Source organism: Nocardia sp. NPDC056611 (assembly GCF_042792755.1).
In the GTDB taxonomy this organism is placed as follows: Bacteria; Actinomycetota; Actinomycetes; order Mycobacteriales; family Mycobacteriaceae; genus Nocardia.
In genome coordinates this window covers 1-227,346 of sequence record NZ_JBHTVV010000007.1, presented here as the reverse complement: position 1 = coordinate 227,346, position 227,346 = coordinate 1, and the positions used below count along the sequence as shown (strand labels likewise).

The window sequence follows — 227,346 nt, the reverse complement described above, 5'->3', positions numbered from 1 at the left end:
GAACAGCAGATCTTCTACAACGAGGCGGTCCGGGCCGATGTGCCCGTGCCCCTGGTGACCCTGCTGACCGTGGGCCCGGCGCTGCAGTCGTTCGGCACCGAGGAGCAGAAGCAGAAGTTCCTGCCCGGAATCCTCACCGGTGACGTGCATTTCGCCATCGGCTACTCCGAGCCGGACGCCGGCACCGACCTGGCGGCCTTGCGCACCTCCGCGGTGCGTGACGCCAACGGCGACTGGATCGTCAACGGCCAGAAGATCTTCACCACCGGCGCGCACGAGGCCGACTACGTCTGGCTGGCCGTCCGCACCGGCACCGTGGAGTCCCGGCACAAGGGCATCACGATCCTGATCGTGGACACCAAGGACCCGGGCTACTCCTGGACGCCGATCATCACCGCCGACGGCGCGCACCACACCAACGCCACCTACTTCGACAATGTCCGCGTCCCCGCGAACATGATCGTCGGCGAGGTCGACGGCGGCTGGAAGCTGATCACCACCCAGCTCAACCACGAGCGGGTCAGCCTGGGCCCGTCCGGCAAGATCGAGCAGCTCTACGAGCGGGTGCGCGAGTGGGCGCAGAAGCAGGGCGTGCTCGGTCAGGCCGAGGTGCGCCGCTCGCTGGGCCGCCTGCACGCCATGACCCGGCTCAACGAACTGCTGAACTGGCAGGTGGCGTCCAATATGGAACGCCCCGACGCCGATCCGCGCGACGTGATCGCCGACGCCTCGGCGACCAAGGTGTTCTCCACCGAGGCGCTGCAGGAAGCCGGCCGCCTGGCCGAGGAGATCGTGGGCCGCTTCGGTGATCCCGCCGACCCGGCCACCGCGGAACTGCTGGTCTGGCTGGACCGCCGCACCAAGCAGAACCTGGTGGTGACCTTCGGTGGCGGTGTCAACGAGGTCATGCGCGAGCTGATCGCTCAGATGGGCCTGCGGCTGCCGCGGGTGCCGCGCTAGATCGCAGAGGAGCAGAGCGTGACGAAGAGTTTCACGGCCGACGAGATCCGCGACGGCCTGGAGAAGATCAAGGCCGACGGCGAGTCCGCGCCCCGCGCGGGCCGCGACCCGATCAACCAGCCGATGATCAACAACTGGGTCGAGGCCCTCGGCGACGCCAACCCGATCTACGTGGACGAGGCCGCCGCGCGGGCGGCCGGGCACCCCGGCATCGTGGCCCCGCCGGCCATGGCGCAGGTGTGGACCATGCTGGGCCTGGGCGGCGTCCGCGCCGACGACGACCCGATGACCCGCACCAACGAGCTGTTCGACGCGGCCGGTTTCACCTCGGTGGTCGCCACCAACTGCGAGCAGGTCTACCATCGCTACCTGCAGCTCGGCGAGCAGGTGACGGTGCGGTCCAGCATCGGTGACATCGTGGGCCCCAAGAAGACCGGGCTCGGCGACGGCTGGTTCACCACCTACCTCACCAACTGGTACGTGGGCGACGAACTGGTCACCGAGATGAAGTTCCGGATGCTGAAGTTCGCGCCCGGGACCGGAAAGACCGAGGCCCCCAAGGAGTCCGAAGGCGTCTCGGCCGAGGATCTCGCCAAGCGCGTGCGGCCGACCGTCTCCAAGGACACCGAGTTCTATTGGGAGGGCGTCAAAGCCGGGGAGCTGCGCATCCAGCAGCGGCCCGACGGCTCGCTGCAGCATCCGCCGGTTCCGGCGCTGTGGAAGCACCACTCCGAGCAGACCGACTACGTGGTGGCCTCGGGTCGCGGCACCGTCTTCAGCTTCGTGGTGCACCACGCCCCGCGCGTGCCGGGACGGCAGCTGCCGTACGTGATCGCCCTGGTCGAGCTGGAAGAGGGCGTGCGCATGCTCGGCGAGCTGACCGGGGTCGACCCGGCCGACGTCGCGGTCGGCATGCCGGTCGAGGCCGCGTTCCTGAAGCTCGACGACGACAACACCGTGCCCTACTGGAAGGCCGTCAAATGACAACAGTCGAACTGTCGGCCGTCCAGGTCGGAACCACGTTGCCGGAGTTGGTGATCCACGCCGACACCACGTTCATCGTGTCGACGGCGCTGGCCACCCGCGACTTCCAGGACGTGCACCACGACCGCGACAAGGCGCTGGCGCGCGGCTCCAAGGACATCTTCGTCAATATCCTCACCGACACCGGTCTGGTGCAGCGGTTCGTGACCGACTGGGCGGGGCCCACGGCCATCGTCAAGTCGCTGTCGCTGCGCCTGGGCGTGCCGCTGTACGCGGGTGACACCCTCACCCTGTCCGGCACCGTCTCGGCCGTCGAGGGCTCGACCGTCACCATCGACGTGGTCGGCAAGGATTCGCTCGGCGACCACATCACGGCGAAAGCCGTTATCTCCCTGCAGGAGGCACAGTGACCGGGCTGAGCCGCGAAGCCGCGATCGTCGGCATCGGCGCGACCGACTTCTCCAAGGACTCCGGCCGCAGTGAACTGCGTCTGGCCGCCGAGGCGGTCACCGCCGCCCTCGCCGACGCGGGCCTGACCCCCGCCGACGTGGACGGCCTGACGACCTTCACCATGGACACCAATACCCAGGCCGCCGTCGCGCGCGCCACCGGTATCCCGTCCCTGAAGTTCTTCTCCAACATCCCGTTCGGCGGTGGCGCGGCCGCCGCGACCGTGCAGCACGCCGCCATGGCGGTGGCGACCGGGATCGCGGATGTCGTCGTGGCCTACCGCGCGTTCAACGAGCGCTCCGGAAACCGCTTCGGCCAGTTCGCCACTCACCTGGCGACCGGCAACCCGAGCTCCTCGGGCGTCGACAACGGCTTCTCCTACACCCACGGCCTGGGCACCCCGGCCGCGCAGGTGGCCATGGTGGCCCGCCGCTACATGCACGTGTACGGCGCGCGCAGTGAGGATTTCGGCCGCATCGCGGTGGCCGACCGCAAGCACGCGGCGGTGAACCCGGCGGCCCACTTCTACGGCAAGCCGATCACCCTCGAGGAGCACCAGGCCTCGCGCTACATCGCGGAGCCGCTGCACCTGCTGGACTGCTGCCAGGAGACCGACGGCGGCGTGGCCATCGTCATCACCTCCGCGGAGCGGGCCAAGGATCTGCCCAACAAGCCCGCGCTGATCGCGGGCGCCGCCCAGGGCTCGGGTGCGGACCAGTACGTCATGACCAGCTACTACCGCGACGGTATGACGGGTCTGCCGGAGATGGGCCTGGTCGGCGACCAGCTGTGGGCGCAGAGCGGTCTGCGTCCGGAGGACATGCAGGCGGGCATCCTGTACGACCACTTCACCCCCTTCGTGCTGATGCAGCTCGAGGAGCTGGGCTTCTGCGGTCGCGGTGAGGCCAAGGACTTCATCGCCGACGGCGCCATCGAGATCGGCGGCCGGTTGCCGCTGAACACCCACGGCGGCCAGCTCGGTGAGGCGTACATCCACGGCATGAACGGCATCGCCGAGGGCGTCCGCCAGATCCGCGGCACCTCGGTCAACCAGGTCCAGGGCCTGGAGAACATCGTGGTGACCGCCGGCACCGGCGTCCCGACCTCGGGCCTGGTGCTCACCGCCAACTGACCTCGATCGAACCCGACCTCGATTCGAGGGGTGACCTCGCGAAGAGGGGACCGGAAGTCCACCGGCGCTGACGCGCCGGTGGACTTCTGCATTTCCGTGGGCGGCGTACATTGGGACGGGATTCGCCTGTGGGGAAGGGTTTGTCATGACCTTGCGAGACCGTCTGAACGAGCTGTCGCCGCTGGGTGGCACGCCGGTATTCGGGGAGCCGCACGAGACGCCGGACGGGACCACGGTCATCACCGTGACCGAGCCCGGCCTTTTCGGGCCGCGAGCGCGCGGCGTGTTCGTGGTCAGCGGCGGGAACGTCGAGTGGGTGTGCACCACCAACGGTGAGAGGGTCGCGCTGCTCGGCGTGCTCACCGGGCTGATCGCGGCGGCGTTCGCGACCGCGGCCGTGATCAAGCGGCCGCCGTGGCCGGACACCCGGATCACGATTACGAAGAACCTCTGAGCTGAACGGCGAGTACGCCTTTCAGTTGCGCGACGCTCGCCGCGGTGCCCGGTGTGATCTCGGTGCGGGCGCCGGCGAAGCGGTCGAAGACCAAGCCCTCGATGACCGCGATGAAATCGGCTGCGGCGGTGGCGGGTTCGGCCGCGCCCAAGCTTTCGAACAGGCCGGTGGCGTGCTGGTGGGAGAAGAGGCTGCGCACCAGTCGTGGCCGCAGTTCGGTGTCGCCGAGCAGTTCGAGAATGAGCGCCTGCCGCGCGATCAGATGGTTGCGGCGATGTGCCAGTAGGTGGTCCAGCCAGCCCGCGATGCCGGTCGCGAGCGCGTCCAGGTCGATGTCCTCGCGGGTGCCCGGCAGTGCCGCGGGGGTGATCAGACCGCTTTGTCCGGCCGTGAAATCGGTGCGGGAGCGAGTGGTGATGCGGTCCACGACAGCCTCGATGAGCGCGCGTTTGGTGCGGAAGTAATACGACGTCGAGCCCGCGGGGAGTTCCAGCGCGGTGTCCAGGGCCCGGTGGGTGAGGGCCCGGAGTCCTTGGGCGGCAATGAGATCTATGGCGCTGTCCACGATGAGACTGCGCCGATCGGTTGTGGGAGTGGTCACTTTCGCTCCTCTGCGGCTTCGCGATCCTCTACAACTATAGAGGACGCTCTACGGCAGTAGAGGATGCAGGGAGGTCGTCATGGAAACCCCGGAGATCGTGCTCGATGCCGACCAGCGGCACGCCGCCGAACGGCTGGACGCCATCGCCGCCCGGGTGGGCAAGCGGTGGCGGTTCCCTGTCGGGCAGCACGGGCCGCGCGGGCTCTATCTGTACGGCGGGCCGGGCCGCGGCAAGACCATGCTGATGAACCGCTTCTTCGAGTCCGTGCGAACGACGCGCAAGCGGCGCTACCACTTCCACGCCTTCTTCGCGCGGCTGAACGCGGGCATCCACGAATACGGCAGTATCGACGCCTCGGCCGCCGCGCTGCTGGGCGACGCCGAGCTGATCTGCTTCGACGAATTCCACGTCCACGACTCGGGCGACGCCCGCCTGGTGGCCCGGCTGCTGGACACCCTGTTCGCCCGGCACATCACGCTGGTGGTGACTTCGAACTACCCGCCGCACGACCTGCTGCCCAATCCCTACCTGCACCCCCTGTTCGCGCCGACCATCGACCGCATCCTCGAGCACCTCGACGTGGTGTCGGTGAACGGGCCGACCGACTACCGCACGCTCGGCGGGCGGCACACCGGATTCGCGGCCGGGCACTACGTGGTCGGCGCGTGCCCCGAGACCGGGGCCGTGGACCTTCCGGTCGCCCACCGGCAGCTGCACGCCCGCACGATCGAAAACGGCGTGATCACCGTCGATTTCGCGGAACTGTGCGGCATCCCGGTGTCGGCCGCCGATTTCCTCGAACTCACCGCCGACCTCCACACCTGGGTGGTGTGCGACGTCCCGCCGCTGGGCACGGTCCCGCCGGACTGGGTGATGCGCTTCGTGAACCTGGTCGACGTGCTCTACGACGCCGACCTCGAACTGTCGGTGTTCGCGGAGGTCCCGCTGGCCGAACTCGGCGGTGAGGTGCGGCGGGTTCCCGATCTCTACCGCACCCTCAGCCGCCTCGGCGAGCTGCGGGAACCGGCCAATCTCGAGGCTCGATAGCCGTTCGGCGAAGCCCCGGTGAACTGGCCGGGGAGATCGACGCGCACGGTTCACGTCCCGGCCATGCGGAGGGGGGCTCGGGTTTCGGGCCGCTTCCTACCGTGGCGTCAGGAGCTGCACCGAACCGGAGGGGACCGATGCGAATCCGCGAGCAGGCAAGGGATTCCGCGCCGCGGAACCCGAGCAGACCGAGTAGCCCCCATATCCGGAACAGCGCCCGCTTGCGGGTGTTGGTTGTCGCCGAGTCCTTTCTTCCCCAGGTCAACGGCGTGACCAACTCCGTGCGGCGGGTGCTGGATCATCTGGCCGCCAAGGGTCACGAAGCCACACTGGTGGCCCCGACCGGACCGGCGAAATACGCCGGGTTCCGCGTGCACGTGGTGCGCGGAGCCCGGCTGCCGTTCTATCGGGACTTCCGGATCGGGCTCGAGACCCGCCGGCGGCTGCGCAAGATCATGCGCGAATTCCGGCCCGACGTCGTGCACATCGCCTCCCCGGCCACACTGGGCTATCAGGCGGCCAAGGTCGCGGGCGAACTCGGGATTCCGACGGTCGCCATCTATCAGACCGATCTGGTGGGTTTCGCGCTGCGCTACGACCTACCCGGCGGCGTGCGCGCGATGACCGCGCTGACCCGCCGCATCCACCTGCGGGTGGACCGCACCCTCGCGCCCTCCACCGCCAGCCTGCGCCAGCTGGAGCTGATGGGCATCCCAGGCCTGGGTCGCTGGCCGCGCGGCGTGGACCTGCAGCAGTTCGGGCCCTTCCGCCGCTCGGAGAAGCTGCGAAAGCGCCTGGCCCCCAACGGTGAAGCGCTGGTCGGCTACATCGGACGGCTCGCGCCGGAGAAAGAGCTCGAGCTGCTCGCCGCGCTGCGCCCGCTGGCCGGTGTGCGGCTGGTCATCGTGGGCGGCGGCCCGGAGGAGAAGCGGCTGCGCAAGCTGCTGCCGGACGCGGAATTCCTCGGCCTCCTGCACGGTGAGGAACTCGCCGCCGCGTACGCCTCGCTGGACGTCTTCGTGCACACCGGCCGCCACGAAACCTATTGCCAGGCAGCGCAGGAGGCGCTGGCCTCCGGGGTACCGGTGGTCGCGCCCAAGTCCGGCGGCCCGATCGACGTGATCACGCCCGGCGCCGGATTCCTCTACCCGCCCGGCGACGCCGATGCCATGACCGCCCTGGTGCGCCGCCTGGTCGAGGACGACCGGCTGCGCGAGCAGACCGCGGCCACCGCGGTGCGCAGCGTGCGCGACCGCTCCTGGGCCGCGGTCAACGACCTGCTCATCCGCCACTACCGCGAGGTGATCGCGGAACGCGCGCAGCCCGATTCGGCGCTGCGGTCCGACCCGGTGCCGGGCGAGGTCCCGGCTGCCAAGGAGGCATCCTGATGCTGCGCATCTCCGTCATCGGCACCGGCTACCTGGGCGCCACCCACGCCGCGGGCATGGCCGAACTCGGATTCGACGTGCTCGGGGTGGACAACGACCCGGCCAAGGCCGCGGCGCTGTCGGCCGGGCGGGTGCCCTTCCACGAACCCGGCCTGCCGGACCTGCTGGCCGGGCACGTGGCCAACGGCCGCCTGCGCTTCGGCACCTCGCTGGTCGCGGCCGCCGAGTTCGCCGACGTCCACTTCCTCTGTGTGGGAACGCCGCCCGGCGTGAACGGGGCCGCGGACCTGTCGCAGCTCTACAGCGCGCTGGACGGCTTGGTGCCGCACCTGACCCGCAACTGCCTGATCGTCGGCAAGTCCACGGTGCCGGTGGGCACCGCCGAGGCGCTCACCGCGCGCATCGCCGAGCTGGCTCCCGAGGGCATCTCGGTGGATCTGGCCTGGAACCCGGAGTTCCTGCGCGAGGGGCACGCCGTCCACGACACCCTGCACCCGAACCGGCTGGTGTTCGGCGTGACCACCCCGGACGCCGAATGGGCGCTGCGGCAGGTCTACGCCACCCCCATCGCCGGGGGATCGCCGGTGGTGATCACCAACCTGCCGACCGCGGAACTGATCAAGGTGTCCGCGAACGCCTTTCTGGCGACCAAGATCTCGTTCATCAACGCCATGGCCGAGCTGTGCGATCTGACCGGCGCGGACGTGACCCTGCTGGCCGACGCGCTGGGCCACGACGACCGGATCGGCCGCAAGTTCCTGGGCGCCGGTCTCGGCTACGGCGGCGGCTGCCTGCCGAAGGACGTGCGCGCCCTGATCGCCCGCGCCACCGAGCTCGGCGCCGGGGAGTCGGTGGCGTTCCTGCGCGACGTCGACGCGGTGAACCTGCGCCGCCGCGAGCGTGTGGTGCGCGAGACCCTCGAACTGCTGGGCGGCGAGCACCGGCCGACCGGCCGGGTGGGCATCCTGGGCGCGGCCTTCAAGCCGCTCTCCGACGACGTGCGCGACTCCCCGGCCCTGGACGTGGCGCGGCGGCTGCACGCGGCGGGCGTCGAGGTGACCGTCTTCGACCCGGCCGCGACGGCTCCGGCGCGCGCGGTGGCGCCGCAGCTGGTGTTCGCGGCCACCCCGGCCGCCGCCCTGCACGAGGCGGACGTGGTGCTGCACCTGACCGAGTGGCGGGAATTCCGGGAGCTGGACCCCGGTTTCCTGCGCGCGGTCGCGCGCGGGCGCGTGATCATCGACGCCCGCAACACCCTGGACCCCGAGCCGTGGCTGGCCGCGGGCTGGGACTTCCGCGCCCTGGGCCGCCTGGTGGAGCCGCGGACGGCCGCCGGCGCGGTCGGCGCTCCGGCCGGGAGCTCCTACCCGGGTCCGACGGCGGTGCGGGACGTGGCCGAACCGGCCCGCGCCCTGCCGCAGCCGTCGCCGCTGACACGCCTGCGCGCCCGGGTGCGCCGCACGGCCTGACCGCTGTCGATTCCGGCCCTCCCGGTCCCGCTCCGGCACCGCCCGTTCGATCTCGCGGGCGGGCCGCGGCGCCCGCGATCCACCACCGATGGTGATAAGTGGGGTTGCGCGTCGGCTGCCCGGCGCGCCCGGGATGACCTGGGTTTTCGGGGCTGGTGATGTTCGCCGCGCAGGTGGGGGATTTATGCGCGGCGGGTATGTGATTCCAGCTTCCCGATTTTGGTCCTGACGAACCGCTTGGCATGTAACTATGTGCCTGTTTCTGCTGGACTCTGGTTAGGAGTGGTCGTGACTGGGGTGGGGACGGTGGCAACGCGGACGATCGCACTGATCGGTCTCGTCGTGCTGGCTGTCGTCGCACTGCGCGGGTACCTTCCGGGAACCGGAGGACCCGCGGCGCCGCATCCGTCGTCGGCGGTGTCGCTGGCATTGATGCCGGTGCTGCTGCTGGTCTCGATGGTGATCCTGGTGGCGGGTGTGATCAACAGTCGGCACCGGCTGCCGCTCGCCATGCCCGAACCCGATCGCGAGAACCTGGTGCGCGTCCCGGGACTGCGACGGCTCGGGCTGCTGGTGGTGGTCGGCGTCGCGGCGCTGGCGCTGATCGTGACCGCGGTGCTGTCGATCTACCTGGTGACCCCCGGACGGCACGACGAGAGCGGAACCCAGCCCACCGCGACGCCCGGCACCACGGAACCGCTGGAAACCACCGCGCCCTCGGCGGACTCGGTGCCGGAGCCGTCGCTGAGCGGCACCGCGCTGCTGCTGGTCGGCATCACCGCCACCGTGCTGGTGCTGATCGCCATGACCGGCTTGGTCGTGGTGGCGGTCAACTCGAACCGCCGTCCCGCCCTGACCCGCACTCCGCTGCCGCAGCCCAGCCCCACCGAGGCGGTCTCGCTGGCCAAGGTGGCCGAGATGGGCCTGGCCGCCATGATCGCGCCCGGACAGGATCCGCGCACGGCCATCATCGCCTGTTACGTGGCCATGGAAAGCGGTCTGGCGCAGGCGCGGGAGGTCGCGCCGTTGGCCTCCGACACCCCGTCCGAGGTGCTGGCGCGAGCCTTCGACCGCGGCTTCCTGCACGACGCCTCGGCGCGGGAACTGGTGTCGCTGTTCGAGGAGGCGCGGTTCAGTCCGCACTCCATGCTGGAATGGCAGCGGATGCGGGCCGAGCAGCTGCTGCGTATCGTATTGGCAGATCTTCAGGGGCTGGCCGCATGAAAGCTGTTGTGGCGTGGGAGATCTGGTGGGACCGAACGGGGGATCGGCCATGAATCGGGGCGCGATCGTGACCGGCGCGGTGGTGCTGGTGGTGGTGTTCGAATTCGTCGCGCTCGGCAATCAGCGCGATCTGCTGCCGTTGCTCACCGGCATTCCGGTGGCGGGCGCACTCGGACTGCTGGTGTGGACGCTGGTCGAGCGGTCGCGGCGGCTCGCCCCCGTCGAGGAGGACAACGACATCGACAACGGCCCCGTCGAGATGCTGCGCCGCTGGCAGGCGCGCGCCACGATGCTGGCCGACCGGTCCGACGGCACCCGCGCCGACTGGGACCGGCACCTGCGGCCGTTGCTGGCCAAGGAATTCGAGCTGACCAGCGGGCATCGGATGAACAAGAACCGCCGGGCCCTCGAGGTGGCGGGACAGCTGCAGTTCGGCCCCGAACTGTGGCGGTGGGTGGACCCGGCCAACTCGGCGCTGCGCGACGAGGTCAATCGCGCACCCGGCCGTGAAGCCCTCGACGAGATCCTGCGTCGGCTACAAGACATGTGAGATGAGATGCGAGAGTTGCCATGACATCACCGATGGACGTGACCATCAAGCGCACCGACGCCGTACTGCGCGAAGTATCCCGGGTCGTGGTCGGCAAGCGGGACGAGCTGCAGCTGATCATGATCGCGGTGCTGTCCGGCGGCCACATCCTGATCGAGGATCTGCCCGGCCTGGGCAAGACCCTGATCGCGCGGTCCTTCGCGACCGCGCTCGGGCTGAACTTCACCCGAGTGCAGTTCACCCCGGACCTGCTGCCCGCCGACCTGATCGGCTCCACCATCTACGACATGCATTCGGGCCGTTTCAGTTTCCGGCGCGGCCCGGTGTTCACCAATATGCTGCTGGCCGACGAGGTCAACCGCACCCCGCCCAAGACCCAGGCCGCGCTGCTGGAGGCCATGGCCGAGGGCCAGGTCTCGATCGACGGTGAGACCTTCCCGCTGCCGAACCCCTTCATCGTCTTCGCCACCGACAACCCGATCGAGTACGAGGGCACCTACCCGCTGCCCGAGGCCCAGCTCGACCGTTTCGCCATGCAGCTGCGGCTCGGGTACCTGTCGGAGAACGACGAGATGAACATGATCCGCCGCCGCCTCGAACGCGGCACGCAACCCGCCCAGATCGGGCAGGTGGTGGACGCCGAGGGCCTGCTGGAGATGCGGCAGTCCGTCGAATTCGTGACCGTGCACCCCGATGTGGTCGGCTACGTGGTCTCGCTCGCCTCCGCCACCCGCGGCCACCCGCAGGTGGAGGTCGGCGCCAGCCCGCGCGCCGAACTCGACCTGGTGCAGATGGCCCGCGCCCGCGCCCTGCTGCAAGGCCGCGACTACGTGGTCCCCGAGGACGTGAAGGCGCTGGCCATTCCCGCCATGGCGCACCGCATCACGCTGCGCCCCGAGATGTGGGTGCGTCGCATCCGCGGCGAGGACGTCATCTCCGAACTGCTGCGCCGCCTGCCCGTCCCGCGCGCCACCACCGCTTGAGGCACGCATGAAGCATCGCGACACCACCGCCTCCGTCGAGGCCGAACTGCGCTGGCGGCCCGCGCCGTTGGTGTTCATGCTCGCCGCGGTGTCGGCGCTCGCCCTGGTGTTGGCGGTGACCCTGGGCAAATGGCAGCTGGTGGTGTTCGCCGCGCCCATGCTCGGAGTACTGGCCTCGGCGCCCTTGCAGCAGTCGCGCACCCGGATCCAGATCGACGGGTCCGGGGTGTTGCGCTGTTTCGAGACCGAGGAGGTGGTGCTGACCGCCGCCGCCTTCGTGGAGAGTGGTCACGCGCTGCTGCGGCTGCACCCGGAACCCCTGCCGGACATGGAGATCCACGTCGAGGAGACGGTCGACTCCGGCGTCTCCCCGGCCGGGCTGCGGCTGGCGCTGTCGGCGGCGCGCTGGGGCCGGTACCCGGTGCCGATGCGGATCACCGCGCTCAGCCCCGCCGGACTGGCGGTGGCCTCGGTGCGGCTGCCCGCGGGGGAGCTGTACATCTACCCGATCACCGACCCGCAGCGGATGCGGTTGCCGCGCACCGAACTTCCCGAACGCATGGGTTCGCACCTGACCCGGCGGCACGGGCCCGGCGTGGAGTATGCCGATATCCGGGCCTACACCCCGGGCGACCAGCTGCGTACCGTCAACTGGCCGGTGAGCGCGCGGCGCGGGCAGCTGTTCGTGACCGAACGCTTCACCAACCGGGCCGCGGACGTGGTGGTGCTGGTGGACACCTCGATGCAGGCCCCCGGCCCGGCCTCGGAGTCGCTGGAGCTGTCGGTGCGCGGCGCCGCCCAGGTGGCGCAGTCCGCGCTGCAGGCCGGTGACCGCACCGCGGTGGTGTGCCTGGGCCGCAACCCGCGCTGGCTGCGACCCGATATCGGCCGCCGCCAGTTCTATCGCATCGTGGACGCGGTCCTCGACGTCGGCGACGAGCATCTCGGCATGCAGGGCTCGCTGGCCCCGCACTCGGCGGTCCCGATCGGCGCGGTCATCGTCGCCTTCTCGACGCTGCTCGACACCCAATTCGCCCTGGCCCTCATCGATCTGCGCAAACGCGGCCACGTCGTGGTGGTGATCGACGTGCTGCGCGGGCCGCCGTTCGGCGAGGGCCTGGACAATACGCTCGCCCGCATGTGGCAGCTGGAACGCACCTCCATGTACCGCGACATGGGCACCGTCGGCGTCGACATCGTGCCCTGGCCCGAGGACACCCGGCTCGACCAGGTGATGCGGCTGCTGCCCGAACACCGCCGCACCGTGAGGGTCCGCCGATGACGAAGTTCCTGGCCGTACTGTCCGGCGTCCTGCTCGCGGGCGCGGTGGCCGTCGTCCTGCCCTGGGCCGCACTGCCGGTGGCGGTGCTGGCCGCGGCGGGCTGGCGCTGGCGGGTCTGCGCGGTGCTGGCCGTGCTGGCCGCCATGGCGGCGCTGGCCTGGGTCGGCACCGGGGCGCTGGTCGCGGGCGGCATCGGGCTGGTGGCCACCACCTACCTGCTGAACATCGCCACCGTGTCGGCCCCGGCGGGCGTGGTGCCCACCACGATTCCGTCGGTCGCGGGCGCGCTCCTGTTCACCGTGGCGGCCGGGGCGGCGACCGTGCTGCCCGCCGGACTGACCTGGGTGCCGATCCTCGCGCCGTTCGCCGTGATCGCGTTGTACGCCATGCTGGTGCGCGGGCTGTCGAGCGACCCGGCCGCCTAGCGTCGCGGCGAAAATCGCTTCGAATTCGCGTGCGGGACTGCTTCACTCGCGACCATGAACGACTATCGCATGAACGAGCAACAACTCGTCCGGACCTCCAAGCGGCTGTCCCGGCATCTGCGGCACGCACCCGAGGCGATCGGGCTCACCCTGGACTCGGCCGGTTGGGTGGACGTCACCGCGCTGCTGGCGGGACTGGCCCGGCACGGCCGCACCGTCACGCGGCCCGAACTGGACGAGGTGGTGGCACGGAACAACAAGCGCCGCTTCGAATTCGACGCGACGGGGACCCGGATTCGCGCGAGTCAGGGGCACAGTGTCGACGTTGACCTGGAGTACCGGGCGACCACGCCGCCCGCACTGCTCTACCACGGCACCGTTGCCGCGGCCCTGCCCGGAATTCGCGCCGAGGGCCTTCGACCCATGCGCCGCCACGACGTCCATCTGTCGGCGGATACCGAGACCGCCGTCAAGGTCGGTTCACGTCGAGGCCGACCCCTCGTGCTGACCGTGGACGCCGCCGCGATGCACCGCGACGGACACGAGTTCCGGGTCAGCGCCAATGGGGTCTGGCTGGTGGCCGCCGTCCCGCCCGGTTACCTCACCGGTCTCTGAGCTCCCGGCAGGATGCGAGCAGGACGGAATCCACTGTGGGCGGGAACTATTGGAGCGCGGGCGGCATCCGGGTCGGCTTGATCCGGCCGGCGTCGATGAGCGCCCGGAATGCCGCGGCTTTGCGCTGACATTCGGCGACCGGGCAGCGGCGGTGCTGCTGCATGGTGCGGTGGGCTTCCTGGACGCCCAGGGGGTGATCGGGGGCGAGGTGCGACCAGGAGGATGGTGCGGTGGCAGCCAACGCCAAAGCGTTGTGCTCCTTGGTGATTCGATCGCGGATCCGATCCACTGAGAGCCGATCCGGATCCTCGTGGGGGTGGTGCAAGCTCATGATGGCGATTGCCGTGACCACGAGCGTTGCGAGGGTGGCCGTGAACACTTGCCAGGCGGCCATTCGTTCACCTTCTCCATGTCTATCGGATGTAGTCAGCGAGATATTCAGTTGGTTAGCTAGATATTCACCGTATGCCCTGAAACGTTACGCCTCCAGCGTGTCCTGGGTCAGGAACAATCGAATTTCGGCCGCTTTCAGCAACTTCCCCGGTCGTTCCGCCGCGCGGCACGCTGAATGTTTGCGACTATTTCGAGGTGGCGGACGGTCATGCCCAATCGCGCTCCATCACCAGCGCGGCGCTCCTTGTCGAATTCGCGGTCGGTCGGGGCCTGGCCGCCGCTGATCTGCTGCGCCACACCGGAATTCGCGAGCGTGACTGATCGATGCGGCCGCCGAGATCAGCCTCGCTCAGGAGCTGGCCCTGATGCGCAATGTTGTGGCCGGTGTCGGGGATGAGCCCGGTATGGGGCTTATGGCCGGATTGCTCTGTCATCCACCGAGTCTCGGCGTCCTCGGTTTCGCCATGATGAGCTGCCCGACCGTGCGCGAGGCCGTCGATCTGGCCCTGCGCTACGCGGACCTGTCGTTCACCGTGGCGCGGCACCACCTGGTCGTCACCGGCGACGACGTCTCGATCATCCGCGACGACAGCGGCGTGCCCGCCGACCTGCGGCGTTTCGCGGTGGAGCGGGATGTGGCCGCCATCTGGACGATTCAGCGGGACGTGATGCCGCTGCGCCCGCCCATCACCCGGGTGGCGGTGGCCTTCCCGCCGCATCCGGTCTACGAGATGTTCGGGGCCGTGCTCGGCGTCGAGGAAGTGGTCTTCGACGCGCAGCGTTCAGTGCTCACCGGACCGTCCAGTATTCAGAAACTCCCACTGCCGCAGGCGAATGTCGCGACCGCCCGCTTCTATGAACGCCAGTGCGCAGAACTCCTGCAACGCCGAAAACACCGCCAGGGCGTCAGTGTTCGCGTCCGGCACCTGCTCATCGCATGCGGAGGAATAGCCGACCAATCGCACATAGCCGCCGAATTGGACATCAGCGTCCGAACATTGCGCCGCCGTCTCGCCGATGAGGGCACCACATTCCGCGAACTTTCAACCGAAACGGTCGGTTTGCTGGCCGAGGAATTCCTCGTCACCGGCATGACCGTCGAACAGGCCGCACAGCGCCTCGGCTACGCCAGCGTCTCCGCCTTCACCTCCGCCTTCCGCGCCTGGAAAGGCCAGCCCCCCGGACAATTCGCCCGCGAGAACCGCGGCCGCATCGCCGCCCGCTCCGCCACGCGCCCTGGAAACGACCGACCTTGAAACGGCACTGGGCCGCAACCGAGTTCGGTTGCGGCCCAGGGGAGAGCGTAGGTCAGGCGTTGGCGGCCGACTTCTCCTTTTCGCGCTGGAGCTCCAGGGCGATATCGATGAGCTGGTCTTCCTGGCCACCCACCAGCTTGCGCTGGCCGGCGCGGACGAGCATCTCGGCCGCGGAGACGCCGTAGCGCTCGGCCTGACGCTCGGCGTGGCGGAGGAAGGAGGAGTAGACGCCCGCGTAGCCCATCATGAGGGCCTGGCGGTCGAGGAGGCACTCGCTCGGCATGGCCGGGCGGACGACGTCCTCGGCGGCGTCGGTGATGGCGAAGAAGTCGACGCCGGTCTTGATGCCGAGCTTGTCGCAGACGCCGATGAAGGCCTCGACGGGCAGGTTGCCCGCGCCCGCGCCGAAACGACGCGCGCTGCCGTCGATCTGGGTGGCGCCCGCGCGCACGGCGTACACCGAGTTCGCGACCGCGAGGCCCAGGTTCTCGTGGCCGTGGAAGCCGACCTGCGCGTCATTGCCGAGCTCGGCGACCAGGGCGGAGACACGGTCGGAGACCTGCTCCAGCACCAGCGCGCCGGCGGAGTCGACGACGTAGATGCACTGGCAGCCGGCGTCGGCCATGATGCGGGCCTGCTTGGCGAGGTTCTCCGGGGTGGTGGAGTGCGCCATCATCAGGAAGCCGACGGTCTCGAGGCCGAGGTCGCGCGCCATGTTGAAGTGCTGGATCGAGACGTCGGCCTCGGTGCAGTGGGTGGCGATGCGGCAGATGCTCGCGCCATTGTCCTGCGAGATCTTGATGTCTTCCTTGACGCCGACGCCCGGCAGCATGAGGAAGGCGATCTTGGCCTGCTTGGCGGTCTCGGCCGCGACCTTGATCAGTTCCTGCTCAGGGGTTTTCGAGAACCCGTAGTTGAACGAGGAACCGCCGAGGCCGTCACCGTGGGTGACCTCGATGACCGGCACGCCGGAGTTGTCGAGGGCGGCGACGATGTCACGGACCTCTTCCACCACGAACTGGTGGCGCTTGTGGTGCGAGCCGTCGCGCAGCGACGTGTCGGTCACCCGGACGTCGAGGTCCGCGGAGAACGGCTTGAGAATGTTCGAATTGCTCACTGTCGGTACTCCTTACACCCGAGCCGAGATGATCTGGTCGGCCAGCACATTGCCCACCTGGGTGGCGGCCGCGGTCATGATGTCGAGGTTGCCCGAGTACGGCGGCAGGAAGTCGCCCGCGCCCTCGACCTCGACGAAGATCGACACCTTCGCCATGCCGCCGGAAACCAGCGACGGCTCGTCGAACTGCGGCTCGTTGAGCAGGCGGTAACCGGGCACGTACTCCTGGATGGCCTTCTCCATGCGGTGCACCGACTCGGTGATCGCGTCGCGGTCGGCATCCTCGGGGATGGAGCAGAAGATGGTGTCGCGCATGATCATCGGCGGCTCGGCCGGGTTCAGGATGATGATCGCCTTGCCGCGCTTGGCGCCACCGATGTTCATGACACCGGCCGAGGTGGTCTTGGTGAACTCGTCGATGTTGGCGCGGGTACCGGGACCGGCGGACACCGAGGACACCGACGCCACGATCTCGGCGTAGTCGACCGGCACGACGCGGGACACCGCGTGCACCATCGGAATCGTGGCCTGGCCACCGCAGGTGATCATGTTGACGTTCATCTCGTCACGCAGGGTGTCGAGGTTGACCGGCGGGATCACAGCGGGGCCGACGGCGGCCGGGGTGAGGTCGATGGCACGGATGCCGGCCTCGGCGTACTTCGGCGCGTAGGCGCGGTGCACGTACGCGGAGGTCGCCTCGAACAGCAGGTCCGGCTTCTCCGGCAGCGCCAGCAGCCAGTCCGCGCCCTCGGCGGAGGTCTCCAGGCCCAGGCCGCGGGCGCGCTTGAGGCCCTCGGAATCGGGGTCGATGCCGATCATCCAGCGCGGCTCGATCTTGTCCGAACGCAGCAGCTTGTACAGCAGGTCGGTGCTGATGTTGCCGGACCCGACGATCGCGGCGGTGACTTTGCTTGCAGTCACGGCTTTCTCCTACTCGGTGAGGTCTGTGTCAGTCGGGGCGGCGCTTACGCGAAACCCAGGTGGACGGAACCGAGTCCGGCGAACTCGGCGATGAACTCGTCGCCCGGGCGGGCGTCGATGGCACGGGTGCAGGAGCCGGGCAGCACGATGTCGCCCGCCTTCAACCGCACGCCGAACGAGGCGACCTTGCGGGCCAGCCACGCCACGGCGATGGTGGGGTCGCCGAGCACGGCGTCCGAGCGACCCTCGGCGATGACCTCGCCATTGCGGGTCAGCACGGCGTCGATGGCCTTGATGTCCAGCAGTTCCGGCGCGACGCGGGCCTGGCCGAGCACGTAGCCGGCCGAGGAGGCATTGTCGGCGATGGTGTCGCAGAGGCCGATCTTCCACTCCTTGATGCGGGTGTCGATCAGCTCGATGGAGGGCGCATAGGCGACGGTGGCCTTGCGGACGTCCTCCTCGGTGCAGTCCTCGCCGGGCAGGTCGGCGCCCAGGATGAACCCGACCTCGACCTCCACGCGGGGGTACAGGTACTTGGAGGTGTCGACCGGAACGTCTTCGTAGACTTCCATTTCCGCGAGCAGGTGCCCGTAGTCGGGCTCGTCGACGCCCATCATCTGCTGCATGGCCAGCGAGGACAGGCCGACCTTGTGGCCCACCACCTTCGCGCCACCGGCGAACCGCTGCCGCATGTTGATCAGCTGGATCTCGTACGCGTCGACCACGTCGATCTCGGGGTGCCGCGCGACCAGCGGGTCGATCGGGGTGCGATCCCGTTCGGCCGCCGCGAGCTCGTCAGCCAGTTCCTTGCGAAGCGCGTCGGTCAGCACGCTGTGTTCCTTCCATCGGGGGTACCGGCCGGTGGCCCTACGGTAACGAGACTAGAAATTGAAACGAGTTTTTGTGAAGAACATCGCTTCAGCAGTCCCATCTGCCAGACCAACATAGACCAAACCAGGATTGATTCTATAACGTGTTCTACATGACTGATCGGGATTACGACGTGGTGGTGGTCGGCAGCGGTGCCGCCGGTATGTCCGCCGCCCTCACCGCTGCGCACCACGGTCTGCGCACGGTGCTCATCGAAAAAGCCGCTCATTACGGCGGTTCTACCGCGCGTTCGGGCGGTGGCGTCTGGATTCCCGGAAACAAGGTGCTCAAGGCCGCCGGCAAGGGCGACGACCTGGACGAGGCGCGGACCTACCTCTACAGCATCATCGGCGACGTGGTGCCCAAGGAGAAGATCGACACCTACATCGATCGCGGCGCCGAGGCCTTCGACTACGTCCTGGACCACTCCGCGCTCAAGATGACCTGGGTGCCGGGCTACTCCGACTACTACCCGGAGGCACCGGGCGGCAAGGCGGACGGCCGCTCCTGCGAGCCCAAGCCCTTCAACCTGAAGGTACTGGGCGCAGAGCGCTTCAATCTGGAGCCGCCCTACAGCAAGGCGCCGCTGAACGTGGTCGTCATGCAGGCCGACTACAAGAAGCTCAACCTGATCCGCCGCCACCCGAGCGGCATCCTGCGCGTGCTGCGCGTCGGCACCCGCTGGGCGTGGGGCAAGGCCACCGGCAAGGCGCTGGTCGGCATGGGCCAGGCGATCATCGCGGGTCTGCGCAAGGGCCTGCTGGACGCGAACGTGCCGGTCCTGCTGAACACCCCGCTGACCGGTCTGGTCATCGAGAACGGCGTGGTCACCGGCGTCGAGGCCACCCAGAACGGCGAGACCGTGCGGTTCAACGCCAAGTACGGCGTGATCCTGGGCAGCGGCGGCTTCGAGCGCAACGCCGACATGCGGCACAAGTACCAGCGTGAGCCCATCACCACCGAGTGGACCACCGGCGCCGAGGCCAATACCGGCGACGGCATCCGCGCGGGCATCGAAGCGGGCGGCGCGATCGACTTCATGGACGACTCGTGGTGGGGTCCGACCACCTTCCGCGGCGAGGGCAAGCCCTGGTTCTGCCTCGCCGAGCGGAACCTGCCCGGATCCATCATGATCAACACGCAAGGTCAGCGATTCGGTAATGAGTCCGCTCCTTACGTCGAGGCTGTGCACACCATGTACGGCGGCGAATACGGGCAGGGTGAGGGACCGGGCGAGAACGTGCCGTGCTGGCTCGTGTTCGATCAGCGCTACCGGTCTCGCTACATCTTCGCCGGATTGCAGCCTGGCCAGCCGATTCCGTCCCGCTGGATGGAAAACGACCTCATTGTCAAGGCCTCTTCGGTAGAAGCTCTCGCGGAGAAGATCGGCGTCCCCGCCGACAACCTGGCCGCCACCATCGAGCGCTTCAACGGCTTCGCCGAGACCGGCAAGGATCTCGACTACAAGCGCGGCGACTCCGCCTACGACCGCTACTACGGCGACGAGACCATCAAGCCGAACCCGTGCCTCAACAAGCTCGAGGTCGGCCCGTTCTACGCGGTCAAGATGGTTCCCGGCGACCTGGGCACCAAGGGTGGTCTGGTCACCGACAACGACGCCCGTGTACTGCGCGAGGACGGCACCGTGATCGACGGCCTCTACGCCGCCGGCAACACCTCGTCGCCGGTCATGGGCCACACCTACGCCGGTCCCGGCGCGACCATCGGACCCGCGATCACCTTCGGCTACCTGGCCGCCCTCGATGTCGCCGCCAAGGCGAAGAACGGCGCGCCGGTGACGGCCGACAAGGCGTCCTGAACCGTCCCAACCCGGTTCAGGATCGGGTTGGGCGCGAGTCGGGTCACGTCGAGTCCGCGCCCAACCCACCCACACATCCCGTCGTACCGCTCTATCCCGGCGGGGTGTGTGACGACAACTGAAGAACCCGGATCCGCCATCGCGAACGCTCTTTCCGATGGCGGGTCCGGCGTATAACCACACGTAGAAGTGGAGCCGAGCGCGGTGAACGCGCTACCCGGTCAGCGGGCGCAGGCTTGCGGACTCGGCCGCCGCGTTGAACCATCGGACCCGATTGGGGTCGCGATCACGAGGAGAACTTTTTCATGCCCATCGACTTGAGTGTGGCGCTCGGCGCGCAGATCCCGGCGCGCGAATTCAGCTGGTCGGCCAGCGACGTGCAGACATACAACCTGGCGCTGGGCGCCGGCAACCGCTGGACCGACGCCGCCGAGCTGGCCTACCTCGACGACCGTGAGCCGGCCGTGCTGCCGTCCTTCGCGACCGTCGCGCCCTCATTCCACGAGACCGAGCCGCCGAAGGTGAAGTTCGACGGCATCGACATCGACCTGGCCAAGGTTGTGCACGGCAGCCAGGAGACCATCGTGCACCGCCCGATCCCCGCCTCGGGCAAGGGCTCCATCTCCGGCCGCATCACCGAGATCTGGGACAAGGGCTCCAACGCCGTCATCTGGCGTGAGGACACCGCCGTCGGCTCCGACGGCGAGCCGCTGTGGACCTCGCGGTCGTCCATCTTCGCCAAGGGCGAGGGCGGCTTCGGCGGCGAACGCGGCCCGAGCGCCAAGACCGAACTGCCCGACCGGGCGCCGGAGTTCGAGGTCCTCACCCCGACCCTGCCGCAGCAGGCGCTGCTCTACCGCATGTGCGGCGACCGTAACCCGCTGCACTCGGACCCGGAGTTCGCCCGCAACGCCGGCTTCCCGAACCCGATTCTGCACGGCCTGTGCACCTACGGCCTGGTCCTCAAGACCGCCACCGACACCGTGCTCGCCTCGGATGTCTCGCGCGTCAAGGGTTTCCGCGCCCGCTTCGCCGGCGTCATGTACCCGGGCGAGACCCTGCGCTCGCGCATCTGGCAGCAGGACGGCGAGCTGGTCATCGCGGTGACCGTCGTCGAACGTGATGACGCCCCCGTCCTCGCGGACGTGGTCCTCACCCACTCCTGACGCTGGTCTCCACCGGGCCGCAACCGACTTCGGTTGCGGCCCGGTTCTGTATCCAGGCATCCACCTTCTATGCATCCTGCCTGATATCCTTGATACAAGTCCGTATATCAGGAGGTGGCTCATGGCTCGAACGGTGATCGACCTTGACGACCAGCTGGTTGCCGATGCGTCCAAAGCGCTCGGGACTACGACGAAGAAGGACACCGTGAACGCGGCCCTTCGCGAGATCCTCGAGATCCGCCGCCGCGCTGTCGCGCTGACCCGGCTACAAGAAGCGGTCGCCGATGGGGCGATCGATGTCGAGATATTCGAGGACAAGCGGAACTACCGCCGGTGAACGGCGCTCAGTTCCTCATCGACACCAGCGCTTTGGTCCCCCTGTTGCGCCAGGAGCCGGATGGGGTGGTGTGGCAGCGAGTCGCTGCTGCCGGGCTGATCGCGATCTGCCCGATCACCGAGCTCGAGTTCTTCTACAGCGCCCGCTCGGCTGCCGATCGTGAACTCCTGATCGAGCAGATCCGAATTCTGTTCGGATGGGAACCGGTCGACGACCGTGCCTACCAGCGAGCGTGGGAGGTGCAGGGTGAGTTGACCAGTCGAGGACAGCATCGAAGCGCCGGCCCGGTCGACCTCGTCGTCGCGGCAACCGCCGAACTTCGCGGGCTGACGCTGCTGCACCGCGATCGAGACTTCGAGTGCATCGCAGCGATTACAGGCCAACCGCATCGTCGGCTCGGTACTCCCTGAATCTGGATGCGCCCTCACGGTGCTCTGCGAGTTGTCCCCAGCCCTCCCCAATGTGAAAGGCCCCTGTGGATGAAATCCACAAGGGCCTTTCCGATCGTCTGGGTAGTTGGTGTTTCAGGGGCGAAGCCCCTGAGAGCTACCGAGAGTTGGTCATCCTCACAGCCAGGTGTCGAGCGTGGTGGTGGTGAGGAAGTGTTCGAGGTCGGCGCGCCAGGGGGCCGGGGTGGTTTTCTCCGGTTCGATGGCCGTGTACTGGCCGCGGTAGAAGAGCAGCGGCCTGCCGGAGTCGGTGGACTCCGACAGGGCCTGTACCCGGCCGATCACGATGTAGTGATCGCCGCCGTCGAGCACGTTGTCCACAGTGCACTGGATCGTGGCCAACGCGCCGTCCAAAACCGGGAGGTCCAGTTCCGAGGTTTGCCAGTCGATTCCGGCGAACTTGTCGGGTTCGCGGGAACCGAAGCGGGCGCACACCGGCTGTTGCTCCTCGGCCAGCATGTTCACGGCGAAGCTGCCGTTGCGTTCGATCGCCTTCCAGGAGCGGGACTCCTTGGTGGGGCAGAACAGCACCAGCGGCGGATCGAGGGACAGCGCGGCGAACGACTGGCACGCGAAGCCGATCGGCGCCCGCTCGCCGCCCTCGTCGTCGAAGGTGGTGATGACGGTGATGCCGGTGCAGAACTGCCCCAGCACATTCCGGAACTGACGCCCATCGATGACGGGGCGCCCGTCGGTCGTCGCTTCCTTGGTCAATTCGGCCTCGGTCATGTTCTGCCGCCCCTTGTAGTCCGTGCTCGCTACTTGAATCCGACGGTGAAGTCGTGGCCCCACAGGCTGACCGCGGTGGATTCCCGCGCGATCCACGAGTGGTCGTCGACTTCGAGTCCCTCACAGCCGAATTCGATGTCGAATCCGCCCGGCGTCTTCATGTAGAAGGAGAGCATCTTGTCATTGATGTGGCGACCCAAGGTGGCCGACATCTTGACCTTCTTACGGTTCGCGCGATCCAGGCAGAGGCCGACGTCGTCGGAGTTCTCCACCTCGACCATGAGGTGCACGATCCCGGTCGGGTTGGGCAGCGGCAGGAACGCCAGCGCGTGGTGGCGCGGGTTGCAGCCGTAGAAGCGCAGCCAGGCCGGGTCGCCGTCGGCGGGACGGCCCACCATCTGCGGGGGCAGACGCATGGAGTCACGCAGGCGGAAACCCAGTACGTCCTGGTAGAACGCCTGCGCGGCCGCATCGTCGGTGCAGGTGAGGACCACGTGGCCCAGACCCTGCTCCGCGGTCACGAACTTGTGGCCGTACGGGCTCACGAAACGGCGGCCCAGATACTGCGCACCGTAGAACGCCTCCAGGGTGTTCCCGGCCGGATCCTGGAACCGGATCATGCCCTCGACGCGACGCTCACCGAGTTCTTCCTTGGTGCCCTCGGTGTAGGCGACCCCGGCCTTGGCCAGGCTCTCGCGCAGCTCCTGCAGGCCCTTGGCGTCGGTGACCTCCCAGCCGGAGACCAGCAGGCGGTCCTGCTCGCCCGGCACGATGATCAGACGCGCGGCGAAGTCGTCCATGCGCAGGTAGAGCGCATCGGGGTTCAGCCCGCTGCCCTCCATCATGCCGAGCACCTTGAGGCCGTACTCGCGCCAGGCCGCCATGTCGGTGGCCTCGATGCGCATGTACCCGAGTGCCTTGATACTCATGGTCACTTCTCCTTGACGCCGAGCAGGAAGTCGGTTGCCAGGCGGTTGAACTCGTCGAACTTCTCGAGCTGCGCCCAGTGGCCGCAACCACCGAACACGTGCAGCTGCACGCGCGGCACCATCTTCAGGGCCACGAGCGCGCCGTCGATCGGGTTCACGCGGTCCTCGCGGCCCCAGATCATCAGCACCGGCTGACGCAGCTTGAACGCGTCACGCCAGATCATGCCCTTGGCGAAGTCGGCGCCGGCGAAGGACTTGCCCATGGCGCGGGTGGCGGCCAGGGATTCCGGCTGCGAGGCCGAGGCGAAACGCTCCTCGACGAGTTCCGGCGTGATCAGCGACTGGTCGAAGACCATGATCCGCAGGAACGCCTCCAGGTTCTCCTTCGTGGGTTCGAAGTTGAACTTGGACAGCAGCTTCACGCCCTCGGTCGGGTCCGGCGCGAACAGGTTGGTGGACAGGCCGCCCGGGCCCATCAGCACCAGCTTGCCGGCGCGGTCCGGGTAGTCCAGCGCGAAGCGGGTGGCCGCGCCGCCGCCGAGCGAATTGCCCAGCAGGTGAACGCGATCGGTGATGCCGAGGGTGTCGAGCAGGTCCTTCAGCGCCGAGGACGAGTGCACGAAGTACTGCGGGTGCTCGGTCGGCTTGTCGGACTGCCCGAAGCCGGGCTGGTCGACGGCGAGGACGTGGAAGTCCTTGGCCAGCACCGGAATGTTCTTGGCGAAGTTCGACCAGGAGCTCGCGCCCGGACCGCCGCCGTGCAGCAGCACGATGGTGGGGCCGTTGCCGACGCCCGCCTCGTGGTAGTGCAGCTTCAGGTCCGGTCGCACCTGCGCGAAGCGCGAGGTGGACTCGTAGGTGATTTCCTCTACGGCCGTCACGGATTACACCATTCCGTCGGTGACCGGCAGGCCGAACGCGTGGGTGCCGTACATGACGTAGGCGCGCTCGGGATCCTGCGAGGCGTGCACGCGGCCGGCGTGGGCGTCACGCCAGAAGCGCTGCAGCGGAGTGCCTTCCACCAGCGCGGTGGCGCCGGCGGCCTCGAAGAGGCGGTCGACGGAGGCGATCACGCGGCCGGTGGCGCGCACCTGGTCGCGGCGGGCGGCGGCACGCATCTCGAACGGGACGTCCTTGCCCGCCACGATGCACGCGTACTCGTCGGCGATATTGCCCGACAGCTGACGCCAGGCGGCGTCGATGTCACTGGCGGCCTCGGCGATCCGGACCTTGGCGAACGGGTCGTCCTTGGCGTTCTCGCCGGCGAAGGCGGCGCGCACGCGCTTGCCCTGGTGCTCGACGTGGGCCTCGTAGGCGCCGTAGCCCATGCCGATGATCGGCGCGGTGATGGTCGCGGGATGGATGCTGCCCCACGGCATCTTGTACAGCGGATCGGTATTCTGCTCCAGGCCAGGCGATTTCAGTTCGCCCATGGTCCGCATGCTGAGGAAACGGTGCTTGGGAACGAAAACGTCCTTGACCACGACGGTGTTGGAGCCGGTGCCGCGCAGGCCCACGACGTGCCACACATCGTTGACGACGTACTCGCTGCGGGGGATCAGGAACGAGCCGAAGTCGACCGGCTTGCCGTTCTTGATGACCGGGCCGCCGACGAAGACCCAGTCGGCGTGATCGGAACCCGAGGACCAGGCCCACGAACCGTTGACGGTGTAGCCCGAGCCGTCCTCGGTCACCACGCCCGCGCCCATCGGGGCGTACGAGGAGGAGATCCGGACCTCGGTGTCGTTGCCCCAGACCTCTTCCTGGGCCTTCTGGTCGAACAGCGCCAGGTGCCAGTTGTGGATGCCGAGGATGCCGGCACACCAGCCGGTGGAACCGCAGGCGCTGGCCAGCTTGCGGACCTGGTCATAGAAGATCACCGGGTCGCAGGCGTAGCCGCCCCACTGCTTGGGCTGCACGAGCTTGAAGAAGCCGGTCGCCTGCAGATCCTTGACGGTCTGGTCCGGAAGGCGGCGCAGATCCTCGGTCTCCTGGGCGCGCTCACGCAGGGTGGGCAGCAGCGCCTCGACCCGCTCAACTACTTCTTGCGTCATCTCGCCAGTTGCTCCTGCCTGGTGCTGGTACCGGAAGCGGTCTTCGTTTGCCCCTGAGAGTAGAACACGTTCTTATTCCTGTCGAGAACGCGGTTCACGCCCAGCTCAGAGAGCCCCCATCCAGGTAGTTGGTCCTATCGCTGGCAAACGGCCAGCCGATTTTGTAACGTGTTCTAGTACATCCATAGGAGGATCAGGAAATGGCGACAACCCCCCAAGGGCCCCGCGGGAAGGTCCGCGAGATCGACGTGGGCTCCGCGCCCACCCGTTTCGCCCGGGGCTGGCACTGTGTAGGCCTGGCCAAGGACTTCCGGGACGGCAAGCCGCACTCGGTCAACATTTTCGGCACCAAGCTGGTTGTTTTCATGAACAGCCAGGGCGAACTGAAGGTCCTGGACTCCTACTGCCGTCATCTCGGCGGCGACCTCTCCATGGGTGAGGTCAAGGGCGACTCCATCGCGTGCCCGTTCCACGACTGGCGCTGGGGCGGCAACGGCAAGTGCACCGGCATCCCGTATGCCCGGCGCGTGCCCCCGCTGGCCCGCACCCGCGCGTGGACCACGCTCGAGCGCAACGGTCAGCTGTACGTGTGGCACGACCACGAGGGCAACCCGCCCACCGACGAGGTGACCATCCCCTACGTCGAGGGTCCGTACACCAACGCCGACGGCACCCCGTCGGAAACCCTCAACGACGGCTGGACCGACTGGACCTGGCACTCGCTGCTGATCGAGGGCTCCAACTGCCGCGAGATCATCGACAACGTCGTGGATATGGCGCACTTCTTCTATATCCACTACGCCTTCCCGACGTACTTCAAGAACGTCCTCGAAGGCCACGTCGCCACCCAGTATCTCGAGACCAAGGGCCGTCCGGATGTCGGCAAGGCCGCGGAGAACGGCATCGACGTGCTGCTCAAGTCCGAGGCGTCGTACTTCGGCCCGTCCTACATGATCAACCCGCTGCTCAACATCTACAGCGGCTTCGAGGTCAAGACGGTCCTCATCAACTGCCACTACCCGGTCTCGCAGGACTCGTTCGTGCTGCAGTGGGGTGTGTCGCTGGAGAAGCCGAAGGGGCTGCCCGAGGAGCAGGCGGAGAAGTTCGCCGCCAAGATGACCGAGGGCGTGTCCGAGGGCTTCCTGCAGGACGTCGAGATCTGGAAGCACAAGTCCAAGATCGACAACCCGCTGCTGACCGAGGAAGACGGCCCGGTGTACCAGCTGCGCCGCTGGTACGAGCAGTTCTACGTCGACGTCGCCGACATCGACCCGAAGATGACGCAGCGCTTCGAATTCGAGATCGACACCTCCAAGGCCAATGAGCAGTGGGGTCTCGAGGTCGAGGAGAACCTGCGCAAGAAGGCGGAGGCCGAGGCGGCCGCCGCACAGGAGGCGAACGCCTGATGACCACCTGGGCGAAGGCACCCGATTTCGCGGACCGGCCGGAACAGCGAGCGCAGGTGCGCGCCCAGACGGTCGTCGACAAAGAGCACTACATGGAGTCCGGGCTGACGCCGATCGCGTGTCAGACCTGCGGCACCCAGGTGCAGGTGCGCAAGCACAGCCACAACCAGAAGACGGTGCAGTGGACGACCGACCCGGCCGCCACCTGCCCCGTCTTCCGCAAGCTGGCCGAGTCCGGTCCCACCACCGGGAAGCCGGACTCGTGCCCGAACCTCGAGAAGACCATCGACCACGCGGTCGCGGAAGGGATTCTCGGGGTCGACGACTGACGGCTGTCGACCGCCGGGTTCCACCCCCACGGTGGTGCCCGCCGCGCGCACGCATGGCGGGCACGAGAACCGAAGAGTGGAAACGCCCTCAGTCGAGTCGGAAGTCTTCGAAGTCGAATCCGGGGGAGACGACGCAACTCACCAGCGCGTAGTCGTCTCCCGCCGGCCGGGCGGCCTGGCTGATCCCGCCGGGAACCACCGCCTGGGGGCGCTGCCCCTGCTCGACATCGGGTCCGAGGACGATCTCCTCACCCCCGATGTTCAGCAGCAGGGGACCACCCCGATGCCAGAACCAGATCTCGTCCGAGGCCACCGTGTGCGGTGCGGACTTCTCACCCGGCAGCAGCAGGAAGTAGATCGCGGTGCCACTCGCCCGCGGCCCCGGATAGTCCTCCGGCGTGAATTCCATCGGGCTGCGCCAGGTTTCGCGATACCAGCCACCCTCGGGATGCGGCTGAAGATCCAATTCCACGGCCAGTTTCGGACGGTCGTCGCTCATCGGTTCACTGTATTTCCCGATGCTCCGGGATGCCGGGCGGCGCGAGCGGCCGCCGACTGCGATGAGCGGACGCATGGTTCGATCGTTGTCATCGATGCCCGAAACGCTCATTCCTGAGCTGTATGGTCGAAACGTGGACCTGCTCAGCGAAGCAATCTCCGCCATTCGGACCGGCCACCCCACCTCCGGCATGTTCGTGCGCCACGCGCCGTGGGGGCGCGCGTATCCGGTGGTGCCCGGCTCGGGATTCCATGTGGTGCTGCAGGGTTCGTGCTGGCTGGTGCCGCCCGGCGGGGAACCGATGGCCCTCGGCGTCGGCGATGTGATCTTCATGCCCCGCGGGGCCGACCACCTGCTGGTGGACAGTCTCGACAGCGCCGTCACCGAGCAGGCGCGGCCAGGGGAACCGCGGGAGATCACCGGTCCGGGCGCGCGCTGCGTACTGGTCTGCGGGGCCTACGGGCTCGGGCGGCAGCGCAGCCACCCGCTGCTCGACGAGCTGCCCGAATTCATCCATCTCCCCGCCCGGCCCGGCCGCCACCCCGCCCTGCGCGGAGCGGTGGACCTGCTCGCCGCCGAGATCTCCGAACCGCGGGCGGGCACCGACGCCGCCATCCCGGCCCTGCTGGAAACCCTGCTGCTGTTCGCCCTGCGCGCCTGGTTCGACGATCGGGCCGACGCGCCGACCGGCTGGGCCGCGGCCTTCGCCGATCCGGCCGTCGCGACCGCGCTGCGCGCCATGCACGAAGCGCCCGAGCGGGGCTGGGCGGTACCCGAACTCGCCGCCGTGGCGGGTGTTTCGCGGGCCACCCTGGCCCGGCGGTTCACGGCAACGGTCGGTGAGCCGCCGCTGTCCTACCTCACCCGATGGCGCATGCTCACCGCGGCGCGACTGCTCCGGGAGTCCGACACCCCGTTGTCGACCGTCGCCCGAAAGGTCGGTTACCAGAGCGAATTCGCGTTCGCCAAGGCGTTCAAACGCGAATACGGGCTGGCGCCCGGGCAGTACCGGCGCGCGGACGACCAGCTGTCGGTCATCGCGGTGTGAGGCGGTCGCGCTGCTGAACGGCCGGTGAATCCGGAGGCGGAAGGGCGGCGCGGCGGCCTAGGCTGGCAGGCGTGACGGACTGGCGTGCACGCAAGGGACCGATCGGGGTACTGACGGGCGCGGGCATCTCCACCGATTCCGGGATTCCGGATTTCCGTGGGCCGCGCGGGGTCTGGACCAAGGATCCGATCGCGGAACTGCTCTCCACCTATCAGAACTATGTGGCCGATCCGGAATTGCGGGTACGGGCCTGGCTGGCTCGCCGCGACAATCCGGCCTGGACGGCCACCCCGAACGACGCCCATCGCGCGCTGGCCAGGCTGGCGACGGAGCGGCAGGTCGGGATCATCACCCAGAACATCGACCGGCTGCATCAGCGGGCCGGCTCGGACACGGTCGTGGAGATCCACGGCAATATGTTCGAAGTCGTCTGCATCGACTGCGAATTCACCGATTCCATGGCGGCCACGCTGGAGCGGGTCGCGGCCGGGGAACCGGATCCCGCCTGCCCGCGGTGCGGTGGAATCCTCAAGGCGGCCACCATCATGTTCGGGCAGCACCTGGATTCGGATGCGATCCGCGCGGCCGTGCAGATCGCGGAGACCGCGGAAATCTTTCTGGCCGTGGGCAGTACGCTCCAGGTCGAGCCCGCGGCCTCGATGTGCGCGGTGGCCGTGGACGCGGGCGCCGACCTGGTCGTGGTGAACGCGGAACCGACTCCGTACGACGAGTACGCCGCCGAGATCGTGCGCGACCCGATCGGTGTCGCGCTACCCCGGTTGGTGTCGGAGATCCTGGGGGACTGAGGGTTTCAGCTGAACGGGGTCTTCGGGCGGGCCTGGAGTTCGCCGTCGATCCACAGGTCGATCTTCTCGTTGTAGAAGCAGGCGAGCCCGGCGATCTTCTGGCTCTCCGGCAGCGGGGTGCGGTAGATCCAGACCAGGTCGGGGAACTCCTCCTCGCCGAGCCGGACCGACCAGTATTCGGCGGTGCCCTTGTACGGGCAGTGCGTCTCGGTATCGGACGGTGTCAGCAGGTCCATCCGGACATCGGTGAGCGGCACGTAGTAGCGCGCCGGCAGACCGGTCTCGAACAGGATGCGCGGGCCGTGCGAATCGGCCAGCACCTGGCCGTTCAGCTCCACCCGCACGTGCCGGGAACTGCCGAGGATGTCCACCCGGGTGTAGGGGTCACGCGGGTGCACGTAGATCGGTTCGTCCTCCTCGAACCATTCGGTCATCGCATGGAAATCCAGTTTCACCAGGTCACGCAATTCCGGGAGCGGGGAATCGAGGTGCCGGACGGCCGCGCCGGCCGCCACGACGCCGTCGGCCACCACATCGAACTCGGTGCCGGTGCCGCGGCTGGGGGACGGGCGGGTCTTGCCATTGGGTTCCAGCTTGGCCCGCAGGTCGGCGACCGGCAGGTAGTAGGTGGGGTAGTGCGGGGACTCCCACACCAGCGTCGGAGTGACGGTGTCCGCGGCCAGGTGGCCGCCGAGGTAGGCGCGTACTCGCTTGGCGCTCGGTTCGACGCGTACTCGGCCGCGCTGAGTCTCGGTCATACCTTCCGACGGTACGCCCGCCATGGAAGCGGCTGGCGGCGAAGCGGATTCGGGAAGTGGGCCGGTGCCTGTCCGGGCCGGTGCCGGAGGCGATTTTCCCCGGCTGACCAGGCTCGATAGGGTGGTCTGGCAATTTATGGGCAACACAAGAAGGTGGCGGTCAGATGTCGGAACCGGTCGAGACGCGTGTGACGGGGCCGGACGGCACGCTGACAGTGGGCTCCGACGCCGCGCCACCCGAGCCGCAGGGCCTGCGCACCGGGCTCCGACGCCGCCACATGACCATGATCGGCATCGGCGGGGCGATCGGCGCGGGCCTGTTCGTGGGCAGCGGATCGGTCATCCAGACCGCCGGGCCCGCCGCCGTGCTGTCCTACGCGGCCGCCGGGCTGGTGGTGCTGGCCGTGTTGCGCGCCCTCGGTGAAATGGTGGTCGCCCGCCCGGTCGCCGGTTCGATGGGGGAGTACGCGCGCCTGGCCATGGGCCCGTTCGCCGGATTCACCGTCGGCTGGCTGTACTGGTACCTCTACGTCATCCTGGTCGGCGCCGAGGCGGTGGCCGGGGCGGCCATCCTCGGCACCTGGGTCGACCTGGACCAGTGGGTGCTCTCGGCCGGACTGCTGATCATCATGACCGCCGTCAATCTGCTGTCGGTGAAGTCGTTCGGTGAGTTCGAGTTCTGGTTCGCCTCCATCAAGGTGGTGGCCATCGTCGGGTTCCTGGCGGTCGGGCTGGCCTGGATCTTCGGGCTCTGGCCCGGGTCGCAGCCCGGATTCGGGAATCTCACCGGTCATGGCGGTTTCGCGCCCAACGGGGTCACCGGCATCTTCTCGGCAATCGTGGTGGTGATGTTCGCCTTCGGCGGCACCGAGATCGTCACCGTCGCGGCCGCCGAGACCAAGGAACCGGCCAAGGCGGTCACCCGGGCCACCAACAGCGTGCTGTGGCGGGTGGGCCTGTTCTACGTGGCCTCGATCTTCCTGGTGGTCACGATCCTGCCGTGGAACGACGCCAAGGTGCTGAAGAGCCCGTTCGTCAGCGCCCTCGAGCACATCGGCATCCCCGCGGCGGGCACCATCATGCAGGTCGTCATCCTGACCGCGGTGCTGTCGGTGCTGAACTCGGCCATCTACGTCTCCTCCCGCATGCTCTACGTCCTCACCCGCGACGGCGACGCCCCCGCCGCCCTGGTGAAACTGAACAAGCGCGGCGTCCCCGCCCGAGCCGTCCTGCTCGGCACCATCGCCGCCTGGGGCGCGGTCATCGCCTCCTACGTCTCCCCGGACAAGGTCTTCACCTTCCTGGTGAACTCCATCGGCGTGGTGCTGGCCTTCGTCTACGTGGCGATCATGTGCTCCCAGCTCCGCCTACGCGCCCGCCTCCGCCGCGAGGACCCCGCCGCCCTCACCTACCGCATGTGGGGCTACCCCTACATCAGCTGGGCCGTGATCATCGCCCTGTTCGCCGTCTTCGTCGCCATGGCCCGCAACCCCGACCAACGCAACCAGCTCATCGCCTCCACCGTCAGCCTCCTGGCGGTCATGGCGATCTACCCCCTGCGCGCCAAATTCGGCCGCAAGCAGCCGGTCCGAGAGGTCGAGGTGCTCCACCACTGACCGGCCGGGCTACTTCTCGACGGGCTTGATCACGACGGCGGTGCCGTAGGCGGCGACCTCGCTCATGGTGTTGGCAATCTCGTTGCAGTCGAAGCGCATTGCGATCACTGCGTTCGCGCCGTACGCCATCGCATGCTGGCACATGCGCATGATCGCCTCGTGCCGCGACTGGTACAGCAGCTGCGTGTATTCGTGAATCTCGCCGCCGCCCAACGCCCGGAACCCGGCAGCGAAGTTCGCACCCAAGCCGCGGCTGCGGACGGTCAGGCCCGCGACCTCACCGATCACCTGGACGATCTCCTGGCCGGGAACGTCGTTCATGGTGGAGACCAGGATCGGGAACTGCGGAGCCGGAGGCTGCTGCGGCTGGCCCTGCTGCGGGTAAGGTGCCTGGCCCTGCGGGGGATACTGCTGGCCGGGCCCCTGCTGCGGGTACTGCTGCTGGTAGGGCTGCTGCGGCGGCATCGGTTGGTTCATGAGCCGGATGGTACGGGGTGCGATCGAACACGGACCGCACCTTGTGGGTGCGGTCCGCGAACGGCGGGCGATCAGTCGTCGCCGAGCGTGATCGCCTGGGCCTCGGCCGGGGTGTGCGCGGCCGGGACGTGATCATCGATGTGGGACAAGAGCTTTCGTCCGGAGACGAGTACCGCGACCGCGGCGGCGGTGCAGGCCGCGCCGACCCAGAAGGGGAGCGATGCCTGGTGCTCGCCGAGCTTGCCCGCCAGGTACGGGGCGGCCGCGCCGCCGGCGAAGCGGACGAAGCTGTAGGCGGCGGAGGCGGTGGGGCGCTCGACCGGCGCGGCCTCCATGACGGCCTCGGTGATCAGGGTGTTGTTGACGCCCAGGAACAGACCCGCCAGGACGGTTCCGACGATGAGGACCGGCTTGTACTCGGTGAAGATCGCCATGACCGCGAGATCGGCGGCGAACAGGGCCAGCGCGAGGGCGATCATCGGCACGGTTCCGAAGGCGCGCTGCAACTTCGGGGCGACGAACACCGAGGACAGGGCGAGCAGCAGGCCCCAGCCGAAGAAGATGAAGCCGATCGCGTACGTGCCCATGTCCAATGGGAACGGGGTGTAGGCGAGCAGCGTGAAGAAGCCGTAGTTGTACAGCAGCGCGGTGATGCTCACCAGCAGCAGACCCGGGTAGGCGAGGGCCTTGAACGGTGCGGCCAGGGAGGTCGGTTTCGCGGGCTTCGGTGATTCGGGCAGTAGCACCATCAGGGCGATGAAGGCGACGGCCATCAGGGCTGAGACGCCGAAGAACGGTGCGCGCCATGTGAAGTGCCCGAGGAAACCGCCCAGCAGCGGGCCGGAGGCGATGCCGATGCCCAGGGCCGCCTCGTAGAGGATGATGGCGCGGGCGACGCCGCCGGTGGCCGCGCCCACGATGGTGGCCAGGGCGGTGGCGATGAACAGCGCATTGCCCAGACCCCACCCGGCGCGGAAGCCGACGATCTGCCCGACGGTGCTCGAGCTGCCCGCGAGAGCGGCGAAGACAATGATGATGGCCAGGCCCGCGAGCAGGGTCTTCTTGGCCCCGAAGCGGCTGGAGACCACGCTGGTGATCAGCATGGCCACGCCTGTGACCAGCATGTAGCTGGTGAACAGCAGCGTCACCTGCGAGGGCGAGGCATGCAGTTGCTCGCCGATCGGCTTCAGGATCGGGTCCACCAGGCCGATGCCCATGAAGGCGATGACTGAGGCGAAGGCGACCGCCCACACGGATTTGGGCTGCTTGGGCTTCGCTACGGCGGCATTGTCGGCGGCGACGGCCGCGGGAAAGGCCGGTCGGGTGATCGGGGCGCTGGTTGTCACTGGGAAGTCCTCATCTGTGAATGATGGTGAGTCGCAGCTACTTTCGTTCGAGTTGCGAGAGGGCGGCCGTCCGATCGGCGCCGTTGTCGAGAACGGCCGCGCCTCAATTGTTGCATAAGCTAACTATCTAGTTACATAGGCTAACGATATGTGGATGGGTGAGTTAGGGCACAACACGAAACGGCCCGTACGCAGCGACTGCGTACGGGCCGTTTCCGCGAAGGTGTCGCGCTAGGCCGGGCGGGCCAGGGGGCGGGCCGGGGTGCCGAAGAGCTGGGCGTCGGCGTGGGCGCGCTTGAAGAACAGGTGCGCGTCGTGTTCCCAGGTGATGGCGATGCCGCCGTGCATCTGGACGGTCTCCGAGACCACCGAGTTGAAGGTGTCAATGGCGTGCAGCCGAGCGGCCTGGATGTCGATCGGGTCGATCGCGCCCTCGGCGAGACCGGCGATCGCCAGGTAGCCCAGCGAGCGGGCCGACTCCACCAGCACGTACATGTCGGCCATGCGGTGCTTGAGGGCCTGGAAGCTGCCGATCGGGCGACCGAACTGCACGCGCGACTTCGAGTACTCGACGGTCATGTCGAGGCACTGCTCGGCCGCGCCGATCTGCTCGGCCACCATTGCGGCCCAGGCGATCTCGCGCAGGCGGGTGACATCGAGCTGCCCCAGCGGGGTCGCCGCCACGGAGTCGAAGTCGATGCGCGCCAGCTTGCGGGTCGGGTCCTGGGTGACCACGGCGGTGCGGGTGACGCCCGCCGCGTCGCCCGCGACCTCGAACAGGCCGTCGGCGGTGAGCACCAGCAGGGTGTCGGCGAACGCGCCGTCCAGCACGTAATGCGCGGAGCCCGAGAGGGTTCCACCGGTCGACCGCACCCCGAAGGCGTCCCAGCCGCTCGCCGCGGCCCAGCACAGGGCCAGCGTCCGCGCGCCCTCGGCGACTTCCGGCAGCAGCCGCTCGCCGGCCTCGGCGTTCCCGGCCAGCAGCAGCGCCTGCACACCCAGCACGGCCGAACCGAGCATCGGGGGCGCGGACAACGTGCGGCCGAGTTCCTCGACCACCAGCAGGGATTCGACCAGGCCGACCCCGATGCCGCCGAACTCCTCCGGAATGGCCAGGGCCGCGACGCCGACCTGCTCGCACAGCAGCTTCCACAGCTGTTCGTCGTAGCCGCGGTCGGTCTCCAACCCGCGCCGCATGGCCGCGCTGTCACCGTGCTTGGTCAGCACCGCGCGCACGGTGGTGACGAGTTCCTGCTGTTCGGCAGTGAGGCTCATGCCTGCGCTCCCAAGGGGTAGAAGTGATTCGAGTCAGAGGTCCGGTGGCCGGGCCGGTCCGCACCGGCCATGAGCGAGCGGACGCACCGGGCGACGAGCGGGGTGTGTGCCCCACCCGCGCACGGGGTGTCGAGCGTGGCGCCGGCCACCGGGGTGCTCATGCGACGTTCCCGGCCCGGAGCGCCGCGGCGATGCGGGCGCGGTGCTGCGCGGGGGTGCCCCAGGCCGAACGCAGGGCGGTGACCTTGGTCAGCCACAGCGACAGATCGCATTCGGCGGTGTAGCCGATCGCGCCGTGCACCTGCAGTGCGATGCGCGCGGTCTGGTACGCGGCCTCGCCGCAGGCCAGCTTGGCCGCGGAGATGTCGCGGCCCCGGGTCTCGGCGTCCGCGCCCGACTCCAGGGTCAGCGCGGCGCGGTAGAGCAGCGGCAGTGCCATCTCCAGGCCGATGTGGGCATTGGCCAGGTGGTGCTTGATGGCCTGGTTGCGGCCGATCGGGGTGCCGAACTGCTGGCGCTGCTTCACGTACTCGACGCTGGTGTCCAGCATCGCCCGGCCCGCGCCGAGCAGCTGCGCGGCGGCGGCCAGGGCGGCGGTGTCGAAGGCGAGATTGATTGCGGCGGAAACGCCTTCGCCCTCGGCGAGGGTCTCGCCCGCGGTCACGGTGAAGAGGCGGCGCGCGGCGTCCACCGAGGTCACCAGGTCACCGGCGGTGCCGAGCGCGATGCGGTCGCCCTCGGCGATCAGCACCAGGTCGGCGATGTCGGCGTCCAGCGCGGTGGCGGCACCGGCGGAGCGGCCCGCGTTGGCACCCGCGGAGGCGGTCACCGCGAGGGTGCCGAGCTTCGCGCCCTCGGCCAGCTCCGGCAGGTTCTCGGCGGCGAGCGCCGAGTCCGGAAGCGCCTGCAGCAGTGCGGGAATCGCGGCGGCGGTCTCCACCAGCGGACCCGGCACGGCGGCCCGGCCGATCTCGGTGAAGGCCACGATCATCTCGACCGGGCCGGCGCCGAAGCCGCCGTTGTCCTCGGAGATGGTCAACCCCAGCGCGCCCGCCTCGGCCAGCTGGCCGATCAGCGCGCGCCCGGCGGCGGCCTCGCCCTCGCCCCACGCCCGGACCACGCCCGGCGTCTTGGCGGCCTCGCCCATCTTGCGCAGGCTGGCGGCGAAATCGTTCTGTTCTGCGGTCAATGCGAATCGCATGTCGTCGTCCTCCCTGTGGCTATCGCGGCAGGCCGAGCAGGCGTTCGGCGATGATGTTGCGCTGGATCTCGTTGGTGCCGGCGTAGATCGGGCCCGCCAGCGAGAACAGGTAACCGTCGGTCCAGGCCGACTCCTGCTCCGCGGCCGCGCCGTGCAGATCGAGCGCGGTTTCGTGCATGGCGATGTCCAGATCCGACCAGAACACCTTGTTCACCGAGGACTCCGCGCCCAGCTGGCCGCCATCGGCCAGGCGGGTCACGGTGGCCCAGGTGTTGAGGCGGTACGCCTCCGCGCCCACCCACGCGTCGACCACGCGGTCGGCGGCGGCGGTGTCGGACTCGGCGGCCGAGTCCTGCCACAGCTCGATCAGCTTGCGGGCGGTGGCGTTGAACCGGCCCGGCGCGCGCAGCGACAAGCCACGCTCGTTGCTCGAGGTCGCCATGGCGACCTTCCAGCCGTTGTTCGCCTCACCGATCACGTCCTGATCCGGCACGAACACGTTGTCCAGGAAGATCTCCGCGAAGCCCGGCTCGCCGTCCAGCTGCGGAATCGGCCGCACCGTGATGCCCTCCGCGGTGAGCGGGAACATCAGGTAGGTGAGGCCCTTGTGGCGCTGCGCCTCCGGGTCGCTGCGGAACAGGCCGAAACCCCAGTCCGCGAACGAGGCCCGCGAGCTCCAGGTCTTCTGGCCGTTGAGCAGCCAGCCGCCCTCGGTGCGCTTGGCGGTGGAGCGGATACCGGCCAGGTCGGAACCGGCCTCCGGCTCGGACCAGGCCTGCGCCCAGATGTCGTCGGCGCGCGCCATTCTCGGCAGGATGCGGGCCAGCTGCTCGGGCGAACCGTGCTCGAACAGGGTGGGCGCCAGCAGGAAGATGCCGTTCTGCGAGACGCGACCCGGCGCGCCCGCGGCGTAGTACTCCTCCTCGAAGATGACCCATTCGGTCAGCGAGGCGTCCCGGCCGCCGTACTCGGCGGGCCAGGCCACACACGACAGGCGGGCGTCGGCCAGCTTGGCCTCCCACGCGCGGTGCAGTTCGAAACCGGCCTTGGTGTCCATGGACGGCAGGGGAGCGGCGGGCTTGTTGGCCGCCAGGAAGTCGCGCACCTCGGCGCGGAATTCCTCGGTCTTGCTGTCGAATTCGAGATCCACTTACTTTGCCCCGTCGTTGATGGTGCTGGATTCACGGCTCGCCGTGGTGCTGGATTCACGGCTCGCCGTGGTTGCGGCAGCCTTCATGGACTTGGCGTCCATACCGCCCAGAGAGCCCGTGCCGACCTCGGCGTTGTGCGCGTGCGCGAAGTGATGCAGCCCGAACACGGAATCCATGCCCGCGCGCATCCCCATCAGGTCCTCGCACTGGTTGACGGCCTTCTTGGTGAGCGCCAGCCCGAACTGCGGCATCTCCGCGATCTTCTCGGCGAGCGCGAAGGTCTGCGCCTCCAGCTCCTCGCGCGGGACAACGCGATTCAGCATGCCCCACTCGTAAGCCTGTGCCGCGGTGAAGCGCTCACCGGTGAACAGCACCTCCTTGGCGCGGCGCGGACCCAGCACCCACGGGTGCGCGAAGTATTCGACGCCCGGAATGCCCATGCGCACCACCGGATCGGAGAAGAACGCGTCCTCGGAGGCCACGATCATGTCGCAGGCCCACGCCAGCATGAGCGCGCCCGCTATGCACGCGCCCTGCACCATGGCGATGGTCGGCTTGGGGATCTCCCGCCAGCGCCGGCACATGCCCAGGTACACCTCGGACTCGCGCGCGAAGCGCTGATCGCCGCCCGGCCGGTCCACGTGGTCCCACCACATGACGGCCTGGTTCTCGTAGGAGATGTGGTGGTCGCGGCCCTGCGTGCCGATGTCGTGCCCGGCGCTGAAATGCTTTCCGGCCCCGGCCAGGACGATCACCTTGACCTCGGCGTCCTCGACGGCCTTGGTGAAGGCGGCGTCGAGCGCGTAGGTCATGACCGAGTTCTGCGCGTTGCGGAAGTCCGGCCGGTTCAGCGTGACGACCGCGATCGGGCCGCGCTTCTCGTAGAGGACGACTTCGCCCTCATCGGGGATGGGCCCCAATTCCTGGCTCACACTGCCTCCTTCTGCGTGCTCGAGCGCCCTGCGTGGTTACGCTGCGCTACCGCCTCCGGGCTGGACTCGATCACGCGGTCTCCTCATCACGTAGGTTGCGCTTCAGCACCTTGCCTGCGGCGTTGTACGGCAGCGCGTCGCGGAATTCCACGAACCGCGGCACCTTGAAGTTGGCCAGCATGGTCTTGGCCTTCGCGATCACGTCCTCGGCGGTGAGCTCCGAGCCCGCCCGGCGCACCACGTACACCTTGCCGACCTCGCCCATGCGCTCGTCGGGCACGCCGATGACCGCGGTCTCGGCGACGCCCTCGATGCGGGCCATGGCCTGTTCCACCTCGGCGGGATACACATTGAAGCCGCCGGAGATGTACATGTCCTTGAGCCGGTCGGTGACCTTCATGTACCCGCGCTCGTCGATCACCGCGACATCGCCGGTGTGCAGCCAGCCGTCCGGGTCGATGGTGGCGGCGGTGGCCTGCGGGTCGTCGAGGTAGCCGCGCATCACCTGGTCGCTGCGCAGCAGCAGTTCGCCGTTGTCGGCCAGCTTCATCTCGAAGCCGTCGATGGGTCGGCCGCAGGTGTTGGCGATGGTCTCGCTGGAGTCCTCGGGCCGGCACATGGTGCCGAAGCCGCCGGACTCGGTCTGGCCGTAGGCGGTCAGCACCACGTCGAAAGTCAGCTCCGAGCGCAGTCTTTCGATGAGCACGACCGGCACGGTCGCCGCACCGGTGACCGCGACGCGCAGGCTGGACAGATCCGCCGCATCCCGCTGGGGGTGATCGAGGATGGTCTGGTGAATGGTCGGCGGGCCGGTGAGCACGGTGATGCGCTCGGCGGCGATCAAGCGCATGGTCTCGGGCACGTCGAACACGGCCTGCGGCACGATGGTCGCGCCGGTGGCCAGGCAGGCGATGATGCCCGCCTTGTAGCCGAAGCTGTGGAAGAACGGCGGCACCACCAGGTAGCGGTCGTCGCTGTTCAGGGTGGCGCAGTCGGCCCAGGCCCGGGCGCTGGACAGCAGCTGGTGGTGCGCGATGAGCACGCCCTTGCTGCGGCCGGTGGTGCCCGAGGTGAACAGGATGTCGGAAAGATCGTCCGGCGATACCGATTCCGCGCGCGCGACGACCTCGTCGAGGCTCACGGTCTCGGCCACCTTGCCCAGATCGGACCAGGCGATGGCGTTCTCCACCGGCGCCTCGCCCTCGACCGGAATCACGACGATGGTCTCGATGCCCAGTTCCGGTGCGTGCGCCCGCAATTCGGCCAGCCGGTCGCGGCCGAGGAAATCGCCGGCGATGAACAGCGCCTTGGCGTGCACCCGCGACAGCGTGTCCGCCGCCTCGTCGGCCACGTACCGCGTGTTCAGCGGCACGATGGTCGCGCCCACGTAGTGGGTGGCCAGCACCGCGGTCACCCAGTGGTGGGTGTTGGGCGCCCAGATGCCGATGCGATCGCCGCGTTCGATGCCGCGGGCCATGAGCGCACGGGCGGTCTCACGGACCGAGTCCAGCAGTTGCGACCAGCTCAGTCGCACGGCACCGTCGGCCACGGCGGGCGCGTCACCGTAGGCGTGCGCCGCCGCGTGCAGAGCGAGCGGTGTGGTCTGCGGAGGAGATGTCACTGAGCTTCCTCGCTGTCCGGGAATGGGTCTAACAAAGCAAGTGCTTGGTAGGTTACTCTACCGACGTGAGCATGATCCAGACCCCCGAACCGGCCAGCGGGACTGAGCCCCGCGAGGATGCCGAATTCCGTACCGAGGTGCGGGAATGGCTGGCCGAGAACCTGAACGGCCAGTTCCGCGAGCTGCGCGGTCTGGGTGGTCCCGGGCGCGAGCACGAGGCTTTCGAGGAGCGGCTCGAATGGGACCGCGCCCTCGCCGCCGCCGGACTGACCTGCCTGGGCTGGCCCAAGGAATGGGGCGGCCGCGACGCCACCCTGCGCCAGCAGGTCATCTTCCACGAGGAATACGCCAAGGCCGACGCCCCGGCCCGGGTCTCGCATCTGGGTGAGGAACTGCTCGGCCCGACCGTTCTGGCCTTCGGCACCGAGGAGCAGAAGCAGCGCTTCCTGCCCGGCATCCGCAATGTCACCGAACTGTGGTGCCAGGGCTACTCGGAGCCGGGCGCCGGCTCGGACCTGGCCGCCGTCACCACCTCCGCCCAGCTCGAGGGCGACGAGTGGGTCATCAACGGTCAGAAGGTCTGGACCTCGCTGGCGCATCTGTCGGACTGGTGCTTCGTGGTCGCCCGCACCGAGAAGGGCTCGACCCGCCATCACGGCCTGTCCTATCTGCTCGTGCCCATGAAGCAGCCGGGCGTCGAGGTGCGGCCGATCATCCAGCTCACCGGGACCGCGGAATTCAACGAGGTCTTCTTCGAGAACGCCCGCACCGCCGCCGATCTGGTGGTGGGGCAGCCCGGCGACGGCTGGAAGGTCGCCATGGGCACGCTCACCTTCGAGCGCGGCATCTCCACGGTAGGCCAGCAGATCCGCTACGCGCGGGAGCTTGCCGATCTGGAGGCCGTGGCCAAGGAGAACGGGGCCATCGACAACCCGGTCATCGCCGATCGCCTGGACAAGGCGTGGGTCGGTCTGCGGGTGCTGCGCGCCCACGTGCTGCGCACCCTCGAGTCCGGCCACGACGGCGCGTCGGTGGACGCGCGCACCGCGGCCGGTCAGGCGTCGGTCACCAAGCTGCTGTGGGCCAACTGGCACCGCGACCTCGGCGAGCTGGCCATGGACGTGCTCGGCGCGCCCGGCCTGATCGCCGACGGCGAGGGCGATGACCTGAACGCCTGGCAGCGCATGTTCCTCTTCACTCGCGCGGACACCATCTACGGCGGTTCGAACGAAGTGCAGCGCAATATCATCTCCGAGCGCGTGCTCGGACTTCCCCGAGAGGCTCGACCGTGACCGATCTGTCCACCGCTCCCGAAATCACCCCCGGCCACAACCTGCTCGCGGGCAAGATCGCGGTCGTGACCGCCGCCGCGGGCACCGGCATCGGCTCGGCCACCGCGCGCCGCCTGCTCTCCGAGGGCGCGGACGTGGTCGTCTCCGACTGGCACGAGCGTCGCCTGAAGGAGACCGAGGAGGCCCTGCAGGCCGAGTTCCCGGATCGCCGAGTCGCTTCGGTGCCGTGCGACGTCAGCTCCACCGAGCAGGTCGACGCCCTGATCACCGGCGCCGTGGCCGCGTTCGGCCGCATCGACGTCATGGTCAACAACGCCGGTCTGGGCGGCGAGGTCCCGGTCGTCGACATGACCGACGAGCAGTGGGACAAGGTCCTCGACATCACCCTCAACGGCACCTTCCGCGCCACCCGCGCGGTGCTGAAGTACTTCCGCGAGGCGGGCCACGGCGGCGTCGTCGTGAACAACGCCTCGGTGCTGGGCTGGCGCGCCCAGCACGGCCAGGCCCACTACGCCGCCGCCAAGGCGGGCGTGATGGCGCTGACCCGCTGCTCGGCCGTCGAGGCCGCCGAGTACGGCGTGCGCATCAACGCGGTGGCCCCGTCCATCGCGCGCCACGCCTTCCTGGACAAGGTCACCTCGGGCGACCTGCTCGACCGCCTGGCCGCCGGTGAGGCCTTCGGCCGCGCCGCCGAGCCGTGGGAGGTGGCCGCCACCATCGCCATGCTCGCCAGCGACTACACCACCTACCTGACCGGTGAGGTCGTCTCCATTTCGAGCCAGCGCGCCTGATTTCGAACGCAATTCCGCAAAGTCCGGCCCCGCCCAAGAATGGGCGGGGCCGGACTTTTCTGCATATAAGGAGAAGAACCGTGGTGGTTCGCGGCGTCCCGATTCTGGACTGACGGAGCGGGGGAGCGAAGCGGAGGAGCGGAGGAGGGAAGAATCGGGACCAGGGTCGCGAACCCGCCCGGAGCGCAGCGGAGGGCAAAAGAAAATCGCTGGCGCGCCGACCCTGTGGTTGTGCAATCCTGGTTTAGGCCGGTACCGCTAGTCGAAGGGCACGACCTATGGGTCCGGATCGCCGACAACAAGCACCTCCAGAACGAGCCCACGAGGAAATGGAACTCGAGCTGGTGCGCGAGGTCGTCTTGGCGCGCCGCAGGCTCGACAATGTCGTTCTGGCCGCACTGACTTTGGGTGCGGAATTACTCGACCACGACTCGGAGTGCGCCACCGCCATGCGAGCGGCGCAGATCCTCGAACAACACGCCGTGGACGAATCCGACGTGACGCGCGATCCGCGTGCCGCGTTGCGGCAGGACATGATTCGCGATCGCGATCGCGCCCGCCGCCTCGGTCTGTCCCGCGCCGCCGGGCATCTGGACACCGAAGCCGAACAACGCCGCCGAAAACGAACAGCCCTGCTGTGCGAGGTGCGGGCCGACCTGCTCGAGGTGGTCCGGACCTGCCGCCGTCTGCGCTACGACCATGTGGCCTTCGCCGACGGGATCGCGCAGGGATTGTGTGCCGCCACCGACAAATTGGTGGTCGGCGCGGATATGGAGACCTACCGCGCGTGGCAGCGCGGCATGGTGCTGAAGCTGATCGAGGAACCCGCGCGGGGAGGCGCCCCGCCGCGCGTCATGGCCACCGTGGACGCCGGCCCGGGCCGCGATCCGCTGACCGTCGAATGGGACAGCCCCGAGCGCCGATTGGCCCTGGTGGCGCGCATGGCCCGGGCGGGGATCTCGCCCATTGTCATCTGCGACCGTCTGCTGGCCGACCTGTCGGTGTCCTCACCCCTGCGCTTCTCGATGCGCTGAGGAGCGGTTACCGGGAGCACACCTGGACCAAGCAAATGCTTGGTTGTATATTGACGGGGTGACCCAACCAGACCCCTCCAAATCGGCACGTCGCACCGAGCTGCTCGGCCTCGCCGCGAACCTATTCGCGGAGCGTGGCCTGCGTGCCACCACGGTGCGCGACATTGCCGACGCGGCGGGGATTCTATCCGGGAGTCTGTACCACCACTTCGATTCCAAAGAAGCCATGGTGGACGAAATCCTGCGCGGGTTCCTCGACGACCTCTTCGGACGCTACCGCGAGATCGTGTCGGCCGGCGTGCCCGCGCGCGACACCCTCGAGGCCCTGGTCACCGCGTCCTACGAATCCTTCGACCGGTTCCACGCCGCCGTCGCCATCTACCAGGCCGAAGCCAAACGCCTCAGTGGCACTCCGCGATTCGACTACATCGCCGAATACAACAAGGAGTTCCGCGAGCTCTGGCACCAGGTGCTGACCGAGGGCGTCGCCGACGGCAGCTTCCGTCCGGAGATGGACATCGAGCTGGCCTACCGGTTCCTGCGCGACACCGTCTGGGTGTCGGTGCGCTGGTACCAGCCCGGCGGCCGGATCACCGTGGACAACCTCGCCAAGCAGTACCTGACCATCGTTCTCGACGGGCTCACCAGCCCCGACCAGCGCGCCTAGAGCAGTAGGAGTTTTCATGTCAGCACCGTCCCGCCGCCAGTACTCGCCGATGCGTGAGGCGTACGTGATCGACGCCGTGCGCACCCCGGTCGGCAAGCGGGGCGGCTCGCTGTCCGCCGTGCACCCGGCCGACCTGGGCGCCGCCGCCATCAAGGGCCTGCTCGAGCGCCACAACCTGGACCCGGCCGCCGTGGACGACGTGGTGTTCGGCTGCTGCGACACCATCGGCCCGCAGGCCGGCAATATCGCCCGCTCCTCGTGGCTGGCCGCCGGTTACCCCGAGTCGGTGCCGGGTGTGACCGTGGACCGCCAGTGCGGTTCCTCGCAGCAGGCCATCACCTTCGGCGCGCAGGCCATCATGTCCGGCACCGCCGAGGTGATCGTGGCGGGCGGCGTGCAGAACATGAGCGCCATCCCGATCTCCGCGGCCATGCTGGCCGGCCAGCAGTACGGCTTCGACTCGCCGTTCGTCGGCGCGCAGGGCTGGGACCACCGCTACGGCACCGGTGAAGTGTCGCAGTTCAATTCGGCCACCATGATCGCCGAGAAGTGGGACATCTCCCGCCAGGAGATGGAGGAGTGGGCGCTGCGCAGCCACGACCGCGCCCGCAAGGCCATCGTGGACGGCAAGTTCGACCGCGAGATCATCCCGGTCGGCGAGTTCTCGATCGACGAGTGCCCGCGCGAGACCACCCTGGAGAAGATGGCCGGCCTGCAGCCGCTCGCCGAAGGCAGCCGCATCACCGCCGCGCTGGCCAGCCAGATCTCCGACGGCTCCAGCGCCACCCTGCTCGCCTCGGAGTGGGCGGTGCAGGAGTACGGCCTGACCCCGCGCGCCCGCATCCACCACGTGAGCGCCCGCGGCGCGGACCCGATCTTCATGCTCACCGCGCCGATCCCGGCCACCCAGTGGGCCCTGGAGAAGACCGGCCTCACCATCCACGACATGGACGTCATCGAGATCAACGAGGCCTTCGCCTCGGTCGTCCTGGCCTGGATCAAGGAGACCGGCGCCGACCCGGACAAGGTGAACGTCAACGGTGGCGCCATCGCGCTGGGCCACCCGCTGGGCGCGACCGGCGCCAAGCTGTTCTCCACCCTGCTCAACGAGCTGGAGCGGGTGAACGGCCGCTACGGTCTGCTCACCATCTGTGAGGGTGGCGGCACCGCCAACGTCACCATCATCGAGCGCCTGGGCTAGTCCCGCTCGACCGTTTCGAAAGCCGCACACCGGATTACGGTGTGCGGCTTTCGGCATTGCGTGCCCGGCCCCTCGGTTATCGTCGAAGGCGGACCCGTCGACAGTCGGGCATTGTCCAGGGGCTGAGCTGGATGAACGAGAACCTGCCGCGACGGGGGTTCCTCTTGGGGGCCTTCGGAATCGCGGGCATGGGCTACCTGGCCTCGGCCGCGGCCGAACCGTCGCCCCTGCCGCCACCGCCGGTGCCGCTGCCGGCTCTTCCGGCGCCCCCGGTGACGCCGTTCAACTATCACTCGCCGCCGTTGCGGCCTTTCGTCGACGGGCTGCCCATCCCTGAAACACGCGCGGCGGCAGGAGAATTGGACGCGATATCGGGGACCCACCGCTACCACCGCGACCTCCCCGAAACCCGCAGCTGGGGCTTCGGGCGGCCGGTGCTCGGCCCGAACCTGGAGGCCGTACGGGATCGCTTGGCGTGCATCAGGTTTCGCAATCGGCTGGGCGAGCACGTGCTGGCTGCGCACGTGGACACCACCATGCACGGCGTGACCGAGGCGGATCGCACCGATCCGCGCTTCACCGTGCATCTGCACGGTGGCGCGAATTCTCCGGGCGCCGACGGGCATCCGCTGATCGGCTGGCGCAATGGCGACGGGCCGACCTTCACCTACGGCAATCGGCAGGAGGCGGCCACCCTCTGGTATCACGACCACGCCATGGGTATCACCAGATTGAACATCCAGGCCGGACTGGCCGGAATGTATTACCTGCGCGACGAATTCGACACCGGCCGCGACGACAATCCGCTCGGCCTGCCCAGCGGTGAATTCGAGATCCCGCTCATCGTGCAGGACCGCACCTTCAATGCCGACGGCAGCCTGCAACCCATGGTGGCCACCTATATTCCGCAGGGCTACAACCAATCCGGGCAGCTCGGCGACGTGTGCTGCGTGAACGGCTCGGCGTGGCCGCGGCTGGAGGTCCGCCGCACCGTCTACCGGTTTCGGCTGCTCAACGGATCCAATTCACGGCCCTACATCTTCGAGTTCTCCAATGCCCAGCCGTTCTTCGTCATCGGCGGTGACCTGGGGCTGCTCGACGCGCCGGTGACCGCGCCGGGGGTGCGGGTGAGCCCGGGGGAGCGGGTGGACCTGCTCGTCGACTTCCGGGGGATTCGGGACGGGGAGCACGTCGACCTGATCAACACCGCCCTCAACGATTTCGGCAATACCGTGTTCATGGCCCCCGAGTTGCGGTCGATCATGCGCTTCACGGGCGCGGGCGACGGGCCGGCCGCCGACATCCCGCCGATGTTGCGCGGCGGTCCGGGTCTCCCCGATCCGCTGGAACCGATCCACCGGCCGGACGCGGTGCGCACGGTGACCCTGATGGGCCTCAACGACGATTCCCGGCCGGTGTCCTTCTCGACCATGATGGCGCTGAACAACCTGGCCTTCCTGAGCTCGGACATCGATCTGGCGCGGGCCGGGACCACCGAGCGGTGGGACATCGTCAACACCACGCCCTTCGACCACCCCATCCACCTGCACCTGGCCCGGCTGCGGGTGATCGGCCGCCAGCCCATCCTGACCTCCGCCTACATCGCCGCCAACTACCCGCCCAGGTTCGGCACCCGCTGGGCGCCATCGGCCGACGCCTTCGCCCTGGGGCCCGAACAAGGCCCGCCGCCTTGGGAAGTCGGCTGGAAGGACACCGTCGAGTGTCCGACCGACACCATCACCCGGGTGCTGGTGCGGTGGCCGTCGGTGGCGGAACTCGGGTTCGATCCGGATGCCGTCATCCCGGGGCCGCCGGGCGCGGAGGTGGTGGCGCCGCACGCGGACGCGGACATGACCATGCCCGCCGGGATGGCGGAGGCCGCGGAGGTGCGCGGCTATGTCTGGCACTGCCACAACCTCGATCACGCCGATCACGACATGATGCAGCGGATTCGCGTGCTGCCCTGACGGCCGAGTGCGCGAAGTTCTCGATGCCGCACGGCATCTCATCGATCCCTCCTAGGCTTTCCCCATGCCGAATTCGGTGGATGCTCGGTTCGAGGAGGTGGCGCGCCTGGCCCGGCGCGTCCAGGACGCCGTCGAGCGGGTCCGCGCCCGCGCCGCGGTGGGCGGCGTGCGCGTCGAGGTGGCGTTCGACGGCCGGATCACCACCCTGGTGTTACCGGATTCCGGTATGGCACAGTCGGTTACGCGGGCACACGAGCGCGCGTACGCGCGAGCGCGGGAGCGGGTCGCCGCACTGCGCCGCGAGTTCACCGCCGATCCGGCCGTGGCCGCGGCCCTGCGCCGATGGCTACCCGCCGCCGTGGAGCCGTCGAATATCTGTGTCTCACAGAATATTTCCGGATCCGGCTCGGCGGAGGCTCCGAATCCGTACGCGCTGCCCGTCGACATCGGGCGGCGCTACGGCGTGGACCCGCGACGGTGAAGGTTGCGGGGCATTGTCTCCGGAGCGGGTCCAGGCCGTGAATCCGGGCATTGGTGATCTTGAAGCCCACGTGCCCGGCATCGGCCCCGGCCGCGTGGGGTTGTGAACTGGAAGTTTGCTCGGATTATGATGGCCGCGGACGCATTTCGGACCTTCGGGAGAAAGCGGGCAGTTCATGGATTTGGGTGTCCGCTGGACGGTGCACGGCGACGGTCGCACGCCCGCACCGGGAGCCGTAGTACGGCCCGATGAGCGGCTGTCCTGGCCGCGCACCTTCGGCCTCGGCGCGCAGCACGTGGTGGCCATGTTCGGCGCGAGCTTCGTCGCGCCGGTCCTGATGGGCCTGGATCCCAACCTCGCCATCATGATGTCGGGCGTCGCGACCGCCCTGTTCCTGCTGGCCACTCGCGGCCGGGTGCCCAGCTATCTGGGCTGCTCACTGTCGTTCGTCGGCGTGGCCGCGGTGATCCGGGCGCAGGGCGGCAGTAGCGCCACGGTTACCGGGGCCTGCCTGGTGGTGGGGGCCGCGCTGTTCCTGATCGGCCTGGCCGTGCAGCGCTTCGGCGCGCGCGTCATCCACGCCGCCATGCCGCCGGTGGTGACCGGCGCGGTGGTCATGCTGATCGGCTTCAACCTGGCCCCGGTGACCGCCGCGACCTACTGGCCGCAGGACCAGTGGACCGCGCTGCTGGTCATGCTGTTCACCGGGCTGGCGGTGGTGGCGCTGCGCGGCTTCTTCGCGCGCATCGCCATCTTCCTCGGCCTGGTGTTCGGGTACGGGCTGTCCTGGCTGCTGGACCGGGTGTTCGGGCGGATCCACTCCGCCGACGGCAGCGGCAAGGTCACCGACCACTGGCGGCTCGATCTTTCCGGTGTGGCCCAGGCGGATTGGATCGGACTGCCCAGCTTTCATGCCCCGGCCTTCCAGTGGTCGGCGGTCCTGGTGGCACTGCCCGTGGTGATCGCGCTGGTCGCCGAGAACGCCGGCCACGTGAAGGCGGTCGGCGAGATGACCGGCCGCGACCTCGACGACAAACTCGGCACCGCCATCGCCGCGGACGGCGCGGCCTCCATGCTGTCCACCGCGGTCGGCGGCCCGCCCAACACCACCTACTCCGAGAACATCGGGGTCATGGCTGCCACCCGGGTGTACTCCACGGCCGCGTACTGGGCCGCCGCGTTCTTCGCCCTGCTGTTCGGCCTGTGCCCCAAGTTCGGGGCCATCGTCGCGGCCATCCCCGGCGGTGTGCTGGGCGGGATCACCGTCATCCTCTACGGCATGATCGGCCTGCTCGGCGCGCAGATCTGGACCAATGCCCGGGTCGATCTGCGCAATCCGCTGAACCTGGTCCCGGCCGCGGCGGGCCTGATCATCGGCATCGGCAATGTGAGCATGAAGTTCACCGACACCTTCACCCTGAGCGGGATCGCACTGGGCACGCTGGTCGTCATCACCGGCTATCACGTCCTGCGCGTGCTCGCGCCCGCGCATTTCAAGGGGGAGGAGCCGCTGCTGGACGAGGGCACCTCCTCCTACGACGAATCAGGCGGGTAGCGAACGGGGTTCGGCCGTGTCCGCCCCGGCATAGGGGAGTTGCAGGACATACCAGGTGTGGTCGGTCGAATACTCCAGGTACTGCGAGGCGTCCGGATCGCAGGCCAGGCCCTCCACCCGGGTCCAGTCGCCGTCACCGGCGGCGATGGTGTCGGTGTAGCGGACGTGCAGGTGGCCGTGGAAGAGCAGGTCCGGCCGCAGGGTGCGCACCACGGTCTGGATGCGGTCCTGGTTCGGATAGCACTCGGGCTTGTCCTTGCGGTTCCACTTCGGTCGCGAGGCACGGGGTTTGTCGTGGGTGAGCAGCACGTCCACCGGCGAGCTGTCGGCCGCGAGCAGCTCGGACAGCTCGTCGTCGGTCATCTCCTCCTCCGGAAACCACAGCGTGCCCGCAGTATCCGGGCGTTTCGAGGAACCGTAGCGGCGGCGCTTGTCGAGCTGGGCGGCCTTGCGCTCCTCCCAGGCCAGGCGGCGGCCCTTGTCGGTGGAGCGGGCCCCGCCGAACGCGGCGAAGGTGGTGCCCTCCCAGGTCCAGCGGTGTCCGCGGGGCGCGTACCTCAGGTGCTTGCGGCAGATCAGGAAGCCCTCGTCGTCGCGCTGCTCGTCGTAGAGCTCGTGCAGCAGCGAGGTCTTGTCGTGGTTGCCGTCGAGGAAGTACACGGTGATCCCGGCTTTCTTGGCCGCCTTGTTCACCACGTCGAAGTACCGCCGCCCGGCGGGCGTGTGTTCCCAGGCGCCGAAGTCGCCGACCGCGAACAGCTTCGCGCAGTCACGGTGTGCCGCGACCCGCACCAGCTTCAGCGCGTGCTCGGTGTTCCCGTGCAGGTCTCCGACAATCAGGACGTTCCCCATCGCCACATGGTGGCACGACGGAATTAGGCTGACCACATGAATTCTGTGTTGGTCACCGGAGCGGCCCGCGGTATCGGAAAAGCCATCTGCCTGCGGATGGCGCAGCGCGGCTGGCAGGTCTACGCGGGCGTCCGCAAGCTCTCCGACGGCGAGGCCCTGACCGCCGCGAATCCCGCCATCACCCCGATCGTCCTGGATGTCACCGACCCCGACCAGATCGCGGCCCTCGACGCGGTGCTGCCCGCCGACCTCACCGCCGTGGTCAACAATGCGGGCGTCGTCGTCGACGGCCCGGTGGAGCTGCTCACCCAGGAGGAGCTCCGAAACCAGTTCGAGGTCAATGTCTTCGGCGCGGTCGCCGTCACCCAGGCCGTCCTCCCGCGCCTGCGCGCCACCCGGGGCCGGGTGGTCTTCATCTCCTCGCTGTCCGGCCGCATCTCCACCCCCGGCACCGGTGCCTACAACGCGTCCAAATTCGCGCTCGAGGGCCTGGTCGACGCCCTGCGAATGGAACTGCGCCCCTGGGGAATCCGCACCTCGCTGATCGAGCCCGGCCCGATCGCCACCGACCTCTGGTTCGGCGCGACGGATATGGTCGACTCCACCACCGCCCACCTCACCGATGACCAGCGCACCCTCTACGCCGCCCACCTGGCGGGCCTGCGCCGGATGTCCCAGCAGGTCCCCAAGATCGCCGCCCCCGTCGAGTCGGTGGTCAAGGAGGTCGAAAAGGCGCTCACCGCGAAGCGACCGAGCGCCCGCTACATCCCCGGCCTCGCCGGAAAGGTCCAGGTGGTCGCCACCACCCTGACCCCCACCCCGGTGCTGGACGCCCTCTTCGCCCTGGTCGCGGGCATCAGCAAGAAGGAGAAGTAGTCCGAAACGCGAACCGCCGGTACCCATCGAGACGGGTACCGGCGGTCGAAGCGCTTCGGGCGGTGCGTATTACGCGCCGTAGACCGGCTCCGGGGCGACGGCCTTGGCGAGCAGGTCGTTCACGACCGGGCCCAGGTCGGCCGGGTTCCAGCGGGCACCGCGATCGACGGAGACGCCGTGACGGTGGCCGTCCATGACGGTGACCTTGCCGGCCTCTACCTCGAACATACGTCCGGTGACGGCGGCGGACTCGGCGCTACCCAGCCAAACCACCAGGGGGGAGACGTTTTCCGGGGCCATGGCGTCGAAGCCGCCGTCCTCGGGGGCCGCCATGGTCTCGGCGAACACGGTCTCGGTCATGCGGGTGCGCGCTGCCGGGGCGATGGCGTTCACGGTAATGCCGTAGCGACCCATTTCGGCAGCGGCGGTAATGGTCAGGCCCGCGATACCGGCCTTGGCGGCGGAGTAGTTGCCCTGACCGACCGAACCGAGCAGCCCCGCGCCCGAGCTGGTGTTGATGACGCGCGCCTGGGGCTGACGGCCCGCCTTGGACTCGTTGCGCCAGTATTCGGCGGCGTGACGCATCGGGGCGAAGTGGCCCTTGAGATGCACCTTGATGACCGCGTCCCACTCGTCCTCGCCGAGGTTGACCAGCATCCGGTCGCGGACGATACCGGCGTTGTTCACCAGAACGTCCAGACCGCCGAAGGTCTCGATGGCGGTGGCGACCAGACGACGCGCACCCTCCCAATCGGAGACATCGTCACCGTTCACCACGGCTTCGCCGCCCGCGGCACGAATCTCCTCGACCACCTTCGCGGCACCGGAGTCCGGCTTGGGTGTGCCGTCGAGCTCGGCACCCAGGTCGTTCACCACGACCTTGGCGCCGGCGGCGGCGAAAGCCAGCGCGTGCGCGCGGCCGATGCCCTGACCCGCACCGGTCACGATGACGACGCGGCCGTCGCAGATCTTCTTGTCCGTCATATCGATTACCTCTTCGTGTGTTCGGTCGGTCTAGTGGCCCGAGACGGCGGGGACGTCCGCGGTGGAGGCTTCCAGGAAGGCGGGCTTCTCGCCGCCGCCGTGCACCAGCAGCGCGCTGCCGGTGACATAGGCCGCGAGCGGGGAGGCCAGGAAGGCGGCGGTGCGGCCGATGTCCTCGGGGGTGGCCATGCGGCCCATGGGCACCGTGGCGCTGACCGAGGCGATGCCGTCCTCGTCGCCGTAGTGCAGGTGCGAGGACTCGGTGTTGACCAGGCCGCAGATGACGGAGTTCATCCGGACCTTGGGCGCCCACTCCACCGCGAGCGACGAAACCAGGCTGTCCACACCGGCTTTGGCGGCGCCGTAGGCTGCGGTGCCCGGCGAGGGCCGGTGCCCGGAGACGCTGGAGATCATCACGATCGAGCCGCCGGTGTCCTGCTTCTGCATGACCTCGTTGGCGATCTGCGAAACCAGCAGCGGCGCGAGCAGATTCAGCTGCACGATCTTCGAGTGGAAGTTGGCGCTGGCGTCCGCGGCCAGGGCGAACGGCGCGCCGCCGGCATTGTTCACGACGGTGTCCAGACGCCCGTACTTCTCGACGATCGTCTCGACGAGCCCGCGCACCGAATCCACATCGCGCACGTCGCACGGCAGGAAGTCGATGGTGCGGCCATTGCTCTCGACGGGGGTGTCGCCGGGCCGTCGCGCGCAGGCCACCACGGTCGCGCCCGCGTCCAGGAACACCCGGCTGATGCCGGCGCCGACGCCGCGCACGCCGCCGGTGACCAAGACGACCGAGCCGGACAGGTTTACTTCGATTCCCACCGTGCTAACCTACCAAGCACTTGCTTGTTTTGCCAACGATGGGACTCGCGATGGGGATCAACCGTCACACCGAAACCGAGGGCGTCGAAGTCGTCACTGTCGACTACGCCCCGGTCAACGCTCTGCCTTCCGACGGCTGGTTCGCCCTGGCCGACGCCGTCACCCAGGCCGGTAAGAACCCGGAGACCCGGGTCGTGGTGCTGCGCGCCGAGGGCCGCGGCTTCAACGCCGGCGTGGACATCAAGGAGATGAACGCCGACACCGGCCACACCGCCCTGATCCGCGCGAACCACGGCTGCTTCGCCGCGTTCGCCGCGATCTACGACTGTGAGGTCCCGGTCGTCACCGCCGTGAACGGCTTCTGCCTGGGCGGCGGCATCGGCCTGGTCGGAAACTCCGACGTCATCGTCGCCTCCGACGACGCGACCTTCGGCCTCCCCGAGGTCGACCGCGGCGCGCTCGGTGCGGCCACCCACCTGGCCCGACTGGTCCCCCAGCACCTGATGCGGACCATGTTCTACACCGCGGGCACCCTGACCGCGCAGCAGCTGCACCACTACGGCTCGGTCTTCAAGGTGGTGCCGCGCGCCGAACTGGACGCCGCCGCCATGGAGGTCGCCAAGAACATCGCCAACAAGGACGGCCGCGTGATCCGCGCCGCCAAGAAGGCGCTCAACGGCATCGACGTGCAGGACGTGCACCGCTCCTACCGCTTCGAGCAGGGCTTCACCATGGAGCTGAACCTCGCCGGTGTGGCCGACGAGATCCGGGCGCGCTTCGACGACGACCTGGCCGCTCAGAAAAAAGCAAAGTAGAAGGGGCGAATGACTATGCGCGACAAGCGAATGAGCCTCGACGAGGTCGTCGGTGAGCTCCGCAGCGGCATGACCATCGGCATCGGCGGCTGGGGTTCCCGGCGCAAGCCGATGGCGTTCGTGCGCGCCATCCTGCGTTCGGACATCAAGGATCTGACCGTCGTCACCTACGGCGGCCCGGACCTGGGCCTGCTGTGCTCGGCGGGCAAGGTGAAGAAGGCGTACTACGGCTTCGTGTCCCTGGACTCCGCGCCGTTCTACGACCCGTGGTTCGCCAAGGCCCGCACCGAGGGTGCGATCACCGTGCGCGAGATGGACGAGGGCATGGTCAAGTGCGGTCTCCAGGCCGCCGGTGCCCGCCTGCCGTTCCTGCCGATCCGCGCCGGATTGGGTTCGGCCGTGGTCGATTTCTGGGAGGGCGAGCTGAAGACTGTTCAGTCGCCTTACGAGACCGACGGCAAGACCGAGACCCTCATCGCCATGCCCGCGCTGAACCTCGACGCCGCGTTCATGCACCTGGACCTGGGTGACAAGCACGGCAATGCCGCCTACACCGGCATCGACCCGTACATGGACGACCTGTACGCCCTCGCCGCCGAGAAGCGCTACCTCTCGGTCGATCGTCTGGTCGAGACCGACGAACTGGTGAAAGCCGTTCCGCTCCAGTCGCTCATCCTCAACCGCCTGATGGTCGACGGTGTGGTCGAGGCCCCCGGCGGCGCGCACTTCACTTTCTCCGGCAGCTACGGCCGCGACGAGAAGTTCCAGCGCCACTATGTCGAGGCAGCCAAGACCCCCGAGTCGTGGGCCGAGTTCAAGGCCCGCTACCTGGACGTGTCCGAGGCCGAATACCAGGATGCCGTCAAGGCTTTCGCCGAGGAGCAGAAGTAATGAGCGACACCACCACCATCACGCGGGCCGAGGTCTGTGTCGTCGCGTCCGCCGAGATCTTCCGGGGCGCGGGCGAGATCGTGGCCTCCCCGATGTCCACCGTCACCACCATCGGCGCGCGGCTGGCGCGGCTCACCTTCGAGCCCGACCTGGTGCTCTCCGACGGTGAGGCGCGGCTGTTCGCCGAGGTCCCGCCGATCGGCGGCCAGGCTCCGCTCGAGGGCTGGTTCCCGTTCTCCAAGGTGTTCGACGTGGTGCAGTCCGGTCGCCGCCATGTGGTTATGGGCGCGAACCAGATCGACCGCTTCGGCAACCAGAACCTCTCGGCCTTCGGCCCGTTGCAGCAGCCGACCCGCCAGATGTTCGGTGTGCGCGGCGCGCCGGGCAACACCATCAACCACGCCACCAGCTACTTCGTGCCCAAGCACAACAAGCGGGTGTTCGTGGACCAGGTCGACATCGTCTCCGGCATCGGCTACGACAAGATCGATCCCGAGAACCCGGCCTACCGGTTCCACCACCTGCACCGGGTGGTCTCGAACCTGGGCGTGTTCGACTTCGGCGGCCCGGACCACACCCTGCGCGCGCTGTCGCTGCACCCCGGTGTGACCGCGGACGAGGTCGCGGAGAACACTTCCTTCGAGGTCGCGGGTCTGGCCGAGGCGGGCGAGACCCGGCTGCCGACCGAGGAAGAGCTCACCATCATCCGGACCGTGCTGGACCCGAAGGGTTTCCGCGAGAAGGAAGTGACGGCATGACCGCCCAGCGTTTGAAGACGCCGCTGACCGAACTGGTCGGCATCGAGCACCCGGTCGTGCAGACCGGTATGGGCTGGGTCGCCGGACCCGGTCTGGTCGCGGCCACCGCCAACGCGGGCGGCCTCGGCATCCTGGCCTCGGCCACCATGGACCTCGACGAGCTCGAGGTGGCCATCGCCAAGACCAAGGCCAAGACCGACAAGCCCTTCGGCGTGAACATCCGCGCCGACCTGTCGGACGCCCCGGACCGCATCGACATGATGATCCGCGACGGCGTGAAGGTGGCCTCGTTCGCGCTGGCTCCCAAGAAGGAGCTGATCGCGAAGCTGAAGGACAACGGCGTCGTCGTGATGCCGTCCATCGGCGCGGCGAAGCACGCGGTGAAGGTCGCCTCCTGGGGTGCGGACGCGGTGATCGTGCAGGGCGGCGAGGGCGGTGGCCACACCGGTTCCGTCGCGACCACCCTGCTGCTGCCGTCCGTCCTGGACGCCGTCGACATCCCGGTGGTCGCCGGTGGCGGCTTCTTCGACGGCCGCGGCCTGGCCGCCGCGCTGTCCTACGGCGCGGCCGGTGTCGCCATGGGCACCCGTTTCCTGCTGACCCAGGACTCCAGCGTGCCGGATTCGGTGAAGCAGGAGTACCTCAAGCGCGGTCTGCAGGACACCGTGGTCTCGCTCAAGGTCGACGGCATGCCGCACCGCGTGCTCAAGACCGAGCTGGTCGAGAAGCTCGAGCACTCGGGCAACATCCGTGGCCTGTACGCCGCGCTGGTCAACGCCGCCAAGTTCAAGTCGATGACCGGCATGAAGTGGACGACGCTGGCCAAGGAGGGCCTCAACACCCGCAAGCACAAGGATCTCACCTGGTCGCAGGTCATCATGGGCGCGAACACCGCCATGTACCTGAAGGCCGGTCTGGTGGAGGGCAACACCGAAGCCGGTGTGCTCGCCTCGGGTCAGGTCGCGGGCATCATCGAGGATCTGCCGAGCGTGGCGGACCTGATGGACAGCATCATCACCGAGGCCGTCGAGCGCATCGACAGCCTCAACAAGTACCGCGTCACGACTTCGGCCTGACGCCCCCGACGTGCGCGGCCACCACAGCCCGGCCGCGCACTCCGGATCCGCACACCATCGGATCCATTGCGCGCCGCATGTCCGGCGCACCGAGCCGCTCCCGGAACCTCTCGCCCGGGGGCGGCTTCGCGCGTTAGGGGGTCCGGCGATCGGCGTTTCGATGGTTGCTGCGATCTGTCTGAATTGTCGGCAATCTGAACGGCGGTGAAACCTCTCGGTCGCCAGGATTCGGCGGTGAGGTGTGGGGGTGGGGCACCGGTTCGGGTCAATTGGCCTGGGGCGCTTGGTGATATTGGCTACGCGGGGGTATGCGCAGGCGTACGGTTTGTGAGCACCCCTAATGCGATCGGGACTTGTGCGGAATCAGGTAGCGACCGGTACGATGGCCGCGTTCCGCAACAGTCCGGCAATCGGGGCGACAGTGTGAGCTCGAAACCTGTCCCGAACCGACTGTCGCGGATCGGGATTCCGCACCCCTGGTGCGGAGAGAAGCCAAGTGCGCGGTATCGATGAGGGGATGGCTGTCGCATGATCGTGGATCGTGCAATGCGACTGGTGGCAGTGATAGCGGCTGTCACCGGTTCGGCACTGCTCGGGCCCGCTGCCGCTGACGCGCAGCCGGGCATCCCACTCGACCCCGCACCCGCCGGGCAGGATCCGGCGCAGCCCCGGTCCGCCGCCCCGCAGTCGCTGCCCGGGGCTCCGCAGTCGCAAGCCGTGGCCGTGCCCGCCGCCCCGGTGGCCGGGCCCCAGGATCTGCTCTCCATTCTGCTCGGCCTCGGTACCGGCTCGGCCGGACTGGGCGTCGGCTCGGCCGCGGTCGGCTCCGCGGGCCTGGGCGCCGTGCTGGGCGGCACCGGTTCGGCGGCGCTCGGTAGCGGTTCGGCCGTAACCGGTTCCGCCGGAGCGGGATTGGGTTCCACCGTGGCGGGCACCGGTTCCGCGGGCGCCGCCACCGGCTCGGCTGTGCTGGGCACCGGATCCGCCGCCGTCGGTTCGGCCGGACTGGGCACCGGATTGGCGCTGGGCCTCGGCTCGGCGGGCGTCGGCTCGGCGGGCGTCGGCACCGGCTCCGCGCTGCTGGCGCTACTGCTCGGCACCGGCTCGGCCGCAACGGGTTCCGCCGCGGTCGGTTCCGCGGTCGTCGGCTCGGCCGGATTGGCCGCCCTGTGCACCGGTTCCGCGGCCGTCGGTTCCGCCGGAATCGGTTCTGCCGGAGTGGGTTCCGCGCTCGCCGGTTCGGCCGGGCTGGGCGCCGGCCTCGGCGCGGGTGCGGGTTCGGCCGGCATGGGTTCGGCGGCCGGTTCGGCCGGCGCGGGCTCCGGGGTGGGTTCGGCGGCCGGCGGTTCGTCCGGTGCCGGTTCCGCTGCCCTCGGTTCTGCCAGTGTCGGAGGCCTCGGAGCGGGTTCGGCCGAGCTCGGTTCGGCGGCCATCGGTTCCGCGGCCCTGGGTTCGGCGGGCTTCGGTTCCGCCGCCATCTGCGCCTCACCGCTGCTGCTGTTGCTGATTCCGCCGCCCGCCGCGCCCGCGGCGCCGCCGGTGCCGCTGGAGATTCCGCAGCCGCCGGCGGTCCCGGCGCTGCCCGCGGTGGTGGCCCCGGTGGCCGCGCTGCCCGAGCCCGAAGCCGCGCCGGCCGCACCCGCGCCGCCCGCGCCGAAGCCCGCTCCCGTTCTGGCGCAACCGGATCCGGATGTGAAGCCGACCTCGCACAATTCGCCGCTGCCGCCGTGGAAGCCGCTGTCGGTGATCGGCGGCGTGATCGCCATGGCGCTGGCTGGCGCCGGGTCGGGTGCGGTCAGTTTCCAGAGCGCGTCCGCGGCGCAGGGCCGGGTCGACGCCGCGCGTGCGGCATTCTTCGGACCGAGGGCATGAGGGGACCGCGATGACCGAGAGCAAGGCTCATAGCATCGGGTCCTACCGCCGGGTGGCCGCCGCGGTGGACGCGGTGTGCGCGGTGGCGGCCGACTTCGACGCCACCGACCTGGACGAGGTGGTGCTCGCCATCTCCGCCGAGCGGCGGCGGCCGATCGAGATCGCCAGCGCCACACTGGGTCCGGGCGTGTGCGGCCAGCGCCGCAGCTATCCGGACCGGGACGTGATCGTGCTGGCGCAGGCGCTGCCCAGCCGCGAGCACACCCTCGCGCACGAGCTCGGCCACATCGTCTTCGACCATCCGGGCGAGGCGGCGACCGAAGTGGTGCTGGAGGCCAGCGACGATCTGATCGCCTACATGCTCAGCCAGCGCGCGCATCAGAAGGCCATCGATCTGGGCGACGACGAGCAGTGCGAATGGGAGGCGGAGACTTTCGCGAGCATGCTGATGACCCGCCTGCGGGTGTTCAACAGCCGGGGCGCTGGCGTCTCGGTCCTTCGATTCGATGAGGCGCTCGGATGACCGAGTCAGGGCCCGGAGGAGGCAGCTTGCGTAACCACGTAGGGCCCCTCGGGCATCCGAAGGAGGATGCGGCATGACCTTCTGGTTGGTGGCCATGCTGGTGTGGATGGCCTCGGGCGCGCGCGTCGGGCGCGTGCTGGTGAAACCGGCGACCACGGCTCGGGTCGCGATCGTGATCGCGGTGGCCGCGGTGGCCTTGGCCGCGACGGTCGGGGTGCCGGAAATCGGTCTGGCCGTGGACCATCTGATACCGAACGGAGTCCATGGTCTGTGGCTGGGCGATCGGGTGGTGACGGCGGCGTGGATCATGTTCGCCACCGCCACCTCGGTGGTGGCGTCGGCCGCGTGGCCGGTGGTGTCGCGTCGCAATCTGCGCCAGATCGCCATGATGATCTACGGCGGCGGCGCGCTCGCCATGCTGCTGACCCTGCTCTGGTCGGTGACCTTCGGTTGGGCGATCGTGCTGGTGGAGTGCGTGTTCATCGTGATCACCGGTGTGCGCAACCTGGATTGGACCACCCTCGGCCGCGGCATCGCGCTGTACACGACCGGCACCGGGGTGGTCGGCTTGCTGGCGGCCCTGTCGATTCGCCGCGAGGTGAACGACGAGCCCGTGCCGAATCCGGGTGACGCGGGCTGGTTCTGGCCGATCTGGCAGATCGCGGCGCTGCTCATCGCCATCGGCGCGGTGTGGATCGTGATCGAGCTGTGGTGGCGGGCGCGGGTGCTGCTCAAGCAGATTCGCACCCTGCACCGGGTGCTGATCGCACGGTTCCCGGAGGTGGTGGCGCACGAACAGACCGGTTCGGGCACCCAGCTCAAGGCCTCGGACCAGGTCGCGCAGATCATGGACGCGCTCTACCTGCAGTCCGGCGGCGGTGTGGAGCTGGCCGCGGCCGGTCAGCCGCCGGCCTCGGTGGCCGAGCGGGCGCGGCGGGTGGCCGAGTGGGCGCGGAATCCGTTCGGCGAGGCGGTGATCGACGGCCGCTGGATCTCGCCGCCCGCGGGTGTCAGCCCGCGCGGCTGGGTGCAGGCCATCGCCCGCGCCTATGACGCGGCACCGGCGCGGGCCGCGGTTCCGGGGTCCGCCAAACGGTAGACATTTACTCTTCCATTACCTTTCGAGGCGGGCGGGCATTACCGTCCGGAAGGGCCTCGAAGTTGATCACGCGGAGATCACCGACCGATTTGTGATCTTGTCGCAAATGCGCAAGTCCCGTACCTCGCGTGATTGCCATGGGCGCGGCATTCCGTCGGGCCTTCTCGGTGAGACTTCGTATCCGAGGTTTCGTCTCATCGAACCCGCCGTGCGTGGTACGGGACTTTGCTTGTCACTTGAAGTTGTCACTCTTGCTTGTCGCGGTTGGTGCAATGGGGCGAAACACTCACAGTGCACAAAACGACATAGTGCACAAAACAACTGATTCGGCCATCCGGGTGCACCTGGACGGCGTTATGCCAGTTTTGTGCATACTGCACCAGCGCAGGGGTCTGCGCCACATGGCCTCAGCACGCTGAGACCGGTGCAACATCCTTCACGCGAACCGCATGGTCCGGCGGAGACGCCGGTACTGCCCTGCAAGCAGTACCGGCGACCGCCTTATGTCCGGTCTGGAGCGAGCCCTGTAACAAACCAACACAGTGCGGCCTCCGAGCTAGCCGCACTGTGTTGCTCTGTGGCAGTGCTTATTCCGTGCCATCCGGAGGAATTTCGGGCAAACCTTCGCTTGCCCGCAACTTCTCCGCCATAGACGTGAGGAGATTCTGAGATTCTTCGGACAGGTCGAACGCCCTGCTCGACAGACGACGGAGTCCATAGCCCTGCAGCTGGGACAGCAGCTCGAGATCGTGATCGATCTTCGCCGCGTAGATGTCGTTGAAGAAGTAGTCCGGTTTGACCTTGAAGAACTTTGCCAGAGCAGCCACCGTCTCATCCGACGGGTTCGTGCGCTGTCCCGACCGCAACTGCGACAGATACGGTTTCGAGATCGGGTGGCCGGATGCCGTCAAAGCGGCTGCCACCTCTGCGTTCGTGTGCGGCTTACGCCCCGGGGGATGCACGGTTTCGAACAGCTTGTTCAGCCGCGCCGCGAAATCAGCCATTGTGAGCCGCCCAATTCCCTTCGCTGTACTAACAGTCGTTATCTCGGATACGTATCATTGATATTAGCGGCTCAGTAACTGAAAACCTACGCCTGATTCGCGATTTCCTTGAAGCTTCTAGGCGGTGATCCGGTTCACCCACTGTGGCTTGGGCGTTTGCGGGCCAACCCCACGGTTCTTGCCAAGGGCTTAAGAGCCCCGGTTCTGGCCCGTCGCGGGGGTCTTCCCGGACGGGCCACGGGTAGCCATAAGATAGCTGACGGATCATCTTCTTGTCTGTACCGGATTTTGTGTGGCGTACGCCACGTCTCGCGGCAGGACGGATGAACGTTCAACCTGGCCGAAAATCATTGAGGGACTAGATCCGTTCGATGATCGTGCCCGTCGCGAGGGCCCCGCCGCAGCACATCAGGATCATGGCGGTGCTCTTGTCGGTGCGCTCCAGCTCGTGCAAAGCCGTTGTGATCAAGCGGGATCCGGTGCTGCCGACCGGGTGGCCCAGCGCGATCGCACCGCCATTGACATTCACGCGATCGAAATCCGGCTTGTGCACCGAGGCCCACGACAGCACCACGGAAGCGAAAGCCTCATTGATCTCGAACAAGTCGATATCGGAGATGCTCATGCCGGAACGCTCGAGCAGCCGCTCGCACGCCTGCACGGGTCCGTCGAGGTGGAATTCCGGCTCGCCACCGACCAGGCACTGCGAGACGATGCGGGCGCGCGGACGCAAACCCTCACGCTGCGCGGCCTTTTCGTCCATCAGCAGCACGGCGGCGGCCCCGTCGGAGATCTGCGAGGACGTACCGGCGGTGTGAATTCCGCCCTCCAGCACCGGCTTCAGCTTCGCCAGGCCCTCGCGGTCGGTCGCGCGCAGGCCCTGGTCCTTGCTGATGTCGGCGAACTCGCCGGTGAGGTTGCCCTCCTTGTCGACCTGCGGGGCGTTCTTGATGGTCAGCACCTCGCGGTCGAAGCGGCCCTCGGCCCACGCCTGCGCGGCCAGCCGCTGCGAACGCACGCCCAGCTCCTCGACGTCGTCACGAGTGATGCCGCGCCGCTTGGCGATTCGCTCGGCGGCCTCGAACTGGTTGGGCATGTCGATGTCCCACGACGCGGGGCGGCGCGGCCCGGCGTGCGTTCCGACGTTGGCGCCCAACGGAACATGGCTCATGGACTCGATGCCGCAGGCCATGCCGACCTCGATGGCGCCGGTGGCGATCAGGCCGGCCACCATGCCCGCGGCCTGCTGCGCGGAACCGCACTGGTTGTCGATGGTGACGGCGCCGGTCTGCCACGGCAGTCCGGCGTGCAGCCAGGCGGTGCGGGTGACGTTGTTGCCCTGCTCGCCCACCTGCATGACGCAGCCGCCGACGACCTGCTCGACCAGAGCCGGGTTCAGCTCCGCGCGCTCGAGCACGCCCTGCTGTGCGGCGCCGAGCAGCTCGGCGGCGTGCAGGCCGGCGAGCCAGCCGTTGCGCTTGCCGATCGGGGTGCGCGCGGCCTCGACGATGACGGGAGTACCCATTGTCTTTCCTTCCGGATCAGAACTGCAACGAGTTCACGACCAGTAACGTAAGTCTGTTCCGGACTATTACCTAGTCCCTTCTCTTGTTCTACCCCCTGTGCTTCAATAGCGGTAGAACGTGTTTCAGTTGGTCAAAGGAGACTGCTGGTGGTTGACACTGCAGCCCGGCCCGGAGTGCCGGATGGATTCGACGTCACCGACCCCGAAATTTGGGCGAAGCGAGTGCCGGCCGAAGAGCTTGCCGAACTGCGCAAAACCGCGCCTATCTGGTGGAACCCGAAGTCGCCGGACGTCGGTGGGTTCACCGACGACGGCTTCTGGGTGCTGTCCAAGCATGCCGATGTGAAGACCGTCTCGCGCCGCGACGACGTGTTCTCCACCTATGAGAACACCGCCATCCCGCGGTTCCAGGATGACATCACCCGTGAGCAGATCGATCTGCAGCGTTTCGTTCTGCTGAACAAGGACGCCCCGGAGCACACCAAGCTCCGCAAGATCATCTCCAAGGGCTTCACGCCGCGCGTCATCAACGGCCTGCGCGCCGAGCTGACCGCCCGCGCGCAGTCCATCGTGAAGGCCGCCGTCGAGTCCGGCAACGGCGACTTCGTGGAGCAGGTGGCCGCCGAGCTGCCGCTGCAGGCCATCGCCGAGCTGATCGGTGTGCCGCAGGAAGACCGCATGAAGCTCTTCCAGTGGTCCAACGACATGACCAGCTACGACGATCCGGAATCGAACGCCGACCCGGTGGTCGCCTCCACCGAGATCCTCGGCTACTCGTACCAGATGGCCGAAGCCCGCCGCGCCTGCCCGGCCGACGACATCGTCACCCAGCTGATCAACGCCGACATGGACGGCGAGGCGCTGCTGCCCGAGGAATTCGGCTTCTTCGTCATGATGCTGGCCGTCGCGGGCAACGAGACCACCCGCAACGCCACCACCCACGGCATGATCGCCTTCATGGAGAACCCCGACCAGTGGGAGCTCTTCAAGAAGGAGCGGCCCAAGACCGCCGCCGACGAGATCATCCGCTGGGCCACCCCCGTCAGCTCCTTCCAGCGCACCGCGCTCGAGGACGTCGAGGTCGGCGGCGTGGAGATCAAGAAGGGCCAGCGGGTCATCCTGTCCTACCGCTCGGCCAACTTCGACGAAGAGGTGTTCGAGGACCCGTACACCTTCAACATCCTGCGTGACCCGAACCCGCACCTGTCCTTCGGCGGTACCGGCGCGCACTTCTGCATCGGCGCGAACCTGGCTCGACTCGAGATCGAGATCATCTTCAACGCCATCGCCGACCACATGCCCGACATCTCCAAGCTGGGCGACCCCAAGCGCCTGCGCTCGGGCTGGCTGAACGGCATCAAGGAGTTCCAGGTGGATTACAAGGGCGGCTGCCCTGTAAAGCACTGAGGCACTGATGGTTTGATCCGCCCTGCACCCCTCTCACTCCTCAGGGCGGAGACAAAGAGAAGCGGGCGACTGGATGAATCCAGTCGCCCGCTTCGGTTTTCGAGGCGCTAGGCCTTCTTCGTCGTCGCCATGGCCCGGTCGGTTTCCCAGAACGCGCGCAGGGCAAGGATCTTGCCGTCCTCGTCCACCTTGTAGGTGAAGACGCCTTCGGCATCGATGATGTGCCCGCCCATGGTGGTGCGGATGCGGCCGGTATAGGCCACCTCACGCCCGCACGCGAACGAGTCGTCGAAGAGGAACTCGATCGACTCGGTCTGGGCGATCGCCTTGTCCCAGAACGCCGCGATCGCTTCCGCGCCACGGTGTCCCACGCCCTCGGGATCGAAGAAGGACGGGCCGACGGGATCCTCCACGATGCCGTCGGCGGCGAACAGCGCCACCCAGGCGTCCTTGTCCTTGGCGCGCACCGCGGCCTGCGAGGCCGCGCCCGCCACCCGCGCGGGGTGTTCGGTGGTGGTGGTCATCGCTGCTCGCTCCCGACGACCCACATCGAGAAGTACTGCGAGCCACCGCCGTACGCGTGGCCGAAGGCCTTGCGCGCGTTCTCCACCTGGTAGTCGCCCGCGCGGCCCATGACCTGCTTGGCGGCCTCGGCGAAACGGATCATGCCCGACGCGCCGATCGGGTTGGAGGACAGCACGCCGCCCGACGGGTTGACCGGCAGCTTCCCGCCGATGGCGGTCTCGCCGGCGTCGGTGAGCTTCCAGCCCTCGCCCTCGGGCATGAAGCCCAGGTTCTCCAGCCACATGGGCTCGAACCACGAGAACGGGACGTAGATCTCGGCCGCGTCGATCTCCTCGAGCGGGTTGGTGATCCCGGCCTGCTTCCACAGCGCCGCCGCGGCGGCCTGACCGGCCTTCGGGTTCACCTGGTCGCGGCCCGCGTAGGCGAGCGGCTCGGTGCGCATGGCGGTGCCGTGCACCCACGCGACCTTCTTGCCCTGCGCCTCCACGGCCTTGGCCGATTCCTCGTCACCGATCACGATGGCGCAGGCGCCGTCCGAGGACGGGCAGGTCTCGTCGAAACGGATGGGGTCCCACAGCATCTGGGACGCCATCACCGATTCCACGCTGATGTCGGGCTGGTGCAGGTGCGCGAACGGGTTCCGTGCGCCGTTGCGGCGGTCCTTCACCGCGACCATGGCGCCCACGTGCAGCGGGGCGTTGGAGCGGCGGATGTAGGCGCGCACGTGCGGGGCGAAGTAGCCGCCCGCGCCCGCGCCGACCGGCATGGTGAACGGCACCGGGTTCGACAGCGCCCACATGGCGTTGGACTCGGACTGCTTCTCCCACGCCACGGCCAGCACCCGGCGGTGCACGCCGGCCTGGACCTGGTTGGCCGCGACCACCGCGGTGGAACCGCCGACGGAACCGGCGGTGTGCACCCGGAGCAGCGGCTTTCCGGTGGCGCCCAGCGCGTCCGAGAGGAACAGCTCCGGCATCATGGAGCCCTCGAAGAAGTCGGGGGCCTTGCCGATGACCACGGCGTCGATATCGGCCATGGTCAGGCCGGAGTCCGTGAGAGCCCGGTCGATGGCCTCGCGGATCATTCCGGCCATCGATACATCGGACCGTTTGGTCACGTGATGGGTCTGTCCGGTGCCGAGGACGGCAGCTGCGTAGCTCATGAACGTGCCTCCAGGGTGGCCACCAGGTTCTGCTGCAACGCGGGGCCGCTGGCGGCATGCGCCAGTGCGCGATTCGCGGTGCCATTGATGATTTCGCGGGCGGCGAAGCCGATGCGCTCCAGTCCGGCCGCGAACATGGGGTTGCCCGACAGCGCGCCGCCGGACGGGTTGATCCGGGTGTCCCCGTTCAGGCCGATGGCCTGCTTCAGGATCAGCTCCTCGTGACTGAACTGCGCGTGCAGCTCGGCCACATCGAAACCGCTTGCGTCGCCGCCGGTTACGGCGTTCGCAGCCTTGGCCGCGGACTCCGAGACGGTGAGGTCGCGGGCGCCCAGCACGGGGGAGTCGATGTAGTGCGCCATGCCGGTCAGCCAGGCCGGACGCTCGCACAGTTCGCGGGCCCGGTCGCCGACGGCCAGCACGATGGCGGCCGCGCCATCGGTGATGGGGGCGATGTCATGGGCGCGCAGCGGATCGTTGATCTTCGGCGCGGCCAGCAGCTTGTCGATGTCACCGCCGGTGGTGCGGGCGGCCACCGCGGCCATGTCGGCCTCGGTCCAGCGGCCCGCGTCCAGGCCCGCGCGGGCCTGCAGGCCGGCCATCGACAGCGAGTCCACGCCCAGCGGCGCGACCAGGTACGGGTCGGTCTGCAGACCCAGGATCTGGCGCAGGGTACCGGCCGAAGACTTGCCGAAGCCGTAGACCAGCGCGGTCTGCGCCTGTCCGGAGCGGAGTTTCACCCACGCCTCGTACAGCGCCCAGGCCGCGTCCATCTCCACGTGCGACTCGTTGATCGGCGGCACCGCGCCGATGGAGTCGATCGCCGAGATGAACGAGAAGGCCCGTCCGGCAAGGTAATCCGAGGAGCCGGAGCACCAGAAGTCGATATCGGACACGCCGACGCCGAGCTTCTGCTTGAGCTCGTCGAAGCAGGGCGCGAGCATTTCCACGCCATTGGTGGTGCCGAAGGTCTCCGGCACGTGCGGCGCGTGGGCGAAGCCCACCACCGCGATGTCGGTTGCTGTGTTACTCAAGGTATTTCAGCGCCTCTCTACAGGTGGTGCGCGAAGCTGTCGTAGTCGGCGTCGGGTTCGCCGGTCGGCCGGAAGTGGTCGATATTGGCCATGGACAGGCCCCACTCCTCGCGCGGCTTCCACACCGCCTCGATTCGCATGCCCATCCGGACCTCGCTCGCTTCGACGCCGAGCACCAGGTGCAGGAAGGGAATGTCCGCGCCGTCGAGCAGCACGTAGGCGGCCACGTACGGCGGCTTCAGGCGCTGGCCCATGAACGGCACGTTCACGATGCAGAAGGTGGTCACGATGCCCTTGTCGGACACCTCGACGAAGTCGTCGGTCGGCGAGCCGTCGCGCGGGTCGGCGCCGCGCGGCGGGAAGTACACCTTGCCGTCCAGCTTCGCGCGGGCGCCCAGCAGCTTGCCCTCCATCAGGCCCTTCAGGAAGACGGCTTCCTGCGGCGCGGCGGTGTGCTTGACCGAGAAGTCGATCGGGGTCACGATGCCGGTGACCGGCTCCGCGTCGGCGGTGGACGCCGTTGCCGGAGCGGAGGTCTCGCCCGGTTCGAAGGCCACGATGTCGTGGATGTCGCCGGTGCGCTCGGCCGCCCAGCGGGCCCGCACGCGCATGCCGGTGCTGATGTCAGCGGGGCTCGCCACATCCACCGCGTGCAGGATGGCGGTGTCCGCGCCGTCCAGCTTGATCAGCGCGTAGGCGAAGGGCCGGTCGAACGGCTGGCTCGGGAGCGGCTCGGCCACCCAGGACCAGGTCTGCACGGTGCCGACGTCGGAGACGTCGACGAATTCCGTCAGCGGTTCGGCGGTCTTCGGATCGTATTCCGCGGGCGGCACGATCACGCGCCCATCGGAACCCCGCACCCCGACGACCTTGCCGGCACGCAATTCCGTGAGGAAGCGCCCGATGGTCGGACCGGTGGAGCGGGTGTAGTCGAATTGCATCCGCAGCGGTGCGGACAGTACTTCGGTGTTCCCCAGAGTCACGAGATCGAGTAGAACAGGTTCTAGTGACGGTGGCAAGAGTACGGGCTGCGGCCCTGACGAACGGTCCCGGATGTTCTAGGAAGGAACGAACCTCCGCGCCTGAGCGGTCAGGCGCGGAGGAGGCAGCGGAGCGTAACCATGGAGCGCTCCGCTCTGGTGCGAAAGGAAATCCAGTAATGCGCTTTGGCTTGCAACTCGGATATTGGGGCGCGCAGCCGCCCGCCAATACGCGGGAGCTGATCGCGGCTGCTGAGGAGACCGGCTTCGACGCCGTCTTCACCGCCGAATCGTGGGGCTCGGACGCATTCACCCCGCTGGCCTGGTACGGCTCCGACACCAGCCGGGTCCGGCTGGGCACCTCGGTCGTGCAGATGTCGGCGCGCACCCCCACCGCGACCGCCATGGCCGCGCTGACCATCGACCACCTCAGCGGCGGCCGGCACATCCTCGGCCTCGGCGTCTCCGGCCCGCAGGTGGTCGAGGGCTGGTACGGCCAGCCCTTCGCCAAGCCGCTGGCCCGCACCCGCGAGTACGTCTCGATCGTGCGGCAGGTGCTGGCCCGCGAGGGCAAGGTGACCAGTGCGGGCCCGCACTACCCGCTGCCCTACGGCGGTCCCGGCGCCACCGGATTCGGCAAGCCGCTCAAGTCGATCACCCACCCGCTGCGCTCGGACGTGCCGATCTGGCTCGGCGCCGAGGGGCCCAAGAACGTGGCCCTGACCGCGGAGATCGCCGACGGCTGGCTGGCCATCTACTACACGCCGCGGCTGGCCGACATGTACAACGAATGGCTCGACGAGGGCTTCTCCCGGCCGGGCGCGCGGCGCTCGCGCGAGGACTTCGAGATCGCGGCCACCGCGCAGGTCATCCTCACCGACGACCCCAAGGCCGAACTGGATCGGCTGCGGCCGTTCATGGCGCTCTACATCGGCGGCATGGGCGCGGAGGAACTCAACTTCCACGCCGAGGTGTACCGGCGCATGGGCTACGGCGAGCAGGTCGACGAGATCACCCGGCTCTTCCGCACCGGCCGCAAGGAGGAGGCCGCGGCGGTCGTCCCCGACGAGCTGATCCTCGACACCACGATCATCGGCAACGAGGCGCAGGTGCGTGAGCAGCTGAAGGTGTGGGAGCAGGCGGGCGTCACCATGATGCTGGTCGGCGTCCGCGACGTGGCGCAGTTCGAGAAGCTGAAGCCGCTCATCGAGTCGTAAGGACCGGTGCGGTCCGGAAGGGCGCGCCCTGCTGAGCGGGGTGCGCTCTTCCTGTTTGTCCCCATCCGGGGGTACGTCACCGTACTGTCGTGACAGGGGGCACTTCCGCTCAGTGGGACGGGTGCGAAAACAGTGGCTTGTCACACACAAGAACACGTTCTATTTTGGTCCCTGTGAGCTACAACATTGCGGACCTTGTCGAGCACACCATCGACCTCATGCCGGAACGTGTCGCGCTGGTTGACGACACCCGCTCGGTCACCTACGCCGAGCTGGAGGACCGTGTCAACCGGCTGGCGCACTACCTGCAGGAACAGGGAGTGCAGCCGGGTGACAAGGTCGGCGTCTACTCGCGCAACACCATCGAGGCCGTCGAGGCCATGGTGGCCATCTTCAAGGCGCGGGCAGTCATGATCAACGTGAACTACCGCTACGTTGAGAACGAGTTGCAGTACATCTTCGAGAACTCGGACATGGTCGCGCTGCTGCACGAGCGTCGCTACAGCGACAAGGTGGCCAACGTGGTCCCCAACGTGCCCGCGATCAAGACCGTGATCACCGTCGAGGACGGCACCGACCTGCCGCTGCCCCCGACCGCGATCGAATACGAGGCGGCCCTGGCCTCCTCGCACGGTGAGCGCGACTTCGAGGAGCGCACCTCCGACGACATCATGATGATCTACACCGGTGGCACCACCGGCATGCCCAAGGGCGTCATGTGGCGGCAGGAGGACTGGTGGCGCGTGCTCGGCGGCGGCATCAACTTCTACACCGGTGAATTCGTCGAGGACGAATGGCAGCAGTCCAAGGGCGGCGCCAGCGGCAGCGCCCCGATGGTGCGCTACCCGATCCCGCCGCTAATCCACGGCGGCGCGTTCACCGCGACCCTGCACAGCCTCTTCGACGGCGGCAAGGCCGTGATGCTGCCCGAGTTCAGCGGCCACGGCGTCTGCCGCGCGGTGCAGAACCACGGGGTCAACATGATCTTCATTACCGGTGACGCCATGGCCCGTCCGATCCTGGACGCGCTGGGCGAGGGCAACCCGGAAACCGGTGCGCCCTACGACCATTCGGCCCTGTGGGTGCTGGCCAGCAGCGCGGCGCTGTTCTCGCCCGTGCTCAAGGACGAGTTCATCGAGCGCTTCCCGAACGCGCTCATCACCGACTCCATCGGCGCGTCCGAGACCGGCTTCGGCGGTCTGGCCGTGGCCACCAAGGGCGCCACCCACACCGGCGGCCCGCGTGTGAAGATCGACGGCTCCACCAAGGTCATCGACGAGGAGGGCAACGAGGTCGCCCCCGGCTCCGGCCAGGTCGGCATGCTCGCCCGCACCGGCAACATCCCGATCGGCTACTACAACGACCCGGTCAAGACCGCCGAGACGTTCAAGGAGTTCAACGGCAAGCGCTACTCCATCCCCGGCGACTTCGCCCGGGTGGAGGACGACGGCACCGTCACCATGCTCGGCCGCGGCTCGGTGTCGATCAACTCCGGTGGCGAGAAGATCTTCCCCGAAGAGGTCGAGGGCGCGCTGAAGGCGCATCCCGACGTGTTCGACGCCCTGGTCGTCGGCGTGCCGGACGAGCGCTGGGGCAACCGCGTCGTCGCGGTCGTGGCCTGCCGCGGCGAGGCCCGTCCGACCCTGGAGGAGCTGCGCCCGACCCTGGTCAAGGAGATCTCCTCCTACAAGATGCCGCGCAGCCTGTGGTACGTGGACGAGATCAAGCGCTCGCCCGCCGGCAAGCCGGACTACAAGTGGGCCAAGGCTCAGACCGAGGCCCGCGAGGCCGACAACCACGCCCAGGCGTCGTCGAAGTAGCTCGACCCAGCTCTCCGAACTCCGAGATTTGTTGTGGGTGAATAGTGCCCGTCCGCTTTCTGCGGGCGGGCATTCGCTCGTTTCGACGGGTGTTTCTTGTCGGTGGGCTGTGCGAGGCTGTCAGGCATGAGCGAGAAGGTGGGCGGCACCGTATCGGATGATGTACTGCGTTCTTTCGAGGGCCATCGGCGCGAACTGTGCGCCTACGCGTATCGAATGCTCGGATCCTCGTTCGAGGCCGAGGACGCGGTGCAGGAGACCTTCACGCGGGCCTGGAAGTCCTACGACTCGTTCGAGGGCCGGGCCAGCATCCGCTCCTGGCTGTACAAGATCGCCACCAATGTCTGTCTGGACATGCTGGACGGCCCGCAGCGCCGGGCCCGGCCCATGGACCTCAACGGACCCTCCACACCCGATTCGCAGTTGCCCGCGCCGGAGCCGGATTACGTGTGGGTGGAACCGATTCCGAACGCGCTCGCCTTCGGCGCCGACCCCGCCGAGGCCGCCAGCACCAAGGACACCCTGCGCCTGGCCTTCGTCGCCGCCGTGCAGCATCTGCCCGCCAGCCAGCGCGCGATCCTCATCATGCGTGAGGTGCTGCGCTTCTCCGCCGGCGAGACCGCCGACATGCTGAATGTCTCGCCCGCCTCGGTGAACAGCGCTCTGCAACGGGCCCGCGCCACCATGTCGAAGGTGCAGGAGACCGCCACCGTCTCCGATCCCTTCGACGAGCGCAACGAGCAGCAGCGCAAGCTGGTCGACGACTTCGTGAAGGCCTTCGAGGCCTATGACATGAGCGCCCTGACCGAGCTGCTGAAAGCCGATGTGGCCCTGTCCATGCCGCCGTTCTCGCTGTGGGTGTCCGGCCCCGAGAACGTGGCCGCCTTCATGCTCGGCACCGGCCAGGCCTGCCGCGATTCCCGCATGGTGCCCCTGGAGGGCGCGAACGGCCTGCCCGCCTTCGGCCACTACAAGCCCGGCGACGAGCCCGGCGTCTGGATCCCGTGGTCCATCACCACGCTGGAACTCTCCGGCGACCGTATCTCCGGCCTCACCTTCTTCCTCGACACCGAGAAGCTGTTCCCCCTCTTCGGTCTCCCCATGGAGCTACGCCCGAACTAGGCTCTCCGCCACGGGAGTCCGGGGAGGGGCGCATGACGGTCGAGTTGCACGCGGACGAGCGGTGGGCGCAGAATCTGCGCCGCATGCTGGTGGGAGTCCGGCACGAGGCGGTCATGGCCATCGCCCGCCCGGTCCGGCCGGAGACCGAATACCGCGCGGAGGACACGGTTTTCCGGCAGTTGCACGAGGCCGGAAAGCAGGTGCGGGTGCTGCTGTCGGCCGCGTATGTGAGCAGCCGGGGCCGACAGTCGGTGCTGCGGCAGTTCACCCTCGGCTCGCGGATCCGGGTCACCGACGCCGATTTCTGTAATGCGCTGATCGTCGATCGTGAGCGGGCGGCGCTGTGGTCGGCCGCGCCGGGGGAGGAGCCGCGCGGATACCTGGTGGCCGAACCCGCGCTGCTCGGCGTGGTGCACCAGTTCGCCACCCGCACCTGGCATTCCGCGCGCGACCTGCGCGAGCACCTGGAGGTGCGGGACGGCCTGGACGCGGTGGCGCTCGCGGTGGTCGAGCAGCTGTCCACCGGGGCCAAGGACGAGACCGCGGCCCGGGCGCTGGGGGTGTCGCTGCGCACCTACCGGCGCTACGTCGCCCAGCTCATGACGCGGTTCGAGGTGAGCACCCGCTTCCAGCTCGGGATGCGGGTGCGGGAGCTCGGGCTGCTGGGCTGATCAGGCGGCGGCTGGTCAGCGGGGCGCGCGCAGGTCCTCGGGGTGCGCGGCCGCGAACCGTTTGGCGGCGGGATAGTTCGCCTTGCCGCTCGGCTGCCGCATGACCGTGCCGACCAGCCAATAGCCGCGTGGCGCTTTGTATCCCGCGACCTTGGTCCGCACGTGGGCGTCGAGTTCGGCGAGATCGATCGCGGTCGAGGTCCGCGGCTGCACCACCGCGGCGACGGCCTGCCCGAACCGTTCGTGCGGGATGCCGATCACCAGCGCGTCGAAGACGTCCGGATGGGACTTGAGCGCCGTCTCGACCTCCTCGGGGAACACCTTCTCGCCACCGGTATTGATGCACTCCGACCCGCGGCCGAGCAGGGTGACGGTGCCGTCGGCCTCGTAGCGGGCGTAATCACCCGGCGCGACATACCGTTTGCCGTCGACCTCGACGAAGATGGTCTTCGTCTTCTCCGGGTCCTTGTAGTACCCGATCGGCACATGCCCGGTCCGCGCCATCCGGCCGACGGCTCCGGGGACGGGCGCCACGAGGCGGCCGTCGTCGTCCAGCAGCGCGGACTGCGCTCCGAACTTCACCCGCGGGCCCCGCGTGTGGTCGGAATCCCGGGTGACCGTGGACAGTCCGGTGCTGCCGCTCTCCGACGACCCGATCACGTCGGTGACGAACAGGTTGGGGAAGGTCGCGAGGTACTCCTGTTTGAGCGAGTGCGAGAACAGCGCGGCGTGACTGCTGAACGCCCACAGGGACGGCACCTCGTACCGCCCCGCGTGATACGCCTCGAGCAGCGGCTTGGCCATGGCGTCGCCGACCACGGTCAGCACATTGACCCGGTGCTTCGCCACCACCCGCCAGACCTCGTCGGCGTCGAACCGCGGCACGAGAACCACTGTGCCGCCCGAGTGCAGGGCGAGGAAGGCCGCCCACTGGGCGGCGCCGTGGATGAGCGGCGAGAGCGGGGCCATGACGATCCCCTCGGGTGCGGACGCGGCGTTCTTCGCCAATTCCCATTCGTCCGAGACATATTCGCCGGTGACATGGTTGATGCCGCCGCCGAGCGCCCGCCAGACGTCCTCGTGCCGCCACATGACGCCCTTGGGCAGGCCGGTGGTGCCGCCCGTATAGAGGATGTACAGATCGTCGCCGCTGCGCGGACCGAAATCACGTTCCGGGGACTGCGCGGCGAGGGCGGCGTCGTAATGGGTTCCTATCGCGAGTGTTTCGGTCAGGTCCGGCGCGGACCCGCGGACGGCTTCGACGATTTCGGTGAATTCCGCTTCGTGGATAATTGCTTTCAAATCCGCGTTGCCGACGATATAGCGCACCTCGTCGGCGACATACCGATAATTCACGCTCACCGAGACGGCTCGCAGTTTGTAGGCCGCGAGCATCGTTTCCAAGGCTTCGATGGAATTGCGTGAATAGATGCCGACGTGGTCGCCGGGGCCGATGCCGCGGGCGGCGAGGTGGTGGGCGAGCCGGTTGGCGCGGTCGTCGAGTTCGCGGTAGGTGAGGCGCCGGTCCTCGCAGATGAGGGCGGTCCGCTCCGGGACCGCGTCGACCGCGTGCTCGAACAGATCTGCAACAGTGAAAGCCATGGGCTCACCCTCGCTTTCGCGGGGGTGGAGCGCGGGTTCATCGGTTGGCAGGAAGCTGACACGGCCCGGGCGCGCGGGGGGAATGTTCCGCGGGCCGATCCCCTCCTGTCCAGATGTAGACATGAACCCGGCCCGCGGTCCCTCTACCCTCGCCGCCGGGCTGACCAAGATCAAGATCAGCAGGTCACCCGTATTGGGTGGCAGCCGGATTTGCGGATTACCAGAGGACGATGTTCGAGGTGTCGGGATCGGCCGTGGCGGGGTCCGGGTAGCGGGGCGTGAGGCTGAAGAGCTCCACGTCGCGGTTCGGGAACGCCCACCGCAGGCAGTCCATTTGGTATTCCGTGACCACTCCGGTGGCGGGGTCGCGGAGCAGGAGGGAATCGTCGGCGAGGATCTCGCGTGGGCACGGGGTGTTCCAGATGCGGTCGAACTCGGGGCTCGACCGGCAGGCTTCGCGGATCTCGCGGACGCGTTCGACCGGGGTGTTCGCCAGGGAGTACTCCGTGAGGGCCCAGACCAGGCGGTGAACGAAATCGGCCCAGTTGACCAGGTATTCGGATGCCCGAGGTTCGTTCATCGTGGCCACGATGACGTTGAGGGGGCGGTCGGGAGCGCCGAGCCGCGGGTCCAGCCACGGGAACAGACGGCAGGCCACCGCATTGGCCGCCAGAATATTGTTCTCGGGAACCTGGTGCAGGGAGGCGGGGCCGCGCAGGTTGCGCATGAAGGCCAGCATGCCGTCGGTCACCGAGCCCTCGGCCGCGGCCGACACCGACAGGTCGTCGCCGGTGGCGATCGACCACAGCACCCGCCGCCGGTTCACCGGTATCTCGAAGAGCACGGCCAGTGCGTTGAGCATGCCGGGATGCGGGAGGCGCTGGCCGTTCTCGATCTTCTCGTAGCCGCTGCGGGACATGTGCAGCGCCTCGGCGACGGCGCGCTGGGTCATGCCGTGGCGGAGTCGTTCCCGTTTGAGGTACGCGCCCAGTGATATCCCGTGGGGGCCTTCGGACTCAGGACTATCGGCGCGCATCGATCACACAGGATAAGCCATGTAGAACGGCTCCCACTGGTGGCCGTCGAGGTCGAGGAAGGTGCGGCCGTACATGCCGACCTCGGCTTCCTGGGCCCGGCGGTCCGCACTGACCTCCTCCTGGCCGCCCGCGGCCAGCGCGGCCTCCAGCAGCGCGTCGACCTCCTGGGCACTGCCCAGGGCGAGCGCGTAGACACTGCCGACGGTGCCGCGGGTGTCGCCCAGCGGGCGGCGGCCGAAGGTGGTGAAGAACTCGTGCGTCAGCAGCATGACGCAGATGTTGTCGTCGACCACGATGCAAGCGGCGTTGCCGTCGGTGAAGTCCTGATTCACCTTCCAGCCGATGGACTCGTAGAAGCGCTTGGACCGGTCCAGGTCGGCGACGGGCAGATTGATGAAGATCATCTTGCTCGGCATGGTGGCGCGTCCCCTCTCATTCGATGTACTGATGAGGACGAAGCGGGTGCGGGAAACTCATCGGTCGTGCGAGAGTTGCCGGTGGAGGTGCCCGATGAGCCACAGCTATCTGATCGCCCTCACCGGCAGCGGGGGAACGGTTCCGCCGGAGCTGGGGGTGGTGCGGCGGCTGGTGCGCCGGGGCCATCGGGTGACGGTGCTGGCGGAGGAATCGCTGGCCGAGGCGGTGGCCGCGACGGGCGCGCGGCTGCGCCCCCGGGCCGGGGCCGGATTCGCGCGCGACACCGCCGACGAGATCGACGCGAATCGGCCCGATCTGGTGCTGGCCTCCTTCTTCGCCTTCGGCGCCATGGTCGCCGCGCAGGCCTGCGAGACGCCGTTCTCGGTGCTGATCCCCGGTGTCTATCCGCTGCCGGTGGAGGGCGGTCCACCGCCGGGCACCGGCTTCGCGCCCGCGCACGGACCGGTCGGGCGGCTACGTGACCGTTTGGTTGGTTCGCTGGTGCAGCGGCGCTGGGACGAGGAGCTGCTACCCAAGCTCAACGCCCTGCGCTCGGATTTCGGGCTGGAACGTCTGGCGCACTACCAGGATCAGGCGCGACTGGCCCGCCGCCAGCTCGTCTTGTCCAGTGCCGCTTTCGATTTCCCCGGTCAAGGACCCGACGGGGTGCGCTGGGTCGGCCCCATCCTCGACGAACCCGACTGGGTCGCCGACACCACCTGGACTCAGACCGACGGCGGCGACCCGCTGGTGCTGGTCGCGCTGTCCACCACGTTCCAGCGTCAAACCGACTGCCTGCAAAGAATTTCCGAGGCGCTGGGCCAGCTACCCGTGCGCGGCGTCATCACCACCGGACCCGCGATCGATCCCGCCGAACTCCGTGTGCCCCATAATGTGTCGGTCCTGCGCGACGCCCCGCACCGCGAGATCATGCGCCACGCCAGCCTGGTCGTCACCCACGGCGGCCACGGCACGCTGATGAAATCCTTCGCCGCCGATCTGCCGGTCGTGGTCCTCCCGCACGGTCGCGACCACGCCGACAACGCCGCCCGCGTCCGCGCTCACGACGCCGGAATCGTCCTGCCGCGCACCGCCACTCCGCAGCGCATCGCCCGCGCCGTCCGGCACACCCTGCGCACCCCGGCCCACTATCGCGCCGCCGCCGAACTGGGCCGCGCCATCCGCCGCGACGCGCGCGGCGAGGCGCTGCTGCGCGAGCTGGAGCCGTCGCCCGAACACCCCGAACAGGTGGGGGAGCGAGTCTTCTCGGTCCGCGAACTCGAGTCCTGAGCATCCGCGCGACACCGGAGGTTTGGCCGAATTTCGCGCGCCACCGGCCGGATATGGCTGGCACGCTGCGGTTTCTCTGTTTAGCGTGAGCCGCATGGATTTCCTGGCCGTTGTGCGCGAGAAGTTGAACGAGTTCGGCGAACTGATCACGCCGGAGGTCGAGCTGTCCGCGCCCGTCCCGTCCTGCGGCGACTGGACCTTCTACGACCTGGCCGACCATGTCGGTCAGGGGAATCTGTGGGTGACCACCGCGGTCCTGGAGCAGCGCGGGGACTTTCAGGGCGAGCCCGCGCCCAAGGACCCGGTGGGTCTGCGCACTTGGTACGACGGCACGTCGAAGGCGATGATCGACGCGCTGTCGGTCGATCCCGAGACTCCGGCCTGGACCTTCACCTCGCAGATGCCGCGCAAGGTCGGTTTCTGGCAGCGCCGCCGCGCGCAGGAAACCCTCATGCACCTGTGGGACGGCCAGGATGCGCTGGGCACGGCCGAGGCGTTCGATCCGGCGCTCGCCGCCGACGGCGTGACCGAGGTGTTCGAACTGTTCGCGCCCCGCATGATCCTGCGCGGCCTGGCGAGCGAGCCGACCGCGGGGATCAGCCTGCGCGCCACCGACACCGGCGACAGCTGGACCTACGGCCCGGGCGCGCCGGTGGCCGAACTCTCCGGCACCGCGTCCGATCTGCTGCTGGCGCTGTGGGCTCGCAAGGAGCTCGACGACGCCGCGCTGAGCTGGCAGGGGAACTGGGCGGAGGGCAAGCAGGTGCTCGCGGGCCCGCTGGTGCCGTGACGGCGGAAACCGTTCCCCAGCACGGAAAACCGCGAGGCGGTGACACGAAAACGGCGAGGCGGTGGCCGGTATGGGAGCCACCACCTCGCCGTCGGCCGCGTTTGCAGGGTCGGCCGAGTCTCCAGGCCCAACCGGGCCGTGGGGTCTCAGGGGCTTGCCCCCGAGAGTGACGAGAGTTGTTCGTTCTTACTGCGCGTCGGCGAGCAGGGAGCCCAGGGCGCGCAGGTGATCGGTCGCGCCGCCGAGCGCGAACTCGTTGTGCTTGGCCGCCGTGAAGTACTGGTTCACGATGTGGTCGCGGTCGATGCCGACGCCGCCGTGCACGTGCACCACGGTGTGGGCGACGCGGTGTCCGGCCTCGGCGGCCCAGAACTTGGCGGTGTGCACCTCGGCGGTGGCGGGCAGGCCCTCGGCGATCCGCCAGGCCGCCTGCTGCACGGCCAGGCGCACGCCCTGCACGTCGATGTAGCCGTCGGCGAGGCGCTGGGCCACGGCCTGGAAGCTACCGATCTTGCGGTTGAACTGCTCGCGCTCACGGGCGTAGTCGGCGACCAGTTCCAGGCCCTTCTCGACGACGCCGAGCTGGGTGGCGGCCAGGCCGAGCCAGGCGCGCTCCAGCAGCCAGGTCAGGATCTCGCCGCCCTGTTCGAGGGTGCCCACCAGTTCGGCGGGGGTGCCGGCGAATTCGACCTCGGCCTCGGGGGAGCGGTCGGTGACGATCTGGTCCTCGACGCGCACCGAGGCGTGCGACGGGTCGACCAGGAAGACGGCGGGGGCGCCGTCGACGGTGGCGGACACCAGGATTCGCGCCGCCTGACGGGCGAAGGGCACGGTGGTCTTGAGGCCGGTGAGCTGCCAGCCGTCGCCCGCGATGGCGGTGGTGACGGGCTTGGCCGGCTCCCAGTTGCGCTCCTCGCTCAGCGCGGCGGTGAGGATGACCTCGCCGGTCGCGGCCTGGGCGGCCAGCTCGCGCTGGGCGGCGGAACCGAACTGCGCGAGCGCGCCCGCGCCGAGCACGATCGACCACAGGTAGGGCACGGGGGCGACGGACTTGCCGATCTCGCGCAGGATGGCGGTCTGCTCGAGCACGCCGAAGTCACTGCCGCCCACGCTCTCCGGCAGGGCCGCGGCCAGCACGCCGGTCTCGGCGAGCGAGCCCCACAGGCCGGCGTCGAAGCGCACGGTGCGGTTGCCGTCGGCGTCGGTGTTCTTGTCGAGCTCACGCAGCCGGTCGGCGGTGACCAGCTTGCCGGTGACCTCGGCGGTGAGGCGGGCCAGATCCTGCTGCGCCTCGGTGAGGGTGAAATCCATGATGGGTACCTTGGTTTTCGTGCGATGTGCGGGTCAGGCCCGGGGGAGGCAGCTTGCGTAACCACGTAGGGCCCGCTCACATCGCTGATGGGCACAGCTAGCGCGCGGCGGCGGGCTGCTTGAGGGCGGTCATGGCGATGATGTCGCGCTGCACCTCGTTGGTGCCGCCGCCGAAGGTGAGGATCAGGCAGGCGCGGTGCATGCGCTCGAGGCGGCCGCGCAGCTGCGAGCCCGCCGAGTCCTGGCGCAGGTAGGCCTGCGGGCCGAGGATCTCCATCAGCGCCCGGTAGGCCTCGGTGGCCAGTTCGGTGCCGTACACCTTGGTGGCGGAGGCGTCCCACGGCCGCGGCGCGGCGTCGCCGCCCTGGTCGGCGCGCGAGGCGATCTCCCAGTTGGTCAGCTTCAGGTATTCGACCTTGGCGTGGATGCGGGCCAGCGACACCTGCACCCATTCCTGGTCGATGACGCGCTGGCCGTTGGCGGTCTTGGTGTTGCGCGCCCACTCGGTGACCTGGGCGACGGCCAGGGCCAGCGGCGCGGAGGAGGTCAGCGCGACGCGCTCGTGGTTGAGCTGGTTGGTGACCAGCGCCCAGCCGCCGTTCTCCGGGCCCACCATGTCGGAGTTCTTGACCCGCACGTCCTGGTAGTAGGTGGCGGAGGTGTCCGGACCGGCCATGGTGTGCACGGGCGTCCACGAGAAGCCCTCGGCGTCGGTCGGCATGATGAACATCGAGATGCCCTTGTGCTTCTTGGCATTCGGGTCGGTGCGCGCGGCCAGCCACACGTAGTCGGCGTAGGCGATGAGGGAGGTCCACATCTTCTGGCCGTTGATGATCCAGTCGTCGCCGTCGCGGACCGCGGAGGTGCGCAGCGAGGCCAGGTCGGTGCCGGCGCCGGGCTCCGAATAGCCGATGGCGAAGTGCAGCTGACCGGCGGCGATCTTGGGCAGGAAGAACTTCTTCTGCTCCTCGGTGCCGTAGTGCATGATGGTCGGCGCGACCGAGTTGATGGTCAGGAACGGCACCGGAGCGCCGGCGATGGCGGCCTCGTCGGTGAAGATCAGCTGATCCATGGTGGACCGGTCCTGGCCGCCGTACTCCTTGGGCCAGCCCAGGGCGAGCCAGCCGTCGCGGCCCATCTCCTCGACGACCTCGCGGTAGACATTGCCCTCGCCGTACTCTCCGGTCTGGGCCGAAAGCGCTTGCCGCCGTTCGGGAGTGATGAGCTTGGTGAAATAGTCACGCAGCTCGGCACGCAGCTGTTCCTGTTGCGGCGTGTAGGCGATACGCATAGCAGTACCTCTAGCCTTCGTTTCTCGGTTCTGCCGATCATCGCATGCGAGTGAAACATGTTCCAGTATTGGTTGCGGTTAGGGCTACTTTGCTGTTCTGGGCGGGGGTCTGCTTGTTAGGCTCGGGCAGAACCTGTGTTGAAGGAGAGAACTATGAAGGTCATCGTCGATTTCGATCAGTGCGAAGCGAACGGGATCTGCGTTGGAATCGCCCCTGACGTGTTCGATCTCGATGACGACGACAACTTGCACGTCAACGAGGTCGCGGTCACCGAGGACAACCGCAAGGACATCGAGTCGTCCGTGGCGCAGTGCCCCAAGGCCGCGCTGAAGCTGGTCTGAGGCCAGCCCCGCCCGCCGGGGCCGGTCCTTGCCCGGCGGGTGGAACACGTTCTAGAGTCGCCCTCGTGAGCGAATCTGATGTGAGTCTTTCCGGCCGGGTTGCCGTCGTTACCGGTGCCGGCGCCGGGCTCGGCCGGGCCGAAGCCCTCGAGCTGGCCCGCGCGGGCGCGTCGATCATCGTCAACGACCTTGCCGAGAACGACGCGGTCAGCGCAACCCTCGCCGATATCCGGGCGCTGGGCGTGAAGGCGGAGTTCGTCGGCGGCAGCATCGCCGAGCGGTCCACCGCCGATGCCATCATCCGTACCGCGGAGGAGTCCCTCGGCGGCCTGGACATCGTGGTCAACAATGCCGGGATCACCCGGGACAAGATGTTGTTCAACATGTCCGACGAGGACTTCGACGCGGTCGTCGCCGTGCACCTGCGCGGGCACTTCCTGCTGACCCGCAACGCGGCCGCCTACTGGCGTGCCAAGTTCAAGGAGACCGGTGCCCCCGTCTACGGGCGCATCATCAACACGTCCTCCGAGGCCGGTCTGCTCGGCCCCGCCGGTCAGGCGAACTACGGTGCGGCCAAGGCCGGTATCACCGCGCTGACCCTGTCCGCGGCCCGGGCGCTGGAGCAGGTCGGTGTGCGCGCCAACGCGATCGCCCCCCGCGCGCGTACCGCCATGACGGAGAACGTCTTCTCCGCGGCTCCCGACGAGGGCCCGGACCCGCTGTCGCCCGATCATGTCGCGCGCCTGGTGGCCTTCCTGGCCTCCCCGGCGGCCGAGAAGATCACCGGTCAGCTGTTCGTCGTCTACGGCCCGATGGTGGCCCTGATGGCGGCCCCCGTCGTCGAGCAGCGCTTCGACGCCGTCGGCGAGTTCACCCGCGAGGGCCTGGCCGAGACGCTCGGCGGCTACTTCGCCGAACGCGCGTCGGACGCCACTTTCTCGGCTTCCTCTCTGAAGGATCTGGGCTGAGGTTTTCACCTCGATTTCCCCGTATGGGGGCCGCGTGTCGTCTTGACGGACCCGGCCCCCGACCCTGCAGTTGATCGCGAGATCGAACATTGGTAGGAATGGGGATCAACTATGTGTGTCGCCTCACAATGCGGCATACGTCTGACGGTTAGGCTCACCTGAACATGTTCTTGAAACTGGACACCGGTTCAGAAAGAGGGCCTGTTCAAAGCATTGGAAACCTTCCCGAACCGTATGAGAACGTGTTCTAATCTTCGGCGGGACCGAGATCACATTCAGATTTCGGTTGCTATCGCTAGGCAGGGGCAGGAGGAATAGCGGGAATGAATGAAGTCCTTGCCGTACCGCTGCGGGCGGTCGGAGGGTTCTTCGAACTCGCCGGCGCGGTCGCTCGCGCTGCAGTACGGCCCCCGTTCCAGCGACGGGAATTCATCGATCAGTCCTGGTTCATCGCCAGGGTCTCCATGTTTCCCACGCTGATGGTGGCGATTCCGTTCACCGTGCTCGTGGTCTTCACGCTCAACATTCTTTTGCGCGAGATCGGTGCGGCCGACCTCTCGGGCGCGGGTGCGGCGTTCGGTGCGATCACCCAGATCGGCCCGATGGTCACGGTGCTCATCGTGGCCGGCGCGGGCGCGACGGCCATCTGCGCCGACCTCGGCGCCCGCACCATCCGCGAAGAGATCGACGCGATGAAGGTGCTCGGCATCGATCCGATTCAGCGCCTGGTGGTTCCGCGCGTGCTGGCCTCGATGTTCGTGGCCTTCCTGCTCAACGGCCTGGTGTCCGCCATCGGCATCCTGGGCGGCTTCGTGTTCTCGGTCTTCTTGCAGGGCGTGAACCCGGGCGCGTTCGTCAACGGCATCACCCTGCTGACCCATCTCCCGGAGCTCGTCATCTCCGAGGTGAAGGCCATGCTGTTCGGTCTCGTCGCCGGACTGGTCGCGTGCTACCTGGGCCTGAACGTCAAGGGCGGTCCCAAGAGTGTCGGCGACGCCGTGAACCAGACGGTCGTGTTCGCCTTCATGGCGCTGTTCGTCATCAATGTCGTGATGACCGCCATCAGCATCAAGTTCGCGGCGCGGTGATCAGATGGCTTTCGTAATCCAATCTCGTTTTCCCAAGGTGACCAAGCGCTTTCAGCGCTTCACCGAGGCGCTCGACTCGGTCGGCAAGCACGCGGTGTTCTACGCGCGCTCGATCGCGTCGGTGCCCAAGGCGCTGGTGCACTACCGCACCGAGACCATCCGGCTGATCGCCGAGATCTCGATGGGCACCGGCGCTCTCGCGGTCATCGGCGGCACCGTCGTGATCGTCGGCTTCCTGACCCTGGCCGCCGGTGGCACCATCGCCGTGCAGGGCTACAGCTCGCTCGGCAATATCGGCGTCGAGGCCCTCACCGGCTTCTTCGCGGCGTTCATCAACGTCCGCATCGCGGCACCGGTCATCTCGGGCATCGGCCTGGCGGCGACGCTGGGCGCGGGAACCACGGCACAATTGGGCGCCATGCGCGTCTCCGAAGAGATCGACGCCCTCGAGGTGATGGCCATCCGGCCCATCCCCTTCCTGGTGGGCACTCGCATGCTGGCGGGCATCCTCGCCATCATCCCGTTGTACTCACTGGCGGTCATCGCCTCGTTCATCGCCTCGCGTTTCGCGACGGTGCAGATCTACGGGCAGTCGGCCGGTGTGTACGACCACTACTTCTCGACCTTCCTGATCCCCAGCGACATCCTCTGGTCCTTCGCGCAGGCGATCTTCATGGCCATGGCGGTCATGCTGATCCACACCTACTACGGCTACAACGCCGCGGGCGGACCGGTCGGCGTAGGCGTGGCGGTAGGTAATGCGGTGCGGGCCTCGCTGATCGCAGTCGTCACGGTGACGCTGATGATGTCGCTGGCCATCTACGGCACCTCCGGCAATTTCCATCTCTCCGGGTAGGGGCGGGACGAACATGGTCCAACAACAAGGCGGGACGGCGAGCCCGATCGGCTCGCCGTTCGTCCAGAAGCCAGCGCCGAAGCGCTACCTCGACCAGGGGTGGGTGGTCCGGCTGGCCGGCGCCGGCCTGGTGCTCGGCCTGGTCGCCGTAGTCGTGTTCTGCCTGGTGAGTTTCGCCGGCGGTTTCACGAATACCGCTATGGTGACTGTCAATTCGCCGCGCGCGGGTCTGGTCATGGATCGCGATGCCAAGGTGAAGATCCGCGGTGTCGAGATCGGCCGGGTCAAGTCGATCGACGAGACGCCCGAGGGCGCGCGCATCGAACTCTCCATGGATCCGGACAAGCTGAAGCTGGTGCCGGCCAACGCGACCGTCGACATCAACTCCACCACCGTGTTCGGCGCGAAGTACATCAACTTCATCGAGCCGCAGAACCCGTCGGGCCAGCTGCACGCGGGAGCCGTGGTGCAGGCCGATGGCGTGACCGTCGAATTCAATACGCTGTTCCAGCATTTGAGCGATGTGCTCAACAAGGTGCAGCCGGAGAAGCTGAACGCCACGCTGACCGCGCTGGGCACCGCCCTGCAGGGCCGTGGCGAGAAGCTGGGCCTGCTGCTGTCGGACAGCGACGAGTTCCTCAAGCAGATCAATCCCTCGCTGCCCACGTTGCAGGAGGACCTGCGCAAGACCGCCTCGGTCACCGGCACCTACTCCGACACCGTCGGGGACCTGCTGCGCGTCACCGACAACATGCAGGTGACCGGCAAGACCATCACCGATGAGCAGGCGCGCGTGGACGATCTGCTGACCAACCTCATCGGGTTGGCCGATACCTCGAACTCGGTGCTGAAGCCCAGCGAGAACGATCTGATCAAGTCGCTGAACCTGTTGCGGCCCACCACGGATCTGCTGTTCGAATACCGGTCGGCGCTGTACTGCACCATCATGACCTTCGGTATGAATGTGCCGCTGATGGACGAGCTCATCGGTGGCAGGTACCCGGCCTTCTCCATGAACGCCGGCATCATGCCCAGCGGCACGCCGTACCAGTTCCCCGAGGACCTGCCGAAGGTGAACGCCACCGGCGGCCCGCACTGCGAGAACACCTTCGACCTGACGGGCGGTCAGAAGGCCAACTTCCTGATGACCGATACCTCGGAGGGCCACATCTGGGCCCCGGCCACGCAGCCGCATCCGTCCAAGACCGTCTTCGAGATCCTGTTCGACCAGCTCCCGGGGGTCGGTAAGAAGTGAAATTCAAACCACACGCCACCACCGTCAAACTCAGCGTTTTCGGCATCGCCATGCTGCTGATCCTGGCGCTGCTGGTGGTCGTCTTCAGCCAGATGCGCTTCGCCCGGGAGACCGGCTATCGCGCGGTGTTCACCTCGTCCTCGGGCATGCTGCCCGGGTCGAAGGTGCGGATCGCGGGCGTCCCGGTCGGTTCGGTGAGCCGGGTCTACGTCGGCAAGGACCACCAGGCGCACGTCGAGTTCGACGTGGACCGCAAGTACAAGCTCTACGCCAGCACCAAGGCGGCCATCCGCTACGAGAACCTGGTCGGCGACCGCTACCTCGAACTGATGGACGGCCCGGGCACGGCGACCCCGCTGCGCTCCGGCGGCTCCATCGATCTCGACCACACCCAGCCCGCGCTGGATCTGGACATGCTGCTGGGCGGGTTCAAACCGCTGTTGCGCGGCTTGAATCCGACCCAGGTCAACAGCCTGACCGAGGCGCTGCTGCAGATCTTCCAGGGACAGGGCGGCACGCTGGTCTCGCTGCTGAACAGCGGCGGCGACTTCGGCAAGACCCTCGCCTCGCGCGATGCCCTGATCGGCAGCGTGATCGAGAACCTGAAGACGGTACTGGCCACCATCGACGACCGTGACAAGGCCTTCGGCACCACCCTGGACGAATTGCAGCGTCTGGTCAGTGGATTGGCCGCGGACAAGGACCCGATCGGCGCGGCCCTGCCCCGGATCGCCGGAGCCACCGGTGATCTCACCGAACTGCTCAAGGCGGCCAGGCCGGATCTGAAGAACACGGTGGAGCAGTTGGGCCGCGCGGCAACGGTTCTCGACGACGGCCGCGACGAGTTCCAGACGGTGCTCTCGGCGCTGCCGAGTACCTACAAGAAGCTGACCCGCATCGGTGCCTACGGATCGTTCCTGAACATCTACGCGTGCAGCACCGACATCATGTTCACCGGGCCCGACGGCAAGGATGTGCGTCTTGCCCTGCCTGGCAGCCAGTTCGACGGGAGGTGTGGATAGTCATGGGACAACGCGTCATCAATATCGGCGTCGTCGGCATCGTCGTGGTCGTGAGCATCTGCCTCACCGCCCTGCAATTCGATCGGCTGCCGTTCGTCCGCTCGGGCGCGCAGTTCAGCGCGTACTTCGCCGACGCGGGCGGGCTGCTGCCGGGTGATCAGGTCCAGGTGGCCGGCGTGAAGTCCGGCCGGGTGGACACAGTGGCGCTGGACGGCCCGAAGGTGAAGGTCTCCTTCACCCTGGACGAGTCGATCGTGCTGGGCACCAAGACCACCGCCGCGATCAAGACCAACACGGTGCTGGGCCGCAAGTCGCTCGAGGTGGCTCCGGAGGGGGACGGCGCGCTGAAGCGTGATCAGCCGATTCCCTTGGAGCGCACCACGTCTCCGTACTCGCTCAACGACGCCCTGCAGGATCTGTCGGGCACCGTGAAGGACCTCGACATGGACCGGGTCAACCAGACCCTGGACGCGCTGTCGACCACCTTCAAGGACACGCCGGCTCCGCTGCGCTCGGCGCTGGACGGCATCACCCAGCTGTCCAAGAGCATCAACACCCGCGACAAGGCGCTGACGGACCTGCTGGGCAAGGCCCAGGGCGTCACCAAGGTGCTGTCCGATCGGGCCGCGAAGATCAATTCGCTGCTCGTGGACGGCAACAACCTGCTCGGTGAACTGGATGCCCGCCGGGGCGCGATCAGCCAGCTGATCACCTACATCAACGGCCTGTCCAAACAGCTCAGCGGCTTCGTCAACGACAACCAGGCGGCGCTGAAACCGGCGTTGGACAAGTTGAATTCGGTGCTGGCACTGCTGCAGAAGAACAAGCAGAACATCTCCGACGCGCTCGACGCGCTCGGCCCCTACGCCGGTGCGCTCGGTGAGCAGGTCGGCAGCGGTCCGTACTTCCAGGCGTACATCGTCAACTGGAACAGCCCGATGCTGCAGGCTCTTTCCGACGCGCTGGTCTGGCCGCAGAACCTGCCCGAAGCGCTGAAGAACATGCAGAGCGGCGGCCTCCAGCCTCGCCCGCTGATCACGGAGCTGCCGAAATGACGACTGTGCTCGACAAAATCCGCGGTCTGCCGCGCTGGACCCGCGTGGCGGCGATCGTGACGTTGGTCGCGATCGTGGCCGGGGGTGCGTACACCGGGGTCTCCCGGATCGGCAAGCCGCAGATCACCGCCTACTTCCCGTCCACCGTCGGCCTGTACAAGGGCGACGAGGTGCGGATCCTCGGCGTCCGCGTGGGCACCATCGACTCCGTGGATCCCGGCAAGGACAAGGCCACGGTCAAGATGACCATCGACCGCGGCGTCGACATCCCCGCCGACGCCAAGGCCGTGCTGATCTCCCCGTCCGTGGTGTCGGCCCGGTTCATCCAGCTGGCCCCGGCCTACACCGGCGGCGCGAAGATGCACGACGGCTCGGTCATTCCGCTCGAGCGGACCGCCGTCCCGGTCGAGTGGGACGACATCAAGGCCGAATTGAACAAGCTGGCAACCTCTCTCGGGCCGGTCGGCGAGGACAAGCAGGGCTCGTTCGGGCGCTTGGTCAATACCGCCGCCGACAACCTCGACGGCAACGGCCAGGCCTTCCGCGACACCCTCAAGGAGCTGTCGGCCACGCTGACCACGCTGTCGGACGGTCGCACCGACCTGTTCGGCACCATCAAGAACCTGCAGCAGTTCGTGGACGTGCTCTCCAAGAGCAACGACCAGATCGTGCAGTTCGGCGGCCGGCTGGCGTCGGTATCCCAGGTGCTGGCGGGCGTATCCGGTGATCTCGGAGCGGGTTTGGACAATCTGGACTCCGCGGTCTCCGACGTGAAGAAGTTCCTCGACGCGCACGGCGGGGCGCTGAGCACGGACCTGGCGCAGCTCGCCGACGTCACCAACACGCTGGTGCAGAGCAAGCCGCAGATCGAACAGGTGCTGCACACCGCGCCGACCGCTCTCGTGAACTTCTATCAGCTGTACAACCCCGCGCAGGGCACGGTCGCCGGCTATCCGGTGTTCGCCGGCTTCAACTCACCCTTGAGCTTCATCTGTGGCTCCATCGACAACATCTCCACCGGCAACGGCCACGAGAGCGCCCAGATGTGCGCGCAGTACCTGGCCCCGGTGATCCAGAACCTGGCGATGAACTACCCGCCGCTGCTCATGAACGACGGCACGGGCGCGACGGCGTTGCCGCGCCAGCTGGTGCCCAGCACGCCCGACGTCGCCGCGCGGTACGCCGGGCAGGGCGAACGGGCGCCGGTCGGGATCCCGAACGGGCTGTCGGGTCTCGCCATTCCGGGAGGGAACTGATGAATACTCGTCGCCGCAGGGTGGCGGGCCTGGCGATCGGTGTCGCGGTCGCTCTGAGCGCCACCGGATGTGATTGGGACGGTCTCAACACCGTCTCCATGCCGGGTTCCGCCGGAACCGGTTCCGATGCTTGGCACATCAAGGTGCAGATGCCGAATGTCACCACCCTGACCCGCAATTCGCCGGTCCTGGTGAACGACGTGACCGTCGGCACGGTCACCGGTATCGAGGTGCAGGACTGGCACGCGCTGGTCAGCATCGGGCTCGACAAGGACGTGAAGCTGCCCGCGAACGCCATCGCGAAGATCGGGCAGACCTCGCTGCTGGGCAGTAATCACGTCGAATTGGCCGCGCCGGCCGATATTCCCGCCACCGGGCAACTGCACGACGGTGACATCATCACGCTGGAGCGGGCGGGGCAGTACCCGACCACCGAGCAGACGCTGTCCTCGTTGTCGGTGGTGCTCAACGGTGGCGGTATCAGCCAGCTGGAGAACATCACCCACGAGCTGAACACCGCGTTCACCGGCCGCACCGACGCGATCCGCGACCTGCTGCCGCAGCTGAACCAGATGGTCGGGACGCTCAACGCTCAGACCACCGACATCATCAACGCGATGAGCGGGCTGGATCGGCTGTCGGGAACGCTGGTGCAGGAAAAGGATCGGGTGGCCAGCGCCATCGACAACATCCATCCCGCGCTGACCGTGCTCGCGAACAAGCGGGAGCAGATCACCAATGCGCTGACCGCGGCGGGTGACCTCAGCGAAGTGGTCAAACGGATCATCGACAATGCCGGTGACGACCTGAAGGCCGAGATCGCCGATCTGGGACCGACTCTGGAACAGATCGCCAACACCAGCGACAACTTCACCAGGTCGCTGAACATGATGCTGACCTTCCCGTTCCCCTTCAAGTACATCGACCGGTACATCCGCGGCGACTACATGAACGTGAAGATCACCTTCGATCTGACTGCGGCCCGGCTGGATTCCAACTTCCTCACCGGAACCCCGCTGGGTGGACGGTTCGGCGGTGTGGAGGGTGCGCTCGGCCAAGGGGCCGGCGTGGCGGGCGATCAGGGCGATCCCGCCAAGACTCCGCTGCAGCAGCAACCGTCCTCGACCCAGCCGTCGCCGACCGTGCCCGGCCTGCCGGGCCTGAACATTCCGGGCCTGCCCGCCATTCCCGGAATCACCGTGCCGCAAGGGGACCCGGGCAAATGAAACTGAGTCGCTTCGTCAAGATTCAGCTCGCCATCTTCACCGTGCTGACCGTCATCGGCATCACGGTGATGGGTGGGGAGTACGTGAAGCTGCCCGCCATGTTCGGCATCGGCCGGTATGACGTGACGGTGAAGCTGGCCGCTACCGGCGGTCTGTACGAGCATGCCAATGTCGCCTACCGCGGAACCAACGTGGGCAAGGTGGATTCGGTGGTGCTGACCCCGCAGGGTGTCGACGCCAAGCTGTCCATCGAGTCCGACTTCAAGATCCCGTCCGATGTGGACGCCTGGGTCAAGTCGGTCTCGGCCATCGGTGAGCAGTACGTGGACCTGGTGCCCAAGGACAACCCGCAGGGCGGCAATCTGCGCGACGGTTCGGTCATCCCGGTCGACCGCACCAAGCTGCCGATGGATATCGGCGGCATTCTGGACCGCACCGACCGGCTGCTCTCCAGCGTCGCGGACACCCGCCTGCAGCAGGTGATCGAGCAGGCGTTCCTCGCCTTCAACGGCGCGGGCCCGGATCTGGAACGGCTGCTCGACTCCGCGTCGCTGCTGGTCCAGGAGGCCAAGAACAACACCGATGCCACCAAGGATCTGATCGACAAGATCGGCCCGCTGCTGGACACCCAGATCGAGTCCGACTCCGCCATCCGCGGGTGGACCAAGGACCTGGCCACCGTCACCGATCAACTCCGCGAGCACGATCCGGCGCTGCGCAATGTGATCGACCACGGCCCGGGCGCGCTCAACAAGGCCACCGAGCTGTTCGAGGACTTGAAGCCGACCGTGCCGCTGCTGGCGCAGAACCTGGTCAGCCTCGGCCAGGTCGGCGTCACCTACCACGCCAGCGTGGAGCAGTTGCTGGTCATTTTCCCGCCGCTGATCGGTGCGCTGATGACGCTCGCCAAGGGCAGCCCGACCGAGTACGGCGGCAAGGTCGACTTCAAGATCGGCCTCAATGACCCGAAGGGCTGCACCACGGGCTTCCTGGCGCCTGAGGACCGGCGCTCGCCGGCCGACTACACGGGTCCGACCCCGGAGACCCCGAAGGGGCTGTACTGCAAGATTCCGCAGAACTCCCCGGACGTGGTCCGCGGTGTCCGCAACAACCCCTGTATGGATGTGCCCGGCAAGCGAGCGGCCACGGTGCAACAGTGCCATGACCCCGAGGGCTACCAGCCGCTCGGCGACAACCCGGCCTTCGGTAAGCCGAACCCGGTGGACAACAACGGCAAGCCCACGTTCACTCCGAGTTCGCTGGAGACCGGCGGGCAACCGGGAGCCGCGCCTGCGAGTGTGACGACGAGAACGTACGATCCGAAGAGTGGCACGTATCTCGGGCCGGACGGTGTACTCACCCGCCAGGCCGATATCGGGCCCGATGGTTCCGGCATCGTGCCGGCTAACTGGCAAACAATGCTTCAGGAGCAACAACGATGAGTGATCCCACGGTGGTGAACAGCAAGACCCGGCGGAAGGCCGTGCGGTCAGAAGGACCGCCGGTCCACGACGGGGATGCACCCATAGCGGAGGTCACCACCGTGAAGGCCGCGGGTGTCGAGGCTGCTGCCGCGACCCCCGAGGCCGACGCCCCCGAGGTCGCCGAAACCGGCGTCACCACCGTGAAGACGGTCGTGACGCCGGAAGCCGGCGACGATGCGGGGGACGCCGCGGACGCTCCGGTCGCGGCGGAATCGGCTGAGCCGGCGCACGAGTCGCTCGAGGTGGTCGAGGGCGCTCCGGCGGTCGCGGCCGACGCCGAGGATTCCGAGGCCACCACCGACGGCGAGGAGACGAAGGACGGCCGCAAGTGGCCGGTCCTGCTGTTCGGCGCCGCGGCGGCGCTGTGCCTGGTCGCGCTGGCGACCAGCCTGATCTTCTGGATTCCGGCGCACAACGCCGCGGACAAGAACGAGCAGCTGCGCGCGGACTACACCCAGACCGCCAAGCAGGCCGTCCTGAACATCACCACCATCAAGGTGGACACCGTCAAGGACGACATCAACCGGGTGCTCTCGGTGGCGTCGGGCCAGCTCAAGGACGAATACTCCTCCCGCAGCGACGCTTACGCCGATGTCATCAAGCAGGCGAACGTGAAGGCCAGCGGCCAGGTCGTGGAGACCGCCGTCGAGTCCTACGACGACCGCTCCGCCCAGATCCTGGTCGCCGCCAAGCAGAACCTCACCAACGCCGGCTCGGATCAGCCGCAGCAGCGCGTCTACCGATTCCGTGTGACGATCACCCACGACGGTGACCAGTTCACCGCCTCGAAGCTGGAGTTCGTCTCGTGAGCAAGAACCGCATCCGGATCTCGGCCATCGCGGCCGTCATGGTGGCCACGCTGGCGGCAGCCGGCTGGTTCGGCTACGACGCCTGGCACATGAAGCAGCTCGACCACGCCCGCACCGAATCGGTGGACGCCGCGCGCAAGACGGTCGAGTCGATGTTCAGCTACAACTTCAACTCCGTCGACAAGGAGCTGCCCAAGGTCGCCGACGACCTCTCCGGCGGCTTCAAGGACGACTACCTCAAGCTCGTCAACGAATCCATCGCCCCCGGCGCCAAGGAAAAGCAGCTCACCGTCATCGCCTCCACCCAGGCGGGCGGGGTCATCGACGCCGACACCAAGCACGCCAAGGTGCTGCTGTTCCTCAATCAGATGACCACCAGCAAGGACAACCCCCAGGCCACCGCGAGCGGCAGCCGGGTGCGGGTCGACCTGGAGAAGAGCGGCAATCGCTGGCTGGTCTCCGAGGTCACCCCGATCTGACGATCACAGTGTGTAAGGCCGTGGCGCGCGGGATAACCCAGCGCGCCACGGCCTTTTCAGTGCGCGGATTCACGACAGGGGGCGAGCCGTGGGTGGCGGAACTCTTTGTCCGCGTGCGCTTCCTGCCGTCCAGTCGGGCCGACAACACGCCAATCGCCGAAACGGGTGGATGGGTGCCGGGGCGGGAGACGGTGCGTTAGGCGGTATTTCGAGGACGGTCGATGGGCTAAGTGGAAGCGGACCGTTCAGGATGTAACGCATGGGTACCAAGAACACGCGCTGGACCGCCGCCGACATTCCGGATCTCCACGGGCGCACCGCGATCGTCACCGGGTCCAGTGCCGGCCTGGGGCTCGAGACCGCGCTGCGGCTGGCCGAGCACGGGGCTCGGGTGGTCATGGCGTGCCGCAATGCCGAGAAGGCCGGGGCGGCCGCGGATCTCATCCGCGCGCGGGTGCCGGACGCCGAATTATTGTTCGTGGAGCTGGATCTGGCTTCGCTGGAGTCGGTGGGGAAGGCCGCGGTACGGCTGCACGACGAGGTCGAGCGGGTTGATCTGCTGGTCAACAATGCGGGGATGTTGAGCCGGGCGCGGAGTCTCACCGAGGACGGATTCGAGACGACGTTCGCGACCAATCATCTCGGGCCGTTCGCGTTCACCGGACAGGTGCTGGATTTGTTGCGGGCGGCCCCGGCGGGGCGGGTGGTGGCCGTGACCACGGGGTTCGCCTCCAAGAAGGAGGCCCCGATCGACCTCGATGATCTGTTCTTCGAGCGGCGGACCTACAAGGGATTCCAGGCCTACGCGCAGTCCAAGCTGGCCAATGTGCTGACCGCGTTCGAGTTGCAGCGGCGGCTCAACGGCACCGATACCGAGCTGATGTCGATCGCCGCGCATCCAGGGGCGGCCGAATCGGATTTCGCCCAGAACCTCGGGCCCGTCCTCACCTTCCTGTCGCGACCGTCGCTGCGCTGGGTGTTCCGGTTCGCCATGCAGACCGTCGAAATGGGTGCGCTCCCCACGCTGCGGGCAGCCACCGATCCCGCCGTCAACCCCGGAGATCTCTTCGGGCCGACCGGCTTCACCAAGGGCTACCCGATCCTGAACGAACCCAGTGAACAGGCGCTCGATCCGGAACTGGCGGCGCGGGTATGGGAAGCGTCGGAGCGGCTCACCGGAGTCACCTACCCGCTGTAGAACCACGAACGCCCCCTGGAAATTCCAGGGGGCGTTGGGTTTCCGTGGTCAGCGGCTCAGGTCCGGGTCCACGTCGTCGTCGGTGAGCAGGGCGCTGCCCGCGACGCGGTCGGTGGCCAGGGCGTCGAGGAAGGCGCGGGCCCACCGGTCGACGTCATGGGTCAGGACCTGACGTCGCATGGAGCGCATGCGTCGGCGGCGAGTGTCGCGGTCGTCGTCGATCGCGCCGATCAACGCGTCCTTGACGCTGTCCAGGTCGTGCGGGTTGCACAGGTAGGCCTGCCGCAATTCGGCTGCCGCGCCGGTGAACTCGCTCAGCACGAGTGCGCCGTTGAGGCTGCCCTGGCAGGCCACGTACTCCTTGGCGACCAGGTTCATGCCGTCGCGCAGCGGGGTCACCACCATGACGTCGGCGGCCACGAAGAACGCGATCAGCTCCTCGCGCGGGATGGGGCGGTGCAGGTAGTGCACCACCGGATAACCCACCCGGGCGAACTCGCCGTTGATGCGGCCCACCTGGCGTTCGATATCGCCGCGCATCTGCTTGTAGGACTCGACGCGTTCGCGGGACGGCGTGGCCAGCTGCACCATCACCGTGTCCGCGGGGTCGATGCGGCCGTCGTGCAGCAGCTCCTCGAGCGCGGCGAGCCGGATGTCGATGCCCTTGGTGTAGTCGAGGCGGTCGACGCCCAGCAGGATCGTCTTCGGATTGCCCAGCTCCGCACGGATTTTCGCGGCCCGCTCCCGCACATCGCGGCGGCGCGAATACTCGTCCAGTTCCGCGGAGGTGATGGAGATCGGGAACGCGCCCACCCGTACGGTGCGGAAACCCACCTGCACCACACCGAGTTTCGAGCGCACGCCCACATTGCCGCGCGACGTCGGCTGCCCGGCCAGCCTCCTGGCCAGATACAGGAAGTTCTGCGCGCCGCCCGGGAGATGGAAGCCGATCAGGTCGGCGCCGAGCAGGCCCTCGACGATCTCGGTGCGCCACGGCATCTGCATGAACAGTTCCACCGGCGGGAACGGAATGTGCAGGAAGAAGCCGATGGTCAGGTCGGGACGGAGCATGCGCAGCATCTTCGGCACCAGCTGCAGCTGGTAGTCCTGGACCCACACGGTCGCGCCCTCGGCGGCCACCTTCGCGGTGTACTCGGCGAAACGCCGATTCACCTGCACGTACGCCTGCCACCACTGGCGGTCGTAGACCGGCCGCACGATCACGTCGTGATACAGCGGCCACAGCGTCGCGTTGGAGAAGCCCTCGTAGTAATCGGCGACCTCGTCGCCCGACAACGGGACGGGATGCAGCTCCAGACCGTCCTCGACGATCGGATCGAGCTCCACGTCCGGGACGCCGGCCCAGCCGACCCAGGCGCCCTTGTTATTGCGCAGTACCGGTTCCAGTGCCGTCACCAGGCCGCCGGGGCTGCGCTTCCAGCGAGTGGTTCCGTCGGGCAGGCGCTCCAGGTCCACCGGGAGCCGGTTGGCGACGACGACGAAACCGGAGCCGGAGCTATCCGGGTGCACGGGTCATTCGCCTCGCGTCGGAGCGATGCCCAGCATCGACAGCAGCATGCGGCATTCGTCGGCGTCGGTGGCGTACGCCGCCACCACCCGCTGCGCCTGGCGCGCGGTTTCGTCGGCGAGCGGCTCCAGATCGTCGTCCGCGATGTCGTTTGCGCCGGTCTTCGCGGCCATCTCATGTCCTCTCGGAGAAGTCTGCTCGGTGCGAGGAGTCCATCGTATCCGCCAGGTAAGTCGGGCCTCGCCGCTGCTCGCATTGCGAGCCCTAACCGCAATGCGAGCGGGGACGAAACATTCCGTCGGCCCGGACCTATACGGTGGACGCAAAGAGAGTGGCAACACCTGATGTGAGGGGTCGCAAGCATGCCGTTGGCGACGGTGAACGGAATCTCGCTGAACTACCAGGTCAAGGGAGACCGGTCCAAGGGCACCGACGTCAAGGGGTCGGCGCCGCTGGTCGTCATGATCATGGGCACCGGCAGCGGCGGCCGGGTCTGGGAACTGCACCAGGTCCCCGCGCTGGTCGCGGCCGGATACCGGGTCTGCACCTTCGACAACCGCGGCATCGCGCCCTCCTTCGAATCACCCGCCGGGATCACCATCGAGGACCTGGTCCGCGACACCGTCGCCCTGATCGAATTCCTCGGCGAGGGGCCGGTCTTCCTGGTCGGCCAGTCGATGGGCTCGCGGGTCGCGCAGGAAGTCGCGCTCGCTCGCCCCGACCTGGTCCGCAAGGCCGTGTTCATGGCCGGACACGCCCGGCTCGACCAGTTCCAGAAAACTCTCGGACTCGGCGAGCACGACCTCGACGACGCCGGTGTGCGGCTGCCCGCCAAATACGAGGCCGCCATGACCGCCCTGATGAACCTCTCCCCGGCCTCGCTGGCCGACCAGCACGCGGCCCGCGACTGGCTCGACCTGTTCGAATTCACCGGCGGCCCGGTCACCCCGGGCGTGCGGGCGCAGCGCCGCATGGACCACGATTTCGACCGCACCGCGGCCTATCGCGGCATCACCGTGCCCTGCCTCGCGCTGGGCTTCGCGGACGATCGGATGATCCCGCCCTATCTCGCCCGCGAGGTCGCCGATATCATTCCGGGTGCCCGCTACCAGGAGGTTCCCGACGCCGGGCACTTCGGCTACCTGGAACAACCGGAGGTCGTCAATAAGATCCTTGTCGAATTCTTCGTGGCCTGAACGAAGTGCAGGTAACCGCCCAGCGGTAACGCCTGCCTTGCTAGGGTCGAATCAACGTCGGGGGCTCGTTCCAACACTGCGGTGGCTGGACGATCCGTCTACGTACCCGTACACAGCGCCAGTATCCAGTGAGGTGAAATGAGCACCAATCCCTTCGATGACGAAGACGGCCGGTTCTTCGTCCTGGTCAACGATGAGGAACAGCACTCCCTCTGGCCGGCCTTCGCCGAGGTTCCGGCGGGTTGGCGAGTCGTGTTCGGCGAGGACTCCCGCGCCGCATGCGTCGAGTACGTCGAGAAGAACTGGACCGACATGCGGCCCAAGAGCCTGCGTGACGCCATGGCGGCCGACGACGCGGCTCGTCAGGCGGCCCAGTCCTGACACTCAGCGGTTAGTCCGATACTGCGCGAACGACTTCCGAACGCGGCCGTCGATGCCACGAGCGTCGACAGGCCGCGTCCCGGTGTTCGCGGTCAGCATCGTTCCGACCGGGAAGCCGGCTTTTCCGCGCAGCCGGCCACCCCGGTTATGATGGCTCCGCTTTCCGCCTCCTTAGCTCAGTGGTAGAGCACCGCTCTTGTAAAGCGAAGGTCGTCAGTTCAATCCTGACAGGGGGCTCGTGAACGAACGTCGGTCGAGACATCGACCGGCGTTCGTCGTATCCGGGGGTCCCGGCGCGTTCGCAGGAAACTCCCAGGGAAGGACCAGCGTTCTCGCGGGCGCGGCGCAGAATATGAGGCCATGACAGGTGTGCCTGCGCAAGGACGCGAACCCGAGGCCAGAGTGCTCGTCGTCGACGACGAGCCGATGATCGTCGAGTTGCTGTCCGTGAGCCTGCGGTATCAGGGCTTCGAGGTCGCCAGCGCCGCCAGCGGGACCGAAGGGCTGGACCGGGCCAAGACCTTCCGGCCCGACGCCATGATCATCGACGTGATGATGCCCGGCATGGACGGATTCGGGCTGCTGCGGCGGCTGCGGGCCGACGGGATCGACGCGCCCGTGCTGTTCCTGACCGCCCGCGACGACGTGGACGACAAGATCACCGGGCTGACACTCGGAGCCGACGACTACGTCACCAAACCGTTCAGCCTCGAGGAAGTGGTGGCCCGGCTGCGGGTGATCCTGCGCCGCGCCGGACGGTCCGCGCCGGAGACCAAGTCGTCGCGGCTGCGGTTCGCCGATATCGAGCTCGACGACGACACGCATGAGGTGTGGAAGGCGGGCGAACCGGTCGCCCTGTCGCCCACCGAGTTCACGCTGCTGCGGTACTTCCTGGTCAACGCGGGCACCGTGCTCAGCAAACCGCGGATCCTGGACCACGTGTGGCGCTACGACTTCGGCGGCGAGGTCGGCGTGGTCGAGACCTACGTGTCGTACCTGCGCAAGAAGGTCGACACCGGGCCCGATCGGCTCATCCACACGCTGCGCGGGGTCGGATACGTGATGCGGGAGCCGCGCGGTCGCACGGCGGCACAGTGAACGCGGCCGAGGCGGCTCGCGGACTGCGCGGCACGATCGCCGACCGGCTCGCCGCGGTGCCGCTGCGCACCACCCTGGTGCTGGCGCTGGTGTCGCTGGTCGGGTTCGGGCTGCTGGTCTCGGGGATCGCGGTCACCTCGCTCATGCGGAACGTGCTGGTCGAGCGCATCGACCGGCAGCTGTCCGACGCCGCCCACAGCTGGGCCGCGCCCGGCGCGCAACGACCCGAACCGCTGCCCACCGTGCGCGGGCGGGAACGGCCACCACACCTGTACTGGGTGCAGGTGCGTGACGCGGCCGGGCAGTCGACCCTGACCCTGACCGCCGGGGTGCAGGAACCGGACGTGCCCGCCGACCTGGGCAGCAAGCCGCGCACAGTCGGCTCCATCGGGGCCTCGGGTGAGGAATGGCGGGTGCTGCGGACCGTCAACGATCAGGGCACCAGCACCATCGCGCTGCGCATGGACGAGACGAACTCGCTGCTGGACAAGCTGATCGTGCTGCAACTGGTGATCGGCGCGCTGGTGCTGGCGGCGCTGGCCGCGGTGGCGCGCATGGTGATCCGGCGCAGTCTGCGGCCGTTGCGGGAAGTCGAGGGCACGGCCGCCGCCATCGCGGGCGGTGACCTGCATCGGCGAGTTCCGGTGCGCGGCACCGATACCGAGGTCGATCACCTCTCGCAGTCCCTGAACACCATGCTGACCCAGATCCAGCAGGCCTTCGCCGCCACCGAGGCGTCGGAGGAGGCGGCCCGGCGTTCCGAGGCCAAGATGCGGCAGTTCGTCGCCGACGCCAGCCACGAACTGCGCACCCCGCTCACCACCATCAAAGGCTTCTCCGAGCTGTACCGGCAGGGCGCGATCACCGAGCCCGACCTGCTCATGGACCGCATCGAACGCGAATCCAACCGGATGGGGCTGCTGGTCGAGGACCTGCTCATGCTGGCCCGGCTGGACGCGCAGCGGCCCGTCGAACGGCGGTCGGTGGATCTGCTCATGCTGGCCAGCGATGCCGTGCACGGGGCCCGCGCCCTGGCGGCGGCGCAGCATCCGGAAGGACCGGAACGCAAGATCGATCTCGAAATCCGGCCCGGCCCCGGCACTCTGGAGATCCTCGGCGACGAGACGCGGCTGCGGCAGGTGCTCGCCAACCTGATCAACAACGCGCTGGTGCACACGCCGCCGGACGCGGAGGTGGCCGTGCGGCTCACACCCGCCGCGAGCGAGGTGCTGATCGAGGTGGCCGACACCGGGCCGGGATTGGCAGCCGAACAGGCCGAGCGGGTGTTCGAACGGTTCTATCGCACCGATGTGTCGCGCAGCCGGGTCAGTGGCGGGACGGGGCTGGGACTGTCGATCGTGCAGGCGCTGGTCGCGGCGCACGGGGGAGCGGTGTCGGTGACGAGCGTGCCGGGGGAGGGCACGACGTTCACCGTGCGGCTGCCGCGCGCGGAGTCGTGAACCGGGCTGCGAGTTGTCAGCCCTGCGGAGGAGCCGAAGGCTGGCGGGCGGTGAGCCGCGGGCAGTGGCTTCACGCGGCGTGGCTAACCGGCGGGTGCGCGCTGTGGGCGCGCACCCGGTCGGGTCACTCCGGGACGTTCGCGCCGTAGCCGAGGTCGCGCAGGGCCTGCTTGATCCTGGTCTGGGCCTCGTCCAGGGATTCGGCGCTGGGCTTCGGGTCGGCGCCGGAGATGTCGAAGTTGCCCATCGAGAAGGCCGGGAACACGTGCACGTGCAGGTGCGGCACCTCGAGGCCGGCGATGAGCAGGCCCGCACGCGGGGCGTCCCACGCGGTGCGCACGGCCTGGCCGATCTTCTGGGCGACACCGGTCAGCCGGGCCATGGTGCCCGGATCGACGTCCTGCCACTGGTCGATCTCCTTGCGCGGCACCACCAGGGTGTGCCCCTGCGTCACCGGGGCGATCGTGAGGAAGCCGACGAATTCGTCGTCCTCCCAGACGAATCGGCCGGGCAGCTGACCGTCGATGATTGCGGAGAAAACAGAAGCCATGAGCTGAGTCTATTGGCCCCTCCGCTCCGCTACGGGGCCGGTTCGGGGCGCTGGAGGTCTCGTTCGGAACCAGACGCGCCCCGGACACCGGGCCGGGCCTCGAACGCATGCCGGACCGCCACCCGGCTCGAAACCCCAGCCCTCTAAGCTGTTCGCCGTGCGCGTACTCGTCATCGGTTCCGGAGCCCGTGAACATGCCCTCGTCCTGGCACTGCGCAAGGACCCGGCGGTGACCGCGGTCTACGCGGCGCCCGGCAATGCCGGCATCGCCCAGCATGCCGAGGTGCGGGCCGTCGACGCCTCCTCCGGCGACGAGGTGGTGGCGCTGGCGCAGGAGCTGGCCGCCGACCTCGTGGTGGTCGGGCCCGAGGTGCCGCTGGTGCTCGGCGTGGCCGACGCGGTGCGCGCGGCCGGGATCCCGGTGTTCGGCCCGTCGGCCGCCGCCGCGCGGATCGAAGGTTCGAAGGCGTTCGCCAAGGACGTGATGAACGCGGCCGGAGTGCGGACCGCGCACAGCGAGATCGTGGATCACCCGGGCGAATTGGACGCCGCGCTGGACCGTTTCGGCCCGACCTGGGTGGTCAAGGACGACGGGCTGGCCGCGGGCAAGGGCGTCGTGGTGACCCCGGACCGGTCGGTCGCCCGCGAGCACGGGGCCGAACTGCTCGAGCAGGGCCACCCGGTGCTGCTGGAGTCGTTCCTCGACGGCCCCGAGGTGTCGCTGTTCTGCCTGGTCGACGGCGAGACCGTGGTGCCGCTGCTGCCCGCCCAGGACCACAAGCGGGTCGGCGACGGCGACACCGGCCCCAACACCGGCGGCATGGGCGCCTACACGCCGCTGCCGTGGCTGCCCGAGGCGACCCTGCAGGCCATCGTCGGCGACGTGGTCAAGCCCGTCGCCGCCGAGATGGTGAAGCGCGGAGTGCCGTTCAGCGGCCTGCTCTACGCCGGCCTCGCCATCGGCCAGAACGGCCCGGCCGTGGTCGAATTCAACTGCCGCTTCGGCGATCCCGAGACCCAGGCCGTGCTCGCCATGCTGGACAGCCCCCTCGGCGAACTCCTGCACGCCACCGCCACCGGCACCCTCGACCAGGTCGCCGCACCGCGCTGGAAGGACGGCGCGGCCGTCACCGTGGTGCTGGCCGCCGAGAACTACCCGGCCCGCCCGCGCAGCGGCGACGTCATCACCGGCGCCGAATCCACCGGCACCGGAGTCGAATCCGAAGTGCTGCACGCCGGCACCGCGCAGCGTGAGGACGGTGCGCTGGTCTCCGCCGGCGGCCGCGTGCTCGCCATCGTCGGCCAGGGCGCCGACCTGGTCGAGGCCCGCAAGAACGCCTACGATCGCCTCGCCGGCATCAAGCTGCCGGGCGGCCACTTCCGCACCGATATCGCGCTGGCCGCCACCGAGGGCCGCATCACGGTGCCGGCCGCGAACTGAATCCCGCTCGCCGCGGCCGACCCCGATGCCGCGACCGACGAAAGATCGCCCGCCCGAACCTGGTTCGGGCGGGCGATCTCGTATTCGGCCGGGGCCCAGCCATATTCCGCGCCCCCGGCCCGGATCAGCCGAGGACGATGCCGCGTTGGGCGAGCCAGGCCTGGGGGTCGACGTGCTGGCCGTTGATGACGATCTCGAAATGCAGGTGGGGGCCGGTGGAGTCGCCGCGGTTGCCGATGCGGGCGATCTGCATGCCCGCCGGGACGCGTTCGCCGACGGAGACCGAGAAGTCGTACATGTGGCCGTAGACCGAGATGGCGCCGTCGTCGTGGCGGATGCGCACCCAGAGGCCGAAGCCCTGGGCCGGGCCCGCGTCGATGACCGTGCCCGCGGCGACCGCGTAGATCGGTGAACCCAGCGGGGCGGCGATGTCGATGCCCGCGTGGAAAGTGCCCCAGCGCGCGCCGAATCCGGAGGTGAACAGGCCCTTCGCGGGCAACGCGAAACCGCCGACACCCGGGAGCACGAATCCTGGCGGCAGCGTCGCGTCGGGAGACGGGGTCAGCCACGGCTGCGGCTGCCCGGCCACGGCGGCTGCCGCCTCGGCCTTGGCGCGTTCCAGCGTTGCCGCCGCGGCAGCCGAGACCACGGCCTGCTCACGCAGGTGTTCACCGTTGTTGATGGCGTCCAGATACCGCTTCGACGATTCCCGCGTGGCCTGGATCTGCAGCGGATACCGCACCGGAATGCGCACCGCCGCACCGGGACTCACCGCGGCGTCGGTGGGGATCAACCCGAGCGCCCCATCCGCGCTCGCGAACACGAGTACCGCCGTCATCCCGCCGATCAGCACCCGATGCTGAATACTCCACGCCCGCACCACAGGCCACTGCCGCCGCGCCTCCGCCCGCCCCCGCCGCACCCATGCGACGGCTTCGGCCCACGAGCGCGGCCGCCGTGACCACGATTCGACGGCTCGCGCCCGCACGATCGGCGCGTTCGCCCGCAGATAGGCGATCACCCGCCCGACGAGCTGGACCACCCACAGCCCGGCTCGCTGCGAAGCCGCTCGGATCCGCGACGGTCTTTCGACGTTCGGCAGTGAGCGCAGCCCGGGTGTGTAGGTCTCGGTGGCCCGGCGCTGACGACGCAGATCGGTGTCCGCGTTCTGCCGCTCGCCGTCTTCGTCGGTGCCGGGTCGAAGGTCGGAGGGGGCCTCGGTGTCCGGCCGCGGCGCATCCGGGGTGGCTTCGGCGGACGAGTCTCCGCGTCGGAGCCTCCGGAGCATCGCGGTCCCGGCTCGTCGCGGTCGACGGCCGTCGTGCGGCGTGGAGGCGTCCGGGGCGGGGGAGGCGGGTGGGTGTGGGTCGGTGGCCCGGGTGTTCCCGGCGGTTGCTGGTCCCCCCTGCACAGCGGCCTCCTCAGGCATTCGCACGACCGTTCCCGGACAGTCGGGGGAGCGGGTGCTCTACCGTCTGTCGGGTGCGTATCGAATCTCGCCGGTCGACCATTCCACCTTTTTACGTGATGGACGTCTGGAAAGCAGCAGCTGAACGGGCTCGGACCCACGGCGACGTGCTGGTGCTGGCCGCGGGGCAGCCTTCCACGCCCGCTCCGGCGGCGGTTTTGCGGGCCACCAAACAGGCCATGGATTCCGAATTGCTGGGTTATACCGAGACATTCGGGGTTCTGGCGTTGCGGGAGGCCATCGCCGCGCACCATCGGAGCACCTACGGGGTGCGGGTGGAGGCGGACGATGTCGTGGTCACGACCGGGTCGTCCGGCGCGTTCACGCTGCTGTTCCTGGCCGCGTTCGACGCCGGGGACACCGTGGTGGTGGCGCGGCCCGGGTATCCGGCCTACCGGAACACGCTGACCGCGCTGGGCTGTGACGTGGTGGAGCTGGACTGCGGTCCGGAGACGCGGTTCCAGCCGACCGTGGCCATGCTGGAGGCGCTGCCCGAACCGCCCGCGGGGTTGATCGTGGCCAGCCCGGCCAATCCGACCGGCACCATGATCGCGCCGGAGGAGCTGGCGGCGCTGGCCCGCTGGTGCGACGAGCACGGGACGCTGCTCATCTCGGACGAGATCTATCACGGCATCGTCTACGACGACACCGAACCGACCTCGTCCGCGTGGGAGACCTCGCGTGAGTCCGTCGTGATCGGCTCGGTGTCGAAGTACTTCTCCATGACGGGGTGGCGGCTGGGCTGGATGCTGGTGCCGCAGTCGCTGCGTCCGGCGCTGCAACGGCTCGCCTCGAACATGACCGTGTGCCCTCCAGCTATTTCTCAGTTTGCGGCGGTGCACGCGTTCGGTCCGGAAGCCAAAGCCGAACTGGACGGTCATGTGAAACGCTATGCGGCAAATCGCCAGCTGCTGCTGTCGGGCCTGCCGAAGCTCGGAATCACCGACCTCGCCCCCGCCGACGGCGCGTTCTACGTTTACGCGGATATCGCTCACCTGACCGATGATTCGATGCGCTGGTGCACCGAGGTACTCGACGCGACCGGCGTGGCACTCGCCCCCGGCATCGACTTCGACACCCGCCACGGCCATCACACCGTTCGCTTCTCGTTCGCCGGAGCCGCCGCCGACATCGAAGCGGCACTGGACCGGTTGGAACGGTATTTGGCCTGATCTGCCAAGAGGATTGAGCGCGGTGGGCAAAATGAACACAGCGCCGCTGATGACTGGCACGATTGCACCGTGACCACTGCGACGACTCCGAAAGGCGAACGGCGTCGCCATGCACTGGTTTGTGCCGCCGCCGAGCTACTGCTCGAGGGTGGCTTCGAGGCGGTCCGGCACCGCTCGGTGGCGACCCGGGCGGATCTGCCGCTCGCGTCCACCACCTACTACTTCGAATCGCTGGAGGATCTGATCGCGCGGGCGGTCGAATTCTCCGGCACCGCCGAACTCGAGGCCATGCGCCGCCGGGTCGGCGAGGTGACGCACCGCCGCCGCGGCGCGGAGGCGACGGTCGAACTGGTGCTGGACCTGTTGGTGGGCCCCGAGATTCAGGACGAGGACGCACGCGGCCAGTTGATCGCCCGCTACGAACGCTCGGTCGCCTCGGCCCGCCACCCCGAACTACGAGAGGTCCAGCTGCGACTACGCGCCCAGCTGGACGAACTGCTGACCGATGTCCTGCGTCGGTCCGACCGGGTGGTCCGCCCGGAACAGACCCGCCGTCTGGTGGCGGTAGTCGATGGGGCGGTGGTGACCGCGCTCGGTGAGTTCGACCCCCAACCCCGCCGCATGGCACGCGGGGCGCTCTTGGAGATCATCGACATCGTCGCCCCACCGGCTTAACCCGCAGCACACAGCCGGTAAACTGGCACAACGTGAGTCTTGTGCCGAACGTCCTCGCCACCCGTTACGCCAGCCCCGAGCTGGTTCACCTCTGGTCGCCCGAGAACAAGATCGTGCTCGAGCGGCGGCTGTGGCTCGAGGTTCTCCGGGCGCAGGCCGAGCTGGGGATCGATGTTCCGGCCGGTGTCGTCGAGGACTACGAGCGGGTCATCGATCAGGTCGATCTGAAGTCCATCGCAGAGCGCGAGCGGGTCACCCGCCACGACGTGAAGGCGCGGATCGAGGAGTTCAACGCGCTCGCCGGGCACGAGCACGTGCACAAGGGCATGACCTCCCGCGACCTCACCGAGAATGTGGAGCAGCTGCAGATCCGGCTGTCGCTGCAGCACGTGTACGGCCACGGCGTGGCCATCGCGGCGCGGCTGGCCGAGCGCGCGGCGCAGTACCAGACCCTGGTGATGGCGGGACGCTCGCACAACGTGGCCGCGCAGGCCACCACCCTCGGCAAGCGATTCGCTTCCGCCGCAGACGAATTGCTCATCGCGCTGACCCGGCTGCGGGAGCTCGTCGACCGCTACCCGTTGCGTGGCATCAAGGGCCCGATGGGTACCGCCCAGGACATGCTGGACCTGCTCGGCGGCGACGCGGCCAAGCTGGCGCAGCTGGAGCAGAAGGTGTCCAAGCACCTGGGCTTCGCGAACGTCTTCACCAGCGTCGGCCAGATCTACCCGCGCTCGCTGGACCACGACGTGATCTCCGCGCTGGTGCAGGTGGGCGCGGGCCCGTCCTCGTTCGCGCACACCATTCGGCTGATGGCGGGCCACGAGCTGGTCACCGAGGGCTTCCAGCCCGGCCAGGTCGGTTCCTCGGCCATGCCGCACAAGATGAACACCCGCTCCTGCGAGCGCGTCAACGGGCTGCAGGTGGTGCTGCGCGGCTACGGCTCGATGGCCGCCGAGCTGGCGGGCGCGCAGTGGAACGAGGGCGACGTGTTCTGCTCGGTGGTGCGCCGCGTCGCGCTGCCGGACGCCTTCTTCGCCATCGACGGCATGATGGAGACCTTCCTGACCGTGCTGGCCGAGTTCGGCGCCTACCCGGCCGTGGTGGACCGCGAGCTCAACCGCTACCTGCCGTTCCTGGCCACCACCCGCATCCTGATGGCGGCGGTGCGCGCGGGCGTGGGCCGCGAGACCGCGCACGAGGTCATCAAGGAGCACGCGGTGGCGGTGGCGCTGGCCATGCGTGAGCAGGGCCGCGAGCCCGATCTGCTGGACCGTCTGGCCGCCGACGATCGGATGCCGCTGGACCGGGCCGCCCTGGACGCGGCGCTGGCCGACCGGTCCGCCTTCATCGGCGCGGCCGAGGCGCAGACCGTCGAGGTGATCGCCCAGGTGCAGAAGCTGGTGGACGCCGACCCGGAGGCGGCCCGCTACACTCCGTCGCCGATCCTGTAGGGGTACAACGACTCTCGGATCTCGCCCCCGGCTCCTGAACGGAGCCGGGGGCGAACGAGTATGTGGCGAGTGTTGCGGGATCGGTTCGCCCGGCAGTCGATGGAGCCGCGGTGGCGGCCGGGCGGGGTGCGGTGTGGGATCGGTTCGCCCGGCGGTCGATGGAGCCGCGGTGGTGGACGGGAGTCGCGGTGGCGGATGGGCAGCGGGTGGCGCGAGCCTAAGCTGCGGGCATGAATCCTTACACGATCTTCGCCGATATCGTTGCCGGTCGGGCCCCGTCCTCGACGGTGTACGAGGACGAGGATTGCCTGGCGTTCATGGACATTCGGCCGGTGACGCCGGGGCATGTGCTGGTGATTCCCAAGGTGCCGGCGCGGAGTCTGGCGGAGCTGGATCCCGCGATGGGCGGCAAGCTGTTTCAGGTGGGGCAGCGGATCGCGGCGGGTCTGCGGGAGTCCGAGGTGGGCTGCGACGGCGTGAACTTCTTTCTGGCCGACGGGGTGACGGCGGGGCAGGAGGTGTTCCATGTGCATCTGCACGTGATTCCGCGCACTCCGGGGGATGGTTTCGGGTTGCGGGCGCGCCCGACTTCCCCGGCGCGTGCGGACCTCGATTATCTGGCGGGATCTATCAAGGGGGCATTGGCCCGAATTGCCCTGAATTCATAGCTGCCGTGCATTACCATATCCGAACCGTCTGGTTTGCCAAGGACACGCCGTAACCGCATTCCCCGGCGTCACGCGAGTTTCTCGAGTTACGTTGGATTGCGATTGTGGTGGGCTGATGGAGGTGGGGAATGCGCAGAAGAGCCGTTGCCGCAGCTGTTTTGGCAATTGCCGCAGGGTTGCTTTATCCGGCGGCCGCGCCACCGACCATCGCCCGCGCCGCCGAGGTGGTCCGGGTCGACCAGTTGAGCCCCACCCGTTCGGCGCTGTTCATCGACTCCGTGGCAATGGGCCGCACGATCCAGGTGCAGGTGCTGCATCCGGTCGGCGGCGGCGAGCGTCCCACCTACTACCTCCTCGACGGTCTCGATCCCGGCGCCGTCCAGAGCACCTGGACCAATGCCACCGACGCGGAGCCGTTCTTCCAGGGCAAGAACGTGAACGTGGTGCTGCCGATGGGCGGCCAGGCCAGCTACTACACCGACTGGGTGTCCGACGATCCGCGCTTCGGCCGCTACCGGTGGGAAACCTTTCTGACACAGGAACTTCCGCCGATCATCGACGGGTATTTCGCCGGTAACGGCGTGAATGCCATCGGCGGCCTGTCCATGGGCGGGATCGCGGCGTTCGTGCTGGCGGTGCGCCATCCGGAGATGTACCGGGCGGTGGCGGGCTACAGCGCCTGCCCGGACACCACCATCGCGCAGGGCGCCATGATGTTCTCGGTGGCCAATCGCGGCGGGAATCCGCTGAACATGTGGGGCGTGCCGGGCGGTCCGGCCTGGGCCGACCACAATCCGGCGGTGCTGACCGAGGCGTTGCGCGGCAAGACCATCTTCCTGTCCACCGGCACCGGCCTGCCCGGTCCGCACGAGCTGGAGATCAAGCCGCAGTTGCCGGAGAACATCTTCTTCGGCGGTCCCATCGAATTCGGGGTGGACGCCTGCGTCACCGCGTTCGAACAGCGGTTGCGTTCGTCGAACATTCCGGCGCGGGTGGAACATTCACCGGTGGGCACGCATTCGTGGTCGTACTGGCAGGACACGCTGCACAATTCCTGGCCGACCATCAGCGGGGCGATAGGGGCCTGAACAGGGTCGCCGGCCGGGCTCGAACGGCGTTGAGCCCGGCTCGCTTCGAGCCGGGCTCGGTCGAATCAGGCTCCGGGCCGGTTGAATTCGCCGTCCTTGGCACCGGCGACGAAGGCCTCCCACTCGCCGGGAGTGAAGACCAGCACCGGGCCGTCCGGATTCCGGGAATCCCGTAATCCGATGTTTCCACTGGCCAGGAAGGCGATTTCGACGCCGTCGGCGCTGTCGTCCCCGCGCCGCCACACCGCGTCGGCTTCGATCACGCGGTTCTTCGCTTCCACTATCGCCTCCCCTGTGCGCAGACCAGCAGGACTGGTCGGTGATGTAGATCGCACTCATCATGCCAGTGTTTGTGAAGGGTTCGGATCGGATATTCCATCTTCTGTCAGCGGAAGGAGGTATGTGGTGCGCACGCCATGGTCCCCGCAACGCGCAGCCCCGGTCTCCGACAGCTGTGCGGTGGTTCCCGAGCGGTTCTCGGTGGAATTGGCCCACAGCATCCTGCGGATCCACCGAAGTTGCCCCACCGATCAATGCGCTCGCCGGAAGGCGGCCGTTTTCTACCTGTACGAGCAGCGTCTGACGGCCCTGCCGAGGCAGCGCCGCGCCCGTTGACCCCCACCGCGGGGTTCCCCACTAAGTTGGTCCCATGGCTTTGGACAGTGGGAGCACGACGTCAGTCAGCGGCGCGGTGGTGGCGCCGATCGCCAAGCGGGTGCCGACGGAGCGCGTGCACCACGGGGACGTCGTCGTCGAAGAGTACGAGTGGCTGCGGGACAAGGAGAATCCCGAGGTCATCGCGTATCTGGAGGCGGAGAACGCCTACACCGAGGCGCAGACCGCGAAGCTGGGCCCGCTCCGGGCGAAGATCTTCGAGGAGATCAAGGGGCGGACCCAGGAGACCGACCTGTCGCTGCCCACCCGCATGGGCGACTACTGGTACTACTCGCGCACCTTCGAGGGCAAGCAGCACGGTGTGCACTGCCGCTGCCCGATCGCCGACCCGGACGACTGGACCCCGCCCAAGCTGGAGGCCGACGTCGAGATCCCGGGCGAGGAGATCGTGCTCGACTCCAACGAGCTGGCCGAGGGCCACGACTTCTTCGCGCTCGGCGCGTACTCGCTGAGCCACGCCGGTGACATGCTCGCCTACTCGGCCGACACGCTCGGCAACGAGCGGTACACGCTGCGCATCAAGAACCTGCGCACCGGTGAACTGCTGGCCGACGAGATCCCGAACATCGCGCCCGGCGCGACCTGGTCGCTGGACGGCACCCACGTCTTCTATCAGACCCTCGACGACTCCTGGCGGCCCGGCAGCGTGTGGCGGCACCGGCTGGGCGCCGAGCAGTCCGCGGACGTCCGGGTCTTCCACGAGCCGGACGAGAGCTTCTGGGTCAGCATCGGCGCCACCCGCTCGGAGCAGTTCCTGGTCATCATGACCGGTTCCAAGATCACCACCGAGAATTGGATCCTGGAGGCGGACAACCCCGAGGGCGAGTTCCGGGTACTCATCCCGCGCCGGGAGGGCGTGGAGTACTCGGCCGAGCACGCCGTCATCGGCGGCGAGGACAAGCTGCTCATCCTGCACAACGATGTGGTGGACGGCGTGAAGGCCGTCAACTTCGTGCTGGCCGAGGCCCCGCTGGCCGAGCCCGCCGCCATGAAGATCCTGATCCCGCACCGCGACGACGTACGGCTCGAGGACATCGACGCCTTCGCCGACAAGCTGGTGCTGAGCTACCGCCGCGAGGCGCTGCCCCGGGTCGCGGTGTGGCCGCTGACCGCCGACGGCTACGGCGAGCTGAAGGACATCGACTTCGACCTGGCCCTGTTCTCGGCCGGGCTGAGCGCGAACCCGGAGTGGGAGCAGCCCATGCTGCGCATCGGGCTCACCTCCTTCATCACCCCGACCCAGGTGTTCGACTACGTGCCCGAGACCGGTGAACTGCTGCTGCGCAAGGAGCAGGTGGTGCTCGGCGGCTACGACGCCGACGAGTATGTGCAGCAACGGGATTGGGCGGTGGCCGCGGACGGCACCCGGGTGCCGATCTCGCTGGTGATGCGCCGTGAGACCGCGGCCGCGATGGGCGGGGACGCGGTGGCGGAGCCGAAGCCGTTGCTGCTCTACGGGTACGGCTCCTACGAGGCCGCCATCGACCCGTACTTCTCGGTGGCGCGGCTGTCGCTGCTGGACCGCGGCATGGTGTTCGCGGTGGCGCACGTGCGCGGCGGCGGTGAGATGGGCCGGCTCTGGTACGAGCACGGCAAGACCCTCACCAAGAAGAACACCTTCACCGACTTCGTCTCCGTCGCACGGCATCTGGTGGATTCCGGGGTGACCGCGCCGGACCGCATGGTGGCCGACGGCGGCAGCGCGGGCGGCCTGCTCATGGGCGCGGTGGCGAACCTCGCCCCGGAACTGTTCGCGGGCATCCTGTCCAACGTGCCGTTCGTGGACCCGCTGACCTCCATCCTCGATCCCTCCCTGCCGCTCACCGTCACCGAGTGGGACGAGTGGGGAAACCCGTTGGAGGACAAGGAAGTCTACGAGTACATGAAGTCCTACTCGCCGTACGAGAACGTCACGGCCCAGGACTACCCGGCGATCCTCGCCATCACCGGCCTCAACGACACCCGCGTGCTCTACGTCGAGCCCGCCAAGTGGGTGGCAAAACTTCGCGCCACCAAGACCGGCGACTCGCAGCTGCTGCTCAAGACCGAGATGAGCGCCGGCCACGGCGGTGTGAGCGGCCGCTACGAGAAGTGGAAGGAAGTCGCCTTCGAGTTCGCGTGGGTGCTCGACACCGCCGGGGCGGCGGACAACTAGCCACACTCGACGGCGGCCGAATCCTCGGCCGCCGTCACTTCTTCCCGGCCTTCTTCTTGGTCTTGGACTTACGCGCCGCGTGTTTGTGCTTGCCGGTGGCGGTCTTGGTCTTCGCGCCGGTGGCCGGCTCGCCATCGGTCTTCGCGTGCCCGCCGAGCTCGGCCTTGATCTTCGCCTGGAGCTCCGCGGTGGGCACCGCCGCGTCGGCGTTGTGGGTGAAGCCGCCCGCGTCCTCGCGGGTGAGCGAGGTCGTCAGCGGGTGCTTGTCGAGCACCTTCATGCCGCGCGCCAGGTCGTCGAGCAGCAGATCGGCCATGTCGTGGGTGAATCCGTGCCGCAGCACGGCCCGCATGATGGTCTCGTCGGCACGGTCGGCGGGCAGCGGGTAGGCCGCGATCAGCCAGCCGCGGGTGCGCAGCCGGTCGGACAGGTCGTAGAGGCTGAGCTTCGACGCCCCCGACGTCTTCCAGGAGACCGCTGTGATGCCGTGCCGGGGGTCGGAGTCGTGGATGAGTTCGAACGGCCCGGTCTCGGTGAGCCCCTCGGCCAGATGCTGTCCGGCGCTGTAGATCGCGGTCTGCACATTGCGGTAGCCGGTGCGGCCGAGCCGGATGAAGTCGTAGTACTGGGTGACGGCCTGCCCGCCGGGCCGGGAGAAGTTCAGATTGAAGGTGGGCATATTGCCGCCCAGATAGTCGACGTTGAAGATGAGTTCGTCGGGCAGGTCCTCCTTGGTGCGCCAGATGGCCCAGCCCGCGCCCAGCGGGGCGAGGCCGGTCTTGTGGCCGGAGGCGTTGATGGACTTGACCCGGGGCAGCCGGAAGTCCCAGCGGATCTCGGGCGCGCAGAAGGGGGCGAGGAAGCCGCCGCTGGCCGCGTCGACGTGGATCGGGATGTCGAGTCCGGTCCGGTCCTGGAGTTCGTCGAGGGCCCGGCTGACGCCCTCGACGTCCTCGAACAGGCCGGTGAAGGTCTGGCCGAAGGTCGGCACCACCATGATGGTGTTCTCGTCGCAGTACGCGGCGATGTCGTCGGGGTGCATGGTGTAGCGGTCGCCGCGCAGCGGAATCTGGCGGATCTCCACGTCGAAGTAGCGGGCGAACTTCTCCCAGCACACCTGCACCGGTCCGCACACGAAGTTGGGGATGCCGCGCCCGCCGCGCTTGCGCCAGCGGAATTTCGCGGCCAGTCCGCCCAGCATGGCCGCCTCGCTGGAGCCGGTGGTGGAGGTGCCGAGAGTGCCCAGGGCGTCGGGCGAGTTCCACAGGTCGGCGAGCATGTGCACGCAGCGCTGCTCGAGCTCGGCGGTCTGCGGGTACTCGTCCTTGTCGACGATGTTCTTGTCGAGGCACTCGTTCATCAGCCGCCGGGCCTCGTCGTCGACCCAGGTGGTGCAGAAGGTGGCCAGGTTCATCCGGGAGACGCCGTCGAGCAGCAGTTCGTCGTGCACGATCTGGTAAGCGACCTGCGGGAAGATCTCGTGTTCGGGAAAGCCCCCGTGCGGTGCGCCGCGCTTGATACCGGGCATCGCGAAAACGTCGTCGGGTTCCAGAATGCCGGTCATGAGGCTCCGATCTCGCGCACACCACGGTTTGCCACATCGATGGTAGCCAGATCGTCTCATCGAAACTGGTTCTGCAACCTACCGTTTCGTAATCGGGAGATAGTTGCTGAACGGTTACTATTCAGCCTTGCGGCGGCGATCGGGTTCGGTGTTCGGCCTGGAAGGGGCCAGTGATGACCGGCACGGTGACCGAGGGGGCGACGGCCACCAAGTATGTACGTGGCGATCGTCATCATCACCATCTACTGGGTGGCGGTGTTCGTGTCCTCGTAGGGCGCCGGCATGAAGACTGGGTGACACGGTCGATTCCGACGACCACCACTGACCACGGGAGGATGCCCATGACCGGTACCGTTGAAACCGAGGATGATTCGGCCACGGCCGCCCTGCGCGCGGCGGTGAGGGAACTCATGCCGCGGGCGAAAAGCGATCTCGCCCAGCTCGTCTCGTTCAAGTCGGTGTACGACGCCCGGCAGTTCCCGATCGAGGAATGCGAGAAGACCGCGAAGTGGGTGGCCGACGCCTTCAGGGCGGAGGGCCTCACCGATGTCGGACTGTACGAGACGCCCGACGGCAGCAAGGCCGTGGTCGCGCGCAGCGAGACCCCCGCGGGCGCGCCGACCATCCTGCTGTACTGCCACTACGACGTGCAGCCGCCGCTCGACGACGCCGCCTGGCAGACCCCGGTCTGGCAGCTCACCGAGAAGAACGGCCGCTGGTACGGGCGCGGCGCCGCCGACTGCAAGGGCAATATCGTCATGCACCTGACCGCGCTGCGGGCGCTGCGCAAGGTGTACGGCGACGACTTCCCGGTCGGGCTGGTGCTGGTGTCGGAGGGCTCCGAGGAGCAGGGCACCGGCGGCCTGGAGGAGTTCGTGCCCGGCAATGCCGACCTGCTGCGCGCCGACACCCTGCTGATCTGCGACTGCGGCAACTTCGCGGTCGGCGTGCCCACCTTCACCCAGACCCTGCGTGGCAATGTGAACGTGGTCGTCACCGTCGAAACACTGTCCAGCCCCATGCATTCCGGTATGTTCGGCGGCCCCGCGCCGGACGCGCTCGCGGCCATGATCCACCTGCTGGGCACGCTGCGCGACGCGGAGGGCAACACCACCGTCGACGGCCTGCGCAACGACCAGGTGTGGGAGGGTCACGACTACCCGGAGGCCCAATTCCGTTCCGACGCGGGCGTTCTCGACGGCGTCGGCCTGGTGGGCGGCGGCAAGGTGGCCGACATGCTGTGGGCGCGACCGGCTCTGACCGTGCTCGGCATGGACGTCCCGGCCGTGGTCGGCTCCTCGGCGGCCATCCAGCCGAAGACCCGGGCGCGCCTGAACCTGCGCATCCCGCCGGGCACCAAGCCGGACGAGGCGCTGAAAGCCCTGACCGCGCACCTGAAGTCGCACGCGCCGTGGCACGCGAAGGTGACCGTGGAGACCGAGGCCACCGGTTCGCCGTTCGTCGGCAGCGCCGACGGCCCGGCGCGGCAGGCCATGTCGTCGGCCATGGAGGCCGCCTACGGGCGGCCCGCGACCACCGAAGGGCAGGGCGGTTCGATCCCGCTGTGCACTGTCTTCGCCGACACCTATCCGGAGGCCGAGATCATGCTCATGGGGGTCGAGGAACCCAAGTGCCTGATCCACGCGCCGAACGAGAGCGTCGATCCGACGGAGATCGAGAACATGGCCCTCGCCGAGGCGCTTTTCCTGGCTTCCTACCGTTAGATCAGGTCAGCGGTATTTTTTTCGCGTTCTGCCGTGGGCGTGCCGGAGTCGGTGAACACTTGACTGGTCATATCGGTCAGAGAAGGGAAGGTTCGCCGACTCGAGGGAGCCAGCATGAAGCACGGCAGAACCCCGGCCACCGCGGCCGCGTTCCTCACCACCGTCACACTCTCATCGCTGTTCATCACCTCCGGCACCACCACGGCCGCCCCGGAAGACGTCACCGTCACCGCGAGCCTGGCCGACAGAACCGCCTCGATCGCACTCGACAACGGCAGCTTCGCCGTCGAGAACGGCAATCTCGTCATCCGCGAGCCGGGCGGGCAGGTCGTCCGCACCCTGGCGCTGTACTACAAGGTCGACGACCTCCGGTACCCGATCCGGGCACTGGTCTCCGACCAGTCGGTCGAGCTGACCCCGGAATCCGATCCCGGCCAGGCCATCCTCGATCCCGGCCCCGGCACCCTGCCGATGCCCGACACCCAGCAGCAGCAACAGGACAGGTTCGACACCACCGTCGCGCAGGGCGCGGCCATCGGCGCGCTCGCCGGCGGCATTCCGGGAGCGGGGGCGGGTTGTGTCCTCGGCGCGGGACCGGGCGCGGGCGTCGGAGCCATCGCGGGCGGTGTGCTCGGGTTCATCGCGGGCATCATCGCGGCCGCGCTGCTGGCGCCGATCATGGTCTCCGGCGAGATGGCGCTGGCGCCCGGATTCGCGGCGGCCGGTGCGGCGCTCGGCGTCGCGGGCGGTGCGATCACCGGCACCATCGGCGGCTGCACCCTGGGCGCGGCCATCATCGGCGGCGCGAGCGCCCTGGTCGGTGCTCTGGTGGGCGCCGGGGTCGGGGCGGCGGTCGCGCAGTTCACCACGAATCCGCCTCCGCCGCAGTAGTTTCCACGAACTCGCGCCGCCGGGCGGTGGCCGCTCCCGCCCGGTGGCGCGGAATCAGAATTCGGCGTTGTCCTCGGGTTCCACGACCCGGAATTCGGTATTGGCCGGACCCATTTCGGCCAGTCGACCGAAATAGATCCCCTGTGCCGCGGGCTCGATGATCCCGTAGTGGATGGGGAAGGCGATGCGGGGATTAACCGCCCGCAGGTAATCGACGGCCTCGCTGATACGCATCCACGGTGCGACGGCGGGAATGGCGAGAACCCCGACCGGTGTCGGCGGAACCCACAGTGAATCACCGGGATGGACGAGTTGGGACGGATCTTCCGCGGTGCCGAGTTGGAAGACAGTGTTGTCTATTACCGGGATCTCGGGGTGGATGACCGCGTGCCGGCCACCGCCGCCGGTAATTTGGACGTCACCGACTTTTAGAACATTTCCGGCATGGACCGCCTCCCAGGGCTCACCCCGCTGCAGCGCGGTCTGCGGGTCGGACAACAGCCTGGCCTGCGGATTCGCCTCGATCAGAGCCCCGATCCGGTTCGAGTCGATGTGGTCGGGGTGCTGATGGGTGACCGCGATCGCGTCCAATCCGGTGATGCCCTCGAATCCGTGCGAGAAATTGCCCGGATCGAATAGGATCTTCGCGCCGTGCAGTTCCACCAGAATGCAGGAATGTCCGAAATGGGCTATGCGCATGGGACAACGGTAGCCCCGCACCGGCCTGGCACGCTCCGTCAGTCGCCCCGGGTCGCGGCGGACCCCGCTGTGGCGCAGGCCACGGACGGGCTGTGGCGCAGGCCACGGACGGTCGGCCCCGGCGCGGCCCGCGCCGCCCAGGCCAACTACGCTGATCAGCGATACCCCCCCGCTCGGCCTGGCATGCATGGACCGAGCGCCGCCCCACCAGCTGAGGAGCAACGCGTGGCACGTGTCGTGGTCGAGGTGATGCCGAAGGCCGAGATCCTGGATCCGCAGGGACAGGCCATCGTCGGAGCGCTGGGGCGTCTCGGGCACCCCGGGATCTCGGATGTGCGGCAGGGCAAGCGATTCGAGCTGGACGTCGCCGACGACGTCAGCGACGCCGATCTCGAGCAGATCGCCGAAACGCTGCTGGCCAACGTCGTGATCGAGGACTGGAAGGTCGTCCGGCTGTGAGCGCCCGCATCGGTGTCATCACCTTCCCGGGCACGCTCGACGACGTCGACGCCGCCCGGGCCGTGAAACTGGCCGGATCCGAGCCCGTTTCGCTGTGGCACGCCGATGCCGACCTCAAGCAGGTCGACGCGGTCGTGGTCCCCGGCGGGTTCTCCTACGGCGACTACCTGCGCGCGGGCGCGATCGCCTCGATGGCCCCCGTCATGGGTGAGGTCATCAAGGCCGCCGAGCAGGGCATGCCGATCCTGGGCATCTGCAACGGCTTCCAGATCCTGTGCGAGGCGGGCCTGCTGCCGGGCGCGCTGACCCGCAACGAGGGCCTGCACTTCGTCTGCCGCGACCAGTGGCTGACCGTCGAGCAGACCGACACCGCCTGGACCACCCGCTACGAGCCGGGCGCCCAGATCCTCATCCCCGTCAAGAACGCCGAGGGCCGCTTCCAGGCGTCCGCCGAGGTGCTCGACGAGCTCGAGGGCGAGGGCCGCGTGGTCTTCCGCTACGCGGGCGGCAACCCCAACGGGTCGCAGCGCGACATCGCGGGCATCACCTCCGCGAACCGTCGCATCGTCGGCCTGATGCCGCACCCCGAGCACGCCACCGAGCCGCTCACCGGCCCCAGCGACGACGGCCTGGGCCTGTTCCTGTCCGTGCTGGACAGCCTGGTCTCCGCGTAACACGCGAGCACGACCGAACAACTAGATTCCGTCGAGGATCTCGAAGTCGATGCCGCCCGCCCTGGCCAGCCAGGTCGGGCGGATCGCTTGTCGGCCCTCGAATCCGAGCTCGCCCCACGGGGTTTCGACGACCGGACGGTCCGCGATCGCGGACTGGATCCGCCGCACGTCCAATGATCCGGCCAGCTCCGCCATGCCGCGCAGGGTGTGGACGGCCTCGTAACTGGTGTTGCTGAAGTTCGTCAGGGAGGGCGCGAAGCCCCCGTGTAGTCGGCGATAGCGGTCCAGCCGCTCCCGGTCGTGCGGGCCGTTCACGAAGAATCCGGACGGCACGAACAGATTGTGGTTGGCGCCGCCGCCCGCGGCCAGCAGCACGTTCTCGTCCACCGCCGGGCTCACCCGGACCTGCTGCGCGGTCCGGCCGGTGCGGGTGAACTGCACATTGAAGCGGGCCACGTCCGCGCCCACCAGCAGCACGATCACCCCGTCCGCCTGATCCAGCCGCGGATCGTCGAGGAAGTCCCGGAAATCGCGGGTGTTCATGGGCACGAACACCTCCAGCGGGATCAGGTCCGGATCCGTGAGCGCGGCCCGCACGGCCGCCGCCGTGCGCCGCGGCCACACGTAATCGTTGCCGATGATCGCCCAGCGGCGCGCGTCGCAGGAGCGGCGCAGCCAGTCCAGGGCGGGCAGGATCTGATGCCGGGGGTCCGCGCCGATCATGAACAGGCCCGCGGGAGCCGAAGCCGAGTTCAGGCCCTCGTGATCGGTGGCGAACAGATACGGCACCTGCCCCGCGGTCACCCGCTCCACCGCCCGCCGCACCGCCGAGGTGTGCCATCCCGTGACAGCCCGCACCAGGCCGGTGGACAGCAGCGCGGACACCTCCGCCGCCACCACGGGCGGTTCCCGGCCCCCGTCTATGTGGGTGACGCGCAATTCTCTTCCCAGAATTCCGGTACCGGAGTTGATTTCTTCCAACGCCAGAGAAATGGCGGCCTCACAGGAAGGCCCGAAGATACCGCCGGGACCCTGCTGCGGAACTATGTTGATGATCTCGAAGACGTTCTCGGGATTCCCGTCGAACGGGGACATCGGTTACCCTTCCCCTCGTTCAAGCGGTTTTTCTGACGGGCGGGAAATATGGCGACAATTCTAGGTGGATTTTCCACCTTGCATGGAGCCCTCCGGGCGGCCGAGCGGAGTTGGCTTCGTCACCTGGACGCCGCGCTGTGCGCGCGACGGCTGACCGCCGACCAGTGGTGCATGCTCACCAACCTCTCCGCCGACATCGGCATCACCATGAGTGAACTGGCGACGCGGGCCCAGCTGGCCCCGTCCTCGGCCACCCGGCACGCCGATCACCTGGCCGAGCGCGGACTCATCTTCCGGGTCGCCGCGGCCGACGACCGCCGCCGCATCCTCATCGGATTGAGCCGCCGCGGCGAGGAACTCGTCGCCGAGGTGCGCGCCGAGGAAGCCCGCGCCGAGGCCGACATGCGCCGCAGTCTCGGCAGTGACGACTACCTCGAACTGGTCCGCCTGCTCGGCCGGGTCGCCGAAGCCCCGCTCCCCGGGAACTGAACCGAGGTTCCTTAGTATCGGGGGATGCCTGTTGCCGAGACCACCGCGACCGCCGCCGGCCTGTGTGAATTCATCGATGCCTCCCCGTCGCCGTTCCACGTCTGCCGCACTGTCGCAGCGGAACTCGACGACCTCGGCTTCACCCGGCTCTCCGAATCGGCGCCCTGGCCCTCCAGCAGCGCGGGCCGCTACTACGTGGTGCGCGGCGGCTCGCTGGTCGCGTGGGCGGATGGCGGACCCGGCACGCCCACCGGCTTCCGCGCCGGGCAGGCCACGCCCTTCCGCGTGGTCGGCGCGCACACCGACAGCCCCAACCTGCGGGTGAAGCAGCACCCGGACCTGGCCGTCGCGGGCTGGCAGCTGGTCGGGCTGGAACCCTACGGCGGGGCCTGGCTCAACTCCTGGCTCGACCGCGATCTCGGCATCTCCGGGCGGCTCTCGGTACGCGATGGAAACATGGTGCGGGAGAAGCTGATTCGCATCGACGAGCCGCTCCTGCGGGTGCCGCAACTGGCCATCCACCTCTCCGACGACCGGCGCGGGGTACAGCTGGACCCGCAGCGGCACGTGAACGCGGTGTGGGGGATCGGCGGCGAACCGCGATCGTTCATGGCGTTCATCGCCGAACGGGCCGGCATCGAGGCGGACGCGGTGCTCGGCTGGGAGCTGATGACCCATGATCTGGTGCCGTCCAAGCTGATCGGCCGCGACCTGGATCTGGTGAGCGCGCCCCGGCTCGACAATCAGGGCACCTGCTACGCCGGCCTGCGCGCCTTCCTGGTCGCCATCGCCGAACCCGGCGCGGCGGTGCCGGTGCTGGCCATGTTCGACCACGAGGAGGTCGGCAGCCAATCCGACCGCGGCGCGCAATCGGACCTGCTGCCCACGGTGCTCGAACGCATCGTGCTCACCCGCGGCGGCGGCCGCGCCGAATACCTGGCGGCCCTGTCCGGTTCGATCTGCGCTTCGGGCGACATGGCGCACGCGACCCACCCCAACTACCCGGACCGGCACGAACCGGCCCACCGCATCGAGGTGAACGGGGGACCGGTGCTCAAGGTCAACCAGAACCTGCGCTACGCCACCGACGCCACCGGCGCGGGCGCCTTCGCGCTCGCCTGCGCGCAGGCCGACGTGCCGCTGCAGCGCTACGTGCACCGGGCCGACCTGCCCTGCGGCTCCACCATCGGGCCGATGACCGCGGCCCGCACCGGCATGCCCACGGTGGATGTCGGCGCGGCCCAGCTGGCCATGCACTCGGCGCGGGAAATGATGGGCGCGGCCGATGTGGCCGCGTACGCGGCGGCGCTCGCGGCGTTCCTGACGCCGGAAGCCGTGCGCTGATCGAGCTTCCGAAACGACGAAGGGCCGCCCGCGCGATCCGTACGGGCGGCCCTTCGTCGTTTCGGGGTGCTAGGCCTGCGACAGTTCGGCGTCGGCCGCCGCGGGCTTCGGGTGATACGTCAGTGCCGCCACCACGAACACGATCAGTGTGAACAGCACGTAGCTGTTGCCGACGATCTGCTGCCACCAGTTCCAGGTGAGCTCACGGTCGTGGTCGTGCGGGAGCAGCCACATCGGGCCGATCGCGAACATCACCACGGCCGCGCCGACCGCGCCCAGGAACCACGGATTGCGGCGGCCGCGGGAGATCGCGTCGGCGGCCACGATCAGCGCGGGCGCGATCCACACCCAGTGATGCGACCAGGAGACCGGCGAAACCAGCAGCACCGCCGCGGCATTCACCATCAGCGCGGCCACGTTCGAGCCCGCGTCCAGCAGTCGCTTCATCCACAGCGCGGCCAGGGCCACCGCGGCCACCGACAGCACCAGCCAGATCAGCGTGGACATCGAGGTCGAGTAGCCGAGCCGGAACACGAAGCCCTTGATCGACTGATTGCCCGCGTACCAGGGCGGCCCGATGCGGCCGGTATCGGCCAGGGTGTGGAACCAGTACTCCGGCGAATCGTGCGGGAACAGCACGAAACCGACCGCCACCGCGCCGATGGCGGACACGATGAGCGTGATCGCGCCCTTCCAGTCCTTGCGCAGCAGGAAGTAGAGGAGATAGCCGCCGGGGGTCAGCTTCACCGACACCGCGATGCCGATCAGCATGCCGCGCGGCCAGAAGGTCTTGCGCGCCAGGCAGTCCAGCGCCACCGCGGCCATCAGCACCAGGTTGATCTGGCCGAACCCGTAGGTCTGGCGGATCGGTTCCAGCAGTTGCAGCAGCGCGACCGCGCCGACCACGATCGCCAGGCGGGTCTGCCAGGCCAGGGTCGGGCGGATCCGGTCCAGCACCACCCACAGGGTCACGCCCAGCGAGGCGATCGACACCGCCAGCACCGCCCATTCGGCGACCGCCAGCGGCATCAGGGCCAGCGGCGCGAAGAACAGCGCGGCCAGCGGGGGATAGGTGAACGGCAGTCCGAGTCCGTAGACCGGCGGCATCGGGCCGTACAGATCCTTGCCGTCGAGCCAGGCCCGCGCACCGTTGCGGTACACCTGCAGGTCGATGTATCCGTGCCAGAGCTTGGCCTGATAGCTGATGAAAGCGGACACCGCGAACAGTGCGACCGCGACCAGGAGCAGCTCTCCCTGCCGTCGAGTCAGCCCCGCAGGCGTGGTCACGGGTTGTTCGGTCGGATCCGCGACCCCGGATCGATCGTTCACCGCCACAGAGTAGCTCCCCCGCCTCCCCGAGACTGCTCCCCCGCCTCCCCGGGACTTCAGCGCACGGCTCGGGTGCCGCGGCCGGACCTGCATGCGGACCGGCGGCCGGGAGCCGAGGCAATTTCGGGCATACCCGGCGAGTTACCCCGGTCGGCGGCGAATCAGTTGGCGCTTCGGCACACGAAACCCGTAGTGGGTGTGGGCGGGGCTGTGAGTGCCGCGAAGTGGTCCCGGACACAGCGATGGGCGGGGTAAGGGCCTGATTTGGTCGGCAATTAGACTCGGTTCGTATCTCGCCGACATCCAGCCACGCGGGCATTCGCTTCCGACCTGCCCGGCCGAAAGGACTCTGGTATTCCCGTGACCAGCCACGTCGATACCGTCAGCAACGCCGCGGCCACCTCGGACCACCCGCAGCCCTACAAGGAACTCGGCCTCAAGGACGACGAGTACGCCCGGATCAAGGAGATCCTCGGGCGCCGTCCCACCGATGCCGAGCTCGCCATGTACTCGGTGATGTGGTCGGAGCACTGCTCCTACAAGTCCTCCAAGGTGCACCTGCGCTACTTCGGTGAGACCACCACCGACGAGATGAAGAAGTCGATGCTCGCGGGCATCGGCGAGAACGCCGGCGTGGTCGACATCGGCGACGGCTGGGCGGTCACCTTCAAGGTCGAATCGCACAACCACCCCTCCTACGTGGAGCCCTACCAGGGTGCGGCGACCGGCGTCGGCGGCATCGTGCGCGACATCATGGCCATGGGCGCGCGCCCGATCGCGGTGATGGACCAGCTGCGCTTCGGCGCGGCCGACCACCCGGACACCCGGCGCGTGGTCGACGGCGTCGTCCGCGGTGTCGGCGGCTACGGCAACTCGCTGGGCCTGCCGAACGTGGGCGGCGAGACCGTGTTCGACTCGTCCTACCAGGGCAATCCGCTCGTCAACGCGCTGTGCGCGGGCGTCATGCGGGTCGAGGACCTGCACCTGGCCTTCGCCTCCGGCCAGGGCAACAAGATCATCCTGTTCGGCGCGCGCACCGGCCTCGACGGCATCGGCGGCGTGTCCGTGCTCGCCTCGGACACCTTCTCCGGCGACGAATCCGGCTCCGGCCGCAAGAAGCTCCCCAGCGTCCAGGTCGGCGACCCGTTCGCCGAGAAGGTCCTCATCGAGTGCTGTCTCGAGCTGTACCACGCCGGACTCGTGGTCGGCATCCAGGACCTCGGCGGCGCCGGCCTGTCCTGCGCCACCTCCGAACTGGCCGCGGCCGGTGACGGCGGCATGCTGGTCGACCTGGACCAGGTCCCGCTGCGCGCCGCCGGCATGACCGCCGCCGAGATCCTGTCGAGCGAATCGCAGGAGCGCATGTGCGCGGTCGTCACCCCCGAGAACGTGGACGCCTTCATGGCCGTCTGCAAGAAGTGGGATGTCAACGCCAACGTCATCGGTGAGGTCACCGACGGCGACCGCCTGGTCATCACCTGGCACGGCGAGACCGTCGTCGACGTGCCGCCACGCACCGTCGCCCACCAGGGCCCGGTCTACGAGCGCCCGGTGCAGCGGCCCGCGGATCAGGATGCGCTGAACGCGGATTCGGCCTCGCGCCTGAACCGCCCGCAGACCGGCGACGAACTGCGCGCCACCCTGATGAAGATGCTGGCCAGCCCGCAGCTGTGCTCGCGCAAGTGGATCACCGAGCAGTACGACCGCTACGTGCGCGGCAACACCGTGCTCGCCGAGCACGCCGACGCCGGCGTGGTCCGCATCGACGAGGAGTCCGGCCGCGGCATCGCCCTGGCCACCGACGCCTCCGGCCGCTACACCAAGCTGGACCCGTACACCGGCGCGCAGCTGGCGCTGGCCGAGGCCTTCCGCAATGTCGCCGTCACCGGCGCCACCCCGAAGGCCGTCACCAACTGCCTCAACTTCGGTTCGCCGGAGGACCCGGGCGTCATGTGGCAGTTCCAGCAGGCCGTGCGCGGTCTCGCGGACGGCTGTGCGGCCCTGGGCATTCCGGTCACCGGCGGCAATGTGTCCTTCTACAACCAGACCGGCCAGACCGCCATCCTGCCGACCCCCGTGGTCGGCGTGCTCGGCGTCATCGACGATGTGCACCGCCGCATCCCGACCGGCCTGGGCACCGAGCCCGGCGAGACCCTGATCCTGCTCGGCGAGACCCGCGACGAGCTCGACGGCTCCATCTGGGCGCAGGTCGAGCACGACCACCTCGGCGGCCTGCCCCCGAAGGTCGACTTCGCCCGCGAGCAGCTGATCTCCGAGATCCTGGTCTCCGGCTCCCGCGACGGCATGGTCTCCGCCGCGCACGACGTCTCCGAGGGCGGCCTCATCCAGACCGTCGTCGAGGCCGCGCTGGCCGGCGAAACCGCCTGCCGCATCATCCTTCCCGAGGGCGCCGACCCGTTCGTCACCCTCTTCTCCGAGTCCGCCGGCCGCGTCCTGGTCGCCGTCCCCCGCTCGGAGGAAACCCGCTTCACCAAGATGTGCGACGCGCGCGGCCTCCCCTGGGCCCGCATCGGCGTCGTCGATGACGGCTCCGACTCCGTCGAGGTCCAGGGCCTGTTCAAGGCCACCCTCGACGAGCTCCGCGCCGCCCACGAGGGCACCCTCCCCGCCCTGTTCGGCAACGCCGACCACTGAGCGGTCGCCCACGGCGCTGAACCGTAGCGGCCACACGGCCGTAGAAACGATCGAGAGCCCGCCCGGTTCGTCCGGGCGGGCTCTCGCCATCCACGGCCGCGGCCGGTGCGGTACGTATGTTGCGCTTTGTGATCTCCCGCCGATATCAGACCTGTTGGTGCTCGGATGGTTCCCGCGCGCCTTCGACGTATTCACATCGGCTGCAAAGGAATCGAACACCACCATGGCCGCGCCGGTCGTCTTCACCAGCAACTATTCCGATATGTCGAACGACGAGGGCTTCCAGTGGGACTTCCACTGCGACCGATGCAGAACCGTCTACCAGTCCGCGTTCCAGCAGAACTACCTCTCGCGGGGCCGGGGCCTGCTGCGCGTGCTGCGGGACCTGTTCGGTGACCGTTTCACCGTGCTGAACAAGGCGTCCTCGGCCGCCGACAGCTACTCCAACAGCTGGGGCAGCTCGTCCTCGAGCACCAAGGACAAGGCTTTCGCCACCGCCATCAGGGAAGTGGAGCCGAACTTCCGGCTGTGCGGGGGCTGCGGTTCCTGGATGTGCGCGCGCAACTGCTGGAACGAGCAGGTGGGCCAGTGCACGGGTTGTTCACCCCTGGTCCAGCACGAGATCGCGCGGGCGCAGGCCGCCGCCCGCGGTGAACAGATCCAGGAAGCGGCGCGGGGTCAGGACTGGGCCCGGCAGCACGACATCTCCACCCCCGCCCGGGTTCTCTGCCCGACCTGCGGTTCCAACACCACCGGCGGTCGGTTCTGCGGAGCCTGCGGCACCGCTCTGGACCTGCGTTCGGGCTGCCGCGGCTGCGGGCACCAGATCCCGGTGGGGTCGGCGTTCTGCTCGAATTGCGGGCAAGGTCAGTAGCATTCGCGGCCGTCGGCGCGGTGGGACCGGCCGCGCGGCGGGGCGATCAATTCAGTTGATCTTGAAAGGATCGTGTTCGGCCATCAGTTTCTCCATGCGCGCCTCGTCGATGCGCTGGTGAACCTTCGACGATTCATGCTGGTCGCGAATGACTTTCGCGAGGGTGAAGCTGCTGCTGACCAGGAACAACATGGCCATCAGGAGGAAGCCGCGCTGCCAGATGTCGAGGGGGAGGTAGGCGATGCCGATGATCAAGGCGCAGAAGCTGATTCCGAAGGCGATCGCGGCCTGCGCCAGGAACGCGGTGGTGGACTTGGTCTGCGCGCCGGGGTTGCTCATGAATCCGAGTGTGGCTGGCGCACCGTCGAATCGACCGAGTACATCTACTCGAGTCGGGTCGGTAGAAGCCGTGTCCGACACGCCCGGATGATGGCCCCTCTCACACGTGGGGCTCCCCGGATTCGGGCCGGTTGCGTCCATACTTGACGGGTGCTGGACTCCGCCCACGCCCTGACCCGGTTGCGCACACGCGCCGCCGTGGTCGCGCGGCGGGCGGAGGACATCATCGACCTCAATCACACGGGGTTGGTGGTGGCGACCATCTTCTTCGCGTGGTCGGTGACGCCCTCGCTGGTGCCGCGGGATTGGTTGTTCCAGGGCCTGATCTCCGGGATCAACGCCGCCATCGGGTACGGCGTCGGGTGCGTGCTGCAATGGGCCTTCCGGCGGTGGGTGCGGCCGCGGATTCCGGTCGAGACCCCGCCCGAATGGGTGGGCTACCTGGTGAAGGTCGTCGTGGTCGTGGCGTGCGCGCTGGTGGCGGGCGCCATGCTGGTGCTGTCCGCGGACTGGCAGCGTGAGATCACCAGCCTCATGAACATGGAGGGCACCACCCGCGCCGCGTATCTGCGCACGGGCGGGCTGAGCGTGGCGGTCGGCGCGCTCGTCGTCGCCGTCTACCGGACGCTGCGGGAGGCGGTGCGGTTCCTGGCCCGGTTGCTCAGCCGGTGGGTGAAGGTGCCGCCCGCGCTCGCGCCCGCCATCGGGGCGCTACTGCTGACCGTGCTGATCGTGACCCTGTTCAACGGTGTCGCCACCCGGGCCTTCTTCGCGGTCGCGAACTCGGCGTTCAGTGTGCGCAACGACAAGATGAGCGACTTCGCGGTGCAGCCGATGAAGCCGGAGCGTTCCGGGAGTCCGGCCTCGCTGGCCACCTGGGAGACGCTGGGGTCGGAGGGACGGTGGTTCGTCTCGCACGGACCCGATCCGGTGTTGATCAGCGCTGTCACCGGAAAGCCCGCGCGCGAACCGATTCGGGTCTACGTGGGCCTGAAATCGGCGACCCAGGACATGCGCGAGGAGGACATGGCCGTCGCCGAACTCGAGCGCACGGGGGCCTTCGACCGCAAGGTGCTGGTGCTGGCCACCACCACCGGGACCGGCTGGGTGAACGGGGAGGCGGCCGCCGCGCTCGAATACATGTGGGGCGGCGACACCGCGATCGTCGCGTCCCAGTACTCGTATCTGCCGAGCGTGCTGTCGTTCCTGGCGGACCGCGAGAAGGTCGCGGCCAACGGGCGCACCATGTTCGACGCGGTGTACCGGGCCTGGTCGCAACGACCGGCCGACCATCGGCCCAAACTGCTCGTGTACGGGGAGAGCCTCGGCTCGCAGGGCTCCGAATCCGCCTTCGAGGGACTGGCCGATCTGCGCTCCAAGGTCGACGGCGCGCTGTGGGTGGGGCCGCCCAACTCGAATCGACTGTGGCGGCAGTTCGTTCAACGCCGCGACCCGGGCACCCGGGAAGTGGATCCGATCTACGCCGACGGGCTGGTGGTCCGATTCGCCGCCACCGCCGAGGATTTGAACCGGCCCTCGCCGGAGTGGCGCAAGCCGCGCATCGCCTACCTGCAGCATCCGTCCGACCCCATCGTGTGGTGGTCCTCGGATCTCATCTTCTCCCAACCGGATTGGCTGTCCGAACCGCGCGGCGCGGACGTGTCCTCGCAGATGCGGTGGTGGCCGTTCGTCACCTTCTGGCAGGTCGTCGCCGACCTCACCAACGCCCAGGGCGTCAGCGACGGGCACGGCCACCGGTACGGCTCCCTGGTCCTCGACGGCTGGGCCGCCGTCGCCGCGCCGCCGGACTGGACGCCGGTCCTCGGGGAACGCATCCGCACCCAGATCGAACTCGCGGAGGCGTACGAGCGGGCGGTCAAGTAGCGTGCGCGCCCGGGCCCGCGCGCTGCTGCATCCGAAAGCCCTGGCCGCCATGGCGATACCGCTGATCTGGAGCGACTACCTGCTCCCGGCCCTGCGCCTGGACGTGCGCGGCCGCACCGCCGCCAACGCCGGCTACGCGCTCGCGTACACCCTCGCCTTTCGGGGAGACCCGAACTTCCGGTCCCGCCGCGGCATCCGGGCCGGAGCCGTCGCCGCGGCCACCGTACTGTCCGGCTACGCCGCGGCCCTCGCCATTCCGGCCGCCCGCCGCCACCTGGCCGGACTCGCCGACCGCGGCGCCGGCGTCTCCACCCTGGAATGGACCGCCCTGCACATTCCCGGCGGCACCGTCCTGACCGAGGAACTCGTCTACCGCTCCACCCTGACGCCGCAGCTGGAACGCATGGCGGGCGAGCTCGGAACCGCGGCGGGCGCACTGGTTTTCGGCCTCTCCCACATCCAGCCCGCGCGTGCCGCCGCCGACCCGGTCACCGGCGCCGTCGCCCTCACCACGGGGGCGGGTCTGGCGTTCGACCTGCTGCGCCGCCACACCGGCAGCGCCACCGCCCCGGCCCTGCTGCATCTGGCCCTCAATGCGGGCGGAGCCCTCGCCCCTCGACTGGCCCGCCGCCTCGCGCAGTAGCCTCACGGCATGGCGCGACGAGGTGCGGTGGATCCGGCGGCGGTGCGAGCGGCGGTCGCCGCGGTGGGGGAGTGGCTGCGCGACGACTCCGCGCCCGCGCCCGCCCGCACCGAGCTCGCGGCGGCGGTCCGCGGCACCGCCCGGGCGCTCGCGGCCGACGCCCCCGGCCACTCGGTCGAGGTGCGGGTCCCGCCCTTCGTCGCCGTCCAGTGCATCGAGGGCCCCAGGCACACCCGCGGCAATCCGCCCAATGTTGTCGAAACAGATGCTCGGACTTGGCTGTTGCTGGCGACCGGTCTGCTCGACTTCGGCGCCGCGGTGGAATCGGCCGCCCTCACCGCCTCCGGCAGCCGTGCGGGCGAGGTCGCGCGCTGGCTGCCGGTCGTCCCGCTCTGAGTGCTACGCCGCCGCGTCCGGCAGGGTCGCGGGCTTGCGCTCCAAGCCCTTCCGGTCGTAGAAGCGCGTGATGAACAGGCCGAACACCACGCCGATGGTCAGGCCGAGCAGCGCCATCCAGACGCCGCGGGTCAGGCCCGCCTGCCCGTCGCCGAAGAAGTAGAGGATCGAGCGGGTGCCCAGGAACACCTGGTGCATGGGCTCGAACGTGGCCAGCCAGCCGAAGTACTTCGGGGTCGCCTCGATCGGGATGGTGCCGCCCGAGGACGGCAGGCCCAGGATGATGAACACGATCAGGTTGATGATCAGGCCGGCGGTGCCGATCGCGGCCAGCGTCGAGGCGCAGGTGAAGCCGACAGCGGTGATCACCAGCGCGCCGTAGAGGAACAGCAGGAGCGGTCTGTCGATCGGCATGCCGAGCAGCGACGCGATGCCCTCCAGCGCCCCCGACACCACCACCGCCATCACCGCGATCGCCGACCACTTGATCAGCAGCGTGCGCACCCGCGAGATGGACGCACGCGGATAGTGCACGTACCAGGGACCCCACTCGGTCGGCAGGAAGCCGAGAGCGGAGTCGATGAGCTGGTGGATGATCATCGCGCCGACCATGCCGACCAGCAGGAGCAGCAGGCTGTAGAAGAAGGCCGTCAGCCCCTCGCCGGAACCGCCCGGGAGCGGCCGGAACTGCTCGGTCACGATGTCCAGCGGTTGCGCCAGCACCAGCCTGGTCGCGGCCGACAGTTCGGTCGGGGGCGCGCCCGGCGGCGGAGTCAACTGCTTGGTGACCTGATCGGTCAGCTGCTTGCCGACCTCGGCGTTCACCTGGGTGAGAGCTTGCTCACCGAACTTCTGCACCACCGCGGTCGCGAACGCGCCGGTGCGCGGATTGGTCTGCAGCGTCAGCACCGGCTTGGAGATCTCACCCGGCACCACGCTGCCGACCCCGAGAATGCCGAGCCGCTTGGAGAAGTCGCTGGGAATGATGATGGTGCCGTACACCCGCGCCGACTGCATCTGCAGCTGCGCCTCGTTGATGCCGAGCACCCGCAGATCGATCTTGTCCGCCGGGACTGCCTTGGTGAGACCGTCCGCGACCTGATCGCCGAAGTTCACGTGCCGGACCTGATCGCCGGTCTTCAGATCGTCACCGACATCCTGGTTCACCAGGGCGATCGGGAAATCGTGCAGATTCTTCTCCGGGTCCACGACGTAGTCGAGATACATGACACCCAGGAGCGAGGCCAGCAGCGTGACCACCACGATCGGGAACGCCCACCGGATCGGGCTCAGATGCCTGCGTCGCGGACCGGTTTCCGCGCGACCGGTGCTGTCGGTGCTCGCCACCGTCGCACGCTAACAGCAAACCGCCTGCCATCTCCGTTATCCCAACGGCGGGTTGCCTTGCGGTTACCCGTAGAATGGCTCTCGCCCCCAGCCCGCCGAACAGGGAGCAAACGGTGAATCTCCCCGCCTCCGCCACGACCGTTGATCAGGACGAGAACGAACCGCGCGAAGAGTGTGGTGTGTTCGGTGTCTGGGCACCGGGCGAAGATGTGGCAAAGCTCACGTATTACGGACTATACGCATTGCAGCACCGCGGACAGGAGGCGGCGGGCATCGCGGTCGCCGACGGCTCGCAGGTGCTGGTCTTCAAGGATCTCGGCCTGGTCAGTCAGGTCTTCGACGAACAAACCCTGGCCGCCATGCCCGGCCACGTGGCCGTCGGCCACTGTCGTTACTCCACAACCGGTTCCACCACCTGGGAGAACGCGCAGCCGATCTTCCGCACCACCGCGGTCGGTACCGGAATCGCTTTGGGTCACAACGGAAACCTGGTCAACACCGCCGAATTGAGCGCCCGCGCACGGGAACTCGGGCTGGTCACCGGCCGCCTGGCGGGCGGCATGGCCGCCACCTCCGACTCCGACGTGATGACCGCGCTGCTCGCGCACGCCGCCGCCGACAAGAGCATCGAGCAGGCCGCCATGGAGCTGCTGCCGACCCTGAAGGGCGCGTTCTGCCTCACCTTCATGGACGAGCACACCCTCTACGCCGCCCGCGACCCGCACGGGGTGCGCCCGCTGTGCCTGGGCCGCCTCGACCGCGGCTGGGTGGTCGCCAGTGAGACCGCCGCCCTCGACATCGTGGGCGCCTCGTTCGTCCGCGAGATCGAGCCGGGCGAACTGCTCGCCATCGACGCCGACGGCGTGCGCTCCCTGCGCTTCGCCAACCCCACCCCCAAGGGCTGCGTCTTCGAATTCGTGTACCTGGCCCGCCCCGACTCCACCATCTCGGGCCGCTCGGTGCACGCCACCCGCGTCGACATCGGCCGCCGCCTCGCCGCCGAACACCCCGTCGAGGCTGACCTGGTCATCCCGGTCCCGGAATCCGGCACCCCCGCCGCCGTCGGCTACGCGCAGGGCTCCGGCGTCCCCTACGGCCAGGGCCTGATGAAGAACGCCTACGTGGGCCGCACCTTCATCCAGCCCAGCCAGACCATCCGCCAGCTCGGAATCCGGTTGAAGCTCAACCCGCTTCGCGAGGTGATCCGCGGCAAGCGGCTCATCGTGGTCGACGACTCCATCGTGCGCGGCAACACCCAGCGGGCGTTGATCCGCATGCTGCGGGAGGCGGGCGCCCTGGAGATCCACGTCCGGATCGCCTCGCCGCCGGTCAAGTGGCCCTGCTTCTACGGCATCGACTTCGCCTCGCGCGCGGAGCTGATCGCCAACGGCGCGGGCCCCGACGGCATCGAGGGCGAGAGCCTCGACGACATGGTGGAGGGCGTGCGCCGCTCCATCGGCGCGGACAGCCTCGGCTACATCTCCCTCGACAGCATGGTCGCCGCCACCGAGCAGCCGCGCTCGCGGCTGTGCTGCGCCTGCTTCGACGGCGACTACCCGATCGCGCTGCCGGTGGAGACCGCCATCGGCAAGAACGTGCTCGAGGGCATGCTGTCCGGCACCACCGAAACCGAGCTGCTGGCCGACAACGCCAACGCCTCGGCGCTGAGTCGCCCCTAGCGCTGAGCGCTGAGTGGCCACCGCGCAAGCGGTCTCGGCGCCCGCTCGCGCAATCGCGAACGGGCGCCGTGGCTTTCCCGTGACAACCCGCCCGCACGCATAACGGGTGGACGGTCGCAACGCCGTGCGCCTCCGGTGCGCAACGGCCCTCCTGCTAGCGTGAGCAGGCATCTATCCGACGATTCGGCTTGGAGCTCTCCCCGACAATGACTGAACAGACCCCCAGTGGTGCCGGTGCCTCGTATGCGGCGGCCGGCGTCGATATCGAAGCCGGTGACCGTGCAGTCGAGCTGTTCGCGCCCCTGGCCAAGAAGGCCTCCCGCCCCGAAGTGCAGGGCGGACTCGGCGGCTTCGCAGGACTGTTCGCACTGAAGGGCGGCTACAAGGAGCCCCTGCTCGCGGCCTCCACCGACGGCGTCGGCACCAAGATCGCGGTCGCGCAGGCGCTCGACAAGCACGACACCATCGGCCTCGACCTGGTCGCCATGGTCGTCGACGACCTGGTGGTCTGCGGCGCCGAACCGCTGTTCCTGCAGGACTACATCGCCGTCGGCAAGGTGGTGCCCGAGCGCGTCGCGCAGATCGTCTCCGGCATCGCCGAGGGCTGCGTCATCGCCGGGTGCGCGCTGCTCGGTGGCGAGACCGCCGAGCACCCCGGCCTGATGGGCGCCGACGACTACGACATCTCCGGCACCGGTGTCGGCGTCGTCGAAGCCGACGCCGTGCTCGGCCCCGACCGCGTCCGCCCCGGCGACGTGGTGATCGGCATGGGCGCCTCCGGCCTGCACTCCAACGGCTACTCGCTGGCCCGCAAGGTGCTGCTCGACATCGACCGCATGTCCCTCACCGGGCACGTCGAGGAATTCGGCCGCACCCTCGGCGAGGAGCTGCTCGAGCCGACCAAGATCTACGCCAAGGACTGCCTGGCCCTGATCGCCGAGACCGACGTGCGCACCTTCTGCCACGTGACGGGCGGCGGCCTGGCCCAGAACCTGGCCCGCGTGCTCCCCGCCGGACTCGTCGCCGAGCTCGACCGCGGCACCTGGAACCCGGCCCCCGTCTTCAAGATGATCGCCCAGCGTGGCCGCGTCGAGCGCCTGGAGATGGAGAAGACCTTCAACATGGGCGTCGGCATGGTCGCCGTCGTCGCGCCCGAGGACGCCGACCGCGCGCTGGCCGTCCTCACCGCCCGCCACATCGACTGCTGGACCCTCGGCACGGTGAAGAAGGCCAAGGACGCCGACGCCGCCCGCGTCGCGCTGGTGGGCGACCACCCGCGCTTCTAGCAGACAGAGAACGGCCCCGGCGCTCGCGAGAGTGCCGGGGCCGTTTGTCTTTTCGCCGGTAGGAAGGGGGACCGGCAGTAGTTGTTCGCCGCGGATGCTCAGCGAATGGCCCTGACCTCGGGGCATTTCGACGTGCTAAAGGGGAAGGCCATAGTGGGCCTCCCCCTTACACGGCGAAAATCCGAGGTCAGCGACGCCAGTCGTCGTAGTCGTCTTCGTCCCAGCCCGCACGCGAGTCCTTCGCGTCGTGCTCGTCGGAAAGCACAGCACCACTCAGCTGCGTGTCGGAGGGACTCCCCGACAGTTCGCGCTGAAGGCTCGTGAAGTCGGTCGACGGTGAGCTGTACTTGAGCTCACGTGCAACCTTGGTCTGCTTTGCCTTAGCCCGGCCACGGCCCATGGCTGACCCCCTCGCGTCACTGCGGGGCGGCCTGGGGTGGGTTTGGCGGCCCCGTTCGAATTAATACTCTTCCTGACGAACACTTTAGCGTGTGTCAGGCGGTCGCGCTTCCAGGAGTGGGGGATAAACGTCCCGGGGCCGGGACCGGCGACGACCGGGCGATCCTGAAAACCCTGCGGACCGGCGACTACAGGACGCCGGGAATCGCTCGAATGATGCCGACGCGAGCTCCGCCGCCCAGCACCGCGGGCGTTGCCAGCTCAGCGTGCGCATCGGTCCACTCGACCCCCATACGCTGGAGAATGGCCAGCGTCAGCGGAAGCCGCGCGCGATCAGCGCCGTCATCGATCTTGTACGCGAAGGCCGAACCGTCCGGCAGCGCACCCGCGTGCACCCCGTCCGCGCCGATCTTGCACACCAGTCCCGGCGTCGCGGACATAACGCGGAAATCGGGGCCGTCCGTGCCGGAAATCACTCGCGGATGGGCCCGGATCGCGTCCGCGACGCGGCGTTCCGGCGCACCCTCGGGCGCGGTGGCGAAACCCGCGTAGGCGCGGGCCAGATTCACCAGCGACACCGGCACGATGGGCAGGCCGCACCCGTCGATGCCGAGATCGGTCTCCGGCTCACCGGTCACCTCGGCCACGGTGTCCAGCACCGCCTGCTGCAACGGGTGCCCGACCTCGAGATAGCCGCGGGTCGGCCAATCGTTGATCACGCAGGTGGCGAGCATGGCGGCGTGTTTGCCGGAGCAGTTCATGAAGATCCGTCGAGCCGCCTTGTCACGGTCGGCGCCGGCCAGCACCCGGGCCCGGGCCTGTTCCTCGAACGGCAGATCCGGCGGGCACTCCAGGTCGTCCTCGGTGAAACCGAATCGGTCCAGCAACCGCTGCACCAGCTCCACGTGATCGGGCTCGCCGAAATGCGAGGCGGTGGCGATGGCTAGCTCGGCGTCGTCCACCGGTTCGAAACCGTTGCGCAGCAGGGTGAGCGCCTGCAGCGGCTTGTTGGTGGAGCGCGGGAAGATCGGGCCGTGCACCGCACCCACCTCGACCAGCGGCTCACCGTCGGGGCGCAGCACCACCGCGGAACCGCGGTGCACGCACTCGCGGAAACCGGACCGCACCACCTCGACCAGATCGACGCTCATCGGTGCCCCTTCGCTGTCATCGGGCCGCCGCGGCGTGGCGGCGGCGGTGACGGTCGATCTGCATGCGGACATCGTCGGAGAGGGTGGGCTCGGCGGATTCCAGCAATTCCAGGCGCGCGGGGTCCGCGCCGGCGAACAGATCGCGGACCGTGACGCCGTGCTCGGGGACGTGCACCACCCGCACCTCGTCGCCCGCGCCGATCCCGCCCTCGGTCAGAACCCGCAGGTAGGCGCCCGTATTCGCCTGTGCCGTAAAGCGTTTCACCCACTGCGGTTCACCGGTGCGCCACTGGAAGGTGGCGCACGGGACCCGCGGGGCGGACACCTCGAGCAGGGTGCCGCCGATGGTCCAGCGCTCACCGATCACGGCGTCACTGACGGGGAGCCCGGTGATGCGCAGGTTCTCGCCGAACCAGCCCGCCGCGAGTTCGCGGCCCAGTTCGGCGGACCAGCGCTGCGCGTCCTCCTCGGCGTAGGCGTAGACGGCCTGGTGGGCGCCGCCGTGATGCTTGGTGTCGCACACGTGGTCGCCGTCCAGGCCGAGGGCCCGGACCGGAACCCGGTGCGGCACCGGACGTTTGTCGATGGCGGTGCGGCCCACCTTCGAGGACTTGGCGGGCACCTCGAGGTCGGCGTGCACGACGCAGACGGCCAGCACCCGGCCGACGGGGGTGGCGGTCATCGGCCGCGCAGCTTCTCGACGGCGAGCCGCCCGGCCTGCGGTTCGTCGTGCGTGGGTACCGAATCCGCGTCGATGGCCGCCGCGCACGGGCCGGCCACCAGTTCGGTATCGACCGGGATGGTGCGTTTGATCAGGGCCAGCGCGATCGGGCCGAGTTCGTAGTGGTCGATCACCGTGCCGAGGGTGCCGACCGCGCGGCCGCCCGCCGTCACCGGATCACCGGGCGCCGGACGGGAATCCGCCGAGCCGTCCAGGTGCAGCAGCACCAGGTGCCGGGGCGGCTTGCCGAGATTGTGCACCCGCGCGACCGTCTCCTGACCGCGGTAGCAGCCCTTGTTCAGGTGCACGGCGCCGTGTTCGGCGGGGCCGCCGATCCAGTTGACCTCGTGCGGGATGGTGCGGTCGTCGGTGTCCAGGCCCAGGCGGGGGCGCAGGGCGGCCACCCGCAGCGCCTCGAACGCCCACAGGCCCGCGGCCGCCGCGCCCGCGTCGCGCAGCGTGGTCCACCAGGCAGCGAGCTGATCGCGGGGGACCAGCAGGTCGAAGGAGTCGGCGGTGGGCCAGGGCATGCGGCGCAGGAAGCCGCCGCCGGGCAGCGGGACCGCGCGGTAGGTGTCGGGCAGGGCGGGCACGCCCAGGGCGGCGACGAGGTCGGCCGCGGCCGGGCCCAGCAGGCTCAGGACCGCGTGGTCATTGGCGTCGACGGGCTTGGCGTCGGCCCAGAACACCATCTTCTGCAGGAAGCTCAGCAGTTCGGGTCCGCGCGCGCCCTCGGTGTCGATCCACACCGTGCCGTCGAGTTCGGTGAGCACGAAGTGGTTCAGCACGCGGCCGTTGAGATCGAGGTCCAGGTTCTCCGCGGACTCCCCGTCACCGAGATCGGCGACGGCCTGGCTGGAGATGGTGTGCAGCCAGCTCAGTCGTTCCTTGCCGGTGATCGCGAGCACGAACCGGTGGGAGCGATCCACCACCGCGACCCGCTCCGCCGCCGCGCGCTGCTCACCGAAGGGATCGCCGTAATGCCACGCGACCGCGGCATCCGGTGACTCCGGCAGCCCCGCGACAGCCCCTGGAACCTGCAAGATCGGACTGGCAACCGAGGAGGACACGACTCCACCCTAGCGGCTCGCGGCGACAGGCCTCGAGCGCACGGCTCGGGAGCCGGACCCGGACCGATGTCGTCCCCGGGACGCGCCGGTGGCGCATGTGGGCAGGTTTGAAACGCGGGCCCTGCTTCCAGCAGGTCGTGGCAGGTGGCTTGACGGGCCGGGTGGCACGGTATGGCACCCAGGACCCGTCGACTCCCCTAGGCTCATCGCATGGTGGAACGGGTTCTGGTGACACTCGACGGCGCGATCCGGGATCCGGACGCGCCGTTGTTGTATGCGGACGATATCGGTGCCTTGCGGGGCGACGGCGTCTTCGAGACGGTGCTGGTGCGCGACGGCGTTCCGTGCGCGCTGGAAATGCACCTGGCGCGGCTACGGCGCTCGGCGGAGGCGCTGGATCTCCCCGCGCCGGACCTCGAGGCGTGGCGGTTCGCGGTCGAACTGGCCGCCGAGCAATGGGGCAAGGACCGCGAGGGCACCCTGCGGATGGTCCTGACCCGCGGACGTGACAGTGATCACGGCGGAGCGGGCGAACGTCTGGCGAACAAGACGGGGGATCTGGCCGGAGCCGAACCCGCCACCACCGGTTACGTTTTCGTGGTCGGAGTTCCCGGGCGGGTGGAAAAGGCGCGCGCCGAAGGCGTTTCGGTGATCACCCTCTCCAAGGGCATCTCCGTCGACCTGGCCCAGAACGCGCCGTGGCTGCTGATGGGCGCGAAAACCCTGTCGTACGCGACCAATATGTCCGCGCTGCGGTTCGCTCAGCGGATGGGCGCCGACGACGTCATCTTCACCAGCACCGAGCACCGCGTCCTCGAGGGTCCGCGCTCGACCGTGGTCGTGCAGCGCGACAACCAGCTCATCACCCCGCCCGCCCGCAACGGCGTCCTGCCCGGCACCACACAGCGGGCGTTGTTCGCGCAAGCGGAGAAGGCGGGTTGGGAGTGCCGCTACGAGCCGCTGTTCACGGCCGATCTGATCACCGCGGACGCCGTGTGGATGCTGTCCTCGATCACCCTGGCCGCGCGGGTCAATTCGCTGGACGGCCTGCGCATGTCGCCTCCGGACAATGCGGCCGAGATCGTGGAGATGGTGAACCGCGGCATCGCGCTCCCCGGGAGCCTCGCCGACTGGTAGTCCCGATCACGTTCGAGCAAATATCGGGCGTGCTGTGGCGAGGCATACGTTGATCCGCGCCTCCCGACGCGTAGTCTTTGTTACTACGTCATGTCGTAGATCGGCAGGGAGGTCGGATGAGCGTCGTAGATCTGGCGCGCTGGCAGTTCGGAATTACCACCGTCTATCACTTCATCCTGGTGCCACTCACCATCGGCCTCGCACCGCTCGTCGCGGGCATGCAGACCGCGTGGGTGATCACCGGTAAGGAGCACTGGCTCAGGCTCACAAAGTTTTTCGGCAAGCTGTTCCTGATCAACTTCGCCCTCGGCGTCGCCACCGGCATCGTGCAGGAATTCCAGTTCGGCATGGGCTGGAGCGAATACTCCCGCTTCGTCGGCGACGTGTTCGGCGCCCCGCTGGCCATGGAGGCGCTGGTCGCCTTCTTCATGGAATCGACCTTCCTGGGCCTGTGGATCTTCGGCTGGACCCGGCTGCCGAAAAAGCTGCACCTGGCGTGCATCTGGCTCGTCGCCATCGGCACCAACGCCTCCGCCTACTTCATCATCGCCGCCAACTCGTTCATGCAGCACCCGGTCGGCGCGGAGTACAACCCGGAGACCGGTCGCGCCGAACTGCACAGCATCGGGGCGGTGCTCACCAACAACACCACCCTCGCCGCCTTCCCGCACGTGATCGCCGGAGCCTTCCTCACCGCGGGCACCTTCGTGGCCGGCATCGCCGGCTGGTGGATGGTGCGAAATGCCCGCAAGGCCAAGGCGGAAGGTAACGAGGCACTCCTCGAGGACGCCCGCACCATGTGGCGGCCGAGCGCGCGCATGGGCCTGTACGTCGTCCTCATCGCCGCGGTGGCGCTGATCTTCACCGGTGACATCCAGGGCAAGCTGATGTTCAAGCAGCAGCCCATGAAGATGGCGTCGGCCGAATCGCTCTGCCACACCGAGACCGATCCGGACTTCTCCGTGCTGACCGTCGGCACCCACAACAACTGCGACAGCGTGGACCACCTCATCGAGGTGCCCTACGTGCTGCCGTGGCTGGCCACCGGCGAATTCACCGGCGTCACCCTGCAGGGCGTCAAGGACCTCCAGGTCGAGTACAACCAGAAGTACGGCGTCGGCGACTACCGGCCCAACCTGTTCGTCACCTACTGGTCCTTCCGCGCCATGATCACCTGGATGGCCGGCTCGATCCTGTTGGCGCTGGCCGGATTCTGGGTCACCCGCCGCGGCCGGGTCCCGGACCAGACCTGGTTCAGCTGGCTGTCGCTGATCGCGATCGCCACCCCGTTCCTGGGCAATATCTCCGGCTGGATCTTCACCGAGATGGGCCGCCAGCCCTGGGTCGTCGCACCCAATCCGACCGGCGACCAGCACATCCGGATGACCGTGCAGCAGGGCGTCTCCGGGGTCTCGGCGGGCACGATCCTCACCTCGCTGATCGTGTTCACCGCGCTCTACGGGCTGCTGGCCATCGGGTGGTTCTATCTGATGCGCCGCTACGTGATCGCCGGGCCCGAGCAGGCATCCACCCCGGACACCCCGAAGATGACCGGGGAGCCCGTCGAGAAGCTTTCCTTCGCGTACTAGGAGCCGAGGATGAGTCTCCCTGAATTCTGGTTTCTGCTGATCGCGGTCCTGTTCACCGGCTACTTCGTGCTGGAGGGCTTCGACTTCGGCGTCGGCATGCTGATGCCGATCATCGGGCGCGGTGACGAGAAGAAGAAGCGCACCGTGCTCAACACCATCGGACCGGTGTGGGACGGCAACGAGGTGTGGCTGCTCACCGGCGGCGGCGCCATGTTCGCCGCCTTCCCGGAGTGGTACGCCAGCCTGTTCTCCGGGTTCTACCTGGCGCTGCTGCTCATCCTGGTCGGGCTGATCGCGCGGGCCTGCGCCATCGAATGGCGCGGCAAGATCAACGACCCGCGCTGGCGCACCTGGTGCGACATCGGCATCGGCCTGGGCTCCTGGATCCCCGCCCTGGCCTGGGGCCTGGCCTTCGCCAATATCGTGCACGGCGTGAAGCTCAACGAGCGCAAGCAGATCGAGGGCAACTTCTTCGACCTGCTCACCCCGTACGCGCTGCTCGGCGGGCTCACCACGCTGCTGCTGTTCCTGCTGCACGGCGCGATGTTCATCGCCCTCAAGACCGGCAACGAGGTCCGCGACGACGCGCAACGCATCATCCGCGTGCTGTTCGTGCCCACCGCCGTCGTGGTGGCCGCCTTCGGTATCTGGACCCAGCTCGCCCACGGGCACGGCTGGACCTGGATTCCGCTGGCGCTGGCCGTGATCGGACTACTGGTCGCGGGCTTCGCCGCGAGCCAGGGCCGCGACGGCTGGGCGTTCACCGGCACCGCGATCACCATCGCGGCCGCCACCGTGCTGCTGTTCGGGTCGTTGTTCCCGAATGTGCTGCCGTCCACCATCAACGACGCGTTCAGCCTCACCGTCGACGGCCGCGACGGCACCGTCGCCGCCTCCTCCACCCACTACACGCTGGTGGTGATGAGCTGGGTCGCGGTGGCGCTGGTCCCGGTCGTGCTGGTCTACCAGGCCTGGACGTACTGGGTGTTCCGCAAGCGGCTCACCATGGAACAGATCCCGGCGCCGATCGGGCTGCCCATGGAATCCGCGACGAGCTGAACCCGGGGCGCGCCGCCCCGCCGGAAGGCCCAGGGCGGCGCGCCTTTTCGCAGAGGAGATCGACCATGGCACGACCGGTGGACCCGCGGCTGTGGCGGCACGCCCGCTCCGCGCGCCGGTATCTCGGACTCAGCGTGGGACTCTCGCTGGTCACCACCGGATGCATCGTGATCGGGGCGCTCGCCCTGGCCCGGATGCTCGCCGGGGTGATCACCGAACCGGACCAGCGCCGGATCGGCTCCTGGACGGTCGAATTGGCGGTATTCGCGGTCGCCGTGCTGTGCCGGGTGGCGGCCACCTGGTGGCAGTCCCGGCTCGCGCACCGAGCCGGGGCGCAGGTCGTGGCCGAACTCGAGACCGCCGCGCTGGAAGCCGGGGCCCAGCTCCCGCCGCGTGCATTGGAGAGCCGCCGTGCCGAACTCGCGGTCGTCGTCGGCTCCGGGCTCAGCGGGCTGCGCGCCTACCTCGCGGGGTATCTGCCGGCCCTGATCCTGGCCGCTCTCGTGCCCCCGGTGGTGCTGGCCGTCATCGCCGTCCACGACTGGGTGTCCGGCGCGATCATCGCCGTCACATTGCCACTGATCCCGATCTTCATGATCCTCATCGGGCTGCTCACCCAGGGGAAGTCCGCGGACACGCTGGCCGCCACCACCCGGCTCTCGGACCAGCTCCTGGACTTGTTCGCGGGCATGCCGACGCTGCGCGCGCTGGGCCGCGAGACCGGCCGTTCCGCCGGGAACGACCGAGCGCGCCCGGCTGCCCCGGATCCCACTGCGGCAAACGATGATCCGCCGCGCAGCATGGCGGGCCGGGTCCGCGAGCTCGGCGACGCCCTGCACCACCGCACCATGGCGGCGCTGCGCCTGGCCTTCCTGTCCTCGATGGTCCTGGAGATGCTCGCCACCCTGTGCGTGGCCCTGGTCGCCGTCTCCATCGGCATGCGCCTGGTCTTCGGCCACATGGGGCTGTACGCGGGCCTGCTCGCCCTGATCCTCGCTCCCGAGGTCTACCTCCCGCTGCGCGCCGTCGGCGAACGCTTCCACGCCGCCCAGGACGGAATAGCCGCCGCCGAACGGGCCTTCGCGATTCTCGAACCGGGTCCGGGGACCACGCCCGCCGTTCCCGCCGGAACACCGCATCGGAACCTGCTCGGCCACATCGACATCCGCGATCTGAGCGTCGCCGCCCGCGACGGCAACGCGCCCGAAGGGCTGTCCGCCACCGTCCGCCCCGGCGAGGTCACCGTCCTCACCGGCCCCAACGGCTGCGGCAAATCGACCGCCCTGCAAGCCGTTCTGGGCCTCATCACCCTGGACGCCGGAACAGTCACCATCGACGGCACCCCGGTCCCCGACCTGGACCCCGACGAGTTCTGGTCCCACGTGGCCTGGCTCCCGCAGCGCCCGGTCCTGATCCCCGGCACCCTCCGCGCCAACCTCGAACTGCTGGGACCGCCCTCGGGCGACGACCAGATCGAAGCCGCCTGCGCCGCCACCGGTTTCGACGCCGTCCTCGACACCCTCCCCGCCCGGTGGGACACCGTGGTCGGTTCGGGCGGCATCGGATTGTCCCTGGGCCAGCGCCAGCGCCTGGCCCTCACGCGCACCCTCGCGGCCCCCCGCTCGATCCTGCTGCTCGACGAGCCCACCGCCCACCTCGACGACGACTCCGAGGCGACGGTGCTCGCGGCCCTGGTGGACCGCGCCCGCGCCGGCGCCACCGTCGTCGTGGTGGCCCACCGCCCCTCGGTGCTGGCGATCGCCGATCGTGTCGTCGAGGTTCACGGGGGTTCCGCACCGGCCCAGCCCGCACCCGCCGTTGCCGGTGACTCCGGAGGCGGTAACGCCCGACTCGACGAATCCACCCGCGCCCCAGACCGTCGTTCCGGGCCGGGATCCGCGCCCCAGGATTCGAGCCGCGCCCCCGAGGCGAGTGCGCGGCCCATCACGGATGCCGCGTCGAATTCGGCCGGTGCTGTGCGGGACTTCGCGCCGCCCGGACAGGAAGCGGCTGTCGGTGGGCTGTCGCCGAGTGCCGGTCCTGATGTTCGGGGCCTACGCGGCGAGACCGGTCGGACCGATCTGGCTGCCGGTACGGCCGCCTCGGCGGAGGTGTCGGCGCGATGAGGGCGGTGCTGGTCGATTTCCGGCGGATTCGGGAACTGCTGGAGTTGTCGCGGGCGCGGATGGCGCTCTCGATCGGGTGGGGTGTGCTCGCGCTCGGGAGCGGGCTCGGACTGGCGGCGTTGGCGGCGTGGCTGATCGCCCGGGCGTGGCAGATGCCGCCGGTCCTGGATTTGAGTCTGGCGGTGGTGACCGTTCGGGCGCTGGGTATCTCACGGGGGCTGTGCCGGTATCTGGAGCGGCTGGCGACGCACGATGTGGCGTTGCGGGCGATGAGTACGGCACGGACCACGACGTATCTGACGTTGGCGGGTGCGGACATCTGGCGACCGCGGCGAACCGGCGGCTCGGCACGGACACGGCTGGGGACGGATGTGGATGAGCGGGAGGGTGATCCGACCGCACTGCGGCGGGGAGAGCTGCTCGGGCGGGTGATGGGCGATATCGACGATCTCGGGGCCGTGGTGGTGCGGGCGTTCGTGCCGATCGCGGTGGCGCTGATCCTCTCGCTGCTGGCGGTCGGGCTGCTGGCGAGCATCTCGGTGCTCGCGGCGGTGATTCTGGCCGTGGCGCTGGGGGTTTCGGGGATCGTCGCGCCGTGGCTGTCGGCGCGGGCGGCCCGGGAGGCGGAACTGGCGGTGCGGGCGGATCGGACCGAATTCACGGCCGAGGCGCTCACCGTGCTGGATCACGCGCCCGAATTGCGGGTGGCGGGACGGCTTTCGGAGGCGGTCGGGGCGGCCACGGCGGCCGGCCGGCGGGCCGTGGCCGCCGAGGATCGGGCGGCGTCGCGGAGCGCGTGGGCGGCGGCGGTGCTGCCGCTGTCCATCGGGGCGAGTGTGCTGGGGGCGCTGCTCATCGGGATCGTGCTGTACGGCAGCGGCACTCCGATGCCGACCGCGGGGTTCCAGACTGTCGCGCCCGGCGGCATCACACCGATGGCGTTCACCGTGCTGGTGCTGGTGCCCCTGTCCGCGTTCGAGGCGGTCGCGGTGCTGCCCGCCGCAGCGCAGGCACTGACCACCGGCCGCGCCGCACTGCATCGGCTGGACCGGCTCGAATCCGGTCGGATCGGGGGCGGCGAGCCCGGGGACGAGCGGACGCCGCTCGAATCGCCCGCCACCGCACCGGCTTTCCCGGACCTGCCTGCGGGCAGGCGGATCGCGGTGGTCGGGCCCAGCGGTGCGGGGAAGACGACAGTGCTCATGGCCTGGGCGGGGTTGTTCGACACACCCCGGCCCGGCGTCACCTTCTTCGCCGAGGACGCGCATCTGTTCGGGACGACCGTGCTGGAGAATCTGCGCGTCGCTCGCGGCGACATCACCGTGGCCGAGGCCGAATCCGCGTTGCGGGCGGTCGGGGCGGGGGAGTGGCTGGACTCGCTCCCGGACGGCGTGGAGACGGATCTGGTCGGCGGCGCCGCCGCGGTCTCGGGCGGTCAGCGCCGAAGGATCCTGCTGGCCCGCGCCCTGCTGTCGCCCGCTCGGGTGCTGCTGCTCGACGAACCCACCGAACACCTGGAGGCGGACGCCGGGGCCGGACTGCTGCGCCGCCTGCTGGACGAGTCGAGCGGCCTGGTGGATCGCGACCGCACGGTCGTGGTGGTCACCCACCAGCTGCCCCCGGACGCCAAGGCCGACACCATCGTTCGCGTCGATCCCGGAGGCGCGATCGACATCGGACCCCGTATTCCCGAAACCACCGTCTGACCTGCCTTTTCGCGGTCCGCGAAAATACGTTGCCGCTTCTGCCGGATCCGACTAATTTCGTCGGTACACAGGAAGGAGGTGGTTCGAGAATGATTTCTAGGACGCGTGAGGTGGCTGCCAGCTAGGCGCTACCGCTGCAATCGGATTCCGATCGCGCGAGCCCTCGCGAATCCACGGCAGTCACCCGGCCCCCGAGTTACGGTCCGTCCGACCGGACTTGCGTGAAGAACGTTGCATCCTTCCGCAGGTAACACTCGGGGGCCGTACTGTGCCGCCTCCCCGGGACTTCAGCGGGCCGCTGAGAGCCGTATGAGTTGGCATTCCGTGCCTGCGTCGGGTGCCCAAACAATTTTGGGGGTACCCCACGAGGTACCCCCATCGCAGCGAAATCAGTTGCCGCGTGCCGTATCGGCAGTCTCTCAGCCGATGTACCGCTTCAAGCGGGCCGAGAGCCGCGGCTCCAGCGCGCCGTCGGCCGCGATGCGCTCCTCGACGTAGCCCAGGTCGCCGCCCTCGACGATGCCGTAGAGCCGCTTCGCGCCGCCCACCACGATGCCGGACTGGCTGCGGATCACCACGTCGGTGGCCAGCTCCCAGGACGACTGGGTCAGGGCCTGGCCGTAGAACAGTTCGACAATGCCGGTCGAGTGCGTGAGCAGCAGCTCCAGCACCTCGTCGTCGCCGTCGATGCCGACCCGCCAGAAGCCGCTCTCGCGCAGGTCGGGGCCGTCGTACTCGCCCTCGGCGGTCAGCTTCCAGGACCGCGCTTCCCAGGTCAGGTAGTCGCCGCCGTCGTGGGCCACGATGATCTGCTGACCGAAGCGGTAGTCGCCCGTCTCGGGGTCGTTGCCCTCGCCCTCACCGCGCCACACGCCGATCAGCGGCAGCAGCGCGAGCATGGACGAGCTCAGATCGGGGCCCAGCCGCAGATTCGCGGTGTCCACGGGCAGCGGCAGATCGGGGAGCGCCGGAACGTTCAGCCCCCCGGTCGACTTGGCCCGCTCGACCGCCTCCGCGACCGCCTGGTCGCCGCTGCGGCGCGAACCGGCGGCGTCATCGGACGCCGAGCCGTTGGCCACTCCGTTTTCGGTGTTCTCGTGGGCCGGATCTGTCACGACTCGGTGAACAGCCGGTAGAGGACGTACAGACCGAACCAGGCGATCAGCACGGACACGAGTACCAGCAGAATTTCGAAGGTAAGCACCACGTCTCGGAGTCTAATCGCACCGCCGGGATCCGGTGAAAACGACCCCGGGAAAAACGCGCCGACCGACGAGAACGGCCCCGGGATCATGAATCCCGGGGCCGTTCTTGATGTTTCGCTTACTTGGCGACGGTGACGTCCACGTTGTGGATGCCGTTGCCCTCCGGCGACACCTCGGCGGTGCCGTTGCCGGACGCCGACAGCGCGCGCAGGGTCCACGAGCCCGGCGCGGCGAAGAAGCGGAAGTCGCCGGTGCCCGAGGCCACGACCTCGGCGGTGAAGTCGCCGTTGCCGTCCAGCAGGCGGACGAACGCGCCACCGACGGTCTGGCCGTCAGCGGTCAGGACGCGGCCGGTGATGACCGTCTCCTTCTCGACATCGACGCCGGCCGGGATGGCCTGTCCCTGGGTAGGTGCTGCACACATATTGATTACGCTCCCAACTCGATCGGTACACCGACGAGGGAACCGTATTCGGTCCAGGACCCGTCGTAGTTCTTGACGTTCTGGTGGCCCAGCAGCTCCTGCAGCACGAACCAGGTGTGCGAGGAACGCTCACCGATGCGGCAGTAGGCGATGGTCAGCTTGTCGCCGTCCAGCCCGGCCTCCTTGTAGATCTCCGCCAGCTCGGCGTCGCTCTTGAAGGTGCCGTCCTCGTTCGCGGCCTTCGACCACGGCACGTTGATGGCGGTCGGGATGTGGCCCGGACGCTGCGACTGCTCCTGCGGCAGGTGCGCCGGAGCCAGGATCTTGCCCGAGAACTCGTCGGGCGAGCGCACGTCGACCAGGTTCTTGGCGCCGATGGCGTCGACGACCTCGTCACGGAAGGCGCGGATGGACAGGTCCTGCGCGGCGGCCTTGTAGTCGGCGGCCGGGCGCACCTTGACATCCTTGACCAGCGGGCGGCCGTCCAGCTCCCACTTCTTGCGGCCACCGTCGAGCAGCTTCACGTCCTGGTGGCCGTACAGCTTGAAGTACCAGTAGGCGTAGGCGGCGAACCAGTTGTTGTTGCCGCCGTACAGCACCACGGTGTCGTCGTTGGAGATACCGCGCTCGGACAGCAGCGCGGAGAACTGCTCCTGGTTCACGAAGTCGCGGCGGACCTGGTCCTGCAGGTCCTTCTTCCAGTCGAGACGCACGGCGCCCTCGATGTGCCCCAGGTCGTAGGCCGAGGTGTCCTCGTCCACCTCGACCAGGACGACGCCCGGGGTGTTCAGGTTCTCTTCGACCCAGTCTGCGGAGACCAGGACATCGGAGCGAGCCATGTTGTTCCTTTCGGTGCGGTGCCGTGTTCAGGCGTTGCGTTCGTGTGGCTGAGTGATAGGGATGGTCAGGGGCGGAGTCGGGCGACCAGCGGATAGATCTGGCAACCCAGGCAGATGCCGAACGCCGCGTTCAGGAAGGCCGCGAACAGCGCGAATCCGGCGAAGATCGAGCCCGCCACCGTGCTGCCGGCCGCGAAGCCGATCACGCCCAGCACCGCGAAGACCAGACCCACCAGCTGCGCGAACCGCAGTGGGGCAACGGGTTCCAGCTCGGTCGGCGCGCCGTTGCGCGGCGCGACCAGGGCGGCGTAGATCCGGCCGTACGGACTGCGCTTGGGGCCGTTGGCCGCGCCCAGGCCGAAGACCACGGCCTGCACGGCCAGCAGCACGGCGGCCGCGGGGGCCGAGACGGAAGCGAGAATCAGGACCAGGGTGAGCACCGCGGTGGTGATCCAGGCCGCGAACCGGGGACCCCGGACATCGACCTGCTCCACGGGCGGTGCGCTCGTAGTGGTGTTCGACATGGAAGGAAGGACTCCTGCGCTCGAGGATGTATTGGCCAGATCGCCGGAGGATCGACATGATCTCTCAACAGCGGGGGGATACAACCGGTCGGCGACAGAGTGATAGAAAGGCCGACCGGCTAGCGGCACAGGCAGCAACAACCACCGAGCCGGCACAGGTCTACCGTGCGGCGTCGGGTGAGCATCAGCTCGCGGTTGGATTGCACGAGAGGGAGTTTACCCAATTTTCGGGGGAAATTGGACCCGGGGTTCGTAATGCTGGTCACTCATCGGTCGCGGCGACCGTCAAAGAGGCCATTGACGTGCGCAGATCCGCGGCCTTCGGAACGCCGGCGATCCGGAAGCGTTCCAATCCTCGAGAATCCAATCCGAAAGTGGTCGGCAGCGAGAGCACGTTCAGCTCCCGGGCGAGCTCCGCGAACTCGTCGATGTCGACCTCCAGATCCAGCGGCGGCAGCTCGGCGTCGGCCAGTTCGGCCACCACGCCGGCGACCACGCGCCGCACGGCAGCGCACGGGCCGCACCAGTCCGCGGAGAAGTGCAGGACGGTCGGCCGGCCCGGGACGACTCCGGCCGCGGCCAGCAGGGTGGCCCGGGTGGATTCCGGTTCGTGCCGCGGCGCGGCGGCGCGCTCGCGCACCCGGCCCTCGTTGCGGCGCAGCAGCAGGCCCACGGCGACCGCCGCGACCAGCATGACCGTCAGGATTCCGAGGGCGATCATTTCTGTAGCCGATCCAGGTCGACGGTCACGTCGCGACCGGTGCCCTCCACCACGATCTGCCCGGCATTGGCCTCCACCGAGGTCGGGGCGATGCCGAACGGCATATTGCGGGTGTCGATGGTGTGGGTGAAGCGGGCGAGGATGGCGGGCTTGTCCTGTTCGGAGATCACGGTCCGATCCTGTTCGGGGAGTACCGAATCGGAGTCGGCCTGCAGATCGCGCCCGGCGATCGATATCGCGGTGATGCGTACCTCGGCGCCCTCGAGGCGCAGTTCGGCCAGCACGTGGACCTTCTTCTTGGTGACCTTCTGCGCGGTGTCGGTGCGCGAATCGGCGACCGCGACGGTGTCGGCGTTCGGGCCGATCGGCACGGTGCCTTCCAGGATGATGATGCCCGTGGTGCTGGGCCCGGTGCCGGCGGCGCTGCCGGAGCCGTCGGACTTGTCGGTGGGCGGGCCGAAGACCTGGAGGTCCGGAATCTTGAACAGCCGTCCGAGCTCATTGGGTTCGATGCGCATGCGGGCCTGCACCTCGTCGACCGGGACCTGCGCCACCTCGCCGTCGACCAGTTGACGCATGGGCAGGCGGACGCCCTTCAGATTGGCCTCGACCATGATCTTGCCCGGAATGTCGGGGCGCATGGCGCGGGCGCGGATGTCCATATTGATGTACTCACCGCCCAGCGCCTGGGCCACGAACGGGTGGCGAGGCGACTCGTGGAAGGTGATCTCCGGATCGGCGCTCAGATCCGAACCGGTCCGCAGCAGCCGCGAGACGCGGTACTCGGAGTAGGCCGCGACCCCGAAATCGAGCAGCACGACCAGCCCTGCCAGGCAGAGCAATCCGATGAGCAGCCTCCGGAAACGCATAGCTGCACACTAATAGGGGGCCGTCGCCGATCCGCTTCGGATCCACCTACGGGAGTCCGTCGGCAAGGGGCGGACGCTGGTGATTCGCGCCGTCAACCCGCCCGTGGCGGCAGCGGAGGGCAAATACGAGACACCACAGGCTAATGTAGGCAGCGATTACCTGTGATGACCTGCATGGGGTAGTGGCCGACAGCGCGGTAGCCACACACATGCCAGATGGGATGGAGGGCCCCCATGGAGCTGCTCCTGCTGACCTCCGACCCCAACCCCGAGGCGGTGCTGCCGTCGCTGGCGTTGCTGCCGCATCACGTGCGGCCCGCTCCGACGGAGGTGGCGTCCCTGCTCGAGGCGGGATCCGCCGACGTGGCGCTGGTGGACGCGCGTACCGATCTGGCCGCCGCGCGCGGCCTGTGTCGGTTGCTGGGGAGCACCGGCTCGTCGGTGCCGGTGGTGGCCGTGCTGACCGAGGGCGGTCTGGTCGCGGTGAACGCCGACTGGGGGCTGGACGACATCCTGCTACCCGGTACCGGGCCCGCCGAACTGGACGCCCGGCTGCGACTCTTGGTAGCGCGCAACGGCGGCGTGGCCAGCCCGGAGAACACCGGCAAGATCACCCTCGGCGAGCTGGTCATCGACGAGGGCACCTACACCGCGCGACTGCGCGGCCGCCCGCTGGACCTGACCTACAAGGAGTTCGAGCTCCTCAAGTACCTGGCGCAGCACGCCGGCCGGGTGTTCACCCGCGCCCAGTTGCTCCAGGAGGTCTGGGGCTACGACTTCTTCGGCGGCACCCGCACCGTGGACGTGCACGTGCGACGACTGCGCGCCAAGCTCGGCAGCGAGTACGAGTCGCTGATCGGCACCGTACGCAATGTCGGATACAAGGCGGTGCGCCCGGCGCGTACCCCGGGCAAGGGCGACGCGGTCACCTTCCCCGACTCCGACGGCACCGACGACTCCGAACTGACCTCGGCGAACGGCGCGATCTGATGACCTCCTGGATCGACCGGCCCGATTCCGAGACGGCCGGGCAGGTGCGGGCGCTGCTGGAGCGGGCCACCGCGGCCGACGGCGTGGCCCCGGTGTCGGAGCAGGCGGTGCTCTCGCTGGCCGGAACTGATTCGCCCGCAAGACATCTGGTGGACATCCGGGACGGCGTGGTCGTGGGGTACGCGAACCTCGTGCCCGCGCACGACGAGCACCCGGCGATGGCGGAGGTGGCGGTCGATCCGGCGGCCCGCGGCCGGGGTATCGGCGCAGGTCTGGTGGCTGCCGCGCTCGAGGTAGGGGGTCCGGGCGCGCGCGTGTGGGCGCACGGTGACCTGCCGCCCGCGCGGGCGGTGGCGGCCCGACTGGGCCTGTCCGTTTCGCGTGAATTGTGGCAAATGCGAAGAGAACTGGCTAACTCGGAGCTACCTGAGCTGACGGTGCCCGCCGAACTCGAACTCCGCACCTACGCCGGGCCTTCCGACGACGCCGAACTCCTCCGCGTGAACGCCTCGGCCTTCTCCTGGCATCCCGAACAGGGCGGCTGGACCCAACGCGATATCGACGCCCGGCGCGCCGAATCCTGGTTCGACCCGAAGGGTCTGTTCATCGCCGTGGATTCGGCCCAGCCGGACCGCATCCTCGGATTCCACTGGACCAAGGTGCATTCCGATGAGACGCCGCCGATCGGCGAGGTCTATGTGGTCGGCATCGACCCCGACGCGCAGGGGCGCGGCCTCGGCCGCCTGCTCACCCTGGCGGGTCTGCACTACCTGAAGGACCGCGGCCTGGACGCCGTCCTGCTCTACACCGAAGGTGACAACACCGCGGCCGTGCACACCTACACCCGGCTCGGATTCACTCGATTCCACATCGACGTCGCCTACTCCAGCGTGTCCTGAATTACGCTCGGCAACGGTGCGGCTAATGTCACACGCCGTGTGCCGCAATCAGGGTGGGTTGTTCATCTCCCGTTCACCTGCCCTGGTCTAACTGTCAACCAGCCGCCCTTACGTTGCAAGTGGGCCGCAGACCGCTGCCCGGTGCGCTAGTTCGCAGCGAACAGCCGCCAAACGCGCCCGTCCGACCGTTGAGGGGTTGGACGTGCAAGTGATTCCCCCGGAGGAATTGGTGAATCTCAAGCGCAGCAGCGCCCTGCTCGGTGTGTTGGCCGCGGCCGGCGCCCTGACCCTGTCGGCCTGTGGCAGCGACAACAACGCCACCGGCGGCGGCGCCAAGATCGATGTCGCCTGCGGCGGCAAGACCTCGCTGAAGGCCAGTGGCTCCACCGCGCAGAAGAACGCGATGGACCGCTTCGTCGCCGCGTACCAGACCAACTGCTCGGGCGCGAAGCTCGACTACACCGGTTCGGGCTCGGGCGCCGGCGTCAACGAGTTCATCGGCAACCAGACCGATTTCGCGGGCTCCGACTCGCCGCTGAACGCCGAGAAGGGCGAGACCGACAAGGCCGCCGCTCGTTGCGCCAGCCCCGCCTGGAACCTGCCGGCCGTCTTCGGCCCGATCTCCGTGGCCTACAACCTGCCCGGCATCGAGGACCTGGTCCTGGACCCGCCGACCATCGCCAAGATCTTCTCCGGTGACATCACCGCGTGGAACGACCAGGCGATCCGGGCCCTGAACACCAACAAGGCCGACAAGCTGCCGTCGGACAAGATCGGCGTGATCTTCCGCTCCGACGAGTCGGGCACCACCGACAACTTCCAGAAGTACCTGACCACCGCCGGTGGCTACACCAAGGGCGCCGGCAAGGCGTTCAACGGTGGCGTCGGCGAGGGCGCCAAGGGCTCGGACGGCACCTCGGCCGCGGTCGCGAACACCAAGTTCACCATCACCTACACCGAGTGGTCCTTCGCCAAGGCGCAGAAGCTGTCCTCGGTGCGCGTGCTGACCACCGCCACCTCCAACGACCCGAAGCCGGTCGAGCTGACCGCCGAGTCCGCGGGCAAGGCCGTCGACGCCGCCAAGATCAAGGGCGAGGGCAACGACCTGGTGCTGGACAACAGCTCGATCTACAAGCCCACCGCCGCGGGCGCGTACCCGATCATGCTGGCCACCTACGAGATCGTCTGCTCGAAGTACAGCGACGCCGACACCGCCAAGGCCGTCAAGGCGTTCCTGACCTCCGCGGTCGGCAACGGCCAGACCGGTCTCGCCGAGGCCGGCTACGTGCCGCTGCCGGACGCGTTCAAGACCAAGCTCACCACCGCGATCAACGCCATCTCCTGATCGCCTGATCGAAACACGATGACCGTGCACGACGACATTGCATCCGCGGGTCTGTCCGTTTCGACCGACCCGCGGGAAGACCGTGCCCAACTGCCGGGGGATACTGCGCTCATGCCGACCGAACCCAGCACCACCCCGGCCGCGGGGCGCGCACCCAAGAAGTTCGGCGCGGAGTTCGCGTTCCGCTCGGCGGCCACGGCCGCCGGCGGGATCATCGTCGCCGCCATCGCCCTGATCGCCCTGTTCCTGCTGATCCGGGCGTGGCCCTCGATCATGGCGAACAAGGCGAACTTCTTCACCACCACCGAGTTCAACGTCAAGGACGAGAACAACCTGCGGTTCGGCATCAAGGACCTGTTCATGGTCACGGTGCTGAGTTCGCTGTTCGCCCTTGCCATCGCGGTGCCGATCGGGGTGGGGATCGCGCTGTTCCTGACGCAGTACTCGCCGAAGGCGCTGGCGCGTCCGTTCTCGGTCATCGTGGATCTGCTGGCCGCGGTGCCGTCGATCGTGTTCGGTCTCTGGGGATTCCTGGTCGTGGCCCCCAAACTGGGGCCCTTCCAGGACTTCCTGAACAAGCACCTGAGCTGGCTGTTCCTCTTCTCCGACGGCAATGTCAGCATTGCCGGCGGCGGCACCATCTTCACCGCGGGCGTGGTGCTCGCGGTGATGATCCTGCCGATCATCACCTCGGTCTCCCGTGAGGTGTTCGGCCTGACCCCGCGCTCGCACATCGAGGCGGCGCAGGCGCTGGGCGCCACCAAGTGGGAGGTCGTGCGCATCACCGTGCTGCCCTTCGGCCGCTCCGGCGTGATCGCCGGTTCCATGCTGGGCCTGGGCCGCGCGCTCGGTGAGACCATCGCGGTCCTCATCGTGCTGCGCACCTCGACCAAGGCGGGCAGCTGGTCGCTGTTCGACGGCGGCTACACCTTCGCCTCGAAGATCGCCTCCGCGGCTTCGGAATTCAGCTCGAAGCTGCCGACCGGTGCCTACATCGCCGCCGGTTTCGTGTTGTTCGCACTGACGTTCGTCGTCAACGCACTGGCTCGGCTCGCCGCCGGCGGGAAGGTCAACGGATGACCACCACACTCGACAAGCCGATCAAGGCGCCGACCTTCCGGCACGTCAGCCCCGCTCGCCGGATCAAGAACAACCTCGCCACCGGCCTGGTCTGGTTGTGCTTCGGCCTCGCGCTGGTGCCGCTGCTGTGGGTGCTGTTCGTGGTGCTGCAGAAGGGCGGGGCCATCGTGGCCTCGGCCGGCTGGTGGACCAAGTCGCAGAACGGCGTGCTGCCGGATCAGCGCACCGGCGGTGTCTATCACGCCATCTACGGCACCATCGTGCAGTCCGGCATCGCCGCGGTGATCGCGGTGCCGCTGGGCATCATGGCCGCGGTCTACCTGGTCGAGTACGGCCGGGGCTGGCTGGCCAAGACCACCACCTTCATGGTCGACATCCTCGCGGGTGTGCCCTCGATCGTGGCCGCGCTCTTCATCTTCGCGCTGTGGATCGCCACCTTCGGCAACCCGCAGAGCGCCTTCGCGGTGTCGCTGGCCCTGGTGCTGCTGATGCTGCCGGTGGTGGTGCGCAGCACCGAGGAAATGCTCAAGCTGGTTCCGGACGAACTGCGTGAGGCGTCCTACGCGCTCGGTATCCCGAAGTGGAAAACCATTGTGCGGATCGTCATTCCGACCGCCGCGCCCGGCATGATCTCCGGCATGCTGCTGGCCGTCGCCCGTGTCATGGGTGAGACCGCGCCGGTGCTGGTGCTGGTGGGTTACTCGAAGGCGATCAACTTCGATGTCTTCAACGGCAATATGGCCTCGCTTCCGCTGCTGATGTACCAGGAGCTGTCGAACCCCGAGCCCGCCGGCCGCGAGCGCATCTGGGGTGCCGCGCTGACCCTGATCCTGATCATCGCGCTGCTGTACCTCGCCGCCGCGGCGGTCAACAAGCTGCTCACGCGGAACCGATAGAAGGAAAGACTGATGGCCAAGCGAATTGACGTCAAAGACCTCAATATCTACTACGGCAAGTTCCACGCGGTCGCCAATGTCGGGCTGACGGTGCTGCCGCGCAGCGTGACCGCGTTCATCGGTCCGTCCGGTTGTGGCAAGTCGACCGTGCTGCGCGCGCTCAATCGCATGCACGAGGTGACCCCGGAGGCCCGCGTCGAGGGCGCGGTGCTGCTCGACGGCGAGGACATCTACGGCGCCACCGTCGACCCGGTCGGCGTGCGCCGCACCATCGGCATGGTGTTCCAGCGGCCGAACCCGTTCCCCACCATGTCGATTCGCGACAATGTGGTGGCCGGTCTGAAGCTGCAGGGCGTGCGCAACAAGGGCCGGCTGGACGAGGTGGCCGAGCAGTCGCTGCGCGGCGCCAACCTCTGGAACGAGGTCAAGGACCGCCTGGACAAGCCGGGCGGCGGCCTCTCCGGTGGTCAGCAGCAGCGTCTGTGCATCGCCCGCGCCATCGCGGTGTCGCCGGACGTGCTGCTCATGGACGAGCCGTGTTCGGCCCTGGACCCCATCTCCACGCTCGCGATCGAGGATCTGATCACCGAGCTGAAGAAGGAGTACACCATCGTCATCGTCACCCACAACATGCAGCAGGCCGCGCGTGTGAGTGACCAGACCGCCTTCTTCAACCTGGAGGCGCAGGGCAAGCCGGGCAAGCTCATCGAGATCGACGAGACCGAGAAGATCTTCTCGAACCCGTCGCAGAAGCAGACCGAGGACTACATCTCGGGTCGCTTCGGATAGTCACAGACCTTCCGGCGTCTGACGGCCCCTGCCCTTGCGGCAGGGGTCGTTTTCTATGCCCGGGGTGGTTGTGTGCAACCGTCAGTAACAGTTAGTCTGACGCTCGTTGGTAAACCGATTGGTTTAGTACAAGGAGGTGTCGGATGACCGTCTCAACGGCGAGCCCGAAATCCGGACGGGCCGCGGCGGAACTGCCGCAACGAGCGAAGATCGCGGCGCTGGTCGCCATCTGTCTCGCGGAACTGCTCGTGGTCCTGGACAACACGCTGGTCAATGTGGCCCTGCCGTCCATGGCCGTCCAGCTGAAGGCCGACATGAGCGGCCTGCAATGGATCGTGGACGCGTTCACCCTGGCCTTCTCCGGCCTGCTGCTCGCCATGGGACACCTCGGCGACCGCTACGGGCGACGGCTGTTCATGATCATCGGACTGGGCGGCGTCGCGGTGATGTCCGCGGCGGGCGCGCTGTCCTCCGGACTCGGCCAGGTCATCGCGGCCCGCGCCGGCATGGGCGTGTTCGCGGCCGTGGTCTTCCCGGCCACGCTGGCCCTGCTCACCAATATCTTCACCAAGTCCCGCGAACGCGCCGCCGCCATCGCGCTGTGGACGGCCATGGCCGGGATCGCCGTCGCCATCGGGCCGACCGTGGGCGGCTGGCTGCTCGAGTACTTCTCCTGGCACTCGGTGTTCTGGATCAATGTCCCGGTGGCGCTGCTGGCCATCGGCGCGGTCCTGGCCACCGTGCCGGAATCCCGCGCACCGCACGTGGATCGGCTCGACCGGGTCGGCATCCTGCTCTCCCTGGCCGGGGTGACCGCGCTGGTGTGGTCCATCATCGAGGCCCCCAAACACGGCTGGTTCGCCACCGAAAGCCTTGCGGGCTACCTGCTCTCGGCCGCGCTGCTGGCCGCGTTCGTGGCCTGGGAACTACGCGTGCCCGCACCCGTGCTGAACATGCGCCTGTTCCGCAACCGCCGCTTCGCGCTGCCGTCGCTGGCCATCACCGTGTCCTACTTCTCGGCGTTCGGATTCCTGTTCCTGATCACCCAGTACTTCCAGGGCGTGAAGGAGCTGTCGCCGCTCGAATTCGGCATCCACTCACTGCCTTTCGCGGTGGCGGTCGGCTTCGGCGCGCCCATCGCGACCCTGCTGGCGCAGCGGCTGGGCACCACGGCCATGGTGGTGTCGGGGCTGCTGATCCTGGCGGTGGCCATGTACATCGCGGGCCGGACCACCGTCGACACCCCGTATCTGGGGCCGGTGGTGGTGTCCATGATCCTGATGGGCCTGGGATTCGCGGTGGTGCAGGGTCCGGCGACCGAATCCATCATGGGCGCGGTGCCCGTGGAGGAGGCCGGCGCGGGCTCGGCGGTCAACGACACCACGCGGGAGGTGGGCGGAGCGCTCGGTGTGGCCCTGCTGGGGTCGATCATGACCTCGGTGTACGCGGACAGGATCGGCGGCCGGATCGCGGCGATTCCCGCGCAGATCATGAATCCGCAGCAGAAGGAGCTGGCGAGCAATACGCCGATCAGCGTCCTGGAGATCGTGAAGGCCCCGGTGAATCCGCTTGTCGCACCGGCGAAAGCGGATCTGATTCACGCCATGAAGGTCGCGGCCATGCAGGGTGCCGAGGCCGCGTCATACGTCGCGGTCGGCACCCTGGTCGTGTGCGCGGTCATCGTGGCCGCGACCTTGCCCTGGCGTCCCGAACGGGGTCGTTCGGTCCTGATGGGCTGGCGTGAGTCCGACGAGGACTAGATCGATTCCTTCTCGGAATCCGGGTCCGGGGGCAGCACGCCGGTGACGAGGAAGACGACGCGGCGGCCGATCTCCACGGCGTGGTCTGCGAAGCGCTCGTAGTAGCGACCCAGCAGCGCCACGTCCACGGCCGACGCGACGCCGAACTGCCAGTCGCGGTCCATGATCAGCGTGAACAGGTGCTTGCGCAGGTCGTCCATCGCCTCGTCGTCGTCGGTGAGCTTGGCGGCCCGCTCGGGATCGCGGGTCTCCAGCACCTCCTTGGCGGTGGCGCCCATCTTGACCGCGACGCGGCCCATCTCGGCGAAGTAGCTGTTCACGGCCTCCGGCACGGCGTGGGCCGGGAAGCGGCGCCGGGTCATCTTGGCGACGTGCAGGGACAGCACGCCCATCCGGTTCACGTCGGAGACGATCTGGATGGCGCTGACGACCTGCCGCAAATCGCCGGCGACCGGGGCCTGCAGCGCGAGCAGCGCGAAGGCCTTCTCCTCGGCCAGGGTGATCATCTCGGCGATCCGGTCGTACTCGCTGATCACCTGCTCCGCGAGCTCGAGATCGGCGGTGAGCAGGGACTGGGTGGCCCGCTCCATCGCCGATCCGGCGAGCCCGGCCATGCCGCCGAGCAGATCGGCGAGCTCGGCCATTTGTTCGTTGTAGATGACACGCATGAGTCAAGACATTAGTGCGCGTCTTTGACCAAGTCACCAACGGTGGGTTAATCGTAGGTTCCGGTCGGTTCCGGCAACGTCGCCGCAGCTCCGACCGGTCCGGTGGCAGCCTACTTGCAGAGGTCGTCGGCGGCGTTCACATGCTCGAGGTCGGACGGCAGTGTGACCGGAGCCGCACTGGGGCCGCCCGCGTCGCTCGGCGTGTCGGGCAGCGTCTGCCCGAAGGTGGTCGGGGTCTTCACGGTGCCCGAGAAATCGGACCCCACCACGACCTCGACGATACTGCCCAGCCCGCTCGCCGGTTCCAGGATCGCGCCCGGAATCGCGCTGGCCACGGTTCCGGCGTCGGCCTCGTGGCCGCTGGAGTAGCGGACCTTGGTCTTGGCGGAGACGCCGTCGGCGTAGTTGCCGGTGCTGTAGATCTGGAAGCCCTGCGCGGCCAGCTTGGTCGCGGTGGTGCCCGCGATGCCGCCCTGGCCGGAACCGTTGGACACCTGCACCGAGACCGTCTGCGGATCCACCGCGGCCGGTTTGGGTTTGGCGACGGGCACGCCGGCGGGGGCCGCCGGGGGCTCGGACTTCTTCTCGCCGGGCAGCGGCTGGTCGTCGATGACCGCGCGGAAGATGGCCTTGATGTCGGATTCGCGCGGGATCTCGTTGCCGTACGAGGTGGTGCCCGCGGTCGGGACGGTCAGGAAGGTGATGCTCCCGGCCTGCATCTTCTGCATGGAACGGCCCAGCGTGAGCAGGTCCTTGGTGGTGACGCTGTCCATGAAGGAGTGCTTGGCGAAGGCGTTGATGAATCCGTCGAGCTTGGTCGGGTCGAACAGCACCTTGCTGGACAGCGCGCTGCGCAGCAGGGACGACAGGAATCGCTGCTGCCGGTTGATCCGGTCGTAGTCGCTGCGCTCCTCGCCGTACACGTGGCGAGCGCGCACGTAGTCCAGGGCGGTGGAACCGTTGACCGTCTGCTTGCCCGGAGTGGTGAGGACGGTACCGAGGACCTCGTCCACCAGTGGTTTGGTGGTGCACACCTCGACACCGCCGACCACGTCGACCATGGACTCGAACCCGGCGAAGTCGATGCCGACGAAGTGGTTGATCTTCAGGCCCGACATCTTGGTGATCACCTTGGTCAGGCACTTCGGCCCGCCCAGCGCGTAGGTGGCATTGAGCTTGTCGCCGTCCGCGGCCGGGAACTTCTGGCTGGAGTACGCGGCCTTCTCGTTGTCCCAGCCCTCGCAGATCGGACGGGAGACGTCCAGGTCGCGGGGGAAGGACACCGCGACCACACGGGACCGGTTGGCCGGGATGTTGACCAGCATGACGGTGTCCGAGCGCGCGCCCTCGGCGTCGTCCACACTGCCCGCGCCGAGAGTGCTGTTGGTGCCCGCCCGGGTGTCGGTGCCGACGATCAGGAAGTTCTCGTCGCCGTTCTGCCCGTCGGCGTCGACGACGTCCGTGCTGTTCGGATCGAGCGCGACGACCTGCTGGAAGTTGCCGTCCTTGGCGCGCAGGTAACTCCAGCCGCCCGCCGTCACCAGCAGCGCGAGCACCGCGAACATCGCGGTGGCGCCGCGGGCCACCAGGCCGGCGCGCCGGCTGCGGCGCCGTTGGGTGCTCGACACCCGTCTGGCCGGTGCGGCACCCACGGAGGCGGGCAGCGCGGTGGTCGGATAGTCGGCGGGCGAGGCGACCCGGCGGCCCAGCAGGGCGCGGGCGCGCGCGGCCGTGGTCGGGGCGGCGGGGATGGCCTCGGTGACCGGGGGTAGTTCGTCGGTGACCAGATCGGCGGTCGGGTCGGCACGGCGCACGGTCCTGCCGCTGCCGGCGCCCGGCGCGGCCGCTACCCGGCGGAGGTGGCTGTCGTCGCGCACGGTGCGCTGCGAGCCCGTGCCGGGCTGGTTTCCGGCGGGCGGGGGCTGGGTGCCCGGTGCGGGCGGGGGAACGACGGGCCGGGCGCCGGTGGCGGGTGCGCCGTTCGGCGAGGGCACGGGCGCCGGTGCGGCCGGTTCTCGTTCGGCCGTGCCGTTGGTGGCCGCCGGTGCGTTCGGCTTGGCCGCGTCGGTGCGGGGGCGCCGGCGCGTCTGGCGCTCGCTGTCCACCCGTTCGACCAGGTCCTGCACGGAGATGGGGGCGGCGGCGGAGTCGGCGTCGTCGGTGTGCCGGGAGCGGCGGCCCGCGCGCGACGGATCGTCCCCGTCCGCGGAGTAGCGCTCCCAGGGGGCGCGACCTCCGGGCCGTGGCGTACGCCCGTACCGATCGTCACCCACCAACGAACCTCACTTTGCTCTTGATGCCGAGGGCCATGATAACGATTTCGCCACGGTGAACCACTCGAACATGTGTCCACCCAGGTAGATCCGTTTTTTCTGCTTTGTCGGGATGCTTCGACTGCTGGGACGAACGTTCCGCAAAGTGTGCCAGGGCCTCGGCCCTGCGCCCGGGAGCTGGGCCGGACATTGACCGGATCGTGCCGGATGGCCGGCGGCGACAGACGGCTGGACCGGGGCGGTCGCTAGCCGCCGGAATGCATGACGTCGGCGGCGGTCGGGACGGTCGCGTCCTCCGGATCGTCGAGCCAGCCGTCGGGCAGCGCGACCTTCGTCTGCGGGGAGCCCTGCCGCCCGCGCGGTCCGAGCGCGTCCTCCGGGAACGGCACGTCCGGATCCAGCTGCCCGACCAGATCCTCGATCTGAGCCAGGCTGGTCACGGTGGCGAACTGCCGCCGCAGCGCGGAGCCGACCGGGAAGCCCATCAGGTACCAGGCCATGTGCTTGCGGATGTCGCGCATGGCCTTGTCCTCGCCGTCGTGTTCGACGAGCAGGGCGGCGTGCCGGTGAAGGATCTCGCCGACCTTGCCGAGCGTGGGTCCTGCGGGAATGGGCTCGCCGCGCAGGGCCGCGCCGAGTTCGCCGAACAGCCACGGCCGGCCCAGGCAGCCGCGGCCCACCACGACGCCGTCGCAGCCGGTCTCGGCCATCATGCGCAGCGCGTCGTCGGCGCTGAAGATGTCGCCGTTGCCGAGCACCGGGATGGTGGTGACGGTCTCCTTGAGCCGCGCGATGGCCGACCAGTCGGCCTGCCCGGAGTAGAGCTGGGCGGCGGTGCGGGCGTGCAGCGAAACCATCGCCGCGCCTTCCTCTTCGGCGATCCGGCCGGTGTCGAGGTAGGTGGTGTGGTCGTCGTCGATGCCGATGCGGAATTTGAAGGTGACCGGCACGTCGCCTGCTGCCGCGACCATTTCACGCACGATCTCGCGGAACAGCCGCCGCTTGTAGGGCAGGGCGGAGCCGCCGCCGAGGCGGGTGACCTTGCGGACCGGGCAGCCCAGGTTCATGTCGATGTGGTCGGCCCAGCCCTCGCCGACGATGATCCGCACGGCCTCGCCGAGGGTCTTGGGGTCGACGCCGTAGAGCTGCATGGAGCGCGGCGATTCGTCGGGGCCGAAGGCCATCATGTTGAGGGTCTTCTCGTTGCGCTCGACGACCGCGCGGGCGGTGATCATCTCGCACACGTACAGCGATGTGGCGCTGCCGAATTCACGGCACAGGGTGCGGAAGGCGACATTGGTGATGCCCGCCATCGGGGCCAGCACGACCGGCGGATCGAGCGGGTAGGGCCCGATCCGCAGCTCGGTCTTGGGGGCCCCGACCTGGTCGGTCTCGAGGGCGTGGAGCGAGGCAGTCACGCCTCCCAGTCTCTCATCCGCGCGGTGGCGGCCAGAGCCGCCCGTCCGCTCGAGTGCCCCCGGTCACAGCGTCAGCGGGCGGCGGGCCGGGTGCCGGGCTGGAACGTGAAGCCGATGGCCTCCATGACCGGCTTGCGCTGAGTCTTCTGGATGGCGGCGATCCGCCACTCGCCGTCGGTGTCGCGCACGACGGTGTAGGTGACGAGCTTGCCGAGCTTCTTGGGCTGCTTCTTGCCCACGTCCCCGGCCGACACGACGACGACGGTATCGGCGCCGTAGCGGCGGATGTCGAGGGTCTCGCCCCACATCCGGGTGCCCTTCAGGAACGAGTCGAACAGCGCCTGATGGGCCCGGCCGATCTCCGCGCCGCCGTGGTACACGGTCCCCGCGAAGGTGACGTCGGTGGCGTCGGCGGTGAAGCAGTCGCCGTAGGCGGCGCCGTCGCCGGCGTTCCAGGCCGCGGCGACACGGTCGAGCAGGGTGCGGATGGCGTCGAAATCGGTGCTGCCGTTCATGGTTCAATCCCCTTCAGGTTTTTGCTGCTCCTGGAAAGTATCTTCTCACAAGAAGTATCTTCCTTCAAGAAGAGAATTGAATTGGAGGCGTCCCATGCTGTCGGACCCCGCACGGGCCAGTGCGATCTATCGCCGCTACCTCAGCGCCCTGGTGCTGCACGCCCAGGCCGGGGCGCGGGCCGTCGGACTCGGCGCGACCGATCTGTACGCCCTCAACATCCTCGACCTGAACGGCGCCATGACCCCGGGTGAACTGGCCGCCCGCACCGGACTCACCACCGGGCCCACCACCCGCCTCATCGACCGCCTGGAGCAGGCGGGTCATGTGCGCCGGGTCCCCGATGCCGCCGATCGCCGCAAGGTCCTCATCGAACCGATCCCCAACCCCGGCGACCTCGAGCGGGTGCTCGCCCCCGCGCGCCGCAAGGTCGGCGAGATCCTGCTCGGCTACACCCCCGAGCAGCAGGAAGTGCTGTTCGACTACTTCGAGCGCGCCGGCCTGGCGTTCCAGGAGGCGGTCGACGAGATCGACTGACCCGGAGACGACGACGGCCCCCCGGGATCGGAATCCCGAGGGGCCGTGCCGAATTCGAGCCGGGTCAGGCGTTGGCCGCGGCCAGGTCCCGGTCGCGCTTGGCGGCCTCGCGGGCCAGCATCTTGTCGCGCTGCTCCTCGAACTTCACGACGTCCTTGCCGAGCCGCTCGAGGAAGAGGCCCAGACGCTCGCGGGTCTCCTCGCCGCGCGCGGTGAAGTCGGTGCGCTCGAAGATCTGCCACTTCTTGAGCACCGGGTTCACCACCTCTTCGAGGTGCTGGCGCAGGTCGTAGATGCCGTGCTTGGCCATCAGCACGCCGTTGCGGCGGAAGTTGGGCATGCCGGCGCCGGGCATCTGGAAGTTCTCCAGGATCATGGTGATCGCCTCGAGGGCCTGGTCCGGGCAGAGATCCAGGGCCGCGCCGCACATGTTGCGGTAGAAGATCATGTGCAGGTTCTCGTCGGCGGCGATGCGCTGCAGCATGCGGTCGGCGATGGGGTCGTCGCAGACGCGGCCGGTGTTGCGGTGCGAGACGCGGGTGGCGAGTTCCTGGAAGGTCACGTACGCCACCGAGTGCAGGAAGCCGGCGCTGCCGGTCTGCTCGAGCTGCTCGGTGGGGGAGGCGAACCCGTTGGTCATGTGGATCATGCGGGCCTGCTCGAGGGCGACCGGGTCGACGCCGCGGGTGACGACCAGGTAGTCGCGCATCACGATGCCGTGGCGGTTCTCCTCGGCGGTCCAGCGGCCCACCCAGGTGCCCCAGGCGCCGTCCTGGGAGAAGTTCTCGGCGATCTCACGGTGGTAGGAGGGCAGGTTGTCCTCGGTGAGCAGGTTGGTGATCATGGCCGCCTTGGCCAGTTCACTCAGCTTCGACTGCGACGGATCCCAGTCCTCGCCGCCCATGGCCGCGAAGTTGCGGCCCTCGTCCCACGGCACGTAGTCGTGCGGGTGCCATTCCTTGGCCAGGGAGAGGTGGCGATTGACGTTCTCCTCGGCAACCGGCTCCAACTCCGTCAGTAGCTCGAGTTGAGTCAGATCCTTTGCCATACATATGCCCTTCGTGTCGTGCCTCGTGCTGTCGTACCCTCGCCGGCCTGCCGCCGCGGCCCATACCTTACGTGACCGTAGGGTGATGTGAAACTCATCTGTGCGCCATTGCGAGCTTGGTGAGGGATGTCATAAGAAGCGCGGCCCGCAGCGTTAGGGGGTCTATCGCTGTGGGCCGCGCTTCGTTAGCCGTGCATCAGCAATGGATGCGAGATCACTTCTTCCCGAGCAGGCCGCCCAGGACGCTGCCGAGGACGCCACCCGCGTTCTGGCCCATGGCCTTGCCGAGGATATCGCCCAGACCGCCCGCGCCGCCCTGACCGCTGGTGGCCCCGCCGAGCAGGCCGCCGAGGATGTCGCCGAGACCGCCGCCGCCGGTCGCGCCGGGCTGAGCGGCCGCGCCGCCCCCGCCGAGCATCTTCTTGCCGAGGTACGCCAGCACGATCGGCGCGAGCATCGGGAGCAGCTTGCTCATCAGGTCGCCGCTGATATTGCTGCCGCCGACATTGCCGAGAGCGCTGATCACCGTGTTCTTCTCGGCGCCGAAGGTCTGGTCGACGATCTGGCTACCCGTGGAGGTGTCCACCTGGCTCATGTCGACACCGCCGTCGAGCAGACCCAGCGGCTGGTTGGCGACCTCGTTCTCGAGATTCAGGCCGACCTCGGGGTTGCCGGCCTGTGCCTGGAATCCGCCGAGCAGGACGGGCACGGCCGCGTCGACCGCGGTCTTGGCGGTGGCCTCGTCGACGCCGAGCTGTTCGGCGATCTGGGCGATTGGAACTTGAGAGAGCAGGTCATCGAAGGAAGTCATGAACTCCGCCTGTGGTGATGGATTCCCGGGAAAAGCCCTACCGGGGTCACGCTAGGTGAAACCCGGACAGATTGCTACAGATTCGCGGATGTGGCGGGGGCCCGGAACGGCTGTTCCGGGCCCTCGCGTGACTGTGCCCCCACCAGGGCTCGAACCTGGGACCTGCGGATTAAAAGTCCGTAGCTCTACCAACTGAGCTATAGGGGCGTGCGGGACGTCAGTTTAATGGGCCGGGCCCACAAGTGTTAAACGAGTATCCGATTGTGCTCTGGCGGACGGTATTTGCGCAGGTCATGGTGGTGGCGTCGAGCGCGCGGCGGGCCGGGGAGGGGCGCTCCGGCGGCGCGATCGGCGTGACGGGCCGTGCCGACGGTGTGACCGGCCGTGCCGATCGCGGGGGCTCGGCGAGCCGTGGCGGCGCGTTGGGGGGACGATGTGGCGCTGTGAGGGTGCGGACCGGTCGGTGCGTCACCGCGACGGGGCAGAGCCGGGGTGCCACGGGGGTCGGCGCGGAGTGTGGGCGGGGTGAGGTGACGGTGTGGTCCCGTCGTGCCCGGATCCGTCCGGGCGGCCGTTCGCGCGCCCGCGGACGCGTGTCGAGCTCGGCCCCGGATGGCCCCGGCAATCGCCTTGCCACTCAGTTTGTTTCGTGGCCCTCGAGTGTGAATATCATCCAATGGTGATGCGTGGCAAGCTTTTTGGGGTGGGGGGAAGCGGCCGGTCCGGTCCGAGCCGGGCGCGGGGTGGCGGCTCGGCGGTACCGCGAGCCGGGTGGCGTCGGCGCGCGTTCCCAAGATCGCCGGGGCGAACTTCGGTGAGATATGGGCGAATTCGTCGTTTCGGGCCAATCGTCCATACGATTGCTGCGGAATTGCGGTTTTCGTTAGGAGGTGTGCTGGCTAACTGACTTTCCGGTACATGTCACGCTGGGTGAACTTTCCGGGTACGGTGACCGACTGGTGAATTCCCGAGGAGCTGGGATTGCCCCGGCGGCACGGGATTCGGCTTATCGTTGATATGCCCGAACGTGTCGCGACCGGTCCGGCCGATCGCGGCTCCAACAGATGAAGCTGCGGGGAGGCGGACCAGGACGACGTGAACGCCCGGGCGTGCACCCCGCGCGGTGCGCCGGGTGGGAAAACCTATACCAGTTGGTGTGTTTCAAGTTTTTCGCGCTTTTCCGTACCAAGAGTTTGGTAATTCCGGGCATAGCCCGTTTTGAAGTATTTGAAAAACACGTAACTTCGCGTCGAGGCCGTACCGCGGTCGGCGACGGTTAGCTAGCTTCGGAGGCGTTTCGAGCATGGCACGGCAGCAAGAGCGGGCCCGCCGGACACGCGCGGCGATCATCAGGTCCGCCGCCGTTGAGTTCGGGAAGAGCGGCTATGCCGCTGCATCGCTCAACCGCATATTGGAAGGTTCCCGGGCGACCAAGGGGGCCATGTACTTTCACTTCGACTCCAAGGAGGACTTGGCGCGCGCGGTGCTGGAAGCGGCGGTCGACCGCTACCGGGCATCGACCGAAAGGTGGCTCACCCGAACCGATCTCGGCCCACTCGACGTGCTGCACGGCATGATCGACGAGATCGCGTTGCGGCTGGAGAACGACATCATCATCCAGGCCGAGTTCCGGCTCATCATCGAGCCGGAGTTCTATCGCGACATCCAGGCCGGCGGCGGCCGCATCCTCGGGCGCGCCATCCGGCAGCTCGCGGTCCGGGCCGCGGAGCACAAACAGCTGCGGTCGGATTCGGATCCGGACCGGTTCACCCGCACCCTGGCGGCGGCCCTGGCGGGCCAGCGCTACATCGCCGATGTGCTCACCGGCCCGGCCGATCTGCGGGCCCGGTTCGCCGAGGCGCTCGAGGTGATCGTCGACGCCACCGCGACACCGGAGTGGGCCGAGGAGTTCCGCCGCGTGGGATGGCGGGTGTCCGCCCGGCTCGAAGATCTCAACTTGGGACTCTGACCAGCTGATTTGGGAATCACGCGGAGCCTGTCATAAGCTATCTCCGCTCCCAACGGAAGCCGTTGAGCAAACGGTCCGGAGAAATCCGGCGGGCCCCCTTCGTCTAGCGGCCTAGGACGCCGCCCTTTCAAGGCGGTAGCGCGGGTTCGAATCCCGTAGGGGGTACAACGATGGTGACATCGTTGTCGGAGCAAGTAGCAAGGCCCTGTGGCGCAGTTGGTTAGCGCGCCGCCCTGTCACGGCGGAGGTCGCGGGTTCGAGTCCCGTCAGGGTCGCAAGATCTTTTTGCGACAGCAAGAAGCGCACGAAACTTGGCATTCGAATCGGGTGCCTTTCGGCCAGGTAGCTCAGTTGGTACGAGCGTCCGCCTGAAAAGCGGAAGGTCGCCGGTTCAATCCCGGCTCTGGCCACTCGATCACAGGGAGCCCCTGCTCGCGGACAACGCGAGCAGGGGCTCTCTTCGTCTCTCCTGTGGGAACCGAGCCCCCACACCCCAGCCGGAGGGCTCCGCCCCCGGACCCCCGCTCCCGTCGCGGTTCGATCCGAATCGTTCTGCCGTTGCGTGTTTTGTCGTATGCGTGTCCGATCTTGGTGGAATGCTGGGTTGCATGGCTGAGGACAACCAGTGGTATTACTGCATCTCCCATCACAAGGCGGAGCAGGGAAAGACCTGCTGGGTCGGGGACCGGATGGGGCCGTATCCGGATCAGGCGACAGCCGAGCGGGCGTTGGATATTGTGCGAGAACGAAACCGGCGTGCCGACCAAGAGGACGACTGACGCTCGGGTGACGGGGGTGACCGCGCCTACACGGTGCGCTCACGAGGCACTCAGGCGGACCAGGTACGGTTTCTGAGCCAGAAGACGACCGATCGGGAGGGCGTACCTTGAAGGTCACCGTGGTGGTGCCGACCTACAACGAGCGGGAGAACCTGCCCGTTGCGGTGGAGCGGCTGACCGCACTGCCGGTGGAGGACCTGCATGTGCTGGTGGTGGACGACAATTCACCGGACGGCACCGGCGAGGTCGCGGACAAGCTGGCCGCCGATCTGCCGAACGTGGTGAGCGTGCTGCACCGGACGGAGAAGGACGGCCTGGGCCGCGCCTACATCGCCGGCATCACCAAGGCGCTCGACGAGGGCGCGGACGTGGTGATCCAGATGGACGCCGACCTGTCGCACCCGGCCGAGGTCATTCCCGCCATGCTCGACAAGCTGAAGACCACCGACGCCGGCGTGGTGCTCGGATCCCGGTACGTCCCCGGCGGTTCCACGGCCGAGGAGTGGAAGTGGTACCGCAAGGCGCTCTCCGCCTGGGCCAACTTCTACGTCAACATGATCCTGCGCCTGGGCGTGAAGGACGCCACCGCCGGGTTCAAGGCGTGGAAGGCGGACACGCTGCGCGCCATCGACGTGGCCTCGATCAAGTCGAACGGTTACTCGTTCCAGGTCGAGATGAACTACCGCACCGTCAAGAAGGGCATCTCCATCGCCGAGGTGCCGATCCGCTTCGAGGAGCGCACCCTGGGCGCCTCGAAGATGAGCCTCAAGGTGCAGCTGGAGTCCGCGGCCATGCCGTGGAAGCTGCTGTTCGGGCGGGCCGTCTAGAACTGTCCGGTCCCGCTAGGAGTCACCGGTATCGCCAGGCCAGTGGAGCAGGGTGTCGACGAACAATTGTCGGACCTGCTCCACTTCCGTATCCAGGCGCGCCGGGTCCCAGCCGCTGACATCGATCGGCGGTAGGACGGCCACGTCCACGACGCCCTTGCGGACGATCGCGGAGTTGCGCCACGCGATCTCCCCGGCATTGCGGATCACCACCGGGATGATCGGCACGCCCGCCTGCATGGCGATATGGAACGCGCCCTTCTTGAACGCTCCCACGCGCGGCGTCAGGGAGCGGGTGCCCTCGGGGGCGATCACCACCGACAGTCCGCCCCGCAAGGTCTCGACGACCGGTTCCAGCGCGGCCTTCGCGGCGGCGGAGTTCGCGCGGTCGATGAAGGTGACCTCCACGAACCGCATGAGGGGCCCGAAGACCGGGTTCTTGGTGATCTCGCGTTTGGCGATGCCGGTGAATCCGGTGCCCAGCACCTCGGCCAGCACCACGATGTCGAACTGGCTCTGGTGGTTGAAGACGAACACCGCCGGTCGGGGCGCGCGGGCGTGTTCCGCGCCGGTCACCCGCACCGTGACCCGGGTGCCGCGCAGGGTCGAGTCGGCGGCGTGGGTCATCATCGAATCCGCCATCTGGCGGCGCTGTTTCGTGTGTGCCTTGGCGGCCACGCCGAACAGCGCTCCGCCGAGTAGACCGGTGAATCCGGCCAGGGTGCGGGCGTAGTCGGTGGCCTTGGGGGCCTGCCGGGGCCGGAAATGCAGGACCGGCCACTCCTTTTCGGCCGCCTCGAGTACGACGCGGGGGTCCGGGTTGACGGCCACCGGGTGCCCGGCGGTCTGGAGCAGCGGCAGGTCGGCGGCGCTGTCGGCGTAGGCCCAGCTCCGGGTGAGGTCGATGTCGTGGGCGATGGCGAAACGGCGGACGGCGTCGGCCTTGCCGTTGCGCCACAGCGTCTTTCCCTCCACGTGCCCGGTGAGCACGCCGTCCTGCACGGCCATGGCGGTGGACAGCACGTGCGGGATGCCGAGTTCGGCGGCGACGGGTTCCACCTGGTAGCGGCTGATCGAGCTGATCAGGACGAGGGTGTGGCCGGCGGCCTCGTGCTCGCGGACCAGCCGCCAGGCCTCGGGGTAGATGTGCCCGTACACGTTGCGCGCGAACACCTGCCGTCCGAGGTCGACCAGGTCGGCTTCGGGCACTCCGGCCCAGTCGTACATGGCCGATTGCAGGAAGCGTTCGTATTCGCCTTCGCTGCGGGCGCCGCGGATGCTGCCGAGCAGGCTGGCGGTGAGCGCACCGCGGGCGCTGCCGCGGCGCAGCAGGCGGCGGGCGAGCGGGGGCGGGTTGAAGCCGTGCACGACGGTGCCGCCGAAGTCGAAGATGGCGGCGACCCGCGGGCCCTGCGGTCCGGTGCGCACGGCCTCGAGGGCGGTGGCGAGATCCTGTGCGCCGATGGGCCGCTGGGTGACGCCGACGCCGGGTCGCAGGGTCGGGTTGGTGCGTCCCGCCGCGCGGCCCCGGACCCGGTGGGTCACAGCGCTTCCATCCGGTTGGACGGGTCCAGGGTGGCCGCCCGGGTGATGCGCTGCCCGATGGCGCGCAGTTCGGCGGCGAAGGCGCTGCGCCGGGCGGCCAGGTCGGCCGGATCGCCGGCGGGGGTCAGCAAGCCGTGGTTGTCGGCGAGTTTGACGGCGCTGCCGAACAATTCCGAGGACACCGATTCGGGGCTGTGCAGGCGTTGTTGCAGCAGCATCTGTTTGCCGACCTGGAGGCATTCGTCGATGAGGGCCTTGCGGTCGACGGGGTCGACCGGGTCGCGGGCGGCGAGCCGTTCGGCCACCACCAGTTGCGCGTCGAAGAAGGAACGCAGCACGCGGTGGGCCATCATGAAGCCGGAATCGGCGAGCCGGGCCAGGATCTCGGAGCCGAGGGTGCCCGCGGCGGTCCGGTGATGCCATTCGGGGTCCACGCGCAGCATCTCGGCGGTGAGCTGGGTGGTGAATTCGGCGCGTTCGGGGAAGAAGAACTCGAACTTGAGCAGGTCGCGCAGGCGGTAGGCGGCGTCCCACCCGGCGCGCAGCTGCTCGCCGTCGGGGGCTTCGACGCCGGTGAGGACGGCGAGTTCGAGGATGGCGCGGTTCACGAACCAGTGCACGGCGCTGTTGCGGTAGAACGCGGCCTCGAGGTGCGCGCCCGCGTTGATGGCGTACACCGGTTCCAGTCCGGCCCGGTACACGGTGACGACGGTGGCGACGGCCAGCTGTTCGAGGACCACGGCGAGCCCGTGATCGTCGCGCAGCGTGTCGAGTTCGCCGGTCGGCAGGCCGCGGCTCTTGATGTAGCCGAGCACGGGCGCGATGGCGTTGCGGAGTTCGGGCCGGGTCAGCGCGCGTTCGTGGACGCCGAGCAGCACCAGGGTGGTGAGCGCGTTGACGGTGATCGGGGTGACCTCGTTGATGCCGACGGCGACCTCGAAGGCCAGCCGCTGCACGGCCAGCTGCTCGCGTTCGACGGCTTGTTCGGTGCCCGGATCCTGGTGTCCGGTCAGCGGATCCCCGTTGGCGGCCAGGCGGTCGCGGGCCGAGAGCGGGGTGCCGAAGCGTACGTACACGTGCCCGGCGGAGTGCTGCTGGTTGCGGACGTAGCGGGCCAGCCAGGCGAGGCCCTCGGGTTGTTTACGGCCGCCGGTCTGTTCGTCGGCGATGGCCCCGATCTCGTTGAGCCGTTCGTAGGTGATGGAGACCGGCACCAGCATGACGTCGTCGATGCGTTTCGAACGCAGCGCCGCCGCAAGGTAGTTCAGCAGCCCGTAGCGCGGCGGCCGGAGTTTGCCGGTGCGGGTGCGCCCGCCCTCGAAGTACCACTCCAGGTTGAAGCGTTTGGTGAGCAGGTAGGCGAAGTACTCCTCGACGACGGCCTTGTAGACCTCGTCGTCGCCGAAACTGCGGCGGATGAAGACGGTTCCGGTGCGCCGGGCGATCGGCCCGATCGGCCAGAACTTGAGGTTGGCGCCGCCGACCACGTGGTTGGGCGGGAAGTCGTTGCGCGCCAGGATGTCCCCGAGCACGAAGGCGTCCACGTAGGAGCGGTGCGAGGGCAGGAAGACCAGCGGATAGCGGCGGTTGAGCGAGCGCAACCGGTCGAGTCCGGTCTCGTCGGCGTCGACGTTCCAGGTGGAGGCGTGGACGGGCCGCATGGCCTGGGTGAACAGGTCGGAGACGAGGCGGCTCTGGGCGGCGACGAGTTCGCGCAGGCCCCGCTCGGCGCGCCGGTAGACCTCGCGTGGGGGGAGTCCGGATTCGAGGGCGATGGCGTCGAGCCGGCGCAGGAATTCGGGGGAGTCCAGGATCTCCTCGACCACCAGTCGCGGCACCTTGTACCGGTCGCCGATGACGGCGCGCTCGGCGCGTTCCAGCGCGACGATGCCCGCGCGCACGATGGCCCGCCCGAAAGCGTCGGGCACGATGGCGGATCCGGGGTTGTTGGCGCGCAGCTCGCTGAGCCGGGCGGGCTGCCCGGTGAGGATCAGGTGCCGGTCGGGGGCCTTGCCGATGAGCCGCCGCTGCATGAGCCGGTGCGGTTTGCGCGGGTTGGACAGGCTCAGCAGGTCGCTGAAGGTGGTGCGGCGCACGCCGTCTCGTTCGGGCGGCAGCCACAGCACGCGGACCGGTACCACCAGCGGGTCGTCGGCGCGTCCGACGAGGCGGTCGGTGACGGCGGCGGGGTCGAGGTCGATCTGGGTGACGGGGGCGGAGGTGCCGAACTCCTGGGTGATGCCGCCTTCGGCGAGCCAGCCCCCGATGAGTTCGCGTTCCACCCGGGAGGCGGCGTCGACCAGGGCGACCACGGATTGCGGGGCGGTGAGCGCGGCTTCGGGGAGCCGGCTGTCGTGATCGAGCATCTTCGTTCCCTCCGCATGAGCCGCTGCGATCCATTGAAGCCCAAACCGGGGCGGTGGGACGGGAGGTCGGGCAATTCACCGGTCCGACCCGGGGTTTCGCCGTGTTGCGCGGCGGTGGTGACGGACGTCGCGATGCGGGCCTCCCCACGAAGGGAAAGGTAATGCTAACCTCACTTCTGAGTTAGGTAAGCATAACCTTGGAGGTCTGGTGTCGGTCGCTGACGAACGGGTACGGCCCGAGGGGGAGCAGCGGTGGGGAGAGTACGTCACCGATCCGGTCGCGGCCGTCACCGCGCTGGCGGCGGCGGATCGCTTCGGTGAGTACGTGGTCTACGAACGGCCCGGCGAATGGGTTTTCGCCGCCGACCCGCTGGGCGGCGTCGAGCTGGACGCGGGCGAACTGCGGGTGAGCTGGGACGGACAGACCACGGTGGGACCGTGGTCGGGCAATCCGGCGCAGGCCCTCGACCGCGCGCTGGCCGGGCTGCCCCTGGAGGGCCGCAACGCCTTCGGCTGGATCGGCTTCGAGTTCTGCGCCTGGTCGCTGGGCGCGACCGAGCACGTGCACCCGCGGGCCACCCTGGCGCACTTGATGATTCCGCGCATCGAGGTCCGCATCGACGCCGCCGGCGTGCGGGTGTCGGGCGCGACTCCCGCCGAGACCGGCGACATCCACGAGCTGATCGCCGCCGCCCAGGACACCGCGCTGCCCGTCGCGTACCCCGTGGACGTCACCCCGGACCCGACCGGCTATCAGGACCGGGTCGCCGCGGGCGTGGCCGAGATCCGGGACGGCAAGTACCAGAAGGTGATTCTGTCCCGGAAGGTCGATCTGCCCTTCGCGGTCAACATCCCCGCCACCTACCGCCTGGGCCGCGCGAACAACACCCCGGCGCGCTCGTTCCTGCTGCGCCTGGGCGGCCTGGAGGCCGCGGGCTTCAGCCCGGAACTGGTGGCGGCCGTGGATCGCGACCGGGTGGTCACCACCGAGCCGCTGGCCGGGACCCGCGCCTTCGGCCGCGGCGACGACGTCGACCTGGCCGCCCGCGCCGACCTGGTGCGCGACCCGAAGGAGATCGTCGAGCACGCCATCTCGGTGCAGACCTCGTTCGCCGAGATCGCCGCGGTCGCCGAGCCGGACACCACCGCGGTCTCCGATTTCATGGCGGTCCGTGAGCGCGGCAGCGTGCAGCACCTGGCCTCCACCGTGCGTGGGCGGCTGGCCGCCGACCGCAGCCCGTGGGACGCGCTGGAGATGTTGTTCCCGTCCGTCACCGCCTCCGGCATCCCCAAGGCCGAGGGCGTGGACGCGGTGTTCCGCCTCGACCACGATCCGCGCGGCCTGTATTCCGGTGCGGTGGTGACGGTTTCCCCCGACGGCGCGCTGGAGGCGACGCTGGTGCTGCGCGCGGTCTACCAGTCCGGTGCGGGCGCGTGGCTGCGCGCCGGCGCGGGCGTGGTCGGGCAGTCGCGGCCGGAGCGGGAGTTCGAGGAGACCTGCGAGAAGCTGGGCAGCGTCGCGCCGTACGTGGTGCGGGCCTGATCCCCGCACCGGAGATCTGAGGGTCAGATCGGGAATTCGACATCCGTCAACCGCTCGGACAGCTCCCAGAGCTGCCGGGCGGTTTTCTCGTCGTGGGAGGCGGCGTTGGAGCTGACCCGGGTCGGGTGGCCGCGCCAGTTGAACCGGTCCGGCCCGTAGTAGGCGCCGGGTTCGATGTCGGCGGTGGCCGCGTACAGGGTTGGCAGCGCGCCCATGTCGGCGCTCTGCGCGATCAGCCGGTTGCCGAGGCCGACCAGCTGTTCGAGCACGTTCTGGGTCTCGGAGCTGATCTCGGTGGCGGCGTACCCGGGGTGCGCGGCGACCGCCAGCTTGGCCGATCCGGTGACCGTGAGCCGCCGCTGGAGTTCGTAGGTGAACAGCAGCACGGCGAGTTTGGACTGCGCGTACGCGCCGAACCGGGAGTAGGCGCGCCGCTCCCAGTGCAGGTCCTCCAGGTCGATGCGCCCGATCAGGTGGGTGAGGCTGGAGGTGTTGACCACGCGCTCCGAGATCCGGTCCAGCAGTAGGCCGGTCAGCGCGAAATGGCCGAGATAGTTGGTGCCGATCTGCAATTCGAAGCCGTCGGCGGTGGCCCGCTGGGGGACCGCCATCACGCCCGCGTTGTTGATGAGGACGTCGGCCCGGTCGATGGCGTCGGCGAAGGCGCGCACGGAGGCCAGGTCGGCCAGATCGAGGGCGCGGATGTGCACGTCCCCGGGCATGGTGGCGGCCACCGCCCGCGCCTTGATCTCGTTGCGGCAGGCCATGATCACGCGCGCCCCGGCGGCGGCCAGGGCGCGCGCGGTGGCCTCGCCCAGGCCGCTGGTCGCTCCGGTGACGATGACGATCCGGCCACTCTGGTCAGGAATATCCGATTCGTTCCACCCACCCATAGGTGAACTCTATGATGGATCGGCACTCACCGCGCGGCAAGGGCCTTCTTGTCGACTTTCCCGACCGCCGTCACCGGCAGGGAATCGGTCTGCCGCAACACATCCGGGAGTTTGTAGGTGGCCAGGCCGCGCTCGGTGAGGAAGGTCTTGACGGCCGCCAGCGACGGCAGCTCGCCCTCGGTCACCAGGAACACGCCGACCTTCTCGCCCAGGACCGCGTCGGGCAGGCCCACGGCGGCCGCGTGCCGGACGCCGGGATAGGCGAGCAGGTGCTCCTCGAGTTCGTCGCAGGAGATGTTCTCGCCGCCGCGGTTGATCACGTCCTTGATGCGGCCGGACACGATCAGGTGGCCGCTGAGCAGGCGGCGCACCAGGTCGCCGCTGCGGTAGAAGCCGTCGGGGGTGAAGGCGCGGGCGTTGTGTTCGGGGGCGCGGTAGTAGCCGCGCAGCGTGTAGGGGCCGCGGGTGAGCAGTTCGCCCTCCTCGCCGTCGGCGACGTCGTGGCCGTGCTCGTCCACCACCCGCACCTCGTCGGCGGGGGCGAGCGGGCGGCCCTGGGTGGTGCACACCAGGTCGTCGGAATCCTCGGCGCGGGTGTAGTTGAGCAGGCCCTCGGCCATGCCGAACACCTGCTGCAGGCGGCAGTCCAGGGCGGGGGTGACCTCGCGGGCGTTCACCTCGGCCAGTTTCGCGCCGCCGACCTGGAGCAGCCGCAGTGAGGACAGGTCCGCGTCCTCCCATTCCACTGCCGCGCACCACAATTGGGCCAGCGGCGGCACCACGGCCGTCACGGTCACCCGGTGCCGTTCGATGGCGGCGAAGGCGCTCTCCGGGCTGGGTTCGGCGACGAACGCCATGGCCCCGCCGGTGGCCACGGTGCCGAGCACGCCGGGGCAGGCGAGCGGGAAGTTGTGGGCGACGGGCAGGGTCGCGAGGTACACGTCGTCGGGGCCGAGTTCGCAGACCGCGGCGCTGGCGGTGGCGTTGTAGACGTAGTCGTCGTGGGTGCGGGCGATCAGCTTGGGCAGTCCGGTGGTGCCACCGGACACCAGCATGAGCGCGATGTCGGAGGCGTCCACCTCGGGCAGCGAATCACCGTCGGCGGGAATCGAATCCAGGTCGGTGAACGGCCCCGGGTCGCCCAGGATCAGGATGTGGCGCAGGTCCGGGAGTTGTGGGCGGACCTCGGCGGCCAGGGCGCGGTAGTCGAAGTCGCCGAGCCGGTCGGCCGCGATGTAGGCGACCGCGCCGGAAAGCCGGGCCAGATGCTCGATTTCGGCACGGCGGTGCGCGGGCAGGGTGAGCACCGGGATGATCCCGGCGCGCAGCAGGCCGAACAGCAGCGGCAGGAACGCGGGGGTGTTGGGCAGCTGGACCACCACGCGGTCACCGGATCGGATGCCGAGCTTCAGGAGGCCGTGCGCCATCCGGTCCGCGGCGCGGTCGAGGTCGGCGTAGGTCGCCGGGGCGCGGCCGGGTTCGTCGCTCAGCAGCGCGGGCCGCGTGGGCCACTGCCGGCCGGCGTCGCGCAGGAGCTCCCCGAGCGGGCGGCCTGCCCAGTAGCCCTCGCGCCGGTACCGCTCGGCGAGGTCGGCGGGGAAGGCGACGAATCCGTCGCGGTGGCCCGCGGCGGCGGGTGCGGTCGTTGTCACGGCTCTGACCTCTTGCTGGTAAGGGTGTCCTTGCATAGGTTAGGCAACCCTATCTCAATGGGTTACGCTTCTGCCCATCGATCCCGTCGAACAAGGAGTACCAGCGGAATGGAGTCACCCCAGGGGCCGTCGGCGAACATCGCCCGGGACGAGATCCGCGCTGCCATCGCCGGACACCTCGGTCTCGACGCGGCCGATATCGCCGACCACGACGACCTCATCCAGCTCGGCCTCGACTCCATCCGCACCATGAAACTCGCGGGCGCCTGGCGCAAGCGCGGCCTGGCCGTGAACTTCGCCCAGCTCGCCGCCGAGCCCACGGTCGCCGCCTGGCACGGCCTGCTGAGCGGCGAGGAGAGCGCTGCGGAGGCCGATCACGAGGCCGCGCAGTCTGTTTCGGGTCCGGAGCCGAGCAGCGAGCTCGCCGCGGTCGGTGTCGCGGCGGCCGATCACCTCGAAACCGACGCCGGCGCCCCGTTCGCGCTCGCGCCCATGCAGCACGCGTACTGGATCGGGCGGTCCGACAGTCAGCAACTCGGCGCCGTCGCCGCCCACCTCTACGTCGAATTCGACGGGGCCGGTGTCGACCCCGCCCGCCTCGGCGCCGCGGTCGAGGCGCTGGTGCGGCGGCATCCGATGCTGCGCACCCGGTTCCGGCCCGACGGCACCCAGCAGACCCTGGAGCGCCCGGGCCGGGACGTCTGGAGCGTCACCGACCTGCGTGACGCCGCGCCGGAGGCGGTGGAGCGGGCGCTGGAGGAGCTGCGGGACCGCCGGACCCACCAGCTGATGGCCGTCGAGGACGGTCAGGTCGTCGATATCGCGCTGACCCGGCTGCCGGAGGGCCGCACCCGGCTGCACCTGGACGTGGACATGCTCGCGGCCGACGCCATGAGCTACCGCATCCTGGTCGCGGACCTGGCGCGCCTGTATCACGGTGAGCAGCTGCCGCCGCAGGACTACACCTTCCGCGAGTACCTGGCCGAACACGCCGGTCCCGCACCGGAACACGCCGCCGACCGCGCGTGGTGGCAGGCCCGTCTGCCTGAGCTGCCGGGCGCGCCGGAACTGCCGCGGGCTTCCGAGGCCGTGGTGGCGGAGCCGGGGGAGCGGGCGGCGCGGACCGTGCGGTTGCACCGCTGGCTGTCGCCGGAGGCCAAGGGCCGCGTGTTCGCCGCGGCGCACGCCCGCGGCATCACCCCGGCCATGGCCTTGGCCTCGGTGTTCGCCGAGAGCATCGGCGGCTGGTCGGCGCAGCGCCGGTTCCTGCTGAATCTGCCGCTGTTCCATCGGGAACCGGTGCACCCGCAGGTGGACGGCGTGGTCGGCGACTTCACCTCCTCGGTATTGCTGGAGGTGGACGTCACCGAGCCGGCTACCGTCACCGAGCGCGCCCGGGCGCTACAGCGCGAATTGCACGCCGCCGGAGCGCATTCCGGCTACACCGGCCTCGAGGTGCTGCGCGATCTGGGCCGCCTGCGCGCCGAACCGGTGCTGGCCCCGATCGTCTACACCAGTGCCATCAACCTGGGCGAGCTGTTCGCCGACCAGGTCACCGACACCTTCGGCGACCCGGTGTGGATCATCTCGCAGGGTCCGCAGGTACTGCTCGACGCGCAGGTCACCGAAGTTCGCGGCGGTTTGCTGCTGAACTGGGACGTCCGCTCGGACGCCTTCCCGCCGGCCATGGTCGAGACCATGTTCACCCGCTACATCGACGCCGTCCTGCGCCTCGCGGGCAGTGACGAGCCCGGGCCGGACTCCGATGCCGACGCCGCCCACACCACCGCCGGTTTCGGTGGCGCGGGATGGGACGCCGAGGCCGCGGTGCGAATTCCCGTGGAGCAGGCGGTGGTTCGCGCCCAGGTCAACGCCACCGACGGCCCGGTCAGCGGTCGCGCGCTGCACAGTGGCCTGTTCGACAACGCCGCCGCGAACCCGGACGCTCCGGCCATCGTCTGGGAGTCCGACCGCGTCGATCCGGCGGGGGCGGCGGACGGCCGTGAATCCGGCTCCGTCGCGAACGTTCTCACGTATCGCGAGCTGGCCGCGCAGGCGCTCGCGGTGGCGGGTGCGCTGCGGGCGGTGGGTGTCCGGCCGGGCGACGCGGTCGCCGTGCAGTTGCCGAAGGGCGCGGATCAGATCCTGGCTACCGTCGGCGTACTGGCCGCGGGAGCCGTGTACGTGCCGATCGGTTTCGACCAGCCCGACCGGCGGCGCGCCGAGATCCTGCGGACCGGCGCGGTCGTCGCGGCGGTGACGACCGGCGGCGAGGTGCCCGGGCTGCCGACCGTGGCATTGCGCGCGGCGCGGGAGTACCCGGAGCCGTTGGCGCAGGCCGTGATCCCGGATCCGGAGGCCATCGCCTACGTGCTGTTCACCTCCGGCTCCACGGGGCGGCCGAAGGGTGTGGAGGTGCCGCACCGGGCGGCCATGAACACCATCGACGACCTGAACGAACGCTTCGGGATCGGTGTGGATGATCGCGCGCTGGCCCTCTCGGCGCTCGAATTCGACCTGTCCGTCTATGACATCTTCGGTCTGCTGAGCGCCGGCGGCGCGGTGATCGCGCTGGATGAGGGACAGCGCGCGGAGCCGGGCCGCTGGGTGGAACTCATCCGCCGCCACCGGGTGTCGGTGCTGAACTGCGTCCCCAGCCTGCTGGACATGACGCTGGAGGCCGCGGCCGGGAAACCTGTGGACAGTGTGCGCATGGTGATCCTGGGCGGCGACTGGGTGGACGTGGCGCTGCCGGGCCGCCTCGCCGCGGTGGCTCCCGGCTGCCGGTTCGCCGGACTGGGCGGGGCCACCGAGACGGCCATCCACTCGACGATCCGCGAGGTCGTGAATGCCGAGGTGCCGCCGGAGTGGTCGGCCGTCCCGTACGGCACCCCGCTGCGCAATGTGCGTTGCCGGGTGGTCGGCCCGTCCGGTCAGGACTGCCCGGACTGGGTGACGGGTGAACTGTGGATCGGCGGCGAGGGGGTGGCCGCCGGGTACCGCGGGGACCCGGAGCGCACCGCCGACCGGTTCGTCACCCACGACGGCCTGAACTGGTACCGCACCGGCGATCTGGCTCGCTACCTGCCCGACGGCTGCCTGGAATTCCTGGGCCGCGCCGACCATCAGGTCAAGATCCGCGGCTACCGGGTGGAGCTCGGCGAGGTGGAGAGCGTGCTGCGCGGCCTGCCGGGCGTGCGGCACGCCATCGCCGCCGTGGTGGGCGCGGCCGCGCCGAAGCTGGCCGCCGTCCTGGTGGCCGACGACGGCGTCGCCCTGGACGTCCCGGTGCTGCTGGAGGCGGCCGCGAATCTGTTGCCCGCCTACATGATTCCGGATCGGGTGGAGACGCTCGCCGAGCTGCCGTTCACCTCGAACGGCAAACCGGACCGCAAGGCCATCGCCAGGCTGCTGGCCGCGGGCGAGCGGGCGGGTGAATTCGTCGCGCCCCGAACCGATGTCGAGCGTGCCGTGGCCGACATCATCGCGTCGGTGCTGGGCCGCGAGTCCGTCGGCGTGACCGACGACTTCTTCGCCCTGGGCGGCGATTCGGTGCTGGCCACCGCGGTCATCGCCCGCGTGCGGGACTGGCTGGACTCCCCGGACACGGTGGTCGCCGACTTCTTCGCGGCCCGCACGGTCGAGGGGCTGACCGCCCGGCTGCTGGAGCGGGAACGCCGGGCCGGCGCCACCGGCCGGCTCGACGGCGTGGCCCGCCTCTACCTGGAGGTGGCCGCCATGTCCGACGACGAGGTGCTCGCCCTCTCCTGAAAAAGCGTGATCCCCGCGCCCTTGTCGCAGGGTGCGGGGATCGGCGGCGGGTGTCTCGGTGCGTGGGCGGCAGCATTCCGGATCAGGACCAGAATGCCCGGCAAACCCGCGGGTATGAGGGTGTCCACGGTCGCGGACGCTACCGCTCACGCAGGTCACAGGGGATGAACAGGACACGGACGCGCCGCGCTCGGCACCCGCTCGGGATGGTCGGCAAATCACGCGTCCGGGAACCGTTCACGCCGACATCGGACGTGGGCGCCTCCGCGCCCCTAGACTCGATCCCGTGAGCGGCTGGGACATCTCCGACATCCCCGATCAAGCGGGCCGGACCTTCATCGTCACCGGGGCCAACAGCGGGCTGGGCGCGGCCACCGCGCGAGCGCTCGCCGGCGCGGGCGCGAAGGTGATCATGGCGTGCCGCAATGAGGTGAAGGCGAGAGCGGTGGCCGATCGGATCGGCCCGAACGCCCAGGTGCGCCGCCTGGACCTGGCCGACCTGTCCTCGGTGCACGAGTTCGCCGACTCGGTCGACGGCGCGGACGTGCTGATCAACAACGCGGGCGTGATGGCGGTGCCGCTCAAGCGCACCGCCGAGGGCTTCGAAATGCAGATCGGCACAAACCACCTCGGCCATTTCGCGCTGACCGGGCTGCTGCTGGACAAGATTCGCGACCGGGTGGTCACGCTGTCCTCGGGCATGCACGCCATCGGCCGCATCGACCTCGAGGACCTGGACTGGGAGCGGCGCAGCTATCAGCGCTGGGCCGCCTACGGGCAGTCCAAGCTCGCGAATCTGATGTTCGCGCGGGAACTGCAGCGCCGCCTGACCGCCGCCGGATCGGCGAAGCTGTCGGTGGCCGCGCATCCCGGCTATGCCGCCACCGACCTGCAGGGGCACACCGAGTCGATCTACGACACCCTGATGTCGATCGGCAACAGGCTGTTCGCGCAGAGCGCCGAGATGGGCGCGCTGCCAACGCTGTTCGCCGCCACCGCCGAGGTCGAGCCGGGCGGCTTCTACGGGCCCACCGGGCTGCGCGGCATGCGCGGCTACCCCGGGCCCAGCCCGTCCAGCGCCGCCTCCAAGGACGAGGTGACCGCGCGGCGGCTGTGGGAGCTGTCCGAGCAGCTGACCAAGGTCAGCTATCCGTTCGTGCGCCGCTGAACCGAAGTCCGGGAGCATCGCTGAGCCGAAAGGCGGGGGTTGGTGAGCATTCCATTCGATCGACGGGATCAACTCGACAAGATCCAGCAGGGGTTGATGCAGGGCGAGCAGATCCTCGCCGTGTACGACGCCATCGGTGTGGGCACCGGATTCCTGGGGCTCACCGACCGGCGCGTCATCATCCAGGACAACTCGTTCGTGGGTAAGAAGATCGCGATCACGTCCATCCCCTACGCGCGGATCTCGAGCGTGAGCATCCTGACCAACAAGTCGTTCGCGGGCCAGTTCTTCTCGTCGGGGCACATCGCCATCAGCACCGGGCACCACACCTACGAGGTGGAGTTCCGCGGCGACGACAAGACGCGGCACGTGCACGACGTGATCCTGCACTACATCCTGCACTGACCCGGAAATCCCATCAGGTGGGATGTCCGTCCCAGTGGCCGTGGCGTACGCCACACGCACGAAAAGGGATCTCTGGTACAGTGCCTGGCATGCAGCGTCAGTATTTCTGGTTTAGCCAGCCGGCCCCGGGTGGGTCGAGCGGCGTGACCTCGCGCTGACATCCTCCACCCCGAGCCGGACGAAATCAGACCGGCTCCAAGGGGTTTCGCAATTCTCCGTGGGTCGGCCTGGGACAAGGAAAACCCCCATGACCACCACCGCCGATCTCGACCGGCATGCCGATCTCGATGACCAGCGCACCCTCAGCGTCAGCCCGCTGAGCTCACCGCGCGAGGTCCGTGCCGCCCACCCGATCGACGACACCCTCGCCGACACCGTGCGCGCCGGCCGCAAGGCCACCGTCGACGTGCTCAACGGCTCCGACGACCGCCTCATGGTGATCGTCGGCCCGTGTTCGGTGCACGATCCCGAAGCCGCCATGGACTACGCCCGTCGCCTGGCCGCCAAGGCCGCCGAACTGGACGACCGCCTGCACGTGGTGATGCGCGTCTACTTCGAGAAGCCGCGCACCACGCTGGGCTGGAAGGGCCTGATCAACGACCCGCACCTGGACGGCAGCTTCGACATCAACACCGGCCTGGACCTGGGCCGCCGCCTGCTGGTCGACATCACCGCGCTCGGACTGCCGGTGGCGTGCGAGTTCCTGGACCCGATCACCCCGCAGTACATCGCCGACCTGGTCGCCTACGGCGCGATCGGCGCCCGCACCGCGGCCAGCCAGGTGCACCGGCAGCTGTCCTCGGCGCTGTCCATGCCGGTCGGCATCAAGAACGGCACCGACGGCGACGTGCAGGTCGCGGTGGACGGCGTGCGTGCCGCGGCCGCCTCCCACGTGTTCCCCGGCACCGACCTGGACGGGCGTTCCGCGCTCATCCGCACCGCCGGCAACCCGGACTGCCACGTCATCCTGCGCGGCGGCTCCAACGGCCCCAACTTCGACGCCGCCTCCTGCTCGGAAGCCCTGCTGCGCCTGGAGAAGTCGTCGCTACCCCAGCGTCTTGTGGTGGACGCCTCGCACGGCAACTCCAACAAGGACCACAACAAGCAGGTCGACGTGGTCACCGATCTGGCCGAGCGCATCGCGGGCGGCGAGGACACCGTGGTCGGCCTGATGATGGAGTCCTTCATCGTCGCCGGTCGCCAGGACCTCACCCTCGGCCAGCCGGAGGACCTCACCTACGGCCAGTCCATCACCGACGCCTGCATCGACTGGGACACCACGGTCGCCCAGCTGGAGCGCCTCGCCGACGCGGTCGCCCAGCGCCGCGCGGCCCGCGCGTAGGTTCCCGATCCGATAGACCCGCACCCGGGCGCGGCAAGCTCGCCTCGCGCCGAACGCATCCGGCGTGCACACTGAGTTCGGCGCACACCCAGTCCGGCGGGTGTGCGCCGAACGCTTTTCCGGGTATCGCCGGGTCAGAGGTCCGCGGGCCAGTGCGGGCTCGGGGTGTCCGGATCGGTGCGCAGCCGCCCCGCCACCCAGATGTCGCGGCGGACACCGCGTTGCATGCCGCCACCGCGGATCAGGCCCTCGTAGTGCATGCCGATGCGGCGGGCCACGGCCGCGGACGGATGGTTTCCGGTGAAGGCCCGCCATTCCAGGCGCTCGAAGCCCAGCGACTCGGGATCCAGTCCGGCGGCCGCGACCAGGCGGGCCGACCGGGTCATCACACCCGCGCCGCGGGCGGTGGGGGTGAGCCAGAAGCCGATCTCGGCGGTCTCGTCGTCGCGGCGGGGGTAGAGCGGGCTCAGGCCGATCATGCCGACCACCGGACCGTCGGCCGCCCCGCGCACCGCCCAGGTGGGGCTGCGGGCGGCCCACCCGGGGCCGACGATGTCGTAGATGAACTTCTCCGCGTCGGCGCGATGGTAGGGGACCGGCATGGTGGTCCACGCGCCGATCGAGGGCTCCTGGCACAGAGCGGTGATGGCGTCGATGTCGGAGACGGCGGGCGGCGACAACCAGACCGTGCCGTCGGAGAGGAATTCCGCGTCCATGGGGTCATGCTGTCACGGAATCGGGCGGGCGCCACCGGTAATTCGCGGTGCCCGGCTCGCCCGCCGCCGGAGCCGGGCCCCGGGGTGGCCCGGCGGCGGTCCTGTCGGTGACCGGCTGTAGCTCTGTCGGTGACCGGTCGTAGGATCGGTGCGATGGTTGCCGCTCTCCTTGCCGACTTGTTCGAAACGCATCGGCCGCATCTCGTCTCGGTGGCCTACCGGCTCACCGGGAGCGTGAGCGACGCCGAGGACGCGGTGCAGGAGAGCTGGTTACGGCTCGCCGCGGCCCGGCAATCCGAGATCCACGACCTGCGCGCCTGGCTCACCACCGTGGTCAGCCGGCTCTGCCTGGACCGGCTGCGCAGCGCGGCGGTGCGACGCGAAACCTATGTGGGGCAATGGCTCCCGGAGCCGGTGGTCACCGCGGTGACGCCGTCCAGCACCCCCGATCCGCTGGCCGCGGTGATGCGCAAACAGGAGTTCCGGTTCGCCGCCCTCGTGGTGCTGGACACGCTGACTCCGCCGCAGCGGGTGGCTTTCGTGTTGCACGACGGCTTCTCGGTGCCGTTCACCGAGATCGCCGACATCCTGGACGTTTCCGTCGATGCCGCGCGCCAGCTCGCCACCCGGGCCCGCAAGGCGGTGGCGGACGCGCCGGAACCGGCCGCCGACGCCGAGCACGAGGCCGCGGTGCGGACCCTGCTGGACGCGCTGGCCAGCGGGAACGTGGACGCCGTGGTGGCGGCGCTGCATCCGGACGTGCGCACCGTCGGCGACGGCGGCGGCAAGGTGTCCACCGCGGTCAACGTGGTTGCGGGCGTGGACAAGAACGTGCGCCTGTGGCTGGGGCTGTGGCGCAAGTTCATGCTGGTCGGCGCGGGCGGCGGCCCCGGCGATCCCGCGCCCGGCCGGGAACTGGAACCGGTCCTGGTCAACGGGCAGCACGGCATCCTCGCGCACTCGATCCCGGCCCGGGACGGCAATGCGGGCAATCCGCGGCGGGTGTACGCCTTCACCGTGCGCGACGGCAAGGTGTGGGGCGTCTACGACGTGGTGAACCCGGACAAGCTGAGCGGCATCCGGCTCCCGCGCTGACCTGGCTGTGCGGTGAATCACGGCCGCCGGCCGTTCCCGGCGATGGATTAGGCTCCGGACATGCCGCGTATTCCGACCGTCGCCCGCCTGCAGCCGTTCGCGTCGACGATCTTCGCCGAGATGACCGAACTGGCCGTCCGTCACGGCGCGGTCAACCTCGGCCAGGGCTTCCCGGACAGCGACGGCCCCGCGGGCATGCTCGAGGTGGCGCGGCAGGCCATCGCCGACGGCTTCAACCAGTACCCGCCCGGCCGCGGCGTGCCCGCCCTGCGGCAGGCCATCGCCGCCGACCGCGCCCGCCGCTACGGCACCCACTACGACCCCGACAGCCAGGTGCTGGTCACCGTCGGCGCCACCGAGGCCATCGCGGCCACCGTGCTCGGCCTGGTCGAACCCGGCGACGACGTGGTGCTCATCGAGCCCTACTACGACTCCTACGCGGCGGCCATCGCCCTGGCCGGAGCCCGGCGCCGCACCGCCCGGCTGGTGCCCGACGGCGACGGCTTCGCGCTCGACCTGGACAGCCTGCGCGCCGCCATCACCCCGAAAACGCGACTGCTGCTGGTGAATTCGCCGCACAACCCGACCGGAACCGTGCTGTCGCGCGCCGATCTCACCGCCATCGCCGAACTCGCCGTCGAACACGACCTGTACGTCATGTCCGACGAGGCGTACGAGCACCTCTGCTACGACGGGCACGAGCACATCAGCCTGTCCACGCTGCCCGGCATGTTCGAGCGCACCATCGTGATCTCCAGTGCCGCCAAGACCTTCAGCGTCACCGGCTGGAAGATCGGCTGGGCCTGCGCGCCCGCGCCGCTGCTGGACGCGGTGCTGGCCGCCAAGCAGTTCCTCACCTTCGTCGGCGGCGGCCCGTTCCAGCCCGCGGTCGCCCACGCCCTCAACAACGAGCAGCAGTGGGTGGCCGCGCTGCGGGACACCCTCGCCGAGAAGCGACTTCGCCTCTCCGCGGCGTTGTCCGAGGCCGGTTTCGGTGTGAAACGCAGTGACGGCACCTATTTCGTGTGCGCCGACATCACTCCGCTCGGCGCGTCCGACGCCTACGCCTTCTGCCGTGAACTGCCCGAACGCCTCGGTGTGGCCGCGGTGCCGGTCAGCGTCTTCGCCGACGACAAGGCCGCGTGGAATCACCTGGTGCGGTTCACCTTCTGCAAGAAGGAGGAGACCATCGCCGAGGGCGTGCGCCGCCTCCGGGCCGGCCACCAGGCCGAAGCGGTGCGCTGACCCGGACCCCGGTGGCCTCCGGTCGGGGGTCCAGTCGGTGGTGAGTGGACCGCGACAGCGGACCGATGCGGCCGGAGAATCGGTCGCATGATCGAAGCGAGTGCGGTGCTGGGCGTGGCCGCCGCGGCGCTGGGGCTGGTGCTCACGCCGGGGCCGAACATGATGTATCTGGTGTCGCGGACCGTGTCGCAGGGGCGGCGGGCCGGACTCGTGTCACTGGGCGGGGTGGCGGTCGGATTCGGGGTGTATCTGGCGGCCGCGACGGCCGGGATCACGGCGGTCTTCGCCATGGTGCCCGCGCTGTATCTGACGGTGAAGGTCGCGGGCGCGCTGTACCTGGTCTACCTGGCCTGGAAGACCTTGCGGCCGGGCGGGATCGGGCTGTTCGCGCCGACCGAGCTGCCCGCGGATCCGGCTCGGCGGCTGTTCACGATGGGGCTGGTCACCAATCTGCTCAACCCCAAGATCGCCATCCTCTACATGGCGCTGATCCCGCAGTTCGTGGTGCCCGCGCACGGGCGGGTCTGGTTGCAGAGCCTGTCGCTGGGCGCCGTGCAGATCGCCATCGCGGTCACCGTGAACGCCCTGATCGTGCTGAGCGCGGGCGCGGTCTCGACCTTCCTGGCCCGGCGGCCGCTGTGGCTGCGGGCGCAGCGGTACGTCACCGGGTCGGTGCTCGGCGGTATGGCCGCCCTGGTGCTCTCGGACCGGGCGCGGCCGGTCCCGGCCTGATCAGACGCTGCCGGTCCCGGCCTGATCAGGCGCTGCCGGTTCCGGCCTGATCAGGCGCGCAGCGGGCCGGGGTAGAGGAACTCGTCGGCCGGCCGGTCGGTGCGGTCCAGCCAGGCGGCCAGGAACCCGGTCAGATCGACCGGCGAACGCGACCCCAGGAAGGTCCGGAACTCCGGCATGGACGCGTTGCCGTACCGGTGCGCCATGACGAAATCACGGACTGCTCCGAAGAACGCGGCGTCGCCCATGGTCCGGCGCAGCGCGTGCAGGAACAGCGGACCCCGGTAGTAGACCGCGGTGAATTCGTTGTCCTTACCGGGGTTCTGGAGCGCGATCTCCCAGAACTTCGGATCGTCATGGTATTTCGCGACGGTGTCGCGGTACCCGGCGTCGACGTCCTTGCCGTCCTTGCGTTCCGGCCACAGGTAGTCGGCGGTGTAGCTGGCGAAGCACTCGTTCAGGCAGATGTCGGACCACTGCTTCACCGACATGGAATCGCCCCACCACTGGTGGGCGATCTCGTGCACCACGGTGCTCAGGTCGGTCCAGGGCGCGTAGATCGGGCGCGACTGCGTCTCCAGCGAGAACTGGAGTCCGGTGTCGACGTAGAGGCCGCCCGCGGTGTCGAACGGGTACGGGCCGTACAGCTCCTCCTGGAAGTCCAGGATCTCGGGCAGCCGCGCCTCCAGGTCCCGGCCCTTGCCCGCGCTCGGCGCGAAGGCGCTCAGCAGCGGAGTTCCATTGGCGCGCCGCTGTTCCAGGAACTCGAACCGGTCGACGGCGACGGTGGTCAGGTAGCCGACCACCGGCTGACGCATCTCCCAGGACACGGTCCGGTTCGCGCCCTGCACGGTGTCGGAGACCTTGTCGCCGATCGACATCACCTCCCACTCCTGCGGCACCGTGGCGTGCAGGGTGAAGGTCGCCTTGTCCAGGGGCGTGTCGTTGAGCGGGTACCAGCTGCTCGCCGAATGCGGTTCACCCGCCACGAACGCGCCGCCGCTGGGCGAGAACACCCAGCCCTCGCCCTCGGTGCCGGTCACCTCGCCCGCGTACTCCACCCGCACGGTGAACGGCAGACCCGGGAGCAACGGGATCAGCGGGGTGACGGACAGTTCGTGCTCGCCGTTGCGGTCGAACCAGGCGGGCAGGTTGTTGACGGTCACCTTGGACACCGACGGGCCGCTGTAGTCCAGGTTGAACACCCGCAGGGCCTGGGTCGCCACCGCGTCGACGCGGGTGTCCCCGGTCAGCTGATGCGTCGGCGGGTCGTAGGAGATGGTGACGTCGTAGTGGCCGACGTCGTAGCCGCCGTTGCCGTCCAGCGGGTAGTACGGATCGCCCGCGCCGGGCGCGCCCGTCAGCGGGTCGCTCGAATCCGCCTGCGCGGGAGCCGCGTTCGCGCCCAGCAGCAGTACCGCCCCCACCGTCAGGTACCGCCAGTTCCGAAGCATCCGCTCCAGCCGCCCTTTCCACACACCTATGAGTGCCGACGAGCTGATGCTAATCGGCTGCGGACTCAGCTACCGCTGCCCGACACGGCCACACTCGCCCCCAGGCCGATGATCATCACCCCGCCCGCGCCGCCGACCGCCTCCAGCCGCTTCGGCGAGCGCGCGAACCACTCCCGAGCCGAACCCGCCGCCAGCGCCCACACCGAGTCGGAGACCAGCGCGACGGCGATGAACAGCAGCCCGAGGATCAGCATCTGCACCGGGACCGGGCCGGCGTGCGGGGCCACGAACTGCGGCAGCACCGCGGAGAAGAAGATGATCGCCTTCGGATTGGTGACGCCCACCAGCATCGACTGCCGCAGCGCCCGGCCGGTGCCGACCGGCTCGGCCCGCGCCTGGAACGCCTCCCGCAGCGCACGCCGATCCCGGATCGCCTGCACCCCGAGATAGATGAGATAGAGCGCGCCCGCGAACTTCACGATCGCCAGCGCGATCGCGGACGCGGCCAGCAGCGTGCCCAGACCGGCCGCGACCAGCACCATGACGCCGAGGACGCCCAGGGAATGACCGAGCACGGACAGCAGCGCGGCCCGCCGCCCGTAGGACAGCGCCCGGCCGATGACGAAAAGCACTCCGGGGCCGGGGATTACGATCAGCGCGACGGCCGCGATCAGAAACGCCACCAGATTCGTGACGGGAACCATCACCCCATCCTACGAAGCGGCGCAAGCGGAAATCGCGGGTTCGGAGCGGATCGCTCAGCCGCGCAACTCCTCCGGCAGCTGCTGCGGGTCCAGCAGCAGGCGCTTGGCGTCCGCGCCGCGCACCTTGATGGCCAGATCCAGATTGTCGGTGAGCAGCTTCCACTCGACCTCGTGGATGGCCTCGCGGGCGCGTTCGATGATGTTCAGGTCCCGGGTGCCCCAGGCGATGGGCATGGCGCTCACCGATTGCCACAGGTCGCCGACCGGGCTGGGGGCGCGGTCCACGCGCACGGTCACCGCCGGTACCCGTTCCCCGGTGCGGGCCCGGTGCCCGGGGAGGGAACGGACCGTGCGGGTCACCAGGGCGTAGCGCGGGCCGGGGGCGTTCGGCTTGGCCAGGTCGACCAGGGCCAGCAGGGTGGCCCCGTTCCCGTGGGTCTCCGACACCACCGCGGGCACCAGGTCGCCCGCGGCGTAGAGCTTGTCCACCCGGCCGCGATGCGGCATCCAGTACCCGATGAACGCCGCGGTCACCGCGGCGGCCAGGAAGGCCACCGCCAACAGCCAGGACCACGGGTGGTTCACCCAGATCAGGAACGCGGTGCCCAGTCCCAGCGCGGTGGCGGCCGTGTATGCCCAGACGCGGAGTCGTCGCAGATACCCGACCACCTCGTTGACCGCCCGAGCATGGTCGCGGTCCACCGCGAATTCGAAGCGCCGCACGTACGTCCCTCCCGCCTTATGGAGGCTCTTCCTCCACTTATCCTATCGTCGGACCCAGCAGGTCGTCCGCATCGGTGATGCGATAGGCATACCCTTGCTCGGCCAGGAAACGCTGCCGGTGCGCGGCATACTCGGCGTCCAGCGTGTCACGTGCGACCACGGAATAGAAGTGAGCCTGGCCGCCGTCGTGTTTCGGCCGCAACAGCCGCCCGAGCCGCTGCGCCTCCTCCTGCCGCGACCCGAAGGTGCCCGAAACCTGCACCGCCACCGAGGCTTCCGGCAGATCGATGGAGAAGTTGGCCACCTTCGACACCACCAGCACCGGGATCTCGCCGCGGCGGAAGGCGTCGAACAGCTCCTCGCGCTCCTTGGTGCGGGTGGAACCCTGGATGACCGGGGCGTTCAAGTGCTCGCCCAGCTCGTCCAGCTGGTCCAGGTAGGCCCCGATCACCAGACTCGGCGCGTCCTTGTGCCGGGCCAGGATCGACTCCACCACCGGCAGTTTGGTGCGCGCGGTGGAGCACAGTTTGTACCGCTCCTCCGGCTCGGCGGTGGCGTAGGCCATGCGCTCGGCATCGGTCAGGGTGACCCGTACCTCGACACAGTCCGCGGGCGCGATCCAGCCCTGCGACTCGATGTCCTTCCACGGCGCGTCGTAGCGCTTGGGGCCGATCAGCGAGAACACGTCGCCCTCGCGGCCGTCCTCGCGCACCAGGGTGGCGGTCAGCCCGAGCCGGCGGCGCGACTGCAGATCCGCGGTCATCCGGAAGACCGGGGCGGGCAGCAGGTGCACCTCGTCGTAGATGACCAGGCCCCAGTCGCGGCTGTCGAACAGCTCGAGATGCCGGTATTCGCCCTTGGTCTTGCGCGTGATCACCTGATAGGTGGCGATGGTGACCGGACGGATCTCCTTGCGCTCCCCGGAGTACTCGCCGATCTCGTCCTCGGTCAGCGAGGTGCGGGCCAGCAGCTCGCGCCGCCACTGCCGCCCGGCCACGGTATTGGTGACCAGGATCAGCGTGGTGGCCTTGGCCTTCGCCATCGCCGCCGCGCCCACCATGGTCTTGCCCGCGCCGCACGGCAGCACCACCACGCCGGAGCCGCCCGCCCAGAACGACTCCGCGGCCAGTTCCTGATAGTCGCGCAGATGCCAGTTGCTGGACTGGTAGTCCAGGTCGATCTGGTGCGCCTCGCCGTCGACGTAGCCGGCCAGGTCCTCGGCGGGCCAGCCGACCTTGAGCAGCATCTGCTTGATGCGGCCGCGCTCGGACGGATGCACGATCACCGTGTCGTCGTCGATGCGCGCGCCCAGCATCGGCTGAATCTTCTTGTGCCGCAGGATTTCCTCGAGCACCGCGCGATCCAGGCTGACCAGGACCAGCCCGTGCGCCGGGTGCTTCATCAACTGCAGCCGCCCGTAGCGGGCCATGGTGTCGACGATGTCGACCAGCAGCGGTTGCGGCACCGCGTACCGGCTGAAGTTGACCAGTGCGTCGACCACCTGCTCGGCGTCGTGCCCGGCGGCCCGCGCGTTCCACAGCGCGAGCGGCGTCACCCGATAGGTGTGCACGTGCTCGGGCGCGCGTTCGAGCTCCGCGAACGGCGCGATGGCCTGCCGCGCCGCGCCGGCCGACTCATGATCGACCTCCAGCAGCAGCGTTTTGTCACTCTGCACGATGAGTGGACCGTCGGTCACGAACACCTCCTGGCTTGATCCGGGCCCGAACGGGCCTTGACCATTCTCCAGGAAGCCACCGACAAAGCCACGTGACCTGCGTCCCGTGCCCGGATCCATGGCCGATGACGCCGCTGACCGGGCCGATGCGTTTCACCGGATTCGGTGAAAGCGGTCAAGACCAGAGTTCTGGTGGCTACGATCACTCGAAAATTGGACGCTTGTCCATTTGGACGTTTGACCCAAGGGAACTGAAAAGAATGCAGAGACGCTGGACGCGCGGGCTGCTCGCCGCCGCCGTCGCGGGCGGGGCGATGGCCTCCGCGGTCGTCGCGGACGCCGCGCCCACCGCCACCTCGATCGGGCGGATCCACACCGACGGCTCCCACTTCGTGGACGACAGCGGCCGGGTCGTGCTGCTGCACGGGGTCAACAATGTCGACAAGGAACCGCCCTTCCTCCAGGCGGGAGACGGGCTCACCGTCACCGAGGACGACGCGGCGCTGCTGGCCCGCCACGGGTTCAACACCGTCCGGCTGGGCGTGTCCTTCGACGGGCTGATGCCGACCAAGGGCGTCGTCGACACCGCGTATCTGGATCGGGTCGCGGATATCGTGGACACCCTGGCGGAGTACGGGATCCACACCGTGCTGGACAACCACCAGGACGGGTTGTCGAAGGTGTGGGGCGGCAACGGTTTTCCGGAGTGGTCCCTCCACGCCCGCCCGGGGGCGGGGGAGCCCAACCTCGGCTTCCCCCTCTACTACCTGATGCCCAGCATGAACGCGGGCTGGGACGAGGTGTGGAACAACTCCTACGGCGCCCTCGACTACCTCGGCCAGGCGCTCGGCGCGCTCGCCGCGAAGATGAGCGGCCACCCCGGCGCGATGGGCATCGAACTGCTCAACGAGCCGTGGCCGGGGAGCGCGTTCCTGTCCTGCTTCCCCAACGGCTGCCCGGGCTTCGACGTGAAATACCAAGCGGCCATGCAGAAGCTGACCGACGCGGTGCGCGGGAGCAACGGCGACCTCATGGTGCTGTGGGAGCCCAACGTCACCTGGAACGAGACCATGCCCAGCAACCTGGGCAAGAATCCGCCGATCAGTGCCCCGGACATCGCGTTCGCGCCGCACGACTACTGCATGCCCAGCCAGATGGCCATCTACATGGGCCTGCCCACGTTCCTGCGCGGCCTGTGCCCGCTGCAGCAGGACAAGACCTGGGGCAATATCGACGCCCTCACCGCGCGCACCCAATTGCCCACGCTGGTCACCGAATTCGGTGACGGCGACGCGACGGTGCTGCGCAATACCCTGGTCCGCGCGGACGAGCGGTTCGCGAGCTGGCAGTACTGGCACTACTCCTCGCGCTTCGGGGCGGGCGGGCCGAAGCCGGATCCTTTCCTCGGGGACGTCGGCAAGCAGCTGGTGCGCACCTATCCGCGGGCGACCGCGGGCACGCCCGGGCGGATGATCTTCGATCCGGACACCGGTGACTTCGCCTACCGGTACACCCCGCGCGCGGGGACCACGGAGATCTACGCCTCGGACGTCCACTATCCGGACGGCTACGCCGTGCGGGTCGAGGGCGGCCACGTGACCTCCGCGCCCGGTGCGCGGGTGGTGACGGTGGAGGCCGACGCGTCGACGCCGGTGACCGTGTACATCAACCGTCCGGGCTCGAAGGGCGCGACGGTGCCCACCGGTCCGATCGGGACGGGTTCGGCCAGTGGCTCGGCGAGTGGTTCGGCGGGCAGCGGCTCGGCGAGCGGCTCCGCGGATTCCGGGTCCGCGGATTCCGGGTCCGGCAGCGGATCGGGATCCGGTTCGGCACAATGATGCGCGAAAGCCAATGATGCACGAAAGCTATTGCCCCGCTTGTGTAACGAGTGGGGCGCGGATATCGACACACGGCAAAGGGGCGCTGTTGGTCGCGCGCCCAGTTTTGTCGATCGAGAGGTAACCCATGTTGTATTTCGGCCTGCCGATGCTCAGCACCCTGCCCACCCTGCTCGTGAACCTCTCGTGGCTGGGTATGCGCGGATTGTCCATGCTGCCGCACTGAATCGCGGGCACTGATCGGTGATGTCGTCCGGACATAACCCGGCGTCGGATGCGGGTCCGGGCGGCACACAGGTATTCTCACCGCGTTCACAGCCGTGAACGGTTCGGTGAGAAAGGTTTTCGCTAGTGAAGCTCGCAGGAACGAGGCCGTTGGTGCGCCTCGTGCTCGCCCTCGTGGCGGTGGCCGTGGCCGTATTCGCCGTTTCCGGCTGTTCGGCGCTCCAGAACGCCAGCAAGTCCGACACCGCCAAGTCCAAGGTCGGTGACTGCATCAATGTGATCGAGGGCTCGGCCACCGACTCCAAGACCGCGCCCGTCGACTGCTCCGACCAGAAGGCGGTCTACAAGGTCGCCGCGGTCGCGGACAAGAAGACCGACTGCAAGGAAGAGCAGACCTCCTACGAGGAGACCCTCAACGGCGGCACCACGGCCTTCCTGTGCCTGAGCCCCAACTTCAAGAAGGGCTCCTGCTACAACGAGAGCCAGACCACCGGCTACAAGTTCGTGGCGTGCACGGCTCCGGAAGCCTCGTTCAAGGTGATCGACCGGATCGACGGCCAGGCCGACGAGTTCGCCTGCGACCCGAGCACCGCGATCGGGTTCCGCATCGTCCCCGAGCCGAAGACCACCTTCTGCCTGGGCAACCCCAAGGGGTAGGCCCGGGGGTTGTGCCCCCCACGGACCGCCCGGTACTCGTCGGCATCACCAATGCCGTGCGGGTGCCGGGCTTTTCCTATTCCACCAGGGCGACCGAGGCGATGCGGTGCAGGGTGAAGTGGCGGACCGCGCCGGTGACCGGGTCCAGGGCGTCGAGTTGCCCGCCGCCGACCTTGAGCGGCTCCACCACGCGCTGTGAGGCGACGCCCTGGGCGTCCACGTAGCCGATGTGGACGCGGCGGCGGGTGCGGGCGGCCAGCTGGAGCAGGTTGAGGGTGGCCTGGGTGCTGGTGCGGGAGCCGTCGGAGCGAACCGTCTGCCCGGCGCGGGCATGCGCGGCGCGCTCGCTCGCGCGCAGTTCGGCCACCAGGGATCGCAGCTGGTCGGTGCTGGGCGGGTTGGGCCGCCAGTTCGGGTGCGGGCGCTGCCGGGCGGGCAGGCGCGCGCCGCGCGGCCGCAGGTCCACGATGGCGCCCGCGGAATCCTCGCCCGCGGGACTGAATCCGGCGGCCCGCAAGCGTTCCAGCACCTCGCCCAGCGGGGCCTGGGAGATGGCGACCGTCGGGGCGACCGCGCGCAGGGCCAGTTCCCCGGCGACCGGCGCGGCGAGTACCTCGGCGAGCAGCGTCGGATCGTCGCTGCGCACGAAACTCTGGGCCATGCCCGCGCGCAGGCGGCCATGACGGCGGGCCACATCGTCGATCAGGTAGGTCAGCGACTGGGGGACCGGGGTGCGGGAGTGGGTGGTGAACAGGTGGTGCAGTTCCGCGGACGTGGCCCCGGCGTCCAGGGCGCGGCGCACCGAGGTCTCACTGATCCGGTACACCGTGGCCGCGCCCGCCGATTCGACGTCGGCGACCATGGCGATCCGGTCCTGCAGTTCGGGCACCAGCGGGCCGGGCGCGATGACCGTCAGATCCGCCTGCACCAGCACGTGATCCACCGGTTCGGGCAGCGCGATCGCCATCTCCGATTCGGCGTCCTCGGGACTGCCGTGCAGCAGGGCGCGCCCCGCGGAGGTGACCGCGCCGCGCGCCAGCAGTCCGAGCGCCTCGGCCTCGGCGAGGGTGGCGCGCACCGCCTCCAGCCGGTAGTGGCGGCGCCGGCGCGGTTCCCGCCAGGCCAGGATGCGACCCAGGTCGGCGGCGGAAACCTCGGTGCCGGGCGGGAATTCGGCCAGCAGGCCCAGGACGGCGTGCCGGTCGCGGACCGCGTACACGGTGCGCAGCTCCGCCGAGAGCGCCGCCAGGGGTTTGTCGTTGGCGTCGCGCAGCCCGATCATCCACGGCAGCCGGTCCAGTTCCAGCCAGGCCTGCGCCAGCACCGCCCAGCGGCGCGAGGGCACCACGGCCAGCCAGGCGTCGGAGGTGGTGGTCGGCGTCCAGAAGTCGTCGGTGCCGTCGCCGTCGGGCGCGGGTTCGGGGGTGCCCTTGTCGATCAGGCGCGCGGCGGCCAGGATCTCGGCGAGCAGGCCGAGCCGGTCCTCGTCGATGCCGGTCTGCTTGGCGACCCGGCGCAACTCGCGCACCCCGAGGCCGCCCGACCGCAGCACCGGGGCGGGCGCGCGGCCCAGCACCTCCAGCACGGAGGCGCTGTGCCGCAACAGTTCCCCCGCCTCGCCCGCGGCCACCGCGTTGATGTCGGCGGGGGCGTGCTTGGTGGTGTCGGGGTGCGGGGCCGCGAGCGCGTGCGGATCGGTGACCGGCTCGTTGCGCAGCACCTGCCCGACCGAGACCGGCAGCTCCACGGTCTCCTCGTCGATCCAGTTCAGCAGCCGGTGCGCCAGCAGCCGCTGCACCGGACGGTCGTCGGGGGTGCCGGGCGCGGCGTCCCGGGTGCGGCCGCGCGGGCCGGTGCTCGCCAGCTTCTCCAGCAGCGCGCGTTCCTGTGGCGTGGACGCGGCCAGGGCGGCGCTGATCTCGGGTTCGGTGAGCGCGTCCGGCAATTCGGTGGTGCTGCCCAGCGGCCAGGGCAGGGCCTCCTGCGCGGCCGCTGACACGCGCAGGGCGGTGTCGGGACCCCAGACCAGGGCGCGGGCGCGCAGCTTGGCCAGCGCGGCGTTCACGTGCGCGGCGGGCACCCGGTCCGAGAGCAGCTTGCGCAGCGTTTTGGCGGGGAGGGGAGCGCCGTGGCGGCCGTCCCCGGCCCCTTGCACCACAAGGGTTTCGATGACGGCGAAGTCGAGGGTGTTCAGTTCGTCGCCCGCGCGCAGCACCGAGGCGCGCTGTTCGGTGCGGGCGGCCAGCACGGCCATCGAGGCGGGCAGCGGGACGGCCAGATCGGGACGCAGCTCCAGCAGCGTCACGAGTTCGTCGTCGCCGCGCTTGGAAAGCCACTCGGCCAGCGTCAGATCCGCGGATTTGGCGGATTTCGCGGGCTTGGCCGTGGCCGTGGAATCGGCGGGCGCGTCCGGGTCGCCCGTCGGGGTGGGGGTTTCGGTCACTTCACCCGATCCGTCGGGGAGTGCGGGCGCGGTTCAGCGACCGCCGCGGCCACCAGGCGGTAGACAGGGCCTGGAGTCGTACGCGGCGGTCGCCCGGGAACGAGCGCCGTCAACCGCATATCGGTCGGTACGACGGATCAGCGGTTGACGATGGTGTGCGGGTGCACGTAGGGCAGCTGCTCGACCGGCAGCGGGAACTCCATGTCCTCGCCGTAGGGGGAGAGCCCACCGGAGCGGGTCGAGGAGAGCTCGGTGACCGCGTGATCGCCGTTGGTCTCCGGCCAGCCGTTGTCCACATAGGGTTTGTTCGATTTGTTCACCACGCCGCTCATTCTGGCATGAGCACCTACCGGCCGCCCTCCCCGGCACGGTGTCTGATTGCCTCCGCTTCGCTGCGGCGTGTTCGAGGCCCTGTTACCTCGGTCTTCCCTCCTCCGCTCCTCCGCTTCGCTCCCCCGCTCCAAGCGCGGGGAGGCGGAGCGCAGTCCAGACCGAGGCGGGCCTCGAACGCGGGGGGAATCCGGCTGCGGGAACGACGAAGGCCCCCATCGTCATTGATGGGGGCCTTCGGAGGGAACAGGGGGCTGCCTACTGGGGCAGCAGGCCCTTGTTCGCCTGGAAGAAGTTCACGACGCCCGGGTCGAGCTGGGTGCCATTGGCCTTGGTGGCGTTGAGGAAATCCAGTGCGGGCTGGGGGATCTGAATGCCCTGCTGCTGGGCGACCGCGATGGCGCGGTCCACGGCCTGGAAGACTTCCTGCGTGCCGTTGGTGGCGCCGCCGGGGCCGGCCTGCTGCGGAGCCCACTGCGGGACGTCGGACGCGGCGGGCGCGGGGGCCGTGCGCGGGGTGGCGGAGCTGGAGAGGCCGAGGCTCGAGGAGCAGGAGGGCCAAGCGCCCCAGCCCTGCGTGGCGAGTACCTTCTCGGCGACCGCGATCTGCTGTTCACGGGTGGCCTGGTTGGCGGTCGCGGCGTACTCGCCGCCGCCGTGGGCGGTCCAGGTGCCGGGGGAGAACTGCAGTCCGCCCTGGAAACCGTTGCCGGTGTTGATGCCCCAGTTACCGCCGGCTTCGCACTGTGCGAGCTTGTCCCAGTCGGAGTCGGGTGCCGCGCTGGCGTTTCCTGCCATGGCCACTCCCGCGCCGCCGAGAGCGATGCCGGTCAGGGCAACCTTGGCGACAGTGCGGCCGGTGTTGGTCGGCTTGCGATGGCGTCCACTCATTTTCGGGTCTTTCCTCTCGTACGCGCCTGCGAGACCGACTACCGGGGTCGGACTGAGAGGTCGTCCGGCCCGGCGCACTGGCTGTGCGCTATGCCTCGTCTTCGCCCCTCGTTCCAGTTGGGGGTCCGTACCCGCGGGGCGAAGTTCGGTGCGGCGGGCCGGTGGCGCCGGGCTGACCCGGCTGGTGGAGAACATTACGACGCTCGCGGCGAAAAATCACCATTTGGTAACCGTCGTGTCCGTACGGGTCATTCACCGGCGCAACGGGTTCCATCGGGCTTCTGTGCAGGTGGTCACGGCGAGTCTCGGCCGATAGGGGTCTGTCACCACTCCGTGACCGTCTCGTTATGTGACGAAGATCACAGGAATGGCCGGGTAACGAACTGGGCAATCTCAGCGCGCCCGGCGCCCCGACCACAGCGCGTAGACGATCGACAGCAGGAAGCCGAGCGGCGCGCACATGGCGAGCAGGTACAGCCACACCCCCGGCTTCGAATCGGTCAGCAGCCCGACGCCGAAGATGGCGAAGACCGCCAGCAATCCGATCGCGAACAGCCCCATGGCGATGTAGAGCAGCCAGCCCGCGGTACGGCGAGGGGCCTGCTCGGAAGAAGTGTCGGACACCTCTCGACCGTAAAACTGATGTGCTCGGGCTATTCGCACCGGGGTAGACTCGGAGTTCAGTCGCGTCCTGCATAGCTGTGTGGGGCGCGTTCTTTTGCCCGGTTGCTCCGGGCTGGAATGACGAACGGGTGAGCGCAGTGCCGACCGGCAAGGTGAAGTGGTACGACGTCGAAAAGGGCTTCGGCTTCCTGTCCCAGGATGAGGGAGAAGACGTCTATGTTCGATCGTCGGCGCTGCCCGACGGTGTCGAGGCGCTCAAGCCCGGCCAGCGTGTCGAGTTCGGTATGGCCGCGGGTCGCCGTGGCCCGCAGGCGCTTTCGCTGAAGCTGCTGGAGACCCCCACTCTGCGCGAGGAGCGCGGCGGCCGGGGTGAGCGCGGTGGCCGCGGCGGCCGCACCGACGGCGCCCCCATCGACCGCAAGTCCCCGGACGAGCTGCACGGCCTCATCGAGGACATGATCACGCTGCTGGAGACCAAGGTGCAGCCGGATCTGCGCCGTGGCAAGCACCCGGACCGCAAGACCGCCCAGCGCATCGCCGAAGTGGTGCGCGGCGTGGCGCGCGAGCTCGACCACTAGGTCGCACGCGCTCGAAACGGCAATCGGGCCCCGGTGATTCGATCACCGGGGCCCGATTCACGTTGGGGCGGACCCGGTTTCCCGGGTCCGGCCGAGCTCAGCTGAACAGCGCGGGATCGAACGCGGGGGTGTGCACCGCCCAGATGCCGCGGGAGATGACGCCTTCGTTGCCCGCCTCGTCGCGCGCCGGAATGGGCAGGTGCAGCTCCATGATGGCCAGCTTCACGCCCTCGTTGGCGGGGGTCTTGATGGTCAGCGTGCGCGGCTTGTCCCACTTGGAGTCCTTGTCGCGCTCCGGCTTGCCGGACAGCTTCCACGGCTCCTTGTAGGTGAGGATCTCCGCGTCGGCCTTGTTGTTCGGCAGGCGGTAGCCGATCAGCAGCTCCCAGGGCGCGTCGACGATCTCCTTGGGCAGCGACAGCTGGATGGTGGAGCCGGGCGGCACGTCGAGGTCGGAGACCGCCTCGGTGGTGTTGCACTTGCCCATCGAGAGGCGTTCCTTGGACACCTCGAGGTCGCAGTACAGGAAGGGCTCGACCGTCACGGACTTGCCGTGCGCGTACGCGGTGATCTCGGGCTCGGACTTGTCGGTGTGGCGGGCGATGACCACGATCGCGGCGAAATAGGCCACGGCCACCACGGCTAGAACCGCCAGCAGAGCGATGATCGTGCGGGCTTTGGGTTGGCTCACCGGGTTTCCTGTCCGTTACTGGGTGGGTTCCCCGCGCCGTGCGCACCGGGAATCTCCTGCTTGGCGTGCTGGGGTCGGTTACCGCCCAAACCGGGCAGCAGCGAATGACCACGGTAGCTGACCACGGTCTGTATCAAGCCCAGCGCCATGATGACGGAGACCACGGCGAACCCCTTCCACCACATGGTCGGCATCCACAGGGTGGGCAGCAGGACGCCCAGCGCGCCGCCGAAGACCCACGCCAGCTGCAGCACGGTCTCGGAGCGGCCGAAACCGGACGCGACCGATTCCGGGGGCAGGTCGTCCTGGATGGAGGCGTCCAGTGACACCTTGGCCAGCGCGCTCGCGCCCGCCGCGATCAGCGTGGCGAGCGCCGCGCCCAGCAGGCTGTCCAGGACCGCCGCGGCGATGGCGGCGGCGACGCAGGCGACGGTGCAGATCAGCACGATCAGCTGGGGGCGGCCGAGTTTCATGCGGGCGCCTGTCGCATTGCCGGTGAAATTGCCGATGGCCGCGGCCGCGCCGACGATGCCCAGCATGGCGATCTGCTGCACGCCGTGCTTGTCGGTGGCCTTGACCACGAACGCCACATAGAAGGTGAGGAAGCCGGTCAGCACGCGCACCGTGCTGTTGCCCCACAGGCCGGTCACCACCGAACGGCCCAGCGGCTGACGGCGTTTGGTGGGCGGCACGTCCCCGGCCCGGCTCGGGTCCAGCACCTCGGTGCGGGAATCGCCGCCGTGGTAGCCGAGGGTGGCGGGCACCTCGCCCTCGGTGTTCTCCACCCAGGCCGGGATGCGCAGGCTCAGGAACATGCCGGCGGCGGCCAGCGCGGCCGCGAACAGCAGCGCGCCGGTCGAGCCGGTCACCTTGGCGATCAGCGCCGCCACGCCGCCCGCGCACAGGGTGCCGCCGACCAGTCCGAAGACGGTGAGGCGTGAGTTGGTGCGCACCAGGTCGATTCCCGGCGGCAGCACGCGCGGGGTGACCGCGGACTTCAGCACCGAGAACGACTTGCTGAGCACCATCATGCACAGGGCCAGCGGGTACAGCGCCCAGTTGTCGATATTGAAGATGAGCAGTCCGGCCACCAGCACGCGGATCGCGAACGAACCCGCCAGCGCGATCCGGCGGCCGTGCTGCAGGCGGTCCAGCATCGGGCCGATCACCGGTGCGATGACCGCGAACGGGGCGATGGTGATCACCAGGTACAGCGCCACCTTGGTGACCGATTCCGCGGTCGCGCTGGCGAAGAACAACGTATTGGCCAGGGCCACCGCGATGGCGGCGTCGGTCGCGAAGTTCGCCATGGTGGCGTACACGAGCGCGGTGAGGCCGGACTCCTCCGCGCCGTCGGCCTTGGCGGCGCGCTGGAAGGTCGCGAAACCGCTCTGTGTCAGTTCGATGCTGCGCCGCGCCGCGACCCGGGTGACGGTCAGCTTCCGGGGCGGCTTGTGCAGCCCGCCGCTGTCGTGGGCATCGGGGGCGTCGCCGGGTGAAAGCTGCTGCGTATGAGCCGTTTCCGAGGATTCGGCGGTGGTGTCGCGGCCCTCGGGTCCGGGCGCGCCGGCGGGTTTCGAGTCGTGACGCTGTGGCCCGCGCGGGTGTGAGTTCTCGGGCTCCTGGGCGTGTCCCGAGTCGGGGTCGTAGCGCACTCGCCGGGTGGTGTTGAAGTCGTGCGGCTGTTGCCAGTTCTCCGGCTCGTCCCCGGTTCCCCGGGACGGCTGGGTCTCGTAGGGCCGGGTCGGCGGGTTGTCACCGGGATCGGATGTGCCGTGGCGGCGTTGCGCCCAGCGCGAGGTCCTGGCCTCCGGTTCGCGCGGTGCGTCGCCGCCGCGGTCGCGCGCGGGTTCGCTGCGCACCCCCGAGGACGGTTCGGCGGGTCGGGTGGGTGCGCGCCGGGTGAGGAATTCCGGCACGTCGTCCTGGTCGCGCGGCGACGCGGGCCGCCGCCCGGCGCGGTTCGCGGGCGGATAGCGGTCGTACCCCGGATGCCGTTCGATCATGGGTGAGTCCTCGTCGCCCCAGCGACCGGGATCGGCACCGGGGTCACGGGGAGCAGTCACGCCCCCAATTCTTGCAGTGCCGTCGGCGTGCGGCTGCACTACCGCCGGTGTGGGACGCCACAAGTTGGAGAGACCGGTCGTTTTTGGCGGGTCAGGCGGGAACGAAGCGGACTTCGTAGGACGTGGGCCACTTCTTTCCGGTGAGCAGGAAGCGATCGGTGCCGGGCAGATGGGCGATGCCGTTGAGAACATCCGTGTCGGGGGTGCGGGCGCTGCCGGGCAGCAGGCCGGAGGCGTCGATGCTCGCCAGTACGTCACCGGTGCCGGGGTCGATGCGCAGGATGGTGTCGGTGGCCCAGGTATTGGCGTAGACGGAACCATCGGGGGCGCAATCCAGTTCGTTGAGGCGAACGTTCGCGTGGCTGGTGAGCGTGACCGTCCCGGTGACGGCGAAGGTCCGCGGATCGCGGAAGGTCAGGGTGGAAGTCCCATCGCTCATGACCACGCGATCACCGCGCGTGCACAGGCCCCAGCCCTCGCCGTCGAAGCGGGCGGTGCGGATCTCGGCCAGGGTGGCCGGGTTTCGGGCGATGGCGAGCCCGTCCTTCCAGGTGAGCTGCCAGAGCACGTCGCCGGCGCGGGTGATGCCTTCGCCGAACAGCGGGGCGGGCAGGTCGGCGCGGGCGAGTTCGGCTCCGGTGTTCAGGTCGGTGGACACGACGGACGAATGGCCGGAGATTCCGGTCCCCTCATAGAGAACCGGCCCATCGGCTTCCAATCCTTCGGTGAACGCGCCCGGGTCGTGCGGCCGTGTCGCGACCACCTCGACACGCCACTTCGGCGTGTTGTCGGTGCTGGTGCAGCCGGTGATGGTCCCGGCCAGGGCCAGGGCCGTGGACAGCGTGATCGTGGCGGCCGCTACCGGTGCACGGCGTTTGCGCTCCATACGGCAAAATGTAGGGCGTGAGCGCGGTTGGAGTTTCGGAGTCCGGTGTGCGGCCGATCCTGGCGGAGGCGGTCCAGCTGGCCCGCCGTGCGCTGCTGGATCTGGAGCCGGTCGGCGTGGGCGCGCATCTGGGCGTGACGGGCGAGGACGAATCCTCGGCCACCCATCACTTCGAGGCCACCCTGCCCGGCTATCACGGCTGGCAGTGGGCGGTCGTGGTGGCGGCCCCGCCGGAGGCGACGGTCGCGACCGTCAGCGAGTCGGCCCTGCTGCCCGGCCCGGACGCCCTGGTGGCGCCCGACTTCATCCCGTGGGACCAGCGCATCCGCCCCGGTGATCTCGCCCCCGGCGACCTGCTGGCCCCGCGGGCGAACGACCCGCGCCTGGTGCCCGGCTATGTCGCCACCGGCGACCCGGCCGTCGACGAGGTCGCGCTCGAGATCGGTCTCGGTCGCACCCGGGTGCTGTCCCGCGAGGGCCGCGAGGAGGCCGCCGACCGCTGGTTCTCCGAATTCGGTCCCGACACCGACATGGCCCGTTCCGCGCCGTCCACCTGCGGCCGCTGCGGCTTCTACGTCCCCCTCGCCGGTTCCCTGCGCGCCGCCTTCGGCGTGTGCGGCAATGCCATGGGCGCGGACGGGCGTGTCGTGCACGTGGCCTACGGCTGCGGCGCGCACTCGGACGTGGAACTGCCCACCGGCAACGGCTCCCCGCTGTACGAGGCGTACGACGACGCCGCCGTGGAATTGATCCCGCTCGCGGAGCTTCGCCCGGAAACCGCCGCGGTAGCGGAAGAATTCGGCGAATTCGGCGCCGAGGGTGCGGAAAACGCTGCGGCCGAAGCTGAATCGGGCGATGCCGCCGAGCCGGAGCGCGCCGCCGAAGGCGAGTCCGCCTCGGCCGGTGGGTCCGAGACCGGTGCCGGCGACCCCGACCCCGCCTCCGACGCCGAGACCGCTCCCGCCGAGGCCGCCGACGAACAGACCGCGACCGAGTCCGCGGATGTGGCGGCCGGTGTGGTGGAAGCCGATGTCGAGGTGACCGAGGTCGCCGTCGCGGAGGACGAGCGTGCCGCCGCGGCGGGGGAGACCGAGGCCGAACAGGCCGATCCCGGCGTGTTCGAGGCGGTCGATCCGGATGCGGTGTACGACGACGCGTGGGCGGTGACCGCGGTGTCGGTCGAACCGGAGACCGGGTCGGCGGAGTAGCGCCGAGCCCGGTCGTGACACGGCCCGGCGGCGCTGCCGGGCAGCGTGACAGCGGGGCCGATCGACCTCGGGAGCGTCGTCGCGCGGGCGATGACGGTGTTGCCGGTGCGGTCGTGACGAGGCGTGGATTTCGGTGGATCGCGCCGGATCCTGTGTAATACCCCGGATGCTTGGCCTTGGCGTGCCAACAACCGCTTTCGGGAAAGGGCGTACGGCGTGGTCGCGACCGAATTCGAGGATCCGTTCGGCACGGCGGAATTGCGCGCCGGAGTGGTGGCCGCCTGGCGCGGCTCGCCCACCCGGTTGCGGGAGGACGCCGCCACCGAGGCGGATCTGGTGCGGGCCGGTTACCGGGACCGGCTGCTGACCGAGCTGGCCCAGAACGCCGCCGACGCGGCGGTGAAGGCCGGGGTGCCCGGCCGGATCGCGGTCTGGCTGGACGGCCGCACCCTGCACATCGCCAACAGCGGTGCGCCGCTGGATGTCTCGGGCGTGCACGCGCTGACCGCCCTGCGCGCCTCCGGCAAGACCGAGAGCGCGGCCGTCGGCCGGTTCGGGGTGGGTTTCACCGCGGTGCTGACCGTGTCCGACGAGGTGGAGTTCCGGTCGACCAGCGGATCGGTGCGGTTCTCCCGGGACGAGACCTGGGCGTTGCTCGGCGTGCAGGGCGTCGAGATCCCGGACCAGTCCGGCGATTTCGAGCCGCCCGCGCTGCGCCTGGCCTGGGCCATCGCGGAGCGGCCCGCGGACGGCTTCGACAGTGAGATCGTGCTGCGCCTGCGCGAATCGGTGGACCCGGCCGAGCTGCTCGCCGAGATGCGCGCCGAAGCTCCCGACCTGCTGCTGGAACTGCCCGCCCTGAACAACATCCGCATCGGCGACGACGAGATCGCCAGTACCCGGCGCGAACTGGCGGACCGCCTCACCGAACTCACGGTCACCGGCCCGAATTCCGATGAGCGCCTGTGGTGGCAGTACCGCACCGACCGCGCCCGCTGGCTGCTCCCGGTTCGTGACGGCCGCCCGGTCGCCGCCCGCCCGGACGTCCTGCGCGCCCCCACCCGCTCGGACGAGGAACTCTCGCTGCCCGCGGTCCTCATCGCCGACATCCCCATGCAGCCCGACCGCCGCCGCCTGCTCCCGAGCGCCCGCCCGGCCGACCTCGCGACCGACTACGCCGCCTTCGCCCGCGCCCTGCCGCCCCGCGACCGCCTGGTGCTGGTCCCCACCCCGGGTTTCGCCCGCAGCGAGACCGACGCGGTCCTGCGCGAAGCCCTCATCGCCGAACTCCGCGACAACGAGTGGCTTCCGGTCCTCACGGTCAGCCAGGATCACGGACCCGCGCTCGCCGCCATGGATTTCGATGCGGCGCTCGCTGATTCCGCCGGTGCCGCGCGACCGGCCGCCGCCCCGGTGCTCGACGACCTCGCTGCCGGAGCTCCGGCCGCCGCATCGGTGGACAGTGCTGCCGTGGGCGGGGATACCCCCGAGGACGGGAACCAGAGCGGAGCTGCCGGGCTCAGGGACGCTGCCGGATCTGCCCCCAAGCCGCGCGCGGCCCGGGCCGCCGAGCCCGAGACGCTGCCGCTGTGGGAGCTCCCCGAGGACGAAGCGCCTTCCGACGCCGTCGAACCCCATGACGCCATCGGCCCGCACGATGTGGTCGCCGGCTACGGCGCGGCCGAGTCCGGCGACCTGGCCGCCGCCGCGGATCTGGCCCGGGCCGCCGAACTGGCCGGGGTCGAGGACCTGACCGTGTCCACCGGCGCAGCCGAATTCAACCCCAGCGGGCTGGGGATGACTGTGGATGAATCGCGCTCGGCCGGAATTCCGGCGGCCGGGGAGGTCCGGATCGGGGTGGCCTCGCCGCGGCGGGCCGGCGTTTTCACCGGTGTGACCACGGAATTGGCGGATCTGCTGGCGGAGATGACCGGACCGCTGGTGATTCCGGAATTGTCGGGCCGCATGTTCACGGACGCGCTCGCGGCCCTGGATGTGCATCGGATCGGCCTGGCCCGGATCGCGGAGCTGTCCGGCGGCCTGGAACGCGAACCGCAGTGGTGGTATTCGCTGTACGACGCCCTGGAGTCGTTCGCGGTGGATCCGCTGTCGGTGGAGGAGCTGGGCGCGCTGGCGGTGCCGCTGGTGGACGGACGGCTGGTGACGGGTCCGCGCACGGTGGTGCTGGATGACCGTCTGGAGCAGGCGATTCCGGTGCACTGGGCGCGGTTGGCGCATCCGGAGGCGGCGCACGAGCTGCTGGGCCGCCTGGGCGCGCGTCCGGCCACGCCGGAGGATCTGCTGAACGATCCGGGCCTGCAGGCGGTGCTGGAGGACGATCCCAGCGATCCGGACACCGTGGACGCCGTGCTGGGGCTGGCCGCTCACTCTCTGGCCGCGCCGGGCGCGCTGCCGTCCTGGCTGGGTCTGATCGAATTGCCGGACGTGACCGGCGAATTGACGCCCGCCGACGAACTGCTGCTGCCGGGTGCGCCGCTGGATCGGGTGCTGGTCGCGGATTCGCCCTTCTCCACCGTGGATTCGGCCGTCCTGGAGCGCTACGGCTCGGAGGCTTTGCGCGCCATCGGCGTCGGCTGGGGTTTCACCCTGGTCGCCGAGTCCGATCCGACCGGCCCCGATCATCACCTCGACGACGAGGAGACCTGGTGGGAGGGCCTGGTCGAGGATCCGTCCGAGCTGGTGGCGGTCCGCGACCTGGATCTGGTGGACGACGCGGAATGGCCGGAGGCCCTGCGCCTGCTGCTGGCCGAGGAGAGCACCCGCAGCCTGGTCGCGGACCGCGACGGCTACACGGCCTGGTGGCTGCGGCATCACGCGCACATCGACGGCATCCCGCTGGGCCTGCTGCGCCACCCGGACGACACCTTGTTCGCGGGCCTGCTCCCGCAGCTGCCGGGCTTCGGCGCTCAGGATCTGGCGGTGCTGCGCAGTGTCCTCGCCGATCCGGAGGTGCTGACGCCCGCGCTCGCCGAGGAGCTGCTCGACGCACTGGCCGATCCGGCGAGAGTGCCTACGCCCGAATCGATTTCGCAGACCTACCGCCGGTTGGCGGAGGCGTTGGACGCGGGCCGGCTGGACACCGAGGACCTGGTGCTGCCGGGTCAGGTGCGCGCGCTGAGCGGTGAGGTGATTCCGGCCGCCGACGCGCTGGTGCTGGATCGCCCGTGGTTCGGTCCGGCGTTGCCCGCGGATCGCCTGGTGGTCGGGGATATGGCGTGCGCGCGTCCGCTGGCCACTCTGCTGGATCTGCCGCTGGCCTCGGAGGCGGTCACGGCGGAGGTGGTGAGCACGGGTCGTGAGACCAGCTGGACCGCGGATCCGCTGGGTGTGTTGTTGCGCCTGCAGTTCGATATGCCGCTTCCGGCAGGCGATCTCGTGGTGCACGACGAGTTGCGGGTCCGGTTGACGGGCGCGTTCGAGGCCACGGTCGAGGTGGCGTGGTGGCGCGAGGGCGATGTCACCCATGTGCAGGGGCAGCCGCAGAACTTCTCGCGTCGCTGAGATCGGGTCCGGCGCGGGCGATCACGCTGCCCGCGCCGGAGGAGAAGGAGGGGGCCGGGTCAGGCCGCGTGCGCTGCCACGGTGGTGGCGAGGACGTCCAACTGGTCACGGACGGCGGCGCTGTCGTTGTCGACCAGCCAGCGCAGCACGATGCCGTCGATGGTGGCGAGGATGAAGCGGGACAGGGTGCCGACCGGAACGGTCCACTGGCAGTCGGTGGCTTCGCGCGCGTGCTCGAAGATGTCGGCGACCGTGGAGTCGTTGAAGGTGTACTGCTCGCGGGCGATGGCGAGTTTGGCGGGGGTCTGTTCCCCTTCGCGTAGCGCGTAGGTGGTGGTTTCGTAGGTGAGTAGTTGTCGTTCCGGGGTGGCTTCGATGTTGAGCCACATGAGTTCCAGGCCGGCGCGCACCAATTGCTGCAGCGCGGCTTTTCCGGTTCCGACGTCCTGCCATACGGTTTCGTTGGCGTCGACGGAATCACGCAATTCCATCGAAAGCGCCTTGACCAGCTCGGTCATCAGCTGATCTTTGTTTTCGAAACAGTAATGCACCACACCGAGGGAAACACCGGCTGCCTGCGCGACATCGCGGGTGGTAACCCCGGCCACGCCCTTTTTTTCGGCAAGGCCGATGGCTGCCTCGATAAGGTGGGCCCGTCGTTCTTCGACGCTCAATCGGGAGGACACTCCAGGGAGTTAAGCGTCCGAGGCGCGTGCAGTCAATTCGCAGGCTACACAAGTTTGCTTGACATGCCTGTTGGTCGGATGACCAGTCGCTTCCCTGTGCTAATCCAGACCGCGTTGTGCGCCTTTATCACCCCGACGCGCACTCCGCCGCTGAATCGCGAAGATGGCGTAGCCCAACAGCCCGACGCCCAATCCCATCAGGCACACCGGCCGTGCGGTCGCCCACGCGTCGTTCAGCCACACCGCGACGGTCGCGATCAGGAAACCGATGGCGCCCACCAGGAGTACGGGGCGCGGATCGGTGAAGCGCGGCGGAATCTCCGGGACGGTCGGCGGGGTCACCCCCTCAGACTAGAGGGCGCGAGCCGTTCCGGTGGCGCGCCGGGGCGCTCGGCGCTGGACCAGGCGAACAGGCGACTCCCGCGCGGGCGTTCCCGTATCGTTTGCCTCTGTGACAACGCCTTCCGACATTCGAGCGCTCGCCGGTGAACTCTCGCTGGCGGTGGTGCGCTTGACTCGGCATCTGCGAGGCCGGCGGGCCGATGCCCAGATTTCGCTGACGCAGCTGTCCGCGCTCGCCACGCTGAATCGGGAGGGCGCCATGACGCCGGGCGCGCTGGCCGCCAAGGAGCGGGTGCAGCCGCCGTCGATGACCCGGGTCATCGCCTCGCTGTCGGAAATGGATCTGGTGGAACGCAATCCGCACCCCACCGACGGGCGGCAGATCATCGTGTCGCTGTCGGACGCGGGCCGGGCCTTGATAGCGGACGAGAATCAGGCCCGCGAGGCCTGGATGACCGATCAGCTCTCGCGGCTGACGCCCGGTCAGGTCGGCGTACTCCGCGAAGCGGTCGGCATCATGAAGCAGATCGTCGACGAGTCGGAGTAAGAGGCACCAACTCTCGGGGTCTCGGGGCTTCCCCGAAACCCCTGTCACGCCCGGTTGCCCTAGTAGCCGAAACGTCGGTCGCTGTCGACGATTTCGCGGCCCAGGGGGAACAGCGACACCGGGATCAGCTTGAGATTCGCCCAGGCGAACGGGATTCCGATGATGGTGACCGCGAGCGCGATGCTGGTCATCAGGTGCCCCAGCGCCAGCCACCACCCGGCCACCACGATCCACACGATATTGCCGAGCATGGAGCCCACGCCCGCGTCCGGCTTCTCCACGGCTTCGCGGCCGAAGGGCCAGAGAACGAAATAGGCGATCCGGAACGACGCGATTCCCCAGGGGATGGTGATGATCAGGATGCAGCAGATCAGCCCGGCGACCGCATAGCCGATGGCCATCCAGAATCCGACCAGGACTAGCCAGAGGATGTTCAGAATCAGCTGGATCGGTTTCACCTTTCCAGCATGCCAGCGCGCCCCGGCCGGGCACCACCGGGAAAACCCCGATTTCCGAGTGTGGGCACTGGCCAGTGGTAGGTGCGAACCGGCGATCTTTCCGGTTCATGAAACCCAGCGCTGCTAATGTCGCGCTATCTCTAATTTTGCCAGCTCTATCAGTTGGAACGGCATCTTGAGAAAGTGCAGGCACACTTTGAGCAAAGTAAAGCGACTATCGGTGGGCCTCACGGCCCTGGCGCTCGCCGCCACCGGCTCGCTCGTGGCGTGCAGTAGCGCCGATTCGTCCAGTTCGGATTCGATTTCCAGCTCGAAAGCCTTGGGCGACTCGCTGTCCGGGTCGGAACCGGAGCGCAACCCCTATCTCGCCGCCGAGAAGTTCGGCATCACCCACATCGACTCCGCGCAGAGCGACAGCTTCCCGGCAGCACCGCCGCGCGGGACGTTCCACATCGACCCGGCGGCGATGCCCCGGGTGCCCGGCGGTCCGGTCAACATCATGACCCTGGCTTCGCCGAACCCGGACTACTGGTGGGTCTCCTCCACCTCGGGCCCGCGCTACGTCGACGTCTCCGGCGGCGGCTTCAAGGAAGTCGCGTCCATGGACACGCCCGGCATCACGCCGATCCCCACCACCGCACTCGATCAGGTGCTGAACCAGCAGTACTCAGACACCGGCCAGATCGAGACCGCCATCGCCCAGGACTGGCCCGGGCAGAACTGGCGGCGGCTGATCAACGGCGTCTACGGGCTGGTGGACAAGGACAACCGCCTCTACTACATCAATCAGAACTCGGAGCTGTTCGTCTTCGGGCTGAAGGACAAGGACAAACCTGCCGACGGCATCCAGGTCGTCGCGCAGCGCGACTTGAAGCCGCTGCTCAGCACCGCCGGCACCTCGCTCGGCATCCCCGAGAACATCGTGGGCCTGAGCATGACCTACGACGGTCACCTGATCGCGCTGGCCTCCCGGGCTGTCTTCGTGTTCAACCGGGACCTGACCGGCGACGCCGTGCAGCTGCGGATCGGCGACGACGAGACCATCTCCAATTCGATGGCCGTGGATCCGGACGGTGGCCTCTACTTCGCCTCCGACAAGATCATGCGCAAGGTGGTCTGGAAGGACGGCAAGCTCTCCACCGAGGAGTCCGACGGCGCCTGGTCCTCGCCCTACGACTTCGGCCGCCAGCCCCCGGCTGTCAAGTTCGGCACCGGCACCGGCTCCACCCCGACCCTCATGGGCTTCGGCAAGGACAGTGACCAGCTGGTCGTCATCACCGACGGCGCAGACCACATGAAGCTGGTCGCCTTCTGGCGCAACAAGATTCCCGAGGGCTTCCAGCAGAAGCCGGGCGCCAAGTCGAATCGGATCGCCGATCAGATCGCGGTCACGGCCGGATTGCCCGAGCCGCTCCCGGAATTCGTGCAGTCCGAGCAGTCGGTGGTGGCGAGCGGATACGGCGCGTTCGTCGTGCAGAACATCGGCGAGGGCGGTTCTCCGGACCGGCTGGTGGACGTGCTGGCCAACGGACCGGTGGCCGCGCCCCCGCACGGTATGCAACGGTTCGAGTGGGACCCCAAGGAACACCGATGGACTTCGGTCTGGGCCCGCGGCGACGTGGTGTCGACCTCCATGGTGCCCGCGGTCTCCAGTGGTGCGGGAGTGGTGTTCGTCAACGGCTACTCCAAGGCCGACGGCTGGGAGGTCACCGGCCTGGACTGGAAGACCGGGGAAACGGTGCACCGCACCATCTTCGGGCAATCCAACCTCGGCAACGGCGCGTACGCGCTGATCGAAGCCTTCCCCAACGGCGATCTGCTGTTCAACAGCGTCGGCGGCCCCTTCCGCGCGAAGATCGCCGGCCGGTAGGAGCATTCGGCCTCGTCCCAGGGCCGGGTGGGAGTCAGTGGCCGGGCGGCACCCTCGGGTGCGGCCCGGCCACTGCCCGTTCCGGGCTCAGAAGAACCAGCCGACCTCGGCCTCCCGCTCGGCGGTGAACGCCTCGTCGAAGGCCCGCAGCACCGCCGCGTCCTTGGCCTGGATCCGGTTGGCGGCGGCGTAGACCCGGGCCCGGTAGACACCGAAGTAGAGGCTGCCGAGCACGTCGATGCCGAGCTCCAGATCCGGGCCGCGGTCGGTGGGCGCGCATTCGGCGATCCCGTCGCGCACCCGCAGTGCGAAGGTGCCGCCCGCGCCGCGGAACGGATCGTCCACGGCCAGCACCACATCCAGGTCCCGCTGATACGTGCGCGCGGTCAGCGCGGCGGGCACGTCCATGAGGCGGGTCCACAGCGTGTCGTGGCGGCCGACGACCTCGATCAGGCGCGGATCGGTGACCAGGAAGGGGAGCGGATCCCCGTCGTAGGTGCTGGCCTTGATGTCGTGCACCAGGTCCATGCTCAACAGCACCCGCCACAGCGCGATATGGGCTTCCGGTGTGACGGTACGCATTTCGCGGATCGTGGCGGTGTTCTTGTAGTCGTGCCAGGAGCGGCGCAGGATGGCGTACCCGTCCGGGTGGATCAGGAAGAACTGCGGCGCGCCGTCCTCGTTCTGCACCGATTCCGCGAAGATCCGCTGCCGCCACCGGGCTTCGGGGCGCACCTGCGCCCCGGGCGTGAGTCGTCGCCAGCGGTCGTAGATCTCGGGCAGGGCCTGCTCGGCCTCGGTCAGGGACGCGACCCGCACGCCGCCGGGATCCGGTGTGGTGGTGCGGAATTCGGCGGTGCGTCCGCGAATCGAGAGGTCGATCTCCTGGATCGAGGGCCCGTAGCCGAAGCGGCCGTAGATGCCGCCCTCGCTGACGGTGAAGATGGTGAGCGGCAGGCCCTCGGCCTCGATGCGCTCGTGCAGCGCGGTGTAGAGCGCCCGCAGAATGCCGCGCCGCCGATGCGTGGGCGCGACCGCGACGCCGGTGACGCCACTGGCCTCGACGGTGCGCGGACCCGGCACCGTGACGGTCATGACGCGGTCGTTGACGTGCCCGACGAGACGATCGCCGTCGACGGCGACCAGGGCTCGTTCGGTGGGGAAGACCTGCGGCCCGAACTCGATGTCCGCCGGACCGCCACGCATGCCGAAGCCCATGTCCATCAGCTGGACGAGCTCCGGCCGTTCCTCAGCTCGTGCCGAACGCACGGTAATGCCATTCGTCGATGCCATTCCCCGAAGATCCCAGGATTTCCGGTTCCCCGCATCCGATTTCTTCGGGGGCCAGCTGCCGCCCCCGCCGCGGCAGCTGACCCCCGTGAGAACAAGAGTGCCGCCCCGCGCCGGCGAGATCCTTAACAAGTCCTTGTCAACGACAGGTCATCGGCAACGAGAAATCCCCGCCGCCACGATGGGTGACGACGGGGATTTCCCGTGAAAAGCGTTCGGGCACAGGACCCGAGGGATCAACGGCCGTTGATCTCCACGTAGTCGCGCTCGCCGTAGCCGGTGTAGATCTGGCGCGGACGGCCGATCTTCAGCGGCTCGCGGTGCATCTCGCGCCAGTGCGCGATCCAGCCCGGCAGGCGGCCCATGGCGAACAGCACGGTGAACATGCGGGTCGGGAAGCCCATGGCCCGGTAGATGACGCCGGTGTAGAAGTCGACGTTCGGGTACAGGCGACGCTCGATGAAGTACTCATCGGTCAGGGCCGCCTCTTCGAGGGCCTTGGCGATGTCGAGCAGCTGGTCGTCGCCGCCGATCTTGGACAGGATGTTGTCCGCGACCTGCTTGACCAGCGTCGCGCGCGGGTCGTAGTTGCGGTAGACGCGGTGCCCGAAGCCCATGAGCTTCACGCCGTCTTCCTTGTTCTTGACCTTGCGGACGAACTCCTTGACGTCACCGCCCTGAGCCTTGATGTCGTCCAGCATCTCCAGCACGGCCTGGTTGGCGCCGCCGTGCAGCGGGCCCCACAGCGCGTTGATGCCGCCGGAGACGGAGGTGAACAGGTTGGCGTCCGACGAACCCACCAGGCGCACGGTCGACGTCGAGCAGTTCTGCTCGTGGTCGGCGTGCAGGATGAGCAGCATGTCGAGCGCCGCGGCGATCTCCGGGTCGACCTCGTAGGGCTCGGCCGGGAAGCCGAAGGTCATCCGCAGGAAGTTCTCGACCAGGGACAGCGAGTTGTCCGGGTAGAGGAACGGCTGGCCGACCGACTTCTTGTACGCGTAGGCCGCGATAGTCGGCAGCTTGGCGAGTAGTCGGATGGTGGACAGCTCGACCTGCTCCGGGTCACGCGGGTCCAGCGAGTCCTGGTAGTACGCCGACAGCGCGTTGACCGCGGAGGACAGCACCGGCATCGGGTGCGCGTTGCGCGGGAAGCCGTCGAAGAACCGCTTCAGGTCCTCGTGCAGCAGGGTGTGCCGGCGGATCCGGTCGGTGAAGTCGTCGAGCTGGGCCTGGGTCGGCAGCTCGCCGTAGATGAGCAGGTAGCTGACCTCGATGAAGGTCGACTTGCCCGCCAGCTGCTCGATCGGGATCCCGCGGTAGCGCAGGATGCCCGCCTCACCGTCGATGTAGGTGATGGCCGACTTGGTCGACGCGGTGTTCATGAAGCCGGGGTCGTAGGTGACGTACCCGGTGCTGGCGAGCAGCTTGCCCAGGTCGATCCCGTCATTGCCCTCGACAGCCTTGGCGACGGTCATCGGGTACTCGCCGCCCGGGTATTGCAGTACCGGCTTGGCGTCGTCGTCGACGTTGATGATGTTCTCAGCGGGCACGGAAGGATCCCTCTCAGGCTTGAAACCGTAGGCATCGACGCGGGTGACACACGATGCGCTTGTACTCAACGCTAGCCGCTGTCCACTACGCCCCAGTAATGAGGGTGTCCCTTGACTACCTCACAGTCACGTCGTTCGCAGGTGAGGCGAGCGGCGGTCATGTGCTATGCGCATGAACGCCGGACCTCAGGCGACCGGCACCTCCGAATGGGCACGTGCCACCCGGTAACGCACGAACGCGGGAAATGCCACGACGGCCAGCATCATGCCGACCACGACGAGCACGCCGCCGCCCGCGGCGGCCGCCGCGGTACCCACCGCCGCTGCCGCGAAACCGTGCGCAACATCACCGATGCGCGGTCCACCCGCCACGACAACGATGAACACGCCCTGCAGTCGCCCGCGCATCTCATCGGTCGCCACCGACTGCAGCATGGTGGTGCGCAAGGCCGCCGAGAACATGTCGACCGCGCCGCCGAAGGCCAGGCAGGCCAGCGCGATCCAGAGCGCCAGGGTCATGCTCAGCCCGTGCCCGACCAGACCCACGGCCAAGCCGAACCCGACCATGCCCAGACCCCACAGCACGATGCAGACCACCACGGCCAGGCCCTGCCGCCGCACCCGTGACAGCCAGCCGGAGAACACCCCGCCCAGCACCGCGCCCACCGACATGGCCGCGAACAACAGCCCCAGAGCCGTTCCGCCCGAAGCGGAATCGCCGAAGCTGTCCTGGGCGATCTGCGGGAACAGGGCGCGCGGCATGCCGAACACCATGGCCACCACGTCCACCGCGAAGGAGGCCAGCAGGATGCGCTGGGTGGCCAAATAGGCGAAGCCGTCGAACACCTCACGAAGCCCGGCCCGGCGGGCTTCGCCGTGCGGCGGGATGGGCGGCAGCTTCCAGGTGGCCCACAGCGTGGCCAGCAGCGCGATGGCGTCCAGCAGGTACAGCGTGGACAGGCCCGCGAGCGGAATCAGCATGCCCGCCAGCACCGGTCCGGCGATCGCCCCGAACTGCATGACCGTCATGCTCAGCGAGTTCGCCGCGGGGAGCTGCTCGGATGGCAGCAGGCGCGGGTAGATCGCGCTGCGGGCGGGCTGGTTCATGGCGAAGAACGCCTGCTGCGCCGCGAACAGGATCAGCACCAGCCACACGTTGTTCAGTCCGGCCGCGGCCTGCGCCCAGAACGCGAGCGCGGTCAGGCCGGTGCCCGCGGAGGTGACGAGCAGCATCTTGCGGCGATCCATGGCGTCGGCGAGCGCGCCGCCCCAGAGCCCGAACACGATGAGCGGGATCAGGCCGAACAGTCCGGCCAGGCCGACGTAGGAGGAACTGTGGGTGATGTCGTAGAGCTGTTTGGGGACGGCTACAACGGACAGTTGCGCGCCGATCACGGTGACGATGCCGGTGGTCCAGAGCCTCCGGTAGTCGGGATTCCGTAATGGAGTTATGTCGGCGAGCAGCTTCACCGACTTATTTTGGACCGATCATCCCATCATTTGAACGTGAGATATCCAACTCTTTCGGGGCCTTGCCCGGGGCATCAGGGTTGGAGGCGTTCGATTTTCATGGCCGACACGTCCGAATTGCCCGGTTCTACGGTCACCCGGATGCGGTTGTGCATACGGCTGCGGCGTCCCTGCCAGAACTCGACCGTCTCCGGCCGGATCTGGAACCCGCCCCAGAACGGCGGCACCGGAATGTCGTCCACCTCGGCGAACCGGGCCTCGGTCGCGGCCATGCGCTCATCCAGCTCGGCGCGCGAGGCGATGGTCCGCGACTGCTCCGAGGCCCACGCCCCCAGACGCGAGCCGCGCGGACGGGACTGCCAGTACACCTCGGTGGCCTCGGCGGGCACCCGCCGCACCGGGCCGCGCACCGTCACCTGCCGCCCCATCGCCTGCCAGACGAATGTGGCCGACGCGTACGGGGTTCGGGTCAGCTGACGGCCCTTGAACGAGTCGTAATTCGTGTAGAAAGTCACACCCTCGGGAGAAAGCCCCTTGCACAACACGGTTCGCGAGGACGGCCGCGGACCGCTCTCGGCGATCTCCACGGTGCTCAGCACCATCGAGTTGGGGTCGGTCAAGCCCGCGCTGGTGGCATCCTCGATCCAATTGCGCAGCAACGGCTCCCAGCCCTCGGCCAGCCAGGTCTCGTCCAGGTCGGTGTCGCGGCGGGGATGGTTGTCGCCCTGATCGACCCCGTACTCGACGCGCAAGGCCGCGATATCGATGTCCACCGGGACTTCGTGCGCCATCGGCCCGGTGGCCAATTTCTCCTGGTCAACCATGGGCCAGACGTTACTCCGGAGTAATGCGGGGGTTAAGCTCCAGGTGATCGGCGTGGCTGCTCAGGGATCGGGCAGTCCGACATGCAAGGAGAGTCACAACATGACTGCCAGCGCTGCGGTACCCAATGTCGTCCCCGACGGCTTCGTGAGCGGTCTCGAAGGCGTGGTGGCCTTCACCACCGATATCGCCGAACCGGACAAGGACGGCGGTGCGCTCCGGTACCGCGGCGTCGACATCGAGGACCTGGTCGGCAACCGGGTCACCTTCGGTGACGTCTGGGCCTTGCTCGTGGACGGCGAATTCGGCCGCGGCCTACCGCCCGCCGAACCGTTCCCGCTCCCCATCCACACCGGCGACGTCCGCGTCGACGTGCAGGCCGGTCTGGCCATGCTGGCCCCGATCTGGGGTTACGAGCCGCTGCTCGACATCGACGACGACACCGCCCGCGAGAACCTCGCCCGGGCCTCGGTCATGGCGCTGTCCTACGTCGCCCAGTCGGCGCGCGGCATCTACCAGCCCGCCGTGCCGCAGTCGAAGATCGACGAATCGGCCACCATTACCGAGCGGTTCATGACCCGCTGGAAGGGTGACCCGGACCCGCGCCACATCGAGGCCATCGACGCCTACTGGGTGTCCGCGGCCGAGCACGGCATGAACGCCTCCACCTTCACCGCCCGCGTCATCGCCTCCACCGGCGCCGACGTGGCGGCCTCGCTGTCCGGCGCCATCGGCGCCATGTCCGGCCCGCTGCACGGCGGCGCCCCGGCCCGCGTGCTCCCGATGATCGAGGCCGTCGAGAAGTCCGGCGACGCACGGGCTCTGGTCAAGGGCATCCTGGACCGCAAGGAAAAGCTGATGGGCTTCGGCCACCGCGTCTACCGCGCCGAGGACCCGCGCGCCCGCGTGCTGCGCGCTACCGCCCAGCGCCTGGACGCCCCGCGCTTCGAGGTCGCCGCCGCACTGGAGCAGGCCGCCCTGGCCGAGCTGCGCGAGCGTCGCCCCGACCGCGCCATCGAGACCAACGTCGAGTTCTGGGCCGCCGTGATCCTGGACTTCGCCGAGGTCCCGGCGCACATGATGCCCGCCATGTTCACCTGTGGCCGCACCGCCGGCTGGTGTGCCCACATCCTGGAGCAGAAGCAGCTCGGCAAGCTGGTCCGCCCGGCCGCCATCTACACCGGCCCGGCCCCGCGCAAGCCGGAGACCGTCACCGGTTGGAACCTGGTGTCGCACAAGTAGACCCTGGAACGGACAATGGCCCGCAGCGAAGAAACGCTGCGGGCCATTGTTTTTGGGCGGGCCTATCGGCCCCTGCGAGCGCCCGGGAGTTGGGCTAACCCTTCACGACGATCGTCCCCACGATCTTGTCGCTCAGGGTCTGCTTCTTCTCGTCCCAGAGCGGCCACAGCCAGCCGAGGTAGCAGGCCAGACTGTTCACGTTTCCGGCGAAGTAGCGCACGATGGCCATGCCGAAACCGATCGGCTGACCGGTCGATTCGCGGATCACGCGAATGCCGAGCGACCGCTTGCCGATCGTCTGGCCGGTCGTGCCCTCCTGGTAGGCGAAGTACAGCGCGGTGCCGATGACCGCCACGAAGCCGATCAGCGCGCAGATGATGCCCAGGGCGTTCATGGACCCGGCATCACACCGGGTGTAACCCGAGTACTGGCTGGTCGTGCAGGTGGGCTCGGAGGTGCCCACGGTGTTGGCGAGGATGCTCAGCAGCAGGAACGGGCCCCCGATGATCAGCATGTCCAGCAGACGCGCGCCCGCACGTGCGCCCCAGCTCGCGTACTCCGCTCCGAACCCCCCGAACGGAGCGTAGCCGGGCTGGGGTGCACCATACCCGGGTTGCGGTGCGCCATAGGGTGATTGGGGAGCGCCGTACGCCGGCTGCTGCGGTGCGCCGTAGCCGGGCTGCGGTGCGCCGTACGCGGGTTGCGGTGCGCCGTAGGGCGACTGGGGCGCGCCGTAGCCGGGCGGCGGGGCCGCGTAACCGGGCTGGGGCGCGCCGTAGCCCGGGGCGGGCTGATCGGCGGGCGGGTAGCCGTACCCCGGCTGCTGTTGCGGGTACGGGTTGTTCGGGTAAGTCAATGCGCTTCCTTGCAAAAGGGTCGTTTCGGACAGGCAGGCTACAGTCTGGGGCACCCGGCCCCTCGATATGAAAAGGAAATCGATCACAGTCGCGCACCCGGGACCGGCAGCGCGCGGACGAGGAGACCGGATGGCGCTGGAAATGCGGACACGCTGTGAACGATGCGAGATTGCCGATTTACCTGCTGAGGGTCCCGCGCTGATCTGCAGCTTCGAGTGCACCTTCTGTGAATCGTGCGGTCGAACAATGGATTACGTCTGCCCCAACTGTGGTGGCGAATTGGTTGCCAGACCGCGACGGCGGCGAGAATCCTGATTCAGGCCATGGATTGCGCGCCGGGATTCACATAACCTGCTCCGGTGTTCGACGCAGGACTGTCCAGGCGCGGCTTCTTCGCCGCGGGCGCGGCGCTGGCCGCGGGCCTCGTCACCGCCGGATGCGGTGTGGCGAACGGCAACTCGTCCGACCGCATCCTCGATCCACCCCGCGGTGGCGCCGATCCGGCCTCCGCGCCGGCCCGGCTACCCGTCTCCACGGTGTCCCCGGACGCCATCGCGGCCAAGTACGCGGGCCGCACCCCGAAGGCCTGGGGTGTCGACGTCGACGGCATCCTGACCGGCTTCAACCCGACCGGCAAGCAGTTCGCCGTCACCTTCGACGCCTGCGGCGGCCCCGGCAACAACGACATCGACGAGAACCTGCTGGCCTTCCTGCAGGCCCAGCAGATCCCGGCCACCCTGTTCCTGAACAAGCGCTGGATCGACGCCAACCCGGCCCGCGCCGGGCAGCTGGCCGCGAACCCGCTGTTCGAGATCGGCAATCACGGCACCGCGCACTGCCCGCTCTCGGTGAACGGCCGCGCCGCCTACGAGATCAAGGGCACCGTCTCCGCGCAGGCCGCGGTGGACGAGGTGTGGGGCAACCATCAGCGCATCGCCGCCCTGACCGGGCGCGGACCCCGGTTCTTCCGCGCCGGCACCGCCCACTACGACGAGGTGGCGGTGTCGATCGTGCAGGACCTGGGGGAGACCCCGGTCGGCTACACGGTCAACGCGGACTTCGGCGCGACCGCCTCGGCCGCGCAGGTGCAGTCGGCCATGTCGGCGGCCAAGTCCGGCGGCATCTCCCTGGCCCACATGCATCGGCCCAAGTCGGGCACCGGTGCCGGCATGCTCGCCGCGCTCCCGGCGCTGAAAGCCAACGGCTTCCAATTCGTGCATCTGCCGTAGTCCTTCGACCCCGCAGTTCTTCGAACCCGCCTCCGGCGCGACGGTCAGCCGCGCCGCGAGGCCGCCCAGTCGACGGCCACGGATTCGCCGCGGTCGACGGTGAAGAACGCCACATCCAGGTGACGGCCCAAATCGACCAGCTCCAGCGCCGAGAGCGGCACCGGCTGCACCACCCGCACCCGCCACGGGCCGGGCTCGTCCCAGGCGCGCAGTTCCAGATCCAGCCGCAGCACCGGATCATCGCGCCCGGTGTAGTCGGCCGCGACCGGGGCGGCGGCCAGCACGGTGGCCCGGGCGCGACGGCCGTCGGCCAGGATCTTGGTGATATTGGTGCGCGAGGTCTCCTCCGGCGCGGGCAGATACAGCACCACCCGGTCGGGATCGCCGGGATCGACCCGGCAGCAGACGACGTCGCCGGGCTGCATCCACTCCCGATCGGCGGCGCCCGCCCGCTGACGGACCCGGGTCTCGTAGCCGTGCCGGTCCTCGATCTGCACGCGCACCCAGAACTCCGGGGCGGGCTCGTCCGCGCGGACGCCGAGGATGGTGGCCGTCCCCTCGAGACCGTGCAGCAGCAGTGCGCGGCGGGCGGCGTCGTCGAGCACCGGACCGCGGCGGGTCAGGCCGTGCGAGCCGAACTGCGAGGACAGCCGGGCCAGCAGGCCGAGGCGCGGCACATCATCGGGCCGGGTCCGCGGTCGCGCGGAATCCGGGGGCAACCCGGGGACGGAACCGGTCCGCCGGTCGGATGCGGTGCCCGGTCGCTTGTCCGCGGCCATGTCCATGGTGCTGAACCGTAGTGCGTCTGTGGCGCGCCACACAGCATTACGCACCCGCCCGCGAGATTGTTTTTTCCACCCGGACCCGCCCGTGAGCGCGGGTGATAGCACCACTACCCTTGTCGCCATGACCTCTGCGTTCCCGACCATCCCCGACGATCTCAAGCCCGCCGACGGACGGTTCGGTTGCGGCCCCTCCAAGGTCCGCCCCGAGCAGCTGCAGTCCCTGGTGGATACCGGCGCTTCGGTGTTCGGTACCTCGCACCGGCAGAAGCCGGTCAAGGACGTGGTGGCGCGGGTGCGTTCCGGTCTGCGCGACCTGTTCTCCCTGCCCGACGGTTACGAGGTCGTGCTGGGCAACGGTGGCACCACCGCGTTCTGGGACGCCGCCGCCTTCGGCCTGATCCGCGAGAAGTCGCTGCACCTGAGCAACGGCGAGTTCTCCTCGAAGTTCGCCTCGGTCGCCAAGGGCAACCCGTTCATCGGTGACCCGATCGTCGTGAAGTCGGAGCCGGGCGACGCCCCCGAGCCGACCTCCGACCCGTCGGCCGACCTCATCGGCTGGGCCCACAACGAGACCTCGACCGGTGTCGCCATCCCGGTGTCGCGTCCGGCCGGTTCCGAGCACGCCCTGGTCGCCATCGACGCCACCTCCGGCGCGGGCGGTCTGCCGGTGAACATCGCCGACACCGACGTGTACTACTTCGCCCCGCAGAAGTGCTTCGCCTCCGACGGCGGTCTGTGGATCGCGCTGATGAGCCCGAAGGCCCTGGAGCGCGTGGAGGAGATCAAGAACTCGGGTCGCTGGACCCCGGAGTTCCTGTCGCTGCCGATCGCGATCGACAACTCCACCAAGGACCAGACCTACAACACCCCGGCGCTTGCCACCCTGTTGCTGTTCGCCAACCAGATCGAGTGGATGAACGGCAATGGCGGTCTGGACTGGGCCGTGAAGCGCACCGCCGACTCCTCCTCGCGCCTGTACTCGTGGGCCGAGACCAGCGAGTACGCCACCCCGTTCGTCGGTAACCCGGCGCTGCGCTCGCAGGTCGTGGGCACCATCGACTTCGCGGACAGCGTGGACGCCGCGCAGGTCGCGAAGGTGCTGCGCGCCAACGGCATCGTGGACACCGAGCCGTACCGGAAGCTGGGTCGTAACCAGCTGCGCGTCGGCATGTTCCCGGCCATCGACCCCGACGATGTGTCGCAGCTGACCCGCTGCGTCGACTGGGTCGTCGAAAAGCTCGGCTGATCAGTAGAAATGGCATCTGACCGGGCGAACGCGCCTCGCGAAACCCGGTTTCGGAGCTGAGGCGAATCGATCACACTAATGCGGCGCGGAAGTCTGGGAACAGATTTCCGCGCCGCGTGTCTTGCCCCATGATTCACAGAAGTGCACTACTGTTCCAGAACGTGGGCGGTGTCGCGAGCCTAGCTATAGCTGTGAGTTGCGCAGCGAACAGGAGGTAACGGTGCGTGAACTTCGAGTAATCGGATTGACGCCCGATTCCACGCATATCGTATGCATCGACACCGAGAGCGGTCAGAAGTACCGCCTCGCCGCCGACGATAAACTGCGCGCCGCTGCCCGCGGAGATCTTGCCCGATTCGGCCAAATCGAGATCGAAACGGAAGCCACGATGCGCCCTCGCGATATCCAGGCTCGTATCCGTGCCGGCGCCTCGGTGGAGCAGGTCACCGAAGAGTCGGGCATGCCGCTGTCGCGGGTCGAACGATTCGCGTATCCCGTTCTGCTGGAACGCGCCCGGGCCGCCGAGCTGGCGCAGAAGGCGCACCCGGTCCGCAACGACGGCCCCGCCGTGGAGACCCTGATCGAGATCGTGTCGGCCGCGTTCGCCGAGCGCGGCCACAATATCGAGGTCGCCGAATGGGACGCCTGGAAGGACGAGAAGGGCTACTGGGTGGCCCAATTGCAGTGGCAGGCGGGCCGTTCGGTGATCGCCGCGCACTGGCGCTACCAGCCCGACGCGCACGGCGGCTCCGTGGTGCCGCTCGACGATCCGGCCTCCGATCTCATCGACCCCGACTTCGGCCGGGCCCTGCGCGGCCTGGCGACCATCCTGCCGGACCAGACCGACCCGGTGGCGGAGGCGGTTCCCGCGCCCGCGCCCGCGGCGCGTGAGGAGCGCGGCTCCGACTACGAGCCCGCCCCGGCGCGAGTCGCCCAGCAGCAGAACGTGGATGACTACTTCGAGCAGCGCGCGGCGGTCGGCGACGGCACCGTGCCGGTGACCACCGCGGCCGCTCCGGCGCCCGCTCCCGCTCCGGCCCCGGCCGCGAAGGAACCGGCGGCTCCGGCGCCGCCCGCGACTCCGGCGGCGACCGCCCCGGCGCCGCCCGCCACCCCGCCCGCTCCGGCTCCGGCCGCCGAGCCCACGCCGGAACCGGCGCCGGCCCCGGCTCCCGCGCAGCCCGCGGCGAAGTCCAACGCGCAGAAGCCGAATCGGGCCAAGCGTGGCGGCAAGGCGCCGATGCCGTCCTGGGAGGACGTGCTCCTAGGCGTGCGCAGCTCGGGTCACTGACCACTGTCGGTTCGGGTCACTGACCACTGTCGGTTCGGGTCGCTGACGCTTTGTCGATCTTCACGAATGCCGGAGGGTTGCTGACCTTCCGGCATGTCGTTCGTCGCCGCGCCGCGAAACGGTGTTGGCAACAGCCGCATTTCGGGCTGTCGCGGGGGTAGATTCAATCCTGTTGGCGGGTTGGTCCCGGCCGATCGATGTCGGCTCCGACCGGCCGCTGTGCGTTGCTCGAAAGTGGCCGTGTGCGAGGGAGGTGACGTCGGTGCCATCAACGGTCTCATCCCTGTGGTACGTCGACGCCCCCGATCCGGTGGCCGTGCTGCGCGCGCAACCGGGATCCGATCCCGACGCCGCCTTCGCGCTCGCCCGGCAGCTCAACCCGGATCGGGACGTGGTGCCCGCCGCCTCCGGCAGCATGAAGGTGTGGGCGGGCCCGGACCCCGAATCCGTCTATATCGGTTGCTATCCCGGCGTCACGGTGATGTGTTCCACCCAGGCGGCGCTGCCGCGGCCCACCCGGCTGCCGGAGCTGCTGGTCCGCCCGCTCGCCTCCGAGCAGACCTATCTGATCTCCTACGACCTGTCGCTGGGCTGGGGCGCGTTCGCGCACTGGGAGCGCGGCGAATTCCGCCGCTCCTTCAGCGCGACCCGGGTCAACATCCTCGAGGACGAGGGCATGCCGCGGGTCTGGGAGCGGCCGTACTGGGCGGGCGAGCATCCGATCGTCCTCACCCCCGGTGAACTGCTCGACCCGCAGCTGCTGCCCTTCGATCCGCCCGGCTTCGCGGACGCCGCCAACGAGCAGTGGCTCGGATTCCGTTACCGCGGCCGAACTTCCGCGGACGGCCTGACCCCCGACCAGATCGAGGTCTGCGGATTCTCGCTGTACCCCAAGGGCGAAGCGCCGCGGCTGGACAGCGAACCGGAACCACCGATCGAGCACGGCAACGGCAGACGCGGACTGCTGGGCTGGCTGCGCGGCCGGGACCGCGTCTCCTGACCGAGCGGCCTGCTCACCCGGTTCAGGACAGCAGCAGGCTCAGCCAGGCCACCAGCACGCCCAGGCCCAGTCCCGCGATCACCCAGCGGGTCACCGGAGCGAATCGCCAGCGCCACGCCGTCGGCGCGGCCCCGCCGACCGCGATCAGATTGACAACCACCGACAGCAGCGGATGGATCTGCGCCAGCGCCGCCCCGAAGGCGTACACGCCCGCCGCGGTCAGCGCCGCCACCATGACGACCACGGCGATGCCGCTGGCCCACGGCGTGGGTTCGGAATATCCGTATCCGTACGGTCCGTCGGGCGGATGACTCACTGCGCACGCACTCTCTCGTAGAAGGCCATGGCGGCCGCTGTCGCCACATTAAGCGAATCGGTGCCGGGAGTCATAGGGATGCGGGCCCGAATGTCGCTGGCGCGCATGGTCTCCTCGGTCAGGCCGGGTCCTTCCGCGCCGAGCAGCAGCGCTACCCGGTCGCCGGTCATGGCGGTGGCGAGCGTGCCCGCCTTCGGGTTCGGGGTGAGCGCGACGATCTGGAAACCGCGCTCGCGCAGCACCTCCAGGCCCGCCGGGAACGGCGGCAGCTGGGCGAACGGCACCCGCAGCACGTGCCCCATGGACACGCGCACGGCGCGCCGGTACAGCGGATCCGAGCAGCGGTCGCCGAACAGCACCGCGTCCGCGCCGAGTCCGGCCGCGTTGCGGAAGACGGAACCGATGTTCTCGTGGTCGTTCACGCCCTCGAGGACCGCGACTGTCCGCGCGTCCGCCAGTACTTCCGCGGCGCTGAGTTCACGCGGCCGATAAGCCCCCGCGAGCACGCCCCGATTCAAATGGAATCCGACGACCTCGGCCATCACCTCGGCGCTGGTCCGGTAATACGGAATATCCACGGCCGCGAGATCCTCACGCAGCTGCTCATATCGGTTCGCGACACCGAACAATGCGAACGGCGTGAACCGCGAGGCCAGCATGCGCTGCACCACCACCACGCCCTCCGCGATCACCAGGCCTTTTCCGCCCGGCAGGTCGGGTCGGCGGTCGGCGTTATTGAGGTCGCGGAAATCGGCGACCCGCGGATCGGCGGGGTCGTCGATATCGATCACTTCGGCCACGCGCCCATTTTCGCCTCCGGCCGGGGCGGGCGAATGGGCGGGGCATAGGGTAGATCACGTTCCGATCCCCTAATCGAAGAGGACAGCCCATGAGCAGCAAGCCGGAAATCGAGTTTCAGGACGGTCCCGCCCCCGCCGAGCTCGTGATCAAGGACCTCGTTGTGGGTGAGGGCAGTGAAGCCAAGCCCGGCGACACCGTCGACGTCCACTACGTGGGTGTCGAGTACGACTCCGGCGAGCAGTTCGACGCCTCCTGGGACCGTGGCGAGTCGATCGTCTTCCCGCTGCGTGGCCTGATCCAGGGCTGGCAGGACGGCATCCCCGGCATGAAGGTGGGCGGCCGCCGCCAGCTGACCATCCCGCCGAAGCTGGCCTACGGCGAGGCCGGCGGCGGCCACCAGCTCTCCGGCAAGACCCTGGTCTTCGTCATCGACCTGCTGGACGTCGTGAACTGACGCCTCCGGGTCGCTGAAAAACACGTGCCCGCCGCGCATTCCGCGCGGCGGGCACTGTTGTCTCGGTCGTCGGCTCTCAGACCTTGACCACGATGCTGCCGATGATCTTGTCGGCGAAGGTCTGCCGCTTGGCGTCCCAGATCGGCCACAGCCAGCCGATATAGCAGGCGAGGCTGTCGACGAAGTGGCAGAGCTGGCGGACGAATGCCATACCGAAGCCCAGCACCTGGCCGTCCGCTTCGCGAACGAGCTTGATGTTGAGCATCTTCCGGCCGGGAGTCTGACCGGTGGTGCCCTCCCTATAGATGAGCCACAGCGCGCCGGCCAAGGCGATGAGGGCGCCGACGAGGATGAGCGCGACCCCCGCGCCGGACAGTCCGCCCGAGCAGTTGGCGCTGTAGGAGGTATCGGTCTGCTCGGTGACGCAGTCGGCGTCCTTGAAACCGATGGCGAAGCCGAGCCCGTAGAAGATGGCCGCGGGCACGAACACGATCAGCCGGTCGATCAGGTACGCGCCGACCCGGGCGCCCCAACTCGCGTAGGGCGGGGCGGGATAGGCGGCGTAGCCCGGCTGGTAGCCGTAGCCCCCGGGCTGTCCGGGGACGCCGCCGGGCGGTTGCTGGCCGTATCCGGGAGGCGGTTGCTGCCCGTACCCGGGAGGTGGCTGCTGCCCGTACCCGGGTGGCTGCTGCCCGAAGCCTGGCTGCTGCGGCTGCTGCGAGTAGGGATCGTTGCCGTAGGTCATCGGTTCCTCCCCAAGAGGATGCGGGGGTATGGCCCCCGCATTGTCTCCCGAATCGCTAGCCGACGATGGCGTTCATGATGGTTCCGGCGCTGGTGGCGGTCGCGCCGCCCAGCATGGCGTTGGCGACCATCTTGGGCGAGGCCGAGCCGCCGCCCCACTTCTCCCAGGCGAAACGTCCGCCACCATAGGTGATGGCCGCGATGCCGGACATCTGGGTGAACCAGGTGAAGTACCGGAACATCTTCATCATCTTGTCCGCCATGGGCGGGGTTTCCGCGGTGGGATTGCCGAGTTGGGCGAGAACCGTGCCGTACATGTCGTGTGCGGCGATGAGCATGCTCACGATCGTTTCCTCTCCGATACCGGGCGCTGAGTGGAGCCAAGATGCGGATGAAGCGGACGAGCCACGAAACGGGTCGATTAGAGCAATTCGGGCACAGTGTACTCCGGCGAACCGCCGATCGTTGCGGATTATTTGCGAACGTTATCTCCGAATGATGTCCACGGGGTCGGTGAGGGCGGCCGCGATCACGGTCTGCTGCGGCACGCCGAGCTGGGGGAGTGCGCCCATGGCCTGGTTGGTCTGAGTGCTCAGAAGCTTGGTGACGGACTGCAATTGGGCCACGCCGCCGGTCAGCGCCTGCATCGCGGTGACCAGCTGGGCGCCGGCCTGATCGGCGATCGCGGGAATGCTCTGCGCCAGCGACGCGCCCTGATTCAACTGGGCGCTTGCGTCATTCAGTCGTCCGGCCGCGTCACGCAGCAGTTGCCCGACCTTGGTATCCGGAGTGACCTGCGTGCCTGTCAGATTCGCGAAGCCGCTGAGCTGGACATCCGCCTGATTCGCGATCGTGCGCAGACCCTGCAGCTGCGTGATCACGCTCGCCAATTGCGGATCCGTGGCGATCGGCAGCCCCTGCAACAACGGCACCACCACATTCAACCCACCCGACAGCGCGCTCGCCGCCTGCGAGACCTGCCACATGGTGACGCCGGTCGAATCCAGCGCCGTGGCAAGCTGATTCGCCTGCGTGGTCGCCGCCGAAAGGGTGGTGTTCAGGGCGTCGATCCCCGAAGTCAGCTGCCCCGCACCGGCTTTCGCCTGCGCCAGGAAATCGGTCAGCTGATCCGCGCCGCCGGAGAACTGCTGTGCGCCGTCCGCGGCCGCCTGCACGCCCGCGCTCAGCATGCCCGACGTCCCGGCGATCTGCGACACCTGCAGACGCGCGGTGTTCATGGTCGAGAACAAGGTGTCCAGCCCGGCCGCGCTGACCTTCTTGGTCACCTCGCTCACCGCGTCGTTGACCAGATTCGGGTCGGCGCGGTCGTGCGTGGCCACGGTGACCTGAGCCTTCTTCGGCTGGTCGGTGACCAGGGAGTTGATGTCGGCGGTCAGGTCGGCGGGCAGCGTGATCACCGCGGCGTAGTCGGCGGGGCTCGCCTCGTCGACGACCTCCCAGTGCCGGATTCCACTGGCCTGCAGATCTTTCGCGATGCGCGCGCCCAGCGGACCGGAATCACCGTTGACGAGCGCGACCGCCGTGGGCGCGGTCCGCAGGCGGCCGATGCCGACGACGCTCGCCGCGACCGCGGCGGCGAGCATCAGGACGATCAGGACCCAGCGAGCACGTTTTCCGAACACGATTCAGACCGTAGAGGCCGGGTATGTCCGCTGCTCTGATGGATGTCTGAGAGTTCGGTAAAGACCGGTACGTTCACATACGCGCGGGTGGCGGCGGCCACGCCCCGCGATCGGGGAGCTCCAGCACCAGCCGCACCCCGCCCAGCATGCCGTCGTCGAAATAGGCCCGGCCGCCGTGCAATTGGGCCTGCTGTGCCACCAACGCCAGACCCAGTCCGGACCCGCCCTTGGTGGCCTGACTGCCCCGGAAGAAGCGCGCGAACACCTGCTCCCGCTCGTGGGCGGGCAGGCCGCGGCCGTTGTCGTCGACGGTGATCACGATGCGTCCGTCGGGCGCGCGATGCGCCGTCACCAGCGCCTCGGTGGCCCCGCCGTGCCGCGCGGAATTGGTGAGCGCGTTGTCCACGGCCAGCCGCAACCCGGTGGGCAGGCCCCGGGTGACGAGCTCGGCGTCGGCCTCGATCCACACCTTCAACTGCGGGAAGTGCCGCATGGCGTCATGCGCGGCGGCGTCGCACAGCTCGACCACGTCGGTGACCACGTGGTCGCGTTCGTGGGTGAGGTCGCCCGCGGCCAGCCGTTCCAGCGCGGCCAGCGTGGTCTCCACCCGGTTTTGGCCACGTTGCAGGTCGGTGAGGATCTCGCGGCGCTGCTCCTCGTTCAGGTCCAGCGTGCTGAGCACCTCGAGGTCGGTGCGCATGGCGGTGAGCGGGGTACGCAGTTCGTGCGCGGACACCGCGGCGAAATCGCGGGCGGTCTCGAGCGCGGTGGCAGTCTCGGCCTGCGCCCGGTCCACCCGCTCCAGCAGCGTGTTGACGGCCTCGGCGAGTTTGTCCGCCTCCTTCACACCCGAACCGTCCACCGAGAGCGGGACTTCCGATTCCCCGGCGGGCCCGCGCTCGTCGAGGTCCCGGGTGAGTTTCACGATGGGCCGCACCGCGCGCCCGCCGAACAGCCAGCCCAGCCCCGCCGACGCGGTCACCGCGAGCGCCGCGGCCAGATACACCCAGCGCCGCTGCTCGTTGATGGTCTTCTCGGTCTGATTGGTCGGAATGCCCAGGGACACAACCTGTCCCGCGGGCTGCGCCTCGGTGGTGGTGAGCACCCGGTAGGCGTTGCCGTCCACGGTGACGGTGGCATTGCCGACCGGCAGCACCGGCAGTTTCACCGGGGTGCTGGCCAGCGCGCGGTCGTTCATGCGGACCGTCAGCGCCATTTCCTTGTTGGGCGCGAGGATGTCGACCACATTGACCGCGAAGACCGGCTGGATCAGCACCAGCCGCGACACCATCGACAGCTGCTGATCGGCCTGGGCCATATTGCTGCGGCCGATGGCGTAGATGGTGATCCAGCTCAGGATCGCCACGATGATGGTCGCGCCCAGCGCCGCGGCGGCGGCGACGCGCACCCGCAGCGTGTAGGACCAGCGGCGGCGCCTGCCCCCGGACGCGGAAGGGCCCGCCGCGGAAGTCATTTCGGCGCCCGCAGGACGAACCCGACGCCGCGGATGGTGTGCAGCAGGCGCGGGGTGTCCTCAACCTCGAGCTTGCGCCGCAGATAGCCCACGAACACGTCCACCACATTGGTGTCGGCCGCGAAGTCGTAGCCCCACACCAGTTCCAGCAGCCGTTCCCGGCTCAGCACCACCCCGGCGCTGCGCGCCAGCGTGGACAGCAGCTCGAATTCGCGCTTGGTGAGCTCGATCTCGGTGCCGTGCAGCAGCGCCCGATAGCCAGCGACGTCGACCTCCAAGGGCCCCACGGTGATCGCGCCCGGGATCCCGGACGCCGGCGCGTCACTGCGCCGCCGCAGCAGCGCCTTGATCCGCGCCACCAGCTCGGCGAGCACGAACGGTTTGACCAGGTAATCGTCGGCCCCCGACTCCAGCCCGGCGATGCGGTCGTCCACCGAACTGCGCGCCGACAGCACACAGATCGGCACCTCGTTGCCCATGGCCCGCAGCGCGGTCACCACACCCGCCCCGTCCAGGATCGGCATGTTCATATCGAGCACGACCGCGTCGGGGGCGAATTCGTTCACACTGCGTAGGGCGGCCGCCCCATCCCGGGCGATCACCACCCGGAAACCTGACAGCCGGAGCCCGCGCTCGACCGATGCGAGCACATCCTCATCGTCGTCGACGACCAGGACTGTAGGTACCGCTGCGTCCATTTGCCCTCCGCTTCGCTCCGGGCGGGTTGCGTGGTGTGGCCCCCCGGGGGGGCCACCCCCCAGAATACCGGGGGGGGGGGGCGGAAGTGGGAGGGAAACGCGCCCAGCAGGGGAGGGGGGGGGGAGAAACCAAAGAAATAAAAAACACA

The 227,346-nt window shown here is 68.8% G+C and carries 213 protein-coding genes, 5 tRNA genes and 1 pseudogene (1 of these 219 only partly in view); 127 read left to right on the top strand and 92 right to left on the bottom strand.

Features of this window, described 5'->3' with window-relative positions; all coding sequences use genetic code 11:
• The 5 genes from ACFRAQ_RS31460 to ACFRAQ_RS31440 all read left to right on the top strand — a co-directional run.
• A protein-coding gene (locus ACFRAQ_RS31460) for an acyl-CoA dehydrogenase family protein (protein WP_379106088.1) crosses the window boundary here: on the top strand, positions 1-960 show its 3' portion. It extends 210 nt beyond the left edge of the window; 960 of the gene's 1,170 nt are visible here — the last part of the coding sequence; its start codon lies beyond the left edge, outside the window; it ends in the stop codon at positions 958-960.
• An 18-nt stretch (positions 961-978) separates the two neighbouring features.
• Positions 979-1,944 (top strand): bifunctional MaoC family dehydratase N-terminal/OB-fold nucleic acid binding domain-containing protein, encoded by a 966-nt coding sequence (locus ACFRAQ_RS31455; RefSeq protein ID WP_379106085.1) that lies wholly within the window; start codon positions 979-981, stop codon positions 1,942-1,944.
• A complete protein-coding gene (locus tag ACFRAQ_RS31450; RefSeq protein ID WP_357275795.1) occupies positions 1,941-2,354 on the top strand; it encodes a MaoC family dehydratase in 414 nt (137 codons plus the stop codon). Before ACFRAQ_RS31455 ends, ACFRAQ_RS31450 begins: the two co-directional genes overlap by 4 nt.
• On the top strand, positions 2,351-3,526 hold the full coding sequence (locus ACFRAQ_RS31445) for a lipid-transfer protein (RefSeq protein ID WP_357275796.1): 1,176 nt from the start codon (positions 2,351-2,353) through the stop codon (positions 3,524-3,526). The genes ACFRAQ_RS31450 and ACFRAQ_RS31445 overlap by 4 nt, the downstream gene beginning before the upstream one ends.
• 145 nt (positions 3,527-3,671) lie before the next feature.
• On the top strand, positions 3,672-3,980 hold the full coding sequence (locus ACFRAQ_RS31440; RefSeq protein ID WP_379106082.1) for a hypothetical protein: 309 nt from the start codon (positions 3,672-3,674) through the stop codon (positions 3,978-3,980).
• On the opposite strand, the gene ACFRAQ_RS31435 is transcribed toward ACFRAQ_RS31440, so the two are convergent.
• Positions 3,964-4,581 carry a TetR/AcrR family transcriptional regulator gene (locus ACFRAQ_RS31435; protein ID WP_379106080.1) on the bottom strand — a complete coding sequence of 206 codons (618 nt, stop codon included), beginning with the start codon at positions 4,579-4,581 and terminating at the stop codon, positions 3,964-3,966. The two genes, ACFRAQ_RS31440 and ACFRAQ_RS31435, sit on opposite strands and share 17 nt — an antisense overlap.
• A gap of 79 nt (positions 4,582-4,660) precedes the next feature.
• On the opposite strand from ACFRAQ_RS31435, the gene zapE reads away from it, so the two are divergent.
• The 9 genes from zapE (at position 4,661) to ACFRAQ_RS31390 (ending at position 13,565) form a co-directional block, all read left to right on the top strand.
• The gene (gene zapE, locus ACFRAQ_RS31430) at positions 4,661-5,629 is read left to right on the top strand and encodes a cell division protein ZapE (RefSeq protein WP_379106078.1); all 969 of its coding nucleotides are present in this window, start codon (positions 4,661-4,663) and stop codon (positions 5,627-5,629) included.
• 269 nt (positions 5,630-5,898) lie between these two features.
• Positions 5,899-7,017 carry a glycosyltransferase family 4 protein gene (locus ACFRAQ_RS31425; RefSeq protein WP_379106076.1) on the top strand — a complete coding sequence of 373 codons (1,119 nt, stop codon included), beginning with the start codon at positions 5,899-5,901 and terminating at the stop codon, positions 7,015-7,017.
• 2 nt (positions 7,018-7,019) lie between these two features.
• Positions 7,020-8,486, top strand: a complete 1,467-nt coding sequence (locus ACFRAQ_RS31420) for a UDP-glucose dehydrogenase family protein (RefSeq protein ID WP_379106260.1) — start codon at positions 7,020-7,022, stop codon at positions 8,484-8,486.
• 306 nt (positions 8,487-8,792) lie between these two features.
• On the top strand, positions 8,793-9,710 hold the full coding sequence (locus ACFRAQ_RS31415) for a DUF4129 domain-containing protein (RefSeq protein WP_379106074.1): 918 nt from the start codon (positions 8,793-8,795) through the stop codon (positions 9,708-9,710).
• A gap of 49 nt (positions 9,711-9,759) precedes the next feature.
• Positions 9,760-10,260 (top strand): hypothetical protein, encoded by a 501-nt coding sequence (locus ACFRAQ_RS31410; RefSeq protein ID WP_379106072.1) that lies wholly within the window; start codon positions 9,760-9,762, stop codon positions 10,258-10,260.
• Between the two features lie 20 nt (positions 10,261-10,280).
• Complete coding sequence (locus tag ACFRAQ_RS31405) at positions 10,281-11,243, top strand: AAA family ATPase (protein ID WP_379106070.1); 963 nt, start codon at positions 10,281-10,283, stop codon at positions 11,241-11,243.
• Positions 11,244-11,250: 7 nt separating this feature from the next.
• Entirely contained in the window at positions 11,251-12,525 is a 1,275-nt protein-coding gene (locus tag ACFRAQ_RS31400) for a DUF58 domain-containing protein (protein WP_379106068.1), read from the top strand.
• On the top strand, positions 12,522-12,950 hold the full coding sequence (locus tag ACFRAQ_RS31395) for a hypothetical protein (RefSeq protein WP_379106066.1): 429 nt from the start codon (positions 12,522-12,524) through the stop codon (positions 12,948-12,950). The genes ACFRAQ_RS31400 and ACFRAQ_RS31395 overlap by 4 nt, the downstream gene beginning before the upstream one ends.
• Positions 12,951-13,004: 54 nt before the next feature.
• Entirely contained in the window at positions 13,005-13,565 is a 561-nt protein-coding gene (locus ACFRAQ_RS31390) for an RNA 2'-phosphotransferase (protein ID WP_379106064.1), read from the top strand.
• A 46-nt stretch (positions 13,566-13,611) separates the two neighbouring features.
• Here the strand turns inward: ACFRAQ_RS31390 and ACFRAQ_RS31385 are convergent, their stop codons facing one another.
• Positions 13,612-13,959 (bottom strand): hypothetical protein, encoded by a 348-nt coding sequence (locus ACFRAQ_RS31385; protein ID WP_379106062.1) that lies wholly within the window; start codon positions 13,957-13,959, stop codon positions 13,612-13,614.
• 194 nt (positions 13,960-14,153) lie between these two features.
• Here ACFRAQ_RS31385 and ACFRAQ_RS31380 point away from each other — a divergent pair, with 194 nt between their 5' ends.
• Entirely contained in the window at positions 14,154-14,279 is a 126-nt protein-coding gene (locus ACFRAQ_RS31380; RefSeq protein WP_379106060.1) for a hypothetical protein, read from the top strand.
• Positions 14,276-15,214 carry an AraC family transcriptional regulator ligand-binding domain-containing protein gene (locus ACFRAQ_RS31375; protein WP_379106258.1) on the top strand — a complete coding sequence of 313 codons (939 nt, stop codon included), beginning with the start codon at positions 14,276-14,278 and terminating at the stop codon, positions 15,212-15,214. Before ACFRAQ_RS31380 ends, ACFRAQ_RS31375 begins: the two co-directional genes overlap by 4 nt.
• A 52-nt stretch (positions 15,215-15,266) precedes the next feature.
• Here ACFRAQ_RS31375 and dmpG read toward each other — a convergent pair whose 3' ends face one another.
• The 3 genes from dmpG to ACFRAQ_RS31360 are packed head-to-tail and all read right to left on the bottom strand — an operon-like array spanning position 15,267 to position 18,082.
• Positions 15,267-16,331, bottom strand: a complete 1,065-nt coding sequence (gene dmpG / locus ACFRAQ_RS31370; RefSeq protein WP_246598189.1) for a 4-hydroxy-2-oxovalerate aldolase — start codon at positions 16,329-16,331, stop codon at positions 15,267-15,269.
• Positions 16,332-16,343: 12 nt separating this feature from the next.
• Positions 16,344-17,252 (bottom strand): acetaldehyde dehydrogenase (acetylating), encoded by a 909-nt coding sequence (locus ACFRAQ_RS31365; RefSeq protein ID WP_213558314.1) that lies wholly within the window; start codon positions 17,250-17,252, stop codon positions 16,344-16,346.
• Between the two features lie 44 nt (positions 17,253-17,296).
• Complete coding sequence (locus ACFRAQ_RS31360) at positions 17,297-18,082, bottom strand: 2-keto-4-pentenoate hydratase (protein ID WP_379106057.1); 786 nt, start codon at positions 18,080-18,082, stop codon at positions 17,297-17,299.
• A gap of 143 nt (positions 18,083-18,225) precedes the next feature.
• Between ACFRAQ_RS31360 and kstD the strand changes: the two genes are divergently transcribed.
• From kstD to ACFRAQ_RS31340, 4 genes are all read left to right on the top strand, one after another.
• Positions 18,226-19,941: a 3-oxosteroid 1-dehydrogenase gene (gene kstD / locus ACFRAQ_RS31355; protein ID WP_379106055.1), complete on the top strand. Its 1,716-nt coding sequence runs from the start codon at positions 18,226-18,228 to the stop codon at positions 19,939-19,941.
• A 305-nt stretch (positions 19,942-20,246) separates the two neighbouring features.
• Complete coding sequence (locus tag ACFRAQ_RS31350; protein ID WP_379106052.1) at positions 20,247-21,107, top strand: MaoC/PaaZ C-terminal domain-containing protein; 861 nt, start codon at positions 20,247-20,249, stop codon at positions 21,105-21,107.
• A 121-nt stretch (positions 21,108-21,228) separates the two neighbouring features.
• The gene (locus tag ACFRAQ_RS31345; protein ID WP_379106050.1) at positions 21,229-21,444 is read left to right on the top strand and encodes a type II toxin-antitoxin system VapB family antitoxin; all 216 of its coding nucleotides are present in this window, start codon (positions 21,229-21,231) and stop codon (positions 21,442-21,444) included.
• Positions 21,441-21,854, top strand: coding sequence for a PIN domain nuclease (locus tag ACFRAQ_RS31340; protein WP_379106048.1), 414 nt, complete (start codon positions 21,441-21,443; stop codon positions 21,852-21,854). The genes ACFRAQ_RS31345 and ACFRAQ_RS31340 overlap by 4 nt, the downstream gene beginning before the upstream one ends.
• Positions 21,855-22,010: 156 nt before the next feature.
• On the opposite strand, the gene hsaB is transcribed toward ACFRAQ_RS31340, so the two are convergent.
• Genes hsaB through hsaA form a run of 4 tightly spaced genes read right to left on the bottom strand, consistent with a single transcriptional unit; the run spans position 22,011 to position 25,605 of the window.
• Positions 22,011-22,622, bottom strand: coding sequence for a 3-hydroxy-9,10-secoandrosta-1,3,5(10)-triene-9,17-dione monooxygenase reductase subunit (hsaB, locus tag ACFRAQ_RS31335; RefSeq protein WP_379106046.1), 612 nt, complete (start codon positions 22,620-22,622; stop codon positions 22,011-22,013).
• 29 nt (positions 22,623-22,651) lie between these two features.
• Entirely contained in the window at positions 22,652-23,551 is a 900-nt protein-coding gene (hsaC, locus tag ACFRAQ_RS31330) for an iron-dependent extradiol dioxygenase HsaC (protein ID WP_379106044.1), read from the bottom strand.
• Between the two features lie 2 nt (positions 23,552-23,553).
• On the bottom strand, positions 23,554-24,432 hold the full coding sequence (hsaD, locus tag ACFRAQ_RS31325) for a 4,5:9,10-diseco-3-hydroxy-5,9,17-trioxoandrosta-1(10),2-diene-4-oate hydrolase (RefSeq protein WP_357089847.1): 879 nt from the start codon (positions 24,430-24,432) through the stop codon (positions 23,554-23,556).
• 3 nt (positions 24,433-24,435) lie between these two features.
• On the bottom strand, positions 24,436-25,605 hold the full coding sequence (gene hsaA / locus ACFRAQ_RS31320) for a 3-hydroxy-9,10-secoandrosta-1,3,5(10)-triene-9,17-dione monooxygenase oxygenase subunit (protein ID WP_379106041.1): 1,170 nt from the start codon (positions 25,603-25,605) through the stop codon (positions 24,436-24,438).
• Between the two features lie 200 nt (positions 25,606-25,805).
• On the opposite strand from hsaA, the gene ACFRAQ_RS31315 reads away from it, so the two are divergent.
• Both ACFRAQ_RS31315 and ACFRAQ_RS31310 read left to right on the top strand, forming a co-directional pair.
• On the top strand, positions 25,806-27,011 hold the full coding sequence (locus ACFRAQ_RS31315) for a Rieske 2Fe-2S domain-containing protein (protein WP_379106039.1): 1,206 nt from the start codon (positions 25,806-25,808) through the stop codon (positions 27,009-27,011).
• The gene (locus ACFRAQ_RS31310; protein WP_357282806.1) at positions 27,011-27,340 is read left to right on the top strand and encodes a hypothetical protein; all 330 of its coding nucleotides are present in this window, start codon (positions 27,011-27,013) and stop codon (positions 27,338-27,340) included. Before ACFRAQ_RS31315 ends, ACFRAQ_RS31310 begins: the two co-directional genes overlap by 1 nt.
• 88 nt (positions 27,341-27,428) lie before the next feature.
• On the opposite strand, the gene ACFRAQ_RS31305 is transcribed toward ACFRAQ_RS31310, so the two are convergent.
• Entirely contained in the window at positions 27,429-27,839 is a 411-nt protein-coding gene (locus tag ACFRAQ_RS31305) for a cupin domain-containing protein (protein WP_357282804.1), read from the bottom strand.
• Positions 27,840-27,972: 133 nt separating this feature from the next.
• Between ACFRAQ_RS31305 and ACFRAQ_RS31300 the strand changes: the two genes are divergently transcribed.
• Both ACFRAQ_RS31300 and ACFRAQ_RS31295 read left to right on the top strand, forming a co-directional pair.
• Complete coding sequence (locus tag ACFRAQ_RS31300; protein ID WP_379106036.1) at positions 27,973-28,887, top strand: AraC family transcriptional regulator; 915 nt, start codon at positions 27,973-27,975, stop codon at positions 28,885-28,887.
• 71 nt (positions 28,888-28,958) lie between these two features.
• Complete coding sequence (locus tag ACFRAQ_RS31295) at positions 28,959-29,693, top strand: NAD-dependent deacetylase (protein WP_379106034.1); 735 nt, start codon at positions 28,959-28,961, stop codon at positions 29,691-29,693.
• Between the two features lie 5 nt (positions 29,694-29,698).
• Here ACFRAQ_RS31295 and ACFRAQ_RS31290 read toward each other — a convergent pair whose 3' ends face one another.
• The gene (locus ACFRAQ_RS31290) at positions 29,699-30,451 is read right to left on the bottom strand and encodes a DUF427 domain-containing protein (RefSeq protein ID WP_379106032.1); all 753 of its coding nucleotides are present in this window, start codon (positions 30,449-30,451) and stop codon (positions 29,699-29,701) included.
• A 164-nt stretch (positions 30,452-30,615) separates the two neighbouring features.
• Between ACFRAQ_RS31290 and ACFRAQ_RS31285 the strand changes: the two genes are divergently transcribed.
• Positions 30,616-32,067 carry an amino acid permease gene (locus ACFRAQ_RS31285; protein ID WP_379106030.1) on the top strand — a complete coding sequence of 484 codons (1,452 nt, stop codon included), beginning with the start codon at positions 30,616-30,618 and terminating at the stop codon, positions 32,065-32,067.
• A 9-nt stretch (positions 32,068-32,076) separates the two neighbouring features.
• Here ACFRAQ_RS31285 and ACFRAQ_RS31280 read toward each other — a convergent pair whose 3' ends face one another.
• From ACFRAQ_RS31280 to ACFRAQ_RS31250, 7 genes are all read right to left on the bottom strand, one after another.
• On the bottom strand, positions 32,077-32,544 hold the full coding sequence (locus tag ACFRAQ_RS31280; protein ID WP_379106028.1) for a YbjQ family protein: 468 nt from the start codon (positions 32,542-32,544) through the stop codon (positions 32,077-32,079).
• A 71-nt stretch (positions 32,545-32,615) separates the two neighbouring features.
• Entirely contained in the window at positions 32,616-33,797 is a 1,182-nt protein-coding gene (locus ACFRAQ_RS31275) for an MFS transporter (protein ID WP_379106256.1), read from the bottom strand.
• Positions 33,798-34,121: 324 nt separating this feature from the next.
• On the bottom strand, positions 34,122-35,165 hold the full coding sequence (locus ACFRAQ_RS31270; RefSeq protein ID WP_379106026.1) for an acyl-CoA dehydrogenase family protein: 1,044 nt from the start codon (positions 35,163-35,165) through the stop codon (positions 34,122-34,124).
• 157 nt (positions 35,166-35,322) lie between these two features.
• Positions 35,323-36,366, bottom strand: coding sequence for an acyl-CoA dehydrogenase family protein (locus ACFRAQ_RS31265; protein WP_379106024.1), 1,044 nt, complete (start codon positions 36,364-36,366; stop codon positions 35,323-35,325).
• A gap of 19 nt (positions 36,367-36,385) precedes the next feature.
• Positions 36,386-37,516, bottom strand: coding sequence for an acyl-CoA dehydrogenase family protein (locus tag ACFRAQ_RS31260; protein WP_379106022.1), 1,131 nt, complete (start codon positions 37,514-37,516; stop codon positions 36,386-36,388).
• Entirely contained in the window at positions 37,517-38,449 is a 933-nt protein-coding gene (locus tag ACFRAQ_RS31255) for an enoyl-CoA hydratase (RefSeq protein WP_379106020.1), read from the bottom strand. It lies immediately after the preceding gene.
• Positions 38,450-38,519: 70 nt separating this feature from the next.
• Positions 38,520-40,070, bottom strand: a complete 1,551-nt coding sequence (locus tag ACFRAQ_RS31250; RefSeq protein ID WP_379106018.1) for a FadD3 family acyl-CoA ligase — start codon at positions 40,068-40,070, stop codon at positions 38,520-38,522.
• Between the two features lie 71 nt (positions 40,071-40,141).
• Here ACFRAQ_RS31250 and ACFRAQ_RS31245 point away from each other — a divergent pair, with 71 nt between their 5' ends.
• The 8 genes from ACFRAQ_RS31245 to ACFRAQ_RS31210 all read left to right on the top strand — a co-directional run bounded on the left by ACFRAQ_RS31245 (position 40,142) and on the right by ACFRAQ_RS31210 (position 49,058).
• A complete protein-coding gene (locus tag ACFRAQ_RS31245) occupies positions 40,142-41,362 on the top strand; it encodes an acyl-CoA dehydrogenase family protein (RefSeq protein ID WP_357089968.1) in 1,221 nt (406 codons plus the stop codon).
• Positions 41,359-42,153: an SDR family oxidoreductase gene (locus ACFRAQ_RS31240; protein ID WP_379106015.1), complete on the top strand. Its 795-nt coding sequence runs from the start codon at positions 41,359-41,361 to the stop codon at positions 42,151-42,153. Before ACFRAQ_RS31245 ends, ACFRAQ_RS31240 begins: the two co-directional genes overlap by 4 nt.
• A 329-nt stretch (positions 42,154-42,482) precedes the next feature.
• Positions 42,483-43,187: a hypothetical protein gene (locus tag ACFRAQ_RS31235; RefSeq protein ID WP_379106013.1), complete on the top strand. Its 705-nt coding sequence runs from the start codon at positions 42,483-42,485 to the stop codon at positions 43,185-43,187.
• A 58-nt stretch (positions 43,188-43,245) separates the two neighbouring features.
• Positions 43,246-43,854 carry a TetR/AcrR family transcriptional regulator gene (locus ACFRAQ_RS31230; protein WP_379106011.1) on the top strand — a complete coding sequence of 203 codons (609 nt, stop codon included), beginning with the start codon at positions 43,246-43,248 and terminating at the stop codon, positions 43,852-43,854.
• Positions 43,855-43,903: 49 nt separating this feature from the next.
• A complete protein-coding gene (locus ACFRAQ_RS31225) occupies positions 43,904-45,055 on the top strand; it encodes an acetyl-CoA C-acetyltransferase (protein WP_357089965.1) in 1,152 nt (383 codons plus the stop codon).
• 131 nt (positions 45,056-45,186) lie between these two features.
• Positions 45,187-47,022, top strand: a complete 1,836-nt coding sequence (locus ACFRAQ_RS31220; RefSeq protein WP_379106009.1) for a multicopper oxidase family protein — start codon at positions 45,187-45,189, stop codon at positions 47,020-47,022.
• A gap of 64 nt (positions 47,023-47,086) precedes the next feature.
• On the top strand, positions 47,087-47,503 hold the full coding sequence (locus ACFRAQ_RS31215; RefSeq protein WP_379106007.1) for a hypothetical protein: 417 nt from the start codon (positions 47,087-47,089) through the stop codon (positions 47,501-47,503).
• A 175-nt stretch (positions 47,504-47,678) separates the two neighbouring features.
• Positions 47,679-49,058, top strand: coding sequence for a uracil-xanthine permease family protein (locus ACFRAQ_RS31210; RefSeq protein WP_379106003.1), 1,380 nt, complete (start codon positions 47,679-47,681; stop codon positions 49,056-49,058).
• Here ACFRAQ_RS31210 and ACFRAQ_RS31205 read toward each other — a convergent pair.
• On the bottom strand, positions 49,047-49,910 hold the full coding sequence (locus ACFRAQ_RS31205) for a metallophosphoesterase (RefSeq protein ID WP_379106001.1): 864 nt from the start codon (positions 49,908-49,910) through the stop codon (positions 49,047-49,049). The two genes, ACFRAQ_RS31210 and ACFRAQ_RS31205, sit on opposite strands and share 12 nt — an antisense overlap.
• Positions 49,911-49,946: 36 nt before the next feature.
• Here ACFRAQ_RS31205 and ACFRAQ_RS31200 point away from each other — a divergent pair, with 36 nt between their 5' ends.
• Positions 49,947-50,786, top strand: a complete 840-nt coding sequence (locus tag ACFRAQ_RS31200; RefSeq protein ID WP_379105999.1) for an SDR family NAD(P)-dependent oxidoreductase — start codon at positions 49,947-49,949, stop codon at positions 50,784-50,786.
• 69 nt (positions 50,787-50,855) lie between these two features.
• Here the strand turns inward: ACFRAQ_RS31200 and ACFRAQ_RS31195 are convergent, their stop codons facing one another.
• Both ACFRAQ_RS31195 and ACFRAQ_RS31190 read right to left on the bottom strand, forming a co-directional pair.
• Complete coding sequence (locus ACFRAQ_RS31195; protein WP_379105997.1) at positions 50,856-51,770, bottom strand: SDR family oxidoreductase; 915 nt, start codon at positions 51,768-51,770, stop codon at positions 50,856-50,858.
• A gap of 30 nt (positions 51,771-51,800) precedes the next feature.
• Entirely contained in the window at positions 51,801-52,595 is a 795-nt protein-coding gene (locus ACFRAQ_RS31190) for an SDR family oxidoreductase (protein WP_379105995.1), read from the bottom strand.
• 50 nt (positions 52,596-52,645) lie between these two features.
• On the opposite strand from ACFRAQ_RS31190, the gene ACFRAQ_RS31185 reads away from it, so the two are divergent.
• The 7 genes from ACFRAQ_RS31185 (at position 52,646) to ACFRAQ_RS31155 (ending at position 59,629) form a co-directional block, all read left to right on the top strand.
• Entirely contained in the window at positions 52,646-53,410 is a 765-nt protein-coding gene (locus tag ACFRAQ_RS31185; protein ID WP_379105993.1) for an enoyl-CoA hydratase family protein, read from the top strand.
• Between the two features lie 15 nt (positions 53,411-53,425).
• Positions 53,426-54,301: a CoA transferase subunit A gene (locus tag ACFRAQ_RS31180; protein WP_379106253.1), complete on the top strand. Its 876-nt coding sequence runs from the start codon at positions 53,426-53,428 to the stop codon at positions 54,299-54,301.
• Positions 54,301-55,059 carry a CoA-transferase subunit beta gene (locus ACFRAQ_RS31175; RefSeq protein WP_379105990.1) on the top strand — a complete coding sequence of 253 codons (759 nt, stop codon included), beginning with the start codon at positions 54,301-54,303 and terminating at the stop codon, positions 55,057-55,059. The genes ACFRAQ_RS31180 and ACFRAQ_RS31175 overlap by 1 nt, the downstream gene beginning before the upstream one ends.
• A complete protein-coding gene (locus tag ACFRAQ_RS31170; RefSeq protein WP_357282770.1) occupies positions 55,056-56,135 on the top strand; it encodes a nitronate monooxygenase in 1,080 nt (359 codons plus the stop codon). The genes ACFRAQ_RS31175 and ACFRAQ_RS31170 overlap by 4 nt, the downstream gene beginning before the upstream one ends.
• A 546-nt stretch (positions 56,136-56,681) precedes the next feature.
• Positions 56,682-58,007, top strand: a complete 1,326-nt coding sequence (locus tag ACFRAQ_RS31165) for a hypothetical protein (protein WP_379105988.1) — start codon at positions 56,682-56,684, stop codon at positions 58,005-58,007.
• 10 nt (positions 58,008-58,017) lie between these two features.
• Positions 58,018-58,530, top strand: coding sequence for an ImmA/IrrE family metallo-endopeptidase (locus tag ACFRAQ_RS31160; protein WP_357089776.1), 513 nt, complete (start codon positions 58,018-58,020; stop codon positions 58,528-58,530).
• A 73-nt stretch (positions 58,531-58,603) separates the two neighbouring features.
• Complete coding sequence (locus ACFRAQ_RS31155; protein WP_379105986.1) at positions 58,604-59,629, top strand: hypothetical protein; 1,026 nt, start codon at positions 58,604-58,606, stop codon at positions 59,627-59,629.
• 587 nt (positions 59,630-60,216) lie between these two features.
• On the opposite strand, the gene ACFRAQ_RS31150 is transcribed toward ACFRAQ_RS31155, so the two are convergent.
• Positions 60,217-60,633, bottom strand: a complete 417-nt coding sequence (locus tag ACFRAQ_RS31150) for a helix-turn-helix domain-containing protein (RefSeq protein WP_011207048.1) — start codon at positions 60,631-60,633, stop codon at positions 60,217-60,219.
• A 358-nt stretch (positions 60,634-60,991) separates the two neighbouring features.
• Positions 60,992-62,158: a steroid 3-ketoacyl-CoA thiolase gene (locus ACFRAQ_RS31145; protein ID WP_357282764.1), complete on the bottom strand. Its 1,167-nt coding sequence runs from the start codon at positions 62,156-62,158 to the stop codon at positions 60,992-60,994.
• A 147-nt stretch (positions 62,159-62,305) separates the two neighbouring features.
• On the opposite strand from ACFRAQ_RS31145, the gene ACFRAQ_RS31140 reads away from it, so the two are divergent.
• Positions 62,306-63,565 (top strand): cytochrome P450, encoded by a 1,260-nt coding sequence (locus tag ACFRAQ_RS31140; RefSeq protein ID WP_379105982.1) that lies wholly within the window; start codon positions 62,306-62,308, stop codon positions 63,563-63,565.
• Between the two features lie 107 nt (positions 63,566-63,672).
• Here the strand turns inward: ACFRAQ_RS31140 and ACFRAQ_RS31135 are convergent, their stop codons facing one another.
• From ACFRAQ_RS31135 to ACFRAQ_RS31120, 4 genes are read right to left on the bottom strand one after another with little or no spacing between them, the layout of a single operon-like run.
• On the bottom strand, positions 63,673-64,089 hold the full coding sequence (locus ACFRAQ_RS31135) for a nuclear transport factor 2 family protein (RefSeq protein WP_379105980.1): 417 nt from the start codon (positions 64,087-64,089) through the stop codon (positions 63,673-63,675).
• Positions 64,086-65,252 (bottom strand): thiolase domain-containing protein, encoded by a 1,167-nt coding sequence (locus ACFRAQ_RS31130; protein ID WP_379105978.1) that lies wholly within the window; start codon positions 65,250-65,252, stop codon positions 64,086-64,088. Before ACFRAQ_RS31130 ends, ACFRAQ_RS31135 begins: the two co-directional genes overlap by 4 nt.
• Positions 65,249-66,286 carry a thiolase domain-containing protein gene (locus ACFRAQ_RS31125; RefSeq protein WP_357282759.1) on the bottom strand — a complete coding sequence of 346 codons (1,038 nt, stop codon included), beginning with the start codon at positions 66,284-66,286 and terminating at the stop codon, positions 65,249-65,251. The genes ACFRAQ_RS31130 and ACFRAQ_RS31125 overlap by 4 nt, the downstream gene beginning before the upstream one ends.
• Positions 66,287-66,303: 17 nt before the next feature.
• Positions 66,304-67,227, bottom strand: a complete 924-nt coding sequence (locus ACFRAQ_RS31120; RefSeq protein WP_379106251.1) for a Zn-ribbon domain-containing OB-fold protein — start codon at positions 67,225-67,227, stop codon at positions 66,304-66,306.
• A gap of 218 nt (positions 67,228-67,445) precedes the next feature.
• Here ACFRAQ_RS31120 and ACFRAQ_RS31115 point away from each other — a divergent pair, with 218 nt between their 5' ends.
• The 4 genes from ACFRAQ_RS31115 (at position 67,446) to ACFRAQ_RS31100 (ending at position 72,096) form a co-directional block, all read left to right on the top strand.
• Positions 67,446-68,483 (top strand): LLM class F420-dependent oxidoreductase, encoded by a 1,038-nt coding sequence (locus tag ACFRAQ_RS31115; RefSeq protein WP_379105976.1) that lies wholly within the window; start codon positions 67,446-67,448, stop codon positions 68,481-68,483.
• Between the two features lie 173 nt (positions 68,484-68,656).
• A complete protein-coding gene (locus tag ACFRAQ_RS31110; protein WP_379105974.1) occupies positions 68,657-70,303 on the top strand; it encodes an acyl-CoA synthetase in 1,647 nt (548 codons plus the stop codon).
• A gap of 126 nt (positions 70,304-70,429) precedes the next feature.
• Positions 70,430-71,425, top strand: a complete 996-nt coding sequence (locus ACFRAQ_RS31105) for a sigma-70 family RNA polymerase sigma factor (protein ID WP_379105972.1) — start codon at positions 70,430-70,432, stop codon at positions 71,423-71,425.
• A 32-nt stretch (positions 71,426-71,457) separates the two neighbouring features.
• A complete protein-coding gene (locus ACFRAQ_RS31100; protein ID WP_379105970.1) occupies positions 71,458-72,096 on the top strand; it encodes a hypothetical protein in 639 nt (212 codons plus the stop codon).
• Positions 72,097-72,111: 15 nt separating this feature from the next.
• On the opposite strand, the gene ACFRAQ_RS31095 is transcribed toward ACFRAQ_RS31100, so the two are convergent.
• From ACFRAQ_RS31095 to ACFRAQ_RS31085, 3 genes are all read right to left on the bottom strand, one after another.
• Positions 72,112-73,698, bottom strand: a complete 1,587-nt coding sequence (locus ACFRAQ_RS31095) for an acyl-CoA synthetase (RefSeq protein WP_379105968.1) — start codon at positions 73,696-73,698, stop codon at positions 72,112-72,114.
• Between the two features lie 217 nt (positions 73,699-73,915).
• A complete protein-coding gene (locus ACFRAQ_RS31090; RefSeq protein WP_379105966.1) occupies positions 73,916-74,734 on the bottom strand; it encodes a helix-turn-helix domain-containing protein in 819 nt (272 codons plus the stop codon).
• Positions 74,735-74,737: 3 nt separating this feature from the next.
• Positions 74,738-75,151: a VOC family protein gene (locus ACFRAQ_RS31085; protein WP_379105964.1), complete on the bottom strand. Its 414-nt coding sequence runs from the start codon at positions 75,149-75,151 to the stop codon at positions 74,738-74,740.
• A 94-nt stretch (positions 75,152-75,245) separates the two neighbouring features.
• On the opposite strand from ACFRAQ_RS31085, the gene ACFRAQ_RS31080 reads away from it, so the two are divergent.
• Complete coding sequence (locus ACFRAQ_RS31080; RefSeq protein ID WP_379105962.1) at positions 75,246-76,442, top strand: glycosyltransferase; 1,197 nt, start codon at positions 75,246-75,248, stop codon at positions 76,440-76,442.
• A 94-nt stretch (positions 76,443-76,536) separates the two neighbouring features.
• On the top strand, positions 76,537-77,232 hold the full coding sequence (locus ACFRAQ_RS31075) for a maleylpyruvate isomerase family mycothiol-dependent enzyme (RefSeq protein WP_379105959.1): 696 nt from the start codon (positions 76,537-76,539) through the stop codon (positions 77,230-77,232).
• 186 nt (positions 77,233-77,418) lie between these two features.
• On the opposite strand, the gene ACFRAQ_RS31070 is transcribed toward ACFRAQ_RS31075, so the two are convergent.
• Positions 77,419-78,543 (bottom strand): acyl-CoA dehydrogenase family protein, encoded by a 1,125-nt coding sequence (locus ACFRAQ_RS31070; protein WP_379105957.1) that lies wholly within the window; start codon positions 78,541-78,543, stop codon positions 77,419-77,421.
• Positions 78,544-78,640: 97 nt separating this feature from the next.
• Positions 78,641-79,834, bottom strand: a complete 1,194-nt coding sequence (locus ACFRAQ_RS31065; RefSeq protein ID WP_357282739.1) for an acyl-CoA dehydrogenase family protein — start codon at positions 79,832-79,834, stop codon at positions 78,641-78,643.
• 153 nt (positions 79,835-79,987) lie between these two features.
• Between ACFRAQ_RS31065 and ACFRAQ_RS31060 the strand changes: the two genes are divergently transcribed.
• From ACFRAQ_RS31060 to ACFRAQ_RS31000, 13 genes are all read left to right on the top strand, one after another.
• Entirely contained in the window at positions 79,988-80,176 is a 189-nt protein-coding gene (locus ACFRAQ_RS31060; protein WP_213558270.1) for a ferredoxin, read from the top strand.
• 65 nt (positions 80,177-80,241) lie between these two features.
• Positions 80,242-81,144, top strand: coding sequence for a 3-oxoacyl-ACP reductase (locus ACFRAQ_RS31055; protein WP_379105955.1), 903 nt, complete (start codon positions 80,242-80,244; stop codon positions 81,142-81,144).
• A 323-nt stretch (positions 81,145-81,467) separates the two neighbouring features.
• A complete protein-coding gene (locus ACFRAQ_RS31050; RefSeq protein ID WP_357282736.1) occupies positions 81,468-82,232 on the top strand; it encodes an ABC transporter permease in 765 nt (254 codons plus the stop codon).
• 4 nt (positions 82,233-82,236) lie between these two features.
• A complete protein-coding gene (locus ACFRAQ_RS31045; protein WP_379105952.1) occupies positions 82,237-83,088 on the top strand; it encodes an MlaE family ABC transporter permease in 852 nt (283 codons plus the stop codon).
• A 13-nt stretch (positions 83,089-83,101) separates the two neighbouring features.
• Positions 83,102-84,343, top strand: a complete 1,242-nt coding sequence (locus ACFRAQ_RS31040) for an MCE family protein (protein WP_379105950.1) — start codon at positions 83,102-83,104, stop codon at positions 84,341-84,343.
• Positions 84,340-85,365: an MCE family protein gene (locus tag ACFRAQ_RS31035; protein ID WP_379105948.1), complete on the top strand. Its 1,026-nt coding sequence runs from the start codon at positions 84,340-84,342 to the stop codon at positions 85,363-85,365. The genes ACFRAQ_RS31040 and ACFRAQ_RS31035 overlap by 4 nt, the downstream gene beginning before the upstream one ends.
• Positions 85,366-85,367: 2 nt before the next feature.
• Complete coding sequence (locus tag ACFRAQ_RS31030; RefSeq protein ID WP_379105946.1) at positions 85,368-86,420, top strand: MCE family protein; 1,053 nt, start codon at positions 85,368-85,370, stop codon at positions 86,418-86,420.
• Entirely contained in the window at positions 86,417-87,676 is a 1,260-nt protein-coding gene (locus tag ACFRAQ_RS31025) for an MCE family protein (RefSeq protein WP_379105944.1), read from the top strand. The genes ACFRAQ_RS31030 and ACFRAQ_RS31025 overlap by 4 nt, the downstream gene beginning before the upstream one ends.
• Complete coding sequence (locus ACFRAQ_RS31020; protein WP_379105942.1) at positions 87,676-88,902, top strand: MCE family protein; 1,227 nt, start codon at positions 87,676-87,678, stop codon at positions 88,900-88,902. Before ACFRAQ_RS31025 ends, ACFRAQ_RS31020 begins: the two co-directional genes overlap by 1 nt.
• The gene (locus ACFRAQ_RS31015) at positions 88,899-90,344 is read left to right on the top strand and encodes an MCE family protein (RefSeq protein WP_379105940.1); all 1,446 of its coding nucleotides are present in this window, start codon (positions 88,899-88,901) and stop codon (positions 90,342-90,344) included. Before ACFRAQ_RS31020 ends, ACFRAQ_RS31015 begins: the two co-directional genes overlap by 4 nt.
• Complete coding sequence (locus ACFRAQ_RS31010; RefSeq protein WP_379105938.1) at positions 90,341-91,195, top strand: hypothetical protein; 855 nt, start codon at positions 90,341-90,343, stop codon at positions 91,193-91,195. The genes ACFRAQ_RS31015 and ACFRAQ_RS31010 overlap by 4 nt, the downstream gene beginning before the upstream one ends.
• On the top strand, positions 91,192-91,674 hold the full coding sequence (locus tag ACFRAQ_RS31005) for a h domain protein (protein ID WP_379105936.1): 483 nt from the start codon (positions 91,192-91,194) through the stop codon (positions 91,672-91,674). Before ACFRAQ_RS31010 ends, ACFRAQ_RS31005 begins: the two co-directional genes overlap by 4 nt.
• Before the next feature lie 259 nt (positions 91,675-91,933).
• Positions 91,934-92,872, top strand: coding sequence for an oxidoreductase (locus ACFRAQ_RS31000; protein WP_379105934.1), 939 nt, complete (start codon positions 91,934-91,936; stop codon positions 92,870-92,872).
• 48 nt (positions 92,873-92,920) lie between these two features.
• On the opposite strand, the gene ACFRAQ_RS30995 is transcribed toward ACFRAQ_RS31000, so the two are convergent.
• Positions 92,921-94,402 (bottom strand): trehalose-6-phosphate synthase, encoded by a 1,482-nt coding sequence (locus ACFRAQ_RS30995; RefSeq protein ID WP_379105932.1) that lies wholly within the window; start codon positions 94,400-94,402, stop codon positions 92,921-92,923.
• Positions 94,403-94,405: 3 nt separating this feature from the next.
• Entirely contained in the window at positions 94,406-94,573 is a 168-nt protein-coding gene (locus ACFRAQ_RS30990) for a hypothetical protein (RefSeq protein ID WP_167659823.1), read from the bottom strand.
• A gap of 189 nt (positions 94,574-94,762) precedes the next feature.
• Between ACFRAQ_RS30990 and ACFRAQ_RS30985 the strand changes: the two genes are divergently transcribed.
• From ACFRAQ_RS30985 to ACFRAQ_RS30965, 5 genes are all read left to right on the top strand, one after another.
• Positions 94,763-95,596, top strand: coding sequence for an alpha/beta fold hydrolase (locus ACFRAQ_RS30985; protein ID WP_379105930.1), 834 nt, complete (start codon positions 94,763-94,765; stop codon positions 95,594-95,596).
• A 138-nt stretch (positions 95,597-95,734) separates the two neighbouring features.
• Positions 95,735-95,977 (top strand): MbtH family protein, encoded by a 243-nt coding sequence (locus ACFRAQ_RS30980; protein ID WP_019931522.1) that lies wholly within the window; start codon positions 95,735-95,737, stop codon positions 95,975-95,977.
• A gap of 165 nt (positions 95,978-96,142) precedes the next feature.
• Positions 96,143-96,214 (top strand) — tRNA-Thr (locus ACFRAQ_RS30975).
• 123 nt (positions 96,215-96,337) lie between these two features.
• Positions 96,338-97,075, top strand: a complete 738-nt coding sequence (locus tag ACFRAQ_RS30970; RefSeq protein WP_357282717.1) for a response regulator transcription factor — start codon at positions 96,338-96,340, stop codon at positions 97,073-97,075.
• On the top strand, positions 97,072-98,535 hold the full coding sequence (locus ACFRAQ_RS30965) for a sensor histidine kinase (RefSeq protein ID WP_379105928.1): 1,464 nt from the start codon (positions 97,072-97,074) through the stop codon (positions 98,533-98,535). Before ACFRAQ_RS30970 ends, ACFRAQ_RS30965 begins: the two co-directional genes overlap by 4 nt.
• A 124-nt stretch (positions 98,536-98,659) precedes the next feature.
• On the opposite strand, the gene ACFRAQ_RS30960 is transcribed toward ACFRAQ_RS30965, so the two are convergent.
• The gene (locus tag ACFRAQ_RS30960; RefSeq protein WP_379105926.1) at positions 98,660-99,085 is read right to left on the bottom strand and encodes an HIT family protein; all 426 of its coding nucleotides are present in this window, start codon (positions 99,083-99,085) and stop codon (positions 98,660-98,662) included.
• Positions 99,086-99,242: 157 nt separating this feature from the next.
• On the opposite strand from ACFRAQ_RS30960, the gene purD reads away from it, so the two are divergent.
• Positions 99,243-100,526, top strand: coding sequence for a phosphoribosylamine--glycine ligase (purD, locus tag ACFRAQ_RS30955; RefSeq protein WP_379105924.1), 1,284 nt, complete (start codon positions 99,243-99,245; stop codon positions 100,524-100,526).
• A gap of 124 nt (positions 100,527-100,650) precedes the next feature.
• Here the strand turns inward: purD and ACFRAQ_RS30950 are convergent, their stop codons facing one another.
• Positions 100,651-101,814, bottom strand: coding sequence for a M23 family metallopeptidase (locus ACFRAQ_RS30950; RefSeq protein ID WP_379105922.1), 1,164 nt, complete (start codon positions 101,812-101,814; stop codon positions 100,651-100,653).
• A 194-nt stretch (positions 101,815-102,008) separates the two neighbouring features.
• On the opposite strand from ACFRAQ_RS30950, the gene ACFRAQ_RS30945 reads away from it, so the two are divergent.
• From ACFRAQ_RS30945 to ACFRAQ_RS30925, 5 genes are all read left to right on the top strand, one after another.
• Positions 102,009-103,166 (top strand): pyridoxal phosphate-dependent aminotransferase, encoded by a 1,158-nt coding sequence (locus ACFRAQ_RS30945; RefSeq protein ID WP_379105920.1) that lies wholly within the window; start codon positions 102,009-102,011, stop codon positions 103,164-103,166.
• A 69-nt stretch (positions 103,167-103,235) separates the two neighbouring features.
• Complete coding sequence (locus ACFRAQ_RS30940; protein WP_357089689.1) at positions 103,236-103,841, top strand: TetR family transcriptional regulator; 606 nt, start codon at positions 103,236-103,238, stop codon at positions 103,839-103,841.
• Between the two features lie 32 nt (positions 103,842-103,873).
• The gene (gene purB, locus ACFRAQ_RS30935; protein ID WP_379105918.1) at positions 103,874-105,295 is read left to right on the top strand and encodes an adenylosuccinate lyase; all 1,422 of its coding nucleotides are present in this window, start codon (positions 103,874-103,876) and stop codon (positions 105,293-105,295) included.
• A gap of 230 nt (positions 105,296-105,525) precedes the next feature.
• The gene (locus tag ACFRAQ_RS30930; RefSeq protein WP_379105915.1) at positions 105,526-105,963 is read left to right on the top strand and encodes an HIT family protein; all 438 of its coding nucleotides are present in this window, start codon (positions 105,526-105,528) and stop codon (positions 105,961-105,963) included.
• A 128-nt stretch (positions 105,964-106,091) separates the two neighbouring features.
• Complete coding sequence (locus tag ACFRAQ_RS30925; RefSeq protein ID WP_379105913.1) at positions 106,092-107,051, top strand: alpha/beta hydrolase; 960 nt, start codon at positions 106,092-106,094, stop codon at positions 107,049-107,051.
• A gap of 65 nt (positions 107,052-107,116) precedes the next feature.
• Here ACFRAQ_RS30925 and ACFRAQ_RS30920 read toward each other — a convergent pair whose 3' ends face one another.
• On the bottom strand, positions 107,117-107,332 hold the full coding sequence (locus tag ACFRAQ_RS30920) for a DUF397 domain-containing protein (protein ID WP_379105911.1): 216 nt from the start codon (positions 107,330-107,332) through the stop codon (positions 107,117-107,119).
• 368 nt (positions 107,333-107,700) lie between these two features.
• Between ACFRAQ_RS30920 and ACFRAQ_RS30915 the strand changes: the two genes are divergently transcribed.
• On the top strand, positions 107,701-109,881 hold the full coding sequence (locus ACFRAQ_RS30915; protein ID WP_379105909.1) for a S9 family peptidase: 2,181 nt from the start codon (positions 107,701-107,703) through the stop codon (positions 109,879-109,881).
• A gap of 34 nt (positions 109,882-109,915) precedes the next feature.
• Here ACFRAQ_RS30915 and ACFRAQ_RS30910 read toward each other — a convergent pair whose 3' ends face one another.
• Positions 109,916-111,445 carry a glutamate decarboxylase gene (locus tag ACFRAQ_RS30910; protein WP_379105907.1) on the bottom strand — a complete coding sequence of 510 codons (1,530 nt, stop codon included), beginning with the start codon at positions 111,443-111,445 and terminating at the stop codon, positions 109,916-109,918.
• 341 nt (positions 111,446-111,786) lie between these two features.
• On the opposite strand from ACFRAQ_RS30910, the gene ACFRAQ_RS30905 reads away from it, so the two are divergent.
• Both ACFRAQ_RS30905 and ACFRAQ_RS30900 read left to right on the top strand, forming a co-directional pair.
• A complete protein-coding gene (locus ACFRAQ_RS30905; RefSeq protein ID WP_379105905.1) occupies positions 111,787-113,169 on the top strand; it encodes a dipeptidase in 1,383 nt (460 codons plus the stop codon).
• A gap of 114 nt (positions 113,170-113,283) precedes the next feature.
• The gene (locus ACFRAQ_RS30900; RefSeq protein WP_379105903.1) at positions 113,284-114,060 is read left to right on the top strand and encodes a hypothetical protein; all 777 of its coding nucleotides are present in this window, start codon (positions 113,284-113,286) and stop codon (positions 114,058-114,060) included.
• Positions 114,061-114,114: 54 nt separating this feature from the next.
• Here the strand turns inward: ACFRAQ_RS30900 and ACFRAQ_RS30895 are convergent, their stop codons facing one another.
• Complete coding sequence (locus tag ACFRAQ_RS30895) at positions 114,115-114,759, bottom strand: MBL fold metallo-hydrolase (protein WP_379105901.1); 645 nt, start codon at positions 114,757-114,759, stop codon at positions 114,115-114,117.
• Between the two features lie 225 nt (positions 114,760-114,984).
• Between ACFRAQ_RS30895 and purS the strand changes: the two genes are divergently transcribed.
• Together purS and purQ are read left to right on the top strand one after the other, a co-directional pair.
• Entirely contained in the window at positions 114,985-115,218 is a 234-nt protein-coding gene (gene purS / locus ACFRAQ_RS30890; protein WP_357089657.1) for a phosphoribosylformylglycinamidine synthase subunit PurS, read from the top strand.
• Entirely contained in the window at positions 115,215-115,892 is a 678-nt protein-coding gene (gene purQ / locus ACFRAQ_RS30885; RefSeq protein ID WP_379105899.1) for a phosphoribosylformylglycinamidine synthase subunit PurQ, read from the top strand. The genes purS and purQ overlap by 4 nt, the downstream gene beginning before the upstream one ends.
• A 21-nt stretch (positions 115,893-115,913) precedes the next feature.
• On the opposite strand, the gene ACFRAQ_RS30880 is transcribed toward purQ, so the two are convergent.
• A complete protein-coding gene (locus tag ACFRAQ_RS30880; RefSeq protein WP_379105897.1) occupies positions 115,914-116,987 on the bottom strand; it encodes a substrate-binding domain-containing protein in 1,074 nt (357 codons plus the stop codon).
• 78 nt (positions 116,988-117,065) lie between these two features.
• Between ACFRAQ_RS30880 and ACFRAQ_RS30875 the strand changes: the two genes are divergently transcribed.
• The gene (locus ACFRAQ_RS30875; protein WP_379105895.1) at positions 117,066-117,476 is read left to right on the top strand and encodes a MarR family winged helix-turn-helix transcriptional regulator; all 411 of its coding nucleotides are present in this window, start codon (positions 117,066-117,068) and stop codon (positions 117,474-117,476) included.
• 24 nt (positions 117,477-117,500) lie between these two features.
• Positions 117,501-118,820: a M18 family aminopeptidase gene (locus ACFRAQ_RS30870; RefSeq protein ID WP_379105893.1), complete on the top strand. Its 1,320-nt coding sequence runs from the start codon at positions 117,501-117,503 to the stop codon at positions 118,818-118,820.
• A 69-nt stretch (positions 118,821-118,889) separates the two neighbouring features.
• Here ACFRAQ_RS30870 and ACFRAQ_RS30865 read toward each other — a convergent pair whose 3' ends face one another.
• Positions 118,890-120,149, bottom strand: a complete 1,260-nt coding sequence (locus ACFRAQ_RS30865; RefSeq protein ID WP_379105890.1) for a glycosyltransferase 87 family protein — start codon at positions 120,147-120,149, stop codon at positions 118,890-118,892.
• A 360-nt stretch (positions 120,150-120,509) separates the two neighbouring features.
• Here ACFRAQ_RS30865 and purL point away from each other — a divergent pair, with 360 nt between their 5' ends.
• Both purL and ACFRAQ_RS30855 read left to right on the top strand, forming a co-directional pair.
• Positions 120,510-122,804 carry a phosphoribosylformylglycinamidine synthase subunit PurL gene (gene purL, locus ACFRAQ_RS30860; protein ID WP_379105888.1) on the top strand — a complete coding sequence of 765 codons (2,295 nt, stop codon included), beginning with the start codon at positions 120,510-120,512 and terminating at the stop codon, positions 122,802-122,804.
• Positions 122,805-123,027: 223 nt separating this feature from the next.
• Entirely contained in the window at positions 123,028-123,678 is a 651-nt protein-coding gene (locus ACFRAQ_RS30855; protein ID WP_379105886.1) for a zinc ribbon domain-containing protein, read from the top strand.
• A gap of 51 nt (positions 123,679-123,729) precedes the next feature.
• Here the strand turns inward: ACFRAQ_RS30855 and ACFRAQ_RS30850 are convergent, their stop codons facing one another.
• Positions 123,730-124,017 (bottom strand): YiaA/YiaB family inner membrane protein, encoded by a 288-nt coding sequence (locus tag ACFRAQ_RS30850; protein ID WP_379105884.1) that lies wholly within the window; start codon positions 124,015-124,017, stop codon positions 123,730-123,732.
• 150 nt (positions 124,018-124,167) lie between these two features.
• Here ACFRAQ_RS30850 and ACFRAQ_RS30845 point away from each other — a divergent pair, with 150 nt between their 5' ends.
• The 3 genes from ACFRAQ_RS30845 to ACFRAQ_RS30835 are packed head-to-tail and all read left to right on the top strand — an operon-like array spanning position 124,168 to position 126,940.
• Positions 124,168-125,901, top strand: a complete 1,734-nt coding sequence (locus ACFRAQ_RS30845; protein ID WP_379105882.1) for an alpha/beta hydrolase — start codon at positions 124,168-124,170, stop codon at positions 125,899-125,901.
• 1 nt (position 125,902) lies between these two features.
• Positions 125,903-126,544, top strand: a complete 642-nt coding sequence (locus ACFRAQ_RS30840; RefSeq protein ID WP_379105880.1) for a CPBP family intramembrane glutamic endopeptidase — start codon at positions 125,903-125,905, stop codon at positions 126,542-126,544.
• Between the two features lie 9 nt (positions 126,545-126,553).
• Positions 126,554-126,940 (top strand): sterol carrier family protein, encoded by a 387-nt coding sequence (locus ACFRAQ_RS30835; protein WP_379105878.1) that lies wholly within the window; start codon positions 126,554-126,556, stop codon positions 126,938-126,940.
• Positions 126,941-126,943: 3 nt separating this feature from the next.
• On the opposite strand, the gene ACFRAQ_RS30830 is transcribed toward ACFRAQ_RS30835, so the two are convergent.
• Positions 126,944-128,287, bottom strand: a complete 1,344-nt coding sequence (locus ACFRAQ_RS30830) for a YhgE/Pip domain-containing protein (protein WP_379105876.1) — start codon at positions 128,285-128,287, stop codon at positions 126,944-126,946.
• A gap of 74 nt (positions 128,288-128,361) precedes the next feature.
• Between ACFRAQ_RS30830 and purF the strand changes: the two genes are divergently transcribed.
• Together purF and purM are read left to right on the top strand one after the other, a co-directional pair.
• Positions 128,362-129,966 (top strand): amidophosphoribosyltransferase, encoded by a 1,605-nt coding sequence (gene purF, locus ACFRAQ_RS30825; protein WP_379105874.1) that lies wholly within the window; start codon positions 128,362-128,364, stop codon positions 129,964-129,966.
• A gap of 206 nt (positions 129,967-130,172) precedes the next feature.
• Positions 130,173-131,252 carry a phosphoribosylformylglycinamidine cyclo-ligase gene (gene purM / locus ACFRAQ_RS30820; protein WP_357198442.1) on the top strand — a complete coding sequence of 360 codons (1,080 nt, stop codon included), beginning with the start codon at positions 130,173-130,175 and terminating at the stop codon, positions 131,250-131,252.
• Positions 131,253-131,439: 187 nt separating this feature from the next.
• Here the strand turns inward: purM and ACFRAQ_RS30815 are convergent, their stop codons facing one another.
• The 4 genes from ACFRAQ_RS30815 to ACFRAQ_RS30800 form a co-directional block, all read right to left on the bottom strand.
• The gene (locus tag ACFRAQ_RS30815; protein ID WP_213558229.1) at positions 131,440-131,652 is read right to left on the bottom strand and encodes a DUF3073 domain-containing protein; all 213 of its coding nucleotides are present in this window, start codon (positions 131,650-131,652) and stop codon (positions 131,440-131,442) included.
• Positions 131,653-131,839: 187 nt separating this feature from the next.
• Positions 131,840-132,802 carry an asparaginase gene (locus tag ACFRAQ_RS30810; protein ID WP_379105872.1) on the bottom strand — a complete coding sequence of 321 codons (963 nt, stop codon included), beginning with the start codon at positions 132,800-132,802 and terminating at the stop codon, positions 131,840-131,842.
• A 16-nt stretch (positions 132,803-132,818) separates the two neighbouring features.
• Positions 132,819-133,484, bottom strand: coding sequence for an MOSC domain-containing protein (locus ACFRAQ_RS30805; protein WP_379105870.1), 666 nt, complete (start codon positions 133,482-133,484; stop codon positions 132,819-132,821).
• Positions 133,481-134,593: a YgfZ/GcvT domain-containing protein gene (locus ACFRAQ_RS30800; RefSeq protein WP_379105868.1), complete on the bottom strand. Its 1,113-nt coding sequence runs from the start codon at positions 134,591-134,593 to the stop codon at positions 133,481-133,483. Before ACFRAQ_RS30800 ends, ACFRAQ_RS30805 begins: the two co-directional genes overlap by 4 nt.
• Before the next feature lie 210 nt (positions 134,594-134,803).
• Between ACFRAQ_RS30800 and ACFRAQ_RS30795 the strand changes: the two genes are divergently transcribed.
• The 5 genes and pseudogenes from ACFRAQ_RS30795 to cydC all read left to right on the top strand — a co-directional run bounded on the left by ACFRAQ_RS30795 (position 134,804) and on the right by cydC (position 142,210).
• The gene (locus tag ACFRAQ_RS30795) at positions 134,804-135,730 is read left to right on the top strand and encodes an aminodeoxychorismate lyase (RefSeq protein ID WP_379105866.1); all 927 of its coding nucleotides are present in this window, start codon (positions 134,804-134,806) and stop codon (positions 135,728-135,730) included.
• A 116-nt stretch (positions 135,731-135,846) separates the two neighbouring features.
• Positions 135,847-137,319, top strand: a complete 1,473-nt coding sequence (locus ACFRAQ_RS30790) for a cytochrome ubiquinol oxidase subunit I (protein ID WP_379105864.1) — start codon at positions 135,847-135,849, stop codon at positions 137,317-137,319.
• Between the two features lie 9 nt (positions 137,320-137,328).
• Complete coding sequence (cydB, locus tag ACFRAQ_RS30785; RefSeq protein ID WP_379105862.1) at positions 137,329-138,378, top strand: cytochrome d ubiquinol oxidase subunit II; 1,050 nt, start codon at positions 137,329-137,331, stop codon at positions 138,376-138,378.
• A 65-nt stretch (positions 138,379-138,443) separates the two neighbouring features.
• Positions 138,444-140,159: pseudogene (locus ACFRAQ_RS30780) on the top strand (ABC transporter ATP-binding protein/permease); the annotation flags it as partial.
• Positions 140,160-140,500: 341 nt separating this feature from the next.
• Positions 140,501-142,210, top strand: coding sequence for a thiol reductant ABC exporter subunit CydC (gene cydC, locus ACFRAQ_RS30775; RefSeq protein ID WP_379105860.1), 1,710 nt, complete (start codon positions 140,501-140,503; stop codon positions 142,208-142,210).
• Between the two features lie 419 nt (positions 142,211-142,629).
• On the opposite strand, the gene ACFRAQ_RS30770 is transcribed toward cydC, so the two are convergent.
• The 6 genes from ACFRAQ_RS30770 to ACFRAQ_RS30745 form a co-directional block, all read right to left on the bottom strand.
• Positions 142,630-143,289, bottom strand: coding sequence for an FABP family protein (locus tag ACFRAQ_RS30770; protein ID WP_379106249.1), 660 nt, complete (start codon positions 143,287-143,289; stop codon positions 142,630-142,632).
• A gap of 244 nt (positions 143,290-143,533) precedes the next feature.
• A complete protein-coding gene (locus tag ACFRAQ_RS30765; protein ID WP_379105858.1) occupies positions 143,534-143,839 on the bottom strand; it encodes a DUF1416 domain-containing protein in 306 nt (101 codons plus the stop codon).
• A gap of 5 nt (positions 143,840-143,844) precedes the next feature.
• The gene (locus ACFRAQ_RS30760) at positions 143,845-144,678 is read right to left on the bottom strand and encodes a sulfurtransferase (RefSeq protein WP_379105855.1); all 834 of its coding nucleotides are present in this window, start codon (positions 144,676-144,678) and stop codon (positions 143,845-143,847) included.
• Between the two features lie 65 nt (positions 144,679-144,743).
• Positions 144,744-145,202, bottom strand: coding sequence for a DUF4395 domain-containing protein (locus ACFRAQ_RS30755; protein ID WP_379105853.1), 459 nt, complete (start codon positions 145,200-145,202; stop codon positions 144,744-144,746).
• A gap of 262 nt (positions 145,203-145,464) precedes the next feature.
• Positions 145,465-145,923, bottom strand: coding sequence for a thioredoxin family protein (locus ACFRAQ_RS30750; RefSeq protein WP_379105851.1), 459 nt, complete (start codon positions 145,921-145,923; stop codon positions 145,465-145,467).
• On the bottom strand, positions 145,920-146,792 hold the full coding sequence (locus ACFRAQ_RS30745) for an LmeA family phospholipid-binding protein (protein ID WP_379105849.1): 873 nt from the start codon (positions 146,790-146,792) through the stop codon (positions 145,920-145,922). Before ACFRAQ_RS30745 ends, ACFRAQ_RS30750 begins: the two co-directional genes overlap by 4 nt.
• A gap of 234 nt (positions 146,793-147,026) precedes the next feature.
• On the opposite strand from ACFRAQ_RS30745, the gene ACFRAQ_RS30740 reads away from it, so the two are divergent.
• From ACFRAQ_RS30740 to ACFRAQ_RS30710, 7 genes are all read left to right on the top strand, one after another.
• Complete coding sequence (locus ACFRAQ_RS30740; protein WP_357089585.1) at positions 147,027-147,782, top strand: response regulator transcription factor; 756 nt, start codon at positions 147,027-147,029, stop codon at positions 147,780-147,782.
• A complete protein-coding gene (gene mshD, locus ACFRAQ_RS30735) occupies positions 147,782-148,681 on the top strand; it encodes a mycothiol synthase (RefSeq protein WP_379105846.1) in 900 nt (299 codons plus the stop codon). Before ACFRAQ_RS30740 ends, mshD begins: the two co-directional genes overlap by 1 nt.
• Before the next feature lie 229 nt (positions 148,682-148,910).
• Positions 148,911-150,026, top strand: coding sequence for a phosphate ABC transporter substrate-binding protein PstS (pstS, locus tag ACFRAQ_RS30730; protein ID WP_357282826.1), 1,116 nt, complete (start codon positions 148,911-148,913; stop codon positions 150,024-150,026).
• 111 nt (positions 150,027-150,137) lie between these two features.
• Positions 150,138-151,106, top strand: a complete 969-nt coding sequence (gene pstC, locus ACFRAQ_RS30725) for a phosphate ABC transporter permease subunit PstC (RefSeq protein WP_379105844.1) — start codon at positions 150,138-150,140, stop codon at positions 151,104-151,106.
• Positions 151,103-152,002: a phosphate ABC transporter permease PstA gene (pstA, locus tag ACFRAQ_RS30720; RefSeq protein WP_379105842.1), complete on the top strand. Its 900-nt coding sequence runs from the start codon at positions 151,103-151,105 to the stop codon at positions 152,000-152,002. The genes pstC and pstA overlap by 4 nt, the downstream gene beginning before the upstream one ends.
• Positions 152,003-152,014: 12 nt before the next feature.
• Positions 152,015-152,791: a phosphate ABC transporter ATP-binding protein PstB gene (gene pstB, locus ACFRAQ_RS30715; protein ID WP_357282645.1), complete on the top strand. Its 777-nt coding sequence runs from the start codon at positions 152,015-152,017 to the stop codon at positions 152,789-152,791.
• Positions 152,792-152,934: 143 nt separating this feature from the next.
• Positions 152,935-154,551 (top strand): MFS transporter, encoded by a 1,617-nt coding sequence (locus ACFRAQ_RS30710; protein ID WP_379105839.1) that lies wholly within the window; start codon positions 152,935-152,937, stop codon positions 154,549-154,551.
• Here ACFRAQ_RS30710 and phoU read toward each other — a convergent pair.
• The 4 genes from phoU to ACFRAQ_RS30690 form a co-directional block, all read right to left on the bottom strand.
• Positions 154,548-155,219, bottom strand: a complete 672-nt coding sequence (phoU, locus tag ACFRAQ_RS30705; RefSeq protein WP_379105837.1) for a phosphate signaling complex protein PhoU — start codon at positions 155,217-155,219, stop codon at positions 154,548-154,550. The two genes, ACFRAQ_RS30710 and phoU, sit on opposite strands and share 4 nt — an antisense overlap.
• 110 nt (positions 155,220-155,329) lie before the next feature.
• Positions 155,330-157,492: an LCP family protein gene (locus ACFRAQ_RS30700; protein WP_379105833.1), complete on the bottom strand. Its 2,163-nt coding sequence runs from the start codon at positions 157,490-157,492 to the stop codon at positions 155,330-155,332.
• 245 nt (positions 157,493-157,737) lie between these two features.
• On the bottom strand, positions 157,738-158,853 hold the full coding sequence (gene dusB / locus ACFRAQ_RS30695; RefSeq protein ID WP_379106247.1) for a tRNA dihydrouridine synthase DusB: 1,116 nt from the start codon (positions 158,851-158,853) through the stop codon (positions 157,738-157,740).
• Between the two features lie 128 nt (positions 158,854-158,981).
• A complete protein-coding gene (locus ACFRAQ_RS30690; RefSeq protein WP_379105831.1) occupies positions 158,982-159,425 on the bottom strand; it encodes an SgcJ/EcaC family oxidoreductase in 444 nt (147 codons plus the stop codon).
• Between the two features lie 94 nt (positions 159,426-159,519).
• On the opposite strand from ACFRAQ_RS30690, the gene ACFRAQ_RS30685 reads away from it, so the two are divergent.
• Positions 159,520-159,960: a MarR family transcriptional regulator gene (locus ACFRAQ_RS30685; protein WP_357089559.1), complete on the top strand. Its 441-nt coding sequence runs from the start codon at positions 159,520-159,522 to the stop codon at positions 159,958-159,960.
• Between the two features lie 64 nt (positions 159,961-160,024).
• Here ACFRAQ_RS30685 and ACFRAQ_RS30680 read toward each other — a convergent pair whose 3' ends face one another.
• From ACFRAQ_RS30680 to ACFRAQ_RS30670, 3 genes are all read right to left on the bottom strand, one after another.
• Complete coding sequence (locus ACFRAQ_RS30680) at positions 160,025-161,008, bottom strand: acyl-ACP desaturase (protein ID WP_357282633.1); 984 nt, start codon at positions 161,006-161,008, stop codon at positions 160,025-160,027.
• A 214-nt stretch (positions 161,009-161,222) separates the two neighbouring features.
• Positions 161,223-161,819, bottom strand: a complete 597-nt coding sequence (locus ACFRAQ_RS30675) for a DUF937 domain-containing protein (RefSeq protein WP_379105828.1) — start codon at positions 161,817-161,819, stop codon at positions 161,223-161,225.
• A gap of 134 nt (positions 161,820-161,953) precedes the next feature.
• A tRNA-Lys gene (locus ACFRAQ_RS30670) sits at positions 161,954-162,026 on the bottom strand.
• Positions 162,027-163,122: 1,096 nt separating this feature from the next.
• Between ACFRAQ_RS30670 and ACFRAQ_RS30665 the strand changes: the two genes are divergently transcribed.
• The 6 genes from ACFRAQ_RS30665 to ACFRAQ_RS30640 all read left to right on the top strand — a co-directional run bounded on the left by ACFRAQ_RS30665 (position 163,123) and on the right by ACFRAQ_RS30640 (position 165,394).
• Positions 163,123-163,788, top strand: coding sequence for a TetR family transcriptional regulator (locus ACFRAQ_RS30665; RefSeq protein WP_379105826.1), 666 nt, complete (start codon positions 163,123-163,125; stop codon positions 163,786-163,788).
• A 92-nt stretch (positions 163,789-163,880) separates the two neighbouring features.
• Positions 163,881-163,953, top strand: a tRNA-Glu gene (locus tag ACFRAQ_RS30660).
• A 36-nt stretch (positions 163,954-163,989) separates the two neighbouring features.
• Positions 163,990-164,063: transfer RNA gene (locus ACFRAQ_RS30655), tRNA-Asp, on the top strand.
• Positions 164,064-164,124: 61 nt separating this feature from the next.
• A tRNA-Phe gene (locus tag ACFRAQ_RS30650) sits at positions 164,125-164,198 on the top strand.
• 198 nt (positions 164,199-164,396) lie between these two features.
• A complete protein-coding gene (locus tag ACFRAQ_RS30645) occupies positions 164,397-164,567 on the top strand; it encodes a hypothetical protein (RefSeq protein ID WP_379105824.1) in 171 nt (56 codons plus the stop codon).
• Positions 164,568-164,692: 125 nt separating this feature from the next.
• Entirely contained in the window at positions 164,693-165,394 is a 702-nt protein-coding gene (locus ACFRAQ_RS30640) for a polyprenol monophosphomannose synthase (protein ID WP_379106245.1), read from the top strand.
• Between the two features lie 15 nt (positions 165,395-165,409).
• Here the strand turns inward: ACFRAQ_RS30640 and ACFRAQ_RS30635 are convergent, their stop codons facing one another.
• Positions 165,410-166,939 carry an HAD-IB family hydrolase gene (locus ACFRAQ_RS30635; RefSeq protein WP_379105822.1) on the bottom strand — a complete coding sequence of 510 codons (1,530 nt, stop codon included), beginning with the start codon at positions 166,937-166,939 and terminating at the stop codon, positions 165,410-165,412.
• A complete protein-coding gene (locus tag ACFRAQ_RS30630) occupies positions 166,936-169,305 on the bottom strand; it encodes a glycerol-3-phosphate 1-O-acyltransferase (protein ID WP_379105820.1) in 2,370 nt (789 codons plus the stop codon). The genes ACFRAQ_RS30635 and ACFRAQ_RS30630 overlap by 4 nt, the downstream gene beginning before the upstream one ends.
• A gap of 208 nt (positions 169,306-169,513) precedes the next feature.
• On the opposite strand from ACFRAQ_RS30630, the gene ACFRAQ_RS30625 reads away from it, so the two are divergent.
• A complete protein-coding gene (locus ACFRAQ_RS30625) occupies positions 169,514-170,848 on the top strand; it encodes a salicylate synthase (RefSeq protein ID WP_379105818.1) in 1,335 nt (444 codons plus the stop codon).
• A 23-nt stretch (positions 170,849-170,871) separates the two neighbouring features.
• Here the strand turns inward: ACFRAQ_RS30625 and ACFRAQ_RS30620 are convergent, their stop codons facing one another.
• Both ACFRAQ_RS30620 and ACFRAQ_RS30615 read right to left on the bottom strand, forming a co-directional pair.
• The gene (locus tag ACFRAQ_RS30620) at positions 170,872-171,741 is read right to left on the bottom strand and encodes an oxidoreductase (RefSeq protein WP_379105816.1); all 870 of its coding nucleotides are present in this window, start codon (positions 171,739-171,741) and stop codon (positions 170,872-170,874) included.
• A 26-nt stretch (positions 171,742-171,767) separates the two neighbouring features.
• Positions 171,768-173,393 carry a (2,3-dihydroxybenzoyl)adenylate synthase gene (locus ACFRAQ_RS30615; protein WP_379105814.1) on the bottom strand — a complete coding sequence of 542 codons (1,626 nt, stop codon included), beginning with the start codon at positions 173,391-173,393 and terminating at the stop codon, positions 171,768-171,770.
• 108 nt (positions 173,394-173,501) lie between these two features.
• Here ACFRAQ_RS30615 and ACFRAQ_RS30610 point away from each other — a divergent pair, with 108 nt between their 5' ends.
• The 4 genes from ACFRAQ_RS30610 to ACFRAQ_RS30595 all read left to right on the top strand — a co-directional run bounded on the left by ACFRAQ_RS30610 (position 173,502) and on the right by ACFRAQ_RS30595 (position 180,079).
• Positions 173,502-177,164 carry an amino acid adenylation domain-containing protein gene (locus ACFRAQ_RS30610; RefSeq protein WP_379105812.1) on the top strand — a complete coding sequence of 1,221 codons (3,663 nt, stop codon included), beginning with the start codon at positions 173,502-173,504 and terminating at the stop codon, positions 177,162-177,164.
• Positions 177,165-177,450: 286 nt separating this feature from the next.
• The gene (locus ACFRAQ_RS30605; protein ID WP_379105809.1) at positions 177,451-178,332 is read left to right on the top strand and encodes an oxidoreductase; all 882 of its coding nucleotides are present in this window, start codon (positions 177,451-177,453) and stop codon (positions 178,330-178,332) included.
• A gap of 42 nt (positions 178,333-178,374) precedes the next feature.
• Positions 178,375-178,737 carry a PH domain-containing protein gene (locus ACFRAQ_RS30600; protein WP_357089527.1) on the top strand — a complete coding sequence of 121 codons (363 nt, stop codon included), beginning with the start codon at positions 178,375-178,377 and terminating at the stop codon, positions 178,735-178,737.
• A 247-nt stretch (positions 178,738-178,984) separates the two neighbouring features.
• Positions 178,985-180,079 carry a 3-deoxy-7-phosphoheptulonate synthase gene (locus tag ACFRAQ_RS30595; protein WP_379105806.1) on the top strand — a complete coding sequence of 365 codons (1,095 nt, stop codon included), beginning with the start codon at positions 178,985-178,987 and terminating at the stop codon, positions 180,077-180,079.
• Positions 180,080-180,213: 134 nt separating this feature from the next.
• Here ACFRAQ_RS30595 and ACFRAQ_RS30590 read toward each other — a convergent pair whose 3' ends face one another.
• Positions 180,214-180,795, bottom strand: a complete 582-nt coding sequence (locus ACFRAQ_RS30590) for a GNAT family N-acetyltransferase (RefSeq protein ID WP_379105804.1) — start codon at positions 180,793-180,795, stop codon at positions 180,214-180,216.
• Between the two features lie 153 nt (positions 180,796-180,948).
• Between ACFRAQ_RS30590 and sigJ the strand changes: the two genes are divergently transcribed.
• From sigJ to ACFRAQ_RS30575, 3 genes are all read left to right on the top strand, one after another.
• Positions 180,949-181,890, top strand: coding sequence for an RNA polymerase sigma factor SigJ (gene sigJ, locus ACFRAQ_RS30585; RefSeq protein ID WP_379105802.1), 942 nt, complete (start codon positions 180,949-180,951; stop codon positions 181,888-181,890).
• Between the two features lie 60 nt (positions 181,891-181,950).
• Positions 181,951-183,135, top strand: coding sequence for a pyridoxal phosphate-dependent aminotransferase (locus tag ACFRAQ_RS30580; RefSeq protein WP_379105800.1), 1,185 nt, complete (start codon positions 181,951-181,953; stop codon positions 183,133-183,135).
• An 87-nt stretch (positions 183,136-183,222) separates the two neighbouring features.
• Complete coding sequence (locus ACFRAQ_RS30575) at positions 183,223-183,867, top strand: LysE family translocator (protein ID WP_379105798.1); 645 nt, start codon at positions 183,223-183,225, stop codon at positions 183,865-183,867.
• A 50-nt stretch (positions 183,868-183,917) separates the two neighbouring features.
• On the opposite strand, the gene ACFRAQ_RS30570 is transcribed toward ACFRAQ_RS30575, so the two are convergent.
• The 4 genes from ACFRAQ_RS30570 to ACFRAQ_RS30555 form a co-directional block, all read right to left on the bottom strand.
• Complete coding sequence (locus ACFRAQ_RS30570; RefSeq protein ID WP_379105796.1) at positions 183,918-185,321, bottom strand: M1 family metallopeptidase; 1,404 nt, start codon at positions 185,319-185,321, stop codon at positions 183,918-183,920.
• Between the two features lie 65 nt (positions 185,322-185,386).
• Positions 185,387-186,025, bottom strand: coding sequence for a LysE family translocator (locus ACFRAQ_RS30565; protein WP_357089508.1), 639 nt, complete (start codon positions 186,023-186,025; stop codon positions 185,387-185,389).
• A 54-nt stretch (positions 186,026-186,079) separates the two neighbouring features.
• Positions 186,080-186,748, bottom strand: a complete 669-nt coding sequence (locus ACFRAQ_RS30560; protein ID WP_379105793.1) for a DUF3239 domain-containing protein — start codon at positions 186,746-186,748, stop codon at positions 186,080-186,082.
• A gap of 37 nt (positions 186,749-186,785) precedes the next feature.
• Entirely contained in the window at positions 186,786-188,444 is a 1,659-nt protein-coding gene (locus ACFRAQ_RS30555; protein WP_379105791.1) for a DNA repair helicase XPB, read from the bottom strand.
• 239 nt (positions 188,445-188,683) lie between these two features.
• Here ACFRAQ_RS30555 and ACFRAQ_RS30550 point away from each other — a divergent pair, with 239 nt between their 5' ends.
• Together ACFRAQ_RS30550 and ACFRAQ_RS30545 are read left to right on the top strand one after the other, a co-directional pair.
• Entirely contained in the window at positions 188,684-190,261 is a 1,578-nt protein-coding gene (locus ACFRAQ_RS30550; RefSeq protein WP_379105789.1) for a cellulase family glycosylhydrolase, read from the top strand.
• Between the two features lie 351 nt (positions 190,262-190,612).
• Positions 190,613-191,143, top strand: coding sequence for a hypothetical protein (locus ACFRAQ_RS30545; RefSeq protein WP_379105786.1), 531 nt, complete (start codon positions 190,613-190,615; stop codon positions 191,141-191,143).
• Positions 191,144-191,219: 76 nt separating this feature from the next.
• On the opposite strand, the gene ACFRAQ_RS30540 is transcribed toward ACFRAQ_RS30545, so the two are convergent.
• The 4 genes from ACFRAQ_RS30540 to ACFRAQ_RS30525 form a co-directional block, all read right to left on the bottom strand.
• Entirely contained in the window at positions 191,220-193,493 is a 2,274-nt protein-coding gene (locus ACFRAQ_RS30540) for a helicase-associated domain-containing protein (protein ID WP_379106243.1), read from the bottom strand.
• 230 nt (positions 193,494-193,723) lie between these two features.
• Positions 193,724-193,918 (bottom strand): hypothetical protein, encoded by a 195-nt coding sequence (locus tag ACFRAQ_RS30535; protein WP_379105784.1) that lies wholly within the window; start codon positions 193,916-193,918, stop codon positions 193,724-193,726.
• Positions 193,919-194,174: 256 nt separating this feature from the next.
• Entirely contained in the window at positions 194,175-194,807 is a 633-nt protein-coding gene (locus ACFRAQ_RS30530; RefSeq protein ID WP_379105782.1) for a transglycosylase family protein, read from the bottom strand.
• A gap of 393 nt (positions 194,808-195,200) precedes the next feature.
• Positions 195,201-195,431, bottom strand: coding sequence for a hypothetical protein (locus ACFRAQ_RS30525; RefSeq protein WP_379105780.1), 231 nt, complete (start codon positions 195,429-195,431; stop codon positions 195,201-195,203).
• A 137-nt stretch (positions 195,432-195,568) separates the two neighbouring features.
• Here ACFRAQ_RS30525 and ACFRAQ_RS30520 point away from each other — a divergent pair, with 137 nt between their 5' ends.
• Positions 195,569-196,009, top strand: a complete 441-nt coding sequence (locus ACFRAQ_RS30520) for a cold-shock protein (protein WP_379106240.1) — start codon at positions 195,569-195,571, stop codon at positions 196,007-196,009.
• Positions 196,010-196,106: 97 nt separating this feature from the next.
• On the opposite strand, the gene ACFRAQ_RS30515 is transcribed toward ACFRAQ_RS30520, so the two are convergent.
• The 3 genes from ACFRAQ_RS30515 to ACFRAQ_RS30505 form a co-directional block, all read right to left on the bottom strand.
• Positions 196,107-196,700 carry a DUF2771 family protein gene (locus ACFRAQ_RS30515; protein ID WP_379105778.1) on the bottom strand — a complete coding sequence of 198 codons (594 nt, stop codon included), beginning with the start codon at positions 196,698-196,700 and terminating at the stop codon, positions 196,107-196,109.
• A complete protein-coding gene (locus ACFRAQ_RS30510) occupies positions 196,697-198,766 on the bottom strand; it encodes an MFS transporter (protein ID WP_379105776.1) in 2,070 nt (689 codons plus the stop codon). The genes ACFRAQ_RS30515 and ACFRAQ_RS30510 overlap by 4 nt, the downstream gene beginning before the upstream one ends.
• Before the next feature lie 91 nt (positions 198,767-198,857).
• Entirely contained in the window at positions 198,858-199,652 is a 795-nt protein-coding gene (locus ACFRAQ_RS30505; RefSeq protein ID WP_379105774.1) for a glutaminyl-peptide cyclotransferase, read from the bottom strand.
• A gap of 17 nt (positions 199,653-199,669) precedes the next feature.
• Between ACFRAQ_RS30505 and ACFRAQ_RS30500 the strand changes: the two genes are divergently transcribed.
• Positions 199,670-200,860, top strand: a complete 1,191-nt coding sequence (locus ACFRAQ_RS30500; protein ID WP_379105772.1) for a DUF3027 domain-containing protein — start codon at positions 199,670-199,672, stop codon at positions 200,858-200,860.
• A gap of 216 nt (positions 200,861-201,076) precedes the next feature.
• On the top strand, positions 201,077-204,382 hold the full coding sequence (locus ACFRAQ_RS30495) for a sacsin N-terminal ATP-binding-like domain-containing protein (RefSeq protein WP_379105770.1): 3,306 nt from the start codon (positions 201,077-201,079) through the stop codon (positions 204,380-204,382).
• 59 nt (positions 204,383-204,441) lie between these two features.
• On the opposite strand, the gene ACFRAQ_RS30490 is transcribed toward ACFRAQ_RS30495, so the two are convergent.
• Positions 204,442-205,068 (bottom strand): TetR/AcrR family transcriptional regulator, encoded by a 627-nt coding sequence (locus ACFRAQ_RS30490; protein ID WP_213558181.1) that lies wholly within the window; start codon positions 205,066-205,068, stop codon positions 204,442-204,444.
• Between the two features lie 99 nt (positions 205,069-205,167).
• On the bottom strand, positions 205,168-205,410 hold the full coding sequence (locus tag ACFRAQ_RS30485) for a DUF2530 domain-containing protein (protein WP_379105768.1): 243 nt from the start codon (positions 205,408-205,410) through the stop codon (positions 205,168-205,170).
• Positions 205,411-205,519: 109 nt separating this feature from the next.
• On the opposite strand from ACFRAQ_RS30485, the gene ACFRAQ_RS30480 reads away from it, so the two are divergent.
• Complete coding sequence (locus ACFRAQ_RS30480; protein WP_379105765.1) at positions 205,520-205,957, top strand: MarR family winged helix-turn-helix transcriptional regulator; 438 nt, start codon at positions 205,520-205,522, stop codon at positions 205,955-205,957.
• 59 nt (positions 205,958-206,016) lie between these two features.
• Here ACFRAQ_RS30480 and ACFRAQ_RS30475 read toward each other — a convergent pair whose 3' ends face one another.
• Positions 206,017-206,406, bottom strand: coding sequence for a YccF domain-containing protein (locus tag ACFRAQ_RS30475; RefSeq protein ID WP_379106237.1), 390 nt, complete (start codon positions 206,404-206,406; stop codon positions 206,017-206,019).
• A 229-nt stretch (positions 206,407-206,635) separates the two neighbouring features.
• On the opposite strand from ACFRAQ_RS30475, the gene ACFRAQ_RS30470 reads away from it, so the two are divergent.
• Positions 206,636-208,285 carry a hypothetical protein gene (locus ACFRAQ_RS30470; RefSeq protein ID WP_379105763.1) on the top strand — a complete coding sequence of 550 codons (1,650 nt, stop codon included), beginning with the start codon at positions 206,636-206,638 and terminating at the stop codon, positions 208,283-208,285.
• Between the two features lie 87 nt (positions 208,286-208,372).
• Here the strand turns inward: ACFRAQ_RS30470 and ACFRAQ_RS30465 are convergent, their stop codons facing one another.
• The 4 genes from ACFRAQ_RS30465 to pdxH all read right to left on the bottom strand — a co-directional run bounded on the left by ACFRAQ_RS30465 (position 208,373) and on the right by pdxH (position 213,419).
• Positions 208,373-209,578 (bottom strand): GNAT family N-acetyltransferase, encoded by a 1,206-nt coding sequence (locus ACFRAQ_RS30465; RefSeq protein WP_379105761.1) that lies wholly within the window; start codon positions 209,576-209,578, stop codon positions 208,373-208,375.
• Positions 209,579-209,811: 233 nt separating this feature from the next.
• Positions 209,812-211,125 carry a citrate synthase gene (locus ACFRAQ_RS30460; RefSeq protein WP_357282557.1) on the bottom strand — a complete coding sequence of 438 codons (1,314 nt, stop codon included), beginning with the start codon at positions 211,123-211,125 and terminating at the stop codon, positions 209,812-209,814.
• A gap of 186 nt (positions 211,126-211,311) precedes the next feature.
• Positions 211,312-212,595, bottom strand: a complete 1,284-nt coding sequence (locus ACFRAQ_RS30455; protein WP_379105758.1) for an MFS transporter — start codon at positions 212,593-212,595, stop codon at positions 211,312-211,314.
• 74 nt (positions 212,596-212,669) lie between these two features.
• On the bottom strand, positions 212,670-213,419 hold the full coding sequence (gene pdxH / locus ACFRAQ_RS30450) for a pyridoxamine 5'-phosphate oxidase (protein ID WP_379105756.1): 750 nt from the start codon (positions 213,417-213,419) through the stop codon (positions 212,670-212,672).
• 100 nt (positions 213,420-213,519) lie between these two features.
• On the opposite strand from pdxH, the gene ACFRAQ_RS30445 reads away from it, so the two are divergent.
• Positions 213,520-214,659 (top strand): citrate synthase 2, encoded by a 1,140-nt coding sequence (locus ACFRAQ_RS30445; RefSeq protein WP_357089453.1) that lies wholly within the window; start codon positions 213,520-213,522, stop codon positions 214,657-214,659.
• 94 nt (positions 214,660-214,753) lie between these two features.
• On the opposite strand, the gene ACFRAQ_RS30440 is transcribed toward ACFRAQ_RS30445, so the two are convergent.
• Entirely contained in the window at positions 214,754-215,515 is a 762-nt protein-coding gene (locus tag ACFRAQ_RS30440; protein ID WP_379105754.1) for an RDD family protein, read from the bottom strand.
• 67 nt (positions 215,516-215,582) lie between these two features.
• Between ACFRAQ_RS30440 and ACFRAQ_RS30435 the strand changes: the two genes are divergently transcribed.
• Both ACFRAQ_RS30435 and ACFRAQ_RS30430 read left to right on the top strand, forming a co-directional pair.
• A complete protein-coding gene (locus ACFRAQ_RS30435; RefSeq protein ID WP_379105752.1) occupies positions 215,583-215,831 on the top strand; it encodes a DUF1272 domain-containing protein in 249 nt (82 codons plus the stop codon).
• Positions 215,832-215,875: 44 nt separating this feature from the next.
• The gene (locus ACFRAQ_RS30430; RefSeq protein WP_379105749.1) at positions 215,876-216,745 is read left to right on the top strand and encodes a polysaccharide deacetylase family protein; all 870 of its coding nucleotides are present in this window, start codon (positions 215,876-215,878) and stop codon (positions 216,743-216,745) included.
• A gap of 44 nt (positions 216,746-216,789) precedes the next feature.
• Here the strand turns inward: ACFRAQ_RS30430 and ACFRAQ_RS30425 are convergent, their stop codons facing one another.
• A complete protein-coding gene (locus ACFRAQ_RS30425) occupies positions 216,790-217,530 on the bottom strand; it encodes a hypothetical protein (protein WP_379105747.1) in 741 nt (246 codons plus the stop codon).
• Positions 217,531-217,651: 121 nt separating this feature from the next.
• On the opposite strand from ACFRAQ_RS30425, the gene serC reads away from it, so the two are divergent.
• From serC to ACFRAQ_RS30410, 3 genes are all read left to right on the top strand, one after another.
• The gene (gene serC, locus ACFRAQ_RS30420) at positions 217,652-218,776 is read left to right on the top strand and encodes a phosphoserine transaminase (protein ID WP_379105744.1); all 1,125 of its coding nucleotides are present in this window, start codon (positions 217,652-217,654) and stop codon (positions 218,774-218,776) included.
• 220 nt (positions 218,777-218,996) lie between these two features.
• On the top strand, positions 218,997-220,067 hold the full coding sequence (gene sepH, locus ACFRAQ_RS30415) for a septation protein SepH (RefSeq protein ID WP_379105741.1): 1,071 nt from the start codon (positions 218,997-218,999) through the stop codon (positions 220,065-220,067).
• A gap of 262 nt (positions 220,068-220,329) precedes the next feature.
• Complete coding sequence (locus tag ACFRAQ_RS30410) at positions 220,330-221,067, top strand: DUF6928 family protein (RefSeq protein WP_379105739.1); 738 nt, start codon at positions 220,330-220,332, stop codon at positions 221,065-221,067.
• A 22-nt stretch (positions 221,068-221,089) separates the two neighbouring features.
• Here ACFRAQ_RS30410 and ACFRAQ_RS30405 read toward each other — a convergent pair whose 3' ends face one another.
• Both ACFRAQ_RS30405 and ACFRAQ_RS30400 read right to left on the bottom strand, forming a co-directional pair.
• The gene (locus ACFRAQ_RS30405; protein ID WP_379105737.1) at positions 221,090-221,383 is read right to left on the bottom strand and encodes a DUF2537 domain-containing protein; all 294 of its coding nucleotides are present in this window, start codon (positions 221,381-221,383) and stop codon (positions 221,090-221,092) included.
• A complete protein-coding gene (locus ACFRAQ_RS30400) occupies positions 221,380-222,183 on the bottom strand; it encodes a TrmH family RNA methyltransferase (RefSeq protein ID WP_379105735.1) in 804 nt (267 codons plus the stop codon). The genes ACFRAQ_RS30405 and ACFRAQ_RS30400 overlap by 4 nt, the downstream gene beginning before the upstream one ends.
• An 89-nt stretch (positions 222,184-222,272) precedes the next feature.
• Here ACFRAQ_RS30400 and ACFRAQ_RS30395 point away from each other — a divergent pair, with 89 nt between their 5' ends.
• The gene (locus ACFRAQ_RS30395; protein ID WP_379105733.1) at positions 222,273-222,638 is read left to right on the top strand and encodes an FKBP-type peptidyl-prolyl cis-trans isomerase; all 366 of its coding nucleotides are present in this window, start codon (positions 222,273-222,275) and stop codon (positions 222,636-222,638) included.
• A gap of 76 nt (positions 222,639-222,714) precedes the next feature.
• On the opposite strand, the gene ACFRAQ_RS30390 is transcribed toward ACFRAQ_RS30395, so the two are convergent.
• From ACFRAQ_RS30390 to ACFRAQ_RS30370, 5 genes are all read right to left on the bottom strand, one after another.
• Positions 222,715-223,383 carry an RDD family protein gene (locus ACFRAQ_RS30390; RefSeq protein ID WP_379105731.1) on the bottom strand — a complete coding sequence of 223 codons (669 nt, stop codon included), beginning with the start codon at positions 223,381-223,383 and terminating at the stop codon, positions 222,715-222,717.
• 55 nt (positions 223,384-223,438) lie between these two features.
• Entirely contained in the window at positions 223,439-223,720 is a 282-nt protein-coding gene (locus ACFRAQ_RS30385; RefSeq protein WP_357089931.1) for a hypothetical protein, read from the bottom strand.
• Positions 223,721-223,867: 147 nt separating this feature from the next.
• Positions 223,868-225,025 carry a hypothetical protein gene (locus tag ACFRAQ_RS30380; protein WP_379105729.1) on the bottom strand — a complete coding sequence of 386 codons (1,158 nt, stop codon included), beginning with the start codon at positions 225,023-225,025 and terminating at the stop codon, positions 223,868-223,870.
• Between the two features lie 73 nt (positions 225,026-225,098).
• The gene (locus ACFRAQ_RS30375; RefSeq protein ID WP_379105727.1) at positions 225,099-226,499 is read right to left on the bottom strand and encodes a sensor histidine kinase; all 1,401 of its coding nucleotides are present in this window, start codon (positions 226,497-226,499) and stop codon (positions 225,099-225,101) included.
• Positions 226,496-227,197 (bottom strand): response regulator transcription factor, encoded by a 702-nt coding sequence (locus ACFRAQ_RS30370; protein WP_379105725.1) that lies wholly within the window; start codon positions 227,195-227,197, stop codon positions 226,496-226,498. Before ACFRAQ_RS30370 ends, ACFRAQ_RS30375 begins: the two co-directional genes overlap by 4 nt.
• Between the last annotated feature and the right edge of the window lie 149 nt (positions 227,198-227,346).

Excerpts from the sequence above, each read along its gene's own strand:
- ACFRAQ_RS31450 (WP_357275795.1), top strand. The coding sequence starts at position 1,941 with ATGACAACAGTCGAACTGTCGGCCGTCCAGGTCGGAACCACGTTGCCG.
- ACFRAQ_RS31440 (WP_379106082.1), top strand. The coding sequence starts at position 3,672 with ATGACCTTGCGAGACCGTCTGAACGAGCTGTCGCCGCTGGGTGGCACG.
- zapE (WP_379106078.1), top strand. The coding sequence starts at position 4,661 with ATGGAAACCCCGGAGATCGTGCTCGATGCCGACCAGCGGCACGCCGCC.
- ACFRAQ_RS31410 (WP_379106072.1), top strand. The coding sequence starts at position 9,760 with ATGAATCGGGGCGCGATCGTGACCGGCGCGGTGGTGCTGGTGGTGGTG.
- ACFRAQ_RS31405 (WP_379106070.1), top strand. The coding sequence starts at position 10,281 with ATGACATCACCGATGGACGTGACCATCAAGCGCACCGACGCCGTACTG.
- ACFRAQ_RS31400 (WP_379106068.1), top strand. The coding sequence starts at position 11,251 with ATGAAGCATCGCGACACCACCGCCTCCGTCGAGGCCGAACTGCGCTGG.
- ACFRAQ_RS31395 (WP_379106066.1), top strand. The coding sequence starts at position 12,522 with ATGACGAAGTTCCTGGCCGTACTGTCCGGCGTCCTGCTCGCGGGCGCG.
- ACFRAQ_RS31390 (WP_379106064.1), top strand. The coding sequence starts at position 13,005 with ATGAACGACTATCGCATGAACGAGCAACAACTCGTCCGGACCTCCAAG.
- ACFRAQ_RS31385 (WP_379106062.1), bottom strand. The coding sequence starts at position 13,959 with ATGGCCGCCTGGCAAGTGTTCACGGCCACCCTCGCAACGCTCGTGGTC.
- ACFRAQ_RS31350 (WP_379106052.1), top strand. The coding sequence starts at position 20,247 with ATGCCCATCGACTTGAGTGTGGCGCTCGGCGCGCAGATCCCGGCGCGC.
- ACFRAQ_RS31345 (WP_379106050.1), top strand. The coding sequence starts at position 21,229 with ATGGCTCGAACGGTGATCGACCTTGACGACCAGCTGGTTGCCGATGCG.
- hsaB (WP_379106046.1), bottom strand. The coding sequence starts at position 22,622 with ATGACCGAGGCCGAATTGACCAAGGAAGCGACGACCGACGGGCGCCCC.
- hsaC (WP_379106044.1), bottom strand. The coding sequence starts at position 23,551 with ATGAGTATCAAGGCACTCGGGTACATGCGCATCGAGGCCACCGACATG.
- hsaA (WP_379106041.1), bottom strand. The coding sequence starts at position 25,605 with ATGACGCAAGAAGTAGTTGAGCGGGTCGAGGCGCTGCTGCCCACCCTG.
- ACFRAQ_RS31315 (WP_379106039.1), top strand. The coding sequence starts at position 25,806 with ATGGCGACAACCCCCCAAGGGCCCCGCGGGAAGGTCCGCGAGATCGAC.
- ACFRAQ_RS31310 (WP_357282806.1), top strand. The coding sequence starts at position 27,011 with ATGACCACCTGGGCGAAGGCACCCGATTTCGCGGACCGGCCGGAACAG.
- ACFRAQ_RS31305 (WP_357282804.1), bottom strand. The coding sequence starts at position 27,839 with ATGAGCGACGACCGTCCGAAACTGGCCGTGGAATTGGATCTTCAGCCG.
- ACFRAQ_RS31290 (WP_379106032.1), bottom strand. The coding sequence starts at position 30,451 with ATGACCGAGACTCAGCGCGGCCGAGTACGCGTCGAACCGAGCGCCAAG.
- ACFRAQ_RS31285 (WP_379106030.1), top strand. The coding sequence starts at position 30,616 with ATGTCGGAACCGGTCGAGACGCGTGTGACGGGGCCGGACGGCACGCTG.
- ACFRAQ_RS31280 (WP_379106028.1), bottom strand. The coding sequence starts at position 32,544 with ATGAACCAACCGATGCCGCCGCAGCAGCCCTACCAGCAGCAGTACCCG.
- ACFRAQ_RS31270 (WP_379106026.1), bottom strand. The coding sequence starts at position 35,165 with ATGAGCCTCACTGCCGAACAGCAGGAACTCGTCACCACCGTGCGCGCG.
- ACFRAQ_RS31265 (WP_379106024.1), bottom strand. The coding sequence starts at position 36,366 with ATGCGATTCGCATTGACCGCAGAACAGAACGATTTCGCCGCCAGCCTG.
- ACFRAQ_RS31245 (WP_357089968.1), top strand. The coding sequence starts at position 40,142 with ATGATCCAGACCCCCGAACCGGCCAGCGGGACTGAGCCCCGCGAGGAT.
- ACFRAQ_RS31235 (WP_379106013.1), top strand. The coding sequence starts at position 42,483 with ATGGAACTCGAGCTGGTGCGCGAGGTCGTCTTGGCGCGCCGCAGGCTC.
- ACFRAQ_RS31225 (WP_357089965.1), top strand. The coding sequence starts at position 43,904 with ATGCGTGAGGCGTACGTGATCGACGCCGTGCGCACCCCGGTCGGCAAG.
- ACFRAQ_RS31220 (WP_379106009.1), top strand. The coding sequence starts at position 45,187 with ATGAACGAGAACCTGCCGCGACGGGGGTTCCTCTTGGGGGCCTTCGGA.
- ACFRAQ_RS31215 (WP_379106007.1), top strand. The coding sequence starts at position 47,087 with ATGCCGAATTCGGTGGATGCTCGGTTCGAGGAGGTGGCGCGCCTGGCC.
- ACFRAQ_RS31210 (WP_379106003.1), top strand. The coding sequence starts at position 47,679 with ATGGATTTGGGTGTCCGCTGGACGGTGCACGGCGACGGTCGCACGCCC.
- ACFRAQ_RS31205 (WP_379106001.1), bottom strand. The coding sequence starts at position 49,910 with ATGGGGAACGTCCTGATTGTCGGAGACCTGCACGGGAACACCGAGCAC.
- ACFRAQ_RS31200 (WP_379105999.1), top strand. The coding sequence starts at position 49,947 with ATGAATTCTGTGTTGGTCACCGGAGCGGCCCGCGGTATCGGAAAAGCC.
- ACFRAQ_RS31195 (WP_379105997.1), bottom strand. The coding sequence starts at position 51,770 with ATGACGGACAAGAAGATCTGCGACGGCCGCGTCGTCATCGTGACCGGT.
- ACFRAQ_RS31185 (WP_379105993.1), top strand. The coding sequence starts at position 52,646 with ATGGGGATCAACCGTCACACCGAAACCGAGGGCGTCGAAGTCGTCACT.
- ACFRAQ_RS31180 (WP_379106253.1), top strand. The coding sequence starts at position 53,426 with ATGCGCGACAAGCGAATGAGCCTCGACGAGGTCGTCGGTGAGCTCCGC.
- ACFRAQ_RS31175 (WP_379105990.1), top strand. The coding sequence starts at position 54,301 with ATGAGCGACACCACCACCATCACGCGGGCCGAGGTCTGTGTCGTCGCG.
- ACFRAQ_RS31170 (WP_357282770.1), top strand. The coding sequence starts at position 55,056 with ATGACCGCCCAGCGTTTGAAGACGCCGCTGACCGAACTGGTCGGCATC.
- ACFRAQ_RS31165 (WP_379105988.1), top strand. The coding sequence starts at position 56,682 with ATGCGACTGGTGGCAGTGATAGCGGCTGTCACCGGTTCGGCACTGCTC.
- ACFRAQ_RS31160 (WP_357089776.1), top strand. The coding sequence starts at position 58,018 with ATGACCGAGAGCAAGGCTCATAGCATCGGGTCCTACCGCCGGGTGGCC.
- ACFRAQ_RS31155 (WP_379105986.1), top strand. The coding sequence starts at position 58,604 with ATGACCTTCTGGTTGGTGGCCATGCTGGTGTGGATGGCCTCGGGCGCG.
- ACFRAQ_RS31150 (WP_011207048.1), bottom strand. The coding sequence starts at position 60,633 with ATGGCTGATTTCGCGGCGCGGCTGAACAAGCTGTTCGAAACCGTGCAT.
- ACFRAQ_RS31145 (WP_357282764.1), bottom strand. The coding sequence starts at position 62,158 with ATGGGTACTCCCGTCATCGTCGAGGCCGCGCGCACCCCGATCGGCAAG.
- ACFRAQ_RS31135 (WP_379105980.1), bottom strand. The coding sequence starts at position 64,089 with ATGACCACCACCACCGAACACCCCGCGCGGGTGGCGGGCGCGGCCTCG.
- ACFRAQ_RS31130 (WP_379105978.1), bottom strand. The coding sequence starts at position 65,252 with ATGAGCTACGCAGCTGCCGTCCTCGGCACCGGACAGACCCATCACGTG.
- ACFRAQ_RS31120 (WP_379106251.1), bottom strand. The coding sequence starts at position 67,227 with ATGCAATTCGACTACACCCGCTCCACCGGTCCGACCATCGGGCGCTTC.
- ACFRAQ_RS31115 (WP_379105976.1), top strand. The coding sequence starts at position 67,446 with ATGCGCTTTGGCTTGCAACTCGGATATTGGGGCGCGCAGCCGCCCGCC.
- ACFRAQ_RS31105 (WP_379105972.1), top strand. The coding sequence starts at position 70,430 with ATGAGCGAGAAGGTGGGCGGCACCGTATCGGATGATGTACTGCGTTCT.
- ACFRAQ_RS31100 (WP_379105970.1), top strand. The coding sequence starts at position 71,458 with ATGACGGTCGAGTTGCACGCGGACGAGCGGTGGGCGCAGAATCTGCGC.
- ACFRAQ_RS31095 (WP_379105968.1), bottom strand. The coding sequence starts at position 73,698 with ATGGCTTTCACTGTTGCAGATCTGTTCGAGCACGCGGTCGACGCGGTC.
- ACFRAQ_RS31090 (WP_379105966.1), bottom strand. The coding sequence starts at position 74,734 with ATGCGCGCCGATAGTCCTGAGTCCGAAGGCCCCCACGGGATATCACTG.
- ACFRAQ_RS31085 (WP_379105964.1), bottom strand. The coding sequence starts at position 75,151 with ATGCCGAGCAAGATGATCTTCATCAATCTGCCCGTCGCCGACCTGGAC.
- ACFRAQ_RS31080 (WP_379105962.1), top strand. The coding sequence starts at position 75,246 with ATGAGCCACAGCTATCTGATCGCCCTCACCGGCAGCGGGGGAACGGTT.
- ACFRAQ_RS31075 (WP_379105959.1), top strand. The coding sequence starts at position 76,537 with ATGGATTTCCTGGCCGTTGTGCGCGAGAAGTTGAACGAGTTCGGCGAA.
- ACFRAQ_RS31070 (WP_379105957.1), bottom strand. The coding sequence starts at position 78,543 with ATGGATTTCACCCTCACCGAGGCGCAGCAGGATCTGGCCCGCCTCACC.
- ACFRAQ_RS31065 (WP_357282739.1), bottom strand. The coding sequence starts at position 79,834 with ATGCGTATCGCCTACACGCCGCAACAGGAACAGCTGCGTGCCGAGCTG.
- ACFRAQ_RS31060 (WP_213558270.1), top strand. The coding sequence starts at position 79,988 with ATGAAGGTCATCGTCGATTTCGATCAGTGCGAAGCGAACGGGATCTGC.
- ACFRAQ_RS31050 (WP_357282736.1), top strand. The coding sequence starts at position 81,468 with ATGAATGAAGTCCTTGCCGTACCGCTGCGGGCGGTCGGAGGGTTCTTC.
- ACFRAQ_RS31045 (WP_379105952.1), top strand. The coding sequence starts at position 82,237 with ATGGCTTTCGTAATCCAATCTCGTTTTCCCAAGGTGACCAAGCGCTTT.
- ACFRAQ_RS31040 (WP_379105950.1), top strand. The coding sequence starts at position 83,102 with ATGGTCCAACAACAAGGCGGGACGGCGAGCCCGATCGGCTCGCCGTTC.
- ACFRAQ_RS31030 (WP_379105946.1), top strand. The coding sequence starts at position 85,368 with ATGGGACAACGCGTCATCAATATCGGCGTCGTCGGCATCGTCGTGGTC.
- ACFRAQ_RS31025 (WP_379105944.1), top strand. The coding sequence starts at position 86,417 with ATGACGACTGTGCTCGACAAAATCCGCGGTCTGCCGCGCTGGACCCGC.
- ACFRAQ_RS31020 (WP_379105942.1), top strand. The coding sequence starts at position 87,676 with ATGAATACTCGTCGCCGCAGGGTGGCGGGCCTGGCGATCGGTGTCGCG.
- ACFRAQ_RS31015 (WP_379105940.1), top strand. The coding sequence starts at position 88,899 with ATGAAACTGAGTCGCTTCGTCAAGATTCAGCTCGCCATCTTCACCGTG.
- ACFRAQ_RS31010 (WP_379105938.1), top strand. The coding sequence starts at position 90,341 with ATGAGTGATCCCACGGTGGTGAACAGCAAGACCCGGCGGAAGGCCGTG.
- ACFRAQ_RS31000 (WP_379105934.1), top strand. The coding sequence starts at position 91,934 with ATGGGTACCAAGAACACGCGCTGGACCGCCGCCGACATTCCGGATCTC.
- ACFRAQ_RS30990 (WP_167659823.1), bottom strand. The coding sequence starts at position 94,573 with ATGGCCGCGAAGACCGGCGCAAACGACATCGCGGACGACGATCTGGAG.
- ACFRAQ_RS30985 (WP_379105930.1), top strand. The coding sequence starts at position 94,763 with ATGCCGTTGGCGACGGTGAACGGAATCTCGCTGAACTACCAGGTCAAG.
- ACFRAQ_RS30980 (WP_019931522.1), top strand. The coding sequence starts at position 95,735 with ATGAGCACCAATCCCTTCGATGACGAAGACGGCCGGTTCTTCGTCCTG.
- ACFRAQ_RS30970 (WP_357282717.1), top strand. The coding sequence starts at position 96,338 with ATGACAGGTGTGCCTGCGCAAGGACGCGAACCCGAGGCCAGAGTGCTC.
- ACFRAQ_RS30960 (WP_379105926.1), bottom strand. The coding sequence starts at position 99,085 with ATGGCTTCTGTTTTCTCCGCAATCATCGACGGTCAGCTGCCCGGCCGA.
- ACFRAQ_RS30950 (WP_379105922.1), bottom strand. The coding sequence starts at position 101,814 with ATGCTCCGGAGGCTCCGACGCGGAGACTCGTCCGCCGAAGCCACCCCG.
- ACFRAQ_RS30930 (WP_379105915.1), top strand. The coding sequence starts at position 105,526 with ATGAATCCTTACACGATCTTCGCCGATATCGTTGCCGGTCGGGCCCCG.
- ACFRAQ_RS30925 (WP_379105913.1), top strand. The coding sequence starts at position 106,092 with ATGCGCAGAAGAGCCGTTGCCGCAGCTGTTTTGGCAATTGCCGCAGGG.
- ACFRAQ_RS30915 (WP_379105909.1), top strand. The coding sequence starts at position 107,701 with ATGGCTTTGGACAGTGGGAGCACGACGTCAGTCAGCGGCGCGGTGGTG.
- ACFRAQ_RS30910 (WP_379105907.1), bottom strand. The coding sequence starts at position 111,445 with ATGACCGGCATTCTGGAACCCGACGACGTTTTCGCGATGCCCGGTATC.
- ACFRAQ_RS30905 (WP_379105905.1), top strand. The coding sequence starts at position 111,787 with ATGACCGGTACCGTTGAAACCGAGGATGATTCGGCCACGGCCGCCCTG.
- ACFRAQ_RS30900 (WP_379105903.1), top strand. The coding sequence starts at position 113,284 with ATGAAGCACGGCAGAACCCCGGCCACCGCGGCCGCGTTCCTCACCACC.
- ACFRAQ_RS30895 (WP_379105901.1), bottom strand. The coding sequence starts at position 114,759 with ATGCGCATAGCCCATTTCGGACATTCCTGCATTCTGGTGGAACTGCAC.
- ACFRAQ_RS30880 (WP_379105897.1), bottom strand. The coding sequence starts at position 116,987 with ATGTCCCCGTTCGACGGGAATCCCGAGAACGTCTTCGAGATCATCAAC.
- ACFRAQ_RS30870 (WP_379105893.1), top strand. The coding sequence starts at position 117,501 with ATGCCTGTTGCCGAGACCACCGCGACCGCCGCCGGCCTGTGTGAATTC.
- ACFRAQ_RS30855 (WP_379105886.1), top strand. The coding sequence starts at position 123,028 with ATGGCCGCGCCGGTCGTCTTCACCAGCAACTATTCCGATATGTCGAAC.
- ACFRAQ_RS30850 (WP_379105884.1), bottom strand. The coding sequence starts at position 124,017 with ATGAGCAACCCCGGCGCGCAGACCAAGTCCACCACCGCGTTCCTGGCG.
- ACFRAQ_RS30835 (WP_379105878.1), top strand. The coding sequence starts at position 126,554 with ATGGCGCGACGAGGTGCGGTGGATCCGGCGGCGGTGCGAGCGGCGGTC.
- purF (WP_379105874.1), top strand. The coding sequence starts at position 128,362 with ATGGCTCTCGCCCCCAGCCCGCCGAACAGGGAGCAAACGGTGAATCTC.
- purM (WP_357198442.1), top strand. The coding sequence starts at position 130,173 with ATGACTGAACAGACCCCCAGTGGTGCCGGTGCCTCGTATGCGGCGGCC.
- ACFRAQ_RS30815 (WP_213558229.1), bottom strand. The coding sequence starts at position 131,652 with ATGGGCCGTGGCCGGGCTAAGGCAAAGCAGACCAAGGTTGCACGTGAG.
- ACFRAQ_RS30810 (WP_379105872.1), bottom strand. The coding sequence starts at position 132,802 with ATGAGCGTCGATCTGGTCGAGGTGGTGCGGTCCGGTTTCCGCGAGTGC.
- ACFRAQ_RS30805 (WP_379105870.1), bottom strand. The coding sequence starts at position 133,484 with ATGACCGCCACCCCCGTCGGCCGGGTGCTGGCCGTCTGCGTCGTGCAC.
- ACFRAQ_RS30795 (WP_379105866.1), top strand. The coding sequence starts at position 134,804 with ATGGTGGAACGGGTTCTGGTGACACTCGACGGCGCGATCCGGGATCCG.
- ACFRAQ_RS30790 (WP_379105864.1), top strand. The coding sequence starts at position 135,847 with ATGAGCGTCGTAGATCTGGCGCGCTGGCAGTTCGGAATTACCACCGTC.
- cydB (WP_379105862.1), top strand. The coding sequence starts at position 137,329 with ATGAGTCTCCCTGAATTCTGGTTTCTGCTGATCGCGGTCCTGTTCACC.
- cydC (WP_379105860.1), top strand. The coding sequence starts at position 140,501 with ATGAGGGCGGTGCTGGTCGATTTCCGGCGGATTCGGGAACTGCTGGAG.
- ACFRAQ_RS30765 (WP_379105858.1), bottom strand. The coding sequence starts at position 143,839 with ATGTGTGCAGCACCTACCCAGGGACAGGCCATCCCGGCCGGCGTCGAT.
- ACFRAQ_RS30760 (WP_379105855.1), bottom strand. The coding sequence starts at position 144,678 with ATGGCTCGCTCCGATGTCCTGGTCTCCGCAGACTGGGTCGAAGAGAAC.
- ACFRAQ_RS30755 (WP_379105853.1), bottom strand. The coding sequence starts at position 145,202 with ATGTCGAACACCACTACGAGCGCACCGCCCGTGGAGCAGGTCGATGTC.
- ACFRAQ_RS30750 (WP_379105851.1), bottom strand. The coding sequence starts at position 145,923 with ATGATCGCCCTCGGAATCCTGACGGTCATGCTGGTCGCGGCGGTCGCC.
- ACFRAQ_RS30745 (WP_379105849.1), bottom strand. The coding sequence starts at position 146,792 with ATGCGTTTCCGGAGGCTGCTCATCGGATTGCTCTGCCTGGCAGGGCTG.
- ACFRAQ_RS30740 (WP_357089585.1), top strand. The coding sequence starts at position 147,027 with ATGGAGCTGCTCCTGCTGACCTCCGACCCCAACCCCGAGGCGGTGCTG.
- mshD (WP_379105846.1), top strand. The coding sequence starts at position 147,782 with ATGACCTCCTGGATCGACCGGCCCGATTCCGAGACGGCCGGGCAGGTG.
- pstC (WP_379105844.1), top strand. The coding sequence starts at position 150,138 with ATGCCGACCGAACCCAGCACCACCCCGGCCGCGGGGCGCGCACCCAAG.
- pstA (WP_379105842.1), top strand. The coding sequence starts at position 151,103 with ATGACCACCACACTCGACAAGCCGATCAAGGCGCCGACCTTCCGGCAC.
- pstB (WP_357282645.1), top strand. The coding sequence starts at position 152,015 with ATGGCCAAGCGAATTGACGTCAAAGACCTCAATATCTACTACGGCAAG.
- ACFRAQ_RS30710 (WP_379105839.1), top strand. The coding sequence starts at position 152,935 with ATGACCGTCTCAACGGCGAGCCCGAAATCCGGACGGGCCGCGGCGGAA.
- phoU (WP_379105837.1), bottom strand. The coding sequence starts at position 155,219 with ATGCGTGTCATCTACAACGAACAAATGGCCGAGCTCGCCGATCTGCTC.
- ACFRAQ_RS30690 (WP_379105831.1), bottom strand. The coding sequence starts at position 159,425 with ATGAACGGCAGCACCGATTTCGACGCCATCCGCACCCTGCTCGACCGT.
- ACFRAQ_RS30685 (WP_357089559.1), top strand. The coding sequence starts at position 159,520 with ATGCTGTCGGACCCCGCACGGGCCAGTGCGATCTATCGCCGCTACCTC.
- ACFRAQ_RS30680 (WP_357282633.1), bottom strand. The coding sequence starts at position 161,008 with ATGGCAAAGGATCTGACTCAACTCGAGCTACTGACGGAGTTGGAGCCG.
- ACFRAQ_RS30675 (WP_379105828.1), bottom strand. The coding sequence starts at position 161,819 with ATGACTTCCTTCGATGACCTGCTCTCTCAAGTTCCAATCGCCCAGATC.
- ACFRAQ_RS30665 (WP_379105826.1), top strand. The coding sequence starts at position 163,123 with ATGGCACGGCAGCAAGAGCGGGCCCGCCGGACACGCGCGGCGATCATC.
- ACFRAQ_RS30645 (WP_379105824.1), top strand. The coding sequence starts at position 164,397 with ATGGCTGAGGACAACCAGTGGTATTACTGCATCTCCCATCACAAGGCG.
- ACFRAQ_RS30630 (WP_379105820.1), bottom strand. The coding sequence starts at position 169,305 with ATGCTCGATCACGACAGCCGGCTCCCCGAAGCCGCGCTCACCGCCCCG.
- ACFRAQ_RS30620 (WP_379105816.1), bottom strand. The coding sequence starts at position 171,741 with ATGGGTGGGTGGAACGAATCGGATATTCCTGACCAGAGTGGCCGGATC.
- ACFRAQ_RS30610 (WP_379105812.1), top strand. The coding sequence starts at position 173,502 with ATGGAGTCACCCCAGGGGCCGTCGGCGAACATCGCCCGGGACGAGATC.
- ACFRAQ_RS30595 (WP_379105806.1), top strand. The coding sequence starts at position 178,985 with ATGACCACCACCGCCGATCTCGACCGGCATGCCGATCTCGATGACCAG.
- ACFRAQ_RS30590 (WP_379105804.1), bottom strand. The coding sequence starts at position 180,795 with ATGGACGCGGAATTCCTCTCCGACGGCACGGTCTGGTTGTCGCCGCCC.
- sigJ (WP_379105802.1), top strand. The coding sequence starts at position 180,949 with ATGGTTGCCGCTCTCCTTGCCGACTTGTTCGAAACGCATCGGCCGCAT.
- ACFRAQ_RS30580 (WP_379105800.1), top strand. The coding sequence starts at position 181,951 with ATGCCGCGTATTCCGACCGTCGCCCGCCTGCAGCCGTTCGCGTCGACG.
- ACFRAQ_RS30575 (WP_379105798.1), top strand. The coding sequence starts at position 183,223 with ATGATCGAAGCGAGTGCGGTGCTGGGCGTGGCCGCCGCGGCGCTGGGG.
- ACFRAQ_RS30570 (WP_379105796.1), bottom strand. The coding sequence starts at position 185,321 with ATGCTTCGGAACTGGCGGTACCTGACGGTGGGGGCGGTACTGCTGCTG.
- ACFRAQ_RS30565 (WP_357089508.1), bottom strand. The coding sequence starts at position 186,025 with ATGGTTCCCGTCACGAATCTGGTGGCGTTTCTGATCGCGGCCGTCGCG.
- ACFRAQ_RS30550 (WP_379105789.1), top strand. The coding sequence starts at position 188,684 with ATGCAGAGACGCTGGACGCGCGGGCTGCTCGCCGCCGCCGTCGCGGGC.
- ACFRAQ_RS30535 (WP_379105784.1), bottom strand. The coding sequence starts at position 193,918 with ATGAGCGGCGTGGTGAACAAATCGAACAAACCCTATGTGGACAACGGC.
- ACFRAQ_RS30530 (WP_379105782.1), bottom strand. The coding sequence starts at position 194,807 with ATGAGTGGACGCCATCGCAAGCCGACCAACACCGGCCGCACTGTCGCC.
- ACFRAQ_RS30505 (WP_379105774.1), bottom strand. The coding sequence starts at position 199,652 with ATGGAGCGCAAACGCCGTGCACCGGTAGCGGCCGCCACGATCACGCTG.
- ACFRAQ_RS30465 (WP_379105761.1), bottom strand. The coding sequence starts at position 209,578 with ATGGCATCGACGAATGGCATTACCGTGCGTTCGGCACGAGCTGAGGAA.
- pdxH (WP_379105756.1), bottom strand. The coding sequence starts at position 213,419 with ATGGTTGACCAGGAGAAATTGGCCACCGGGCCGATGGCGCACGAAGTC.
- ACFRAQ_RS30445 (WP_357089453.1), top strand. The coding sequence starts at position 213,520 with ATGACTGCCAGCGCTGCGGTACCCAATGTCGTCCCCGACGGCTTCGTG.
- ACFRAQ_RS30435 (WP_379105752.1), top strand. The coding sequence starts at position 215,583 with ATGAAAAGGAAATCGATCACAGTCGCGCACCCGGGACCGGCAGCGCGC.
- ACFRAQ_RS30425 (WP_379105747.1), bottom strand. The coding sequence starts at position 217,530 with ATGGACATGGCCGCGGACAAGCGACCGGGCACCGCATCCGACCGGCGG.
- serC (WP_379105744.1), top strand. The coding sequence starts at position 217,652 with ATGACCTCTGCGTTCCCGACCATCCCCGACGATCTCAAGCCCGCCGAC.
- ACFRAQ_RS30395 (WP_379105733.1), top strand. The coding sequence starts at position 222,273 with ATGAGCAGCAAGCCGGAAATCGAGTTTCAGGACGGTCCCGCCCCCGCC.
- ACFRAQ_RS30390 (WP_379105731.1), bottom strand. The coding sequence starts at position 223,383 with ATGACCTACGGCAACGATCCCTACTCGCAGCAGCCGCAGCAGCCAGGC.
- ACFRAQ_RS30385 (WP_357089931.1), bottom strand. The coding sequence starts at position 223,720 with ATGCTCATCGCCGCACACGACATGTACGGCACGGTTCTCGCCCAACTC.
- ACFRAQ_RS30375 (WP_379105727.1), bottom strand. The coding sequence starts at position 226,499 with ATGACTTCCGCGGCGGGCCCTTCCGCGTCCGGGGGCAGGCGCCGCCGC.
- ACFRAQ_RS30370 (WP_379105725.1), bottom strand. The coding sequence starts at position 227,197 with ATGGACGCAGCGGTACCTACAGTCCTGGTCGTCGACGACGATGAGGAT.